A 230,686-nucleotide genomic window follows, 5' to 3' on the forward strand; every position below is an offset into this window, starting at 1 on the left:
CTGATGCTCAAGAGCCGCAAAGGCGAAGGCACTACCGCTGAGCTGTGGTTGCCCGTAGCTGACAATTCGGCGCCAGACGAGGCCCCGCCCCAGGCCACGACGCCACAGCCGGTGAACGAGCTCCGGGTGTTGGTCGTGGACGATGACAGCCTGGTGCTGACCAGCACCCGGCTGCTGATCGAAGACTTGGGCCACCGCGTGCTTTGCGCCTCATCAGCGGCTCAGGCGCTGCAGATGTATGAGCTCAATCCGGACATCGATCTGGTAATCACCGACATGGCCATGCCGCAGATGGACGGGGCACAGTTGGCGAAACTGTTACGTGATCGTCATCCAACCCTACCCATCATCCTGGCCACCGGCTACGCCGAACGCCTGGAAGGGTTCGCCACGCAATTGCCGCGGCTGACCAAGCCGTTCAAGCAGATCGACCTGGTGCAGGTCATTGCGCAGGCGATGAAATAGACCCAAACGCCTGGAGCTGCCACAGGTTCATTGAGTATTTTTCTTGAACCCTCGCAAGTTCATCGCACACAGGCAGAACTGGAGCACGATCAGCGCATAGGCGTCTGAATGCAGCCCCCAGACGACCCACAGGATATTGCTCGCGATAAAACAACTGAACCCGGCTACCCGCCGTCGGGGCTGACGTGAGCCGATCAGCCAGGCGGCCAACACCGTCACCACCATCGCCGGCCATTGCACCCATCCAAGATAATCCACAGTTCCCTCCTCAAGCTTTTTGATGATTTAGAGACCGTGACGACCAGTGAGTGTTTCGTTGCGCTCAGGTCACACCTCTGGTCTGTTGGTGGGAACTTGCCTGTCCCGCATTTCTTCTAACAAGTCCCAAACCCATACCCGAGGCGCAGCCTGCGCAATGCCCAGAATACTCACCAGTCAGACGCCGGATGAAGAACTGACGGAACACAATGCCAAGCTGTTCGGCTCGCCCAAGGAACGCCTGGATTTTTATCGCCGGGAGATCCAGTACGAAACCAGCATCCTGGCCAATCGAACCGACGCGTACCTGGCCGCCCAGTCCTTCCTGGTGATTGCCTTTGCCTCATGCATGGCCAACCTGAATCCGGAGTGGGGCAAGTTGTTCACCTTGATCGTGCCGCCGTTCCTGGCTCTGCTGGGTTTTTTGAGCTCGCTCAACGCCTGGCCGGGGATTCGCGCGGCTTACGAGATCATCGACCATTGGCATTTCAAGCAAAGCGAGTTGCTGCGCGCAGAGCCGTTGATGGGCCTGGCCTATGACGAGTTCCCGCTGTTCAGCGAGCAGGAATCGACCCACAAGGGTTATCGTAAGTCGTTGCTGTTTTCGGTGCGTACGCCATGGATCTTTGCCACGTTCTGGGTGTTGCTGGGGGTGTACGCGGTTTATATCCAGGTGAGTGATCCTGGGGGCTGAGGGCTCAGCTCGTTTTTTTGTGGCGCTCATACCAGGCCAGTATCGGTTGAGTACTCAAGCCATGGAGCAAAATACTCAGGGCCACCACTGAGAGAGTGATATTGATGCACAGCCGGACCATCTCTGGCTGTAAATCATGGTTCACGGCATAGAACAGATAAAACAGACTGCCGATGCCGCGTATGCCGAACCAGCCAATCAGCAGCCGTTGTGGTCTGTCCAGCAGCCGCCCCCAAGGCATCATCAACAAGCTCAACGGGCGAATCACGGCAAACAGCAAGCCGCCGATAACCAGCGCCCGCCAGTCCCAATGAGTGGCAAGCACCACCCCCAGCAGCGTCACTAGAAACACTTCCATGGAGCGCTCCACTAGACTACCGAAGGCGAGCATATCGCTCATCATGACCCCTGCGGCCACCTGACCGTCCTCCAGAGACTCGGCGTCACCCCGGACCGCGTCCCGGGGGGTGACAACTTCGTGCCCCGCGACCGGTTGCACCAGATGCTCCGCCGGAAGTGAGTGTTCATCAGTCGATTGCACCTCCGCCTGGCGCAGGCCCAGGCCGGCGGCAAACACCGAAAGAAAGCCATAGCCCTGGAGGGCTTCGGCCACGACATAGGCCAGGGCAATCAGCGCCAGGGCCAGGTAGTCGTTGGGCGAGAGGGTGCTGTCGGCGTTCTTGATGCGCATCGACAAGGTCAACCAGCCGATACCGCGGCCCATCCAGTAACCGGTGAGCAAACCGACCGGCACCGCCCACAACACATCCTGCAGCATCCAGTCACCGAGAAAGCCAAGGTCGTCCTCGCGCAGCAACAACAGGCCCAGAATCACAAAGGGGAAGGCTGTGCCGTCGTTCAAACCGGCTTCCCCCGACAGGCCAAACCGCACCTGGTCATCATCCCGGGCATCGTTGACCTGCACCAGCGCCGCGAGCACCGGATCGGTGGGCGCCAGGATCGCGCCGATCAACAGCGACACACCCCAACCTAGACCAAACAGGTAATGCAGGGTCAGGGTCAGCCCCGCGATGGTCAGGATCATCACTGGGCCGGCCAGCGTGTAGGCCACCCGCCAGCTTCGGTGCTTGAGGGGCAAGCGTAACTTGAGGCCACTGACAAACAACGAAAACACCACCGCGACTTCCGTGAGGTGCTCCATCCAGGCCGAGGAATCGGCAATGTCCAGCCTCAATAGCTCCAGGCCCGCCGGCCCGATGGCAACGCCCAAACCCAGGCAGATCGCCGAGGTGGTCACCGGCATCCAGCGCAGGTAGGAGGAGGTCAGGGCCAAGGTCAGCAACACGGCGCCGAGCACCGCAACCCATACCGTGAAAATCATTGCTGCTCCTTGGATAGCCTCGAGGGATAGCTTTGAGAGATAGCTTCTAGAGATAGATAGCCCTAGAGATAGCCCCGAGGTGAAACGGACACCGTGAAGCCAGTATCCGGCTCCTGTCATTCATTCGAGGGCCGCAGCCAAGCGAGGGTTCCCGTCGAAGCGAAACGGTTCCGTTTATCCGGCAGCCTTTCAACTCAAGGGAATTTTTCGTCGATTCCGGTGCTCTGCAAAATTAGAGACGTGCTGATTCAGCGTCCTGCCGAGAACCCAAGAGGCCCTTATGACTGCGCTGACACCCCTCCAATCCCGGCCTGCCACCGAGCATTCATTCACCGATGCCGGGAACGTGCGCCAATGCTATGAACGGCTGCTCCATGGCCCCGACGATGCTGACAAGCAAGCCGTCGCCCACGCCTTCCTTCAGCAATGCGTGGCGCAGGCTGCGGCACTACCCGTGGAAATGCCCGACAACCCCACGGCCCTGCAAGCCTGGGTCGAGCAACACAGCGCCGGTGTCGCCCGCCAGTACGCCGATTATCTGGAGCGGCGCAAAAACGCTGGCCCCCGAGAGTTTTTCACCTGCAAGGCCCACGCCTTGTATTTCCTGCAAGCCGTGGCGCCCACCAAACTGGTGGACGGTGCGTGGTTGTATGGCGTGCTCAAGCATTGGCAGGACCACCGTTTCGAAGGGCTGCTATGCACCTATCTGGAGGAGTTGGGAGACGGCAACCCGTCGCAAAACCATGTGGTGATCTATCGCAAGTTGCTCGCCGAACACGACCTGTCGGACGCGCCGGACATCGACGACGAGCGCTACCTGCAAGGTGCCGTGCAATTGGCCTTGGGTTATATGCCAGCGATCAATACCTGCCTGAAGTAGTCGGCTACAACCTGGGTTACGAACAATTGCCGCTGCACCTGTTGATCAGTGCTTATGAGCTGACTGAACTGGACATCGACCCTTACTACTTCACCCTCCACGTCACGATTGACAACGCGAGCACCGGTCATGCCCACAAGGCCATCCAGTCGCTGCTGCAACTGATGCCGATGGAGGCGGACCGCGAAGACTTCTGGCGCAGGGTCACCCTGGGTTATCGCCTCAATGACCTGGGCCAAGGCAGCCGGACGATCATCGAGTCGTTCGACCTGTATCGCGAAGTGCTGGAAATGCTCGAACGCAAACGTCCGTTCGGCCAGCACATGCATTCCGATTACTGCAGGTTCGACGGCAAGACCGTCAATCAATGGCTCGCAGCGCCTGGACAGCTGGAGGGCTTCCTGACGGCGCTGCAAAACAAAGGCTGGATCAAACGTCATGAGGATCCGCAGAACAGTCGCTTCTGGACGCTGATAGAAGGGGCGGGTGCGGCCATGTTCGGCGTGTTCAGCCCCTATGAAAAACAGTTGCTGCACGACTGGATCGCCGGTGACTGGATGAAGGCGGGGGCGAGGAAAAGTCCACGACGCAGCCATGGCGCGGCCTGCGAGCCGCACATGCCGATCGAGGATCCCGATGTGCAGAGCCTGCAACAGACCCTGGCAAGGCCAGGCGCCCGACGCACAGATGCAGACCCTCGTGCCTTGGCTCTCAGCCCGCTGCCACAGCCATCCAGCGGGACTGCTGGCGACCCGTCGATTCATCGAACTCAAATCCGCACTGCGTTAGGAGCCCTGCATGAATCAGGAAGAACGCCTGTCCGAACCCGACCTGGCGCTGTTGCAATTGGGCCGACGCCTACAAGCCGACGGCTATCGCTTCATTACCCCGACGCCTTTGACCCACGAGCGCGTCAACCAACGTCCAGGCAATGAACGCTCCAGGACGCTAAGGGATGTGTTCGGCTGGTCGCGCCCGTTTGTCCCTGGCCTGATCAGCGCCGATGAACAGCGTCAATTGCAGGAAGCCGAGGTGCTGGAAGCGCGCGACGGCCTGTTGCACAGCCGCGTGCGTTGGTCGAGCCTGGATGGCCTGTTGTTCGCCCATTCGCAATTTCCCACCCAAGCCAACGACGCGGTGTTTTTCGGCCCCGACAGCTACCGTTTCGCCCAACTGATCCATACTTATCTGCAACAGAACTTCACGGCGATACATCGGGCCGTGGACATTGGCTGTGGCGCCGGTGTCGGGGCGCTGGTCATTGCCCGCGCCCGACGCGAGGCACAGGTGCTGGCCGTGGACATCAATCCGGTGGCCCTGCGCCTGAGCGCGGTCAACGCGGCGCTGGCCGAGGTGTCCAACGTCGAGATCGCCCGCAGCGACGTCCTCCAGGATGTGGAGGGCGACTTCGACCTGATTGTCGCCAATCCGCCGTACATGGCCGACCCCAGCGAACGGGCCTACCGTCATGGCGGTGGCGCACTGGGCGCCGGGCTGTCGCTGCGCATTGTCGAACAGGCCCTGCCACGGCTTACGCCCGGCGGCTCGCTGGTGCTCTACACCGGCGTGGCGATGGTCGATGGTCGTGATCCGTTTCTCGAGGCGCTTGAGCCTTGGCGCGACTCGCCGGATTTCGGCTGGACTTACAAGGAATTGGACCCGGACGTGTTTGGTGAGGAACTGCTCACCCCGGGTTACCAGGACGTAGAAAGGATCGCCGTGGTGGCGTTGGTTGTAACCCGCATCGGCGCGGGTATCGGAGGGACTATCGATGAGCAGGCGACTGAAGTTCGGCATTGAAGAGGAGTATTTCATCACCGATCTGCAAACCCGTTGCATGCCGGATCAGCCCTCGACAGAGGTTGTTGCGGCGTGTCAGGCGCTACTGGGCAAGCATTTCGCCCATGAAATGTTCCAGTGTCAGATCGAGATGGCGTCGCCTATTTTTCGCAACCTGCCCGAGGCGACCGATTACCTGTCCCAGGTCCGCACAGGCCTGACCCAGTGTCTGGCCGCCCATGGCCTGGGTCTGCTCAGCGCCGGATCGCATCCCATGGCGACCCAGGGTTTGCAGCCCACCGACGAACTGCACTTTCAGCAACTGTTTGACGATTACCAACGGGTGGCCCGACGTAGCGTGGTCTCGGGCCTGCATGTGCATGTAGAGGTGCCGGCCCATAAAGACCGTGTCCGGGTCATGAACGAGGTGCTGCCCTGGCTGCCGATGTTCCTGGCCCTGAGTGCTTCGTCGCCATTCTGGAATGGCGCCTACAGCGGGTTCAGCAGCTACCGTCAGGTCGCTTGCGATGAATGGCCGCGCATGGGCGTACCGGAGTTCTTCGAGGACGAATCGGCGTTTGCCGGCTACGTCGACATGCTCATGCGCACCGGATCCATTCGCCAGCCCAGCGATTGCTGGTGGGTGATGCGGCCTTCGTCGCGTTATCCCACGCTGGAGTTGAGGATTTGCGATGCCTGCCCGCGCGTTGAAGATGTCCTGTGCCTGGCCTCGCTGTTTCGCCTGATGGTAGCCCATGCCATTGCACAACCGCGGCCCGGCGCGCACTTCAGCCTGACCTCCCACTGGATCCTCAAGGAAAATCGCTGGCGGGCCAAGCGTCATGGAATCCTGGCCGAATTCATCCTGGAGGGGCAGGAGCGGCCGTTGATGATCGGGGAGTGGATCACACTGGCGGAGCAGACTTTTGGCGAAACGGCCGCCGCCCTGGGCGTTGAGGATGTGTTCAAGCAAGCACGGCGTATCGTGCAGGAAGGCACCAGCGCTGATCGGCAAATCGTGCTCTACGAACAAGGTTTGCTGCTGGGCGACTCCACCGAGCACGCGTTGAGCAGGGTGGTCGATCAATTGTTGTCAGAAACTGCCGGGATGCCCGTGGCCGCCCCCTCGCTATTGCAAGTGGCAGGTGGTCCATGAGCAGCAAGACCCTGGAGGATTACAACCGGATGCGTGACTTCGCCGCCACCCCGGAACCGGCGGCCAAGCGTTCACGCAAATCGGCGAAAACCGCCCATGCCTTGCAGTTCTGCATTCAAAAGCACGACGCCTCGCGGCTGCATTATGACTTTCGGCTGGAACTGGACGGTGCGCTCAAGAGCTGGGCGGTACCCAAGGGGCCGTCCCTGGACCCCAAGGCCAAGCGCCTGGCAGTGCATGTTGAAGACCATCCGCTGGATTACGCGACCTTCGAAGGCAACATTCCCGAAGGCCATTATGGCGCTGGCGACGTCATTGTCTGGGACCGCGGTGTGTGGATTCCCCAGGGCGATGCCCACCAGGCCTACGAAAAGGGCCGGCTCAAGTTCGAGCTGCAAGGGGAAAAGCTCAGCGGCCTGTGGAACCTGGTGCGCACCCACATGCCCGGCAAGCAGGAACAGTGGTTCCTGATCAAGCACCAGGACGCAGCGGCACGCCCCGAAAGCGAGTACGACGTAGTCCAGGCCGAGCCGGACAGCGTGCTCAGCGATCGCACCATTATGCCCAAGCGCCGTGGCAAGGCAGCCGCCGAGGTCAAGGCAGTCAAACCACCTGAAAAGACCACCAGGGCGAAGTCGCCGAAAAAAACCTCGAAAACCACCCTCAGCGGCGCGATCGCCGGGCCCGTTCCCGAGACGCTCAAACCGGAACTGGCCACGCTGGTGGAAAGCGCGCCTGACGGCGAATGGCTCTATGAAATCAAGTTCGACGGTTACCGCGTCATGGCCCGTATTGAAAACGGCGACGTCAGGTTGATCACTCGTAACGGCCATGACTGGACCCACAAGCTGCCCAAGCAGGCCGAGGCGCTGGCCGGATTGGGGCTGGAATCAGCCTGGCTCGACGGTGAAATGGTGGTGGCCAATGAGCAAGGCGTTCCGGACTTCCAGGCCCTGCAGAACGCTTTCGACGCCGGCAGCAGCAACAAGATTGCCTACTACCTGTTCGATCTGCCTTACCTCAATGGCATGGACCTGCGCAAAGTGCCGGTGGAACAACGCCGGGCGGCGTTGGCAGCGGTGCTTGAGCGCAACGAAGACCCGTTGCTGCGTTTTTCCGATGCCTTCGAAGAACCCCCTGAAGCCTTGCTCAACAGCGCCTGCCAAATGCAGATGGAAGGATTGATCGGCAAACGGATGGGCAGTGCCTACGTTTCCCGGCGCAGCAACGACTGGATCAAGCTCAAGTGCAAGAATCGCCAGGAGTTCGTCGTCGTCGGTTTCAGCGACCCCAAGGGCGCCCGCAACGGCTTCGGTGCCTTGTTGCTAGGGCTGCACGATGCCGACAGCGGCCAACTGCGCTATGCCGGCAAGGTCGGCACAGGGTTCAACGAACAAACCCTCAAAAGCATTCACCAACAGTTGTTGCCCCTGGAAAGAAAGAAGACTGCGGTGGTCAACCCACCCACCGGATACGACGCCAAAGGTGTGCACTGGCTTGAGCCGACGTTGCTCGCGGAAGTGGCGTTTGCCGAGATGACCAAGGAAGGCTCGGTGCGTCATGCCGTGTTTCATGGTTTGCGCAACGATAAACCGGCCAAAGCAATCACCCAGGAGCGAGCCAAACCGGTGAAAAAGACCGCTGAAAAGACCAAAGCCTCAGCCAAAGACGCACCTGAAACGGGGCCAACCCAATCCCCGGCGAAAGCCAAAGCCAACAAGACTCAGGCGTCGGCCATGGACGGCAAGGTGCGCATTACCCACCCGGAGCGGGTCATCGACCCCAGCAGCGGCACGACCAAGCTGCAACTGGCCGAGTACTACGCCAGCGTCGCCGAATTCATCCTGCCAGAACTGGCCGATCGCCCCGTGGCGCTGGTCAGGGCGCCGGATGGCATTGCCGGTGAGTTGTTTTTCCAGAAAAACGCCGAGCGCCTGGCGATCCCTGGCATCACCAGCCTGGACAAATCCCTGACCGGACAGCCGGTGATGATCATCAACAATCCCGAAGCGTTGATCGGCGCGGTGCAGATGAGCACGGTGGAGCTACATACCTGGAATGCCACTTCGGTGAACCTGGACAAGCCTGATCGCTTTGTTCTCGATCTTGACCCGGATCCAGCGTTGCCCTGGAAAAGCATGGTGGAGGCGACGCAACTGACCTTGTCGGTGCTCGATGAGTTGGGGCTCAAGGCGTTTCTCAAGACCAGCGGTGGCAAGGGGATCCACATTGTCGTGCCATTGACCCGCAAGTTGGGCTGGGACGAGGTCAAGGGCTTCAGTCATGCGATTGTCAGCCACATGGCCAAGCTGTTGCCGGATCGTTTCTCGGCGGTCTCGGGGCCGAAGAACCGGGTAGGGCGGATCTTCATCGACTATCTGCGTAACGGTCTTGGCGCCACCACCATCTGCGCCTATGCCGCCCGTACCCGTGAAGGGTTGCCGGTGTCGGTGCCGATCTTTCGCGAGGAAGTGGCCGAGCTCAAAGGCGCGAATCTGTGGAACGTGCACAACGTCCATGAGCGTTTGGCGCAAGTGGGTCACGAGCCTTGGGCGGGTTTGAAGAAGACCCGCCAAAGCATCACCGCCGACATGCGCCGGCGCATTGGTATGAAAAAGACCGATAAGTAGCCTTGCTCGGTGCCTCCCGGACGCATCAGCCCACTGGAACGCGCAGGTATTCCGGCTGCAACACGTTGAACCACAGCAGGATCATTTCCACCAGGATGGTCACCAGCACCAGCAGTCCTACGCCCCACACACTGGCCGAGTACAACAGCCCTTGGTCCTTGTTGAGCGTCATGAACTTGGGCAATCCGACAAACAGTAAAAAGGTCGAGTAGACCGACGCCAATGCCAGCGCAATTACCGCCAGCCAGCGGTTGGGGTAGAGCCCGAAAATCCCGGCCAGGAAGTAAGGCGTGGCGGTGTAGGCGGCAAAACCAATGCACTGGTTGACCGTCGGACGGGCATCGAAGGTGCGCGACATCCAGCGGATGAACAGCCCCATGAGCATCACGCCGGCTACGATGGTCAGGTACAGCAGCACACTCAACTGAAGGGCGCTGGCAGTGCTGAGCCGTACCGTTTCGTTTTCAGCCAGGCTCCAGCCGGTCCAGGTGGTCCCAATGAACAGGCACACCACGGGAATCAGGGCGAGTAACAACAAGTGAGCCAGATAATGACGCGGGTGAGCCTGTTCCTGTTCGCGGATGTCTTTCCAGGCAAACTCGGGATGGGTGAACAGTTTGACGAAAGGGGCGGACATGACGACCTCCTGATCAGTACAGCCTCTGGTGAGGCCCATACGGATTTGAGGTACCGGATCGGCCGGGGGTTCATTTATTTGGAGTACGCGTGGACGGCATGATCAGAGGGAATGAATCAATACGGCCGGGGTCAATCCATCAGCATCCCTGAAGGACTGTATGCCATGACCGTTGCTTGCTCCCTGGTTGATTACTTGCGTGAACACGAGCTGCGCCTGACGACGGCCGAATCCTGCACAGCCGGCAAGATCGTCACCCTGCTGGCCGAAGTGCCGGGCAGCGGCGCGCTGATTGAAAGCGGTTACGTGGTGTATTCCCCGGAGGCGAAGCAACGATTGCTGGGGGTCAACCCGTGCACCATCGACACCTTCAATCTCACCAGCCGTGAAGTGGCCGAAGAAATGGCCCTTGGCGCCCTACGCGACGCCAAGGCCAACGTCGCCGTGGCCACCACCGGCATTCTCGGGCCGGATGATATGGACGGTATTCCAGCCGGTACCGTCTGTTTTGCCTGGGCGTTCGATATGGGCGGCGAGCGGGCGCTGTTCAGTCGCCAGGAAAGGTTTTTCGGGACGCGCAACCAGGTTCAACTGTGGGCCGCCGAACATGCGCTTGTGCAGCTGCGGCACTTTCATCAACGCGCGCTGGCGGGTGAACGCAGATAGGGGACTAACATCATGAGCCATCACACTGAGCCAGAGGAATTGCGCAGCCGCGAGTTCCCGGTCCGCGAAGACATGGCCTACCAGCTCAAGGTCTGGCGTTTCGAGCGGGTGGGCTGGTACGTGTTGGTATTGCTGGTGATCCTGACGCTGCTTGGATTGTTCTCTCGCGGCCCGTTGAGCACCCGAGAGGTACACAGCGGTGATGGCCGACTTGGCGTCGAGTACGAAATGTTCCACCGCAACGGCTCTACCAATCCCATGGTGATTCATCTGAAGGGGCAGCCCAACGCTGTGCTGGAGGTGGAACTGGTCGGCCAGTGGCTGGAGGGTTTCGAAGTGCAAACCCTCCAGCCCCAGCCCGTGCGCTCGGCGAGTGCAGAGCGGGGCCTGAAGCTTTGGGTCCAGGCGGATGCCAAGGGAGAGGCCAGCCTGTATCTGTCACTGCTGGGCGATGGGCTGGGGCGCTATCACAGTCGTATCGCCACGCCCGGTGGTGCCACGGTCAGTTTCAATCAGTTTATTTTTCCCTAGGTGACGTATGGACTCTGTGCTGCGGGCTGCCGCGATCTACGTGGCGTTGCTGGTACTGTTCAAGATTGCTGGGCGTCGCTCCCTGGCAGAAATCACCACGTTTGATTTTGTCCTGCTGATGATCATCGGCGAGGCCACCCAACAGGCGCTGCTGGGGGATGATTTCTCGTTGACCAATTCGTTGATGGTGATCGTGACGCTGATTGCCATCGATGTGGGCTTGTCGTTGCTCAAGCAACGCTCCCAATGGGTCTCGCAACTGATTGACGGCGGACCGACCATTATTGTGGAGGATGGGCGAATACTGAAGGCGCGCATGCGCCATGCCCGACTCATAGAAGAAGACATCATGGAAGCGGCACGGTCGAGCCAGGGAATCGAGACGCTGGAGCAGATCAAGTTCGCCATTATCGAGCGTAACGGCAAGATTTCGGTGATCGCCAAGGAACAGTGAGCCGGCCGTCCGAACACACTTCACATTCGTTGTGGCGAGGGGTACATCCCCTCGCCACAACAGATTCGCGTCGCGGCCTGGTTCAAAGGATCGGTTTGCCGCCCGTTATCCCGTATCGGGAACCGGAAATATAGCTGGCCTCGTCCGAAGCCAGCAGTACATAGATCGGCGCCACTTCCACCGGCTGGCCAGGGCGGCCAAGGGGCGTCTGGGAGCCGAAGTTCTGCACTTCTTCCTCAGGCATTGTCGCGACAATCAGCGGTGTCCAGATCGGCCCTGGCGCCACGCTGTTCACCCGGATGCCCTTGGGCCCGAGCATCTGCGCCAGACCGCCGGTAAAGTTGGCGATGGCGCCCTTGGTGGTGGCATAGGCCAGCAGAGTCGGCTTGGGCATGTCAGAGTTGACTGAACTGGTGTTGATGATCGAACCACCCGCTTTCATGTGCGGGACGGCGGCCTGGCAGATCCTGAACATCGAGGTGATGTTGATATCAAACGTGCGCACCCATTCTTCGTCGGGGATGTCTTCCAGGCTTTCGTGGGTCATCTGGAATGCGGCGTTGTTGACCAGAATGTCGATATGCCCGAAGCGGGCGACAGTTTCGTCAACGATCTTGCGGCATTGGGCCTTGTCCGCAAGGTCACCGGGCAGCAATAGGCATTGGCGACCGGCCTGTTCCACCCAACGGGCAGTCTCCCTGGCGTCTTCATGCTCGTCCAGATAGGAAATGGCAACGTCCGCACCCTCACGGGCGAAGGCAATCGCCACGGCACGACCGATGCCGCTGTCGGCGCCCGTGATCAACGCGATCTTGCTTTCCAGGCGCCCGGAACCGGTGTAACTCTGTTCGCCGCAGTCTGGATACGGGTCCATCTTGTATTGAGTGCCGGGCACGGGTTGGCTTTGTTTTGGAAAGGGTGGGGTAGGGTAGTCAGCCATGACATTCTCCATGCTGGATGTGTAGTCGATGGAGGGTGGACTGTGGGCCTTCAGGCAGAGTTCGGTCGGATTCTGCGCCCGGTCGATGAGCGTGATGCGAGGCGTTTTGTCAATCGAGAATCAGCATCGGCTAATGTTGGACGAATGCAGATAGGGAGTAGGGCATATGTTCAGTCACATACAGATCGGCGCGCGGGATCTACCAGCAATGGTCGCTTTTTATGATGCCGTGCTGGGTTGCCTGGGGTTGGTGCGCCTGCCCAGCGAAAACGACTCGGGCCCGCCGGGAGAAGGCTGGCATCAACCCGGCAAGCGTTGGCCTCAGGTGTTCGTGCAACTGCCGTTCAATGGTTTGCCCGCGACCTGGGGCAATGGCATGCAAGTGAGTTTTGCCGCCGATTCACCGCAAACCGTGCATGCCGCCTGGGCGAAGGCCATCGCCCTGGGCGGCACCGACGAAGGCCCGCCAGGCCCGCGCCCCCAGTACTCGGAAGGGTATTTCGGGGCGTATTGTCGGGATCCGGAGGGGAACAAGTTGTGCTTTGTTTATGCGCCGGATATGGATGAGTAGCTGAGCACCCAGTTTCTGGAGTGGACCTATTTGTGGCGAGGGGATTTATCCCCCGCTGGGCTGCGCAGCAGCCCTAAAACGGATCACTCGGTGTGTCAGGCTAGTCTCATAGGCTTTTCATTGGGGCTGCTGCGCAGCCCAGCGGGGGATAAATCCCCTCGCCACAGATGAGTTCAAGTCACCTGGAGAGATCAGCCCCTAGCCTTCAGGCTACGCTCCATCCGCGCAATCCCTTCCTCGAGCAGCGCCCGTGGGCAGCCGAAGTTCAAGCGCACGAACTGCCCGGCATCGTCGCCAAAATCCAGTCCGGCGCTCAGGCCTACCCTGGCTTCTTTCAGGAAGAAGCCCTGCGGGTCGTCCAACCCCAGGCCCGAGCAATCCAGCCAGGCCAGGTAAGTGCCCTGGGGCACGGTCATGGTGATGCCTGGCAGGCGGGTCTTCACGGCGTCGACCAGGTAGTCGCGGTTGGCTTGCAGGTAGGTCTTCAATTCTTCCAGCCACGGGCCAGCTTCGCTGTACGCCGCGCGGGTCGCTTCAAGGCCCAAGGCGTTGACGCTATCCACCATGCCGGCCCGCGCGCTGTTGACCCGCTCGCGCACCTTGGCGTTTTGAATGATGGCGAATGAAGTTTTCAGCCCGGCAATGTTGTAGGCCTTGCTGGCCGACATCAGGGTGATGGTGCGCTCGGCAATCTCCGGGCTGAGGGTGGCGGTGGGGATGTGCACACGACCGTCAAAGCACAGCTCGGCATGAATTTCGTCAGAGATGATCCAGGCATTCTGTTCCAGGCAGATATCTGCCACAGCCTTGAGTTCTTCCCGGGCAAACACCTTGCCCAACGGGTTGTGAGGGTTACTCAGCAACAGCGCACCGCCACCCTGCAACGCGTCACGCAGCGCGGCCAGGGGCGTGTGGAATTCGCCGCTGAGCGGGTTGAACGGCAGTTCAACTTTGTTCAGTTGCCAGTGAGCGGGGGCATTACGCAGCGGCGGGTAATTGGGCACCTGTACCACAACATTCTGCCCAGGCTCCACCAAGGCGTGCAGCGCCATGTTGAACCCTGGTTCGACACCTGGCAAAAATACGATTTGCAGGGGTTCGACGCGCCAGGCGTACTTGTTCCAGAGGTCCGCAACGATGGCGGCGCGCAGTGAGTCCTGGGCCACGCTGTAGCCGAGCATCGGGTGTTCGAGGCGTTTGTATAGCGCGTTGATGACCACCGGCGGAGCAGGGAAGTCCATATCAGCCACCCACATGGGCAACACATCGGCGGGGTAGCGACTCCACTTGGTGCTACCGGTACCGTGGCGCTCCAATACCGTGTCGAAATCGAAAGTCATGGTGGTTCCATCAGGTCTGGGATTGAGATGGCAAACATCATAAAGCAAAGATCATTGAAAAAAGGTAGATGGCGTAGTGCCACTAATCAATGGTAATCAGCTACAGTTCCATTCCGACACGCCGATAAGGCCTGTGACCAGCATTGGTAACGGACCCTCCAAGCCCCCGAAAAGGACAGCCCCCATGACATCGCCCGTGCGCTTTAACGATCACTACCGTAAAGCTGATCGCATCATGCTGGGGCTGCTCTGGCTCACTTTTGCCTACTCTCTGTGCCTGGCCTTCCTGCACTCCACCTTCAGCCAGGCGCTGTTGGTGGGGGCGACGACCTGCCTGCTGACCACCGTGCTTTATCGCGGCCTGGCCGGCACCCGCGCCATGCGTTGTGTCATCGCCGTGGCGTTAATGGTCATGGCGGCTTTGCACATCAACCAGACCCGTGGCGTGATCGAGTTTCACTTCGGGATTTTCGTACTGCTGGCGGTGCTGACGTTCTACCGCGACTGGCTGCCAATCGTCGTGGCCGCCGCAACCATCGCCATTCACCACGTCAGTTTTCACTGGCTTCAGCATCAGGGCTATCCGGTGTTCGTCATGGCGAGCCACGGCGGCTGGAGCATGATCTTCCTCCATGCATTTTATGTCGTGGTGGAAAGCCTGATCCTGATTTACCTGGCAAACCAAACCCTCGCAGACGCCACCGACAACCAGGAGGTGCTCGACAAAGTGCTGGCCGCCGCCACGCAGTTGAGCAGCGGTGCCGATACCCATCGAGTCCAGGGTGCCAAAATCTCCTCGGGCGAACGTTTTGACCATTTCCTCCAGCAGGTGACCAATCTGGTAGACGGCGTGGTACGCGATACCCGCAACCTTTCGGACCTGGGCCGGGACTTGTCCCAAGTCGGCCAGACGCTGGAAGACGGCGCCAGGCATCAACTGGATGAAGTGGCACAGATGAGCGGCGCGATCGGCCATCTGGTCCAGGCCATGGACAACATTGCAGGGCATGTCGACCAGACCCTGCAACGCTCCGGCCAGGCCAGCGAACAGGTCAACCGAGGGCGCAGCACCGTTGACCAGACCCGCGAGGAAATTGTCGAACTGGCAGGGCGCCTCAACCTGACCAACGAAACCGTGCAAGGCCTGGCCGAGCAGGCGCAACAGATCGGCCAGGTGCTGGACGTGATCAACAGCATCGCCGAACAAACCAACCTGCTGGCTCTCAACGCCGCCATTGAGGCCGCCCGGGCCGGAGAACAGGGGCGCGGGTTTGCGGTGGTGGCGGACGAAGTACGAACGCTGTCGCAAAAGACCTCGGCATCGACCACAGAAATCCAACAAATCATCGCCAAGCTGCAACAGGGCAGCCGCCAGGCCGCCACTGCCATGCAAGACAGCCGCGACGGGGTGGAACGTTGCGTATCCGCCAGCCAACTCGCCTCGCAACTGCTACATGCGGTGGTGGAGGACATCGCGGTGATCAACCACTTCAACGACCTGATTGCCAGCACCACCCAGGAACAGTCCGAGGCCTCGATGGGCATCAATGAGCGCTTGCAAAGTGTCCAGGCCGTGGCAGAGCGCAACGCCGATAACATCGGAATTCTGACTCGCAGCAGCCAGTGCCTGCCGCCGTTGGCGGAACGGTTGCAGGTGTTGGGGCAGGCGTTTCATGGCAAAGGTGGGACAGCCTGAGCGGCGGGATCTGCCGTAACGACAGCGCTTACATACCGGTAGAAAACGCCGGAGGATGTTCGAGCGCCAGCCGTATCTCGCGAAACGCAACTTCATACTGGCAGAGCATGCGCAACACCCAATCAGCCCGGCCCCGAATGCGATTGTCGTCTTCGTGGACCGGCTCCTGGCCGTTAAGCAATGACTCCACATGCCGAATGATCAGCTGTTCAGGCAAGTACGTGATCCGACAATTCTTGTAGCTCGACGCACGTAACTCTGCGATGGGATAGGCGCCGCCAAGTCCAGCCGAGACGCCCACCAACAGCGCGGGCTTGTGCCCGAGTTCATTGATCCCCGCATAGAGGAAGAAGTTCTTCAGCGCGGGGCAGGCCATGCCATTCCACTCCGGGCTGATCACGATCAGTGCCGTCGCTTTGGCAAGAATCGACTGTTGGGTACGCCACACCTCATCGTGGTCTTTTTCCGGCCAAAGCGGCAGTCGGCAGGCGGCCAGGTCAATCAAGTCGCTGGCGTCACACAGGTTGAGATCCGTCAGTCGCTGGCGCAGATAGCGCGCTACTTTGAGTGACTGACTGTCCCCTCGGTTGGAGCCCGCCAGCACAACGATGTGGCGACTCATTGCGTCACCTCCGGTCGTGCGCTGGTCTTGGGCGCGGTACGGCGTGAGCGCACGAGGGGCCAGAACAATTCCTCTTGCCAACTGATCGGTGACAGATGCTCGATTCCGTAGGCCGGCGGGCGTCGACGTGTGATCTTTGCCGTGCCGAACAGCACATCCCATAGAAACAACAGGTTGCCGAAGTTGCCTTTGTAATGAGTGACTCCGTCGTCGGCCGTCAAGCCATGGTGGGCAGAGTGCGTGGACGGGGTGGAAATTATCCGTTCCAGAAGCCAGACCAGAGGCCGCAATACGCGAATGCCGTAAAGCTTGTCATCCCACGCAACGCTGCTGTGTGCGGCGAAAATCACAGTCATCTTGATGATCAGGTACACGTAGTAGACCGGTGCAAGGCCCAGGTAGATCAACATGCCGGACAGCCAGATACCGGGCATGAGCATGTAGTAGAAGCTGTTGTTGCGGTAAACGATCCGTACACTCATGTAGGGCGCGGAATGATGGGCGCGATGCAACGCGTAGAGGACGGGCACCCGGTGAGTCAGGCGATGCCACCAGTATTGAGTCATGTCGTCCAGCAGCAGGAACAACACAAACCCGACGGCCCACGGGATCGCCACCAGCGCATCTTTCAATTGTGGCGCAACCAGGCTGAGCAACTTGCCGCTCAGCCACATGACGGCGGGGAAGGTGATTGCCACCAGGATCCCGGACCCGATGACTTCAATCAGCACGTCACGCCTGCCGCCCGATGACTGGCGCAAGGCCGAGCAAGCAAGTTCCAGCAAAATGAAGGCGAGGAATATCCCGGCCACGACTGCAGAAGGATTGGCGAGCATTGTTGTATTCATGGCACTCTCGATTAAGGCCCCAGCGGGCAATGCCCTTTCATTAGAAGCCAGTGAGTCAGCCCTCCCAATGCGCGAAACGGACAGAATCGAGCGAGAAGCGGTCAATCATTCACCCCAACGCTTTCACCGGGGCAAATTGGGCCAGGTACTGGAGCGTTTCCTGGACAGTCATGCTGGCGCGAGGCAAAAAGACTACAACCTGATCGAACTGGACCAGCTCTGGCGCGAGGCGGCGCACGTCGATCCGGCGATCGGCTTGAAATTGTTTGCGCTGTTTACGCCTCAGGACTGGCACGTCCTGGCTTATCTCTGCCTGTACAGCCCTGACGTCTTGTCGTCCATGCAGCTTTGGGCGCGGTACGCAGCGCTCGCCTCGGACACCGACACGGTGCGCTTGCTCAACGATGAAAACGGCCTGGGGGTCGAGTTGAGTGTCGATGCGCCGGGGGATTTGGCGCGGCACGTCGTCGAACATTACGGCGTGATGGCCATTACGCAATTACGGCGAGGAACGGGACAGGATATACAGCCGACGCTTGCCAGATTCGCCCATTCGCGACCATCGTATTACCAGCAATACCGCCAATGGTTCGGCGACCGTATCGAGTTCGACTGCCTGGTTAATCGTTTCTACTTCGATGCCCCGAGCACGCGGTTGCCGATGCAGACACGTCATCACGGCATGTTGGAGCTGTTGACACAGGAGCTCGACCGCCGGGTTGCCGCGCATCGCCATTTCACCGGTTGGTCGGCCAGGCTGGCCGACGGTGTTCGGCGATCACTCGCCAAAGGCGAAACGCCAACGCTGGTCGATCTGGCGCAAGCACTGCACCAGACGCCGAGGACCTTGCGCAGGCGCCTTGAGGAACAAGGCACGACCTTCAGGCAGTTACTCGACCAGGTCCGCGCCGAACTGGAGTTGCTCCTGGAAATGCAAGGCGAGCCCCAGGCGCAGATCGCCGCCCAACTGGGTTACAGCGATACGACCGCCTATTTGCATGCACGACGCAGATGGCGTGCCGTTAAGTAAGGCCCGCGTTCCCAGTATCCCGCCTGAAGGGTTGCCAAGAGCTGATACCTGAAATCACCTTGGATCAGGCAAACATGCCGGCGGATCCGGCAAGCGGATTGGCGTTTCGCTCCACATACTCTCGCGACCCTGAGGCCCTGCCACGCCTGTATCCGAGTGGCGGGGGCTTCTGTAGGCGTTCGAAAACATGTGTGCGAGTGCTTGATATGGAAAACAACGCGATCCGCTTTGCCTGCAACGGTTGCGGGATTTGCTGCAAGGGTCGGCTGATTCCACTGACGCTGGACGAGGCAAGACAGTGGCTGCAGCGCGGACATGAGGTGGCGGTGGTACTGGAGGCGTTCGATGAGTCAACCTGGCCTTCGGAGCCTCGACAATTCGCCCACAGCGCCCAACGGGCCGTGGAAGTCACCAGTGGCGATGCCCAGATTCGAGTCGTTGCGGTACTCGCGGGCAATGCGCTGACGCAGTGCCGCAATCTCGGCGACGATGGTCGTTGCGGCATCTATGAAGAGCGGCCTTTGGTCTGTCGCATCTACCCGATGGAAATCAATCCGTTCGTTGCCCTGCGTCCCGCCGACAAGGCCTGTCCTCCTGAGGTATGGGAGGCGGGCGAGGTCTTGTTTACCGACCGCGTCGTCGATCCGATTCTGACCGATCAGATCGAACGTTCCCGCCAGGCGGACAGGGACGATGCCCGGGCCAAGATTGCGCTGTGTGAAGCGATGGGCATGAACGTCACCGCTTGGAAAGGTAACGCGTTGGCGGTGTACTTTCCAGATCGAGCACAGTTGGCTGAGGCGATCATGCGCTACGACCACGCCCCCGTGGCACCGGCACGCCGGGATTGGAAAGTGCGGGTCGAGACGCCGGCCTTGGCCCAACGATTGGGGCAAGCGGGTGTCGCGCTGGATGATCGACGGTCAGCCGGCTATATCTTTCAGAATCTTTAGGCATCTGGCGAAGCCATCACTTTGTGCATCCCAATCCATTGAAACATCTTGTCATACCTAGTTGGGTGTGACTGATGCTGGCTACGGGTCGTTGAATCGTGCAAGAAATTGCGCCAATCAGGCAAGCGACTCAAACCGCCGACCCAGCATACTGCGTCCATATTGATCAACGACTTGCGGTGATGCCGAACTTGTTCGCCATCACCGCAAGTCGCGGGCCCGATGTTTCCAAGGAGTGAAATGTGTGCATCGATTTCAACAGCGACCAGAGCGCCAGCGACATCAGTCGCCTGGCCGGCTCGGTCAGCCGGCTTGTGCCCAGCGAGGGCGACCAGATCACCGCCATTACAGGCTTGAGCCTGCATCGGCGCAAAGCAATCACCGCGCCGATGCATTGCATCTACGGCCTGGGCATCGGCGTGACCTTGCAAGGCCGCAAACAAGCCATGATCGGGGACGAAATACTCACTTACGCGCCCGGCCAGTCGATGGTGACGTGCGTGGATCTGCCGGTCATTTCCCATGTTTCCCAAGCCAGCGTCGCCAAGCCATTCCTGGGCATGATGCTGAGATTCGACAGCACGATGGTGATGCAGGTGGCCGAGCGCATGCAGTTGTCACAACGCATGAGGGACGACGCGTTTCGACCGATTACCGTACGGGCGCTGGATGCCGGGGTGCTGGACGCCCTGCGACGTTTGATAGACCTTCTGGAGGAGCCGCCGCTGCTTGAGACAGTGGCTCCGCTGATCAAGGAAGAGATCATCGCTCGCCTGTTGAGCGGTGCCCACGCGCCGCAGTTGCTGCATGTGATCGCTGCCGGATCACCCAGCCAGCACATTGCCAAAACGGTCGCCTGGCTGAAACTGAATTTTCGCCAGGCGTTGCGCATGGACGATCTGGCGGCACAAGCGCACATGAGTCCTTCCACGTTTCGCCTGCATTTTCGCACCGTGACCGGTATGAGTCCGTTGCAATATCAGAAGCAGCTGCGACTACAAGCCGCTCGGCAGTTGATGTTGAGCCAGAACGTCGACGCGAGCAGTGCCGGGGGCTTGGTTGGCTACGAAAGCGCCTCGCAGTTCAGCCGTGAATACAGCCGTCTCTTTGGGGCGCCGCCGCAGCGGGATATCAAGCGCATTCGCTTGTGATCGTGAGGCGTGTCTGGCATTGCACCAGACAGCCTCCCCACCGGTCACGCCAACTTGAACGGCAACTCACGCAGCGGCTTGCCCGTGAGACTTGCGATGGCATTGGCAAAAGCCGGGGCCAACGCCGGCAGGCCGGGCTCACCCATCCCCGTGGGTGGTTCGGCGCTTGGCACGATGTGCACGGCAAACTCCGGCATATCGGTGATGCGCGGCACGCTGAAGTCAGCGAAATTGCTCTGCTGCACGACGCCGTCTTTCAGGGTGACGGCGCCACCCGGCAGGCACATCGACAACCCCATCAGCGCAGCGCCTTGTACCTGGGCTTCCACGCTGCGTGGGTTGACGACCAGGTTGCAATGGACGCCTGCGGTCGCCCGGTGCAGCACCGGACGACCGTTCTGCACCGACGCTTCGACGACGTAAGCCACCACCGAACTGAAGGACTCGTGCACCGCCACACCCCAGGCATGGCCAGCCGCTAACTGGCGTTTACCGTACTCGCTCTTATCCACCGCCAGCTGCAACGCCGCGCGATGGCGTGGGCTTTGATCGCCAAACAGTTTCATCCTGTAAGCCACTGGATCCTGCTTGGTCGTCCGGGCGATCTCATCAATCAACGTTTCCATCACGAAGGCCGTATGGGTTGAACCCACGCTTCGCCACCACAGCACGGGCACATTGAGTTTAGGGTGATGAACTGTCAGGCGCATCGGCAGCGGATAGGGATTGCGCATCCCTTCAGTCGCGGTAGGATCGATGCCGTTCTTCACCTGCCCACCAAACACCGTACCGGTCATGATGGATTGTCCGACCAGGGCGTGATCCCAGGCGAGTACCTTGCCACTGTCGTCAAAACCGATGCGCGCACGGTGCAGGTGCATGGGGCGATAGTAGCCCCCCTTTATGTCGTCCTCCCGGCTCCAGAGGGTGCGGATAGCGGCATTGACGCCGGCGGTGCGTGCGGCCTTGGCGACCTCGCAAGCCAGCACGACGGAATCGTTGGTGGGCACGCCGCGCCGGCCAAAACCACCGCCGGCGGTCTGCACGTTCACCCTGATCTGCTCTGGCTTGAGGTCCAGCACCTTGGCAGCCGCGGCACCATCACCGCCGGGGAACTGCGTACCGACCCACAGTTGGGCGCCATCCCCGGCTAGCTGCACGGTGCAATTGAGGGGCTCCATCGGCGCATGGGCGAGGTACGGAAACACGAACTCGGCGTCCAGTTGATGCGGCGCGGTAGCAAGCGGCGTCATGTCAGCATCAAAATGCAGCGGGCCGGGCTGGCTGGCCAGTTCCCGGTATTGAACCAGTTGTTTCTCGCTGTCCACTTTTTCTACAGCGTTCGCATTCCACTCCACTTTCAGCGCATCGCGTGCCAGCTTTGCCTGCCAGTAACTGTCGGCGACCACCGCAACACCTTCGGCACCGCCGTCCAGCGGTACGCGCAACACGGCTTTCACACCCCGGGTTGCACGCGCCGCACTGTCATCCAAAGAGGCGATCCGGGCGCCGAACACCGGCGGCCGGGCGACGACAGCGGTGAGTTGCCCCGGCAGGTGCATGTCGATGCCGAAAGCCTGTTGGCCGCTGCTCTTGGCCTTGGAGTCGATGCGTGTCGTGGCCTGGCCAATGATGCGGAAGTCCTTGGGATCCTTGAGCGTGATCGTTTCCGGCACGGGCAGCGCCATCGCGGCTTCGGCCAGTTCGCCGTAGCTCGCTTTGCGCCCGGCAGGACCGAGCACCATGCCGGCCTGGGTGTTCAGGCTGGCCACGTCCACGTTCCAGCGCGCTGCCGCAGCAGCGAGCAACATTGCCCGAGCGCGGGCACCCAGTTCGCGGTATTGGGTATAGCTGTTCTTGATCGAATTGGATCCGCCAGTGAGGTGCATGCCAAAGATCGGATCCTGGTAAGCAGCGTCACTGTTGCCGTTGCGGGCTCGCACCAGACTCCAATCGGCATCGAGTTCTTCGGCAAGAATCATCGGCAGGCTGGTTTGCACGCCCTGGCCGAATTCCAACCGGTTGATCGTCACAGTGACTTCGCCATTGGGCGCGATCTGTACGAATGCCGAAGGCTGCTGAGTCGGTTTGAGCGGCCCTACGGCAGCACCATCGGCTTCTTGCGCCAGGGCCAGGTGCGGAAAAGCGCCCAGGGCCAGGCCGCCGATGCCGACGATCTTGAGGAAACTGCGGCGGGGAAGGGTGGTGGGGCCGTCAGCCTGATCGCGTTCAAGCATGTGCCGCAAAGCGTGGGGAATCTCGTCTGGAAAAATCTCGTTCAACATAGCGAACTCCGGTCAGGCAAGGGTTTTGGCGGCATCTGCCACAGCAGCGCGGATGCGGGCGTAAGTGCCACAACGGCAGATGTTGCCAGCCATGGCCGAGTCGATTTCGGCCGCCGTAGGTTGCTTGCCCTTGGGCTGGGCTTTGAGAAACGCCGTCGCACTCATGATCTGACCGCTCTGACAGTAGCCGCATTGCGCCACGTCGTGTTTGACCCAGGCCTCATGCACGGCGGTGCCGACCGGGTCACTGCCATTTGTGGCTGCTTCGATGGTGGTGATCTTCTTGCCTTCGGCGGCGGAGATTGGCGTCACGCAGGAACGAATGGCCTGACCATCCAGGTGAACGGTGCAGGCGCCACACAATGCGGCGCCGCAGCCAAATTTGGTGCCGGTCATGCCCAGCGTGTCGCGCAGGGTCCAGAGAATCGGGGTGCCTGGGTCTACGTCGACCGTATACTCACGGCCATTGATGTTGAGGGCGCTCATAGCGATTCCAGCTCCAGAAGGTTTGGCTCTGGTTAACTATAGGAAGCAATCCAGGGGGCTGGTTGCATAATCCGCGCGAATGATTGCCCAATCGTGCGAATCAGCCGACGTTGGGAAAACGCTGATAAAGAGCCAGGAGAGTTTCACGCGAGTTCGACTCCCTGGCCCTGAATAGCGCTGGGCGCTTACATCAACGGAATGCTGTAACTCACGATCAGGCGATTCTGGTCCTGGTCGCGAGCCACTTCACTTCGGGACATCGCGTTGCGCCAGCCAAAACCCAGGTTCTTCAGCGTACCGCTCTGGATCACATAGTCCAGGGAGATATCGCGCTCCCACTCACTGGCGTCCTGGCCGCTGGCGGTCTGGATATTGTCGCCCTTGAGGTACATCACCGACGCCTTTAAGCCCGGAACGCCAAGCGCTGCGAAGTCGTAGGCATACTGGGCGAATGCCGTGCGCTCACCCGCCTGGATGAACGTCTGAATAGTGCGGTCGGTGTAGAGATAAAGGCTGGCACCGGCTTCGCCTTTACCCACCAGGCCACCCTGGTTGAGTTGAGCAAAGTTGCTGTCTTCGGAAACGCTTTGATAGCCCGCGGTGATGGCATGGCCACCCAGCGAGTAAATGAACGCCGCACTCCAGGTATCGTTGTCGATTTCGCCACTACCATCCTTGGTGTAGCCGCCCAGTTTGTAGCCACTGGCGCGACCGGCGGCGCTACTGTTCTTGCCATCGGACGTGGTCTTGAAATAGCGCAAGTCGGTTTTCAGCGAGCCGTATTCGCCCAGCGGCAACACATGCAACAAACCGGCGAAGTGCTGTTGGTAATAGTCTTCGAGGTTGGCGTAGTAATACTGTGCGGTCAGATCCTTGGTCAGTTTGTAATCGCCACCGGCAAAGGTGAATTTATTGCTTTCCTGGCTGCCGCCCGCAACGGCCAGCCCGGCGCGGTCACTTGATGCACGCCCGGTGGCGTGTTCCAGTTGGCCGGCGGTGAACGTCAGGTTGTCGATTTCATTGCTGGTGACTTGGCCACCTTCGAAAGTTTGCGGCAACAGGCGGCCATCGTTGGACACCAGGATCGGCAGTTTCGGTTGCAAGGTGCCGTAGCGCAGTTCGGTCTTGGAGACGCGCATCTTCGCCGTTGCGCCGAGACGAGCCCATTGGTCGGCAGCCTTGTCACCGTCGTTGGGAAACATCGAGCTACCCACATGGCGACCCGCGCCGCTGTCGAGTTTCAAACCCAGCAAGCCGATGGCATCCAGACCAAACCCGACAGTGCCGTCGGTAAACCCGGACTGATAATTGAGCATGAAGGCCTGGCCCCATTCCTCAGTCTTCGAGGGCGCGGCGGTACCGTCACGGTTGTCGTTGTTGAAGTACAAATTGCGCAAGTTCAAGTTGGCTTTACTGTCGCTGATAAAATCAGCAGACGCCAACGGGCTCATGACAATAGTCACGCCGCCGGTTAATAAACTCAGTACTTTGAATAGAGCTTTCATCAGGACGAACTCCAGCGCGGAACCTCTGTTCCGGGCACAGTGAAAAGGCAGCAGGAAGCCCTCGGCCGATCACATGATTGGCCGATGCGTTCAATAACTCGTTAGAAAATCTTCTATGAATAGAGTGGGGTAGGGATTAAATCTCCAAAGCAGGTCATCAGTGAAAGTCCCTGGGTTATCAGTCGATCAATCCATGAGCGTCATAAAATGGATACGGTCCGGGATACTCGCCAAACACGCCGTTATGGGTCACCAGTGCCTGCCCATGCCAGTGGTGCAGCAGATACCCGGGCGGTTCCAGATTGAAATGTGCGGGAGCCGTTGGCTGTAGGTCCAGGACGATTTGATGTGAGGTACCGGGGCACACGCAACTCAGGCTGCCGCCGAAACGCCGCTGCATCGGCCGATGCAAATGCCCGCACAGCAAGCGCTCCACCTGCGGGTGTCGGGCAATGACTTGCTCCAGTGCCGCCGCGTTGATGAAGGGTTCACGGTCCATGTGGCCAATACCGCTTACAAACGGCGGATGATGCAGAACCAATAGCGTCGGCGCATCGGGACGACAGGCCAGTTGTTCATCGAGCCAGCGCAATTGGCTGTCCAGGAGCTGACCGCCATGGGCACCGGGAATGGTGGTGTCCAGACCAATAAGGCGTATCGGATGCTCCTCCACCACCCAGTCCAGGGGGGCGTCAGCCCGTATCGGCAGGTAGCTGTGGTCGGCAAATGCCGCCCGCAAATGCTCGCGATTGTCGTGGTTACCAGGCACCAGGTAGCAAGGCATGTGCAGGCGCGCAAGTTCAGGGTGCAGCGCGGCATATTCATCAGGGCGGCCGAAGTCCACCAGGTCGCCACTGACCACCACGATGTCGGGACGCGGTACCTGGGTGTTCAAATGATCAACCGCACGACGCAACGCAGCGCGGGTATCGACAACGCCGTAAGTCAGTTTTCGCCCGGCTTTAAGATGCAGATCACTGATCTGCGCGATGAGAAACGGATGATTCAAAATAAGCCCTCTGCAAACACAAAGATCACGATGACAGGGTGAACAGCACTTGTGGCTCGACGGCCAGGGCAATCAGGGCACCGGGGGCGTGGATCGCGCTATCGGTGCTGTCCACCAGCAAAGGCTGAGCCGCGCCAACATCCACCAGCAGACGGCTTTGAGCCCCCTGGAAAAACTGGCCCACCAGACGTCCGTGCAGATGTCCCTCGCTGTCCATCACCCGCAAATGCTCAGGGCGGCAATAGACAGTGGCGGGCAGGTCGGCACCATTCCACGGCAACTCACCGCCACTGACCTTCAAGCCATGGGGCGTGTGCTCGATCACCGGAAAAGCATTGAGATTGCCGACAAAACGGGCGACGAAAGCGTTGGCAGGTTGCTGATAGATGTCCCGCGGGCTGGCCAGTTGCGCGACGCGGCCGTGCTCCATGACCAGGATGCGATCTCCCAGCGCCATGGCTTCGCCCTGATCGTGGGTGACGAACACCGCGGTAATGCCCAAACCGCGTAGCAACTGGGCCAATTCGCTGCGCAGGCGTTCACGTAACTGCGCATCCAGTGCCGCCAACGGTTCGTCGAGCAACAACACCCGGGGCCTGGGTGCCAGGGCGCGGGCGAGGGCGACTCGCTGGCGTTGACCGCCGGACAACTCGTGGATACTGCGCTTGCCGTGATCCTGCAAGCCGACAAGTTCCAGCAATTCCAAACAGCGCTTGTTGCGCTCGGCGGGTGACACACCGCGAACTTTCAGGCCGTAAACAATGTTGCCGGACACGTCCAGATTGGGAAACAGCGCATAGTTCTGGAACACCATGCCCACGTCGCGACGTTCGATGGGGAGGCAGGTGACGTCACTGTCGCCAAAAAATACCTGGCCCACGTCCGGACGCTCGAGACCTGCGATCAGGCGCAGGGTGGTGGTTTTACCGCAACCGGACGGGCCGAGGATCGCCAGGGTTTCTCCAGCATCAATGGTCAGGTCCAGGTCATGTACGGCAACGGTGCCGTCAGAGAACGCCTTGCGACAACCCTTCAGGTGAATAGTGGTTCCGCTCATCGATTTTCTCCACGGGAAAGGCGCGCGCTGATGGCCTGCAACGCAACAAGCAGCGGCACAATCATCAGCAGGAATATAAGGGTGTAGGCGCTGGCGACTTCCAGCCTGGCCGAGGCATAGCTGTCGGCCAGGCCCACCGGCAAGGTTTTGGTCATCGGGGTGTGGAGCATCCAGGTCAGGTTGAACTCACCCAACGACAGGGTGACGACCATCAAGACCCCAGCAAGAATCCCTGCCCGACAGTTGGGCACCACCACGCTAAAGAAGCGCCGGATCGGCCCGGCGCCCAAACTGGCTGCGGCTTCCTCCAGGACCGGCAGGTGCTGGCGTTGCATCACCGCCATCACCGGGCGCACCAGAAATGGCAGGGTGAACAGCACATGACCGACGAGAATGAATAACCAACTGCTGCGAAACCCGCCGAACTGACCATAGGTGAGCAGCAATGCCAAGGCACTGGCCAGACCGGGCATCGCCACCGGCAACACCATCAGTTCCTCGAACGCGCGGCTGAAGCGGTTGTTCATCCGTACCAGTGCGTAAGCCGCCGGCACACCCACCACACAGACACACAGCGCACAGGCGACGGCCAGTTGCAGGGACAGCCAGACCGTCGGCGAATACGCCTGCCAGACTTGCAGCAGCCAGTCTAAGGTCAGGCCGCTGGACAGCCCCTGGAAGTAATTGCGCGTCAGCCCGGCCAGCAGCGACATCACCACGGGCACCAACATGAAAGCGCACACCAGTAAGGTAAACGCCAGTTGCCCGACAAACAGCGTTGAGCGTTTCACAAGACCGTCCTCGAATCTTTGGCCAGCCGCCGGGCCAGCAATAGAACCGCCCAGGTCACCAGCCCCAACACCACCGACAGCGCAGCGGCCACGGCGAAATTGGCGTAGTTGGTAAACACGTTGTAGATCGCCACCGGCGTCACGTTGAGCCGGGTTCCCAGGGTGAAGGCGGTACCGAACGCGCCCATGGAGGTGGCAAAGCAAATCGCCCCGCAGGAGACCAATGCCGGCGCCAGGCCAGGGACAATGACATCACAGAGCACACGCCAATGACTGGCCCCCAGTGAACGAGCGGCCTCTTCCAGACTACGGTCCAGGCTTTCACAAGCAGCCATCACCGTCAGGATCACCCGCGGAATCGAGAAGTACAGGTAGCCGATGCACAAGCCCATCAACGAGTAGGCAAAAACCCAGCGTTCACCCACCAGGCCGAGACCCAGGCTTGCGAACAAGCCTTGGCGGCCGGCCAGCAGGATCACCAGAAAACCAACGACCACCCCGGGAAATGCCAGCGGGAAGGTCAGCAACGCGACGAGTACCGAGCGGCCGAAGAAACGCTGGCGACTGAGAAAAAACCCACTGAAGCCGCCCACCAACAGCGCCGCGAGGGTCGTTGCCAGTGCCAGCAGGCAGGTCTGCGCCAGACTGCCCAGGTATTGCGCGCTGCTCAGCACCTGCCAATAGCCGCTGTCGCTGCCATCGCGACTTTGCCCACCGAGCAAGACCAGGTGCGCCAGCGGCAACAACCAGAAAGCGAACAGCACCGCCGCCGCCGGCGCAAGCGCCCAGGCAGCGGTCGGCCGCAAGCGCGGCACCATGGCCCAGCCCGCCCGTACGTCCCGGGCTTTTACTGCCGAGGCGGTCACTTACTTGACCTCGCTCAGATAACGTGCGGAAAAGGCTTCCTGCGCCGCGGCCATCTGCTCGTAGTTGACCACGCCGGCCCGGGCGTAATCGCTGTCGGGCAGGAACTGCGCGGCGACGTCGGCAGGCATTTTCATCGCCCGCACCGGCCGCAGGTACGCCTTGGCCCAGAGCGCCTGGCCTTGCTCGGACAAAACGAAATCCAGGACCTTCTCGGCGTTGGCCCGATGAGGGGCGTTGTCAACGATGCTCATCACGTAAGGCACGCTGATGCTGCCTTCCTTGGGAATCACGAAGGCAACGTTGGCCTTGTCTTTGTAACGCGCCCGATAGGCGTTGAAGTCGTAGTCCACCAGAATCGGCAACTCCCCCGGACAGCACCCGCGCATAAGCCGTTTGCTTGGGCACGATCGGTGAGTTTTTCGCCAGCTTTTGGAAATAGTCGATGGCTGGCGCGAAGTTATCCAGATTACCGCCCATGGCCTGGTTGATCGCTACCGCCGAGACGTAACCGACGAAAGCACTGGACGGGTCAAGGTAGCCGACCATGCCTTTGTACTCAGGCTTGAGCAGGTCGGCCCAGCTTTGTGGCACGGGCAGGCCGCCCAGCGCATCGACGTTGACCATGATGCCCAGAGTGCCGGAGTGAATGGCAAACCAGTGCCCGTCGGGATCCTTCAAGCCCGCCGGGATCTGCTCCCAGCCCTTGGGTTTATACGTGCCGACCACCCCGGCTTTTTGCGCCTGCAAACCGAACGTCACGCCGTAATACACCACGTCCGCCACCGGCGCGGCCTTCTCGGCGACCAGTTGCGCCAATGACTGGCCGGAGTTCTTGTTGTCCAGCGGAACCTGCACGCCAGTGGTATCGGCAATCGCCTTGAGCTGCGTGCCCCAGTCGGCCCATTCTGGTGGACAGTTGTAGCAAATCGCTGTTTCGCCGGCCTGGGCCAGGCTGGCCGCGCCGCACAACAGCAGTGTCGCCAGGGTTTTACGCAAGTGGATCATCAAGCGTCTCCTCGTAGGGTTGAGTACTTTCGCCCGGCCGGATATGGCAGGGCAGGCAATGGGAAACCGGGGTGGCGCCAGCGATCTGCGCCAACAATTGATCAATCACGGTGCAGGCCAATGCCTCGATGGGCTGAACAACACTGCACAGCGTCGGGTGCATTTGGGTGCCGAGGGCGATGCCGTCAAAGCCGATGACCGAGAGTTGCCGGGGCACTTGCCAGCCGTTGCGGCGCAGTTCAGCGATCAAGCTGATTGCCAGCAAATCGTTGGAACAGACCAGCGCACTGAGCGCCTGGGGGCCATGCAATAACGGCTCGATGGCGGCGAAGTCAGCCTGGGTATGGGCGGGCATTTCAATCACCGGCAGGCTGGCGAGACCGGCCCCATGCATTGCCTCGCAATAACCGGCATAACGCAGGCGAGCACGGTCCGATTGCAGGGCAGGGCCGGCGACCATGCCAATCCGAGTGTGCCCGGCCTCCAGCAGATAACGGGTGGCGAGCGCCATGCCAGCGCGGTTGTCCACCGACACCGCGCTGTAATCCGGATTACCCGGTTGGTGATAAGCCAGCACAAAAGGCGTGTCCTCGCTGTCCAGGCTTTGCAGCACCCGGTTGCTCTCGGCGTCGGTTACCGTGAGGACCAGGCCATCGACGCGCTGGCGCAACAACTCCTCGACGACCGCGCTTTCACGCTCGCTGCTGTAATCGGTGGTTGCCAACAACAGGTTGTACCCATGCACGCGCGCAGCGCGCTCCATCGCCTGAAACTGCTCAGCGAACACCGGATTGAGCAGGTTGGGCACCACGACACCGATCAGCTTGGTCACTTGCAGGCGCAGTTGGCGACCAAGGCGGTTGGGCCGAAAACCCAGCTGGCGCGCCGCGGCGAAGACTTGTTCCCGGGTAGCCGGACGGACCACTTCAGGGGAGGCAAAGGCTCGCGCCGCAGTCGCCCGCGAAACCCCTGCCAGCCGTGCAACTTCTTTCAAATCAGTCATTGTCACTCGCTTGAGATCGATCTCATTGGCGAGGACAGTACTCAGGAAGTATGGCGTTTCGGCGACTCAGTGATGACAATTTGATGTCAGCCACTGATGTCTATCGGTGAGGGCTATCCAGGGCGCATGCCGGGCTAACGCGGATAAAAATGTGGGAGCGGGCTTGCTCGCGAAGGCGGTGTGACAGCCGACATCTATGTGTCTGATACACCGTATTCGCGCAGATTCAGCGCATGCTTGCGGTAAACCCGTACTGCCTGGCAGACCACACCACCGCCAACGTCAGCAGCAGGAGAACGACCAGGACAGGCGCAAACGCAACGACCCCCAGATGATCGAGCAGGAGACCTCCCGCGATCCCGCCGCCGGCGATGGCGACGTTCCAGGCCGTGACCAGCATGGACTGGGCGAGATCCGCCGCCTCTGCGGCGGTCTTGGCAATCGCCGTCTGGAACAACGTCCCGGCCCCTCCAAAAGCAATTCCCCAGGCCGCCACCGCGACGTAGATCGCAGCAGGGCTGTCGCTCATGGCGCCTAGCGTCAGGGCCGAGATGGCGAACAGCGCCGTGCTGGCAAGGGTCAATGCCCGTAGATGGCGATCGATCAGCACGCCGACGACCCAGATGCCCAGCAACGACGCGACCCCGAAGACCAGCAGAACCAGGTCGATCCGCTCGCCCAGGCCCGCCGCGATCAGGAACGGCGCGATATAGGTAAAGAGAATGTTGTGCGCCAGGACAAAACCGAGCACCACAAACAACACCGAGCGAACGCCCGGCAGGGTGAAGACCTGGCCCAAGGCAAGGCGTTTTTCGTTGGTTTGCCCGGGAAAGTCAGGCACCTTGAGTCGCACCCAGACCATCAAGGCGACGGCGAACAAACTCATGATGGCGAAGCTCATCCGCCAACCGATCAAATTACCGAGCAAGGTGCCGGCCGGTACGCCCAGGGATAACGCCAAGGGTGCGCCAACCATGGCAATTGCAATCGCCCGACCTTTCTGGCTCTCGGGCACCATGCGGGCGGCATAACCGGCCAACAAGGCCCAGAGCAGCCCGGCCGATACGCCACCCAGCAAGCGGGCAACGATCGTCAAGCCATAATGGGACGAAAGCGTCGTGACCGTATTGGCAACGGCAAAACCGGCAATGGCCAGCAGCAAGAGCGACCGACGCTGCATGCCTTGGGTCGCGGCCGTCAAAGGGATGGCCGCCAGTAAGGAGCCTACCGCATAGACCGTGACCAACTGCCCGGCGAGGGCTTCGGAGATCGCCAGCCCTTCGCTGACCTGTGAGAGAAGGCCGGCGGGCAGGGCTTCGGTGAGAATGGTCACGAACGCCGCCAGCGCGAGGGCGAACAGTGATCCGATGGGGAGCGGCGCAGCGTCTTGAACGACCTCGGCATCGGCGTCGATATGGGTATTGGCAATCGTCATGTGTCACCTGCTTGGAACGCTTTTGACCCGCCGAATGGCCGCGTCAATCGCAGATTGATAAGTGCCGACTACGGTAAGTGCCCGTCTTTGGTGAGACAAGAATGCTAGAGTGCGCAACACATCGGAAAAAATGTCCGCAATTGGAGCCTGGCGTGGAATCACTGAGCGGGATTGATTTTTTTGTTCGCGCGGCCGAAACCCGCAGCTTTTCAGAGGCGGGCAGGGCGCTTGGCATTTCGTCTTCGGCGGTGGGCAAAAGCGTGGCCCGGCTCGAGGAAAGGTTGGGTGTGCGGCTGTTTCATCGCAGCACGCGCAGTATCACGCTGACGGCAGAAGGGACGCTTTTCCTCGAACGTTGCCGACGCATTCTGTGCGAAGTCGAAGCGGCCGAACTGGAACTGTCGGAAACCCGCAAAGCGCCGCGGGGCAAACTGCGCGTGAGCTTGCCCCTGGTTGCAGATTTGGTCATGCCGACCCTGATGGCCTTCATGCGCCGCTACCCCAGTATCGAACTGGACCTAGATTTCTCCGACAGGCTGGTGGACATCATCGAGGAAGGTTTTGATGCCGTCATTCGGACCGGAGAGCCAAATGACTCCCGGCTGATGTCCCGTCCGTTGGGCGCGTTCAAGCTCGTCGTGGTCGGTTCGCCCCGGTACCTCGCCGAACACGGCACGCCGCAGGTGCCGGCGGATCTGCTGCGCCATGCCTGCCTGCTATACAAATTCCCCAGTACCGGCAGGCTGCAAGTCTGGCCGGTAAACGGGGAAGGGCAGCCCGATCTCAACCTGCCCGCCACCCTGGTGTGCAACACCACCGAGGCGTTGCTGTACGTCGTGCGCGATGCATTGGGGATTGCCTGCGTGCCGGATTTCACCGTGCGCGATGCCATCGCCGCCGGTGAACTGGTCACCGTCCTCGACGACTTCAATCGGCATCAGAACACCTTCCGCATGCTCTGGCCTTCAAGCAAGCACCTGGCGCCGAAACTGCGGGTGTTCATTGATTTCATGAGCAGTGAATTGTTCAAGTGACTCATCGGCGATATGTCCCAACCCCTGGGGAAGCCTGTTCAGATCAAGGAGCCTTGTTCTCGACCAGGCAGTTCCCACCATCCACCACGATGACTTCGCCCGTGAGGTAGCTCGCCTCTGAAGACGCAAGGAACGCAACCACTGCAGCCACCTCTTCGGGACGTCCGGCCCGGCCCATCGGTGTGTAACCGGCCGCCTTGGCTTCCTCGGCAGTGGTCGACCCTGTGGTGATCCAGCCAGGAGCGACGCTGTTTACCGTGATCCCTTGCTGGGCGACTTCCAGCGCCAGGCTCATGCCCATTCCAACCATCGCGGCCTTCGCGGCGCTGTAAGCCGCTTCACCGGGGTTACTGCAGCGGGTGCCGGTAGTGGAACTGATGTTGACGATGCGCCCGTAACGACGCGCCCGCATCCCGGGCAGCGCCGCCCGTGTAAGCAGAAAAGCCGTGGTCAGGTTTCGCGCCAGCGTAAGGTTCCAGGTGTGCAGATCCATGGTTTCCAAGTCGGAAAAAAACTCCGGGCTTCCTTGCATGGCCATGCCCGCGTTGTTGACCAGGATATCGATCTGGCCCCAGAGGGACTCTGCCCACAGGATAAACTCGCGCACCTGATGCTCATCGGTAAGATCGAGGGCCCGGCCTTCGACTTCGAACCCTTCGGCGCGCAGTTCTGCGACTCGATCATTGATTCGCGCACTGCTGGCGGTGATGATCAGTCTGGCTCCCGCCGCGCCAAGCCTGCGCGCGATCGCCATGCCGATTCCGATCTCACTTCCAACCCCACTGACAAGGGCCACAGGGTTCTGTCCGGTTGGGTTTGGCATGGTGTCTCCAGAGGTTGTAGGTGATTGCCAGGTGTCATATATACACCCTGATCAATCTCCGAATGCCGCCCACCTGCCGCCCCCTATAGCGCCTTGCTTGAATCAAGCAAATTGCGGAAGCCAAAGCGCGATCTGCGGAAACAGGATCAAGAGCGCGATCAACACAAGTAATACGAAACAGAAAGGCAAGGTGCCGTAGACCACATCCAGGAATTTGCCTTTATTACGAATACTTTGCACCACGAACAGATTCATCCCGAATGGCGGGGTGATTTGTCCCATCTCGCACAGGATGATGAGTATCACGCCGAACCACAGAGGATCGAAACCCAAGGCGATAATGACTGGCACCACCAGCGGTGCGGTGGTGATCAACATGGCCAGCGTGTCCATGAAGCAGCCGAGGATGATGTAGAACAGGATGATTGCCAGCAGCGTGCCCATCGGCGACATGTCGAGGCCTGTCACGAAACTGACCAGGGTTGATGTCAGCCCGATGGATGACAGCACGAAGTTGAGGAAGAACGCCGACAGAGTGATGAAAATGATCATCCCGGTCGTGCGCATGGTGGATTCAAAGGCCTGCCCCAGGTTTTGCCAGGTGAAGGCGCGACGCCACAGGCCCAGGGCGAACGCGGCGATGACCCCCAAGGCCGCCGATTCACTGGCGGTCGCAAAGCCGCTGTAGATGGCGCCGACCACCAGGGCGAAGATGGCCAGCGGCGGCAGCAGGTCTGGAAGGCTGTCCAGCCGTTCGGCCCAGGTCGAGTGTTCCTTTTTGCCGCCCAAATCGGGACGGATAAGGCACGCCAACACGATGATCGACACGAACATGAAGCTGAGCAGGATGCCCGGGATCGTAGCCGCCAAGTACAACTTGGGCACTGAGAGATTGGCGATCAGCGCGAACAGAATCATGTTGATCGAGGGCGGAATCAAAATGCCGAGTGTACCGCCAGCGGCGATCGAGCCAAGGAACAGCGGGGCAGGGTAGCCTTTTCGTTCCTGCTCCGGCAGGGCGAGGGTCGAGATGGTGGCGGCGGTCGCCACGCTGGAGCCGCTGGTTGCCGAGAACAGTGCAGAGGCGCCAATGTTCGAATTCATCAAGCCACCGGGCAGCCAGGAAAGCCACTTGGCGACGGCACCGTACATGCGCCCGGCGACGCCCGAGCACACCAGTAACTCGCCCATGAGTATGTAGAGCGGGATAGCGACCAACAAAAATTCGGCGCTAGTGCTCCAGGCTATTTCGCCTATGGCGTTGCTGAGCGGCAGTGTCGAGAACAGTGCTGACAACGAAAGGCCCAGCAAGCCGACGCTGACCGCCGCAGCCACGCTCAAGCCAAGCAGGGCCAGTAGGGTGAAGAGGGTAAAGGCGAGCATTTAGTGCGCTCCATTCGACGGGGTCGTTGTGTGCCCTGGTGCGGGACGGTGGGTTTCTTCTTGAATGTCCTCCTCGACGGAATTGATGCCGATCAGTGCACCGATCGATGCCCATCGTTGCTGGCGCAGTTGGATTACGCTGGCGCAGCCCAGCACCCCGATGGTCAGGGCAAAGAACAGGTAGCCGGCGAACCAGACGGATTGAGGTACCCACTGCGGGATTTGCAGCGGTGTGGTGGAAGTCGAGCGGTACTGGATGGAATCCCACAGCACGTCCCATGCGTGGAACAGCACGGTGCCGACGAAAAGCGCCATACAGCTCAACGCCAGCAGGTCCAGGGAGGTCCTGAATTTGAGGGGCATGCGCGAGTAGACGATGTCCACCCGGATATGGGAGCGTTTTAACAATGCGATGGGAAAGGCCCAGGTGCTGACAATGGCCAGGACATAGCCAGCTATTTCGTCAGCACCACCTAGGGATAGGCCGATGGTTTTGCGCAGGATCAGGTCAATGCCGATCATCAGTGCGGTGCCCATCAGGGCAATACCGCCCAGCCAGGCGCTCAGCCTGGCAATGCTGTTCACGAGCCGGATAGCAAAAGATTCAGTGCGTTGCATGGATGGGGTTCTCCGCAAACGTGTGGGCGTTCAGAACGCGCAACAAGCTTTGTCGCGCAGCTCCACGGGTGTTCAACGCATGGGCGCGGGTCAGGGGTTGTGCAAGCTCACGCCAAGGGACGCGCCTGCCGTGGCATTCCAGCGCTCGACACACGGCGCACCGCAACGCTTGCCCCAATCGTTGGCAATCTTGAGAACGGCGTCCTGCAGAACCTTCTTCTCGGCATTTGTCGGCGTGCTGACCTGCATATGGGCCGGACGGTGAATCTGGCAGTCAGGCGCGCCGATGTTGCAGGCCAATGCAGAGTGATTTTCTTTGGCGGTTTCTTCCCACAACCGGTCTTCCAGGACCTGGGATTGTGCCTGGAGCAGGCGTTGTGCAGGCTCAGGCAACGCCTGCCAGCGCTTCAGCCCAATGGCATAGAAACCAATCGACCAGTCCACCGGGAGGTTGTAGAGGTGGTTGGCCACGTCATACCACCTGGCCGCGTTGCCTGAGCCAATGCCCGTTACCGCACAGTCAATGACGCCGGTCTGCATGGCCGTCACCACCTCGGCGAACGGCAAGGTCATGGGCGATCCGCCGAGCGCCTTGATCAACTCGGACATATTGCGCCCGCGTACGCGAATCTTGCGCCCCTTGAGGTCGGCGATCGAATTGACGGGGTCACGACAGAAGAACACCTGCGCCGTGTAAGGCACCGTCGCCAACAGCTTGACGCCATGTCGTTCGGCCATGCGTTCTGCCAACACCGGTTTGAACGCCGTCGAAACCCGATGGGATGTTTCAATATCGGCGGCCATGCCAGGCAGGTCGATCCCTTCGAAAAAGGCATCGTCGCCGGCCACGAAAGCAAAGACGCCCATGCCGATTTCAACCGCGCCAGAGCGGATCAAACGCACCATCTCAGCGCCTTTGAGACCGCTTTCCGATAGCCCTCTGAGACGCGCCGTGACGGTGCCACCCGAACTGTCGGGCAGGGTCTTGTTCCAGAACGGTTTCTCCACCGCGCGGAAGGTGTAATTGTGGCTGCCACCGCCAATCACATTGAAGTGGGTGGTCGCCTGGGTGTCCGCCAAGGCGGCGGGCCCGATCAGGCCGCAGAGCATGGCGAAGATCAGAAGGGGAGTCTGGTACGGTTTCATGGTAGTCCTGTTGTTTTTTTGAGGGAGCTACATGGCAGAAACGAAATGGCAACGTGCGTCTGTGTTTTCTTGTTCAGGATCGGCCCAATGTGGCGGCGTCGATGATGGATCTGGAACCTGTGACATCCGGGAATTTCTCGCCGTTTGCCAGTCTTGCCAAGGTGATTTTTTCGTTCTCCTGAAACTCTATTGCGCGCCGCGCCAGTGGGAGAACCTGGCCCGGGGTAATGACGACGATGCCGTTCTCGTCAGCCACCACCGCATCACCGGGATGGACCACGACACCGCCACATTGAACCGGGGTACAAAACTCGCCTTCTTCGCCCTTGACCCGAGTGGTAATGGCACTGGCGCCCCAAGACCATATGGGAACCCCATGTTGGCGCAATTCGCTCAGGTCGGTGACGAATCCATCAATGACGATGCCGGCGATGCCGGCCTGCTTGGCCGCATACGCCATGGCGCCACCCATGGCTGCCGTGACCCGTTCACCGCAACGATCCACGATCAGAAAATCACCTGGCCTGGCGCAGCCCATCGCGTAATGCAAAATGCCCCCATCGGCTCCAGGCATTCTCACTGTAATGGCGGTTCCAACAGCTCTAATGTCTTGGAAATGGGCTTTAATATGGGCACTTAGAATACCTTTAGTGACAAAGTGGCCAATGGTTGCCGGCTCGGCCGCAAGAAGAATCGAAAGTTCTTCCGTGGCGATCTGTTGCGGTAGTTCTTTAATGATATACATGCTGGGATTTACTTGTTTTTGATGAATGTCTGATACAGTCAGTGCAGCCTAACAAGCATGAATCCAATGCGATAATAAAAATCAACGAGTCAACGCCAGGACGATTTTTATCATGAGAATTACCCTGATGCAGATCGAGGCCTTCTATTGGACTGCTCGATTAGGTGGTGTCCATGCTGCCTCGCGACATCTTCATCTGACACAACCGGCCATCTCCTCTCGAATTCGCGAGATGGAGTCGTTGCTGAGCGTGAAACTTTTCGACCGCAGCAAGCAACGCATGATCATCACCGCCGATGGCCTGATCGCCCTGCAACATGCCGAGTTGGCGCTCAACAACAGCATCAAGCTCGAGCAGTTCGCGGCCAAGCAAAAGCACAATCGCAGATTGCGCGTCGGCGCTGACGAGTGTTCGGCAATGGTCGGGCTGACCGCGGTCATCGCCGAGATCAAGGCGCATTTTCCAGAGATTACCCTTGAAATCACGATTGATGTGGGGGCGGTGCTTAATCGAAAGCTCAATGATCACGAGCTTGACCTGGCACTCCTGACCAATCCGATGACGCGAGACGATGTCACCGACATCTTTCTGGGCTGGATGACCTTCCAGTGGGTGGCTGCCGCACAGTTGGAAATTGAAGGCGGGGCATTTCTACCGGAACATGCTGGCGCCTATCCCATCGTGACGCATTCCGCGCCCTCAACCTTGTACTCGGTCGTTGAGCGCTGGTTGAAAGAAGGGGGGAGTGTGTCCGAGGCTTTTCACTCCAGTAATTCCCTGGCGTTCATTGCCAAGATGATCTCTGCCGGACACGCTATTGGTATTCTTCCTGTTCCGTTAATTCGAGACATGTTGGCAGTGGACATGTTGAAAGTGTTGCCCAGTCATCCACCCATCGCGCCGGCGAGGTTTTGTTTGTCTTATTTAACAGAAAGGCCCGATGTGCAACTCGATGAGTTGGTCGCCCTGACTCGGGCGACGCTGTTGCGTCAGAATTTCTTGGTTAACTAGTCGTTTCCATTTATTATTTAAGGCCGAATCAATGTATTGGTTCGGCCTTAAACTATAGGCTGTTATTTATAAGTTGCGGGTCCTCAGACGCAAGTGTGTTGAGCCCCTTGGAACGTTTTTTGGATCGCGGCGATGTGTTGTCCCGCCTGATTCAGCCATGAAAGATCACTGCCCATCAGCAACATGTCACAGCCCATGTCCAACAGGCGCCTGGCTGTTTCCGTGTCTGCAGGAAAGCAGGGCACCATGACTTGGATGGAGCGTTTGTGGCATTTCTCGATCAGTAACGCCAAGCGCGTCTGGACTTCGGGGTTGCCGAGGCGATAGTCGACCGGCAATTGACGGGACAACGAGTAATCCGCCGGACCGAAATGCACCGCATCGATGCCTTCGACATCGAGGATTTCATCGATGTTGTCAAAGAACTCGTAGCTCTCGGCCATGGGCACGATCACGCTACGGGCGTTTTCCTCTTGCGTGTAATGGGCCCAGTCAAATCCAGGGCCGGCGTAATTCGCCGAGCGAACCGAGCTGTCACCGCCGCGTCGGCCCAACGGTGGGAATTTGCTGCAGCGGATGATTTCGCGCATCTGGCCAGCGTTGTGGACCTGGGGGACGATGACCCCCGCAGCGCCCATTTCCAGCGCCTTACGGATGTCCCATTCGAGGGTGCCACGAACGCGAACCAGGCTGTGGATGGCGGCGTAGTGGGCCGCCAGAATCAGTTTTTCCAGGTCTTTATCGACGCCCAGAGCGGTGTGCTCGGCATCGATGAAGACAAAGTCCAGCCCCCAGTTGCCAGCCACTTCGATGGGCATGCAGGCCGTACTGTAGATGTTCATCCCGAACGTCGGGCCGTCCGCCATTCGATCTTTCAACGAGGTGATCTTCTTGTGCATTGCAATTACCTGAGAAGGCGTTATCGGTGGCGGTTGTGTCAGAGGCGATAGGTCTCTGGCAGACGGTCGCGGAAGGGGTGTATCTCGAACACGCCGGGGTCGCGGATCAATGACTTGTTGCGCGCCTTCCCCAGGTCGATGTCGACGCTGAAGATGCCGTCCTCTTGTCCGGCGCGAATCAAGGTCTGGCCGGACGGTTCGATGATGTGGCTCATGCCGATGAACTGCATGCCACCGTCCATATCGTTACGGTTCGCGGCGACGAAATAGACGATGTTCTCGGCAGCGCGCACGTTGCTGAAAATGTCCGGCAGCAGGCGCGCCTGCTCGGGCCAGGCCGCGGGCAGGACAACGATATCGGCCCCCTCCAGTGCCAGGGTGCGTACGACTTCCGGGAAGCGGATTTCGTAGCAGATCGCCAGGCCGATACGGCCGATTTCAGTATCGAATACCGGCGGTGTCCATTCGGCTGGGCGATCAGTGAAACGATCACCGATCATGAAGGGCAGATGGCGCTTGCGATGCAGGCCGATGATCCCTTTGGGTCCTAGCAGCGCGGCGGTATTGAAGATCGACTCGGCGTATTGCTCATAGAAGCCGACGACAATATGGATGCCGGTTTCAGCGGCGACCGCCAGCAAGGGATTGAGGGCATCGAGGCTGATGGCGCCTTTTTCCAGGTCTTCGCGGCTGTCGAAGGAGCCTCCGGTCAGCAGGCATTCGGCAAAGGCGATCAAGCGCGAGCCTTCTTTTGCGGCTTGCCGTGACAGCTCAGCGACGTTGTCGATGGTTTGAGCCGGATTGCCGACAACAGGGTGGATCTGTGCGACCGAAATTTTCATGGTTTGATTTCCTCGTGATGGATTGGAAGGCGTGCGCTGAGAGGGGTGCTCAGCGCAGCGGTGGGCGGCGCCGTTATTGCGGGTGGTAATCCACGGCCGTGTAGACTTTCTTCACCAGTTCGGGATTGATCTGCGCGGCGTATTTGTCGATCACCGGGCGGATTTTCTGCTGGATGCGCGCGATCTCTTCGGGGGCCAGTTCGTTGACTTGCATGCCGGCACTTCGCAGTTCGGCAATCGTCCGGCTGTCGGCCTGGCGGGAAATCTCCCGTTGCTCAAGGCGCACTTCCATGGCGACCTCTGTCAGCAGCGCCTTCTCATCGGCATTCAAGTTGTCCCAGAAGGGTTTGCCGATCAGGACGATCTGCGGGTTGTAGTTGTGATGGGTCAGGCTGAGGTATTTCTGCACTTCATTGAACCTTGAGGCGAGGATCAGGGCTGCCGGGTTTTCCTGACCGTCCACGGTGTGGGTTTCGAGCGCGGTGTGCACTTCGGTGAAGGGCAACGGTGTTGGATTCGCTCCGAGTGCTGTCCACACATCCAGGAACAACGGCGATTGTTGCGCGCGAATTTTCAGGCCGGCGATGTCTTCCATCTTCTGCACCGGCCGCACGTTATTGGTCAGGTTGCGCACGCCCAGCTCCCAGAACGCCAGGCCCACCAGGTTCTTGGCGGGCAACTGGTCGATCAGCATCTTGCCGACTTCGCCATCGAGCATGGCGTCGACCTTGGCGGTATCGGTGTAGATAAAGGGGAAATCGAGAATGCCGAAGTCAGTCACATGATTGAGCATCAGGCCGGCGTTCCAGGTCATCATTTCCACCACGCCGCCCTGTAGTGAGGAGAGCACCTGTACGTCGCCGCCCAGTACGCCATTGGGAAAGGTCCGTACTTTGATCTTGCCGCCACTGCGTTCATTGACCTTCTTGGCAAACAGCTCCATGCCAATGGCCGGCGGCGTTCCCTTCGGGCTGGTGGCGGCAAACTTGATCGTGTGAGCGTTGTACTCGGCGGCGAAACTCAAACTGCTGGCCAGCAGGGCAGCCAGGACGGTTAGATGCTTGATCATGGTTTTTCCTTTTTCTTGTCGGTTGTTTTAGTGGGCGAACCATTGCGCTGGAACAGTGACCAGGTCAGGGAAGATCACCAGGAGGAAGAGGACGATGGTTTCGGCGATCAGGAACGGGACGGTGCCCTTGAGCAGCGCTTCGTAGCGCATGTTGCCGATGCCGCAGACGACGTTGAGCACCGTGCCCACGGGCGGGGTGATCAGGCCGATGGAGCAATTGATCATGAACAGCACGCCGAAGTAGATCGGGTCGATGTTCGCGGCGGTCACGACAGGCACGAGGATCGGCGCCAGCAGCAAAATCGTCGGCGTCAGGTCCATGACCATGGAGATCAGCAGAATCAGCAGCATGAGCACCACGATCAGCAGCTTCGGGTTGTCCATGAGCGGTTGAATGAGGTCGATGATCTGCCCCGGAATGTCCGCGATGGTGATCATCCAGGCCGGAATCGAGGCGGCGGCGACCAGGAACATGACGGCCGCGGTCGTTTTTCCTGCGCGCAGCAGCAATTCGCTGAGTGACTTCAGGCTGAGCTCACGGTAGATCAGCGACGACACCAGCAGCGCATAGACACTCGCCACCGCACCCGCCTCGGTAGGCGTCACGATGCCGAAGCGCAGGCCGACCACGATGATCACGGGCAACAGCAGCGCCCAGGTGCTGTCAGCCAGGGCCTTGAGGCGTTCCTTGCCTGACGCCTTGGGGCTCAGCTCGATGTCGTTATCGCGACGGGACACCAGCCACCAGGTGATGACCAGCGCAGTGGCGATCATCAGCCCCGGGGCGATACCCGCCAGGAACAGTTTGGTGATCGACAAGCCGGAGGCGACCCCCAGGACCACGAATCCGATGCTGGGTGGAATAATCGAACCAAGCACCGAGACCGAGGCGATCAGACCGCCGGAGCGGTTGCGGTTGTAACCTGCGATGACCATCATCGGCAGCAGTAGCGCGGTCAGTGACGCCGCATCGGCCAGTGCCGAGCCCGACAAGCTGGAGAGCAATACCCCGGCGAAGATGGTGACGTAGCCAAGGCCGCCGCGCAGATGGCCGACCAGGGAAATAGCCAGGTTGATGATGCGCTTGGACAGGCCACCGCTGTTCATGACCTCGCCGGCGATGATAAACAACGGAATGGCCAGCAACGGGAAGCTGCCCGCCGAGTTGATGATGTTCTGCGCGATGATCTGGCCGTCGAACAACCCGAGCAGCCACATCAGGGCCACGCCGCAGAGGATCAGTGCATAGGCGATTGGCGCGCCTATGAGCAAGGCGGCCATCAGCACGCCGACAAAAACGCCCAAGGCCATTATTTGAGCACCCCGTGTGCGGCTGAGGACAAGGGCACGCCGGCCGGCGTGGCCAAGTGCTTCACCAATTGAACGCAGAGCAGCAGGGTGCTCAAGACGCAAAAGACCAACCCGGCGCCATAGAACAAGCCCATGGATATGCCGGTGGAAGGGGCGCCCACATGCAGGTTGATCACTGTCTGCTGCCAACTGCCCTGGAGAAACAGCGACGTGGCGAACAGCATCAGCAGATAGGTCAACGTCAACAGATGTTTGGCTATCTTGGGCGAGACACGGCTGGTCAGGATATCGACGCCGATATGACCCTTTTCATGAAGCATGAGTTGGGAGCCGGCGAAGACCAGCCAGACGAATGCCAACCTGGAAATTTCTTCAGCGAAGAACAAGCCGGAATTAAAGCCGTAGCGCAACACGACATTGGCGAAGATCAGCGCCGTGATACAAACCAGGCACGCAATGATCAATACCTTCAGCGTTAGAAAATAGAGTTTCAGTACGGCGTTCATCGTGCTTGCACCAGGTTGAGGCTGTGGGGCGGTGTTGCAAGGAGAACCGCGCCGCTGAGCCGATTGGAGCGCGCTGCAAGAAGATGCAAACGGAGCATAAGTAAGGTCACCTTTTTATTATTTGTTATATGTCGTCGTACGACATGAGTGAGTCTTTCCTTCCGCCGTAGTTGTGTCAATGCCAAAGCCAGTGCTGGCTAAGTCAATGTTCTTATTAACTAGATAAGGAATATTAATCAGTTGGGAAGAGGTTGGCGAAAGTTGCGGCCATCTGTTTTAAAGATTGTTTTATTTATTGTTGTATGATGACGTATGACATCAACTGCTTTCCAATGACAATCAAAACAGGTGATAAAACAATGACTCCGTCTGAGCTTAAATCCGTCCTTTCCTCGGGGCTGCTTTCGTTCCCGTTGACTGATTTCGACAGTCGCGGTGAATTCAACGCCGCTGGGTATGCGCGGCGCTTGGAATGGTTGGCGCCGTATGGCACGAGCGCGCTGTTTGCAGCAGGGGGAACCGGGGAGTTCTTTTCCCTGGCGGCCGATGAATACAGCGCAGTCATCAAGACCGCAGTCGATACCTGCGCCAGCAGTGTGCCGATCCTGGCGGGGGTGGGCGGGTCCACGCGCCAGGCGATTCAATATGCGCAAGAGGCTGAGCGGTTGGGCGCCAAAGGGTTGCTGTTGCTCCCTCATTACTTGACCGAGGCGAGCCAGGAGGGTGTGGCTGCCCATGTCGAGGCCGTATGCAAATCGGTCAGGATCGGCGTGGTGGTTTACAACCGCAATGTGTGCCGCCTGACCGCACCGCTGCTGGAACGGTTAGCCGATCGCTGCCCGAATCTGATCGGCTACAAGGATGGCCTGGGCGATGTTGAATTGATGGTGTCGATCCGTCGTCGCCTGGGTGATCGACTCTCGTACCTGGGCGGTCTGCCGACGGCCGAGGTCTATGCCGCGGCCTATAAAGCGCTGGGGGTTCCGGTGTACTCGTCGGCGGTATTTAACTTCGTCCCTAAACTGGCGATGGATTTCTATCACGCGATTGCCAGGGAAGATCAGGTGGCCGTTGGCAAAATGATTGACGACTTCTTCCTGCCCTATCTGGACATCCGTAACCGCAACGCGGGTTACGCGGTCAGTATCGTCAAGGCCGGTGCAAGAATTGTCGGCCATGACGCAGGCCCGGTACGTACACCGCTCACCGACCTGTCTTCTGAGGAGTACAGGCTGCTCGCTGCGCTGATCGAAAAACAGGGCGCGCAATAACCCCACCATGATTCAAAACCACTGAAGACACAGTGGTCGGCGAGACAGTGACGCGACGCCCTGCAAGAGCAAAGCTCTCGCGGGGTGTTTTGTTTTCTGGAGGGCAGCGGACTGCCCGATATTGAGCTCATGTTGCTGCGAGGCGACTCCTGGTCGAAAGACAGCGCTTGCTCATTGCCCGAATAACAAGCGCCTTTGCCGCCAAGCCGGTGCGCTCGTGGGGAAAAGCACTTCGGTTAGTCGATAGCGGGCGATGCCGCAGGCGGCGGCGATGCGCTGGCGTTGCTGGCCGTGGATAAGGGCTTGCTGAAAGCTGTGTTCGCTATGGGCCAATCCCAGCATATAACGAGTACCCGCCTGGAAGTGTCCGCCATTGGCTTGCCACCATCTTTCGATTGCCTGCGGGTCAGGCCAGGGCAGGTTTTCATCGGGGTCCATCGCGACATTGGGGTCTTCAGGGTTGTCGTTCGGGCCCGCATCGAAATCCGGCAGGTCCTGCAATTCCAGGTCGAGTAGCGCCAGGTCAGCACCGGTGATCAGGCTGAAGGCTTCACCGGCGACCCGGGCATAGGGCAGGTCGCTCATCTGCTGGATCAACCACGGTACGCAGACCGGATCGCCCAGCAGTCCAAGGGCCTGGATGCCGATGCGCCGATCCCTGGGATCCTGTACCCACTGGCGTATCCAGGCGATGCTGGGCTCGCGTTCCTGCCAGGCCAGCACTACGCAGAGCGCGCGGTACTGGAACTCGCCCGGTTGCCCGGCGAATTGTCGCAATGGCTCCAGGGCTTGCGCGTCGCCCATCTGTGCGGTGGCCCAATTGGCCCAGAAGCGCGTGGCCGTATTCTCATGCAGACGATGGGTACGAATCGTCGGCAGCAGGTCACGTCGGCGCAACTCGCCAGCCGTACGGGCGGCACGTGCCAGCACGCTGGGGTTGGTATCGGAAAGTCCGATAAGCAGGGCGGGGCCCGGATCGTGGCGATGCATGCCGCAGGCCGCGAGGCCGAGGCGGCGGAACAGGGGCTCGGGGGAGGCGAGCAGGCGGTCGATCCAGGGCGCGACCCGCGGCCACTCCAGCCAACCCAAGGCCGCAGCCATATAGCGTTCGCTTTCTCCGTGGGCGCGCATATGTCCAGCCAGGGTGGCCATGGCTGCGACATGGCCGGTTTCGAAGGCCAGCACCGTGGCGGCAAATACCTCCCCCAACGCGGTGGGGGTCAGTTGCTGCAGCAGCACCTCCAGTCCGGGTAAACCTGCGATGTGTAGGCCGTCCAGATGGGCTTCGATGCGATTGTCCAGGGTGGTCAAGTGTACGAGGTCGTAGTGGGGTGCCCGAACGGCGTAGTCGCGCAAGCCCGCGAGGAACGTTACCTCTTCGGCGTGCTGGTCAATCACAATCGAAGACATCATAAGGAGCCTATCTGGGAAGGCCCATCGGTCAAAGCCAGACAATTACTCAAACGATCCTCGTCCATTCAACTCCATCAAAAGACATAAGATCGAATTCACCATTCGACCACATGACGTCAGTACCGGCGCTCAACTGGTAACAGGACGCCGGAGGATCATCACCGAAGTTCACAGGCTCCAATTGCGATTGTTTCAACCGATAGACATTGGACATGGTAGAGACGTAAAGAGCATCGATAAACCATTCCAGATCCCAGATATTATCGGAGACTACCGTTTGATCGATGACGCTCCACATGTCCTTGCGCCCTTGCAACAGCACACCGTGATGGCCCGCTATGTACACCGCTCCATCAGGTGCGCACCTGACCGATGTGAGAGTCACCGATGTCGGCGATTCGCAAGGGCGCCAATGACGACCATCAAATAGCCATATCGCGCCATCCCGGCCAACTGCATAGATTTCTGTATCTGAGAAACCATGAATCGCCTGCACGTTGAAAGTTTTCGGTAAGCCATCATCGACCCGTACCCAACGTTTGGGGCCGTCAAAGCGGTACACCATACCCCTTAGGCCGACCGCAAAGGCTTTTCCGTTTATCGCCGCCACCGCGCGAATACCGCCCGTTCTCGGCTCTTGAGGTGCAGGTGTGCTGTCGTCGAATATGTCACCGGTAGTGGTGCCGCTTGCCATGATGGCTGAGTAATAGCCGACGCCAGAGATGGAAATGAGTCCAAGCTCAGGCTGAGAAACAACGGCTAACGAATGGGCATCATAGTTGGCCTCGCCCCTGGTAAAAGTGCCATCCTTGTATTTGAACGTAATGGCGTGTGGAATCTCATCGGCTTCTTTTTTAGGGTCTGCGGCATAGATATAACCAAGGCCCGGTAGACGTACTACCGCAGTGCGCATGATGAGGCCTTTCAACGGTGTGTCAGGCATGTGGAATCTCCTTGAAAATAGATGTCATAGGGTCGTCGTATCCGAGGGTTCTGGAACGCGTCCGGCCGTTGATGGACGGATTTGGTCCGTCGGACCGATATTCATCTGTTGATGACCTTCTCGCATTTGGCTTTGCGTGCAGCCCTTATCGCACTTACTGCCACCTTTTTCGGCGGCCTGCGCTCCGACCGCTTCGGCTTCGGCAACACTCCAGCGAGCATTTGGATCAATGGTCTTGCCGGTAACATGTGGCGCAACGGCCGGATGACTCACCGTGAGGAGGTTCGTCTCTTCATGAATGTCACCGTGGGTCCCGGTGGAGTGACTATGGCCATCTTCACAAATGCACGGAGCCTTGTCGGGGTCGTACTTATTGGCTCCTTGCGCATCGAGCAGGAGCGCCTTACCACCTTTCCCTCTCTCCTTGAATTGTGATTTAGGCACTACATGGTGTGGTGTTTTCCCGTCACAGCAGTTCGAGGGTGCATAGGGTGTAAGCACGCACTCCATTGCTTTTTTGCATTTTGGATCACCGCACAAGTCCGCTGATGCGCCGGCCCGATTGACCGCACCTGTTGAGTAGGTGTTTGCATCGACATGGCGCTGGCAATTGTTATCTTTCAATCCCTTTGCTACGGCGTGACAGGGATGGGAATCGTTGGCTGCCGCAACCGTGTCAATATAGGGCCAAGTAGGACTATTGCCCGGCTGCGACGCATGGTTATGGGTCGTCAGGTCCATGTTCCTGACTACATTTTCCCCCTCGAACTTCACATCCATCGACCATGCAGTGAAGTACACCTTTCCCTTGATCTTGCTGGTCACTATCCCTTTCTTCGGTGCGTTTCCAGCTTCATCCCCTGTGCTGGTTTTGAAGTAGCTCTTGTTCTTGAGCATGACCTCCTTGCCACTGATTTTTACCGTCCGTGATCCATTGATGGTGTCCTTCGCCATGCCGGTATTGGGGTAAGGAATCGGAACCCCCAGCGGGGTAGGCGGGGCCTGGGGTGGGGTGAAACAGACATCCGGGAACGCAGCAATGGACTTGCCATCCGCCGCCTTGCAGGATATCTCCATACCGTTGGCAAAGACCTCGTTGGCCATTACGCAGCCCTCACCGTCTGGTAACTGAGCAGTGCGACGGCGCGTTCGCCAGCGTCGTTGCCCAGGTGGCAGAAGATGTTCGGCCCTTCGCCATAGCCCTTGCGACTGGCGGCCAGTGCCACGGCGAGTATCACCGGGCCGATGGCGGCGCCGACTTCGCCGATGCAGTCGGCCGGGTGCCAGAGATGGAAGAATTCCTTGCGCACGCGCAGGGTCCGGCTGAGGGCCAAGGAGGCTTCCTTGAAGTAGTACTGCTCGCCGGAGATGTCGGTGAGCCGATAATCCATTTGCTCCAACCCACAGCCGGCTTCGCTAAGGGCCGCCCGTACAGCTTGGGTCAGGCCTTCGGCGCGCAGGGGAATGTCTTCGGCCTCCACAGTGGCCTTCTCCACGCCGAACCCCAGGCCGATGCAAGCCAATTGCGGCTCTTCGCTGGCTACGGGGGCGGCCAGGACCACGGCGGCGGCGCCTTCGCCGGGGATAAAACCGTTGGAATTCTGGCTGGTGAGCAGGCGTTCGCGTGCTTCGAAAGCGGCCAGTGTCGGTCCGTTCAAGAAGGAGTCGACGCCGACAATCAGTACGTGGCGATGGCCGCCCTGGTAGATCAGCGTACGCGCATTAAGCAGGGCCACGGCAGCGCTGACCCGTCCACGGGCGATGACGTTGGAACTGGGATGAAAGCGCAAGCCCAGTTCGGCTTCGATGGCGTGCAGCAGCCCCTTATCGAGACCATCGAGGCGGCCGGGGCGCTCGGCTTCCGCTACCCCCAGCAGCAGCGGAGTCTTTTCCGGATCGACGTTGGGGGTACTTTGTAGCGCCTCGGCGACGGCGCGGGCGGCCATCTTGATCAGCTTGGTGCGGCCGCGCCAGGGTTGTTCCAGAGGTACGCTGGCGGCAATCAGCCATTCGCCACCTTGGTCAATGAAGCGAGTTTCCTGAAAGTTGTCGATGGCGCAGCGGATCGCCGCGCAGCTCGCCGGTGCACTGAGGCCGACAGCGCTGACCATGCCAGAGCCGATGATGCAAAGAGCGCTCATCAGTCCGTCTCCTCGGGAGCGCGCCTGGCTTTTACCAGAGAGGAGAGCGACGGGTAGTAATCCTTGCCCAGTTTGCGGGCGCGCCACCAGCCCGTGGACATAGTGCCGACCAGCACCTGGGCGATCTCGAACATATTGCGTCGTAGTGGACGGGAGACACGCCAGGTCAGCTGCACCTGGAGCGCGTCTGTGTCGATCAGCAGGGTATCGATCACCGCCTGCACCGTCTCATGACCACCTTTTTTCAGGAAGAAGGTCACCGGCACGTCCATTTCAGGGATGCGAAAGCCCGCGCGCTCCCGGGGCGTGAGGTTGAGCAGTAGCACATCCTCGCCGCCACGCAGGTAAGGAATCTGCTGATCATCAGGGGCAGCCTGAAAGTAGCGGCTGTCGAAATCCTGCGGCAGAAACGGAAAGCAGTCGGCCAACCAGGCATCGTCGTAAGTACCGGCGAAGCGAGCGCGCTGCGGCCAACTGCGGCCGATGGGGCCAAGAGCCATTGGGCGGAAGTCGCCAGAGGGACTCTCGATCGGCTTGCCCAATTGCTCGGTGTTCGGCATCGGCATGCCGACAATGTCAGCACTCCCCATGCTACGTGGGAACCAGCCACATCCGGTCGGATTGTCCGGGTAACAGTGACGCATTTCAGGGTCTTTCGCCATCGGATGGCTGCCGCCAAAAGCCTGGGCATAGGAGATGTCCTGCTCGGTAAAAGGCTGCGGTAAGCCGGGAGAAACGCCCAATAGCCCCGGTTGCCATTGTCGGGGACCGAGGACGGAAAAGGCCTTGCTCATCTGACCGATACGAATGCCCGCGGCCAGCTGCGTCACGGGCCGCCCACCCGGGGCATAGGCCTTGCCGCGTACCAGTACATCGCAAAACGGCTTGATCGGGGCGAAGTCCATTTCCTGAAGCGGAGCGCTGAGGCCAGGCTCGTCGAAGAAAGTATCGGCCATCAGCAGTGGCTGCTGAGTGTCGGCGAGGGTTGCCGGACGGCCGTCCAGCGGCAAATTGAAAGTGCCTTTGGCCACGATCACCAGGGATTCGCGGCCATCGGGCTCCAGGCCTTGGGTGTAGGCAGCAAGCAGTTTGCTGGCGTTGAGCAGCTCCATGAGTCGACTACCTGTCTAGTTGATCTGCACCGAACCGCCCTTGATACGGTTCACGCCGGATGACCGGCTCGAGAGGTAGGTCCCTCGAATCAGCACCTTGCCCTCACGCGTGAGGGTGATGCTTGCCTTGCCGCAGCGCAGGACGATTTCCCGCTCCGCGCTGAACTCCAGGCGCTCGCCGTCCAGGTGGGCGACGGCTGGCGTTGTGGTTTGCGGCAGACGCTGGATGCGACCGATCACCAGCGGCCGGGTCAGGTCGCCGGCCTCGAACATCAGCGCGACCTGGGCGCCGATGTCTTCACGGGCGAGTGGGGTGGTGGTGCGCGCGACGAGGCCGGTTTCGCCGGGGCAGCCAGGGAAGGCGACCACAGGGGCATCTGCACTGGGCACATCCAGCAGCACCCCAATCACAACGCCATCCACGCGCGCGGGCGTGGCGGTGGAGGAAACGGTTAAATGATATTCAACGGTCATGGCGCCCACTCCGTGGCTAGTTCTGCAGGATTTTCTGGCCTTTGACGACAACGTTCTTGTTCGCCTTGATGTTGATGGCGCCGGAGCCGTCGATGGTGATGTTCTTGCCGCTGATCACGATGGTGCCGTCCTTCTTCATGGTGATGCTCGCCGCACCCGTGGTCAGGCTGATGGAGTCGCCGGCGTTGAGGGAGAAGTGCTTGCCAACGTCCAGGCTGTCGTTCTGCTTGATGTCAGTGGTGCGGCTCTGGGCGACGTCACGGGATTCGTTCTGGCCGATCCGGGTGCTCTGGTTGCCATTGATCTCGATCCCTTCGTTGCCCTTGACCGTTTCGTTACGGTTGCCGCTGATGCCGATGGTCTCGTTACCGCCCACGTCTTCGGTGCGGTTACTGACGATGGTGATATTTTCGTTGGCACCGACCTTTTCCGTGCGGTCCGCGCCGATGGTGATGGTCTCGTTGTTGCGCACGTTTTCGGTGCGGTTGGCGCCGATGGTGATGTTCTCGTCGCTGCCCACATCTTCGGTGCGGTTCACGCCGATGGAGATGGTTTCGTTGTTGCCGACGGTTTCCTTGCGGTCCACGCCGATTTTGATGGTTTCGTTGTTGTCCACCGTCTCAGTGCGGTCGTGTTTGACGTGCACGGTTTCGTCGTTGTCGATGGTCTTGCTGCGGTCATGGCCGACCCAATGGGTCTCGTCGTTCTCGACCTCGATGTCCTGGTTTTTTTCGGCGTGGATAAACAGCTGTTCGGCGCCTTTCTTGTCCTCCATGCGGATTTCATTGAAGTTGGCCGGTGAACCGCCCTTGCTTGAACGGCTTTTCACCCCGTTCTGGGTGGCATTGGCCGGCAACCCGTAGGGCACGGTCTGTTCGGCGTTGTAGACGCGACCGGTGATGATTGGCCGGTCCGGGTCGCCTTCGAGGAAGCTGACGATCACTTCCTGACCGATCCGCGGGATCTGCACGGCCCCCCAGTTTTTGCCAGCCCAGGCCTGGGACACGCGAATCCAGCAGGAGCTGTTTTCGTTGGATTGGTCATGGCGATCCCAATGGAAATGCACCTTGACCCGGCCATACTGGTCGGTCCAGATCTCCTCGCCACTGGGGCCAACCACCACAGCGGTCTGCGGCCCGCGGACAATGGGCATGGGCGTCAGAGGGAGAGGGCGGAAGGCCTGGTTGGCATCCATGCAGTCCAGCTCGCTGACGAACTGTTCGGCGATGTCCGACTGGCCGCTTTCATAGACTTCCTGACGGATCTGATAGCGCGCGACCACCACCAGGTATTCGCGATTCTGGTCCGCACGGTCGTAACCCGTCAGCGTGAACAAATGGCCGCAGCCCAGCCCGCGGGCGCGTCCGCACAACTGCACGCGCTCGAACTGGCTGTGAATGGCTTCGATGCGGGTACGCGCGTAGTGATCGCCGTCGTTGCTCTGCAGGTATTCACCGGGGTAGTCATAGAGCCGGTGGTCAGCGTTGCTGTGGTTGCGTACCACACTGGAACGCACCTCAAGGCTGGCGCGCGGGCGCAGGAAGTCATAGTCGTTCAGCGCCAGCGAACCAGGCTGGACTTCCCGCGCCAGTTGCCAGTCGTAGAAATGATCGCGTTCGCGCATTTGCCGATCGGGCGGATAGAAGGGTACCGAGTCGTAGTCCGCCGGCGCGGAGTGAGCGCCATAGGCGTCGGCCAGCACCAGTACATGACGCTCCTTTTCATGGCGGAAGAAGTAATAGATACCTTCCTGTTCCATCAGCCGGCTGACGAAATCGAAGCTGCTTTCGCGGTACTGAACGCAATATTCCCATTCGCGGTAGCTGGCGCTGAGGCTGTCTTCGAAATCAGAGAAACCGAGGTCGCGAAACACCTGCTTGATGATGTCCGGCACCGTCTTGTTCTGGAAAATCCGACAGTCCGAGGTCCGCGTGAGCAGCCAGAACCACGGTCGCAGACTGACGCGGTAACCCGCGAACTGACCGTGGCCGGTCAGTTGTCGGCAGCTACAGACAATCCCGTGGAAATAGCGTTTGCCTCCGTTGTACAGCTCCAGGGTCAAGCCCATCGGCTTGCCCAGCAACTGATCGAACTTGATCGCCCGGTCTTCGGAGGTAAGGTCCAATTCGTAGTGAAACAGCCGCCCCAGCTCTTCGCTGCCATCCAGGCTCTGCAACAATAGGACATCACCGCCGAGGGGACTGTCGACCTGTACCAAACGGTTGTTTTGAGTGATTGCCATCTACGGCTTCCTTGGCTCGTGTTCGGGCGTCAGTTGGCCGTAAGGAAGGCGGCGTACTCAAGGTCGTCGCCACAGGGAGCAGCAGGGGGCGTTGTGTCGAACAATCGGTGTACATTCACCACAGAGGTGATCTCCATATCGGCCCTGCGATCTGCACTGAGTCAGAGCGGACGTATGATTAGATCCGTCTCTCTGACAATAGCACATGGGTCGGGAGGCAATCGCCGGAGAGCGGACGGCTAGCCTCGAAGCCTTCCTTGGCAAGACGTGGCGGTCTGCAAATCATGCAGAGTGCTCCAGGTTGGCGACAGGCTGAGCTTTTTTCCGGTGGCGCAGGTTATCGAGTGCCACGAACACCACCGGCGTCGTCAGCAATGTCAGCACCTGGCTGAGCATCAAGCCACCGACAATTGCGACCCCGAGCGGTTCGCGCAACTCGGCACCCGTGCCGAAGGCCATCATCAAGGGCACGGCACCGAGCAGGGCGGCCAGAGTGGTCATGAGAATCGGCCGAAAACGCGCCAGGCACGCCTGATGGATGGCGTCGCGAGCGGACAGGTTGCGTTCGCGCTGTGCGTGGATGGCGAAGTCGATCAGCAGAATGCCGTTTTTCTTGACGATGCCGATCAGCAGGATCAGGCCGATCAGTGCCATGATCGAAAAGTCCAATTGCCAGGCCCACAGCAACACAATCGCGCCAATGCAGGCGGACGGCAGGGTTGAAAGGATGGTCAGTGGATGCACCAGGCTTTCATAAAGCACACCCAGGATGATGTAGACGGCCACCAGCGCGGCCAGGATCAAAAACGGTTGGCTGGCCAGGGACGACTGGAACGCCTGGGCAGAGCCCTGGAAGGTGCCGTTCACAGACGTCGGCATGCCGATCTCGCGTTCGATGTCCTGAAGTGCCGCCACCGCCTGCCCGAGTGCAACTCCAGGGGCGAGGTTGAAAGACAGATTTGCGGCCGGCAGCATGCCGTTGTGGTTGATTACCACAGGACCGCTCGCCGGCGGCTCGATCCGCGCAAACGTGAGGAGTGGCACCATCTGCCCGGTCAGCGGCGAACGCAGGTGGAAGTAACTGAGGCTTTCGGCATTGCCGCGTTGTGCCGTGCTCAGTTCGAGTATCACTTGGTATTGGTTGACCTCGGTCTGGTACTCGCTTATCTGCCGTTGTCCGAAGGCATCGTACAGCGCGTTGTCCAGGTCTTGGGCGGTGAAGCCATAACGTGCGGCCTCGTCGCGATCCAGGGTGATACGGGTGATGTTGGCATCCAGTTGCAGGTCATGGGAAGCATCACGGAACAGCGGGTTGGCCCGCAGCCGATCGGTCAGCGCGGTGGCCCAGGTCGCCAGCTCGGCACTGCTCTGCGCACGCAACACGTATTGATACTGCGCCCGGGGCTGGCCGGCACTGAGGTTGATGTCCTGCACGGCGCGCAGAAACACCTGGATGCCAGGCACCTGCGCCAGTTGCGGGCGTAACCGGTCAATGACCTGACTGACCGTCTCGTCGCGCTCCCCCGGGTCGTTCAACACCAGCCAGACCCGACCATTGCCGATCGAGTCGGTGATGGTGCCACCGATGGCGTGGTTATAACTGATGACCGCCGGATCCTTGCTGAAAATCGCTTCCAGTTGTTTGTGTTTCTCGACCATCTCCTCATAGGGGATGTCGGCGGAGGCCTGGGTAAACCCCTGGATGAAGGCCGTGTCCTGCAATGGAAAGAAGCCTTTGGGAATCATGATGAAACTGGCCACGCTGAGGGCCACGGTTGCAAAAAACACGCCTAACATGATTCGCTGATGACCAAGCGTCCAGGTCAATGTGCGATCGTAGCGTTTTAGCAAACCGGCGAAGAAGTCTTTGTCTGATTCGACACGATGGCTGGGCGCCTTCATGAAAAGGGAGGCGAGCGTCGGGGCCAGGGTCAGGCAGACCACTGCCGAAAGCATGATGGCGGCCACGGAGGTCAGGGCAAACTCGCGGAACAATCGACCGATCACGCCACCCATGAAGAGCAGGGGGATGAAGGCGGCAATCAGCGACACACTGATGGACACCACCGTAAAGCCGATTTCGCTGATGCCCTTGAGCGCCGCTGTGCGTTTGTCCTCACCCAGCTCCAGGTGTCGGTGGATGTTTTCGATCACTACGATCGCATCATCGACGATGAAACCGACCGCGATGACAATCGCCACCAGCGTCAGGTTGTTCAGGCTGAAACCGGCCAGGTACATCACCGCGCATGTCGACACCAACGATACCCCCAGCACAGTGGTCACGATCAGCGTGGCTGACAGTTGTCGCAGGAACAACGCCATGACGCCGATTACCAGAATGATCGCGATGCCCAGCGTCAACTCCACCTCATGCAAGGAGGAGCGGATGGTGCGGGTCCGATCGTTCAACACGTCGACCGTCATGTCTGCTGGCAAGGACGCCTTGAGATGGGGGAGGGCTGCCTGAATACGATCGACGGTGGCGACGATGTTGGCCCCCGGCTGTCGCCGGATCACGAGTACGACGCCCGATTGGCCATTGGGCCAGCTTTGCGTGTAGTCATCCTCGGAGCCTAATGTGACCCGTGCCAGATCCCGTACCCGCACCGCCGAGCCGTTGCGGTAGGTGACAATGACATTGTCATATTCGCGGGGTTCGAAGAGCTGATCGTTGACTTCCAGATGGGAGACTCGGTGTTTACCGAACAAAGCCCCCTTGGGCAGATTGACGCTGGCGCTCTGCACTGCGGTGCGGATGTCTGCCAATGTCACACCGGCGGCCGCGAGAACCTCTGGACGGGCCTGGATACGGATCGCCGGGCGGCGCTCGCCCACTACGTTGATCAGGCCAACTCCCGCCAGCTGACTGAGTTGCCGAGAGAGCACGGTATCGGCCAGATCACTGACTTGCATCAGCGACAAGTTAGCGGAGTAAGCGCTGAGAATCAGGATCGGACTGTCGGCAGGATTGACCTTGCGCCATACCGGCAGGCTAGGCATGTCACTGGGCAAACGCGCCGACGCATTATTGATTGCCGCCTGGACTTCCTGCGCGGCCGCGTCGATATTTTTGTCCAGCGCGAACTGCAGCGTCAGCGTCAGCATGCTCAACGAACTGGCCGAGGTCATCTCGGTAATGCCGGGTATCGAGCTCAGTTCGACTTCCAGCGGCGTCGCTACCGAGGAGGCCATGGTCTGGGCACTGGCTCCCGGCAGTGTCGCGGTGATCTGGATCGTCGGAAAATCGGCTTCCGGCAGCGGTGCGATGGACAAACGGGGGTAGGCGATCACCCCGAGCAATACCAGAGCAAAACTCAACAAAATAGTGCCGATGGGGTGATCCATACACCAGGCGTAGACATTGCGGCCGGCCATCAGAAAGCACTTTCGCTGGCGACCGAGGAGGGTGCTGTATCGCGACCATCAAGCATGTGTACCTGCGTGCCCGGACGCAGCCGTGAATAGCCGTCGTCAACGATCCGGTCGCCGGCTTCAACGCCTTCGACCACCGCAATGTCAGCGTCGGCGTAGGTGACCGTCACTGGCTGAGGAGAGGCCTTGCCGTCTCTGACGCGCCAGACGAACGTATTTTGCGCGCCCTGTCGCAGAGCACGCTGCGGCACCACCATGGCCTCGCGCAGTATCGCGGCCTGCACAGTGATCACCACCGATTGATCCGGCCATAGGCGTCCCTGGGCGTTAGCAAAGTCGCCTTTGATCCGCACCGTCCCAGTGGCGTCGGAAACCCGGTTATCGATCAGGCTCAGGCTTCCCTCGCTCAAAAGTTCACCGCCGTCGCCCGAGTACGCGCGAAGGGTCACCGGCGCTTGCCCTGCGCCGGCAACCAGCGTACGCAACTGCGGCAGGAGCGCCTGGGGAAGCGCGGCCTCGATGCTGATCGGGTCCAGCTGAACCACTGAAAACAAGGCTTGCGTGTCACTGGCCCGGACATAACTGCCTTCATGAACGTTACGGATGCCGATCCGACCATCAGTAGGGGACAGGATCCGGGTATGGGACAACTGCACCTGATTGGCGGTGACGGTCGCTTGCTGGCTCTGCACCGTTGCGCGCAATTGAGCAACCATCGCTTCTTGCTGGTCGAGGGTTTGCGCCGATATAGCCTGGTTCGTGGCCAGTACACGGTAACGCTTGAGATCAAGGCTCGCCGAAGCCAACTGAGCTTGAGCCACAGACGTTTGTGCCTTGGCGTGCTCCAGGGCGGCAATGATGGCGCGATCATCGATACGTGCCAGGAGATCTCCGCGCTTGACGACCTGACCTTCTTTGACCGGCAACTCCAGCAGAAAGCCGTCAAGCTGGGAGCGGATTTCGACGCTGTGCAGAGAGCGCACGTTACCTATCGCGTGGATGAGTACAGGCACGTCGCGGTGGCGCATTTCGATTGTACTGACCGGAACCGTAGGCGGGGCGGTTGTCACAGCAGCCACCGACTCTCGCGACCACAGCCACCACGTTGTGCCACCCATGATCAACAAGCTGCCAAGTGTCAGCGACACACTGAAAACGGTACGGGGGATCTTCGATTGCAACATGACGACAACTTCCCTGCGCAGTTTAAGATTCACGACATCGCGATCAATCCATGGCCAGTTCGGACCGAGGATTTAAGCGGTTGCTGTCATTTGCATCGCCACCGCCAATGCCCGGGTTGCCGGGGTGCTCTTGAGCCCCGGCCTCCAGCACCTGCGCCATAACCTCAGATTGCCAGGCGAAGTACGGGTTGTAGGTCAACCGTGCGTGGACTTTGCCTGGCTCACGATAACCCCAGTCCGAATACCAGACAGGGCCACCTGCCTGGCATTGCTGGTACGCCGTGTCGCTCTGGCCGTTCCAGCACAGGCGCTGGTTACCTTGTCGACCGTATTGCGGATTGTCGGGGGAGAACAGCACACCCATATGGGAAAACTGACTGATCTGCTCGGCCGGCAACTGGTCGCTGCGCACCAACACGCGTGGACTTTGCAATTCGTTGGCGAGGTTGCCGTACCAGATCATCCGCGACCCCGGATTGGGGAAACGCCGATTGAAAGAGTCCCGTACAAAGGCCACATCCACCACCGAATCATGGGCAGCACTGACCACCAGTACCGGGCGGTCGAAGCCGTGCAATGCCAGCTTGCTGCGCACGGCGGTACTGCTCAGGTAAAACTGGGCGAAGCCATTGGTCGGCACGTTCTGGTAGCGCAGTGACGTCTGCTGTGGGGCCGCGCTGGCCGGCTGCCGTAGCCACGGTTTGACCTTTGCCAGCCACGGCAACACCCAATCAAACGGAACGTTGGACTTGAACGCCGGGGAAAACAGCAGCAGCCCGGCGATCGACTGATCGTCCATGGCGTAAGCCACAACCAGGTTGGCACCGGTGGAGAAACCGCCGAGGTAGACGTGGCCGACATCTTTGCGTAGCAGCGTCACCTGTTGTTCCACGGTTCGACGCCAATCATTGATATCAACGTCGAGCATATCGGCCGGCCGGGTGCCGTGTCCGGGCAGCAGCACGGTGCGTACCCGATATCCTCGGCTGGCCAGTTGTGTCGCGATATCTACGAATGAGCCAGGCGAATCGCCAAGGCCATGAACCAGAAGAACACCTCTACCATTGGGTTGCACGGGCACCCACTCACGGGGAGCGTTCCAGGCCAGTTCCAAGGTGTGGTCGGGATTCTGAAAATGCCGATTGCGCTCAATCTGTGCCAGAGTTTGCAAGCGATAGTCGCCGAAGCTGACCGGCGCTGGCTGGGCGACCTCGACCGGGGCGCGCGCGCAACCGGTAAGGCCGATCAGCAAGAGCGCGTAGAGTGCTTTCATCGGTTTTCCTGTGTGTCCATGTTGATATTCCATCAAAAACGAAAGATGTACCCCGCAGGCGGTGTCATCGATATACCGTTCTTTCGAGCAATTGGCTTCTGAACGGGAAGTGGCCGGGACGGGCGCCCGTGGCGTTGCAAATCGCATTGCACAAAGCCCGGACGACAGGCACGTAAATAAGCTGGCTGGGCTGGCGGGCCTCAAGGGTCTGAGTGGGATTGATCAGGTACACCGCGATTTGCCTCGGCAGCAACGAGAGGAGTGGCCAGTTGGTGCAACTGTCATCTACCGGGCTCGGATTATCCGTGGGGGAGCCATTATCACAGGACGTCACGAACGCCACCCCCATCAGGCAGGCGCCTTTAAGCTGCGAGCGCAGGCGACCAGGGTTCTCTACAAGCCCCAAGTCCGCGACAACCACCATGTCATGAACGCTCACGCGACCCTCGTCGCTCACCTCGACGTCGAGCACGACTGCCACGCAGGTCTGCGAGTCATAGTGTGCGGCGATGCCCTGCGCTCGGCCATGTCCTGAGGGTTTGCCCCAATGCCCCTTGGTGGCCGCTTCGGCGATGACGTTGCGCATTCGATTGGCATCGAAACCTGATGGCGGCCCAGTGCCGTCGCTCACCGTGGACGCCGAATCAATCAGGGACAACAGGTAGTCCTTTTGATCCAGCTTGCAGGCTCGGACCTGCGCGGCCACCAATCGCTGCTCGGCGAACACGCAGAGCAGCAGGTCTTTTCTATCCAGATTGCTGTCAAGCGTCGATGGCCAGGTGAATTGATTAAGAGCGCTGTCGTGGGTATCAGGATGGCTCATTTGCGTTTCTCCTTGCGGCTGACATCGCAGGACCAGTCATGGCGTTACTTTAGGTGGGCGGAACTGACGTCAGGGTGACTGGCGGCTGACAGGAACATGTCAAACGCCACGCTGCTCGAACTGATTGACCGTGCACGGGTTACTTCCTGCTGCTGATTATCTGAAAGTGTCATCAATAAATCGGGCAGGAGCTTACCGTTGTCATTACTGCACCAACTTGCCAAGGTGGGTGGGTGAGGGTGCCTATACGTCGGATAGCGCACCAAAGTTTTTTAGATTTCCTGTTGAAAGCGTTTTAATCGCTGCTGGCGGGCTATGAGGGCTATGAGGGCTGGTGGACAAGCAGATCGTCGCCAAATACGCAGGGCTGAAAATTGAGTCCGGGCAAGGCTGTTCCGAGCGGATCGCATGTCTGTTGAGATCCGTCGTTTTCTGCAACGGCTGAGGAATCACAGCAGTTTGAAGTTGTACTCAAGGATAAAGTAAATGCGGTCGATGTCCGGCCCGCCTTGTGCTTCGTTCGCCCGATGAGAAACGTGGGTGAAATGCACTAAAAGATCTTTCGCCGGCCCCGGACTGGACGGTGTAGCTTAGATCAATGTCGCGCTCCCAGTGCTTCCCGCCTTTGCCTTGCTGAGGGACATACTCCTGTTCGCTAGGATCAAAAGGGAAGTAAGCCCCTCCTTGCGGCGCATGAGTACCGTCGATATCACGTCCAGTCACATACCGTGACATGAACTTGAGCCCAGGAAATCCCATGGATGCGAAATCCAGGTCGTAGCGGGCTTGGTAGGAACGCTCATGGGGGGCCATTGAAATCGGCGAACTTGATGGCGTTGGCTAGGTATATGGAGTCGCCCCCTACGAAATCGAAAGGCGTGTCACCATGATTTTTTTGGACCGCCAGGGTAAAGGCTTGGTTGCCAATATTGTGTTTGGCAGAAAGGCTATAAGCTGTTGTGTTGATGCCTCCCGCAACTGAGCGCCCGTAGTCAATCGTATGGTAGATGTTGAAATCTACAAACGTATCCCAGCGACGGACATACACGTTCGCATAATACTGTCTCCAAGTGTCTGTTAGCTGGGATGAATACAGCCTGGCGCCTAGGTTCTTGTTGGACGTGAGGTCAGCCCCAACGAAGCTGATTGAGCCCATATCGGTGTTAACGCCATACCCGGCAAAATCCCCTTTAGAAGAGGAGGAGTCCTGGTTTTTGAATGCCGTGAATTTGCCACCGACCAAGTGTATGCCAGTAAGCTCGTCACTTTCTAAGAGCCATCCCGTTGCGTATTCGGGTTGCAGACGTTTGTCGGAAGTGTCGAAGACTGGGGTTTCCACTTCCATCTCGCCGAACTTGATAAAGGTCTGCGAGAGGCGAGTCTTGATCACGCCGCCACCGTCGCTGAAGTTTTGTGCGGACTCTCCATCACTGTCGACGGGTAAAAGCCCGGTTCCTGAGTGTCCCTTACCGCCATCGAGTTTTTGCCCGACAAAAGCATGCACATCCACACCAAAACCAAATGTTCCGGGCGTGAAGCCTGACTCAAACGTCGTGATGAAGCCCTGTGCCCATTCTCGCTGGTAATTTTTCGCGGCGTTTTCGGAGCGGTTATCATTGTTTAAGAAGAAATTTCGGCTGATAACGTTGAGCGTTGCGTCCTCTAGAAAGTCCGAGGTTTTGGGCTCTGTCGAGTCTGCAGCCATAACCTTTCCAACACACAACAGGCAGCAGCAAAGCACCGGGTTCTTCATGGTGTACCTCGCGTTTGTGTGGCTGACGCGCGGGCGACGTTGTGCTGAACGTGGGCCATAATAATGTCCTTGAAACGATGGGAATGCGCCAGCGCATTACACGAAGGGTCAGCACCACCTCCTTTGGATAAACAGGTATGCGCAGAGGGTTTCATTCTTGGTTGCAGGGCCGTGGCTTGCGAGTTAAATGTTGTTAATTCCACAGACCGATGATTTCCGTAAGCACCCGCGCAGCATATAGCCACCAGAGAATCCCAAGGGCCGTTGCCCCCAGTTGCACAGCGCGATCACCGGCAAACACGGGAGCCTGCAGCGGGCTGACGTCGGCATTGATGATGCTGATCGGGATCGATGCGAATGCGCACAGGCAGGCGCTGGACAATCTTCGTGAAGTTGCCAGTGCAGTGGGAGACATAGACTGATGTGGTGGAAAGAGATTCTGGTTTTCAAGTCTGAGGGACCGGTGGCCGAAGCCGGCGGCAAGCTCGAAGGCTCTGGAGGCAGGGAGCATAGGTCGTTGATTTCGGAGGGTTCTGGTAATTCGTGGCAAAGTCCGGTTTTAGGGTGCAGGTGACACTATGAGTAAACACCTTTACACATCGCGTTTAACATAATATACATTACACGTAACAATATATGTCGGCACCTGCCGGACTATCCGGCAGATTTGCCGCCAGACGCTTTCCATCACCACCGCTCATTGCATCGCTGAAAAACCTATTCGCTACGCACCAATTCTTTGACGAGCATCATTCCGGCAACCACCCAATCTACCAGCGCGTTCGCAACGTCATGCCCATACTACGCGGGTCCCCGGTCAGCACCCCGTAGTCACCCGCGCCAAGCCGGGCGTACACGGCAGTGATGTAGTTCTCGTCGAACAGATTGCGCGCCCACAGTTCGGCTTCCCAACGCCTGTTGCTGCGGCGCAGTCCGAGACGCAGGTTGGTCAGCCCGTAGGATGGCTGATAGCTGCCTGGGCCACCCTCGAGCGTGCCGTAGTAACCGCTGCGGAATTTGTAGTCCAGGGCGCTGAACAGTTCCAGGCCATGCTCCAGTGGGTGGCGATAGTCGATTCCGGCATTGGCGTTCCACTGCGGAGCGTTGAACACGCGCTGACCTCCCAAATCGCACGACCACTGTGCGCTGGTTGGCGAGCACGGCGCGTTGGGGAAATCACGGTAGCGTGCGTCACTCCAGGCGATTCCCAGTCGCAGGTCAACCCGTTCGTTGGCACGTAGTTGCGCGTCCAGTTCGATACCACGCAGGCGCACTTTGCCGACATTGATCAGGTTGTCGCGGATCGGCGGTGAGAACTGGTCCGCCGGCGCACGGTTGGTCAATGCCTGGTAGTCGTCGACATCGGCCTGGTACACCGCCAGATCGAGGACGCCCCGTTCGTTCCAGAAACTGCGCTTGAGCCCGACCTCGACCGAGGTGACCCGCTCCGCATCGAATGTCGATGAGACATTGGGGCCGATCACGTCGAGGTTGATTCCACCGGCCTTGTAACCGCGCGACCAACTGGCATAGCCGAGCAAGTCATCGGCAAACTGGTAGCTGAACGTCAATTGTCCGGAAAGGTTGCTCTCCTCGATCGCATCACGTCGGTAGTACTCGCCGCCGAGTGCGGTGCTACGCAGCAACGGACCCGCCAACTGCGAGATCAGGTCCGGCCCCAGTGGCGCCAACCCCGAAACGCTGCGCGACAGCCAGCCTTGCTTGCGCTCGCGGGTGTAACGCAGCCCTGGCGTGATCGCCAGACGGTCCGTGGCATGCCAGGTGAGTTGGCCGAACACGGCGCGGCTGTCGGTGCGCTGCTGACCATCAAAGTCCTGCTGCGCGCCATCAAGCAATGAGGGGGCAATCATCCCGGGCGTAACGCCCAGCCAGTCGATTTCCGGTCGATCACCCAGAAAGTAAGCCGCCGCGTCCTCGCCGAAACGCACGCCCACCTCACGGTTCAACTTCTGCCGCAAATAATAAAGCCCCACCACGTAGTCGACGTGTTCGTTGGGTGAGTCGGCCAGACGCAACTCCTGGCTGAATTGATGGTGATTGAGCGTTACGGCGGCGTTCTCGGCGACGGACAACGCCATGCCATCGCCGTCCTGATCAGCGTCATAGGTCCAGTCCCGGTAACGGCTGATGCTGGTCAGCGTCGCGCGGCTGTCGAGCAACCAGTTCAACTCCAGCGTAGTACCGGTCTGCAGCGTCTTCACCGTGTTGGGTTCGTCTTGCTGCACGCGGCGCGCATAAGGATCTATGGGCAGTTGGCGGTAGCCAACGAAGGCGGCTCGCTCGATGCTCGACTGGCTGTAATTGCTCGCCGCAAAGACATTGCCCTGCTCGTCCTGCCAACCATACTCACCGATCAGCCGCGCGCTGAACACTTCGCTTGGCGTCCACAGTAACTGACCCCGTAGACCCTGGCGGTTCTGGTCACCCAGGTGGCTGCCGTCGTAAGTGTTCTCCATGAGCCCATCGCGTTCTACGTCGTAACCGGTCAGGCGCCCTGCCAACACGCCATCGATCAGCGCGCCTGAAACCGTACCGCGATACTGACGCAGGCCATCACTGCCGACCGATACCTCGCCACTGCCCTGCGGCTCGAAGGTGGGCGCGCGGCTGCTGATGTTGATCGCACCCGCCGTGGTGTTCTTGCCATACAAGGTGCCCTGTGGTCCCCGCAACACCTCGACCCGCTCGATATCGACCAGATCGACCAGCGACATGCCCTGGCGCCCCAGGTAAACCCCATCGAGGAACACCCCGACACTGCCGTCCAGACCATCGTTGTAGGAACTCGAACCGAGTCCGCGAATACCGTAGCTGGCATAGCGCGTATTGGGCACCGCCACCAGCAGACTTGGTACGCGTTGTTGCAGGTCCTCGGCACGGTAGATACCCGCGTCGTTCAACTGCTCACCATTGAGCACGTTCATGGCAATCGGCACGGCCTGCACGCGCTCCTCACGGTGGCGGGCAGTGACCTTCACCTCGTCGAGTACCAAGACCGAAGGCCGGCCAGGCTCTGCATGTTCCGCACCAGGATCCTGATCATCAGCCTGTGCGCCACTCAGATAGAACCAACATACAACATGAAGCAGGCATCCATAGCGCACTCTGGGCTCGATCATCCTGGACACAGCAAACCTCTGATAGCGAACTGACATATAGCCTCTGCGAGGCTACATCATTCAGACTATGGAAAAAATCGTAAACGCTCGGGACAATCCAGCCCCAGGGTGCGGTAACAGCCAAGAACTGCTTGCATCGCGCGTTTGAGCTTGTAGGATCCGCGCATTGTGACTGGATGGCCGAGATTCACCTGGGCCAAAACCGACCGTTATCACACTCATTCGTCTACCCTCACCAAGCGCCATGCGGTTGTTCGCGAGTGTCTGGCGCTTCAATATTCTTGCGTTCACGTACCGGAGATTTTCCATGTTCAAGCGTTCCCTGGCATTGGCCGTCGGCTTGACCCTGTCTTTCAGCGCCTTGCTGGCCCAGGCCGCCGACACCCTGAAAGTCAGCGCGATTCCCGATGAAGCCCCTACCGAACTGCTGCGCAAGTTCAAGCCCTTGGGCGCTTATCTTGAGCAACAGACCGGCATGAAAGTCGAGTTCATTCCGGTGAGCGACTACCCGGCTGTGGTCGAGGCACTGGCCACCGACCGCATCGACCTGGCCTGGCTGGGTGGTTTCACGTTCGTGCAGGCACGCTTGAAAACCGGGAATGCGATCCCGCTGGTGCAGCGCGAGCAGGACGCCCAATTCACCAGTAAATTCATCACCGCCGACCCTGCGGTCAAATCCCTCGCCGACCTCAAGGGCAAGACTTTCGCGTTCGGTTCGGTATCTTCCACTTCTGGCAGCCTGATGCCGCGCTATTTCATGCTCCAGGACGGCATCAAGCCGGAAAGCTACTTCAGCCGCGTAGGTTACTCGGGCGCCCATGACGCCACCGTCGCCTGGGTCCAGGCCGGCAAAGTGGACGCTGGGGTACTGAACGCCAGCGTCTGGGAAAAACTGGTCGCCGCCGGCAAGGTCGACACCGCCAAGGTCAAAGTGTTTGCCACCACCCCTGCCTACTTCGACTACAACTGGACAGTGCGCGGAACGCTCGACCCGGCGCTGGCGGCCAAGATCAAGGCAGCCTTCCTGGCGCTCGACCCGGCGAACCCGAAGGACAAGGAAATCCTCGATCTGCAGGCTGCCAGCCGCTTCATCGAAACCAAGCCTGAGAACTACAAGGGCATCGAGGAAGCCGCACGCGCCGCCGAACTGCTCAAATGACATTACATCTGACCCAGGTCAGCCTTACCCACGCCAATGGCGTCCAGGCGCTACGTGGCGTGGAGCTGCACATCGGTGCCGGCGAACAGGTCGCCATCATCGGTCCGTCCGGCGCGGGGAAATCGAGCCTGCTCAATCTGCTGGGCACGGCTCTGCGACCGGGTGACGGCGAAATGCAGGTACTCGGCGAGCGAGCCTGGCAGTTGTCTGCCCGCCAGCGCCAGCGCCTGCGCGCGCGCATCGGCCTGATCCACCAGGCGCCGCCTTTGCCACCGCGCCAGCGCGTGGTCACTGCGGTGCTGGCCGGCAAACTGGGTCAGTGGGGCATGGGCAAGAGCCTCCTAAACCTGCTGCACCCGCTGGATATTCCCGGCGCGAGGGCGGCATTGGCCAGGCTGGATCTGAGCGACAAGCTGTTCGCGCAATGCCAGCAACTCTCCGGCGGCCAGCTGCAGCGCGTTGGTATTGCCCGTGTGCTGTATCAGGCTCCTGAGGTATTGTTGGCCGATGAACCTGTTTCGGCCATGGATCCAGTGCTGGCCGAGCACACCCTTTCAGTGCTCTGCCGCCATGCCCGGGAGCACAACGTCACCCTGGTCGCCAGCCTGCATGCGGTGGACCTGGCCCTGGCGCACTTTTCCCGGATCATCGGCCTGCGTGACGGACAGATCCTGTTCGACCTGCCGACCGATGCCGTCGACCGTGGACGGCTCGACCAACTCTACGCCAATGAGCAGTTGCAACCCTCGCCGCCACCACCCTCCCCCTTGAGTGTGCAGATCCCCCGATGCTGACACGCGATACCCGAGACCCCGCCAGCGGACCTCGCCTGCTGCTTTGCCTGTTGGCCCTTGTCCTGCTGTGGCCAGGCATTCACTTCAGCGAGCTGGACCTCGGCGTGCTGGTGGCAAGCGACAGTCAAAGCGAGATGGGCCGGTTTGTCTCGGCCTTCTGGCCACCGGCCCATGACGAAGCGTTCATGGAGCTCCTATTGCAAGCCACCTTGCAGACCCTGGCCATCGCCACGGCCGGCATGGCCCTGGCATTGCTGTTCGCCGTGCCCGCCAGCCTGCTGGCCAGCCGTGCCCTGTCGCTGTCTGCGGCCTCCCGTGGCGGCCATCCGGGCTGTTGGGGGCAACTGTTGCGGTGGCCGGTACGCGGCTTGCTGATTTTCCTGCGCAGCGTGCCGGAAATCGTCTGGGCCCTGCTCTTCGTGCGCGCCGTCGGCCTTGGCCCGACCGCCGGGGTGCTGGCCATCGCCATTACCTACAGCGGCATGTTGGGCAAGGTCTACGCGGAAATCTACGAGTCGGTCGACCAGCGTCCGGCACATGCGCTGCTGCAGGCCGGCAGCGGCCGACTGGCAGCCTTCTGCTACGGCATCCTGCCCAATGTCGCGGCAGAGCTGCTGTCCTACACGGTGTACCGCTGGGAGTGTGCGATCCGCGCCTCGGTGGTGATGGGCTTTGTCGGTGCCGGGGGCCTGGGCCAACAAATGGACCTGTCGTTGCGCATGTTCGCCGGTGGTGAAGTGGCCAGCATGCTGTTGACGTTCCTCGTTCTGGTCCTGCTGGCCGATCAACTCAGTCGCCTGCTGCGCTGGAGGCTGGCATGAACCGCCTGTTCAACGCGGTGTTGCTCCTGTGCATCGGCGGCGCCGTCGTCGTCTCGTTCGCCTATCTGGGCATCGACCTCGGCCAAATTGGCGACAGCGGCAACCTGAACCGGATGGGTGCTTATGCCCAGCGTTTTCTCAGCCCGGACCTGAGCCCCGGCCATCTGAAAGCAATCGGCCACGGCGCCCTGGAAACCATCGCCATGTCCGCCCTTGGCACCCTGCTCGCGGCGGTGTTCGGCCTGATCCTGGCCTTGCCCGCCGCCGGACGCTTCGGTTGGCCGATGCAAAGCGCCTCGCGCCTGGTACTCAACGCCTTGCGCGCGGTTCCGGAGCTGGTGTGGGCGGCGCTGATGGTCCTGGCTGCAGGGCTGGGCCCCAATGCCGGCACCCTGGCATTGGCGCTGCACACCACCGGCGTGCTCGGCCGGCTGTTTGCCGAAGCACTGGAAAACACCCCACCAGAACCGGCCGAAGCCATTCGCCTGCAAGGTGGCAATGCGGTATGGGCGTTCTGTTACGGCACCCTGCCCAACCTGATGCCGCAGCTGTTGGCCTACATCCTCTACCGCTGGGAAAACAACATCCGCATGGCCAGCGTGCTCGGCTTCGTCGGCGCCGGCGGATTGGGGCAAATGCTTTATGTCAGCCTCAGCCTGTTCCAGGAGGCACAGGCCAGCACGGTGATTCTGGCGATGCTGTTGCTGGTTCTCGCGGTCGATACGCTGAGCAGTTGGAGTCGTCAGCGCTGGGTCAAGGTCTGAGCGCTGCTGCGTAGCGGCGAGTTTGCCACCCTACCCTCAAACCGGAGCGGTTGCCCCACTTGCCCGCGGTTTGAGTGGGACCGCTGCGGGCTGTCAGCGAACTGAAATATCCCCGACTTATTCTGCTGATGCGCGCATTGCGGCGATGTGCGGGTTGTACGTGCCTGCCCGTTCGGAAATGATCCAGGGAGTCCGCCATGAAAATCAGTGTATTCGGTAGTGGTTACGTGGGATTGGTGCAAGCGGCGGTGTTGGCCGAGGTGGGCCATGACGTGGTGTGCATGGACATAGACGAACAGAAAGTCGAAAGCCTGAGCCAGGGTCAGGTGAGTATCTTCGAACCCGGTCTGGCCGCGCTGGTGCGTGAGGGGTTGGAGGCCGGACGCCTGCATTTCACCCACGATGACCAGCTTGCCGTGCAGCACGGCCAGGTGCTGTTCATCGCCGTGGGTACGCCTTCCAGGGAAGATGGCTCGGCCGATTTGAGTCAGGTCCTGGCCGTCGGTGAGGCGGTGGCTCGTTACCGCGAACAACCGCTCCTTGTCGTGGAGAAATCCACCGTACCGGTGGGCACCGGTGATGCCTTACGAGCGCACATCGACAAATGCCTGCTCAAGGCCAGCCGTTTGTTGCAGTTCGATATCGTGTCCAACCCCGAGTTTCTCAAGGAAGGCTCGGCGGTGGCCGATTGTCGCCGCCCGGATCGCATCGTGATCGGCTGCGAACGCGATGAAGTGCGCGACACCATGCGCGACCTGTACGCCCCCTTCAATCGCAACCACGACCGGATCCTGTTCATGGACCTGCGCAGCGCCGAGCTGACCAAGTACGCGGCCAACGGCATGCTGGCGACGAAGATCAGCTTCATCAACCAGATCGCGGAGCTGGCGGAACACCTGGGCGCTGACATCGAATCCGTGCGCCTGGGCATCGGTGCCGACTCGCGCATCGGTTATCACTTCATTTACCCGGGCTGCGGCTACGGTGGCTCGTGTTTTCCCAAGGACATGCGCGCGCTGATCCACACGGCCGAGCAAGCCCACTGCTCCAGCGATCTGCTGCAAGCGGTGGAAACCATCAACCAGCGGCAGAAGCACAAGCTGTTCGAACGCATCCAGGCGTTCTACAAAGGCGACTTGCGCGGTAAAACCTTCGCGGTGTGGGGCTTGGCCTTCAAGCCCAACACCGACGACATGCGCGACGCGCCGAGTCGTACACTTCTGGAGGCGCTGTGGGCTGCCGGCGCCAGTGTCCGCGCCTTTGACCCGGAGGCCATGCAGCAGACCCAACAGCTTTATCCCGACGAATCGAAGCTGATGTTGATGGGGACGCCGGAATCGGTTTTGCCGGGAGCCGATGCGCTGGTGATCTGCACTGAATGGCAACCGTTCAAGGCGCCGGACTTTGACCTGATCCAGCAACGGCTCAAGGCTGCGGTGATTTTCGATGGTCGCAACCTGTATGACCCGGACCGTATGGCAGACAAGGGCTTTGCCTATTTCCCGATAGGACGCGGGCAATCGTGCAACCTGCCTATTGCTCAGCAAACCTGGTTTCAAGCCTCCAGAAGCGCATGACGCTCTTAACATCAAAATAAATGCACTCAAACAGCATTAATATGAATTTGTAAGCAAGGGTCGCGAACGGCACACTGTGCAGCGTTCCTCCCCCAACTGTTGGAACACTTAAAGGGCTTTCAGGGATTCTTCCGTAAGCCCCTTTTTTTGTTCGTTTTTTGGATTTTCGCTGAATGCTTTCTCGCTGGTTCCCCGCTGCTATCCATACCCGCCCCACCGAATGGAGCCGGGCCGCCATCGGCATGGCCCTGGGTACGATGCTCAGTGTCTGGCTGTGTGGCCAGGTCTTTGGCCTTGAGGTGGCGCAGCACCTGATTGGCCCGCTCGGCGCCTCGGCCGTGCTGTTGTTTGCCGTCTCTTCAGGCGCCCTCGCCCAGCCCTGGTCGATTGTCGGCGGTTACCTGTGTGCATCAGTCGTGGCATTGCTGGTGGCCCATGTCCTGGGCCGCACGTTGGGGAGCGCCTGTCTGGCGGCCGGCATGGCGCTGGTGTTGATGTGCTGGTTGCGTTGCCTGCATCCTCCGGCGGGCGCCCTGGCGGCGACGATGGTATTGGCCGATCCGTCGATCATCGCCTTGGACTGGCAGGCCGTCGGTGCCGCCATGCTGGCCGGTTCCACTCTGCTCTTGAGTGCATTGGCCTACAACAACCTGACGCGGGTGCGTTACCCAAAGCGAGCCAGCGAACCGCCTCCCGTCATTCCCGCTGACCATTCTCCCGTCGACCGTCAGGCCATTACGGCCGAAGACCTGAAACTCGCTCTTGAGCAAATGGAAGCATTCTTTGACGTAACTCCCGAAGATCTCGAGCAATTGATCCACGCCAGCGAACGCAATGCCAGGCGTCGCAGCATCACGGAGGTGCTGTCAGGTCGCGGCTGAGCCTGTGGCTGCTATAAATATGCAGACAGGACCTGCACGTATCCCGGTTGTGCAAGGCAAATTTGCACTGGTACGATCCTGACCGGGTACGCGCAAAAAAAATCACAAAGAACAATAAAAGCAGGGAGTTAGCGATGACAGCTCAGGTTTCATCACAAGCCTCGGGGCCCATCGAAGCCGTGGCTCATGAAGTGTTGGTCGAAGTGCGCAACCATGTCGGCCACTTGACCCTGAACCGCCCCGCCGGCCTCAATGCCCTGACGCTGGGCATGGTGCGCAGCTTGCAGCAACAACTCGATACCTGGGCCCTCGACCCCCAGATTCGCGCCGTAGTACTGCGCGGTGCCGGCGATAAGGCGTTTTGCGCTGGCGGCGATATCCGCTCGCTGTACGACAGCCACAAACAGGGCGACAGCCTGCACCAAGACTTTTTCGTCGAGGAATACGCCCTCGATCTGACGATTCATCATTACCGCAAACCGATCCTCGCCCTGATGGACGGTTTCGTCCTGGGCGGCGGCATGGGGCTGGTGCAAGGTGCCGACCTGCGGGTAGTGACCGAACGTAGCCGCCTGGGCATGCCGGAGGTCGCCATCGGTTACTTCCCGGACGTCGGTGGCAGCTATTTCCTGCCGCGTATTCCGGGCGAACTGGGCATCTACCTGGGGGTCAGTGGCGTACAGATCCGTGCTGCCGACGCGCTGTATTGCGGGCTGGCCGACTGGTACCTGGAAAGCGACAAGCTCGATCGGTTCGACGAGCGTCTCGACCGCCTGGAGTGGCACGACACACCGCTCAAGGACCTGCAAGGCCTGCTGGCGAAACTCGGTATGCAGCAGTTGCCCGCCCCGCCTCTGGCCGACTTGCGTCCGGCCGTCGATCACTTCTTTGCCCTTGCGGACGTGCCAAGCATGGTGGAGCAGTTGCGCCTGGTCACCGTCGCCAACAGCCATGAATGGGCGCTAAAAACCGCTGATCTGCTGGAGACGCGCTCGCCCCTGGCCATGGCCGTGACCCTGGAAATGCTGCGTCGCGGCCGGCTTTTGAGCCTGGAAGACTGTTTTGCCCTGGAGCTGCACCTGGACCGTCAATGGTTCGACCGCGGCGACCTGATCGAAGGCGTGCGCGCCTTGCTCATCGACAAAGACAAGAACCCGCGCTGGAACCCGCCGACCCTGGAGGCGCTGGATAAGCGCCACGTGGCGAGTTTCTTCGACGGCTTCGACGACCACGGGAACTGAACCATGCACGACCTTGAGCTGACCGAAGAACAAGTGATGATCCGCGACATGGCCCGGGATTTTGCCCGCGGCGAGATCGCCCCCCATGCCCAGGCCTGGGAAAAAGCCGGCTGGATCGACGATGCCCTGGTGGCGAAGATGGGGGAACTGGGCCTGCTGGGCATGGTGGTGCCCGAGGAATGGGGCGGCACCTACGTCGATTACGTGGCCTATGCCCTCGCGGTGGAAGAAATCTCCGCGGGCGATGGCGCCACCGGGGCGCTGATGAGCATTCACAACTCGGTGGGTTGCGGGCCGGTCCTCAATTTTGGCAGCGACGAACAGAAACAGACCTGGCTGGCCGACCTGGCCAGCGGCCAGGCCATTGGCTGCTTCTGCCTCACCGAACCCCAAGCCGGCTCCGAAGCCCACAACCTGCGCACCCGTGCCGAGCTGCGGGACGGCCAATGGGTCATCAATGGCGCCAAGCAATTTGTCAGCAACGGCAAGCGAGCGAAGCTGGCGATTGTCTTTGCGGTGACAGATGCTGAGCTGGGCAAGAAAGGTATTTCTGCGTTTCTGGTGCCGACCGACACGCCGGGCTTCATCGTGGACCGCACGGAACACAAAATGGGCATCCGCGCTTCGGACACCTGTGCCGTCACACTGAACAACTGCAGCATTCCTGAGGCCAACTTGCTGGGCGCCCGGGGTAAAGGCCTGGCGATCGCCCTCTCCAACCTGGAGGGTGGTCGCATCGGCATCGCGGCGCAGGCCCTGGGCATCGCCCGTGCGGCGTTTGAAGCGGCCCTGGCTTACTCGCGGGACCGGGTGCAGTTCGACAAGCCGATCATCGAGCACCAGAGCATCGCCAACCTGCTGGCCGACATGCACACCCGCCTGAACGCCGCCCGCCTGCTGATCCTCCACGCTGCCCGACTGCGCAGCGCCGGTAAACCATGCCTGTCGGAAGCCTCCCAGGCCAAATTGTTCGCTTCGGAAATGGCCGAGAAAGTTTGCTCCTCGGCCATGCAGATTCATGGCGGGTACGGCTATCTCGAGGACTATCCGGTGGAGCGCTACTACCGCGATGCGCGGATCACCCAGATCTATGAAGGGTCAAGCGAGATACAGCGAATGGTCATCGCCCGGGAGCTGAAGCACTATTTGGTGTGATGGCTGAAAAAAGCATCGCGATCAGGCTCGCTCCCACAGGGGCCAGTGGTGTACACAGAGATTGCGTACACCGCCGATTCATTGTGGGAGTGGGCTTGCTCATGAAAGCGCCGGGGCAGGCGACTTCTGTCCTGAATGCACCGGCGTCTTCGCGGGCAAGCCCGCTCCCACCGGGTGTGGCGGTGTGCGCGGAGATTGCGTACACCGCCGATTCATTGTGGGAGTGGGCTTGCTCACGAAAGCGCCGGGGCAGGCGACTTCTGTCCTGAATGCACCGGCGTCTTCGCGAGCAAGCCCGCTCCCACCGGGTGTGGCGGTGTGCGCAGAGGTGCGTACACCGCAAATCCACTGTGGGAGCGAGCCTGCTCGCGATGGCGTCAGTCAGAACGCCGCCTTACTTGTCCTGAAACTCCGCCGCCCGCTTGGCCACGAACGCCGCCATGCCTTCCTTCTGATCGTGCGTGGCAAATGCCGCGTGGAATACCCGGCGCTCGAAGCGCACACCTTCGGACAGGCTGACTTCAAAGGCGCGGTTGACGCTTTCCTTGACCATCATGCTGATGGGCACTGACTTGGACGCGATCAGAGCGGCGGTTTTCAGCGCGTCGTCGAGCAATTCATCAGCCGGCACGATGCGCGCAACGATACCGCAACGCTCAGCTTCCACTGCATCGATAAAACGGCCGGTCAGGCACATTTCCATCGCTTTGGCCTTGCCCACTGCGCGAGTCAGGCGCTGGGTGCCGCCCATGCCCGGCAGCACCCCAAGGTTGATTTCCGGCTGGCCGAACTTGGCATTGTCACCGGCCAGGATAAAGTCGCACATCAACGCCAGTTCGCAACCACCGCCCAGGGCAAAACCGTTCACTGCCGCGATGATCGGCTTGCGCCGGTTGGCCACCCGGTCGCTGTCGCTGAACAGGTCATCGAGGTAAATCTGCGGATAGGTCAGCTCCGCCATTTCCTTGATGTCAGCACCGGCGGCAAAGGCTTTTTTCGAGCCGGTCAGCACGATGCAGCCAATCTTCGGGTCAGCCTCCAGCGTATCCAGCGCCTGGTTCAGCTCGCTGACGATCTGTGCGTTCAGGGCGTTCAACGCCTGGGGACGGTTGAGCGTGATCAGGCCGACGCGGTCCTTGATCTCCAATAAAATCGTTTCGTAGCTCATGCAGGACTCCTGTTCAAAGATTGCGCGAAATGACCATGCGCTGAATGTCACTGGTGCCTTCATAGATCTGGCAGACTCGCACGTCGCGGTAGATGCGCTCCAGCGGGAAGTCGTTGAGGTAACCGTAACCGCCCAGGGTTTGCAACGCCATGGAGCAGACTTTTTCGGCCATTTCCGAGGCGAACAGCTTGGCCATGGACGCTTGCACCAACGCCGGTTGGCCGTTGTCGCGCAGAGCCGCGGCGTAATGGACCATTTGCCGCGCCACGGCGATCTGGGTCGCCATGTCCGCCAGACGAAACGCCACGGCCTGGTGCTCGATGATCGGCTTGCCGAAACTTTGCCGCTCGCGAGCATAGTCGCGGGCCGCTTCGAACGCCGCGCGCGCCATGCCCACTGACTGCGCCGCAATACCAACCCGCCCGCCTTCCAGGTTCGCCAGGGCGATCTTGTAGCCCTCGCCCTCCTCTCCCAAACGGTTGCCCACTGGAACACGGACATCCTCGAACAGGATCTGGCAGGTGTCGGAGGCGTGCTGGCCCAGCTTGTCTTCGACCCGCGCCACGCTGTAGCCCGGCGAATCGGTGGGCACGATGAACGCACTGATGCCACGCTTGCCGGCGCTCGGATCGGTCACCGCAAACACAATCACCACCCCGGCGTTCTGCCCGGAGGTGATGAACTGCTTGCAACCATTGAGCACGTAGTGGTCACCGTCCAACCGTGCCCGGGTCTTGAGACTGCTGGCGTCCGAACCGGCCTGAGGCTCGGTCAGCGCAAAGGCACCGAGAATCGCACCGCTGGCCAGGGGGGTAAGGAATTTGGCTTTCTGCTCATCGCTGCCGAACTTGAGGATCGGCACGCAGCCCACCGAGTTGTGCACGCTCATGATGGTCGAGCACGCCCCGTCGCCGGCAGCGATCTCTTCCACGGCCATGGCATAAGTCAGGTAACCCGTGTCGCAACCGCCCCACTGCTCCGGCACGAGCATGCCGAAGAAGCCCAGTTCGGCCATTGCAGCAATGGCTTCCTTCGGGAAACGGTGCTCACGGTCCCATTCGGCAGCGAACGGTTTCAAGCGTTCCTGAGCGAACTGCCGGGCCACGTCGCTGATTTGAGTCTGTTCTTCAGTCGGGAGCATGGTGATTCCTTAATACAGGCATTCAACAGCCATGGCCGTGGCTTCGCCGCCACCAATACAGATGGCCGCAACGCCACGCTTGAGGCCTTTCTGGCGCAAGGCCGAAAGCAGCGTCACCAGGATCCGCGCGCCCGACGCACCGATGGGGTGACCCAATGCGCAGGCGCCGCCATGGACGTTGACCTTGTCGTGGGGGATCTCCAGCTTGCCCATGGTCGCCAACGCCACTACCGCGAAAGCCTCGTTGATTTCAAACAGCTCCACGTCGTCGAGCGACCAACCGGTTTTGTTCATCAGTTTTTTCACCGCGCCGATGGGTGCAGTGGGGAACAAGCTCGGGGTGTCGGCAAATGCCGCGTGGCCGTGAATCACCGCCAACGGCTTCAAGCCTCGCTCCCGGGCCTGGCTCTGGCGCATCAGCACCAGCGCTGCGGCACCGTCAGAGATGGAACTGGCATTGGCCGCTGTCACCGTCCCACCCTCACGGAACGCCGGTTTGAGCGAGGCGATCTTGTCCAGACGGGCCTTGGGCGGCTGCTCGTCGTGGCACACGGTGACCTGTTCCTTGCCGACCATGACCTGCAACGGCACGATCTCGGCGTGGAAACTGCCGTCCTTGATCGCCTGTTGGGCACGGGTGGTGGAAGCGATGGCGAAGGCATCCTGGGCTTCACGGCTGAAACCGTTGGCCTCAGCGCAGTCTTCGGCAAAGGTGCCCATCAGGCGGCCCTTGTCGTAGGCATCTTCCAGGCCATCGAGGAACATATGGTCGAGCACCTTGCCGTGGCCCATTCGGTAGCCGCTACGAGCCCGATCGAGCAGGTATGGCGCGTTGGACATGCTTTCCATACCGCCAGCCACGACCACCTCGGCGCTCCCGGCGACGAGCATGTCATGGGCGAGGATCGCCGCTTCCATGCCCGAACCGCACATCTTGTTGAGCGTGGTGCAGCGGGTAGATTTATCGAGCCCGGCCCCCAGTGCGGCCTGGCGCGCCGGGGCCTGGCCCTGGCCGGCCGCGAGCACACAACCGAACAGCACTTCTTCAACCGCATCAGGCGCAATGCCGGCCCGCTCCACGGCAGCTTTGATGGCGGCGGCTCCCAGTTGCGGGGCGCTGAGGCTTTTCAGTTCACCTTGAAAGCCGCCCATGGGAGTGCGAACGGCGCTGACAATAACAATCGGATCGTGGGACATGACTATTGCTCCTACTTGGCGGCCATACGCAAGGCGCCGTCGAGACGGATCACCTCGCCGTTGAGCATGCTGTTTTCAATGATATGCCTGACCAGCGCCGCGTACTCGGCCGGTTTGCCCAGACGCGGTGGAAATGGAACGCCAGCAGCCAGGGAATCGCGTACTTCAGGCGTCATACCGGCCATCATCGGGGTTTCGAAAATGCCCGGGGCGATGGTCATCACGCGGATACCGAAGCGCGCCAGTTCCCGGGCAGCCGGCAGAGTCAGGCTGGCGATGGCGCCCTTGGACGCCGCGTAAGCCGCCTGACCGATCTGGCCGTCGAACGCCGCCACCGAAGCGGTGTTGATGATCACGCCACGCTCGCCGTCGGCATTGGCCTCGGTTTCGCTGATGGCGGCGGCGGCCAGACGCAACAGATTGAAGCTGCCAATCAGGTTGACGTTGATCACCTGACTGAAGCTGGCCAGCGCGTGCGGGCCGTTCTTGCCGAGGATCTTCTCGCCGCGCACGATGCCGGCGCAGTTCACCAGGCCGTTGAGGCCACCGAACGCATCCACGGTGGCCTTGACCGCCGCTGCCGCAGCCGCCTCGTCACTGATATCCGCCACCACGCTCTGGCAGCCAAGTTTTTTTGCCTGAGCAGCCACGGCTTCGGCGTTGAGATCCACCAGCATCACCCTGGCACCGGCCTTGACCAGCATCTCGCCGGTGGCCGCGCCGAGCCCGGACGCGCCGCCGCTGACGAGGAAAATCTTGTTGTCGATCTGCATCATGGTTTCCTTGGATTCAAGCTGAAACGTTATGCGCCGCAGCTTCTTGGGCTTTGGCGATTTCCTGATTGCGCAAGATAAAGCGCTGCAATTTGCCGCTTGGGGTTTTCGGCAGATCGCTGACAAATTCGATTTCACGGGGATAGGCATGCGCGGCCAGGCGCTTACGCACGTGCTGGCGCAGCTCTTCGGCCAGCTGCGGCGCGGCGCGGTATTGGGCGCCGAGCACCACGAAGGCTTTGACCAGTTCGGTGCGCTCGGGATCGGGCTTGCCGACCACCGCAGCCTCGACCACGGCCGGGTGCTCGATCAGCGCGCTTTCAACGTCGAACGGGCCGACGCGATAGCCGGAGGTGGTGATCACGTCGTCGCTGCGGCCGACGAAGCTGATGCTGCCATCGGGGTTGAACTCAACGGTGTCGCCGCTCAGGTAATAATCGCCGACGAAAGCCTTGGTTGGCCCGCCCTCGTAACCGGCGAACCAGCACATCGGCGACTGGCGGCGGTCGACGGCGAGAATGCCCGGCTGGCCCACGCCCAATTCACGGTTATTTTCATCCAGCACCACGATCCGGTGGCCCGGCGAGGCAAAACCGGCCGCGCCCATGTGCACCGGATGCGCCAGCCCATGGTGATTGCACAGCACCATGCCCAGTTCAGTCTGGCCGTAGTGATCGTGGATGACCACGTTCAGGTTGTCGGCAAACCAGCGGATGACCTCCGGGTTCAGCGGCTCGCCGGCGCTGCTGACAACGCGCAGCGTGCCTTTGATCGAACGGGCGAACTGCTCGCCCCCGGCGATCAACAAACGATAGGCGGTGGGTGAGCCGGCGAGGTTGGTGATGCCGTACTTGTTGATGACTCGGCAAGTGCTTTCCAGGGTGAACGGGCCATCGTAGAACGTGATGGGATGCCCCATTGCCAGAGGGCCGGTCACTCCGAAGTAGATGCCGTAGGCCCAGCCCGGGTCGGCGACATTCCAGAAGGCGTCTTCGGGACGCAGGTCCACGGCGTCACGCATGTAGCTCTGGAATGCGACGATGGCCTTGAGCGGCACCGACAGCGCCTTGGCCGGCCCGGTGGTGCCGGAGGTAAACATCAGCAGGAACGGGTCTTCGCCACTGAGCATCACCGGTTCGCACTGGTTTGCATGGTTCGCCACTTCTGCCCAGAAACTGTAATCGCCGCGAACGATGCCCTGGCCTTTTGCGCCGCCGACCGTGACCACTGTGGGGCAATCGGCAACCTCGTTGAGTTTGGGGCGATTGACCGCGTCGGTAACCACAACCCGTGCGCCTGAGCTGCCCAGGCGATGTTCGATGGCCTTGGGGCCGAACGCGGTGAACAGCGGCTGATACACGGCGCCGATGCGCCAAGTGGCGAGTACCACGATCAGCAATTCAGCAGTGCGCGGCAGCAGGCCGGCCACCTTGTCACCCTTGCCCACGCCTTGGGCCAGCAGGAAATTGGCAAACCGCGCGGCATTGTCCTGCAGTTCACGGTAAGTCCAGGTCGCGTCGCTGCTGCCGTCGCGGCCCTCCCAGAACAAGGCAATGCGCCCCCGGCAACGCATGCCGGTCGCAACACTCGACACAGGCGTTCAACGCCTCGAGCGAGCCGTGCAATGCAGTGTTTGACGGTGTGCAGGTAATCGAACGGTGACGTGGCGGACGAGTAATCGCGCATGACCAGAATCCCTCTGTACTTGTTATTGGTTGGGGGAACCGTAAACAGCAGGGAAATACTCGCGCCGAAGGGCTTGGGCGGCAATGGTCAAAGCTATCAAGTTGCTTGACTGGTTTGGCCATGGTTGGGTGATGTGGGATCTGGGAGGCCGCTATCGCGGGCAAGCCTTGCTCCCACATAGGGTTCGCATTGCCCCGGTGGGAGCAAGGCTTGCCCGCGATAGCGTCAGCCCAGTCAACACACCTGCCGGATCAGCGAGGATCGTTGAGAATCAGGCTGCGATAATGCCCCGGATTGGACCCGGACCACTTGCGAAACGCCTTGTAGAAGGAGCTGGCATCGGCAAACCCCAGGCGCGCGGCGATGTCCACGAAGCTGATGGACGGTTCGGCCAGCCAGTTGATTGCCAACTCCTTGCGCACACTGTCCTTGAGCCCCTGATACGTCTGGCCCTCCTCCGCCAAGCGTCGACGCAAGGTCGAGGCCGAAACGCACAACTGCTGGGCCAAAGCCTCGGTCTCCGGCCACTGCTCGGGTGGTAACTGGCGCAGGTCATGCCTGATGCGGCTGGCGAGGCTTTGCGGGTCACGATACTTGACCAGGATGTTGGCCGGTGCCTGGGCCAGAAAGCGGTTGAGTTCCTCGGTACTGCGCCTAATGGGCAGGTCCAGGCACTCGGCGGAGAAGATCATCCGGGTGCGGGGCCGATCAAAGCGCAGGTTCCGCGAGAACATCACCCGATAGTCGTCGCAGAAATCCGGTTCCGGGCAACGCAACTCAATGGAAAGAATTGGAATACGCCGCCCGGCCAGCCAGCAGGCCACGCCATGAACAATCATCCAGTAGGTGAAATAGGTGAAGGCCCGACGCGGATCCTGATCGTCCTCCAGCAGGACGATTTCCGCCAGGCTCTGCTGGCGGACCCATTGGGCCGGCAACTGTTCGAACATCAGCGAGAGGAACCCAAGCCCTGCGGTCAATCCGCCCGCCAACGTCGGCTGGGCCATGGCGCACTGACAAAGAAAGGCCAGGCTGCCGGACTTGAGTTTGCGCCGATCCATGCCGAAGAACTCGTCATCCAGTCGCCGGGCCAGCAAACGCCAGAGTCGCGCATAGGCGTGAGCCGGAACCCTCGCCTGGGGGTTATCGAGCAATCCAGGGTCGATACCGACCTTGCTCAGCACTTCATCGGTGGCAGCCCCAGGGGCGCAGCTTTGCAGCAGCGCCTCACGCACCAACTGGATGGAGATGGTGTCCTTTTCCGACATGGCACGGGCTTTCACAGGATACGGTAAAGCAGCCGCTCTATCCGCACCCGGCTGACCCGTTTCAGAAACCTGGCGACTGCGGCGGGATAGTCCGGCAGGGTTTCCAGGTCCAGATATCGATCGATGCGCCGGGTGTGCTGGTAAATCTGCTCAAGCTCGGCCTGGCGCGGCTCCAGCAGTTCGCCCTTGGGGTCATCCAGCAACAAAGCGTTTTCCAGGTCCAGGCGAAACGCCCGCGGGTTGAGGTTATTGCCGGTCAGCAAGGTGTAGCGCTCGTCGATCCACATGCCCTTGAGGTGATAGGTATTGTCACCGTCACGCCACAGGTGCAGGTTCAACTGGCCGCTGTCGATGTAGCGCTGATGCCGCTTGGCGAAGCGTCGCAGGCTGATTTCGTAGAGATAGGGCAGCGCAGCGATGATCTTGAACGGCTCGCTGGGCGGCATGTAGAAGTCGTTGGCGGTTTTATCGCCGACGATAATGTCGATCTTGACCCCGCGAGCCAGCGCGCGATTGATCTCCCGGGTCACCCCCAGAGGCAGATTGAAATACGGCGTACAGATGGTCAGTTGCCGACGGCTGCTGGCAATCAATTCGCCGATCACCCGACTCAACGGATTGTTCTTGCCCACACCCAGCAACGGGCTCACCGACAGGCTGCTCTTGTCGAGGCTGCCGGCTTGCGTGTCATACGCCGCGTACTTGAGCCGGCTGCGCAGGTCGCCGATGTCCTTGCGCAGGCTGCGCGTGCTGGGCAGGTTCGGCAAATCCAGACGATGCACGGCGCTGGAGGCAATCAAGCCATGCTCTACCAGGTGCTGCATCGAGTCGGCCAGTGCCTCGTTTCGCAACAGGTGGTAGCGGTCGTAGCGGTATTTGTCGAACTTGTGCAGGTAGACGTTATTAAGGCTGGCGCCGCTGTAAAGCACACAGTCGTCGATCACGAAGCCTTTGAGGTGCAACACACCGAACAACTCGCGGGTCTGTACCGGCACGCCATAGATCGGCACTTCGCTGGCGTGAGTGCGGGTCTGCTTCTGATACCACGCTGAATTGCCCGGCTGCTTCTTGGCGCCGATCAGCCCGCGCTGGGCTCGCAGCCAGTCCACCAGCACGACCACGTCCAGTTCCGGATGCGCGGCTTTGGCGGCGTGCAAGGCATCGAGGATTTCCTGCCCGGCCTCGTCCTCTTGCAGGTACAGGGCGACGATGTAGATGCGCTGGGTGGCCTGGGCGATTTTCTCCAGCAGGCAACGGCGGAACTCGGCTGCGCCATCGAGGATGGTCACGGCATCGGCGGTCAGTGCAAAGCTGCGCAGCTTAGGCAGCAAGGGGCGTTTGAAAAGCGACGGCATAGGGCTCGCAAAAGGTCGAATCCGAAGAGTGGTTGAGCTTACACCATCGATGGGTTTGGGTCTTCTGCACGTCATGAAAAAACAACTTGAATAAGGAGAACGATCGTTCTACTGTTGGCGCCATGAACGAAATCAATAGCAATGAGACCCGAGACATTATTCTCGATGTCGCCGAAAAGTTGATCTACAAAAGTGGCATCGCGGCCACTGGCATGGACCTGCTGGTGAAAACCGCCGGCGTCTCCAGAAAGAGCATCTACCGCTACTTTGCCAATAAGGACGACCTGATCGTGGCCGCGCTCCAGCGGCGCGACGAGCGCTGGATGCACTGGTTCAGTCGTGAGGTCGACAAGGCCCCCACTCCGAGCGCCCGCTTGCTCAACCTGTTTACCGTGCTCAAAGACTGGTTCGACAGCGAAGGTTTCCGCGGCTGTGCGTTCATCAACACCAGTGGCGAAACCGGCGACCCACAGAACCCGGTCCGCCAGGTCGCCAAACTGCATAAACAGAAGTTGCTCGACTATGTAACGCAGTTGTGTACGGAACAAGGCGTCGAGCACCCGGATGCCTTGGCCCGGCAGTTACTGATCCTGATCGATGGCGCCATTACCGTCGCACTGGTCATGGGCGATCACAGCGCCGCCGACCAGGCCCAAAACATACTGAAGTCCTTATTGGCTGACACTGAATAAGCCGTTCCCTGTAAACCGTCGTGCCACTTGCTCAATCACTCACTGGAGATCTGCCATGTCATCCTCTGCTGAAGTTCGCCCGCCGCTGCCGCCTTTCACCCGTGAATCGGCCATTGAAAAAGTCCGCCTGGCCGAAGACGGCTGGAACTCCCGCGACCCGCAACGGGTGTCCCTGGCCTATACGCTGGACACTCAATGGCGCAACCGCGCCGAATTCGCCCATAACCGCGAAGAGGCCAAGGCCTTCCTGACCCGCAAATGGGCCAAGGAACTGGACTACCGGCTGATCAAGGAACTCTGGGCCTTCACCGGTAACCGTATCGCCGTGCGCTACGCCTACGAATGGCACGACGATTCGGGCAACTGGTTCCGCTCCTACGGCAACGAGAACTGGGAGTTTGACGAGCAAGGGTTGATGTCCAACCGCTACGCCTGCATCAACGACATGCCGATCCAGGAAAGCGAACGCAAATTCCATTGGCCGCTGGGTCGCCGGCCGGATGATCATCCGGGGCTGTCTGATTTGGGGCTGTAGGCGCACAGCACTGGTATAGGCAACAAAAACCTTGTGGGAGCAAGGCTTGCCCGCGATGACGGCGGCACATTCAACATGGATGCAAGCTGGCCCAACGCTTTCGCGAGCAAGCCCACCCCCACACGGGAATTGAGGTGAATACCGAATCGGTTAACCCTGAAAGAACCTGTGGGAGCAAGGCTTGCCCGCGATGACGGCAGCACATTCAGCATGGATGCAAGCTGGCCCAGCGCTTTCGCGAGCAAGCCCGCTCCCACATGGGAATTGAGGTGAATACCGAATCGGTCAACCCTGAAAAAACCTGTGGGAGCAAGGCTTGCCCGCGATGACGGCAGCACATTCAGCATGGATGCAAGCTGGCCCAGCGCTTTCGCGAGCAAGCCCGCTCCCACACGGGAATTGAGGTGAATACCGAATCGGTCAACCCTGAAAAAACCTGTGGGAGCAAGGCTTGCCCGCGATGACGGCAGCACATTCAGCATGGATGCAAGCTGGCCCAACGCTTTTGCGAGCAAGCCCGCCCCACATGGGAATTGAGGTGAATACCGAATCGGTTAACCCTGAAAAAACCTGTGGGAGCAAGGCTTGCCCGCGATGACGGCAGCACATTCAGCATGGATGCAAGCTGGCCCAACGCTTTCGCGAGCAAGCCCGCTCCCACATGGGAATTGAGGTGAATACCGAATCGGTCAACCCTGAAAAAACCTTGTGGGAGCAAGTCTTGCCCGCGATGACGGCAGCACATTCAGCATGGATGCAAGCTGGCCCAGCGCTTTCGCGAGCAAGCCCCCACATGGGTGCTGCGGGGCTCGGCCCGGAACCGCTCGCAACGGCGCTAGACAAGCGGCCACTCACCAGGGTTGACCGGCATGCCGCCAGGCATCACATTGCCTGGACCGCCGATACACTCAGTGGCGTTGGAGTGTTGCTGACCTGTGGAGCCCATGACCGCGTCCATGCCGATCCGTCCCCCCTGTCCGCCTGGTGTCTGTGACTGCGGGCGTGATGCGTTGCTGCAAACCCCAGGCAGTGACCTGCGCATCCTTTGCTTGAACCGCCAGGAAGAAAAACACCTGCTCCAACGGTTGGAAAACATCCAGAGCCTGGACGAGCTCCAACGGTTGCAGCAACGTATGTACGAAAACCTCGGAATCCGTCTGACCGTCGAACCCGGCTACAACGAAGTTCGTACCATGCGTGGCATCGCCATCGAGTTCCAGGCGCAGCCCGGCCTGTGCCGCAAGATTCGCCAGTCGATCCCCACCGCCATTCGACGCGGATTGGAAAAACGTCCTGAAATCGCCTGGCGACTGCTCGATGCCCACGACCTGTTCCGTGACGCCTGAACAACAGCTTCATCCCTGAAGCTGCGCATCGGCCTAGAAGTCTACGGTGGCCGAAAGCAGATAAGTGCGCGGCGTTGCCAGCGTCAAGCCTCCTTCACTGTCATCCGAGGCACCGGCTGAACTCCAGTAGCGCTTATCCGCGACGTTCTCGATATTGGCCCGCAGCGTGATGTTCTTCTGATCGACCTTGAACGCGTAGCGCGCGCCCACATCCAAACGCTCCCAGGAATCGATTTCCTTGGTGTTGGACTGGTCCAGGTACTGCGAACTGGAGTGAATGACACGGCTGGTCAGGGTCAGGCCCTGTACAGTCGGCACATCCCACTCGGCACCCAGATTGACGTTGTATTTGGGCGTGGCCGGCGCCCGATTACCATCAAAGGCGCCATCAGTGGTGTCGGTCAATTCGCTGTCGATGTACATGACCCCGCCGAGCAAACGCAAACCCTTGAGCGGCTCACCAAACACGCTCAACTCAACCCCGGTATTCTCACGTTTACCGTTGGGGCCGAAGACACGGGTGGTGGTGTCGGTGGCGTAGGCCGGTTGCTTGATCCGGAACACGGCAGCGGTGACGGCAAGCGCACCGGCGTCATATTTGGCACCGACCTCGACCTGACGACTGATGAACGGCGGGAATATTTCGTCTTCGTTGATCGAGGTCGATGGCGCGATCTTGCCCTGGCTCAAGCCCTCCATGTAGTTGGCATACAACGACAGCTTATCGGTTGCCTTGAACAGGACTCCGCCCGACGGCGACATCTTTTCCTCATCGTATGCGGTGGCGCCTTTGACGTTATTCGTCCAGTCGTCAACCTTGATCCGTTGCCAGCGGGTGCCGAGGGTCAGCAGCAGCCGATCATCGAGAAAACCCAGGGTGTCGGACAACGCCACGCCAGTGGAGCGGTTTTCGGTATACACCCTGTTGTCCTGGCGCGTGGGGTCGCTCGGAGTAGGCGTTTGCACCGGGTCATACAGGTTGCTTGGCGACGAAGCATAACGAGCGCCGCCATTGGTGAAGTCCATGTAGAAATAGCTGGCGGCCAGGTTGATCTCATGACTCACCGGGCCGGTATGGAACCAGTTGCGCACCCCGGCCGTGGCCGTGCGGACATTTTCATCCCGGGTAAAGTCGCGGGGCTGAACGCTGAAATCGCCAGCGTCGTTGCTGATCGAAACGTTATGCCGCAGGAAGTCATGATTACTTTTACGCGCCCCTGCACCGCCGTACAGCATCACGGAGTCGTTGACATCGTATTGCGCGTTCACCGTGCCGAAGGTGTCCTTGGTACGCGCCTTGCTCCAGCCCTGGGCGTAGTTGCGACGCACCTCGCTGGCATGCGGGACCTGTGCGTTGGCACCTACCAGTACGCGCTCCTGCGGCGCGTCGGTATCGCGCTCGGTGCGCCCGATGTCCGTCGAGAGGCGCAGACGCTCGCCACGAAAATCCAGGCCCAGCACCGCCATGTCGCGGTCGACACTCTGGTGATCCCATTCGGTATCGCCGGACTGCTTGACGCCATTGAAACGAACGCCAAACTTGTTGTCTTCACCAAAACGCCGGGCGACATCCACGGCACCGCCGAGCTGGTTGTTGGAGGCGTAGCTACCCGTGAACGAAGTGATGGGCTTGTCAGTGGCCCGCTTGGGCACCACGTTGATCCCGCCACCCACGCTGCCCCGTGGCGAGACGCCGTTGATGAGCTGGGTCGGACCCTTGATGATGTCGACGCGGTCGGCCATTTCCATGTCGATCGAATAGGTCGGCAGGATGCCGTAGAGGCCGTTGTAGGCGACATCACTGTTGAACAGGCTGAAACCGCGAATGGTGAACTGCTCAAAACGCCCGCCCGCCGGATTGGTGGCGCGAACCGAGGGATCGCTGGCGATCAGCTCACCCAGGGTACGCGCCTGCTGGTTCTTGACCGCTTCGCTGGTATAGGTGGTCATGCTGAACGGGGTTTCCATGAAATCCCGAGCCCCCAGCAAGCCTTGCGAACCGCGGCGCGCGACCTGGCCACCGGCATACGGCTCGCCCTGCGCCAGGCTCGTGGCTCCCATGATCGAGGTGGGAGCCAGTTGCAAGCTGCTGCCTTCCGGGGCTGGGGTCAGGATGTAAGCCTGATCACCCACCGGCTGCAGTTGCAGACCGGATCCCTGCAACAGTCGGGCAAAGCCCTCCTCCACGGCATACTCGCCCGCCAGCCCGGCGCTGTTACGCCCGCTTACCAGGGCCGGGTCGACCGACAGATTGACACCCGCCAGCCCGGCGAACCGGGTCAGCGCGGCGCTGAGGCTGCCGGCCGGCACCTGATAGCTGCGTCGGGCAGATTCTTCGGCCTGGCTGGAGGACATGAACAATGGACTGGCGCTCAGGCTTAGCAAGAGACTCAGGTTCAACAGCGGACGCCAGCCGGCAAGGGCCGGGCGAAAACGCAAAGGTAGTACTGCGGACATTGGAAGGAGCTCTCATTTTTGTTCAGTTGCCTTGAATGACAAGCGAGACAAAAAAAGGGGACAGGCGTCAGGCGACTTTTTTACGAAGCGTCAATGTGACCCAATATCGGGTGCGCGTTTGCACGTGAACCGGCAGGCTGGCCGAGAGCAACGCGAGGATTCGATCAGTGTTTTCCAGACGGAAGCTGCCGGTCACCCGAAGTGGTTCCAGGGCTTGGTCCCACCGCAATACACCTGGACGATAACGGCCCAGTTCACGGAGAAAATCCCCCAGCGGCTGGTTCTGCGCCACAAGGACCCCGTCACGCCAGCCCAACTGCGCCGCGTCGAACGCACTCACCGGCCCGGCGCCAGAGGCCTGAAGGTTGACCTGTTCGCCCTCCTTCAGCGTCAGCATTGGGCCGTGCAGCGGCTGCAGTTGCACCGACCCACTGAGTACTGACACTCGGCAACTGTGCTCGCTCAAGCGCACGCAGACCTCGCTTCGGCTGACGGAGATCAGGCCGAAGGGGGCCTGGATGGCCAACGGCGTGCCTCCCTTGACGTTCAGGGCCATCTCCCCTTGCACCAGCACCAGGCGTCGAGACTTGAGGTCCAGGTCCAAGGCGCTGTCGGTGTTCAACTGCAAGGCGCTGCCGTCGGCCAGCGACCAGCGCCGCTGTTCACCGGTGGCCGTGTGCAGGTCGGCGCGCCAGACCTCCAGCGGCAGCTCTCGCCCCAGCAACCAGGCCGTGGGCACCAATGCGGCGACGCCGAGCGCACGCTTGAGCACGGCCCGACGGGGCAATGCCGGGCGATCCAGGGTCGCCATACCCAATGAAGGCGGCACCCCGGCGAAACGCTGGCGCAATCGCTGGGCTTTTTGCCAGGCAGCCTCGTGGTGGGCGCTACTGTCGCGCCAGCGTTGCAACGCGGCGCAATCGAAGTCATCCCCGTCAAACTCCATCCTGGCCAGCCAGCGAGCCGCCGCCCGGGCGACTTCGCGAGCTTGCGGTGAAGGATCCTGGCGAATCAAAAGTCCACCAACAGACAATGCTCATAAGCCTGGGCCATGTAGCGCTTGATGGTGCGCTCCGACACTTGCATGCGCTCGGCGATTTCACGGTAGCCCAGGCCTTCGAGCTGGCTCCACAAAAAAGCCCGCCGCACCAGCGGTGGCAGGCCATCGAGCAACTCATCCAGGGCTTGCAGCGTTTCCAGTAGCAGCCAACGCTGCTCCGGGGAAGGTACACACGCTTCGGGCAGGCTCGCCAAGGCGTCAAGATAGGCCTGTTCCAGGTTGCGGCGCGTGTAGAAATTGCTCAACAGACGCTTGCCGACTGTCAGCAAATAGGCGCGCGGTTCGTGCAGGTCAGCCAATGGCTGAGCGCTGGACAGTACCCGCAGGAAGGTATCCTGACGCAGGTCCGCAGCATCCCAAGCATTGCCCATGCGCCGTCTCAACCAACCTTCCAGCCAGCCACCATGGTCTCGGTACAGCGCGTGCAAGGAACGCTCCGTTGGCGTAGCTGCATCAGACATGTCAAGAAGCCTTGTGCAAGGGATACATTAAATGAGAGTGATTCTAATTAATGTTCCCCCACGAATCCAACTTCTTTATCGACCGCTCTGTTAAATGCACGACGGAGGGTTACCCGACCTGATGGTTCGCCCCCGCGCTGCCGGGGGCGAACTCATTTGTTCAAGATACCTCAGTGGCTGGCATGCAATTGTTTCTGGACTTGCGGCATGGCCGAAGAGTGGTGGTTAAGGATCTTCCATTGACCGTCAATGCGTTCATAGATGAAGGTGTAGCGCGCCTGAACCTCGCGTTTGGTGCCGTCGGCGTTGGTCAGGGCAAAGGTGTAGACACCACTGTCCATCGCCGCGTCAGGTCCCAGGTGACGGATTTCCCGGTAGTTGATCTGCCCCACCGGCTTGCCGGCCAGGAAGTGTTCAAAGTAATCCTGAATCAGTGCCGCAGTGTTGCGCACTTGGTTGGAAACGGTGGGCTGCAATATCGCATCCGGCGCATACAGGCTGGTTACTGCAGCAGCGCTGCCGGTTTTGAGGGCCGCGTTCCAGCGGTCGAACAATGCGGCGATTTCACGATCATTCTGATTCTGTGGCTGCTCGGCTACGGTGCGGTAAACGTATGGTGTTGTTTCAAGTGCCAGGGCGAAGGGTGTGGTCAACATGAAAAAAGCGGCAGTGGCGAAGGTTTTCAGTTTCATCGTAACGTTCCTGTGGGTTTCAATGAGCCGACTTTGCCGGGCCTGGCGGCCTTCGCCATCGGCCAACCGGTGCCGATCGCCTATGCCGTTCGGCAGATAGGCCAGGTGCTGATGACGCGTTCTAATACCGCCACGCCGCCCGGTCCCATCCACGCTGGAGCCCTATCATGCAAAGCCCACCCCATGACCCCGGCAGTGCCCTGGCCATCCGAACTCAATATCGCCAGTCGCAAAGTCGTGCCGCACGCCTGCGCCTGCTGTTGGGCACCGGCCATGAACTGACGCAATTGCCCCTGTCGCAGATGCGCCAGCGCGCAGTGCAACGGGCGTGCGCATTCATGGCCATGGACCATGGCCTGCTGCTGGAGTGGGCGGCGGACACCACTTTTCGCACCATCGCCAGCCATGGCAGCCACGAACGGCTCGATCTGCTTGCCAGCCTGGCTCAGCCGCCGTCATCCGAGCCACAATGGCTGGAGTACCCTGGCAGCGCCCTGCCCCAGGTCTTGCGCGTTCCGTTGCGTGGCTCCGACGGTGTGGTGTTCGGGGCTTTATTGCTGGGCAACGGCGTGGCCCTGGGCACGCCGGACAACGAGGATATTGAGTCGCTGCAATTGCTGGCGACCTTGCTGGCTGCCCATCTGGAAAACAGTCGCTTGCTCGAAGCGTTGCAGGCCCGCGAACGCACCATGTCTGAACTGGTCCATCGACTGTTCAGTGCCCAGGAAGACGAACGCAAGCGCGTGGCTTACGACCTGCATGATGGCCTGGCACAGAACCTGGCGGGCCTGCATCAGCGCCTGCAGGGGTTCGCCGGTCGCTGCCCGCCTCTCCCGTCGGATCTGGCAAACGACTTGCAGGCCATCCTCGATCTCGCCCGCGGTTGTGTCGGCGAAGGCCGGCAGTTGATCGGCGGCCTGCGTCCCCATGCGCTGGATGACTTCGGCCTGTACAAAGCCGTCGACAAGGAGGCCGACCGCCTGCGGGATGCAGGCCTGTCGGTGGACTGGGCCGAGCACAGCGCCGCTCGCCTGCCGGGCAACACCGAAATCGCCCTGTTCCGCATTGCCCAGGAAGGCATCAACAACATTCTCAAGCACGCCCAGGCCAGCCATGTGAGCCTGGGACTGATGGTGAGCGACGACCGGGTCTCGCTGCGGGTCGAAGACAATGGCCGTGGCTTTGCTCTGGAACAACCCATCGAGACCAATGGCACCTGCCATCTGGGCCTGGCGGCCATGCAGGAACGTGCCAGTCTGCTGGGGGGCCACCTGAGCTGTTTCAGTCAGCCCGATGGCGGCACCCGTTTGCTGGCCAGCGTCCCACTACCCACCCACGGAACACACTCATGACGTCCCCTTTACGCCTGCTTTTGGCCGATGATCACGAAGTGACCCGCACCGGTTTTATCAGCATGCTGGCCGGCAGCCCGGGGTTCGAAGTCGTCGGCCAGGCCAGCAACGGCCAGGAAGCCCTCGATCTGTGCGAGCGGCTGCAACCGGACATCGCCATTCTCGACATTCGCATGCCGGTGCTCAACGGCCTGGGTACGGCGCGTATCCTGCAGCAACGCCAGCCGGGGATCAAAGTGGTGATCTTCACCATGGACGACAGCCCTGATCACCTTGAAGCCGCCATCGGCGCGGGCGCGGTCGGTTATCTGCTCAAGGATGCCAGCCGCGGTGAAGTGCTGGACGCCCTCAAGCGAGTCGCCCAGGGCGAAGAGGCCCTGAACAGTTCGGTCAGTGCGCGCCTGCTGCGGCGCATGGCTGAGCGCGGTGCCAGTGGCGCCACCCAGGTCCAGGCCCTGACAGCCCGCGAGCGCCAGGTGCTGGGGCTGGTGGCCGGCGGCTTCAGCAACCGTGAAATCGGCGAAAAACTCGGCATCGCCCCCGGCACCGCCAAGGCCCACGTGGAGCGAGTCATCGGCAAGTTGGGAGCCGCCGACCGAACCCAGGCCGCCGTGCGCGGTGTTGCCCTGGGGTTGGTGGCACAACCCAGCGGGCAATGGCCATGAGATTCCTCGCCGCCCGCCGGTGGGCCAACCTGCCATTGCGGGGCAAGGCATTGGTGGTCATTTCCCTGCCGCTGGTGGTTCTGTTGCTGTCGCTGGTGCTGATCTACATCACCGAACGCCAGACCGCCCGGGCCGAAGAAGACGTGCGCCGGGTGCTGCTGGTCCAGGGTGATATCCAGACGGTGCATACCCTGCTGGCCGAAGCTGCGGCCAGCGTGCGCGGTTATCTGCTGACCCGGCGCGAAGACTTTCTGCCTAGCTACGAACAAGCCACGCCGCTGATCAAGGCCGCGTTGCAGCGGTTGGACCACAACATCCGCGACGCCAGGATGCGCGAGCGCCTCAAGACCATCACCCCACTGATCGCAGAAAAACTCGATGGGCTGAATGCCTTGCGCAACGGCAAGGCCGATGACACAGCAGCCATCACGACGATTCTGATCGAAAACAAACAAGTCCTGGACGTGCTGCGCGAACAGATCAACGCCATGCGTATACGTGAGGACGCCCTGCTCGCCGATCGCAGCGCCGCCGCTTCGGCCACGCGCATGCGCTTGTTGTTCGCCACGCTGCTGGCGGCGCTGTGCGGGCTGCTTGGCGCCATCGTGGCGGTGCTGTTCCTGTCCAAGGGCATTGTCGCCCGCGTGCAACAGGTGCAGGGCAACGCTCAGCGCCTGGCCTTGGGTCAACCGTTGTTGCCGCAACCGCCGGAGCAGGACGAAATCGGCCAGTTGGGCACCCGTCTGGTAGAGGCCGGACAGTTGCTTGCCGAACGCGAGCGGGCTCTGCGCGATAACGAAGAACGCTTACGACTGATCATCGATGGGGTGAAGGACTACGGAATCTTCGCGCTGGACGCCCAAGGCCATGTCATTACCTGGAACGCCGGTGCCGAACGGATCAAGGGTTACAGCGAACAGGAAATCCTCGGGCGGCATTTTTCATTGTTCTATCTGGCCGAGGAATGCCCGGCGCACCCGGACATGGCGCTGCACGAAGCCGCCCGTGACGGTCACTACATGGAAGAAGGCTGGCGCTGTCGCAAGGACGGCAGCCGCTTCTGGGCCAGTGTGGTCATCACTGCCCAGTACGACAGTACCGGCACCCTGCGCGGGTTTTCCAAGATCACCCGCGACATCACTGACCGCCGCGCCGCCGAGATCGCTTTGCGCACCGCCCGTGAAGAAGCCGAAAGCGCCAGCCGCGCCAAGAGCGAATTTCTTTCGCGCATGAGCCACGAACTGCGCACACCACTCAATGCCATACTCGGCTTCGCGCAACTGCTGGACATGGACTCCAGCGCCGGCCAGCGCCCACAGGTCAGTCACATCCTACGCGCCGGCCAACATCTGCTGGCATTGATCAACGAGGTGCTGGACATTGCCCGGATCGAGGCCGGTCGTCTGCCGCTGAACATTGAGCCGATTGCCTTGACGACGGTATTGCACGAAGCGCTGACGCTGGTTTCACCCATGGCGGCCGACGCCGGGATTCAGTTGGCCGAACTGGCGCCGCTACCCGACAGCAGCGGTGTGCTGGCCGACCGTCAACGCCTGGTGCAGGTGCTGCTCAATCTGTTGTCCAACGCCATCAAGTACAACCGGCCCGGCGGTGAAGTGCGCATTGAAGTAACGGCCCAGGGGCCGCGAGTCAGCATTGCTGTCAGCGACACCGGGCATGGCATTGCCCCCGAGCAGCTTGACCGGTTGTTCAAGCCGTTCGAGCGCCTGGGTGCCGACCCACAGGTCGAGGGCACCGGCCTTGGGCTGTCCTTGAGCAAGAGCCTGCTGGAAATGATGCAAGGCAGCCTTCAGGTCCATAGCGAGCCGGGGCATGGTTGTCGTTTTACCCTGCAATTGCCCGGTGCCCGAGTGGAGCACGCCCGTTTGCCCCCCATCGTCGCGCTGAAGGTACAGCGTCCGTCAGTCGAATATCACGGCAAGATACTGTGCATCGAAGACAACCTGTCGAGCCTGGCGCTGATCGAGACCCTGATGCAGCGTCGTCCGGGTATTCAACTGCTGTCGAGCATGCAAGGCCAGTTGGGCCTGGACCTGGCTCGCCAGCACGCCCCGCAGTTGATCCTGCTGGACGTGACCCTGCCGGACCTGACAGGCCTGGAGGTGCTGCGCCGCTTGCGGCAATCGGCGGCCACGGCGGACACACCGGTACTGATGATCACCGCCGATGCCAGCGACCTGACCCACCGTGCCCTGCACGACGCCGGGGCCACAGCGATCCTGACCAAACCCATTCATATCCAGGCCTTTCTGGGCCACCTTGAACGTTATTTACCGGAGCCCGCATGAATCGCGATTTGCGCATCCTGATCGTTGATGATCAGCGCCCCAACCTGGACCTGATGGAGCAGTTGCTGGCTCGCGAAGGGCTGCACAACGTACTGAGCAGCACCGAGCCTTTGCGCACCCTCGACCTGTTCAACAGTTTTGAGCCTGACCTGGTGATCCTGGACCTGCACATGCCAGCATTCGACGGTTTCGCCGTGCTGGAGCAACTCAACCGGCGCATCCCGGCAAACGACTACCTGCCGATTCTGGTGCTGACCGCTGACGCCACCCGCGACACCCGCCTGCGCGCCCTGGCTCTGGGCGCCCGGGACTTCATCAGCAAACCCCTGGATGCGCTGGAAACCATGCTGCGCATCTGGAACCTGCTGGAAACACGGGCGCTCTATAAGGCGTTGCGCGAGCTGGTTCCATCACGACAGATCGAACTGTTGCGTCAGCACCGGCCAGCCGCCGGCGCGGTTTGGTCCTAGTGCGCCGGGCCGCAATAGGCTCGGGTTCTATTCGATGCGGTAGTGAAAAGTATTGCGCACCGCCGGCACCGTTACGGCCTGACCGTCGACGATCCGCGGCTGATAACGGAAGGTCTTGGCTGCGGTCAGCGAGGGGCGGATAAACAACGGGTGGCAGCCGTCCAGCACCTTGGGGTTATCGATGCGCCCGTCCGGCTTGACGCTGTACTCCACCGTGCAGTCGCCTTGCAGCCCTTTGTCCAAAGCCCGTTGCGGATAATCCGGGGCCTCTTTACTCAGGGGTTGATAGTGGCGGCTGTCGGCGGCGGCCAGGCGCGCCTGTTCGGCTTGGCGTTGCCGGGCGAGCGCCTGGGCCTGTTGAGCCGCCTGGCGCTGTTGTTCGGCGGCCTGCTGCTCGGCTTCATGCTGGCGTCGCTGGTTCTCCTGGCGCTCGCGCTGTTGGGCCTGCTGCTGGGCCTGTTGCTCGCGTTTTTGCTCCTCGACACGTTTGCGCGCCAGGGCTGCCTGCTCCAGTTTCTGGGCCTGGAGCCTTGGCTCAACCACCGGTTTACTCGGTGGGGGGCGTGGCGCTTCCACCGGAGCCGGCGCGGCTTCGACCGGTTGTGGTGCGACCTCTGCCACGGGAGCCGGCGCAGGCGCCTCGGGCACCGGCACCGGTGACAACATCACCAGTTGCGTGCGCAGCACCCGAGGCGCCTCGACGGCCGGTTTTTCCGCAGTCCAGCCCAGTACCAGCAATGCAGCCACAGCCGCGTGCAAGGCCACGGCGAGCCCCGCCGCCAGGCTGTTCCTCCAAAAACCACGGCCGGACAACGTGGGTAAACCCAAGGATGGACTGTGCATGATCATCGCCGTCATCGGGGTGCCTCGGTCACCAGCCCAAGGTTGCTCACCCCACCCTGCTGCAAGGCGGCCATGGCGGCCACGACACGACCGTAGTCGGCGTGGTCGTCGGCCCGGATATACACCTGGGTGTCGCTGCGCTCGGCGACAACCTGGGCCACCTTGGCGCGCATCTGATCCAGGTCCACGGCGCTGTCGGTCTGGCTTTGGGTGTCCAGTTCCGCGCCCAGATTCCAGTAGTAACCGCCCTCTGCCTTAACAGACAGGGTCAGAATCTGTTGGCGGCTATCGTTGGCCAATGCCTGGCTGGCGACCTTGGGCAGCTCGATTTTCACGCCTTGGGTCAGCATCGGTGCAGTGACCATGAAGATCACCAGCAGCACCAGCATCACGTCGATGTAAGGCACCACGTTCATTTCGGCCTTGGGCCCGTGCTTGCGTTGCGGCTTGACTAGCATCTGCCCTCTCCTCTCAAGCGGCCGCGGCCAGGTTCACCGGGGCGCCGTGCAGCTTGCGGTGCAGGCGTGCCTGCAACTCGTTACCGAACGCGTAGTAACGCGTCAGCAGGGTCTGACCGCGGGCGGAAAACCGGTTGTAGGCGATCACAGCAGGAATCGCCGCGAACAAACCAATGGCGGTGGCGATCAACGCCTCAGCGATGCCCGGCGCTACGGTGGAGAGGCTGGCCTGTTGCACCTGGGACAAACCCAGGAAGGCGTTCATGATCCCCCAGACCGTGCCGAACAAACCGATGTAAGGGCTGACCGAACCGACGGTCGCAAGAAACTGTAAGCCTTTCTCCAACTGCACCTCCTGTTCGCTGATTGCCACTTGCAGCGAACGCTCCACCCCCTCAAGCACCACCTGCGGGCTGCCGGAAGGCACGTTGAGCTGGGTGAAAGCCTGGAAGCCGGCGTGAAAGATCGGCTCCACGCCGCCGTCTTCTTCGCGCACCTGGGCAGTCTCGCGCAACAGCGCCGGCAAATCGCTGGTGCTGCGAAAACGCTGCATGAAGCCCTTGAACTGACGCTCGTTGCGTTGCAGCACGGCGCTGCGCTGGATGATCAGGTACCAGCTCAACAGCGAGGCCAGCAGCAGCGTGAGCATGACGGCCTTGACCAAAAGGCTGGCGTCGCTGATCAGGCCCCAGATTGTCATGTGTTCCAGAGTGGCTTGCATGGGTAGAACTCCTGTCTGGCTGCTATTCGATGAAATGTTCATGACCGGTTGATGACAGTGCCGCTCAAGGCAGACGCAAGGCTTTGGCCACTTCGCTCCAAGGCACGAACTTGAAATTCTGGGTCTGCTCGGGCATCCGTTTGCGGCCGTCCTGGACCACCAGCATGCCGACGCTCCAAGGCCCGCCAAGGTTGGCCGAAGTGACTTCCAGACCATCGGTTTCCGAGGCTCCGTCGATGCCGGCAGTGCCGTTCAAACCGACGCGGAACGCGCCGCGCACGGCATAAGGCGGCTCGCCATCAAGTACCAGGTAGCTGTCGTTGCCCTGGCTTGAGATCACCAGGTAATCGTTACCGGCGCCTTGGTACAGGGCGATACCCTCAACGTCGGCATGCAACTGCGGGCCGACCTTGATCACGCTGTTCAACGTCGCCGGCCGGTCGGCCCGGGCATCCACCGCCCAGACACCGACGTCTTCTTCACCGAGAAACAGCCGCTGGCGCTGGTCATCGGCGACGCAACCTTCAGGCTGGCTGTCGACGCTGAACTGGCGCACCAGTTCCCCCTTCACTACACCGTCCGGGGCGCTGAGGCGGTATTGCAAATAGCGCCCGTCCTTGCCATTGGCAAAGGCATACAGTTCGCCCTCAACGGGCTGGAACAGGCAGATGCCGTAGATTTCATTGAGTGGCGTGGGGATCTCGCCGGCCTCGCGCAGCTCGCCGCTGACCCGGTCGATGCGAAACAGGCTGAGGCTGTTGTGATCGCGGTTGCTGGCGACTGCGAGATCGACGGTTTGCGTGCCCAGCTTGAAGTTGGTGCGCACATCAACGTTGTTGAGGCGGCCCACCGGCAGCTCCTGCAACAGCTTGCCTTGCAGGTCATAAGCCAGCAGCCCCTCCTTCTTGTTGGTGCCCAGCACCCGGCTCAAGGCAGGCGTCGTGGGATGCACCCAGATCGCCGGATCATCCGCCGCGTCGCCCTGACGCGCCACCGGCTCGCTCTGGCCAATGGCAGCCACAGTGGGCAGCACTGGCGGCAGCGACACAGACGCGGGCTGCCAATTGATTTGGCCCTGGTATAAACGCCCGTTGTCATCGTCGCGCAGCAGCAGCTCAAGACCGGTTTGCGTCGAACGTATCGCCAGGCTCTCCGGCTCGTTCAGGCCTGGCAGCGCCAAACTGGCTTTTGCAGCCCACCCCTTGCTGTCTTGCTGATACAGATGCAACTGCCCCGCTTGCGGGTCCAGGCCCAGCAATCCTCCTGGTAACGCAGCCATGTCACCAGCGGCCTGCTGGATGTCACCGAACGGTGTGCGCATTGCCACGGGTACACGCACGGCATCGGCCTCGGAGGATGCCGGATAGGCCCACCAGCCGACTTTTTCCTCGTTGACGAACAGTTGATTGGCGCTGTCCTGCACCTGACAGGTCTGGGCATCGGGCGGCAGTGGCAGGCCGCGTACGCGCTGCGCGCGCTCGTTCAGGTGCTCGCCATTGCCTACCAGCCACTGCTCGCCCTTGCCCTCTTCACCCACCAGAAACACAAACAGGTTGCTCGCTTCGTCGCGGTACAGGCACAGCCCGTTCACCGGAAAATCTCGCGCTGGCAGGTACAGCGGTTTTCCCCACTGGCGTTTCTCCGGATCGAGGCTGACCAACAGTGCTTGCTGGCGAGTGCTGTCGAGGCTGGCGACCAGTGCCTTCGCCCCGAGGGCCCGGCTATCGAGACCTTCGAAGGCGCCCTCCAGGCGTGACAGTTCACGGCCTTGGGCATCGAGCAGCAACAAGCCTTCACGGGCGCTGGCCAGTCGTTCGGTCGTTGATTGGCCGGGCACAAATCCCAGGGCATTGATCGAGACTTCCTGTGTATGAGGCCAGGGTTGCAGCTTCAGGGTTGGGGAAGCCGCCAGGGCTGGAACGGTTGCCAGGCTGATGAGCATCGCCAGCAGGCACTGCTTGGGTACAAACAAAGCGCTATTCAACGGAAAAATCCTTGTCATTGAGCCAGGTTCAAACGGGTCTGTTGTCCACGTGTGCGGCGAAGGATTTAATCCCTCGCCCTAACGGATCGGCGGCGCGATCTAGAAATGGGTAAACGTCAACCCCAGCTTGTAAGTCGGGCCGTATTCTTCGTACTGACTGTTAAAGGAGCGGTGGCCGGTGTAGACGAAATACGACTCGTCGGTGAGGTTCTGGGCTTCCAGGCTCACTTGCAGGTTTTTGGTCAGGGAGTAACGGGCGCTGAAGTCGACAAAGGTTTGGGCGTCGACATGCAAGTCATGGTCGCGGTCGCTGATGGACGCCAGTTCATACAGGTAGGCCGACTTGTAGTTGGCCGACAGACGCAGGCTCAGCTTGTCGTTCTCCCAGCCCAGCATCAGGTTGCCCACGGTGTCCGACTGGTTTGGCAGGTCGATGCTGCGTTTGCGCTGTGTTCCACTGGCCTGATCGAACCCCTCGATCTCGGCGTCCGAACGGCTGAAGGTGGTGTTGGCCCCTAGCAGCAAGCCATTCCAGGGGGCTGGCAGCCAGTCGAATTTTTGTGAGTAGGCCAGTTCCAGGCCATAAAGCTTGGCGCTGTCACCATTGGCGAAGCTATGGGCTTCGGAGAAGTCGGCCCAGGCGCCCGTGCCCGCCAGGTCGGTGTTGTAGACGAAGTTCTTGATGTCCTTGTAGAACACGAAAGCCGAAACAGTGCCGGCCCGGCCCATGAAATGTTCAATGCCCAGGTCCAGGTTGCTCGACTCCAGGGGTTTGAGGTCCGGGTTGCCGAAGGTCGCCTCGTCATCGTCAATCACAAAACCCGGGGCCAGTTGCCCGAAGGTCGGGCGCACCACGGATTTGGTCCAGGCCGCACGCACCTGGGTGTTCTTGTCCAACTGATAGCGCGCGTGCAGGCCCGGCAGCCAGTGGTGATATTTGCGCCGGGTTTGGGTGTCGGTGAACACCCCGTCGGTAACGCCGCTGCCTTTGGCTTCGAACTCCGTGCCCTCATAACGCATGCCGGCGATCAAGCGCCAATCGTCGATGTCCACGGTGTTCATCAGGTAAGCGGCGTTGATGTCTTCGCTCATCTGGAAGTCATTGACCCGCGACTCCTCCTCATCAAAGAAGGCGTCGCGGTCCAGACCACCCAACAATTGTTCAATGGCACCGGCGCTGATGCCTGGACCGTACTGGCCGAGGCTGTAATCGACGTTGCCCTTCTGGAATTGTCCGAGGTTCAACTGGTCGTCGGTGAACCCCAGGTCGTCGAAATCTTCATAGACCCAGGCATCGAGGTCATTGTCCTTGTCGCGGCGGCTGACTTTGCCACCGAATTTGACCTGGGAGGCATAGCCACTGACGTCATAGTCTCTGGCAAGGTCCAGGCGCAGGTTTTTCTCGGTGTCGGTGGTGTTCTGCTGTTCCCAGTCCACCTTGTCCAGGCTGAAGTTGGCAGGATCGTAGAACCCCGAACCAATGATCGGTCGCGGCTTGTCGTTGCCGTAGAAGCCCCCCTCAAAACCGTCGATGCCTTCGAATGTGGCACCGGCGATGTGGCCGGGGCTGTCTTCGCTGGACTTGCTGTAGCCGCCCTGGCCGCTGAGGGTCCAGAGACCGAACATGCGCTCCCCGCCCAGTACGTAGGATTGGATCTCCTGGGTTTCTTCGCGCTGCTTGATCTTGCGCTCGCCTTCTGCGGCGCCCAGCTCGCCGGCCGCTTGTGGATCCTCGAAAGCCAGGCTGGCGGCATTGCGGGTTTCGCTGTCTTTGTAACGACTGTAAAGCGTGCGCAGGTAGTAGCTGCTCAAGTCATCCGGCTTGTAGTCGAAGTTCAGCCCGCCGCCAGCGCGCTCCCGACGAATGTCATAGTCGCGTTGTTCGAACTCTTCGAGCCGCGAGCCTTGCTCGAAATCCCAAGCGCCGCCGGTTTCAACGTTGTCCGAGCCAAAGTCGCGCTTCTGCCAGCTCAACGCCGCTGCAACGCCGAAGTTATCGATGCCGTCGCCCAGGCTGAAACGGTCGCTGACGGCGCCAGAAAATTTCGGACTCGTCTGGCCGGTGTTCTTGTCGTAGCTGGCTTCGCTGCTGCCGGTGTAGAACAAGCCCTTATGGTCGAAAGCCGAGAGGCTTTTCACATCGACCGTGCCGCCCAGAGAGTTGGCGTCCATGTCCGGCGTCAGGGTCTTGATCACCGACAGCGACTGCACCAGCTCCGAGGGCAGCACGTCCAGGGCAACGGCCCGGCGCTCGCTTTCTGGTGCCGGCACCAGCGTGCCGTTGATGGTCACGCTGTTGAGGTCAGGCCCCAGGCCCCGCACGCTGACAAAGCGACCTTCGCCCTGGTCACGCTCGACGCTGATGCCCGGCAAGCGCTGCACCGCTTCGGCGACGTTTTCATCCGGCAACTGAGCCACGCCATCGGCATGCACCACGCTCTTGATGCTGTCGGCGCTGCGCTGCTCTTTCAGCGCCTGATCGATGCTGGCCGCCTGGCCGACCACTTCGACATGTTCAGTGTTCGTCTGCTCGGCAGCGCTCAACCGTTCACTGGCAATGGCCATCGCCAACGCGGTGAACGTAAAACCGACGAGCCCGGCAGTGCTTGTGCGGTGATGCATGGTGGTCTCCCCCAGGAATCCGAAAATCCGCCAGGCAACGGCCCGGCAACTGGGAGGGCACGCTAGGGGTGGGTGGTGACGGTTCTGTGACAGCGGTTGCCCGCAGGGGCTCAAACGCGCTGATTTGATGGGGTTGGCGAACCGGAATGAGCTGAAATGACCTTTCTCCGAGCCGCACAGGCCTTCAGCAGCCGATCACTTTAGCTAAACGTCGCACCACACCGCTGTGGGAGCAAAGCTTGCTCGCGATGCAGGCGCCTCGCCCCCTGAAAAACCGCGTCGTCTTCGTCGCGAGCAGGCTTTGCTCCCACAAAATCCCCTCGCCACAATGAGATAAGGGCAATCTCATGAATAAAAAACCGGACAACCAATGAGCTGATTCGACCTCCCCCACCCATTCACCCACCGTCACCGCACTGTCACATCCATCTGCTGTGCTGAGCCGCATTCCGCTTCTGGCAAAGGATTCCGGCCATGTTCTCCGTACTGCGCCCGCACCGCCTCAAACTCGCCCTGCTTGTGTTGGCGGCCAACCTCGGACTGATGCTGCACCTGGTCAGCGGTGAGCTCAAACCGCTGAGTGAGTGGGTCTGGCTGGACATTCTCGGCGAAGGCGGCTCGGCGTTGCTGGCGCTGGTCTGGCTCGGCCTGGTGCTCAAGAGTCGCCCGGCCGGTCGGGTAACCAACTATCTTGTACTGGGCCTTGGCTGCATCTTTTTTTCCTGGTGGATCGACAGTCTCGACGAGTTCATCCGCTTGCCCGACTCCATCACCTGGGACCACTGGCTGGAGTCCGGGCCGATGCCGGTGGGCATGATTCTGCTGACCCTCGGCATCTATCACTGGCACCGAGAACAACTGGCGATCAACGGGCAAATGGAGAAACGCGAACGGTTGTTCCGCGAGCACCGCCTGTTCGACAAACTCACGCCGCTGGGAGGCGCGGACTTCTTCAAACATGAACTGGCGAGCAGCCTGGAAGACAGCCGGCACCGCCAGCAGCCCCTGTCATTACTGGCCCTGGACCTGGACAACTTCACCGCCATCAACCAGCGCTTCGGTCATGGCGAGGGCGACGCGGTGCTGCAAGCCGTCAGTCAGTTGCTGGTGCTGAACCTGCGCCGTCAGGACCTGCTTTGCCGCCTGGCCGGTGATCGCTTTGTGGTCCTGCTGCCCGACACTGGCGAGAGCCAGGCCCGGCATCTGGCCGCAGAGCTTGCCCAAGCGGTTTGCAGCCTGGCCCACAAGACCCGGCAACATGGCGAGCGTTTGCAACTGACCGCCAGCACCGCCGTGGTGATGGCATTTGACGAGTCGCCGGAGGTCTTGCTCAAACGGCTCAACCTGACGCTAGCCCGATCCCGTTCCACGTTGAAAAGCGCCTGAGGCCGGCCCATGACCCTCAAGACCTGCTGGTATGAAACCGACAGCCGCTTCATTCCGGGGCACTATCAACCTGCCGCGCTGATTGATCTGGCGCTGTCGCGTGACATCGACAGCCATCGCCTGTTGCGTGGCACCGGGCTGTTCCATGACGATATCCTCGCCGGCCAGAGCCGTATCAGCCCGCAACAGTTTCTTGGCCTGATGGACAACAGCCGACGCCTGCTCGATGCCAGTGACAGCAGTTTCCTGTTCGGCCAGCGGCTGCTGCCGGGGCATTACGGACCGGCCAGTCATGCCTTGCGCCACGCTCAGAATCTGCATCAGGCCCTGGAAACCCTGATCGACCAACAAGCCCTGCTCAGCCCCCTGGCCGCGCCGCGCCTGTTATTGGACGAGCACTACGCCTACGTCCATTGGTTGGACAGTTGCGGTGCCGATCAACAATGGCGCTTCGTACTGGAAGCAAGCATGACTTCAATGGTTGCCATGAGTGCATGGCTGAGCGGCGAACGCCTGCCCTGGCAATGCAGCTTTCGCCATGAGGAACCGCGTTACGTCGAGCAGTACTGGGTGCATTTGGGTGAGCAGACGCAATTCAATCGGCCGCTGGACCTGATGCGCCTGCCTCGCCACTGTCTGGCTCAACCCTGGCCCAACGTTTCGGCCACCGCCGGCCAGGTGGCGCGGGTCCAAGCCCGGGAACAGCTTGAGCAACTGGGTTTCGCGGCAAGCTTTCTGGACTGCGTCTACGACTACCTGCACACCCATGTGCAGCAGACGCCCAGTCTGGAACAGACCGCCCAGGCTTTCGCCATGAGCCCGGCGACCCTCAAGCGCAAATTGCACAAGCACCACACCGGGTTCCAGCAACAGGTGGACCGGGTGCACACCCATGTGGCGTTGTACTTGTATCAGGTCAAGGGGTTCAGCAACGAGGAAGTCGCGCAGTACCTGAACTTCAACGACACGGCGAATTTCCGCCGCTCGTTCAAACGCTGGACCGGCAGTACGCCGAATCTGATCCGGCAGTTGCTGATGTTGGGGTGAGCACCACTGTGGGAGCAAGGCTTGCCCGCGATGCAGACGACGGTCCTTGGTGAACCTAGGCGCCTGCATCGCGGGCAAGCCTTGCTCCCACAGATAACAGATGAATTTCCTGTGGGTTCAGTGCCCGCGAATGTAATGCTCCAGCTGCCGGATCAAATCCGCCTGCTCGACGATCGCTTCTTTCACCAGATCGCCAATGGACAACAGTCCCATCAACTGGCCGTTATCCAGCACCGGCAAATGCCGCAGGTGGCTGTCGGTCATGACTTCCATGCAGCGGTCGATGCTCTGCTGGCTATCGGCGGTGACCACCGGGGCGCTCATGACGGTGCGTACCGAAGTGCCCACCGAGGAGCGTCCCTGCAACACCATCTTGCGCGCGTAGTCGCGCTCGCTGAACACGCCGACCACCTGACCGGCTTCGATCACCGGCAACGCGCCGACGTTTTTCTCGGCCATGATCTGCAACGCTTCGAGCACGGTCTGCTCCGGCGCGATGCTGTGAACCTGCTGGTTCTGCACACTCTTGAGCCTTACCAGTTGAGCGGCTGTTTTCATTGTTGATTCCCAACTTCAGTTAATGGCAAGCCAATGCACTTAAAATCGCTTGATTCATTGTGGCGAGGGGATTTATCCCCGCTGGGCTGCGCAGCGGCCCTAAGATTGAGGGCTGCTGCGCAGCCCAGCGGGGATAAATCCCCTCGCCACAGGAACTGGATCACTGCACAACAGCGGTGTCACCGCGCTCAGGTGCGGCTCAGTCTTCGCCAATCTCCACCACATCGCCATTCAAGCGCACCGGCCACACCCGCAGACGCTGCTCCGGGTATTCCAGGCAATGGCCGTCTTCCAGGCGGAAATGCTGCTTGTACATCGGCGAGGCAATCACCAGGTCACCCTTGATACTGCCCAGCAGGCCACGACCGATCACATTCGCGCCGGACTTGGGGTCGCGGTTGTCGATGGCGTACAGCGGCTTGTCCTGCTGTTCGGGCAGGTACAACAGCGCCACCTGGCTGCCGTCGTGCCAGGCAACGACGCCGGAGTTGGGCACCAAATCCTCGCGGCTGCACAGGGCACGCCATTGCACAGGACTTTGGGCCGCGTCGCGGGTGGGGATACGAACGACGTTTGACTGGCTCATCAGAGCACCTCCTCGGTGACGGGAATCAGGTGAAGCTCGTGGGCGTGAACCGGCCGGCGCTGGCCGCGCTCTCTGACAAAATGGACATCCGGATCGCCGCGACCGTCATTGACGAAGGTGCGGAAGCGCTTAAGCTTGTCCGGGTCCTTAAGAGCGTTGGCCCATTCGCATTCATATCGGTCGACCACCAGTTGCATCTGGGCTTCGAGTTCGGCCCCCAGGCCCAGGCTGTCGTCGATGATCACGTCCTTGAGGTAGTCCAGGCCGCCCTCCAGGCTTTCGCGCCAGACCGACGTGCGCTGCAATTTGTCGGCGGTGCGGATGTAGAACATCAGGAAGCGGTCGATGTAGCGAATCAGGGTCGCGTCATCCAGGTCAGTGGCGAACAGCTCGGCGTGACGTGGGCGCATGCCGCCGTTACCGGCCACGTAGAGGTTCCAGCCCTTCTCGGTGGCGATCACGCCGACGTCCTTGCTCTGGGCCTCGGCGCACTCACGGGTGCAACCGGACACCGCAAACTTGAGCTTGTGGGGCGAGCGCAAACCCTTGTAGCGATCCTCGAGGGTCAGGGCCATTTGCACGCTGTCCTGCACGCCGTAACGGCACCAGGTGCTGCCCACGCAGGACTTCACCGTGCGGGTCGACTTGCCGTAGGCGTGACCGGTTTCGAAACCCGCTTCGATCAGTTCGGCCCAGATATCCGGCAACTGGTGCAACTGGGCACCGAACAGGTCGATGCGCTGGCCGCCGGTGATCTTGGTGTAGAGGTCGTATTTCTTGGCGACCACGCCAATGGCGATCAGTTTGTCGGCAGTGATTTCCCCGCCAGCGATGCGCGGCACCACCGAATAGGTGCCGTTTTTCTGCATGTTGGCCATGAAGGTGTCATTGGTGTCCTGCAAGGAAACCAGGGACAGGTCCATGATCGGCTGGTTCCAGCACGACGCCAGGATCGAGCCCACCGCTGGCTTACACAAGTCGCAACCGGTGTGCCCGCGACCGTGCTTGGCCAGTAGCTCCGCAAAGCTGATGATGCCTTCAACCCGCACCAGGGCATAAAGCTCCTGGCGGGTATAGGCGAAGTGTTCGCACAGGCTCTTGTCGACGCTGACGCCACGAGCAATCAATTCGTGCTCGAATACTTGCTTGACCAGGGCGGCGCAACCACCGCAACCGGTGCCGGCCTTGGTATCGCATTTCAGTTGCCCGAGGTCGGTACAGCCGCTGTCGATGGCCGAACAGATCGAGCCTTTGGTGACGTTGTGGCACGAGCAGATGGTCGCCGCCGCGGGCAGCGCTGCCGGGCCCAACGTGGGTGCGCCTTCGGAGGTCGGCAGGATCAGGCTGGCAGCGTCCTTGGGCAACGCGATGCCGTTCTGCATGTATTGCAACAGGGTGTCGTAGTAGCTGTTGTCGCCCACCAGGACCGCGCCGATCACCCGTTTGCCGTCGGCGTCCACCACCAGTCGCCGGTAGCTGGCGCTGGTTTGATCGATGAACTGGAAGCTGCGCGAACCTGGTGTATTGCCGTGGGCGTCGCCGATGGAACCCACGTCCACGCCCAGCAACTTGAGTTTGGTGGACATGTCCGCGCCAGTGAACGGCTCGGTGTTTTCACCGCACAGGCGAACCGCGACGTTGCGGGCCATCTGGTAACCCGGAGCGACCAGGCCGAAGATGCTGCCGTTCCAGGCTGCGCATTCGCCGATGGCGTAGATGTCCGGGTCGCTGCTCAGGCAATGGTCATCGATCACCACGCCACCGCGCGGGCCGATCTGCAGATCGCACTGGCGAGCGAGGGCATCCTGGGCGCGGATGCCGGCGGAAAACACGATCAGGTCGGTTTCCAGGAAATCGTCATCGCCGAAGTTCATCCGATACCGGTACTGCTCACCGGCGCTGATGGACTGGGTGCCCTTGGACAGGTGCACGCCGACGCCCAGCTTCTCGATGCGCGCCTTGAGGGCCAAACCGCCCTGCTCGTCCAGTTGCACCGGCATCAATCGCGGCGCGAATTCCACCACATGGGCTTCCAGGCCGAGGGTCTTGAGGGCATTGGCCGCCTCCAGGCCCAGCAGGCCACCGCCGACCACCACACCACGACGGGCGTTGCTGGCGGCGGCACGAATGGCGTCCAGGTCTTCGAGGGTGCGATAGACCAGGCAGGAATCGCCTTCGGCGCCCTGGATCGGTGGCACGAACGGGTAGGAGCCGGTAGCGAGCACCAGTTTGTCGTAACTGATGCGAGCCTGGGCGGTGACCACCTGGCGCGTTTCACGATCAATTTCCAGCACCGGCACGCCCAGGTGCAGCGTGACGCCGGGGGTCTGGTACAACGAAGCTTCGCCAAGCGCCAGGGACTCGGCGTCACGGCCTGAGAAATACTCCGACAGATGCACGCGATCATAGGCGCGCATCGGCTCTTCACTGAACACATGCAGGTGGTAATGATTGAGGGCACCGCGCTCGATCAGTTGCTCGACGCAGTGATGGCCGACCATGCCATTGCCGATCACGATCAGCGTTTGCAGCTTGTTCAGGGAAGCAACGTTGGAATTCATAAAAGCACCCGACAAAAGCCCATCACGGTTTTGAAAGCAAAAAAAAAGACGCCTGAAACCTTGCGGTTCCAGGCGTCTTTGCCTGTTCTGTGCGGTATCGATCCGGCGACTGCGCCCCGATCTACCGTTATCCCCGGCCTGCTGGCTCTCGATCTTCGTTGACCGACGGGGTTGCCCACTCAAGTATTTACGGTGGGCCTGAACAGCCTCTTGCAGCGAGCGTGCCAAGCTTTTGTCTGGCACCCTGGATTCATAGACCCAAAGCCGCTTCCAATCACCTCAAATCCCTGTGGGTGCGGGCTTGCCCGCGAAAGAGCCCGACCAGCCACCTCATGCAGACAGGCCCCCCTCAGTAGCTTTCCATGCAAGGACGATTGCCTTGCCATGGTGCGATCAGCTACCTGCGGCTTCATAAAAGTGCAGTGACTGGGCTGACGCCATCGCGAGCAGGCTCGCTCCCACAATGGCCCTGCCCCGCCTGTGGGAGCGAGCCTGCTCGCGATGAGTAACGTTCAGGTGGCGCAGATGCGGGCGGTTCTGTTCACCATCGAAACGATGGTCACAAACAGCTCTTGCTTGGCCTCGGCAGCGCTGACTTCCCCAGTGGCAGCGGCATTGGACAAGGCTTCCGCCGCGCCCAGCATCGCCCGCAGACTTGCTTGGGTGATGGCCCGTGGACCGGCGAACGGCTCCAACACCGCCCGGCATTTATCCAGAAAAATAGCCTCATATTCGCGCTTGATGCGCTCCAGTTCTGGCGAACTTGTCAGCGCCGCAATGACCCCCGGGATTTCCCGGCCTTGCAAAAGAACGCATTCGACAAACGAAGAAGCAATCACCTCGGCGCGGCTTTCCAGTGTCGGCTCACTCGCTTCCAGGGCCGCGTCCATCAGCGCCGTCTGACGGGCATCGAAATCCTGATAGAGCGCCGCCAGCAGCCCGGACCGAGTGGTGAAGTGGTCATACACGATGGGCTTGGTCACCCCCGCCTGTTCGGCGAGCCGGGCCAGGGTCAGCGCTTCGCTGCCCTCCTCCCGCACCAGCCGCCAGGCGACATCCAGCAGCTGCCGTTGCCGATCCTCGCGGGACAAGCGTCGGCGGGGAGCAGCAGAGGATCGCGAATTTTCATCAAGGCTTGACATGCTAACTTTACCAACCGTAACTTACTAAAAGTAACTTAACCAAGCATACCTGCTTGATGCCGCTCATTGCCATGAGGAGTTTTGCCATGCACGCACTCATCGTTGTCGCTCATCACGATCCCCACTCCCTTACCCACGGCCTTGCCAAAAAAATCGCCCAAGGCCTGACCCAAGCCAATCGCTCCGCTACGTTTGAGATTGCCGACCTGGCTGCCGAAGGCTTCGATCCGCGGTTCAGTTTCGCCGACCATGCGGTACACCACCGCGAGGCTTCACCGCCCATGGACGTTTTGGCCGAACAAGCCAGAATCGACCGCGCAGATGCGCTGGTGCTGGTGTATCCCATCTACTGGTGGTCGATGCCAGCCTTGCTCAAGGGGTGGATCGACCGGGTGTTTTCCAACGGCTGGGCGTTCGATTTCAGCCTCGATAAACCCTTTATCAAAAAATTGCAGCGTTTGCAGGTGCATCTGGTTGCCGTGGGCGGGGCTGATGATGATACGTTCCTGCGCCACGGTTATGGCCAGGCGATGACCGCACAGATCGACCACGGCATCTTTGATTACTGCGGCGCCCGGGTGGTCAGTTCCCAACGTTTGCTCGAATCGGAAACCCTCGAACCGGCGCTTCACCTGGACAATGCCTATCTCATAGGCCAGCGGTTGTTCCCGCTGAGCGAGGAGACTGCACAGGTTCAAGCCCGCCCTGAGTGCGCCTGACCGCCATCAGAGCGCGCGGCCCTTGGCGGCGGAGAGGACCTGATCACGCTTGTAGATATCCGGGATGTACAGTGCCTGTCCCTGGCTGTCGGCTTGCACGGTCCAGTAGCCCAACAGAATCGGCACCGGCCTGGCCAGCCTGAACTCATGAGTCAGTCCGCTGGCCAGCAGCGTGTCGGTGCGCAGACGTTCAGCCGGGTTCACCAGCCAGTCGCGCAACTGCAGCGCCTGTTCGACTCGCACACACCCCGAACTGAACGCCCGCGGCTCCTTGCTGAACAGTGACTGGCTGGGCGTGTCATGCAGGTACACGGAAAACGGGTTGGGAAAACGAATCGCCATTTTGCCCAGTGGATTCTTCGGACCGGGGTCCTGGCGCAGCATGAGACCGCCGGGATGCTCCCAATCGATGTCCTGGGCCAGTAACGGCAAGCCATCTCGATCGATCACCCTCAGGTTATGTCGACTCAAGAACTCTGGGTCACGACGAATCTCGGGCAGTTTGTCTTCGCGCATGATAGTCGGAGGGATGGTCCAGGTCGGGTTAAGTGTCAGTCGTGTCACCCGAGACTTGAGCAATGGCGTTTCCCGGTCCGCGCGGCCCACTTGGGTGCGGGTTTGCCAGACCGGTGCGCCATCCTGGTAGACCGTCAACCGGGCTGCCGCCACATTGACCAGCACGCTGTCCGGCTCCAGGTCCCGGGCCAGCCAGCGCATGCGCTCCAGATTGACGCGCAACTGCTCGCGCCGCATGAACGGGCTGATGTTCAGTTCCGTCACTGTCCAAGGCCCCACCACCCCATCGGCTTGCAGCGAATGGTGAAGCTGGAAGCTTTTCATCGCCGCCACCAGGTCAGGGTTGTAGTGATCGTCGATGATCACCGGGGGTGCGCTGAAATAACCTTCGCTGAACAGTCGCTGGGCCAAGGCCGGTACGCGGGCGTCCCGCTTGTCCGGGTGCAACAAGGGGCCGCCGGGGACCGGTTGCCATTCGGGCAAGGGTTGTTGCCGTTGCCGGGCGTAGAGTTCACGCAAGTTGCGATACAGCACCAGGCCCGGCCGGGCCTGTTCAAAGGCCTCGTCCAAGCCCTGAAGCCCCCGCACGGCGATGGCCAGCACCGCAGCCTGACGATCCTGTGGCAGCGGGTCGGCCTTCCACACCGGTTCCAGGCGGTCCTGAGGCAGGTAGCCGAAACGCAGGTCATACAGGGCTTGCAAGTAGCGCTGGCTGATGGCGATGTCAACACAATGGGCGTTATGGGCCATTCCTTCAGCAGGCATGCTGTAACGTGCCGGGTCCAGTCCGTCATCGGCCAGTTGCTGCAACTGTTCCCGCAGTGCCATCCGTCGCTCGTCGTCCGACCAGACGTCCTGGCCTGCGTTTTGCTCATAGAACGCCTGCAGACTCATCATCGTCGGAAAGTCGACGGCTGCGGCCAGCTCGGGACAATTGACCGACAGTTGCGCCAGGGTGGTTTGCACCAGTGCCGGATCGCTTTGCTCGGCTGTGGCGACCAATGGCGCAGTGAGTAATAAAAGGCTCAGGTAACATGCGGACTTTTTGAACAACTGCTTTACTCCAATCCATGGCCGTCCCGTTGACGGTCAACTTTGCGACAGGTACGACCCGCCATCATGCAAACAAACCAAATCGGACGGGATGCCGCAAACGAACACCACCGTGGGATTTTTCCATCTTTAGCAAGCCTCTTGCGCCGACTCTGCCTGGTCATCACCGGCCTTGGCGTCATGTGCAGCCCGGCGCTGGCCGACAAAGGAAATTCTCAACCGCTTTACAACAGCCTCACTCACGCGGCGCCGGAACTCAATCCCCAAGCGCTCAAAAGTGCCTTGGGCGCCATGCAATGCGCTGTCGCCAACGGCGCTCGTCCGGCCCGCCATCTGGCGGTAATCGACTACTCGCAACCTTCTACGGCCCGCCGCCTGTGGATCTTCGACCTGCGCCAGAAGAAGCTGGTATTGCGCGACCTGGTGGCCCACGGGCAAAAATCCGGGGAAAACTTCGCCACGCAATTTTCTAATCGCCTGGGCAGTTTCCAGTCGAGCCTGGGACTGTTTCGCACTCAGGAAAGTTATCAGGGCGCCCACGGATACTCGTTGCGCATGGACGGTCTGGAGCCGGGCTTCAATGACCTGGCCCGCGACCGCGCGATCGTGATCCACGCCGCCGATTATGTGAACCCGCTGTGGAGCGTGCGTCAGGGGCGCATCGGCCGCAGCCTGGGTTGCCCTGCCGTCCGCCCGCAGGTGGCACGCCAGGTGATCGACAAACTCAAGGGCGGGCAATTCATGTTTTCCTGGTACCCGGACCCGAGCTGGCTCAAGCGTTCGGCCTATCTCAACTGCCAGCCGCAGCAGGTTGCCAGCATTTTGGCAACTAGCGGCGGTTAGGTAGCACCTTTGTGGCGAGGGGATTTATCCCCTCGCCACAGATTGCACCTGCTGAAAGGCTGGTTAAAATGCCGGCCTTTCGAATCCCTGGCGTTGCCTGAATGAATTGCGTAGCCCTTCAAACCCTTCACGACCATTTGCTGACAGCCCTGGAATCGTTGCCAGAAGAAACCCGTCGCCTGTTCCATGGCCGCGGGCGCTGCTGGCCGGGCCTGGAACAGGTCACGGTCGACTGGTTGCAAGGGGTGGTGCTGGTCTCGCTGTTCAAGGAACCGGAACCCACGCAGCTCGACGACTTGCTCGCCATGCTGCTGACGCTGAGTACCTCGCCGGCCTGGCACCACAGCAAGGCCCATACACTCGCCGTGCAGCACCGCTACCTGCCGCAAAGCCTCACCCAATGGCTGGTGGGCGAGCCAATTGACGAATGGACCCTGACCGAAGGCGGCCTGCGTTACCGGATCGACCTGGGCAAGAAGCAGAACAACGGCCTGTTCCTCGACATGCGCTATGGCCGCGACTGGGTTCGGGCCAACGCCGATGGCAAACGGGTGCTGAACCTGTTCGCCTACACCTGCGGCTTCTCAGTGGCGGCCATCGCCGGCGGCGCGCAGCATGTGGTCAATCTGGACATGTCCCGAGCGGCCCTGAGCCGAGGCCGCGACAACCATCGACTGAACGGCCACGATCTGAGCCAGGTGAGTTTCCTCGGCCACGACTTGTTCAAGTCCTGGGGCAAGGTGATCAACAGTGGCCCGTACGACCTGGTGATCATCGATCCACCCACCTTCCAGAAAGGCAGCTTCCTGCTGACCAAGGACTATCAGCGGGTATTGCGCCGCCTGCCGGAACTGCTGACGGCCCACGGCACCGTCCTGGCCTGCAGCAACGACCCGGCCACCGGCCCGGATTTCCTCATCGACGGCGTTACCCAGCAGGCTCCGGGGCTGGTCTTCGAGAAACGCCTGGAAAATCCGCCGGAGTTCCCTGACGTCGATCTGGAATGTGGCCTGAAGGCCTTGGTATTCAAGACGACGACGCCTGGCTGCTAGCTAACGCGATGACCTGTGCTGGGCCCGTAGCAGCGCGCAGGAGCTGTGTAGGAGCTGTCGAGTGCAACGAGGCTGCGATCTTCCCCCAGACACTTGAATCCCAAGCGGAAGATCAAAAGATCACAGCCTCCGGCAGTTCCGCTATCGCGATGTCCACCAAGCGCTGACCCGCTCAGTGGTTATCCGACGTACCAATGCCTCGACCTCCCGGCTCTTGAGCGAGCGGTAGATCGCCATGGTGCGTCGCAACTGATCTTCGGTGAGCGTCACCGGCTGGTCTGCGGCCCAATTCACATCCGCCACAGCCTCCAACCCGACGCGGCGCCAGACGGTACGGTCGCCCTGCAGGACCGATTCCAGCGGGCTGGACAGGTCGGCATCCGGGCGCGCCAGATTATCCAGCAGGACCTGGGGCCAACGGGATGGATTCACTGGTCCACTGAACGCATCCACCAAATCGTCATCGACCGCGTCCCAAACCGCCAACCCTTCGGACCAGTCTCGGGACATCAACCCCAGATAGGGCCGCCAGGTCATTTCTCCGGTACGGGGGGATTGATCATTGTTGTTGAAGGTGTCCTGGGCGTCGCAGAGCCAATCGATGAAAGCCTCCCGAGTCATATGCACCTGACGCTGCTCGATGCTTGGATAGCGCTCCGCCAGCATGTGGTTCCAAACGGCGTAATGCTCAAACAGGAAGCCTTCAAAAGGTACGTCTTGTTGCTGAAGGCGAGCGCGCTGGACCGCTTCGAACATCGTGAAGTGCAGTTCCAGCTCAGCAAGATCTGGCTGTTGCCGGTCCAAACTACGCGCTTGCAGGCGCACGCGCAGTTGCCCCAGTTGCTGATCGAAATCCGCGATCAGGTCCGGCAAGGGCGCATGCGCGTTCTGGTACCCGATATAGTGCTGCAAAATAGCCGCCGCCCTCTGGCGATCTCCAAAGGCCAGCCCGAGAGGCGAACGGACATCGGCTTCCTGCATAGCGCCGGAGAACCAATCGATGAAACGTCGGTTTCCGGCGTTATCGCGGGCAACTTCCAAGGCCCGCTGAAGGCTGGGGGAGATATACAACCAGTCGTCGAGGGTGTATCGAAAAGCCTCGGGAACGATTGCGCGAAGCGCCTGGATTTGTGCGCTTGGCAACGGATTATCCTCCAGCCACAGCCCAACGGGATCTTCCCTCGGCCACTGGACCAGGGCAGGCAGCAGGTCATTCTGAATGTTGGCGATACGGTTATCCCTAAGGTCGAGAATGAGCATGTCCGATGAAGGTCTCGATAACACCGTCAAAACCAGCGTGGGCACTCGATCAAGCCCGGTACGGGAAAGCTCCAGCTCCTGCAGGTTTACAAGTTCTGGCAAGTCCGGCAGGTCCCGGCAGTTGTTACCGCTCAGGCGCAGGTCCTCCAAGCCAATGGCTGTACGCAGGAATGCACTGCCCTGCTCATCCAGGCGCAGACCACAGCGCATCAGATCCAATGCACGCAATCCGGGTAACGCGGTGATGGCCTGCAACTCCTGGGGCGTAAAATGCAAGTTGTCAGCCCATACCAGCTCACGCAGGGAGAGCAGTTCATCCAGGCGGCCGATGGCCGCGACCATGGCTGCACTGGCCGCCGCCTCCCCACCGCTACTGATTCCGGACAGGTGCAGCGTCCGCAAATGAAGCGCAGAACCGGCACCGAGCAGAGGAGCAAATACATCCGCGTCCATATTGAGCGGATTGTTGCTCAGTGACAGCTCTATAAGCCCGGGCAGTTCGCCCGCGGCCATGGGCACCGCGGTGAGGTTATTGCCGTGCAGGTGCAGCGTATCCAGGCTGGGGAACAGCCGCAGGAACGCCGAAGGGTCCTCGCTCAAGCCCATGTTCACCAGAACCAGCTCTTCTATATGTTCAAAACTCACGCTGATCGGCGGCAGACGGCCGATGTTGTGCCCCACCAGCCGCAATGACAGCTCACTGCCCTCTAGGCCTGGATCCGGTGCGCGTCGCCAGGCGCGGCGAATCTCCGCCGCTACGGCCCGGCGCAGCGAGAGCCGTGTCTCGGCGTCGACGTCGTTCTCGGCAGGATGGTGAACGCCCTCATGGACCTCCCACTGACGCAGTTCCTGGTCCAGCGTGGTCCATTCATTTTCCAGTTGGGCGACCCTGCTCTCCAGGCTCAAGCGCTGGCGACTGGCTTGCCTGGCCAGGGTCTCCTGAAGCCTCGCCAGTTCACTCCCGGCATGGCTTGGGTAGAGTCGCTCAAGACGCGCTTCCAGGCTTGCACTCCAGACCAGCAATGGAAGCCGCCCGCGACCACTGAACGGATATCCCAGGCGCCCGTTCAGCCATTGCGGGCGGGCGCCCCGGGTGCCTAGGGGTTTTATCAGCAAATAGGGGCGCAGGCCTGGTCGATCATCAAGCGCTTGTGCGAGCAACCAGGTCCGAAGCGTGGCGCCCTGCCAAATGTTCAGGCCAAGTGCCCGGCGAGCGTCGTCCGGCAGCGCTCTTAGCAGCGCATCTTCCAGGTCCAGGGCATCCGCCAGCTCATTACCCTCCTCGTCAAAGGGGCGGTACTGTTCGCCTTCCTGGCGAATGATCTTCAATGGCCCGGTTTCCCCCACCTCCAGCGGGTTTACCAGCTCGCGCAGAAACAGGCGCAGGCGCACCCGGCCTTGCAGTTGGGGGGCGCTACCCACCAGGCCCATGATGATGCGATCCCGATCGATACTACTTTCACCGCGCTCCAGGGCACGCAAGGCACGGCTCAGGCGCAGCTCGCGCAGGGCTTCGGCGCATTGAGTGCCCAAGCCTTCTCCCACCCGTCCCTCATACAGGCGCACCCGATCCTGGCCAATGGCCTGGCTGGCAAGCTCGTTGGCCATGGCTGCGGGCAAGCCCGGGAAAGCCCGGACCAGTGGGACGGCCAGGGGATCGAGTCCAGTGGAGCGGACCATCGCGTCGATCACCCGCCGCGTATTGCGCTGCAGATGCCTGGCCCAGTGCCCGGCCAACAACCGACTGCGCTCCACCGGTGGCAAGCCGATGCTGCCTTGGCCCAACACAGAGGTCTGTTCAGCCGTGCTCAGGCCGGCCAGGATACGCTCCGCCCAGGCGTCTTGCTCCAGGTCCGCTTTGCGCAGATAGAGCGAGCGCGTGTCAGCCACGTCACCAATGGGATGGAGGGTCACGCCATCGTGGTATCGCAACGTCAGATCGCTTGGCCAACCCGGCAACTCCACAACGGTCTGGACGATACGCAAATGCCCTCCTTGGGGCGTTTCATTGCGCAACAGCCGCCCAATGGTGTGCCGCACTTGCTGCCAACACCTTGCCTCATCCAGGGCATCGGCGAATATCGCCGGCATTGGTTGCCCCTCTACTTGCAGATAGCGCAGATGCGCATCGCTGATGCCGACCTGTCGCTGCAAACCGAGGATCGTACTGTCGTCCAGTTCAGCCGGCGTCTCGGCGAAGTTGCGCAGCAGTTCCAGACGCCCCCGTTGCAATGGGTTGCGATGTGCCCACTGCCAACCACGGGCACGGCTCCACTCCAGGAGCGGTCGCACGCCTTTATGCCCTGGAGGCAGACGCAGGTCCAAGGCATCGCCCGTGCCCCGGACTTCGAAGTAACGGTCCTCGATTCGCACCCAAGCCTCGTTTGTCGTGCGCCAGACACCCCAGGCGTCCTGCTCCGCGTCCACTGGCGGCAGGCGTCTGGCTTCAAAAGGCCGGACATCGCCATTCCACAGGCGCGTGGAGCCGTCACCCACAGGCATGGGTTCCACCACCCCACCGACAAATCCCAGGTAGGCACCTTGAGCGATCCCGAACAACACGTTGAAGATATGTTCGATACCTTCTTGGGCATGACCTTCGTTGAAGGCCTGGATACCTTCGAAGATTTCATACACCAGCCGCACGCCCCCGACCGCTGCCGCCGTCATGCCGATGGGTGCGCAGAACGGGAAGAAGGTCGCCACGAGCATGAGCGTGCGCTCGACAAGGCCTTCCCAGTAAGCGAAGCGAGCCAGCAGCGCCTGCCAGTCCTGGTCCCGGGTCGGGACCATCAGCGCAGCGGCGTTGGCCAAGGCATGGCCACGCCATTCGTGATAGCAGGCTGGCCAAGGCGCCTCACGCAGATCACTCAAGCCCCAGGCCACCCTTGGCGTGGGTATCCGAATGCGGCGGCCGTCCTCGCCCCGCTCACCCTCGCGCCAACCCGTGATACGGGCATGGATTTCCTGTATCACGTTAGGATGAGCCTCCACTCTCCACTCCACCTGATCATGCAGGGCCGTCCCCAGCCAGGCCTGCAACCGTAGCGGCAGGTATCGCATGAGGCTTTCGCGATAGCGGCGTCTACGCACCCGCTCGGTCAACTCCGCGGACATGGCCTGCACACTGGTGAATTGCTTGAGCGGTGCCACTGCATCATGGGGCATGTGCAGGACGATCGGCCGCACACCGTTGGCGTCTCCTGCCATGCCCCAATACACCCGGGCGCCGAACAGCGGGACCGACAGCAGCTCCAACGACTTGACCTCACAGGCCAAAGGCGCAATGGGCCGGGCTTCGAGTTGAATGCCGGCGCAGGCCAACAGGCGCTCACCGGTTTCATCGAGACGTCCGTCCAATTTCGCCTCGTAGGCGTCATGGGTGAGCAGGCTGCGTGCGTACGCCATGTAGGCGCTGGCGATGGCGGGCACCTCGCCGCCGATGCGAGGCAACCGCCGTTCAAGTTCCTTGCGGTAAGCTCCACCAGCGTCCATACGCCGACACAGGCGCGCGAATTCGGCTGGGGTCGTGGGTAACACAGCGATATCCGACGGCGCGTCCCATGAGTAGAACTCTTGCGGCTTTCCCTGAATGAACAACTGGCCCTTATTGTCGAAATCGCTGCCAGTGACCGCCTCGGCAGGAGAGTAATTGCGCATGGCCGCTTCGACCACCGACAGCGAGGGCTCATAGCGGTAGGGGCCGCGCCTGACCCTTGCCCGGTTTATCGCATCGGCAGCACTGCCGGTGCCATTTACCGCTCGCCAGGCCTGTATTTCCGGCTGGACCTGCAGCAAGCTGAGCGTGAAGGTTTCCGGTGCCGGCAGGTCGACCAGTAGAGCGTTGAGTGCGTCGCTGTCACGCTGCAGTTGCTGGGTCAGGCCCTTGAAGCGCTGTTGCCGGGCCCATGAAGCGCGTTTTAGCCAGGCGGGCAGCCTGGCCTGGATAAAATCGATATGGGTATCTTGAGTGGACATGATGGACCTCCTTCCTTGGGGTCGATTGGGCATTCGAAATGCTGAGGCACACTGGATTGAAGTGCCTGCGATGCTCGCGAAAACAAGCGATTTTTGAAACCGTCCAACCGTTGCAAAGGGTTGCGAGCCCCGTCAGTCCGCCGCTCGCCCGCCCGCCCTGCTGCGCAGCAAATCAATGAACAATCCCAACTCCCGGCTTCCGGTAGCGGCGCTGGCGCCGTGCCAATGCCTGACACCGGGCCCAAACTGCTGACCGGCGCGGTTTGGTGGTCACACCACCAACGTTAACCACGCCGACATCAGCAACAACACCGCCATGACCCGATTGAAGCGCCCCATCGTCACGGCCGATCGGCAGAATCTGGCGGCGCCGAGGCCCAGATAAGCCCAGGCGGTCATGCATGGGATCGAAATCGCGAAGAACGCCAGCGACAGCCAGAGCACCCGCACGGTGCGGTCGGCCTCAGTGCCGGCGAAGACGCTGACCACCGCCAATGCCATCATCCAGGTCTTGGGATTGACCAACTGCAACGCGGCCGCCCCCGCCAGGCCAAGTCGCGGCCCCTCAATGGGTCGCTCAGGGTCAATGGCCTCGGCCGGCGTGCTGAATATTTGCCAGGCCATCCAGCTCAGCCAGGCAATTCCGGCCCATGACAGCAAGGTTTGAATCGTGGCATGACGGGCCAGCACATCGCCCAATCCGGTGCCCACCAACAACACCAGCAAGGCCGCGGCGGCGCAGGCGCCGAGGATGATCGGCAAGGTGGTTGCCAGACCAAAGCGCGAGCTGTGGCTCAGCACCAGGATATTGGTCGGGCCTGGGGTGATAGAGGCGACAAAGGCGAACAAGGCAAACGGCAGCAACTGGTCCATGGAGCAACATCTCGGTGAATGATCGTAACCTGATCATCCCCACCAAACCGTGCTCAGTCTGGAACGTTTGAGCAACGCTTGCGGTAGTCCGCCGGGCTCAGACGATAGGCGCGCTGGAACCAGCGACCCAAATGACTCTGGTCGGCAAACCCGAGTATCGCCGCCACCGCCACCGCGCTTTCGCCACGGGCCAGCAAGCGCCGGGCCCGGGCCAGGCGCAACTGGATCAGATAGGCATGGGGGGCGAGACCGAACGCGGCCTTGAAGGCCCGGGTCAGGCGAAAACGGTCCACCCCGGTGACCCGTGCCAGGTCATCCAGCCCGACGTCGTCACTCAGATGACTGTGCAGATAATCACGGGCCTGCTGCGCCACCAATGGCAAGCGCGGATCGGGATTGATCCGCGCACGCCAGTGCAGGTGCTGGGTCAGGTTGGCCAGCAAGGCGTCGAGGGTCGTCTGGCGCACGATGCGGATCTCCTGCTGGTGCAGGCTCTGGAACGCCATGGCCGTGGCGCTCGCCAGTCGCGCATCGTCGGCCAGGGTGGCGGCAAACCCCAGCTGTGCGTTATCCGGAGCCACATCGAACAACGAGCGCAATTCGCGCTCCAGCCAGTGAGGCTCAAGGTACAACGTGCGATAGGTGAAACCGCTGGCGTGGGGCGCGTTGCCGTCATGCAACTCGCCGGGCTCGAGCAGAAACACCTTGCCCGGCGTGCTGTTGTGTTGCTGGCGGCGACAGTGGAACTGCTGCACGCCCTGTTCGGTCACGCCTACCAGATAGGCGTCGTGCCAATGAGGATCGTAGGCATGCCCCTCGAAGTGCGCGCGCACGGTCTCGATGCCGGACGCGGCGTCCTGCTTGAGATCGATCCAGTTGCGCGTTGTCATGGGCAGTCCCGTTACATGTATCCGTTAGGGCAGATTAACCGCTCAGAACGAACACGTCTGGAAGATTTGTGCACCTTGCCTGTCGACCAGAATCCGCGCCCGTGTCGAGTCAATCACGTGTCTGGTGCAATAGCCTCCCTCCACGCTCGTATCGCCAACCCCGCCAGTTCGGCATCCTGCTCGGCCTTCACTCCGGACACGCCGATGGCGCCAATGCACTGCTCGTCGTGGCGGATGGTCACACCTCCTTCGAGCATACCTTGCAAATGCGGGGCGCTGAGGAAGGCGTAGCGACCGCCGTTGATCATGTCTTCAAAGGCCTTGCTATCGCGTCGACCCACAGCGGCGGTGCGGGCTTTTTCAGTGGCGATGTAGGCAGATAATGGGGAAGCATCATCCAGGCGCAACAATCCCAGGGGATGACCGCCGTCGTCCACCACGCAGACCGACACCGCCCATTGACGCTGGTGAGCCAGTTCCTTGGCCACTTCCAGTAACCGTGTAACGTCTTGTTCAGTGAGTACCGCTTTGGTTTTCATGCATCAATCACTCCGTGGCCTATAGCAAAAAGCCCGCAGGGCTGGGCCTGCGGGCCTAAAACAACTGCCCGTTACTCGCCGTAGATATCGAAATCAAAGTACTTTTGGCGAATCTTTTCATAGGTGCCATTGGCGCGGATAGTCGCCAGTGCCTGGTTGAAGCGGCCCGCCAACGGATCGTTCTTGCGCACCGCAATGCCGATGCCGGTGCCAAAATATTGCTCCTGGGTAAAGTTTGGCCCGACAAACTCGAAATCCTGGCCCTCGGGACGTTTGAGCAGGCTTTCGTCAATCACCACCGAGCTGGCCATGGTTGCATCCAGACGCCCGCCCAGCAGGTCGAGGAATATTTCGTTCTGGGAGCCATAGCGAATCACCTCGGCACCGGCAGGAGCAAATGTCTCGGTGACATAGCGATCGAAATTGGTCGCACGCTGAACCCCGATCCGCTTGCCTTTGAGCTGCGCAGGGATGTCGCTGATGCCACTGCCCTTGCGAAACACCAGGCGTGCCGGGATACGGTAGTAACGATGGGTGAAGTCCACCGACTTCAACCGCTCGGGGGTGATGGACATCGAGGAGATCACCGCGTCGACCTTCTTCACCTTCAGCGCCGGGATCAGACCGTCGAATTCCTGCTCCTGCCAGACGCAGCGCACCTTCATCTCGGCGCATAACGCCTGCCCGATATCGTAGTCGAAACCGATGATGGTGTTGTCCGGTGTTTTCGAGGCGAATGGCGGATACGCCGCCTCGATACCGATGCGCAGGGAAGATTCTGCGGCCTGCAGGTTTGCGCCAAGGCTTGGCAGCAATAAGCCCAGCAGCGAGACGATACCCAGTTTCAGCGCTATGCGTTTAGCGTTCATTCATTAGCTCCAGATGCGATGTTATTGATTTCGGACGCTCCACAGAAGTCGTCCGTTATGGCAGCAGCAATGTGAACAAGCGCGAGCGGCGACTCTGTCGGTCGTCTGCCCGGTGACAGTACAACGGTAAGCGGGCGGCCTCAGACCGCCGCCGTGACAATCAGCTCCAGCAGGATTTCAGGGTCGTCGAACGCCACCTGGGCCGTAGCGCGCGCTGGTGAATGTGCGGGATCAATCCAGTCACTCCACAGCACGTTCATCGCGGCGAAATCCCGGCCCATGTCTTTCATCCAGACTTGCACGCTGAGCAGTCGGCGTTTGTCACTGCCTGATGCGGCCAGCAATTCATCGACCCGTTGCAGCACCTGACGGGTCTGGCCCTCGATGTCCTGGCTGCAATCGGCGGCGACAATGCCGCTAAGCCACGCCACGCCGTTGTGCACGACGCTGCGACTCAGTCGTGGGTTGCTTTCGATGCGTTGAATACTCATGACGGTTCCTCGACAGGGGGATGCTCACCGGCCAGTTGGGCGAGCGTGATGGGTTTGAGGGGCGAACGGATGCGGTAGTAACCGACTTCGGCCGGCGGCACCCGCCGATGCTCGGCGATGATCTCAGTGACAGTCAGACCGCACTGACGCCCCTGGCATGGGCCCATGCCGCAGCGACCAAAAGCCTTGGTCTGGTTAGGGCCCAGGCAGCCTAGGTCGACGTAACGGCGGATGTCGCCCGCACTGACCTCTTCGCAGCGGCATACCGTGACGTCGTCAGCGGGGATACGATTCTGGGCCTGAGGGCGATACAGGACATCGATCAGTGGGCGTGCGGCGCGAGCCCGACACAGAGCTCGTTGTAGAAGGCTGGCTGGCGCGTGCTGACCTGCAATCGCCAGCGCGACCAGGCGCCCTTCCAGTTGCGCTACCCGCGCACCACCAATGGCACCACCGTCCCCGGCGATGAAAACGCCGGGGACACTGGTTTCACCCAATAAATTACGGCGGACGATCCAGCACAGTTGCTGTTGGCTCCAATCATGGTCCAGGCGCAACGACCAACTGATTTGCGTATTCGGGACCACCCCCTGGTGCAGCAAAATCAACTCGGCGCCTATGCGGTGCTGGCGGCCGCCACTGTCGAAGCGCAAAGCGCTGGCCCGATCGGTACCTTCAACCCGCAGGTTGCGGGCGCCGCGAAAATGCCGGACGCCGGCACGCTTCAACGCCATCAGCAGTCCGACGCCCTTGAGCAAATCGCGCCAACCGCGCAACGCAGCCGGTAACACACGCCAGGCCCGCAGCAGCTCAGACCGGTTGCTGGTATCCACCAAGCCTGCGATGGCAACGCCGGCACGCAGGTATTGCACCGCCAGCAGATACAGCAGCGGGCCGCAGCCAGCGAGTATCACAGGGCTTGCCGGCACCAACGCCGCGCTCTTGAGCAGAATCTGTCCGGCCCCGGCGGTCATGACACCCGGCAAAGTCCAGCCGGGAATCGGCATCGGTCGTTCCAGGGCACCCGTGGCGATCAATAGGTGACGCCCTTGCAAGACCTCGGCACGGCCCTCAGTCAGGTAATGCACCTGACGCTGCGGCGTGACCTGCCAAATTGAGGTATTGGGTAGATAGCGAGCGCCGCATTGCAGGAAATCAGCAACCAGTTTGGCACCGGTGGTGTAGTCGTCACCCAGAACCGTGCGGCTGTGGGCATCGGCTTGAAGCACCTGCCGATAAATCTGTCCGCCGGGACTGGCCTGTTCATCCAGCACGACCACCGACAAGCCGTGAGTCGTGGCTTGGAGGGCCGCGGTCATGCCGGCCGGCCCAGCGCCGATGATGATCAGGTCGATGACTGCGTCACTCATCGACACCTCCCTCGCCCAGCGCCAGGCAGGCCGCGCCACGTTGACGGCGTACTTGCATGCCCGGGCGCACGGCAATCAGACAGGCTTGGGCGTTGGCTTGACCGTCCACTTCCACCAGGCACTCAAAGCACACGCCCATCATGCAGTAGGGTGCGCCGAGCCGGCCGTTGACGGCGCTTTCGCGGGTGTGGCGGATACCGCTGGCCAGCAAAGCTGCGGCCAGGGATCCCCCGCCTGGCACCCTGATCGGCCTGCCTTCGAATTCGATTTGCACGCTGTCATCTCTTTGCTCCAGCGCCCGAAACAGACTGTCAGCCGACATGAAGTGTCTCCACGGAGGGATTGAAACGTTGCAGGCCAAATGGCTTGACCGCCGGGTCGTCAAATTCACCGACTATCCAGGGCGCCAGACGCAGTGCATGGACAGCGGCCAGCGTCACGCCGCTGTGACAACTGATCACCGACAATCCCGTGCACGCCTGGGACGCTTCATAGATCGGAAAGCCGTCGGCACTCATCACCCGCAAAGCGCCCCAGGCTCGCACCAGTCGTACATCGCCCAATTGGGGGAAACATTGCACTGCGCGCCGGGCAATATGAGCCATGACCTGACTGCCAGTGCCGTCGTCCAGGCCTACGGATTCATGGGAGTCGCCCAGTTGCACCGTGCCCTCGTCGGTCTGTCGCACATAGGTGGTGGGGTAATGCAGGAAGGGCTTGAGCCGTTCGGTGACCAGGATCTGTCCGCGGTTCGGCTGCACCGGCACATCCAGTCCCACCATGGCCCCCAATGCCCGATTGCCAAGGCCGGCGGCCAATATGACCCGGCGGGCAGCCCAACGCTGGTCGCCGGCCCGCAACTGGAAACCCGACGCACACGCGTCGATGGCGTCGATGTGATGTCCATTGATGAGCTTCACCCCCCGCAATTGGCAGGCCGTATGGAGAGCGCGCAGGAGCTTGAGTGGGTTGACGTGCCCATCCATGGGCGAATAACAGCCGCCAACCACCTGCGGCCCGATACCGGGTAACCGCGCGCGCAGTTGCGCGGCGTCCAGCAGTTCAAAGGGGTAGTCACCCGCCAGGGCTTCGCGCAGCCAACCCAGGCGATGGGCCTCTTCGGCCATTTCCGCATCGCTGAGGCACAACTGGAAACCGCCCTGCTGACGCAGATGAACATCGATACCGGTATCGCTCTGCAACGCCTCGGCAAACCGCGGCCACAGTGACACCGATTCGCGTGTCCACTGTGCGTAGGAACTCATTCTGTAGCCTTTACCCTGGACCCACAGCAAGCCGAAGTTGCCTCGGGCGGCGCGAATAGCGTCGTCGCCTTCATCGAGCACGCTGACCTCAAGTCCGAGCAAGGCCAGCCCATAGGCGATGGACATACCCACCAGGCCACCGCCTACGATGATGACATCAGTTTTATGCATGACTTTTTTATCGCTATTTTTGGTGCCAGGCATTCGGCTATGTGCCGGCCCTACGCTGAGTGATCGGGATGTGATCGATCCTATGGCGAATGACGCCACCGTGAAAAATGCTTTATTTTGGTCAACTCATGTCTTTTTGTTATAGGTTGAATAAGCGCCATGAACCTACGTCAGCTGGAAGCCTTTCGGGCCGTGATCCTGGGGCAGACCGTGACCCGCGCCGCCGAAATGCTGCACATCTCGCAGCCCGCCGCGACCCGATTGATCGCAAGCCTTGAAGAGGACATCGGTTTCAACCTGTTCGACCGGGTCAAGGGCCGACTTCAACCCACGGCCGAGGCGATGACGCTGTATCAGGAGGTGCAGCGCTCACTGCTGGGTGTGGAACGCATTGCGCGTGCCGCCCAGGACATCCGCAACCTCAAGCGTGGCTCACTGCACATTGCCTGTGCGCCGGCCATGGGTTTGTCATTCTTGCCACGGGCAATCGCCGCGTTCATGGCCGACCACGGTGAGGTGCAGATCTCGCTGGTGGTTCACTCGTCCCGAGAAGTGGTGGACCTGGTAGTGGGACAGCGCTGTGATTTGGGGTTGATCGTGCTGCCCAACACCTACCCCAGCCCCCGAGCCGAAAAACTGCTGGCAACGCGCATGGTCTGCGCCCTTCCAACGGGTCATCGTTTGCTGGACCACGCGACGATCCGGCCAGAAGACTTGCAAGGCGAGCCGTTCATTTCCTACCCCCAATCCATCGCCTCGCGCCAGCAAATCGACGCGATCTTCGCCGCCCATGGGGTGGAGCGCCAGTTGCGCCTGGAAACTCAACTCTCCCTGCCCATGTGCGCATTCGTCGAGCAAGGACTTGGGGTGGCGCTGGTGGACGCCATCAGCGCCGTTGAGTACCGGGGCGATGGCATCATTTTCAAGGCGTTCGAACCTGCGATTGAGATGGACTTCAGCATGCTGCTGCCGGTCCAGGGACCGATATCGAAGCTGCAGACGTGTTTTCTGGAGCACATGCACCGCTTCATCCAGGCGCAGGTCCCGGCGGCGTATCGGTTCTGACGGGGATGTGCAAAAGCCTACAATGGATCCACTAATGTAAAAAATACCCAAATAATCACATTAATCGTTGACAGGCAAATTAGTTAAGAGAGTTAATGGATCCATAAGCACAACAACATCCGTCCGGAGATCCGTCATGTATCCCAAGAACACCTGGTACGTTGCCTGCACCCCCGATGAAATCGCCGACAAACCTCTGGGCCGGCAGATCTGCGGCGAAAAGATAGTTTTTTATCGTGGACATGAAGGCAAGGTCGCGGCCGTCGAGGACTTCTGCCCCCATCGCGGCGCTCCGCTCTCTTTGGGCTATGTCGAAAACGGTAACCTGGTGTGCGGCTATCACGGGCTGGTGATGGGATGCGACGGCAAGACTGTCGAAATGCCAGGGCAACGGGTGCGCGGATTCCCTTGCAACAAGACCTTTGCGGTACAGGAGCGTCATGGGTTTATCTGGGTCTGGCCCGGTGACCAAGCCCTGGCCGACCCGGCGCTGATCCACCCTCTTGAATGGGCCGAAAGTGACGAGTGGGCTTACGGCGGCGGCCTGTTTCATATCCAGTGCGATTATCGCCTGATGATCGACAACCTGATGGACCTGACCCACGAAACCTACGTGCACGCTTCCAGCATCGGCCAGAAGGAAATCGACGAGGCGCCGCCGGTAACCACCGTCGAAGGTGATGAAGTGGTCACCGCCCGGCACATGGAAAACATCATGGCCCCGCCCTTCTGGCGCATGGCCTTGCGCGGCAACAACCTGGCCGACGACGTGCCGGTGGACCGCTGGCAAATCTGCCGTTTCACCCCGCCCAGCCATGTGCTGATCGAGGTCGGCGTGGCCCATGCCGGCAACGGCGGTTATCACGCCGCGCCACAGTTCAAGGCGTCAAGCATTGTGGTGGACTTCATCACCCCGGAAACCGAGACGTCCATCTGGTACTTCTGGGGCATGGCCCGGCACTTCCAGCCCAAGGACGAAGCGCTGACCGCCAGCATTCGCGAAGGCCAGGGCAAGATTTTCAGCGAAGACCTGGAGATGCTTGAGCGCCAGCAGCGCAACCTGCTGGACCATCCGCAACGCAGCCTGCTCAAGCTCAATATCGATGCCGGCGGCGTGCAGTCGCGTCGGGTGCTGGAGCGTTTGATTGCCCGTGAGCGCGAGCCGCAAGCGGGGTTGATTGCCAGCACCGATCAGGGGGAGCAGCGAGTATGATTGAAGTCCAGGTTACGGCTCGGCACAACGAAGCCCAGGACATTTGCAGCTACGAGTTGACGAGTGTCGACGGCCAGCCATTGCCGGCCTTCACCGCTGGTGCCCATATCGACGTGCACCTGCCCAACGGCATGATTCGCCAGTATTCGCTGTGCAATCATCCCGAGGAACGGCATCGCTACCTCATCGGGGTGCTCAAGGATGCGGCGTCCCGAGGCGGTTCGCGCAATTTACATGAACAGATTCTGCCAGGCGTGCGCTTGCGGATCAGCGAACCGCGCAACCTGTTCCCCCTCGCCCCCGAGGCCCGACGCAGCCTGCTGTTTGCCGGCGGTATCGGTATTACGCCAATCCTGTGCATGGCCGAACACCTGGCCCAGAGCGGTGCGGCGTTCGAGCTGCATTACTGCACCAGGTCCAGGGAGCGTGCGGCCTTTATCGAACGCTTGCGCCAGTCGCCTTATGCCGACCGGGTGTTTCTGCATTTCGATGAAGAGCCTGCAACAATATTGGACGCCGCCAGGGTCCTGGCCGCCCCCAGTGACGACCTGCACCTCTATGTGTGTGGTCCCGGTGGTTTCATGCAGCATGTACTCGACACTGCCAAGCTTCAGGGCTGGCAGGAAACCTGTGTGCACCGCGAGTACTTTGCCGCTGCGCCCACCGACACCCGCGCGGACGGCAGTTTCTCGGTGAAAATCGCCAGCAGCGGCCAGGTCTTCGAAGTACCCCCCGACCGAAGCGTGGTGCAGGTGCTGGAGAGTCATGGCATCGAGATTCCAATCTCGTGTGAACAAGGTGTTTGCGGCACCTGCCTGACCCGCGTGCTCGAAGGTGTGCCGGAACACCGGGACATGTTTCTGACCGAGGCTGAACAGGCTTGCAACGACCAGTTCACGCCCTGCTGCTCCAGGTCGAAGACGCCGGTGTTGGTGTTGGATATCTGACACAAAACCCAGTGGGAAGAGCCTGTGGGAGCAACGCTTGCTCCACAGGCGTATTCACTGCGAACGAAGAATCACCGTCATCCGCTCGTCAGCCAGCGTCGAGCCGAACACCTCGGCATAACGCAAAGTCGCATTGGCATGTTCGCGCATGATCGCCTCAGCGCGGGCAGCCTGGCGATGGATCAGCGCGTCGAACACCGAGTGGTGCTGCATGTGGGCATAGTTGAAGCGGCGAAATTCGCCGGCCATGTTCTGGCGGTCCACCGCCAGGGCGGTGACTGAGGCAAATGGCAGGTGGTCGTTGCGAGCCAGGGCGTCGGCAATCGCCGGGTTGTGGCTACCCTCGACGATCACCTGATGGAAGCGCATGTTCAAGTCGTGATAGACCTCAAGGTCGTCCTCGGTCACATAACCCTTGGCAAACAGTTCGTCGCCCTGCACCAGGCATTGTTCAAGTGCCGCTCGACCCGCTTCGGACAAACCATGCTCAGCCGTTTGCCGTGCAGCGAGCCCTTCCAGCACACCACGCACCTCCACTGCCCCGGCGATCTGCTCGGCACTGACCGAGCGCACCTGGAATCCCCGCCCACCAAAGCGCACCAGTAACCCTTCCTGCTCCAGCGTGCGGAACGCCATGCGCACCGGCATCCGCGAAACACCGAACAACTCCGCTGTGGGAATTTCCATCAAACGCTCACCGCCCGCCAGCTCGCCTGAGGCGATCATCCTGCGCAACGCGACCAGCACCGTTTGGCCGGGCTTACTCATCCAGGTTCTTCCAGAGAAAACAGAGTCGCCATAGTAGAAGGCTTGGGACGATGTGTCACGGCGGGGGCTGGGAGTCGGAGAATATCTGGATGATGAAAGACCCGTGGGAGCGGGCTTGCTCGCGAATACGGAGTGTCAGTCAACAACAACATTGCTGAACCACCGCTTTCGCGAGCAAGCCCGCTCCCACAACGTTGGGTGTTTAACCGATAGACCCCGCCCGCAGGATCGACGGATCTTCGCCACGGTACAGCGCTTCGACTTTCGCCGCGCGCCACTGCAGCACAGCCCGTTGGTTGATCGAGCCCTTGTCCGTGATTTCGCCACGATCGATGGATGCTGGCTCATCAAGCAAGGCAATCCACTCCACGCGACTGGCGTTGCCGCCAGCCTCGCGGTTAAGACGCTGTAGCCAATCGGCGAACCACTGACGTACCGGCGGGCTGGCCAAGACTTGGGCATCGCTGGCGTCTGAAGCCAGACCTGCCAGGCGCCGGCACTCAGCAAGCCGTGGGAACACCAGCGCGCCCAGGCATTCGCGATCCGGCGCGGTCACCACCAGGTCCTGAAGGTAGGGCGTGCCCTCCAGCACCGCCCGGTTGCGCAGTGGCCCGACACTGACGAATACACCGGAGGACAGCTTGAAGTCCTCGGCAATCCGCCCGTCAAACATCAGGCCCAGTTGCGGGTCGCTGGAATCGGCCAACTTGATCGCATCGCCCGAACAATAAAAACCGTCTTCGTCAAACACCTCGGCGGTTTGCTGCGGCGAACGCCAATAGCCGGGCATGATGTGCGGCCCGCGGAAGCGCCCTTCGAACTTGCCATCCACCGGCACCAGCCGTACCTCGCAGCCGGGTGCCGGCAAGCCGATATAACCGGCCATGGACAACGGCCCGGTGGTGAAGGTGCAGGACGGCGATGCCTCGGTCATGCCGAGCCCGGCCATCATGCGGATGCGTTCGCCACAATGCTGTTCGGCGACCTTGTCGAGCCGGTCCCACGTACTTTGGGACAGACCCGCCGCCGCAAAAAAGAACAGGCTGATACGCTCGAAGAAACGCTCACGCAACTCGCCGTCCTGCTCCAGGGCACTGACCAGTTCTTCCCACCCTTTGGGCACCGTCAGGTACGCAGTGGGCGAAATCTCCTTGAGATTGCGCAAGGTTTCGGCGAAGCCCTGGGCCGTGGGCTTGCCGTCGTCCAGATAAAACGTGCCGCCGTTGTACAACACGATGCCGACGTTGTGACTGCCACCGAACGTGTGATTCCACGGTAACCAGTCCACCAATACCGGCGGAGCCTCACCGAACACTGGAAAGGTCTGCAACAACATTTGCTGGTTGGCGCAGAGCATGCGTTGGGTAGTAATCACGGCCTTGGGCAGTTTGGTGGAGCCCGAGGTGAAGAGGAATTTGGCGATGCTGTCCGGCCCGGTGGCGGCAAAGGCTCGCTCGGCCTCGATCCCACCGGGTTGCGCCAGCAGGCTGGCAAAGCTTGCCCTGGACCTTGCGGCCATTTCGCCACGCACCGTGATCAAGGGAATGTCCGCCGGCAACACCGCATTGATCGCCCGCTCAAACGGCGCGGCCTCGCTGACAAACACCAGCCCAGGCTGCAACAGATCGCAAACGTGTCGCAGCTTGGCGAAATCCTGGGACAGCAACGAATAGGCGGGTGACACCGGGCAATAGGGAATCCCGGCGTACATCGCGCCAAGGGCCATCTGCAGGTGCTCGATGTCGTTGCCCGACAACAGCGCCAAGGGCTTTTCAGCTGACAAACCATAGCTCAACAAACCTTGAGCGATGGCCCGCACGCTGTCGAGCATCCGGGCGTAGCTGACGTGACGCCATTCGCCCTTGTCGTCGCGAGCGGCAATGAAAGTCTGGTCTGGTCGCACCTGCGCCCAATGCACCAGGCGATCGAGCAAGCGCGTCGGCAACGCAGCCAAGGGTTCCAGGGAACGCATGTGCAGGATGCCCTGCTCTTCCCTGACTTCGACGGTTGGATGACCAATCGACACCTGGCGATAGCGCCCGGAGCCGGGTCGGGAGGACGATCTGAACTCAACACTCACGTACATTTCCTCCATCAAGGCACGCCGAACCCGCGCGAAGCGAGCGGAGCGTGGCAGCGTCTGGCTGCGGCCTTGTTATTGTTATGTCTGGCCTGCATCGGGTCGGCGATTTCCGCGCGCCGCCCGCAATGCGACGGATATCAGATCGGGTAATGCCGGGCGCCGTTCTGCATTGTCACCCAGCGCAACTGAGTGAAATGTTCGATGGACGCCTTGCCGCCAAAACTGCCATAACCGCTGGATTTGACCCCACCGAAGGGCATCTGCGCCTCGTCGTGCACGGTCGGACCATTGATGTGGCAGATGCCCGACTCAACCCGTTGAGCCAAGGCCAACGCCCGAGTGGTATCGCGGCTGAAAATCGCTGCGGAAAGGCCGAATTCGGAATCGTTGGCCAGGCGCAACAGCGCTTCGTCGCCTTCGCCGCGCAGCAACACCGCTACCGGACCGAAAGACTCTTCGCGGTACAGACGCATGTCTGGGGTGACGCCGTCGAGCAAGGTCGGCTGCAAAATGCTGCCGTCCAATTGCCCTCCCGCCACCAGCGTCGCGCCTTTGGCCAAGGCATCGTCGATCAAACTTTTGATGCGCTGGCCGGCACTGACGTCTACCAGCGAACCCAGGACCGAATCACTCGCCGCAGGATCACCGGCACGCAAGGTGGCGATCTTGGCGGTCAGTCGAGAAATAAAGGCATCGGCCACACTGGCATCGACGATCAACCGCTCGGTGGACATGCATATCTGCCCCTGATTGAAGTAGGCCCCGAAGGCCGCGGCTTCTACCGCTGCGTCCAGGTCAGCGTCATCCAGTACCAGCAACGGCGCCTTGCCACCCAGTTCCAGCAATGCCGGTTTGAGATGGCGCGCCGACAGTTCGCCGACAATGCGCCCGACATGGGTCGAGCCGGTGAAATTGACACGGCGTACCGCCGGGTTGGCGATCAGCCGCGCGACGATGGCCGGCGCGTCTGCCGGGGCATTGCAGATGACATTGACCACGCCGTCACCCAACCCCGCGTCCTGCAACACCTGGCCAATCAAGCGGTGCACCGCCGGGCTGATTTCGGAAGCCTTGAGCACCACGGTGTTGCCGCAGGCCAGGGGCATGGCGATAGCGCGGGTCGCGAGGATCACCGGGGCGTTCCACGGCGCAATACCCAGCACCACGCCACACGGCTGACGCAGGGCCATGGCGAAACTGCCAGGCACATCCGAAGGAATGATTTCGCCGTTGATCTGGGTGGTCATGGACGCAGCTTCGCGCAGCATATTCGCCGCCAGGTGCACGTTGAAGCCGTACCAGTTGGCCATGGCACCCGTTTCGCCGGCAGCGGCGATGAACTCCCCAGTGCGGGCCTGCAACTGCTCGGCGGCACGCAGCAGACGGGTGCGACGCTCATTGGGCGCCAGCGCCGCCCAGGCGGGAAACGCGGCTTGCGCAGCGGCCACAGCGGCGTCGGCGTCCTCCAGCGTGGCAGCAGCCACATGGGACACCACTTCGCCGGTTACCGGATTGCAACGCTCGAAAGTCCGACCGTCACGGGCGGGGCACGACTGGCCGCCGATCAACAGGGGCACGTCCAGCATGGTGATTCCTCTTTATTGTCTTTATAGGGAACACATTCACAGTAGCGCCAAGGGCCTTTGAACAACAGCCTGCGGGCGCAGGATAGACACCCGCCGCGCCGTCGTCTCAGCGCTTATAGGTCTGCAACCCCGGCTTGATGCTCTTGTCGTCGAGAAACTGCTTCATCCCCTGCTCGCGACCACCCTCGGTGTCGAGCAGGCGCGACTGATCGAGCTTGGCGTACAGGTAATCCTCGTTCTGCTCCCAGGTCAGCTCGCGGCAGCGCTTGAACCCGTGCTTGGCTGCTCGCAACACCACCGGGTTTTTCTCCAGCAGGTTACGCGCCAGCTCCACGGTGACTTCACGCAGTTGCGCCAGGGGCACGCTTTCGTTAACCAGCCCCATCTCGGCGGCTTTCTGCCCACCAAAGGTCTTGCCGGTCATGATGTAGTAAAGCGACTGGCGATGACCCACGGTATCGGCCATGGCCTTGCTAACCAGGTTGCCGGGCGGGATGCCCCAGTTGATTTCCGAAAGGCCGAAGGTCGCTTCGTCAGCGCAGATCGCCAAGTCACACGCCACCAGCGGGCTGAAGCCGCCACCGAAGCACCAGCCATTGACCATGGCAATGGTCGGCTTGACGTACATGCGCAACAATTTCCACTGCCACTGCGAGGCTTCGCGGCGGATTTTTTCCTGGAGGATTTCAGGCCCTGCATCCACTTCGCGGAAATATTCCTTGAGGTCCATGCCGGCCGTCCAGGCATCACCCGCCCCGGTCAGCACCAGCACACCGGCGGCCGGATCCTGTTCCAGGGTTTCCAGCACGTCGATCATCTCGCGATTGAGCGTCGGACTCATGGCGTTGCGTTTTTCCGGGCGATTGAGGGTGACCCAGGCAATGCCTTCCTCGATATCGACCTTGACCGTTTTCCAGCGACCTTCGTAATTGCTCATGGCGGGAGTGCTCTCTTGTTCTTGACTGAAGATGAGCAAAAATTAAACTCGAAAACTAGTTATGTCAATTAACTATTAATCGTTTTATCTGTATTTCTCCCAGCGGACAGTACGGAGCGGCAGATTATGAATTCGATATTCACCATAGCCATCGCGCTTGAACCTCGGCAAAATGGATAGCCTTGTTAATCACTCACCTTGAGGATGCTCCCTTCGATGGCCAAGTCTTCCAAGCTTGCCGAACCCGTCGAGCCCCAGGCCAGCGGTACCGACGCACAGGCCCCGCTGGACTCCGCGCTGGATGATCTGATCGGTTACGCCCTGCGTCGCGCCCAGTTGAAACTATTCCAGAACCTGATCGGACGGCTCGCCATCCACGATCTGCGGCCCGCCCAATTTTCGGCCCTGGCGATCATCGACCAGAACCCCGGCCTGATGCAGACCGATCTGGCCAAGGCCCTGGCAATCGAACCGCCGCAAGTCGTCCCGCTGTTGAACAAGCTGGAGAGCCGGGCGCTGGCCGTGCGAGTTCGGTGCAAGCCCGACAAACGCTCCTATGGGATATTCCTGAGCAAAACCGGCGAAACGCTGCTCAAGGAACTCAAGCAGATCGCCGCACAGAGCGACCTGGATTCCACCTCAACGCTTACGAGTGCCGAGCGGGAGGAGTTGCTGCGCCTGCTCAAGAAGGTTTATCAGCCATAGAAAAACTGGCGCTAGCGTTTACAATCGCCGCCCTCTTCTGCTTCCCAAGGAACCGCCATGTCCGGGCTTGAACTGTTTGCCGCAGCCCTCGGCGTAATTGCTGTCTGGTTGACCGTCAAGCAGAACCCCTGGTGCTGGCCGATCGGTCTGGTCATGGTGCTGCTCTACAGCTGGATCTTCTTCGAAGTGAAGCTGTACTCGGACATGTTGCTGCAGCTGGTCTACGCCGTGCTGCAACTCTATGGCTGGTACCAGTGGACTCGCGCCGGGCAGCATCATGAAGGACGACAAATCACCCGTCTGGGCGCGCCTTCAGTGCTGCGTGGCCTGGTCGTGGGCGCGGCAGGCAGCCTGATGCTGGGCGCAGCCATGGCGCACTGGACCGACGCCGCCCAGCCCTGGCTCGACGCGGCGCTCACCGGTTTCAGTCTCGTGGCGCAGTGGTGGATGGCGCAAAAGCGCGTGCAATGCTGGCCGCTGTGGATTGTCCTGGACATCATCTTCGTGGGCTTGTTCATCTACAAGGATCTGTACCTGACCGCCGCGCTCTACGCCCTGTTCACCCTGTTGGCCGTACAGGGCTGGCGCGAATGGCGTGCCGACCCGGTCCTGCGCACATGAAGGTGATGGTGCTGACCGGTCCGGAATCCAGCGGCAAGAGCTGGCTGGCGGCGCAACTGCAAGAGCACTTCGCAGGCTTGCGGGTGGACGAATACGTTCGCCACTTCATGGAGCAGAACCCGCGCGAGACCTGCCTGTCGGACATTACCGATATCGCCGCCGGGCAATTGGCCTGGGAAGACGCGGCCCGCGCCTGTAAACCACCGTTGTTGATCCTCGACACCCATCTGTTGAGCAATATCCTCTGGAGCCAGACCCTGTTCGGCGACTGCCCAAGCTGGCTGGAGCCGGCCTTGCTGGCACGCCATTACGACTTGCACCTGCTGCTAAGCCCGGAACAGGTTGAATGGACCGGTGACGGCCTGCGCTGCCAACCCGAACTGGGAGACCGGATGAGCTTTTTCGAAGCGATCGAGCAATGGCTGGTTCGGCATCGACAACCCTTCCAGGTCATTGAAGGCGATTGGGCACAACGTCGGGAGCAGGTGTTCGCAGCCGTAACCCGACTGCTCCAAGCCTGAACCTTCCTCACCAGCGGCCTGTTGCATTGTTGAAACACCCTTCCCGCGCCGAACCCGCCCCCAGAGCGCCTTGATGCAATTTTCATCGGCTCTGTTAGTTTTTTGAAACACCTGCTAGCAATGCCTTGACCCAGAGCCAAGCAATAGCGCGCGGCCATTAGCCTTTATCCGTGCGTCTCACGGATGAAACAGTCGCGGTGTGCGGTTTCTAGGTAAAACGCCAACCCGTTGATTTTTCGAGATTTTCTAAACCCGGCACAACACCTGCTCTCTCCTCCTCGCAACGCTGGACCAAGGCCAGCCCACCGAAGAAGGAACCGATGCCGTGGGGACTTTCGATAAAAGTTTGACCTGTCTGCTGTTGATCGGCTGCGCCGCTGGCGCAACGTTCAGCCTGCCCGTGCAGGCCGAGGGCAACGGCGTCATTGTGCTCACCCGTGACGTACAACCCGTTCATATCGGGCGCAACGGTGGCAAAGACCCCTACCCGACGACCGTCAACGCCAACCCATCCGATCGAATCAATCAGGCGACCGCCAACATTGAGTTGAGCGACGGCGAATTCGCCAGCGTCGCCAGCGGCTCGTCGATCCGCAACGCCGGCAACCCGAACAACACCGGCGTACAAGGCCTGAACATCGTGACCAACCCCAACGGTCTGCCAGGTATGCGCGCCGGGCATGGTGGCGGCAGCGGTGGCGCGATCTCCGGCACGATCAATCGCTCGCTGAGTTCCGGGCTGGCCCCGCTCGGCCGGCTGGCCGGAGGTCAGTGACATGAAGCCAGCCTTGTTTCTGCTTGCCCTGCTCGGCTCGTCCACCGCGTTCGCCGATCCAGGCGTGGCGGTGATCAGCAACGCCAGCCTGCAGGACTCCGGCAGCCGCTATACCGGCAACTTCAACGTCAACCAGGCCGCCGGTGACCAGACCCAGCAGACCAACACCCGTGCCATCGCCATCGGCACCCACGCCCAGGCCACTACCCAGGTGCGCCAACGGCTGGACACAGCAGCCAACCCATCCATGAACGCAACGGCCCGCATCGGCGGCAGTTCATTCAGCAATGGCAACGGAGTACTGGGCGTGAACCAGTCCGCCGGCGCCAACAACCAGATGGCCAATGTCATGCGGGTGGGCATCAGTGCCCGGCCGCAGAGCATCGACGATAGCGCCCTTTCTCAACAGAACGTGGCGTTGTTACCAAACTCAGGAACAACTGGCACCCCAACCGGCAGTCGCCAGGTCGTCACCAGCGACCAGGCCTTCACCGGCAGCCGAGGGGTCATCCAGGTGAACCAGAGTGCCGGGGTGGGGAACCGCATGGCTAACACCCTGAGCATCCGGGTCGCTGACTGACCCGAAAACAGTGGGCATAAGAAAGTACTGACACTTAACCAACGACACGCAAGGAGAAACACCATGAAACCTACAATGGCACTCAAACCATTGGTTTTCGCTCTCGCCGCTGTCATGGCAATGGCCGCACAGGCTGAAGGAAACGGACGTGGCAACGGGCACGGCAACGGGCATGGCAATCACGGTCCGCAAGGCCCGTCGTTTGAGCAACTGCTCTCGATCACCGCCGGGGCTAGCGCGGCCGTGATGGATGAGCAGAACAGCGACGGCAACGTCGTGACCAATCAGGCCACCCGCAACACCGCCGAAGCCGCTGACTCGCTCAATGGCAGCAACGGCAATATGGGCGCCAACATCGCCGCCGGCGATGGCAACCAGCAGGACAACGCCGCAGCCATTGCCACCGCTGACGAAGCATTCATCTTCGGCTCGGCGGTCGCTACCTCCAGCGCCATGCAGGTCAATAACAATAACTACGTCAAAAACAACTCCACCCGAAACAACGCCTCGCTCACCAATGCGGGCAACAATGGCTCCGGCAACATCGGCATCAACGTGACTGCCGGCAACTTCAACCAACAGAAAAACAACCTGGCCATCGCTGTATCGGGTGGACGTGTCGCAGAAGCCGCAGCCTCGGCCGATCAGTCTTCCACTGGCCTGGTGGTCGACAACAAAGGTGTGCGGACCTACAAGACCGACACCCTCACCAGCACCTACGCCGCTTCCGGCACGTTCAAAGCCAAAGGCACTGGCACCGCCGAAGACGACGATCATGGCGGCTGGGGCAACAGAGGCGGCTACGGCGGCGGTCACGATGACGACAAGTTCAAGTTCTCCGCCGTGGGTACTTTCGAACTGGCCGGCAGCAACACTCAACAAGTGCTGACCCGCGATGGCTGGAAAAACCCTGTCATCAACAACGCCACCATGACCAACTCCATGAACGGCTTCTCCGGTAACGGCGGCGCCAACGTGTCGGCGGGCGTGGGCAACCAGCAAAGCAACTCGCTGTCCATTTCGGCCGGTTGCAGGGCTTGCATGTAAGCGCGATCGAAACGAAGCCCCGGAAACGGGGCTTCTTTCCCAGGTTTGCATAAGGCGTATCGATCATGCGAGCGGCAGCCCTTTCCCTGCTCCTTTGCCTGGCCAGCGTGGCTGAAGCTGCGCAAATGCCGGTCGCCGCCCTACCCGGCGGCATGCTGGTCTACAAGCCGGTGCAGAGCGTGCGCGAGCGCAAGTTCAGCGACATCGTCGAACAGAAAACCGATTTCAGTTGCGGCGCCGCCGCGCTGGCCACGGTGCTGCGCCAGGCCTATTGGCTTGACGTGGATGAAGAGCACGTCATCAAGGGCATGCTGGTCAAAGCCGACCACGACCTGGTCCGCACCCAGGGATTTTCCATGCTCGACATGAAGCGCTACGTGGAAAGCATCGGCATGCGCGCACGGGGCTACCGGATACCGCCGGAAAAGCTCGAGGCGGTGACCATTCCGGTGGTGGTCCTGATGGACATCCGTGGCTACAAGCACTTCGTGGTATTGCAGCGAGCCGACCAGCAATGGGTCTACATTGCCGACCCCGTGCTGGGGCACAAGCGCTACGCCCATGATGATTTCGTCAAAGGCTGGAACGGCATCGTGTTTGCCATCGTCGGCCCGGGTTACGACAAGGCCAACGCCCTGCGCACCCCTCCGCAACCGCTGACAGCGCGCAATAAATTGGACGGGTTCAACCCGGTCAAAGATGCAGAGCTGATGGATTTTGGTTTCATACAGAGCGACTTTTTCTAATCGCCGACCAATCGCCAACGATAAGTACAAATGGAGCAGGAAGCTCCGGGAGCAGCACATGAAAACTTCACGCTGGCTGGTGTTTGCCAGCCTTGCCGCGGCTGTGTCGGGCCATGCCCACGCCGGATTCAAACCCATCGAAGTCAAGGATCAAGAGCTTGCCGAACTGCGTGGACGCTATGTGATGCCCGGGCGGGTCATCAGCTTCGGCATTGTCATGAGCAGCACCTGGCGCAACGCCAGCGGTGACCTGATCGGCGCCAGCAGCTCGATGCAAATACAGGCCGCCACGGTCAAACCGCAGTTCTATGTCTCGACCATCAAGCAGACCGGCAACGGCCAGGCCCCGCAACAGGGCCGCGGCAACATTGTCGGGGGTGCGGGCCTGGCTAGCGGCCAGGGCGTGACCCAGAGTGTGCGCGCCGCGGGCGATGGCAACTCCGCTTATAACAACGTCAGCATCAACGTCAGGGAAAGCAGCCAGGCCCCTGCGCTGGAGCCTGCTCAAGGCCAGTTGCTGAGCAGAGGTCAGACCATCAGCGGCAGCAACGCCGCCGGCAGTGTCGCGGTCACGGCCACCGGCAGCGGCGTGCAGATGGCGATCCAGGCCAATCACAACCAGGGGAGTGCTCTGCAACAAGTGGCCCAAGGTGGCTTGCTGCAAAACACCCGGTTGCTGGGCAACAGCAATCTGGTTAACAACATGACGCAACTCAACGTGGTTTTGAACAACAACGGTCCCAGCGCCGGAGCTTTGGACTGCAACCTGACCCAGCTGCGCGGCCTGCGCAATCTCGGATATTGAACTACGCTGCCTTGCGACCACTGGGCAAATAGGGACGGCATATTTCATGTATCGATCCGTATCGTTGCGCGCTGTAATGTGTGTAAGCGCTCTTTTACCGGCGCCCCTGCTGCAAGCGGCACCCGACGCCGACATTGAGGCCCTGAAACAGGAGCTAATGGAGCTCAGACAACGATACGAGGTGCAACAACGAGCCCTGGCGGTACTCGAGCAGCGAGTTCGTCAGGTCGAGGATCAACCCGCTGCTCCGGCGCCCAAGCGCCTGGCCAAATCCCCGGCCGACATGAAAGGCAACCAGAGCGTGGCCGGCGGCGCAGCAACGGCCGGTGGCAGCGGTTATGGGCAGTCGCTGGCCGATGATTCACAGCCAGCCCAGAGCGTATCTAACCTCTATGACGAGGCCAGCGGCTTCTTCGGCGGAGGCAAATTCAGCTTCGAAACCGGTGTGACCTATTCGCGCTACGACACGCGGCAACTGATCCTCAATGGCTTCCTGGCCCTGGACTCGATTTTCCTGGGCAACATCAATCTGGACCGGATCAAGGCTGACACCTGGACGCTGGACCTCACCGGTCGCTACAACTTCGACAATCGCTGGCAGTTCGACCTCAACGTACCGGTGATCTACCGCGAATCCACCTATCAGTCCGGCGGTGCCAATGAAGGGGCGGCCGGGGTCACCAGCGAAGAAACCGTTACCCGCGACCCCACCATCGGTGACGTCAACTTCGGCATCGCCTATAAGTTCATGGACGAATCGGTCAACAGCCCGGACGCGGTGCTCACCCTGCGCGTCAAAGCACCCACCGGCGACGAGCCGTTCGGCATCAAGCTGCGTCAGTCCCAGGCCAACACCAACCTGTTCGTGCCTGAAGACCTGCCCACCGGTAACGGCGTCTGGTCGATCACACCCGGGATCTCGCTGGTCAAGACCTTCGATCCGGCAGTGCTGTTCGGCAGCCTTTCCTACACCCACAACTTTGAAGAGTCCTTCGACGACATAAGTTCCACCGTCAACCAGAGGGTACCGGGCAAGGTCCGGATCGGCGACAGCTTCCAGATCGGCGCGGGCATTGCCTTCGCGCTGAACGAGAAGATGAGTATGTCGTTCTCGGTTTCCGACCTCATACAAAAGAAAAGCAAGCTCAAGCAGGATGGCGGAGACTGGGAATCGGTGGTCTCCAGCGATGCCAATGCCGGCTACTTCAACATCGGCATGACCGTAGCGGCCAGCGATAACCTGACCATCGTGCCCAACCTGTCCATCGGGCTGACCGACGATGCACCGGACTTTACCTTCAGCCTTAAATTCCCGTATTACTTCTAGACTGTCCCCCTGTGGGAGCGAGCCTGCTCGCGATAGCGGTAGATCAGTGACCTGTCAGTGACTGACACACCGCCATCGTGAGCAGGCTCGCTCCCACATTGAGTAGTGCAAGGCTTGATTCAGCGGATTTGATGCTTGTGCAGAAGCCGGTAGAACGTCGGCCGGGATATGCCCAGCACGCGGGCAGCGACGCTCAGGTTGTCACTGTGCCGGTTAAGCACATCGCTCAGCGCCTGGCGCTCAGCACGGGTCTTGTAGTCTTCAAGGGTGCCCATCGGCGCAGCCGGCCCTTGATGGCTTGCCAGACCAAGGTCCATGGCTTCTATCTGTCGCCCCTCCGCCAACACCAGGCCGCGACGTACGCGGTTGGCCAGCTCACGCACATTGCCTGGCCAATCATGCTTACCCATGGCCACCAGCGCGTCTTCACTGAAACTGCGGGGCCTTCGACCGGTTTCCTGACTGTAGAAATGAGAGAAGTGGCTGGCCAGCATCGACAAATCGCCATGGCGTTCACGCAACGGTGCCATCAACACCTGCAGCACGTTCAAGCGATAATACAAGTCCTCGCGAAAAAGCTTGTGCTCGATAGCGGCCTCCAGATCCACATGGGTAGCCGCCAGAACCCGCACATCGACGGCAATTGGCTGGCTGCCACCGACCCGTTCGATGTGTTTTTCTTGCAGAAAACGCAGCAGATTGGCCTGTAACTCCAACGGCAGATCGCCAATCTCATCCAGGAACAGCGTGCCGCCGTGGGCCGCTTCGATCCGTCCGACCTTGCGCTGATGGGCACCTGTAAAGGCACCTTTCTCATGCCCGAACAATTCCGACTGAATCAAGTGCTCCGGTATCGCGCCACAATTGATGGCAATGAACGGTTTGTTACAACGATGGGACTGGCGGTGCAGCGTGCGCGCCACCAACTCCTTGCCGGTGCCGCTTTCGCCGCGAATCAACACCGGCGATTCGGCAGGTGCCAGTTTGCTCAACAATTTGCGCAGCTCCCGGATGGGTTTGCTGTCGCCCAATAATTCATGCTCGGGCTGATTAATGTGAATCGAACCCTGCCCCCGCAAACGCGCCATGCCGAACGCCCGGCCCAGGGTCACCTGAACCCGGGACACATCGAATGGCAAGGTATGGAAATCAAAAAACCATTCGCAGACGAAATCTCCCACATTCTTCAAGCGAAGTACTTCCTGGTTAAGCACGGCGATCCATTCGGTGCCGCTACGGCTGATCAACTCCTTGACCGCCTCTGGCCGTTCCAGGTGAAAAGGTTGAAGTCGCAGAAGGCCGACGTCGCACGTTCGATCACCCGCATGTTCAAGGGAACAGCTCTCCACGTCCCAGCCAATGATGCGTAATCCGGGCAACAGGCGATGACAATCATCGCAGGGATCAACCACGAGCAGACGACGCGACGTACTGGCTTCGATCATGACTGAACCTTGGCGCCAAAATAAGGAATATGAGTAAAAACAGACGTTTGGCGAGCCTGCATGTAACAGTAGCAAGAAGTTGACACGCCCTTGTATCAATTGATTATCGAGGCGGCTTTAAAGTGGTTATAAGCGAGCGTTTCGTTAGTTACCGCACCGCTGAATTCTTTCATCAAGCTTTCAAACAAAAGTCCAAAAGCCGTGTCTGAAAGAAAATCGAAATTTATTTAAGGAATGTGTGACCCGCCCCCCCATTCGAGACATCAGTACAAGTAACCAGCCGCACGGTACGCCCAACCGACGGCACATCATTTGATTGGGCACACTTAAGAGATAACGCCATGAACGCCCCGCTCCGTATCAACGAAGCTCTTTTGATTGCCGACCGCGCCTTTCGTCCATTTCAATGCGTGGCCTGGGCTCCACAAGACGGTAATGGTGAACTGAGCCTGACCGTCATTGACCGCACCAATACTCATATTGGCCGCACTCAGATTCCAAGCAGCGCCTATACCGACCCCGTCCAATTGGCCGACCTGTTGAAGCAGGCGCGCGCCGAGTTGAGCCAGGAAGGTTACGCACTGCAATCTTGGTCCATGCCTGAGTAAATCCTTACCGGTAAAGCTGATGATGGATTGCAGGCTTTGCAGTGGGTCGAAAAGTCAATGTTCTGGCACGATTCGCTGGTGTATCTGCAGCGTCTGACAGTTGTGCATTGTCCCATTCAGGGATTGAATGTTGCCCTCATGCAGTCGTCGCCCCTACGGGCCTATCGACGCGCAAGGAGAGGCACGCATGCTCGATCAAACCGCGTTTGCGATTCCGACTGCTGCAACTTATGCCGGACAACTCGACCCAGGCTTTGCTGACTCCGGCAAAGCCTGGGTCGATTTCGTCGGTAGCCGCACAAGCCTGGTCACGGGGCTGACAATCGATCATGCCGGTCGGATTCTGGTCGCAGCCAGGATCGACACGGCACAGGGCAGCCGATTCGGGCTTGCACGACTCAACCACGACGGCTCGACCGATCCAGGCTTCGCAAATCATGGCAGTGTGATCGGCTCCTTTGAGCGCGGCTTCGAAGCCACAGCGGGCAAAGTCATCGTGTTATCCGACGGACATATCCTGCTGTCTGGCCTGCACTACGAAAACACCGATCGCACCCTTCCCGCCTTGGCGCTGTTCGATCAGCAGGGCCGTGCCGTCCAAAGCTTCGGCATAGCCGGGCAGCAGGTCATACGGCTCTGCGGCAATCTCTCCCAGGGGCTGCGCGATCCCTGGCTACCGCCCGGCGTACCGGGCCTTGAAGCCTGCGATATGCGGGTGCAGGCCGATGGCCGGATTCTCATCCTAGCCAACCATCATTATCAATTATCTGACCATGTTGGCATTCTGATCCGGCTGCTGCCGGACGGTGCATTGGACACCTCGTTCAACAGCCGCGGCTTCGTGATGGTCCGGCGCTTATTAAAAAACACCTGGTTGGGCTGCCTGACGCTTCAGGCCGACGGCAATATCGTGGTGGGCGGAGCCATCGACCTGCCCCAACAAGGCTTGATGGCGCGCTATGACCCCAATGGCAAACTCGATGAAAGCTTTGGCGAGGACGGGTTTCTCTCCATCACGACGCAACAGCGCAGCGTGATGGTCAGCCAGATCGCGGAACATGAAAATGGTGATCTGCAGGCATTCGGCAGCAGCCGCGACCCAATGCATTGCCTGTCGCTAAGAGTGGACAAGGACGGCAAACCGGACCCTCACTGCAATCAAGGACAGTGTCGGCTCCTGAAAATTGGAAACAATGCCAGTCAATGGACCGCGGCCCAGGTTCAACCTGACGCAAAACTGGTGACCGCCGGGGCTACGATCGGCGGTATCGAGGCCGACTTCGTTCTGGCCCGGCACTTGCCGGACGCCAGCCTCGACCCGGATTTCGGTCAGGGCCGGGGCTGGGTCCGCACTCGACTCGGCTACAGCCTCGACACCGCCACATCCCTGGCTCTCCAGGCAGACGGGAAGATCCTGGTGGGTGGCTACTCCCTGCATGGCAACTATCGTGCGGTGGTGGCGCGGTACTGGGCCTGAGGATTTGCGTGGTTTATCGCGCCAGAATGAATCGCTCGATTGCCAGCGCCGCGCCGTCTTCGGTGTTAGCTGCAGTGATGACATCGGCTTGGCGCTGAATCGCCACCTCCGCCTGTCCCATGGCAATCGACAACCCCGCGCGGTGAAACATCGCCGGATCGTTGCCACCGTCGCCCATGGCGGCGGTCTGCTCCAACGGCACCCCGAGGAACTCTGCCAGGGTCGCCAGCGCCTCACCCTTGTTAGCCTGCATCGCCGTCACATCCAGATAAATCGGTTGCGAACGCGAGACCTGAGCCTGGCCCTGGAGCAGAGGATGCAACCGAGCCTCCAGCTCAACCAGTAGCTGCGTATTGGCGCTGGTCGCGACGATCTTGTCGATACGCTCCAGATAAGGCTCGAAACTCTCGACTTGCACCGGTGGATAGCCCAGGCCGCGCGTCTCCACCGGCACCATCGGACCGTTGGCGTCGCGCACCAGCCAGTCACCGTCGGCAAACACCCAAACCTCGATGCCAGGCTGATCGGCGTACAAGGCCAATGTCGCCAAAGCCGCCTCTGGCGGCAGGTAGTGCACGGCAAGGAAACTGCCGTCCGGGTGCACCAACGTGCCGCCATTGAACGCGGCAGTCGGCAAGTCGACACCCAAGGCCTCGATCTGCTGCAACATCGCTCGGGGTGGCCGTCCGGTGGCGAGGCTGAACAGCACGCCAGCCTCACGTAATGAGCGAACGGCTTCGATGGTGCGCTGGTTGAGACTGTGGTCGGGCAGCAGCAGCGTGCCGTCCATGTCACTGAGTAAAAAACGGATGGGGTGTTGCATCTGATTACTCATCGAGCGCATGCCAAACGCGGCCATCGCGTGTCAGCAGGTCATCTGCGCACGACGGGCCATCCTCACCGGCCTTATAGGGCTGGACCGCGGCGTCCTGTTGCCAGGCATCAAGAAACGGTTGCACCGCGCGCCAGCCGTTTTCAATGTTGTCGGCCCGCTGGAACAAGGTCTGATCGCCGGTCAGGCAATCGTAAATCAGGGTTTCGTAGCCCGTAGACGGTTGCATTTCGAAGAAGTCCTTGTAAGCAAAGCCCAGTTCAATGTTCGCCATGTTGAGGGCCGGTCCCGGCCGCTTGGCCAGCAGGTCGAACCACATGCCTTCATTGGGCTGGATCTGGATTCTCAAGTACGTCGGTTGCAGTTCATCGACTTCGGTATCGCGAAACTGCGCATAAGGCGCCGGTTTGAAGCAGATGATGATTTCCGTGTCCCGCACACTCATGCGTTTGCCTGTGCGCAGGTAAAACGGCACCCCGACCCATCGCCAGTTATCGATCATGACCTTGAGGGCGACGTAGGTTTCGGTGCTGCTGTCGGGCGCGACATTCGCTTCTTCGCGGTAACCGTTGACCGGCCCACCATCGACGTGGCCTGCGGTGTACTGGCCACGCACCGAGTTGGCGCGGGCCTGTTCTACCGACCAGGGCCGAATGGCCCCTACCACCTTGGCCTTTTCACCACGCACCGCATCGGCGCCGAACGCGGCCGGTGGCTCCATGGCTACCATCGCCAGTAACTGGAACAGATGGTTAGGCACCATGTCCCGCAGGGCGCCGGTGTGTTCGTAAAAACTGCCACGGGTTTCCACGCCGACGGTTTCAGCGGCGGTGATTTGCACATGGTCGATGTAGTGATTGTTCCAGAAGGCCTCGAACAGACTGTTAGAAAAACGGCTGACCAGAATGTTCTGCACCGTTTCCTTGCCCAGGTAATGGTCGATCCGGTAGATCTGTTTTTCGCTCATGACTTTGAGCAGGCAGGCATTGAGCGCTTCGGCGGTTTGCAGGTCGGAACCGAACGGTTTCTCGATCACCACTCGCCGGAAGGCATCATCCTGCTCCTGAAGTAGCCCGGCCGCACCGAGGCGGCGAACAACTTCACTGAAAAAGCGCGGCGCGGTCGCCAGATAGAAAACCGCGTTGCCGGTGCCGCTGGCGGCGATTTTCGCCGCCAGCGCTGCGTAGGTGCCGTCATCGAGGAAATCACCCTGAACGTAGCTGATGCCCCGGGCCAGGCGGGCCCACAGCACCGGGTCGAGCGCCCGCTCGGCATCGCCGCCTTTGCTCACCGCCTGGTGACGGATGAAATCCTCGAGTTTGCTGGCGAAGTCCACATCGCTGATAGCGTTATGGTCGACCCCAATGATCTGCAGGCCATCCCCCAGCAGCCCGTCGCGACTCAGATGGTAAAGCGCCGGCATCAGCAGCCGCTTGACCAGATCACCATGGGCGCCGAACAGAAACAGCGTGGTCGGCGGCGCGGGTTCTGCTTTGGATTTCCTGCCGATCGAGGTCATTTTTTCGGCGCCTCCACATGGCCACCGAAGCCAAAGCGCATGGCCGAGAGCATTTTGTCGCCGTAAGTGCTCTGCTGGCGCGAGCGGAAACGGGCGAACAATGAACTGGACAGCACCGGCACCGGCACCGCTTGTTCGATGGCCGCTTCAATGGTCCAGCGCCCTTCGCCGCTGTCGGCGACTTCACCGGAAAAGCCATCCAGCTTCGGATCGCTGGCCAGGGCGTCGGCGGTCAAGTCCAGCAACCAGGAGGAAACCACGCTGCCGCGCCGCCAAACCTCGGCGATATCAGCGACATTCAAGTCGAAACGTTGTTCAGGCGGCAGGCTTTCGCTGGATTTGGTCTTGAGGATGTCAAAGCCCTCAGCGAAGGCCTGCATCATTCCGTATTCGATGCCGTTGTGGATCATCTTCACGAAATGCCCGGAGCCGGCCGGGCCCGCGTGGATGTAACCGCGTTCGGCACGATCATCCTCGGACTTACGGTCGCGGGTGCGCGGGATATCGCCCATCCCTGGCGCCAGACTGTCAAACAATGGGTCCAGGCGCTTCACCACTTCGGCGTCACCGCCAATCATCATGCAATAACCGCGCTCCAGGCCCCAGACGCCACCGGAGGTGCCGACATCGATGTAGCTTAAGCCTTTTTCCGACAAGGCCTGGGCGCGACGGATGTCATCCTTGTAGTACGTATTACCGCCATCAATGATGACGTCGCCAGGCTCCAGCAGCTCGCTGAGGGCGTTAATCGTGTCTTCAGTGGGTGCGCCGGCCGGCAGCATGACCCAGACTGCCCGTGGTTTTTCCAGACCGGCGACCAGTGCCGGCAGATCCACAACGCCCGTGGCGCCTTCCTGGCTCAGGTTTTCGACAAAAGCGGCATTGCGGTCGTAGACGACGGTGGTGTGCCCATTGAGCATCAGGCGCCGTGCGATATTGCCGCCCATGCGGCCCAGTCCGATGATCCCGAGTTGCATGTGCTGATGCTCCCTACTACAAATAAAGGTATGTCAAAGGTTTAAATCGATAAGCTCGATACGACTAGTGGAGGTTAGTCCAGAGCATGGCTACATAGTTTCCGGGTAATTTGCGCGATCACAAGGGATAACGCTCCGAACCCGGCTGAAGACACAGCGACCATGAAAAATAAAAAAGTTCCAATCCCAAGCAAAAGAAATCAGAATCGGCGCCGATAGTAGAGGTGTCGACCAAATACTGGCGACATCTCTATAGTTGATGTACGCCATTTGCGAGGTGAGCAATGGACTCCGTAGTTACCGCACGTCCTCCCCAAACCCTTTACGTGACCATTCGTCGCGACGAATTACGCCTGCTCAAAGAAGAGCGTGATCTGCTGCTCGATGAGGTGACGCAATTGCGCATGCAGTTGCAACACTCACAGCTGTCCCATCAGAGCCAGGCCCTGACTCGGTAACCCGAGCAGAGGCGCGGCGCCGGAAGTGACACTGGACAAACCGGTGTCATTTCCATGTATCCCCATTTCGTGCCAAGGCATTTGACCCTGCTGGAGCGGCCAGCGTCCTGCCCCTGGTGCGCGGTGTGCCGGCTCGAGAGGCTGTGACGCAACCATCGTGGATAAAGCCCCTCGCCACAGCTCCCGGCGTTCGATTTGTAACCAAATAACTCACAATTTTTTCACACCCCTATCGTGATACTCCCGGCCTTTTAAGACTGTTCGGCGCATGCCTGTGGGCCTCTATCAGGTGCCAACGGCTTCGTCGACAAAAAGGCTGGAGCGCTTGATGAGTTTGTTCAAACGCAGCACAACGACTGCGAAAGGTTTCGACTGGGCCGGGTTTGGCTGGCTTTTTCTGTTTTTCTGGTATTTCTCGGGTATTACCCAACTGCTCATACTGGTGACTGACACCTCCGGGTTCACCGGGTTTCGCCAGGCCTTCGTGATGAGCGCACTGTGGCTGGCGCCCATGTTGCTCTTCCCTGCCCGGACCCGCTTGCTTGCCGCATTGATCGGCATCGTGCTGTGGGCCTGTTCCATGGCCAGCCTGGGTTACTTCTTCATCTATCAGCAGGAGTTTTCCCAGAGCGTCATCTTCATCATGTTCGAATCGAACGTGTCCGAAGCCGGCGAGTACATGACGCAGTATTTTGCCTGGTGGATGGTGGCGGCCTTCCTGGCCCACACCGTCGTCGGATATTGGCTCTGGACACGTCTGCGCCCGGTGTATCTGCCCCGCAGCCAAGCCATGCTGGCGGCAACCATGATCGTAGTGGCAGTGGTCGGCTATCCGCTGGTCAAGCATACCCTGCGTGCTGGCACGCTGGCCGGTGGCCTGGAGAAGTTCGAAAGTCGCATCGAACCGGCCGTGCCATGGCAGATGCTGGTGGCGTACCGTCGCTATGGCGAACAGCTGGAAAACATGCAGGGCATGCTTCACAGCGCGAGCAAGATCGCACCGCTGCGCCACCTCAAGGACGCCGCGGCCGACCAGCCCGCCACCCTGGTGCTGGTCATCGGCGAGTCCACCAACCGCCAGCGCATGAGCTTGTACGGCTATCCAAGGAAAACGACGCCGGAGTTGGACAAGCTCAAGGACCAACTCTCGGTTTTCGACAATGTCATCACCCCGCGCCCCTATACCATCGAAGCGCTGCAGCAGGTGCTGACGTTCGCCGATGAGCAGAACCCGGATCTTTACCTGAGTACGCCGTCCCTGGTGAGCATGATGAAGCAGGCGGGCTACAAGACTTTCTGGATCACCAACCAGCAGACCATGACCAAGCGCAACACCATGCTCACAACCTTCTCTCAACAGGCCGATGCGCAGGTATACCTGAACAACAACCGTAACCAGAACGCGGCGCAATACGACGGCGATGTGATCGCCCCGTTCAACCAGGCCCTGGCGGACAGCGCACCGCGCAAACTGATCGTGGTACACCTGCTGGGTACACACATGAGCTACCAGTACCGGTATCCACCGACCTTCAAGAAGTTCACCGACCGTCAGGGCGTACCTGCGGGCGTGCGTGACGATCAGGTTCCGACCTACAACAGTTACGACAACGCGGTGCTGTACAACGACTTCGTGGTCTCCAGCCTGATCAAGGACTACGCCAAAACCGACCCCAATGGCTTTTTGCTGTACCTCTCGGACCATGGCGAAGACGTGTTCGATTCGCCTGGCCATAGCACGCTTGGCCGCAACGAAGGCAAGCCGACCGCGCCGATGTACACGGTTCCGTTTATCGCCTGGGCCTCGCCCAAGTGGCGCGAAACTCATGACTGGAACTTCAGCAGTGACCTGTCACGCCCCTACAGCAGCGCGCACTTGATCCACACCTGGGCAGACCTGGCCGGTTTGAGTTTTGATGAGCTGGACCACAGCAAAAGCCTGGTCAGCGCCGACTTCAAGGCCCGCCCGCTGTTGATCGGCAACCCGTATGAACGCCAGCGCAAGGCCCTGATCGACTTCAGCCTGATGCAACCCAAGGCGCCTGCGGTGCGGGTCGTGCAAAAATAGCCGGAGCACCCTCGCCCGCTACCACAGGGGCGGCCTCTACAGGGGCTTTGTCCAGAACAGCATACGGCCATGGGCCGGGTCGAACATACCTGGGGCAAAGCCAAACCTGGTATAGCTGGCCTGGGCGATGGCATTGCCTTCAAGCACTTCCAGAGTGATTTTGCAGCAACCACGCTGGCGGGCGATATCCTCGACCTTCTGCAGCATCTTCTGGCTCAACCCCAACCCGCGGAACGGCTTCATCACCACCACATCGTGGACATTGACCAGCGGTCTGCAGGCGAAGGTCGAAAAACCTTCGAAGCAATTGACCAGGCCCGCTGGTTCGCCGTTGACGAAAGCCAGTACGCTGAAGGCATGCGGGCGCTTGGCCAGTTCCTCGGGTAGATGCAGCAGCACTTCGGGCGGCAGCGGCTGGCCACCGCCCATTGGATCTTCGGCATAGCCGTTCAGCACATAACAGATTGCTTCGGCGTGGACTGCATTGGTATAGCTGGCTTGTAATACAAGAATGTCCCTGGTTTCTTCCACGGCGTTCCATCTCACGTCGGTATTACCGGCGGCTCCGATGCCGTCGGCGGGATACGGTCAGGCAGACTGACCAAAACGCTGCATTTGCATTTCCTGCAGGCGACTGAGCGTACGACGAAACGGGAACTGCAGATAGCCCTCGGTGTACAACCGCTCCATCGGCACCTGTGCCGAAAGGTACAACGGCACCTTGCGGTCGTAGCATTCATCGACCAGGGCGATGAAACGCCGCACGCCGTCATCATGGATGGACAACTGCGGCAACTCGCGATCGCCGGCCTCGACCCGTTCGACGCCGTCTTCGGTTCCACGGGCAATGCGCCCCTCGCGCTGTTCGGCGCTGAGACTGGGTACGTCGCTGATCAGGATGGCCTTGAAACGGTCGCACAGTGCCATGAAATCCATGGCCGAGTACGGCTGCTCACACATATCCGCGTAACGACTCCACAACACCGTATCGCTGGCCCGCACGGGTTCAAGCAGACGATGACCGACTTCAATCGGCAAACAGTTTGACGCCTGCCCAGCGGTCAACTGGGCGAAAACAGCCGCCAATGGATCGGGTTGCCCAAGGTCGCGTAGCCAATAGCGCTGCTGCAATGCACCCGGATGCTGGCGATGGTCTTGCCATCCGTTGACCGGCACCACCTGCATGTGCTGCTTGATCGCCGTGATGGTCGGCAGGAATCGTTCGCGATTGTGGCCGTTGGCATAAAGCTCCTCGGGCGGCAGATTGGACGTGCTGACCACCACCATGCCCCGTTCGAACATGACCTGAAACAGACGGGACAGAATGATGGCATCGCCGATATCGGTGACGAACAACTCGTCGAAACACAACACCCTGACCTCTTGGCTCAGCTCTGCAGCTAATGCCTGCAAGGGGTCCGGCGTGCCCGTAAGCTGGAACGAGCGCTGATGCACCCAGGCCATGAAATGATGGAAATGCTGCCGACGGCCCGGCACCCTCAGGCTTTCGTAGAAACGGTCCATCAACCAGGTCTTGCCGCGTCCGACCGGCCCCCAGAGATAAACGCCCTGGATCGACTTTCGCCCTTCGTGCAATGCCTGGTGGCACTGTTGCAGAGCCATGATGGCCAGTTCTTGGGCTTCATCCTGGACGAAACCATGGTGTTCGATGGCATGCTGCCAGGCACTCAAGGGGGAGTCGAAAGTCATACAGCCCGGATCCGGAAAACGAGGTCGGGGAGTATGCCATGTTGGCGGCTTTGAGTGAGTGATCCCACCTGCCTGCAAATCCACACGAAACCCTGTGGCGAAGGAGCTTAACCCCTCGCCACAGGCGTGTTGACGAACCAACATGCAAACATCTAGATCGAGATATCCAGCCGGCTGATCTTCCCCTGCTCGTCGAGCCGGAAGGTGTAGCGCAACTCCAGCGGGCTGCCGGGAAAAGTGCCGGAGATCAGGTTATGTACCAGCACCTTGCCGGTGCGTTGCTGCACATTGAGCACCTCAACCCGAGGCTGAAAACGCCGGGCGGTGTCTTCCATCCATTGAGCGATGGCCTGGGTACCGACGCGGTGCTGACCTTCATCGAATACATTGGCATCCTCGGCGAAAAAACGCGTCACCGCCGAACTGTCACGGGCATTGGCGGCCTCAATGTAGCCGGCGATGGCCGGGGCCAGGGAAGAGACGGGATTGGACATGGTGCGGCTCCTTGTTCTATCGATCTGACGCTATGCTAGAACAGCCTTGTGTCAGTTTTTGTCAGGAGTGAAACGCCCCGCTTCGTCCAGTTCCATCAGCTTGAACCAGGCACGCAACAAGTCGCTGCGCCTACCGGGATAGCGCTCGCCCTGCTCGGTGGCAGAAGCAATCCGGTCGGTGCGAAACGTCCGATAGGCGCCGCGTAATTCACACCAGGCAACCACTACCCGCGCTTCATTGAAAAAGCCCAGGGCCAAAGGCCAGATCAAACGCTGGCTGGGGGTTTTATTCACGTCGGCGTAATCAATGTGCAGCTTGGCTTGAGCGCGAATAGCCTGTCGGTACACATTCAGCTCCACCGCATTCTGCGGATAGCCATAGCCTGGCGGCCCGGGCAAAACCGTGGGGTTGCGCAAGGCATCCCGGACTTCAGGCGCCAACACTGCAGCCACCTTGGCCAAAGCGTCGGCGGCGGCCTTGCCCAGCACCTCATCGCCACGCTGATCAACGTAGCGCAGGCCCAGCACAATGGCTTCGATTTCATCCGCCGTGAACATCAGCGGTGGTAGGAACAGGCCACTGCGCAACACATAGCCAATACCCGCCTCGCCCTGGATCGGCGCCCCCAAGGCCGAGAGTTCGGCGATATCACGGTAGAGCGTGCGCTCGGACACTTTCAGCTCGGTCGCCAATGTCGCAGCAGTAACCGGGCAGCGCTTGCCTCGCAAGACTTGCAACAATGTGAGCAGCCGAGTGGTACGCGACACGATGGGCGATCCGCGGAAAAGAATGACGCAGATTAGCAGAGCCTGGTGTCAGAAACTGTCAGGAGCCATGCGCCCTCTCTGGACTGGAAACAGCGTGAGGTGCGGTGGTTTGAGCGGGATGTGGGTTATCGTGCTCAACAGTTCGCCTGCTTGCCCCACCTATTATCGTGAGAGTTGATCCATGCGCAGAGCCCTCGGTTTTTCCCTTTTCCTGATGTTGCTCAGTCTGAGCGCCTGCGCCCTCTTCCCGCACCGCGATCCGCTGAATATCACCGTGGTGGGCATCGAGCCATTGCCCAGCCAGGAGCTGGAGATGCGCTTTGCCGTGAAACTGCGCTTGCAGAACCCAAATGAAACCGCCATCGATTACAACGGTGTCGCGCTGGACCTTGAGGTAAACGGCCGGACACTGGCATCGGGGGTCAGTGATCAGACCGGTTCCATCCCACGGTTCTCCGAAGCGGTGCTGAGCGTGCCGGTGAGCATCTCGGCTTTCTCCGTACTGCGCCAGACGCTCGGCCTGAGCCAGACCCAAAGCCTGGACAACCTGCCTTACGTACTCAAAGGTAAACTGGCGGGTGGACTGTTCGGCACCATGCGCTTCGTTGACCGTGGCACCCTGGATTTGCCGAGTACCGCGGCCACTTGGTAATCAACGGGTAAAACGCACGCCAGGCTTGGCACGTTCGTCGACCACCAATTCGAACACATCCGGCCGGGCGTAATGCCCGACCACGTCATAGTCGTAGCGCGCCGGCACCAGTTCATCGGTATCGATTTCGGCGGTCAATAACCCGGCCGTGCCTTTCAGCGGCCCGGCCAGCACATCCCCCATGGGCCCGACAATCACGCTGCCACCGGCAATCAACGCACGCTCGGCAGGCCAGTTCGCCACGTCAATACCTAACGCCTGAGGCGAAGCCTGAACCTGACAGGCACTGACCACAAAACAGCGACCTTCGTGGGCGATATGGCGCATGGTCACCTGCCACATCTCCCGCTCATCCACCGTCGGCGCACACCAGACCTGCACCCCTTTTGCGTACATCGCGGTGCGCAACAGCGGCATCATGTTCTCCCAACACACCGCAGCGCCCACACGACCGACCTGGCTGTCGATCACCGGTAAAGTCGAGCCGTCGCCCTTACCCCAAATCAGACGCTCGGTGCCGGTGGGCATCAGCTTGCGATGTTTGGCCACCAGACCTGCATCAGGCTCGAAGTACAGGGCGGTGCAATACAAGGTACTGCCGTCGCGCTCAATGACGCCCAATACCAGACTTGCCCCCGTGCGCGCCGAAAGCCCGGCCAACGCCTCGGTTTCACTGCCTGGCACGTCGATAGCGTTGGCAAAATAGCGGGCAAAAGCCTCGCGCCCCTCGGGCAACCGGTATCCCAGTTGAGTGCCGAAACTCTCGCCCTTGGGGTACCCGCCCAGCAGCGCTTCGGGCATCACCACCAGACGAGCACCGGCCTGGCGTATGGCATCTTCATAGGAAAGGATCTGCGCCAGGGTGTCAGCTTTGCCGCCGGGCAACGAACCGATCTGCAGGGCAGCCACAATGGATTTGGGCATAGTTTTGAACTCCTTGATCATCAGGTGTTGCTGATTCTCAGGCGGCGGTCGATGATGAATAAAGCCCCATACGCTGCTAAATGATATGAGCCTTATGAATATCGTGGATGTCGACCTTAATCTGCTGAAGACCTTCGAAGCCCTGCACGATGAATCCAGCGCCAGCCGCGCTGCGCTGCGCCTGGGCGTGACCCAGTCGGCCATCAGCGCGGCCCTGCGCAGGCTTCGAAATATGTATGACGATCAGTTGTTTGTGCGCACCGGCCGCGGCCTGGCACCGACCCTACGGGCCAATCAGCTCAAACCGGTGATCAGCGACGCATTGAATAAATGTCGCCAGAGCCTGGCGATGGTTGACCCTGGCGCCAGTCATTACGAGGGCCGCTCGGTCATCGTCGGGCTGTCCGATGATTTCGAAATTGCCCATGGCCGAGGCTTGATCGAGGAAGTGGCACGACGTGCGCCGGGGCTGCGATTGATTTTCCGCCAGACTCATAGCCAGATCGTCGGCCGGGCCCTGATGGAGCGCAGCTTCGATCTGGCGATCACCGCGGGAGGTTTTACCGAACGCTTGCTCAGCCGCCAGGTATTGGGCGAAGGCGACTACGCCTGTCTTGTCGACCCGACCAGTCTGACGCAAGACCAGCAGGCCCTCACCCTGGCGGAGTTCGTGGCCCGCGAGCATCTGCTCGTGTCTTCGGGTGGGTTCATTGGCATCACCGACGAAGGGCTGGCCGGGCTTGGCCTGAGCCGGCGGGTGTGTGCCTCGACTACCCACTTTGCGGCCCTGCCGTTCTTGCTCAAGGGCAGCCAGGCCGTGGCGACCATTCCGCTGCATGCCGCCCGGGCGATCGCCTCGCTCAGTGGCCTGGCGTTGCTGCCCTGCCCCCTGGACCTGCCCCGCTACCCTATAGAACTGGGCTGGCGAACCCATACACAGATGGATCCAGCCGTGACCAAGGTGCGCGAGGCCATCATCGAGAGCTTTGCCTAAAGGTCTAAGCTTTGCCTAAAGGTCTATTTGTTGGCGGCCATCAGACGATTGACTTCACTGCGCACCATGTTGGCGTACTCGGGCGGCGACATGCCGTCCAGTTCGGCACGCACCCATTCGGACCACTTGCCCTTGCGCTTGGAACGCTCGCCGAACAAGCGGGCGGCGTCGCCCTTGGCCTTGCCCAGATTGTTTTGCCACAGTTCAAAGAGTCGGGACTTTTCGTCTTCCAGTGCCGCACGCTCGGCCAGGGGCTTGTCAGCCAGATTGAAACTCATGGGAATTACCTGTTGCGTAAATAAGCGCCATCTTACACCTTGAAGAGACGCGTCTTAACCACGTTTTATGATCCACAGTGCTGCCGATGCCACACGTTGCAACTTTTGCCCAAGGGCAGCACTCCATTGTTCACTGCCATCATCAGCAAGGAGTATCTCAATGGCTCGCAAAAGCACGCTGCAAGGGAATGGAGAGCAAATCAAGGATCAAGCCTTCAGCGAACTGAAGGCTTTGATTGAAGAGTCGGAAAAGCTGCTTAAAAGCAGCGCCTCGCTGGTCGGCGAAGACGCTGAAAACCTGCGCGACCAGATCTCCCAGAAGCTGCAACAAGCCCTGGATTCGGTTGCCAGCGCGCGGGAGCGGACCCGTCCGATGGTTGATGCCACCGAAGTCTATATCGGCGGACATCCATGGCAGACCGTGGCCATTTCCGCAGGCTTCGGGCTGGTGGTGGGTTTGTTGCTCGGACGGCGTTAATCGATTGGTAAAAAACTTGTTTGAATGATCACCGATAGCGCGGCGAGGGGATTTATCCTCTCGCCATTGATATGTGATCGCCACGCCCTCATCCGAAACCGAATTACAACCCCGCCAGCTCCCGCAACTGCGCCAATGTCTGCTCATCCAGGGTAATTCCCTGCGCATTGGATTTGCTGCGTTCGCTATGCCGACGATCACCCGGCAACCTTCGTAACCCGACACCATGCATCTGTCTGACCAGCTCCTGACTGCGCTCGGCAAAGTTCTGCCCGGCGGCCTTGCTCGGGTCGATCACGATCAGCAACTGACCGGTCCACGGTGTCTTGGCCCCAGGATGGTTGTGCCAATCGAACTCAAAGGAAAAGTTGCCACCGGTCAGGGCCGCCGCCAACAACTCGACCATCATCGACAACGCCGACCCCTTGTGCCCGCCAAAAGGCAGGAGCGCCCCGCCCTCGAGAATCGCCTTCGGATCGCAAGTCGGCTGACCGAGGCTGTCCACCCCCATTCCGGGCGGTAACGATTCGCCCTTGCGTGCAGCAATCTGCACATCACCGTGGGCGATAGCGCTCGTGGCCAAGTCGAAGACAATCGGCTCACCGTCGGCCCGTGGCGCTGCGAAGGCAATGGGATTGGTACCAAAGAGTGGCCGGTCAGCACCGTGAGGCACCACGCACGTCATGCTGTTGACCACGCTCAATGCCACCAGGCCTTCGTAGGCAAACGGTTCGACATCCGGCCAAAGGGCAGCGAAATGGTGGGAGTTACGAATCGCCAACACCGCAATCCCGGCGCTGCGGGCCTTGGCCACCAACAACGGACGCGCGGCGGCCAGAGCCGGCTGGGCGAAACCGTTACCGGCGTCCACGCGTACAAACCCCGATGCCACGTCTTCGACCGTTGGCACTGCCTGACCATTGACCCATCCACTTTGCAGGGTCGAGACATAACCGGGAATGCGAAACACCCCATGACTGTGGGCTCCGTCGCGTTCAGCCCCGGCGCAGTTTTCGGCCAGGGCCCGGGCAACCTCGGCCGACGTGCCGTGTCGCAGAAAAATCTTCTCCAGCAAGCTCACCAAAGCGGCAAAAGACAGGGGGCTTGAAGCATGATCGGATAGCGCAGACATCTGAAGCTCCAGAATGATTGTTGGAGGTAGCAACAGCGTAAGTAAGTAGGACCAGCAGGCTGATTAAACACCGCTTCACCGTCGCAGCAAAGCGGGCTGGCGCAGGATTACGCTGATCACCGCGCTCACGTGCGATAACTATGTACCACCTTTGCTCATTGATCGTTGCCTAGTCTGGCCGCTCATCCACGAATGTGCCGCCTCACGGCGCCTTGAGCGAGAAGCAACGATGACCATTGAAACCACGCCGCTATTATTTCCTGAGGTATTGGACGCCAATAGTCTGGACGACTTGAACGACTCCCACGGATTGACGCAGACAGACCTTGACTGGTTACGCCACGCTTCCCTGCCCAGTCACACGTTACGCGCCGCACAGACGCCCCCCATGTCGGCCGAAACGATTCTCCTGGAGATCGAGGGAAAGCCCCCGATCCCGCTGGCCGGCTGCTTTATGCTCAAAGCCCTGCCAGATGCAGATGCACCACAGACCAGGCCGGCATTCCTCTACACGCCGTATGGTGGAATCAAAAAATTCAACAGCCCCGAATCGCTCGAAGAGGAGATTGCGCAGATACTGGAGAGTCCAGCAGAACGTGACGAATTTTTTCGCCTGTTATCAATTACCCAACGCGCCGAACTCAACAGCACATCCGTGATCAGGAGTACCCGGCAGACCATCGACGGTGATGTTTTCACAACCCTGGTTGAATCGGTTGAATACGCTCAAGGGCAAAATGCCCGGGCAGTGGTGGATGAACTGGTCAAATTACCCTCCCTCAGATCGATGCTTGACGACGCATTGAACGAGGTACTGTCGAACTTTGATCATAGACAGGTCCGCGTAACAATGAGCACAGGGAGTAGCGCGGGCAGTGCGAATGCAAGTCAGCTGACTAAAAGCATGACCCTGAGCGACGCGGTCCTGATCTACTTCCACAATCAGGGGCGGCCCGCCGGGCATGACGTTGATTTCATTCACCCGCAAATAAATGTATCGCCCCAGAACACGCGCCAGTGGCAGAACCTATTGAAGGTCACCGCCAGCAACCTGATTCCCAAGCTCACCCAGTGCATCGAAACCTACTGGGATGCAACCGCCCCCTTGCATACCTCACGCCGGCGCTTTCTTTCGCAAGTCCTCAGCGATGCGCTACGAGCGACGATCCTGATCATGCGGGAAAAGAGGCAACTTACTGATGCGCAAAGCCGGGAGCTGCATCGGCTGTACAGGCCGTCTCGCCCGGACGAGCCGCTTCTGTTCGTCGAGACACTTCGTCTTTGGGAATATGCGCCGCTTTATGTAGAACCCGCGGGATCCTTGATGATCAGCGGCAAAGGACACTACCTCTATACCCCCAGTCACGGTCTTCAGAAAGTAGACAACTATCTGGGTTTCAAAGATGCGCTGCTCGACACACCCGCCCGTGCTGCGCGAAAAGAACAGCTCTACAGCCTGCTGAGCCTGGAAGAGCGCAATCGTTTTCTGCGCCTTGACGATCCCCAAGTGTCAGGTAAGTCGGTGGCCTGGCCGGTGTTCGGCTCGCTGGCCGATGCAATCATTGGCAAGCAGCTGGAAAACCTTCACTTCGCAATGGAAATGTCCCGCCAGGGAGATGTAGACGTCCATGCACTCGTGGACAAGGCGCTGGACATACGCACCTTGATCAGCAAAAGCCTGCTCAGTCAAAACGCCGATGGACATTGGGGGACGCAACCCGCTTTCTTCGGAGACCTGCGTCCGTCCAACTTCATGGCTGATCAACTGGAGAGGAAGGTCAAGAGCTATCTCAGTGTCGAAGAGGCTTTGAATGCCGAGTTCAGCCAATTACCACTTTCCAACGAAATCTCACTGCGTTTCGCGTTGAGAGGTCTTCTTCCGGAACTGACCAACGTTTTTTCCCTGGGAATACGTGCAGAGGCAGAGCTAAGAGAACTCAACGCAACGCTACCGCCCGCCGCGCGCGACCTCATCGCAACTGTCTTTGCCTTTGATTCCGAATACCCTGACCGCATTCACCGTGTCGGGGTCAAAGGCTTCCGGCCTGATGTCTATTCGTTGAGGCTGGCATGCACCGAAGAAGGCGAAACGGTCTCCCTGCCCTTGGCCAATTGTTTCCTGTTGACCGAACGTGGCGGGCTGGACACACCTTATTCGGGGCTGGGAATTCTCTGGACGCCTGCCGAAGGTTTGCAGGCATTTGCATCAGTCGAGCTTGCCACAAAGCAATTGAATCGACATTTGCTCGATTCACAAAAGCGCTTTGGTTGGCTCGCCAACCTCCCTCCCTCACACCGCAAGCCCCATGGGCGCTATCAACTTGATGTATTTGAGCTTATCGAAGACAACGTACTGCTCAATAGAATGAATTCGTTCATCACACTGTTCGAGGCCGAACATGGGTACTTGAGCACATTAAAGAGCGGGGACTGGCAGCTGGCAGGGCCTGAGCGGGTAAAAAGCCTTGAAGCATTGCTTGAAAAAGGTGCTCCCACCAATCTGACACGCGCCAGACGCATAGCCCAGGCCATCCGTTGGCAACAGAAACTCCCCGCCTGGCTCGGCACCGCCTCTCTTGAAGAACAAAGCCTGCAGATTGACCTGCTTGAGCAATACAGAAGCAGTGTGGCCGATGACAAGGATTACCTGGACGGTATCGAGTCGCTACACGGCTATGTGAATAAAAGGCTCAAAGCGCTTCTGGAGGCACGTTTTGCCGTAAAGGACCTGGATCCCGACACCCTGCAGATCACGCCGAACCTTGCGTTGTCGGGGCCCGCCAGCACCTTGACCGAGTTCGCCCTGAATCATGCCGATATCACTCAAAAGACCGGATTCAAGGTGTCCTCGACTTCCGGGCGCAAGTTGCCCGACAGCTTGAATGAGAGCGCTGTCAGGCAGATTCTGTTGTCATTGGACATCCCGACCGCCTATAAAAAAACCGTGCTGGACGAACTCTCCGACACCACAGTCGATGGCCAGAAAAGAAAACAACGATTTCACCGGCAGTTACCCTGGCAACTGTTGCAGCACGCTCACGCATTGCATCTACAACAGCATCTTTCTCCTGCAGCATTTGACTTGATTCGCCAGGTACTGGACATGCCGGACGCCATCGCTCGCCAGGCAGTGGAAGGCGCCAGCGCGTTGATTCGTCCACTGGAGCTGATCAAAACCGAAGGGACTGCAGCGATCAAGGCACTGGGACTCTATCTGATCGGATCGAGTAACGATGACAAAGCCCCCCACGTGCTGTACTCCCCCTATCACGCGGGCCATAACTTCACCGAGTTCAAGGACCAGGCCAGCATCGTTGCCGCACTGAACACGCCGGGAGCCCTTCAGGACCTGTTGATTCGTCGACTTCCCGAAACCCAGCAGGCCACGTTCAAGAACCTGTTCGCTGCCACGGTCGGCTCCCTATCGGAAATCACCCTGGCCTCCAATCCGATCAAGACAAATCTGTTCGACACGTTGTTCGACGACAATACAACCCTGCTATCCCACATGTTGACCGCCCAAATGGATAAAAAACGTCAGTTTGACTGGGAAACGGTCCTGCACCTGTTCAGCGCCGGCGTCAAGTTGGTGGGGAGACAATTACAGGGCAAACTGACGTTTATCGAAACGCTTTGGGACAGTTATCAAGACTTCAAGGCCTCTGCGCAATCCCTGCAGCAGCATGACTGGAAGGCAGGTTTGCACGACTTCATCGCCGGCGCGGCGGAGATGGTCTCCCTGGGTTTCTTGAATCGCGACGACACCTTTGGCCTGCTCGACCCGATAGGCCCCCTCGCGCAGAACGCAGCTGCGCCGGCCCCGCCCCATTGGAAGGACATCGCCTCCACCGCGCCAGCGCGCACCAACCTGCGGGCCTTCGAAGCCACGGATGTAAGCCTGCAGGATTTGCAGAAAAACGCGATCGACGGCACCTACAGGTCGCCACGATCCGACAAGCTATATGCGCCTGTTGCCGGCATCGTCTTTCAGGTGGCCAAAGCCAATCAGGTCTGGCGCGTGGTCCACGAACAGGGAGAGGGCCCAATACTGAGACACTCGCCTGATAGCCAGCAGTGGACCATAGATCCACAACGGCAGACCATTCGCTACGGCAAGGTGATGTCAACGCTGGCCAGCTCCTACAGCGACTACAAGGCTTCAACGTCGCTCAACATTGAGGCGCGTGGCATGGCGCAAATACGCCGGAATTACCCGGCCTACGCGAACATGATTGTTCAAGCCCTGGAAGTGGCAAGGTATTACTCGTTCAACGCCCTGCATAATCTCGATCAAGTTAAACACCAGGTCCTGCCAGGCTCACGGTTGGATACTTTTCTGAAATCGTTCTTTGGGGTGAAAAAAGTCGATGCCAGCCTGATCAAAAAAATACACACTGCGGTCTCGCCGCTATGCCAGGCATTGGCCGACCCGTCCTGGGAAAAACGCAACGCCAAGCGCCTTGTGATCGGCAGTTTGAAATACACCGACGATAGAGCGACTGCATTCGTGCTCGAACCTGAAGCGGCAGGAAGGATCTATCTCACCCAGTATTTCTTCGAGGTCGGGCTGGATTGGTACAAGGACGCGGTACCAGACTCCTTCAATGTCGACGCCCACGCCCAGGCCGCGGTGCTTATCCACGAAGTTTCTCATCAGCTTTTCGACACGCTCGACATTGTTTATCTGGACGCGGCACTCCCGTTCCTGGACTTGATTTCCAACGCCACTCAGTTCGGATATTCAAAATACAATGATCAAAAGGACCAGCAACGCAACGGGCTGTCATTGACCACGCCACGATCCAAACTGTTCATGGCTTGGGACAGCGCAACCGGCGGGCTCAAGAGCCTGGAGCTTTTCCCTGAGCATCGCGATATGGCCCGGGAGATCCTGAAGATGACCGGCGCCAGAACCATGAGCGAGGCACGCAGTATCTTTCTGGATCCAGATTCATCGGCAGGACGCATCGACGTTATCTTGCGAAACGCCGATTCCATGACGCTGCTCATCTGTGAGCTGGGACGTCAGCTTGACTCCCCCCCGATGAGTCCTGCTACCACGTCTTAAACGGTGGCTCTGCGATCAGTGCAGCGGGTTAATTGATCTTTTTTTCACGCGATTCATGCCACGCTATGACCACGACATAACGGTGTCCGAGCCTTTGACCGGAAAAAACAGGCTCATTTTGATGTGCAAACGCCATGATGGCGGTTCTCGACAGGTCATGCCGAAGGTTAGAATGCGGCAAACCAGGAAGAGTCAATGACCGAACATACACTCTCGGAAGCCGAATACGACGCCATTACCGATGCGGCCGCGCATTGGTGCATGCGTTTGCACGCCGTCGACTGCACCGACGCTGAACGGCTGGCGTTCAAGCAATGGCACGATGCCGATCCCCTGCACGCCTTCGAATACCAAGCCATGCTGGAGATCTGGGCCGTGGCCGATCATCTTCCGCGTGTCGAAGCGGCACCATCCCCCGCTCCAATACCGCGACCTCGGTCGCGCTGGAGTCGGTTGGCTGTCGCAGCCGCAGTGCTTGTGCTGGGTGTGCCCCTGGCCGCCTACACGGGCTGGCACCTGGGCTGGGTTGCCAACTCCTACGAACGATTCGAAGCCGATGCAAACGTACGCCACATCACCTTGGGTGACGGTAGCCAGGTAGAACTTAATCTGGGCAGTGAACTGGTGTTTGCCAATTACAAGAATGAGCGTCGGGTGACGCTGAAAAAGGGCGAGGCGTTTTTCGACGTCAGCCATGACACACAACACCCATTCGTTGTTCGGGCGGGCCAGGGCCAGGTGCGCGTGACCGGCACCCGCTTCAATGTATGGATGTATCAGGATCAGGTCCGGGTGACGCTGGTGGAGGGCTCGGTATGGGTGACCAGCAACCAGGCGCTTGCCGGTAACGGCTCGCAACTGTCGCCGGGCATGCAGGCCAGCTACAAAGCCGGCGACTACCAACCACAAATCCGTGAAGTCGCCCCAAATGACAGCTCACTGGCGTGGCGCAACGGCAAGCTGGTGCTGGACAACCTTGCCCTCAGCGATGCGCTCCCGCTGATCAATCGTTATCTCGAACATCCCGTCATGCTGGCCGACAACAGCACTGGCGCCCTGCGTATCGGTGGTATCTACAACCTGAACGAGGTGAAGAACCTTGTGCCTTCGTTGCCCAAAGTCCTGCCGGTTTACCTGACGCAGAACAAGGACGGCAATCCAGTCCTCAACTCCATCGGTCAACGGCCGTCCAACTGAAAAAGCCGCGACCTGATCAGGTCGCGGCTTTTGTGTAAGACAACAGCGATTATTGCTTGGCCACCCTGCCCGCCTCATCAGGCTCACGGATAATCACGGCCTGATAGTGCGGATCAGCTTTGATCTGCTGCTCGGTAAATGGCAGCACACTCCATTGTTTCTTCGAAAATGCCTGGGTCTGGTCCGCCGAATACGGCGATGCGGGGTCGCTGGAAATGGAAAATGCCAACAGACCTTGAGCCTGGGGTCCCTTGCTATCAAAACTCACCACTTGCAGGTAGCTGGTGCCGCTGACCACTTCCCGCTTGCCGTTGGCACCCGGTACGCTCTGAATCGCGTTATAGATTCCCAACTCGCCGGGACCGCCGTGGATTGGTGTCTGCCGGCTGCCACTGCTGGCAACCTGCACATCTTGCCAGCGGCTGCCCTTCGGCAATCCGGCGGCCTTCACAGACGCCTGCGAGGCCAGCATGGCCTGACGCACAGCCTTATGCACCGGGGCACGCTCAATCGCCAGGCCACTAGGAGTATGTCGTGGATCTCGCGGATCGAACGGGACACGCCACGAATCAGGTACACCCTGCACCTGCTCCATAATGTGCTGGAAATGAATGAACCCCAATCCGCTGTTCAAACCGGCTGTTCGATCCCAGGCCTTGAGGCCGTTGCAAACCTCGGTCAACGCCAAGGCATCGCTCCCCAAGTCACCGGCACAAAAGCCAAGCAGGTCCGGCATCACCTGATCAGCGAGGTAGACCTGATCGTCCATGACCATGCGCTGCAAGTCATTGACCTTTACCGGCCCGTCCTTGGCCAGTTGACCCAGCCGCTGCAGGGCAAAACGCGCCCGCAGGCCCAACGGCTGGTCCTGCTGGCTGATCACCGGCGAATAACCGGACAAGGGTTTTGCGGGGTTGACCATCCACGCCGAATCGTTGGAGTTCTGCACATAATCGCGGCGTAACAACTGCGGTAGCTTGTCGGAGGCATAGATGCCTTTCTGTACGACTTTGGGATCAATATCCCAGGCGCATTCGCCACGCGAACCGTCCAGTACGATGAGTTGCAGCCCTGCCCGCGGGTCGCTGCAGCGGGCCAACTTGTCGGCGTCAACATTCGGCACCACCGACACGTTCATGTAGAGGCTTTGCCCCTGATCGTCCACCGCCAGGGTGTTGACCCAGGGAATGCCCTGGATCTTATGGACCGCATTCTGCAAATCCCTGAGCGTGACGGCCTTGTTCATGGCGTACCACTGGGCCAGCACCCGATCATTTTCCAGGTTCGCATCGCGCAGGCTGTAGGCGAACTTGTCATCCCAGTCCAGCCGGCCGGGCCATTGCACGATCGGGCCGAACTGCGAGCCGTAGACCACCCGCGAAACCGTCTTCACCTGGCCATCGGGTTGTTGGATGTCCACCGCGACCATCTGTTGGCTCATCGGTACCGATTGACCATCAAGCAGATAGCGAGTCGGGTCTTTTGGGTCGAGTTGCAAACGGTACAGAGTGAAATGTTTGGAAGTATCGACGGTATGGGTCCAGGCCAGGTGCTGGCTGAAACCGATGTTGATCACCGGCAGGCCTGGCAGGGCCGCGCCCATGACGTCCAGTTTGCCGGGGATGGTCAGGTGCATCTGGTAAAAACGCATGCCCCCCAACCATGGGAAGTGTGGGTTCGCCAGCAACATCCCACGCCCGTTGAAGGAGCGCTCACTGCCGATGGCGACCGCGTTACTGCCGCGCTCCAGGGCGAAACGCTGCTGCCGGGTCGCTGCGCCTGCAAAACCTGCCATCGGCTCGCCAGCCACCGCCGTCGGTTGGGGCGGCTGCGCACCCGCCAGGGCTTCGGCGAACTGGCCGATGCCACCTTCCACCAACAGGCGCCGGGTCAGTTTGACCAGGTCCAGCGCGGTGATCGGCCGTACCCACTCACTGGCGCATTGCTCGGGCAGGCCGACGGCCTTGCGTTCGGCCAGCGCGCGGTTGAAACCCGCGACATAGCCTTCGACCAGTTGCTGTACTTGAGGCGTCTGGGCCTGCCAGAAACCGGAAACGGCTCGCGGCGTGTTGAGCCAGTTGAAAAACACATCGCTGACGCGGTTCTCCCGCTGTTCGAGCGTGACCTGCTCCGGGCCGAAGTAACGCGAGCGCTGGCCGTTGACCGTGACGATCTCATTGGCCAGCAGGCATAAATTATCCTCAGCGTACGCGTACCCGATGCCGTAGCCCAACCCGCGCTCATCCTGAGCCCGGATATGCGGCACACCAAAACTGGTGCGACGGATCTCGGCGCTGGCCGGTTCTACATCGCCTTGAGCGCCGGCAACGGAGCTGAGCCCCAGGCCCATCCCTAAAAACACGCCTGCGAGACAAAACCTCGATAACTGCCCGGACATTCTCACGTTCACTCCTGATCGATCACTTTCAAAAACCAGGACGGCTACCGTTACGGCAGTAAAAAACACTTGGCCCGGCCTGGGAACCCACATACCGCGTGCCTGACCGGAATGTGCATCCCTTGAAAACGAACCGGATGAAAAAAAATTAATCGCCTGGCAACCGCCTGACTACGGGGCTTGATCATATCCAGGCAAATTTTTCAGCTTTTGGCCTTCATGATTGGTCACGTTCGTTCGTCCTATTACAGGAGAGTATCCGTGACCCTTTTCTGATCAGGCTGGTAAGGAGTTTTTGCATGCATGACGCGCGTCAGCCCATGGAGGGTAAGCCCAGGTCGACCGGCGTTCCGGCGACAGCCACCAACAACCTGTTCGACAGGCCGGCAGAACGAGGTTGCAATGAGCACATCAGGCTTTTGCTCAAGAGCTTCGGCCTCAGGACCAGCCTGATTCGCCTCAAAGTCATCGACGCATTGCTCAAGGCCGCCGGTGAAAACCGCAGCCTGGGTGTACGAGGCGTGCATAGCCAACTGCTGGGGCTGGACATTCCGTTGTCCTTCCTCAGCGTGCGCGAGGTATTGAAGCGTCTGTGCAGCGAGGGTGTCGTCACCCTTAACGCCGATAAAACCTACAGCCTGCACCGCAAGGCCATGGCCGTGCTTCAGGGCGCAGAGTGACGCCTGCGTTCAGGGTTTGACCTTGCGTCGCATTACGCCGTTGATCACTACCACGATGACCGCTACGGCAATAGCGATGTATTGAAACAGCTGCTCGCTGATCATGCCGTTGTTCTGCATCCAGGTCAGTCCCAGCATGATCGCCAGAACGACGAGAACCACCAGAATCGAGTATTTCAAACGTTGCGATTGAGTCATTGCCAATTTCCTGAATGTATCCGCTCTGTATCCGAATGCTTGCCAGGCGCATACCGTGTTTTGGGGATGGCGGGCGGCAGACGGGGTCTCATGGTACAGCCGAAGGGGCGTATTCGCGCAACCGCGGTGTTTATCATGAGGAGTTCTGTATGTTTCGCCGTATAACCCTGCTGCTTTCCCTGTTTTCCGTCCTGACCCTGAGCGGTTGCCTCTTCTTCCCACATGATCGCGGTCACGGCGACCGCCATGAGCACCGTGGCGGCCCAGGTGTGGACATGCATCGCTAGGAACTTCCCGTTTTAGACCTGATGCGTCTGCGCACCGGTTAACTGACACCTATCAGATTAATTGCTCACATCACGAACAAATGTCCGCCCCTTGGTGGACATTTTTCTTACAGATTTAACTCACATTTCCTCCACGAACAAAGGGAAAGACTTCTTTTGGCCCTTAGTTTCACCGACGTATTCTCGAATAAGAGGCGCTTACCTCCTTACCGAAAATTAACGTTGAAAATCATGCAAAACTTGCTGACAACTCTTTCGCCAATACGATTGACAGGCTTCTGCCTGGCTATCGCTCTTTTCGAACTATTGACTTACATGGCCAGCGACCTAGTCATGCCAGCCATGCTCGCGGTGACCCAGGAACTGGATGCGCCCGCAGACCAGATTCCCTACGCCTTCAATCTGTACCTGTTGGGCGGCGTCTTGCTGCCGTGGCTGATCGGTCCACTGTCGGATCGCTATGGACGTCGCTCATTCATGCTCGCCGGGTGTGCCGGCTTTGTGCTGGCATGTGCGGCGATCACCCTGGTCACCCATATGCAGGGATTCAATGGGCTTCGTCTGATCCAGGGCATGGGCCTGGGCTTCGTGATTGCGGTCAGTTACCCCGCCATACAGGAAGTCTTCAACGAATCGGACGCCGTGAAAGTCATGGCGTTGCTGGGCAATCTCGCGCTCCTCTCGCCCTTGCTGGGGCCGCTGCTGGGTGGGTTGCTGCTGCAATGGCTGTCCTGGCGCGAGCTGTTTGTACTGCTGGCGGGCCTTGGCGCGGTGAGCTGGCTGACCTTATGGGCATTCATGCCCCGACACCCTGGCCTGGCGCCTCCCCGCGCCAGGCAGCCTACGCAGCAGCCGTTCAAGCTGCGCACGCTCATCGGGCGGTATGGCGCGCTGCTGAGTCATGCCGGATTCATGGCCGCCTGCGTGGCACTGGGGCTGATGAGCCTGCCGCTGATTGCCTGGATCGGTCTGTCCCCGCTGCTACTGATCCAGGGGCAGGGCCTGTCGCCCTTGGTGTACGGCCTGTGGCAGATCCCGGTGTTCTCGGCCGTGATCCTTGGCAATCTCCTGCTGAACCGCCTGGTGGAGCGGCTGGGCGTGCGCGGGGTATTGCGCTACAGCCTGTGGCCCTTGTCTACCGGACTCATCGCACTGGTGATTGCCAGTCAGTTCAACCTGTGTCTATCCGCGCTGGTCAGCGGCCTGGCGCTCTATGCCCTGGGGCTCGGCATGGGCAATGCGGCGTTGTATCGATTGGCCCTGTTCGCCAGCGACGACAGCAAAGGGCTGGTCTCGGCCATGGTCGGGATGATTTCCATCGCCGTGATGAGCACAGCCGGATCGCTGCTCGCGCTACTGGGCGCCGGAGCGAGCCTGAACGCCTTTGCCTTGATGGTCGGCATCGCGGGGCTCAGTTGCCTTGTGGCGTTGCGCCTGTTCCTGTCGCGCCCGCCCGCTCTCGTCTGAAAATCCCCTCCCTGAGGAACGATACCCATGATTCATTTTCCCCACGCCGATGCGCTGTGTGCATTGGCGCAACCCTACGATCCCGACTCAGTACCTGCTGGTCTGTTTGATCGGGCCATGGCCCAGATCAGCCTGTTCCATTGCCACCACACCCCCGGCTACGAACACTGGCTCAACGCCAACGGCCTGGCTGCCGAGGACCTGGAGCATTTGACTGACTGGTCGCGCTTGCCGCCCATCTACGCCAACTACTTCAAGCAGCGCTTGCTGCTCAGCCCCACAGGCGAGAACGCGCTGGAGCTGACATCCTCCGGCACCAGCGGCCAGAAAAGCCGAATGCGCTATGACGAACGCAGCATGGCAGCGGCCCAGGGCATGGTGGCGCGTATCTTTGAGCATTACGGCTGGTCCACACCGGACTCGCCCTGCAACTACCTGTTGTTCAGCCACGAACCCGAGAAGGTCAATCACGTCGGCACCGCCCATACGGACCAATTCTTACGCAGCTTCGCGCCGGCCAATCGGGTTTTCCATGCGCTGCGGCGCACTGGAAAAGGTCATGAGTTCGATGTCTTTGGCGCGATCCGGGCCCTTCAGGAGTTCGCCGAGGAAGGCTTGCCGGTGAGGATCTTCGGCTTCCCGGCGCTGCTCTGTCATGCACTTGAGCGCATGCGAGAAACCGCAACGCCAGACCTCAAGCTTGCCCCCGACTCCCTGGTGTTTCTGGGAGGCGGCTGGAAAAAGCAGGCCGCCCAAGAGATCCCCCGCCACGAGGTCTATGAGCACATTACCCGGCAACTGGGCATTGAGCCCCACCGATGCCGCGATGGTTACGGTGCGGTCGAGCACGCAGTGCCGTACATCGAATGCGCACACCACAGGTTTCATGTGCCGGTCTATTCGAAAGCTTTCGTGCGTCACCCCTCGGACTTCAGTGTCCAGCCCTTCGGTGCGACGGGGTTGTTGTCATTCGTCTCACCTTACATCTCTTCCAGTCCCGCCCATGCCGTGGTGATGAGCGACCTGGCAACCCTGCATCCGGCCAATTGTGAGTGCGGCTTGAACACTCAATGGTTCGAACTGCACGGTCGGGCCGGCACCAGTGCCAGCCGAAGCTGCGCCATGGCCGCCGCCGAAATGATCAAGGAGAATTGATATGTATCTCATCAACGGCCAATTGCAGGCTGATCTGCCACTCGACGCAGCCCTTGAACGCTTGCAGACGCAACTGCCCACGCTTCTGGGCGCACCGCCGCCCAGCGATAGGGTGCTCGATTGTGCGCAGGCGTTCGCACAGACGCTGCGGGACGCAGGACAGACTCCGTTTCTGGACGATGACCAACGCCAGGCCCTGATCGCCTTCTGCGAACGCAAGCACTTGAGCCGCAAACTTGAACGGGAGCTGGGGGCGGACGCGCGCTCGCTGCGCCGAATCGACTATTGCGATGGCCCTTTCGAAAGCTGGCAGCCCCTGGGGCTGGTGGTGCATGTCACCCCTGGCAATGCACCTTTGCTGGGATTTTTCGCGGCCCTAGAAAGCCTGCTGGCGGGCAACGTCAACTGGCTGCGACCCAGCACACGCGATGCAGACCTGACTGCGCAGGTGCTAGCGGCGTTCCTCAATTGCGACCCAAGTGGCCAACTGCACGATTACGTTGCGGTGCTGCCAGTGCCCTACCACGAGTGCCGGCGTCTCTTCGCACTGGCCCAAGGCGTCAGCGCCTGGGGTGGTGAGACCGCACTCAAGACCATGCGTAAGCAAATTCCAAGCGGCTGCCGCTGGATCGATTGGGGGCATCGCATCAGCTTCGCCTATGTCACGCCACAGGCCGCCAGCCAGCAGGCACTGGACAGTCTGGTGGATGAGGTCTGCCGACTCGATCAGCAAGCCTGTTCCAGCCCCCAGTGGCTGTTGGTGGACAGCGACGAACCGGCTCAGATGCAGGCACTGGGTAACGCCCTGGCCGCCGCCTTCGAACGACGGACCGGGCAATGGCCGGCGTTGCCAACCACTGCAGCCGAAGCGTGTGAAATCACCACCCGCACGGCACTTGCCCGACTTGACCATAGCTTTGCAGAACAAACCGGCCAGATTTGGGAAGGACATGGCTGGCGCATTGTTTGGGAGCATCACCGCGACCTGTCGCCATCGCCGCTGTTTCGCACACTTTTGTTACGGCCGGTACCCCATGGGCTGATTACCGAAACCCTGCTGCCCTGGCGGAATGTGTTGCAGAGCTGCGCGCTGATCTGTGAACCGCAACGGGCGCCTGAACTGGCACGTCGCGTATTAGCCGCCGGCGTGACCCGCATCTCGGCAACCGCAGACATCCAGCAAGGCTATGAGGGCGAGCCTCATGACGGTGTCTACGCGCTACAACGTTTGAGTCGCCGGGTGTCGGTTGGTCTTGAACCTGAGGTCGCAAGTCTTCGTGTGACACTGGACGCGCCGCCGGCAACGATACCCATTTCTCCCTCGACGCCGATCATGGACAAAGCGGCATTCCTGGCGCTGCCTGCCGCACCCCAGGCACAGTTGTTCTTCCGCTCAGGTGGTAGCAGCGGCGCACCGGTGCTGTCGCCCTACAGTTACCGCGATTTTGATCGCCACATGCGGGCCGCCGCCGATGGACTACGCGCAGCCGGCCTGGATCCGGCGAAAGATCGGGTCATGAATCTGTTTTATGGTGGCAATCTCTACGGCGGTTTCTTCAGTTTCTCAAAGATACTGGAGCACATGAATGTTGTGCACTACCCCATGGGTGCTACGTCAGACGTGGACTTTGAAGAGATCGCACGGATGATCGTCGCCCACAAGGTCAACACCCTGGTCGGCATGCCAAGTACCTTGCAGCGCCTCTTTTCCAGCCAGCTAAAAACCCTTCAAGGCTACGGCGGTGTGCGCAAAGTCATGCTGGGCGGCGAGCGCCTGGGGCAAGGCTGCCGTCAATTGCTTCAGGACTGCGGCGCCACAAGTATCCGCTCAGCCATCTACGGCAGTGTCGACGCGGGCCCCCTTGGCCATGCCTGCACTGCCAGCGGCGACGGTGTTTTCCATCTCATGGAAGACATTCAACACTTGGAGATCGTCCAGCTGGAACAGGACGCTCCGGTCGAGCCGGGGGAAACCGGACGGCTCCTGTTCACTTCTCGCATACGCCATGCGCAACCCCTTCACCGTTATGAAGTCGGCGATTGCGGGCGCTGGCTTCCCGAGCCCTGCCCCTGTGGCCTGGAGTCACCCCGGTTCGAATTGCGCCAGCGCCACGGCTCCCTGATACGCATCGTGACGTACTTAATCAATACCCACGAGCTGGCCGAACAGGCGCAAACAGCCATTCAAATCGTGCTTGATTACCACAGCAGCGGCTGCGAACGCCTGCTGATTCGCGCCGATGGCGATGCGCAAACGGTTCGGAGCAGGGTCATGGACCTCGAACTGCTGTCCACCCTGGTGGAGTCCGAAATGCTCGTACTGGATATTCAATCCTGTCCGGCAGCAAGTTTCGAACATAACAAACACAGCGGCAAAGTTCCGCTGGTGATTGACTGCAGAATATCCGCTTGATTGTTTTTCCCGTGTAAATGAATAAGCGGACGTTAAAGTCCGAGAGAATCCTGATGAGCATCTCTTTACCATTCGAACAATGGCTCGACCATATTCGTACGCATTCGAAGTTCTACCGCAAGTACTTACGGCATTTACCAGCACACAATTGCGCTTTGGAGGATGTCCCCATCGTCGACGTCGCCGACTACTGGGCCGGCAGTCATGACCTGGACAATTGGGACGTACTGACTGACAAAGTAGAAGACGCACTGATCTACAAAACCGGCGGTACGACCAGCCAGGGAAAACTGTCGGTGTACACCCACACGGAATGGCAGCGGATGCTCGACTGCTTCGGTCAGAGCCTGTCAACACAACTGAAGGCAGGCGATCGAATCGCCAACCTGTTTTTTTCCGGAGACCTGTACGCCAGTTTCCTGTTTATTCATGGTGCACTTGGCAAAGTCGATGTAGCGATCACCGAATTCCCCTTCACCGGCTCGGTGGATCTCGACGTGCTGAGCGAGGCCGTGACCGGTCACCGCATCAATGTACTGGCCGGTGTGCCCGCGCATCTGCTGGCGTTTGCCGACCACTTGGACCAACAGGGGCGCACGCTGCCAGGCATCACTACCGTACTGTTCGGTGGGGAAAACCTGTTCGAGCGTCAATTGCCTGCGTTGCAACGCGCCTTCCCGCAGGCACGCTTCGCGTCCATCGGCTATGCCAGCGTGGACGCAGGGCTGGTGGGCGCCAGTGCACCGGACTGCAACCTCGGCGAACACCGCCTGTTCGACGAGCAGATAAGGGTGGAGATCATTGATGAACTGAGCGGTGAGGTCATCCAGGCATGTGATCGGCCTGGCAATCTGGTGGTGACCAACTTCAGCCGGACCCTGATGCCCATCGTGCGCTATCCGGTGGGTGACCGGGCGTGCTGGCGCGAGCCGGTCGGCACCCCACGGCGCAAGTTCGCGCTTCAGGGCCGCAGCGCGAAAAGCCAGCGGGTGCGGGTAGGCGTCTTCTCGTTGTTTTCGCAGGAGATCAGCGACATCATCCGCGGCGTTGGCGGAGACCTTCAATGGCAATTGATCATTGAGCACGTACAAAACAACGACCGCGTATTACTCAAATGGGTGCCTGGAGGGCAAACCCAGGCTTGCCAATCACTCTCCATGACATTGAAAGCCGCGCTGACCCAACAGTATCCGGGTATCGAGCAACTCGACCTGCACATTCAGGCCTGCGGTCTACAAGAGTTGGAACGCCATCCGCGCTCCGGCAAGCACCTGTCGATCATCGACCGCCGCATCTATGCTCCGCTGACAGCGAGGCACGCCGGATGAGCAGCGTGGTCATCCGGCCGTTCCGGCCCACGGATGGCGTCGGGATCAGCGAATTGTTCCGCCGGGTTTACGGCGATCACTACGTCTCGCCAGACGTCTACCTGCCTCACATGATTGGCCAGCACAACCTGCTGAACCGTTGGCACTCCGTGGTCGCCCTGGTGAACGATCGCGTGGTCGGCCATGCTGCATTGTGCCGGCCGACAGCCGAGGGTGAAGACGCGGAGTTGGCACTGATCGCGGTAGATCCGGCGGTGCAAGGCGGCCAGATTGCGACGCGCCTGGGCCAGCGTTTACTGGATAGCTGCCAGGACCTTGGGCTTGCCAGGCTGTCGATCAAGCAAGTCACCAGCCACTTCTACAGCCAGCGGTTGGCACAACGACTGGGTTTCCATGACACCGGGCTGTTGCCTGACCATGTGCCCTCGCCCTTTGCCACTGTCCACGCCGAAACCATCGTGGTCGGCAGCCAAGTGATCAGCGACAATCATCGTCCCCTGCCGCAGCTTCAGTGGCCCGCGGCATGCCAATGGCTGATGCAGCCATTGGCGTCGCTGTTTGGCACCTCGCCCGATGCGCCCTTACCTTCGGCACAGCCTTTTCAAATCAGACAACTGCCCGGAAGGGTCGACATTGTCGCCGGGCACATAGACCTTCGCCTGGCCGGACAACTGCTGCGCTTACCGGCCCATTGGTCGCTTTCGGTGCGACTCGGACTGCGCCAGCAATTTGCCGACGATTATCAGCGGTTGATCGACGCCGGATTCGCTTTCACCGGGATCATGCCTGCCGAAGGTAACCCCGGCTGGCAGGCGCTGTTTCACCGTGGCGCCCTGGCTCACCCACTCACCTTGCACTCGGACCCGATGCAACGGCTCCACGAACACGTGCAAGCCCAAGCACACATCTGGTGGGGCGCTCAGGCAGGTTCGGCGACTTGAAGACGGGTTTGCCGCTAAAGCGCCCCAGGCTGTTTGCGCACGGACCTGTGGGAGCGAGCCTGCTCGCGATGACGGCGGCAAGGTCGACACTGGCCAAGCTGACCCACCGCGATCGCGAGCAGGCTCGCTCCCACAGGGTTCAGCAGTGGCTGGCGAATTTGCGCCGGACTTCCAATCAGCATCACTCCCAACCTGACAGTTCTGTAATCCGCCCCTCAGCCCGCTGTCAGCTCGCACTCGCTACTCTGGTATCCTCCTCCCAAACCGTTCGATACGAGACTGCCCCCATGGCCAATCCCCTGCACCTGCTCGCCCTGAGCGCGCTTTTTGTCACCACGCTGGCCCAGGCCGCCGAACCGAACACAATCGACGTGCACCGCGATGCCAATTGCGGTTGCTGTAAAAAGTGGATTTCGCATCTGCAAGAAAACGGCTTCAAGGTCAACGACCATGTTGAAACCGACATGAGTTCAGTCAAGCAGCGCCTGGGCGTGGCGCCGAACCTGCGCTCCTGCCACACCGCCCAAATCAATGGCAAATTCGTTGAGGGCCATGTCCCGGCCGACCAGGTCCTGGCGTTGAGCAAACGGGACGACCTGCTCGGTGTGGCCGCGCCCGGCATGCCCATGGGTTCGCCTGGTATGGAAACGGACGGCAGAAGTGATGCGTATCAGGTGATCGGCCTGAAAAAAGACGGTACTCAAACCGTGGTGGCAGATTACCCGGCCCACTGATGGGCGAGGCTTACATTGGGTTGTTCCTGGCGGCTTTTGGTGCCGCCACCTTGTTACCGCTGCAATCCGAAGCACTGTTGGTTGGGCTATTGCTCGGCGAACGCCATGAAACCTGGCTGTTGCTGAGCGTCGCCACCCTGGGCAACGTACTGGGCTCGCTGGTGAACTGGTGGCTGGGCACACGCCTGGAACAATTCAAGGATCGCCGCTGGTTTCCGGTCAGCCCGGCTCATCTGGACAAGGCCCGCGCGCATTACCAGCGTTATGGACGTTGGTCGCTGTTGCTCAGCTGGATGCCCATCATCGGCGATCCACTGACTCTGGTGGCGGGCGTGATGGGTGAGCCGTGGCGTCGCTTCATACTGATCGTGACCTTTGCCAAAGGGCTGCGCTATGGCGTGCTCGCCCTCGCGACTCTCGGCTGGATGGGTTGAACGTTCGAGCCTTTGGGTTGCCTGTGGTTAATGTCGTCATAATCGGGCCGCGCCAGGATCGGCCGGATGCCCATAGGAGATTACCCATGTCGCGTTCCACTGCTCGCTGGTTACCCAGCCTGTTTCTGACTGCCGCCCTGCCGCTGTTCGCCCAGGCCGAAAACCCGCCAGAAGGCCCGGCCTATGGCCCGGAACTCCAGGGCTTCGAATACCCCTACACACTCAAACACTTCCCCTTCCAGTCCCAAGGCAAAGCTTTGCAGATGGGTTACATGGACGTGCCGGCCCAGGGCCAGGTCAACGGCCGCACCGTGGTACTGATGCACGGCAAGAACTTTTGCGCCGCCACCTGGGGCGATTCGATCAAGGCGCTCAGCGAGGCCGGTTACCGGGTGATTGCCCCGGATCAGATCGGTTTCTGCACGTCCAGCAAACCCGCTCATTACCAGTACAGCTTCCACCAACTGGCAACCAACACCCAGGCCCTGCTCAAGGCCCTCGGGGGTGCAGAAAAGCATTGTGCTCGGCCACTCCACCGGCGGCATGCTCGCCACCCGCTATGCCTTGCAGTTTCCCGATCAGGTCGAGCGGTTGGCGATGGTCAACCCCATCGGCCTGGAGGACTGGAAAGCCCTCGGCGTGCCCTACCGCACCGTGGACCAGTGGTACGAGCGCGAGCTGAAACTAAGCGCCGACGGTATCCGCAACTACGAGCGCAAGACCTACTACGGTGGCCGCTGGAAGCCGGAGTTCGAACGCTGGGTGGACATGCTCGCCGGGCTGAACAAGGGGCCGGGGCACACGCAAGTCGCGTGGAATTCGGCGCTGATCTACGACATGATCTTCACCCAGCCGGTCTATTACGAATTCAAGGACCTGAAAGTACCGACGCTGCTGCTGATCGGCACCTCCGACACCACCGCCATCGGCAGCGACATCGCGTCGCCGGCCGTGAAAGCCATACTGGGTCGGTATGAAGTGCTGGGCAAGCAAGTGGCTCAACTGATTCCCCAGTCGACCCTGGTGGAGTTCGCTCATCTGGGGCATGCCCCACAGATGGAAGAGCCGGACCGCTTCCACCAGGCCTTGCTGGGCTGGCTGAACAAACCCATTCCCTGACGAGGTGTTCCATGGCGGTGCAAATAGCAGTCATCGATGATTGGCAGGACGTAGCGCGGGATGTGGTGGACTGGTCGGTGCTGGACAGCATCGGCCAGGTGACATTTGTTCACGAGTACCCTGCCGACCGCGACACCCTCGCCGCGCGCCTGCAACGTTACGAGGTGATCTGCGTGATGCGTGAACGCACGCCATTCGATGAAGGCCTGCTGCGCCGCCTGCCCAACCTCAAGCTGTTGCTCACCGGCGGCATGCGCAATGCCGCCCTGGATCTCAAGACAGCCGCCGAACTGGGTATCCAGGTATGCGGCACCGAAAGCTACAAGCATGCCGCCCCCGAACTGACCTGGGCGCTGATCATGGCCCTGACCCGCAACTTGGTGCAGGAGGCCAATGCCTTGCGCGCCGGCCTGTGGCAGCAGGGCCTGGGCGGCGACCTGCATGGCAAGACACTGGCGATCCTGGGCCTGGGCAGCATCGGCACACGGGTAGCCCAGTTCGGCCAGGTCTTCGGCATGCGGGTGATCGCCTGGAGCCAGAACCTCACCGCCGAACGGGCCGGCGAAGTGGGTGTGACCTACGTGAGCAAACAGGAACTGTTCGAACAGGCTGACGTTCTCTCGGTGCATCTGGTACTCAGCGAGCGCTCCCGCGGTTTGGTGGACGCCCAGGCGCTGGCATGGATGAAGCCCGAGGCGCTGCTGGTCAATACCGCACGCGGGCCAATCGTCGATGAGGTCGCCTTGATCGACGCCCTGCGCGACAAACGCCTGGCCGGTGCCGCCCTGGACGTCTTTGCCGAGGAACCCTTGCCATCCGACCACCCGTTCCGAACGCTGGAGAATGTACTGGCCACACCACACGTCGGCTACGTCACCCGGCACAATTATCAGAAGTTCTATTCCCTGATGATCGAAGACTTGCAAGCCTGGGCGGCCGGCAAACCGATCCGTCTGTTGACCCCGACTGGCTGAGCACTCGCCCGGAAAATCCCTGTGCTCACAACAAATTACTGTGGGAGCGAGCCTGCTCGCGATAGCGCTGGGTCAGCTTGCATCCATCCTGAATGTGCCGCCACCATCGCGGGCAAGCCTTGCTCCCACACCGGTTTTTCAGGGTTAACCGATTCGGTATCCACCGCAAATACCCTTGTGGGAGCGAGCCTGCTCGCGAAAGCGCTGGGTCAGCTTGCATCCATCCTGAATGTGCCGCCGTCATCGCGGGCAAGCCTTGCTCCCACACTGTTTTTTTCAGGGTTAACCGATTCGGTGTTCACCGCAAACCCCTTGTGGGAGCGGGCTTGCTCGCGAAAGCGCTCTGTCAGTCACATATCCACTCACTGATACACCGCGTTCGCGAGCAAACCCACTCCCACAGAAACAGCACATTTCCAGTGCCAACAATGGCCACTAAAACGCCTCCATCTCACGCGCCCCCCGATGGTGCGTCCCGCCATCCCATCGCGCACGCCGATGAAACAGCCCCTTCCCCATACACCTATTTCATTTCCAGAAACTGCACTTCGTCGGTGCGTATCTCCCTTTGTCACGTAAGACATTGCCGACAATAAAGCTGATTGTCGGACAATTCGACGAAGCGCGCCGCACCGCTCTAGGTTCTGACCTAGACTGCCCAACCGGGGATAAAACCGACCGGTCGTCCAGACGAAAAAAAGTGGAAACTTTTCGCTACGGCCACAGGTCAGGTTAGAGGTAGGGCAACAACGGCTGGTGCAGTCCTTGCAAGTCCCTGAAGCAGCCCCTTCACCTGATTCGCTTAACCGCATTGGGCAGCGCTTTGCTTACCTTGCGTAGCGCTTGTGCGCCTGGCCGCAGGATTCGGCCAATGAAACAACAGCTCTGGCGCTTGCCGGAAACAGATCGAGAAAATGGGAGAAAGTTATGATCAGTGCTGCCTTGGAACCACAACAAGTCCGTTCTCAACTTCCGCCGGCGACTGACTCGCCGACGGCACCGGTGCTGGCCACCGGCGGCAAGGCACTGCTCCCCGTCGTCAGGCAGAATCCCAATCGCAAGAAAGTATTGTTCGTAACCTCGGAAATCGCCGACCTGGTGAAGACCGGCGGCCTGGGTGACGTCTCGTCCGCCCTGCCCCGGGCCATGGCCGGCCTGCATGATGTCCGGGTACTGATCCCCGGTTACCCGCAGGTAATGAACAGCGGCAACCCGATCCACATCATCGGTGAACTGGGCGGCCACGCAGCGCTGCCACCTTGCAAGATCGGTCGTATGGACATGGCCGACGGTCTGGTGATTTACGTACTGATCTGTCCGGAACTCTTTGCCCGTGAAGGCTCACCTTACGGCGCCAACAACGGTCGCGATTGGCCCGACAACCACATTCGCTTCGCCCGACTGGGCCTGGCCGCGGCTGACATCGCCGCCAACCTCGCCCAAATCCACTGGTGCCCCGATCTGGTCCACGCCCATGACTGGCCGGCCGGGCTGGCGCCAGCCTACATGCACTGGCGCGGGCAACGCACGCCAACCCTGTTCACCATCCACAACCTGGCGTACCAGGGCGTGGTTAGCCTGGCCTCCTGCCCGGAGCTGGGTATCCCGGAGCACGCGTTGCAACAGGAAGGCATGGAGTTCTACGGCAAGTTGTCGTTTCTCAAGGCCGGCATGGCCTACTCCAGCCATATCACCACGGTCAGTGCCACCTACGCCCAGGAAATCACCACCCCGGCATTCGGCTGTGGGCTCGACGGTTTTCTCGCGGCCAAAACGCAACAAGGCCTTCTCAGCGGCATTCCCAATGGTATCGATGAGAGTTGGGACTCGGCCACCGATACGCACTTGTTCCGCCAGTTCGCCATGGGCGACTGGGAGGGCAAGGCGGTGAACGCTGCCCATGTGCGCGATCTGTTCGGCCTCGACGACTCCAGCGGCCCGCTGTTCGCCGTGGTTTCGCGCCTGGTGTACCAGAAAGGCCTGGACCTGACCGAGGCCGTCGCCGAGTTCATCGTCGAATCCGGAGGCCAGATCGCGATCATTGGTCGCGGCGAACCGGAGGAAGAGCAAGCCATGCGTGAACTGGCGCTGCGTTTTCCCGGACGAATCGGCGTACGCATCGGCTTCAACGAAACGGATGCGCGGCGGATGTTCGCCGGCAGCGACTTTCTGCTGATGCCTTCGCGCTACGAGCCCTGCGGCTTGAGCCAGATGTATGCCCAGCGCTTCGGCTCGCTGCCGGTGGCACGCAATACCGGCGGGTTGGCGGACACCATCGAAGACGGCATCACTGGTTTCCTGTTCGATGAATCCACTGCCGACAGCTACAAACTGGCATTGAGCCGGGCCTTCAAGGTCTTTGACTTTCCTGACCTGCTCAACGCGATGCGCTGCCGGGCCATGTCAGCGCCATTCAACTGGTGCAAGGCCGTGGAACCCTACGCCGAACTCTATGAACAGCTAGTGGCCAAGTCACTGGGTAAATCGGCCAGACAATGAGGTAACAATGCCGTCAAGGACGCCTGAAACCTGGACCCATGGCGCGGTCATGCTTGATGCTGAGCACACCCGCTTCACCCTCTGGGCCCCGGATGCTTTTTTTGTGAGTGTCGAACTCGACACTGGAGATTCAATACCGCTACTGCCCCAGGCCGATGGCTGGTTCATGATCCAGACCCGCTGCCCCGCCGGCACCCGTTATCGCTACAACATCGACGGCGAACTGGAGGTGCCCGACCCGGCGTCCCGCGCCCAGGCCGGTGACATTGACCGCCACAGCGTGGTGGTCGATCCTCATGCTTACCCATGGCGCCATACCCACTGGTCCGGCCGCCCCTGGCACGAAGCCGTGATCTATGAATTGCATGTCGGCGCCCTCGGTGGCTTCCAAGGCGTCGAACAGCACTTGGCGCGTCTGGCCGGATTGGGCGTGACCGCCATCGAACTGATGCCGCTGTCGCAATTTCCTGGTGACCGCAATTGGGGCTACGACGGTGTCCTGCCCTACGCACCCCAGGCCTCCTACGGCACGCCGGAACAGCTCAAGCACCTGATCGACAGCGCCCACGGCCACGGGCTGGCGGTGATTGTGGACGTGGTCTACAACCATTTCGGCCCCGACGGCAACTATCTGCATCGCTACGCAAAAGGCTTCTTCCGCGAAGACAAGCACACGCCCTGGGGCGCGGCGATTGACTTTCGGCGCCGCGAAGTGCGGGACTTCTTTATCGACAATGCGCTGATGTGGCTGTTGGAGTACCGTTTCGACGGCCTGCGCCTGGACGCCGTGCACGCGATCGAAGATCCGGATTTCCTCCAGGATCTGGCCGCCAGGGTGCGCGAACAGGTAGACCCGGTACGACATGTCTGGCTGACCGTGGAAAACGAACACAACCAGGCCGGCCTGCTGGAGCACGGCTATGACGCCCAGTGGAACGATGACGGGCACAACGCCCTACACGTGCTGCTGACCGGCGAAACCGACGCCTATTATGCTGATTATGCCGAGGAGCCGACGGAACAGTTGGCACGCTGCCTCAGCCAGGGTTTTGTCTTCCAGGGCCATATCAACCGCCACGGCGAACCCCCGGGGCGAACCCAGCGGTCACCTGCCCCCCAGCGCTTTCGTGCTGTTCCTGCAGAACCATGACCAGATTGGCAACCGCGCCCTGGGAGAACGCCTGCATCAACTGGCGCCACCCCAGGCTCTGCAAGCGGCGACCGTCTTGTTGCTCTTGTCGCCGATGATTCCGCTGCTGTTCATGGGCGATGAAGTGGCCGCCCGGCAACCCTTTCTGTTTTTCACCAGCCATCACGGCGAACTGGCGGAACTGGTTCGTGAAGGCCGACGCAACGAGTTCAAGGCGTTCAGTGCCTTTGCCGACCCCGAAAAGCGCGCGCGCATTCCCGATCCCAATGCGGCCGACACCTTCGACGCATCGCGCCCGAACCTGGAGGCGCAACACCCTGAGCAACACGCCAGCGAGGCACTGTACCGCCAGTTGTTGAAAATCCGCCGGGAAGCGATCGTCCCGCGCTTGCCTGGGGCTCAGGCCCTGGGCGCCGAAGTGCTGGGCCATGGCGCGGTCAGCGCACGCTGGCGCATGGGCGACGGCTGCGTATTGCGCATTGACCTGAACCTCAGCAATCAGTCGGTCAAGCACACCGTTCAAGAAGAGGCCGAGATTCTTTTCGAACATCCGCAGCATGCCATGGGTCTGTTGCAACAGGGTGCCCTTGCGCCCTACAGCGCGCTGGTCAGTCTGACGCAAGCGGCAAACTTGCCCAACATCACTGGAGAGCGCCTATGAGCGATGCGCAACTGGAGATCCTCGCCGGCCGGGCCGGGCTGGCGGTGGACTGGATCGACGCCAACGGCCGGGCGCAAAAAGTCTCGCCCGCCGTCTTGCGTTCGGTCCTCACCGGTCTGGGCCATCCAGCCGGTACCGCCCAGGAAATCGACGCCAGCCTGCTGCAATTGCAGCAGGATCAACAGAACCATCAACTGCCACCGCTGATCACTGCCGATGTCGGGACCAGCGTAGACCTGAGCCGTTATTTCGAAGCTGCGACGCCCTGCGAAATCCAGCTCGAAGATGGCGCCACACTGAACCTGAAACTCGACGCCGAAGCCAGGTTGCCGGGGATGGTCCCGGTGGGTTACCAGCACGTCAGCATCCAGGACCAGCATTTCACCCTGGCGGTCGCACCGGCACGTTGCTACAGCGTGGCCGACGCCGTGGATGACCCGACGCCCCGCGCCTGGGGCCTGAGCGCGCAGCTATATGGGTTGCGCCGTCCGGGCGACGGCGGTTTTGGCGATACCCAGGCCCTGGAGGAGTTGGCACGAGTGGCCGGCGAGCGCGGTGCCGATGCCTTGGCCATCAGCCCGATGCACGCGATGTTCAGCAGCGACACCGGCCGTTACAGCCCATACTCACCGTCCAGTCGACTCTTCCTCAACAGTCTCTATGCCGCGCCGGGCACCATCCTGGGTGAACGCGCGCTGCGCACCGCCATCGATGCCACTGGCTTGACCAATCAACTGCGCAACCTGGAAGAGCAGCCGCTGGTGGATTGGCCTGTGGCGGCCCAGGCCAAGCAGAAGATCCTGCGAGCCCTGTACGACGGCTTCAGCCAGGGCGAGCACCCACTGCATGAGGACTTCAGCAGTTTCCGCCATACCAGCGGCGAAGCGCTGGAGAATCATTGCCGCTTCGAAGCCCTGCAGGCCGAACGCGCGGCTCGGGGAGAAAGCCTCGACTGGCGCCACTGGCCCGAAGAATGGCGCAACCCTCGCAGCGCGACGCTGGCGCATTTTGCCGAGGAGAACGCCGACGAAATCGGCTTCTACGCGTTTTGCCAGTGGCTGATCACTCGATGCCTGGAGCGCGTCCAGAGCGCGGCTAAAGCCAGCGGCATGGGCATTGGCCTGATCGCCGACCTGGCTGTAGGCGCCGATGGTGGAGGCAGTCAGGCCTGGAGTCGACAGGATGAACTGCTCGCCTCGCTGACCGTGGGCGCACCACCGGACATTCTCAACCGCTCCGGCCAAGGTTGGGGCATCTCGGCGTTCTCGCCAGAGGGGCTGGTACGCAACGGCTTTCGCGCTTTCATTGAAATGCTGCGGGCCAACTTCGCCCACGCTGGCGGCTTGCGTATCGATCACGTGATGGGCTTGCAGCGCTTGTGGGTGATTCCCAACGACGCCCCACCCTGCGATGGCGCATACCTCTATTATCCGGTGGACGACTTGCTGCGCCTGCTGGCCCTCGAATCCCATCGCCATCAGGCCATCGTGCTGGGCGAAGACCTCGGCACCGTGCCTGACGGCCTTCGAGAAAAACTCAGTGCCCGGTCAATCCTGGGCATGCGCGTGCTCTTGTTCGAACAGGACAATACCCACTTCAAACCCATTCTCGACTGGCCGGACAACGCACTGGCCACCACCAGTACCCATGACTTGCCAACCCTCAATGGCTGGTGGCACGGCCATGATATCGACTGGAACGCACGACTGGACCTGATCGACTCCCACACCGAGATGGACTGGCGCAGACACCGCGAACGTGAACGTGAAGGCCTGAGCAATGTGTTGAACCAGGATCCGCAGAACTTTCGGGAGGAACACCGGCAACCCGACGAGATACTCGATGCCAGTGTGCGCTTCCTCGGCCACACCCGTGCGCCGCTGGTGTTGCTGCCACTGGAAGACGCCCTGGGCATCGACGAGCAGGCTAACCTGCCCGGCACCACCGATACCCATCCCAACTGGCGACGTCGCCTGGCGTGCGACAGCCAGGCGTTGCTGGATGACCCGGACGCTGCCCGGCGTCTGGAAATACTCGCCTGCGCAAGGCTTCAGGCGAACGAGCGTGACCAATGAATCAGACGTTGATCCAACCGCTGCGGGCAACCCTTCGCCTGCAGTTTCATAAAGGCTTTACCCTGGACGACGCCATACCGCAGGTGCCCTACTTCGCATCGCTGGGCATCAGCCACATTTATGCCTCGCCGCTGCTTAAAGCCCGGGCCGGCTCCATGCACGGCTACGATGTGGTCGATCCGACCCAGGTCAACCCGGAACTGGGCGGGGAAGACGCCCTGCGGCGTCTGGTCGCCAGCCTGCGCGAGCATGGGATGGGACTGATCCTCGACATTGTGTCCAACCACATGGCCGTCGGCGGCAATGACAACCCTTGGTGGCAGGACCTGTTGGAGTGGGGACGCTTGAGCCCCTACGGTCAGTTCTTTGACATTCAGTGGCATTCCCCCGATCCGTTGATGGAGGGCCAGCTATTGCTGCCATTTTTGGGCAGCGACTACGGTGTGGCCTTGCAGGAAGGCACGCTTAAGCTGCGTTTCGATGCCGGGCAAGGCAGCTTTTTAGCCGAACATTACGAACATCACTTTCCGATCTGCCCGATGCAGTACGGCGAGTTGCTCAAACCCGCTGAAACACTGCCATCCGAACAGGCCGAATCCCTCAAGGCTCTGGCCGAGCGCTTTACCACGCTGAACTACCAGACTGACGCCCATACCCTGTCCCGGCCACTGCAACAGCAATTGCAAGAACTGGCCAGCCAACCGGGCATCCTGGCCGCCATCGAAGAGAACTTGCGCGCGTACGACTCCCGGCAACCCGAGGGGTTCGAGCGTCTGCATCAGTTGCTGGAGCGCCAGAGTTACCGGCTCGCCAGTTGGCGCACGGCGGCGGACGACATCAACTGGCGGCGCTTTTTCGACGTCAATGAGCTGGGTGGCCTGCGGGTCGAGCGCCCGGCGGTGTTCGAGGCCACCCACGCAAAAATTTTTGAATTGATCGCCGAAGGCCTGGTGGACGGGTTGCGGATCGATCACATCGACGGTCTTGCCGATCCTCGTGGTTATTGCCGTAAATTGCGCAGGCGCGTCGATTCGCTTTCACCCTCGCGGCATCTGCCCATTTTCATTGAAAAAATCCTCGGCGATGGCGAAACCTTGCGTCAGGACTGGAACATCGACGGCAGTACCGGTTACGAGTTCATGAACCAGATCTCGTTGCTGCAACATGACCCGGCCGGTGCCGAGTCCCTCGCCCAACTGTGGAGTCGCCACAGTGAGCGGCCGGCGCACTTCATCGAAGAAGCCCGCCTGGCCCGTCAACAGATTCTCAACGGTTCCCTGGCCGGAGACTTCGAAAGCGTTGCCCAGGCCCTGCTTCAGGTCGCGCGGGACGACGTGATGACCCGTGACCTGACCCTCGGCGCGATTCGCCGGGCGTTGCAGGAACTGATCGTGCATTTCCCGGTGTACCGCACGTACATCAACCCGTTGGGGCGCTCGAGCGAAGACGATGTGTTTTTTCGCCAGGCCCTGGAAGGCGCCCGACAAACCCTCAGCGAAGCCGACTGGCCGGTGCTCGACTATCTGGCCGACTGGCTCGGCGGCATGCCCTGGCGGGATCGCCCACGGGGCAGCCAGCGCAAACGGCTGCGCCATGCCTGCGTGCGCTTCCAGCAACTGACCTCGCCAGCCGCCGCCAAGGCCGTGGAAGACACGGCGCTTTATCGTTCGGCAGTGCTGCTGTCGCGCAACGACGTGGGCTACAACACCGAACGGTTCAGCGCCCCACTGCAGGAATTCCATAACGCCTGCCTCGAACGGTTGAAGCATTTCCCTGACAACCTCATGACCACCGCCACTCACGACCATAAGCGCGGCGAAGACACCAGGGCGCGGCTGGCGGTCATCAGCGAACGGGCGGACTGGTACATGGCGTGCGTGGAGCAGTGGCGCATGCTTGCGCCATCGCTGCACAGCGATCCTGCCGCTCCTTCGACCGGCGACGAACTGATTTTGTACCAGGCGCTACTGGGAAGTTGGCCGCTGGAGCTTGATGTGCGCGACCACAAGGCACTGGCCGACTACAACGAGCGCCTGTGGCAATGGCAACGCAAGGCTTTGCGCGAAGCCAAGTTGCAGAGCAGTTGGGCGGCCGTCAACGACGTCTATGAGCAGGCGACCCAGATATTCCTGGAGCGGCTGTTGCTCGGTGATGAGGGGCTGCCCCTGCGCAGCGCCATCGCCGAGGCGGTCCAGGCCATCGCCCCGGCGGGCGCCCTCAACAGTCTGGCGCAAACCTTGCTGCGTATGACCGTACCCGGTGTGCCGGACCTGTACCAGGGTAACGAGTTCTGGGACTTCAGCCTGGTGGATCCGGACAACCGCCGCCCGGTGGACTTCATGGCGCGCCGCGAGGCGATGCAAGCTCAAAGCACCCCCGCGCAACTGGTAGACACCTGGCGCGATGGCAGGGTCAAGCAAGCATTGATCGCCAGGGCGCTGGCCGTGCGCACCGAACACCCGCAACTGTTCCAACAGGGCCGCTACCAACCGCTCCAAGTGGTGGGCGAGCAGTCAGAACGGGTCTTGGCGTTTATGCGTGAGCATGAGCAACAAAGGGCGATCATAGTGGTACCGATCCATGCGGCCGCCCTGCTGGAAAACGGTGCTGTGCCACTGGTAGCTGCATCGCGTTGGGGCGATACCCGCGTGTCGTTACCGTTCGCCACCGGGGATGCAAAACTGAAGGGACTTTTTTCAAGCGCAGCAGTCACACCCCAAGGAGAGCTGATGGTCAGCGCCGCGCTGGGGGACTTCCCCGTCAATGTCTTTATCCAATGTTGAGTTCAGTCAGGAGCACTGCGATGAGTACCGACGATAAACGCATTCGTGAGTTCGCCTATCAGATATGGGAATCCGAGGGTAAGCCTGCAGGGCAGGAAACACGCCACTGGGAGATGGCCCGCAAACTTGCCGAAGCCGAAGCCCTGGCACCGAGCAAGCCCGCCAAGGCGGCCGGAAAACCAACGGCCAGCAAGGCTGATGGCGTCAAGTCTGGCGCGGCCAAGAGCACCGCCGCCAAGACCGCCACGAAAAGCACGACGCCCAAGGCCAAGCCTGCGGCAAAACCTGCCGCCACTACCTCGGCGGCTCAAAAGCCTGCCGACAAGAAGCCACGAGCACCGCGCAAGCCACCGGCGAGTTGATTCATCGGCTGATCGGTCTCAAGCAAACGCTTCTTGGTGGCCGTGTGGCGAGGGAGGCAGCTCGCCGGCCCGTAGGAGCTGACGAGTAGAACGAGGCTGCGATCTTGTCCCAGACAATTGAATCTGGAGCGAAAGATCAAGATCCAAGGATCGCAGCCCTCGGCAGAGCTCCTACACGGCGCACGCCATAGGGCGGTGCGACGTTTCCCTAAATCCGGTAGCGCACAGACCCCCGTCCTAATTTGAACAGCATTGCCAAATCTGTATGTCTTTTGCAGGAGCAACTATGACCCATCCAAAAAACGCCACGCCGCCGCCCGTTATCGAGGCCTCGCGGATTCGTGAAGGCCTGCCTTTCCCGCTCGGTGCAACCTGGGATGGCCTGGGGGTCAATTTCGCGCTGTTCTCCGCTAACGCCACCAAGGTTGAACTGTGTATTTTCGATGATGCCGGCGAGGTCGAACTCGAACGTATCGAGCTGCCGGAGTACACCGACGAGATTTATCACGGCTATCTGCCTGACGCCCATCCGGGAATGATCTATGGCTACCGGGTCTATGGCGCCTATGACCCGGAAAATGGTCATCGCTTCAACCCCAATAAACTGCTGATCGACCCTTACGCCAAGCAACTGGTCGGCGAGTTGAAGTGGTCCGAAGCGCTGTTTGGCTACACCATCGGCCACCCGGATGGCGACCTGAGTTTCGATGAGCGCGACAGCGCACCGTTCGTGCCCAAATGCAAGGTCATCGACCCGGCCCACACCTGGGGCAACGACCAGCGTGTCAGCGTACCGTGGGACAAGACCATCCTGTATGAAACCCATGTTCGCGGCATCAGCATGCGTCATCCCTCGGTGCCGGAAAACCTGCGAGGCACCTTCGCCGGATTGATGGTGGACGATGTGCTCGAGCACATCCGCAAGCTGGGTGTTTCATCGGTGGAACTGCTGCCCGTCCACGCGTTCGTCAATGACCAGCATCTGTTGCACAAGGGCATGACCAACTACTGGGGCTACAACAGCATCGCCTTCTTTGCCCCGGACCCGCGCTACCTGGCCAGCGGCAAAATCGCCGAGTTCAAGGAGATGGTCGCGCACCTGCACGAGGCCAACCTGGAAGTCATCCTCGACGTGGTCTACAACCACACCGCTGAAGGCAACGAACAAGGTCCGACCCTGTCCATGCGCGGCATCGACAATGCCTCGTACTACCGGCTGATGCCCGATGACAAACGCTATTACATCAACGATTCCGGCACCGGCAACACCCTGGACCTGAGTCACCCCTGTGTGCTGCAAATGGTCACCGACTCCCTGCGCTACTGGGCCACGGAAATGCACGTCGATGGTTTCCGTTTCGACCTGGCAACCATTCTGGGCCGATACCATGACGGCTTCGACGAGCGCCACAGTTTCCTCGTCGCCTGTCGCCAGGACCCAGTGCTGCGCCAGGTGAAAATGATCGCCGAGCCTTGGGATTGCGGCCCTGGTGGTTATCAGGTGGGAGGGTTCCCACCGGGTTGGGTGGAGTGGAACGACAAGTTCCGCGACACGGTGCGCGCTTTCTGGAAAGGCGACGACGGCCAGCTCGCCGACTTCGCCAGCCGCATGACCGCCTCAGGCGAGATGTTCAACCAGCGCGGTCGTCGCCCATACGCCTCGGTGAACTTCGTGACCGCCCACGACGGTTTTACCCTGCATGACCTGGTGTCGTACAACGACAAGCACAATGAAGCCAACGACGAAAACAACCAGGACGGCAGCAACAACAACCTGTCCTGGAACCACGGCGTCGAAGGCCCGACGGACGATCCCGAGATCAATGAACTGCGTCATCGGCAGATGCGCAACTTCTTCGCGACCTTGCTGCTGGCCCAAGGCACGCCGATGATCGTCGCTGGCGATGAGTTCGCTCGGACCCAGCATGGCAACAACAACGCTTATTGCCAGGACAGCGAGATCGGCTGGGTCAATTGGGACTTGAGCGAGGATGGCGAGGCGCTGCTCAAGTTCGTCAAGCGCCTGATCAAATTGCGCCTGACCTATCCGATCCTGCGACGCGGGCGGTTCCTGGTGGGCAACTACAACGAGGACATCGGCGTCAAGGACGTCACCTGGCTGGCCCCCGATGGCAGCGAGATGACCACCGAACAATGGCACGACGGCCATGGTCGGTGCCTGGGAATGCTGATGGACGGGCGCGCCCAGGAAACCGGCATTCGTCGCAAGGGCGGCAACGCGACCCTGCTTTTGGTGGTCAATGCCCATCACGACATCGTTAACTTCCGCCTGCCGGAAGTACCCGAGGGCAGTTTCTGGACATGCATGGTCGACACTAACCAGCCGAAAGTACGTGGCCAGGAGCGTTTCGAATTCGACTACGAATACTCCGTCACCGGCCGCTCGCTGCTGTTGTTTGAGCTGCAGCGCGAGGAAGAGGAATAACCCGCGATAAACGGTTTGAAAAGCGAGAACCGCAGGGACGCGGCTCTGTTGTCTACACAGCTCAGAGAGTGGAAAAAAGTACAGTTCAGATAAACATGTGAGGCGACGAATCGCCCAACATGATCAATACTTCACGTGCGGTAGATTCCAGGATTCGGAGCATCGCAGATCGCAGCCAACCCTTATGGGCGCCACCGGGCAATCGGCCCGGTGCAGGGCTGAAAGATTGAATACAACAAGGACGTCCCTCATGAAACTCGCTTCTCGCTTGCAAGGTCGGCAGCACCTGCAAATATGGAACAGCGCCGCCCAGTTGGCCGACATTCCCATTATCAGCACCCAGACACTCATTCCCGCTGGCGCCCGCGCCGTCATCCTCGCACCGCACCCTGGCGATGAAGTCGGAGCCTGTGGTGGCCTGCTCCAGTTGCTAAGCAATCTGGACCATCCCATATTGCTGGTCTCGGTCACTGACGGCAGCATCAGCCATCCCGGCTCACCGTTGTGGGCCGATGAGCGTCAGCATACCTACCGCCCTCATCCCCAGGAAAGCGTGGACGCCCTGCATCGTCTGGGGGTACCGGCCCATGGCTTTCAGTGGGTGCGCGGCGGCTTCCCGGAAAAAAACCTTGCCGAACATGAGGCACAACTGAGCGCTTTCATCGCTCGGTACTTGAAGCCCGGAGACGTTGTGTTCAGCACCTGGCGCAAGGATGGTGACAGCGACCATGATACGGTCGGCCGCGCCGGAGCCCTGGCCGCCGAAGGCATCAAGGCGGTGTTCATTGAGTTACCGGTGTGGGCTTGGCACTGGCCAGTGCGCGAGCAAAACAAGATCCCTTGGCACCGGGCACGCAAACTGCGTCTTGATATCTGGACCACCGCCCGCAAACGCCACGCCATGCACGCCTACGCCAGCCAACTCAACGGCGAACCCGCCAGCGGCATCGCGCCGCTGGTGCCACGGGTCATTCTTGATCGCATGGGTTTGCCTTATGAAATTGTGTTCATCTGACCACCGTCAATCCAGTGTGACGTGATTGACTCGGCAACGGGAAAAATCCGGAACTGCGGCAGTCTCCATAAGTCGCATGAACAGGTACGTCTGATTCAGGAGTGAACGTGACTGGCGATCCCACCCGGCAAGCCGCCGAATCAATGCCTTTGGACACGCCCGCGGCGGTTCATCGGCTGCGGGTTCTGACGGTCAATACCCATAAGGGTTTTACCGCCCTCAATCGTCGCTTCATCCTGCCCGAGCTGCGTGAAGCGGTACGCAGCACCCGCGCCGACCTGGTGTTCCTGCAAGAAGTGCTGGGGGAACACGACCGTCACGCGTCACGCTACGAGAACTGGCCTCAAACGTCCCAGTACGAGTTCCTCGCCGACAGCATGTGGAGCGACTTTGCTTACGGCCGTAACGCGGTGTATCCAGATGGCCACCATGGCAACGCATTACTGTCCAAATACCCGATCCGCCAGTTCCGCAACCTCGACGTTTCCATCACCGGTCCCGAGCGGCGCGGACTGCTGCATTGCGTGCTGGACGTACCGGGCCACGCCGAAGTCCATGGGATCTGCGTGCATTTGAGCCTTTTGGAAAGCCATCGCCAGTTGCAGCTAAAGCTTCTCTGCCAACTGCTTGATTCGCTGCCCGAAGACGCGCCGGTGATCATCGCCGGTGACTTCAACGACTGGCAGTTGCGCGGCAATACCGCCCTCGCCCGACGCCAGTACCTGCACGAAGCCTTCGAACACCACCACGGTCGCCCGGCGAGGACCTACCCGGCCCGTTTCCCCCTGCTGCGCCTGGACCGCATTTATCTGCGCAACGCGAGCAGCCATGCCCCGCAAATCCTGGGCAGCAAACCCTGGACGCACCTGAGTGATCACTTGCCGCTGTTCGTGGAGGTGCATTTGTGATCCCAGACCCGTTGCTGAGCCTTCAGCACCTGTAAGTTCTGACAGTAGCGACGCTCGTTATTCGTTGTTAGGGTCCTTTCCATACAGCGAGCGTTGCCAGGCCCTGCGTGCCTTCTGTAGTGCAACCGATGCTGAAACCGGCATAACACGGGTGCCGATGCAGAGGGATAGCACATGAGCTTGCGCGATCAGGGTTTCAATCGGCTGTTCCACGCCTTCTGCGTATCGGCCCCCTTCCTGTTATCCGCTTCATCTGCCATGGCGGCTTGCACATTGACGCCAACGGCGGGCGATGACGTTTATGTCTGTGACAGCGGCATCAGCCCCGGGCTGACGGACCTCTCGGGTAACAACAGTCTGACAATGCCGGCCAACGGCAGCGGTATCATCCAGGGTGATGTCATCTTCGACGCCGGGACCGACCGCATCGAGATCAACGCCAACGGTGTGATTGACGGTGACGTCGAGCAGGGTTCGGAAGCCGACGTGTTCGTGATGAATGGCGGCAGGATTCTCTCCATATCCCAAGGCGACGGCCTCGATCAGTTCACGATGACCGGCGGCACCATCGTCGATGCGTTCGAAGACGGCGACATTGCGCGGATGACCGGCGGCAGCATCGGCAGGGTCGATATGAAACTCGATGACAATGTGTTCGATATGTCGGGCGGGCAGATCATCGGCAACCTGGTGGCCGGTTTCGGCCACGACACCATCATCCTGTCCGCAGGCCGCATTGGCGGCAACGTCAGCGTCAGCGGCGGCAACGACCGCATCACCGTGAGCGGGGGCGAAATCATCGGCGAAGTCCGGGCCAGTGCCGGGGATGATCGATTGCAATGGAGCGGTGGCCTTATTCACTCGGCCGTTCTGATGGGTGAAGGCAGCGACACCGCCGTGTTGCGCACCCTCGACGAAACACAACTCGCCATCACGCCCAGTGTGGATGGCGGGATGGGCCAGGACCTATTGACCTTTGAGGGCAGCACCTCCGGCACGGGTGCCCGTTATGCCAACTGGGAAACGGTCAGCCTTATCTGGGGCTCACGCCTGGATCTGGATGACACGCTGGTGCTGGGTGACAGCATTACCGGCACAGGGGCCCTGACTATCGACGTCAGCAGCACGCTGACGTCGACCCAGGGCAGCGTCGCGCCGTTTACTGCCGGCCAACTGACAACGCTCAACAACAACGGCGTCATTGATCTCACCCACGAGAACACCCGCACTGACGACACCCTCACCGTGCAAGGCAACTATGTCGGTACGAACGGCCAATTGCGCCTGCAAACGGTGGTCGGTGCCGACAATTCTGCCAGCGACAAGCTGGTGGTCAATGGCGGAACTCTCACGGGCAGCACCTCCATCACGGTCACGAACCTGGGCGGCGTGGGCGCACAGACCACCCAGAACGGCATCGAACTGGTCCAGGCTCAGGGTGGCGCGGTCAGCGACATCGGTGCCTTCTCGCTGGCGCAATCGGTCTCGGCTGGTGCATTCGATTACCGCTTGTTCAAAGGCGGCGTGGCCGGCAATGAAAACAGCTGGTACCTACGCTCAGATGTCGTAGCCGGACCGATAGCGGCGCCCAGCCCGACGTTGCCGGCCTTACCGGCGGCAGTGCCCGGTGCTGCGCCCATTCCCTTGTACCGCCCGGAAGTGCCCACTTGGTCGGTGTTGCCTCCCGCGGTGGCACAACTGACCCTGATGGCCCTGGGCACGTTCCATGACCGTCAGGGCGACCAGCGCCTGCTCACCGAAACCGGTGCGTTCGGAGCAGGTTGGGGCCGGGTCTATGGCAAGGATCTGGACCAGACCTGGGCCGGCACGGTGACCCCGCGTCTGGACGGCTCCATCAAGGGCTTTCAGGTAGGCAATGATGTGTACAGCGCGCCGATGTCCGGCGGCCAGACCCAGCGCATCGGTTTCTTCGTCGGCCATACCGAACTCAACGGCAATGTCGACGGTTTCAACCTGGGCTGGCAGGGCCGACGCGCCGGCAAGATAGAGCTCGACGGTGACAGCTACGGGTTGTACTGGACCCTTACCGATCCCAGCGGTGGCTACGTTGACGCGGTGGTGATGGGCACACGACTCAACGGCGACAACCGCTCCGAGCGCGGCCTTAAAATCGATAATCGCGGGCACGCCCTGACCTTGTCGGCGGAAGCCGGTTATCCATTCGCCGTAGCGGCTGATTGGGTGTTGGAACCCCAGGTCCAGGTCATCCATCAGAAGGTTTCCCTGGATACGCAGGACGACGGGGTCTCAAGGGTCGAGTTCGATTCCGATAGCGCCTGGACCGGTCGCCTCGGCGCCCGGCTCAAGGGTCGCTACCTGGTCAGCGGCACGCCCGTGGAGCCTTATCTGCGGGCCAATATCTGGCACACCTTTTCCGGCACCGATACGGTGACATTCGACGATGCCCATCGGATCGAGACCCAGCAGCGCGCCTCCACCGGCGACCTGGGCGTCGGCGTCATCGTGAGCCTGGCCCCCACGGTCAGCGTCTATGCGGCTGCGGATTACAGCCACGACCTCGACAGCACTCAACAACGCAGTGTGGCGGGCAATCTTGGCGTACGAATCAGTTGGTGAGTCGGTGAATCAAAAGGTTGAAACGGTTGATTGACGTCAATTCAACCCTGCGGATAATCGAAAAGAATCAATTATTTATTAGCACTGATTTCAGTTTGCCATTCATCGTTCATTTTCTTGACGCGACGGCGCCCGTCTTCTTGACTACAACGTACTACCCCCGGAAATACAGTCAGGGGCAGGCCTCGGAACCCCGCGACAGCGGGCCGCCCGAGGCTTGCCTCAATCCATTCGGTCGCCCCTCATTCGGGGTAGGAGAGACGCCATAAGCGAGAAACGCATGCGATTGCAAGGCAGGCCCCCATGAAAACTTCCCTCCGCCCACAAGAGATCACCACCACTTTTTACACCCTCTCGACTTCGTTGTTGTTGTGTTCGTCCATGGAGGTGTGGGCCTGGCCCGCCGAGGAAACGTCGCAACCCTGGTATGGCCGAACACCTTCCGACAGCCAGGACATCGCCCCCACAGACAATGACCCCGTTTCCAGCAAGAGTCCCGCCCTCTTCACCCTGAAAAACGGCAGTGGTCACACCCAGCGCGTGGGCCTGATCAGTGGACAGAATCAAGTCATCACCCGCGTCAATGGCATGCTGGTGACACCGGCCATGGTCGATTCAGGCAAGAACAAGCTGAATCTGCAAGGTGACCATCTGGGCGCCTACTGGAGCCTGACCGGCCCCGCAGGCTGGCACGTGGACCTGAGCGCCAGCGGCGGGCGAGTCAACGGTTACAGCCGTACCGAACAAGGCCAGCGCCAAGCGGCCGAAGGCAATGCCGTCACACTGTCGGTCGAAGGCGGATTCCCTATCGGCATCAGCGACCACTGGGTGGTCGAACCCCAGGCGCAACTGATCAACCAGCGCATCACCCTCGACAGCCCCAATGCCGAGAACGGCACCAACAATGAACTGAACACCTGGAGCGGGCGCGTCGGTGCGCGACTCAAAGGGTCATACCAGGTCAATGGCCTGGGCGTGGAACCCTACGTGCGTACCAACCTGTGGCACACCGTCCAGATCGCCGATAACTTGACCCTGGACAAAGTCGACAAGATCAGCAGCAGCCGAAAATCTTCCACTGTCGAAGTAGGCCTTGGGTTGGTGGCGCGGGTTACGCCGGTGGTGAGCCTCTACATCAGCGCTGACTACAGCAGCGACGTCGATGACAACGACCTGAACGGCCTCATCGGCAGCCTGGGGGTACGGATGCGTTGGTAAACCTCCGCTTCAGGGCGGGTCGCAGCCATGTATTGGCGGCTCGCCATGCCCTCCGGCAATGAGCCCAGCCTGCCCGCCGCCACACTTCCCTGACGCCGATAAAATCCTCTCCCTCGCCCCCGGCACTTAAAAAGCACCGCCATTTGGGCGTATAACCCTAAAAGCGATTTACGCCTGCAAGCCGTCAGCCCATGGCTCATTTCATTGATGGAGTAACGACATGACCCAAGCCAACCTCTTTGCCAACCTGTTTCCCAGCGCTGCCGATATTCCGCAGGCCTACCGCCTCGAGGGCCAAATCGAGCAGCGCGAATACCTGATCGATGGTGTCCTGCAAACCTGGCAAGGACCATTGGCGGTTGTTCGCAGCCCGGTGTACCTGGCAGGCCCGCAGGGTGACGAACAGGTGATACTTGGCAGTACGCCGCTGCTGGATGCACAGACCGCGCTCACCGCGCTGGACGCCGCCGTCCGCGCGTATGACCGCGGCCAGGGCCAGTGGCCAACGATGCGCGTTGCTGAACGCATCCGCCATGTGGAGGCTTTCCTGGCGCGTATGCGCGAACAACGCGAGGCCGTGGTCAAGTTGCTGATGTGGGAAATCGGCAAGAACCTCAAGGACTCCCAAAAAGAATTCGACCGCACCTGCGATTACATCGTCGACACCATCAACGCCCTCAAGGAGCTGGACCGTCGCTCCAGCCGCTTTGAGCTGGAACAGGATACGCTCGGGCAGATCCGCCGCGTGCCGCTGGGCGTGGCCTTGTGCATGGGCCCTTACAACTATCCGCTGAACGAAACCTTCACCACGTTGATTCCGGCGTTGATCATGGGCAACACCGTGGTGTTCAAGCCGGCCAAGCTCGGCGTACTGCTGGTGCGGCCGCTGCTGGAAGCCTTTCGCGACAGCTTCCCGGCGGGTGTGATCAATGTAATCTACGGCAGCGGCCGGGAAACCGTCAGCGCCCTGATGGCCAGCGGCAAGATCGACATCTTTGCCTTCATCGGCACCAACAAGGCCGCCAGCGACCTGAAAAAACTCCATCCGCGCCCGCACCGTTTACGTGCCGCCCTGGGCCTGGACGCGAAGAACCCCGGCCTGGTGCTGCCGGACGTGGATCTGGACAACGCCGTCAGCGAGGCGCTGACCGGCTCGCTGTCCTTCAATGGCCAGCGCTGCACAGCGCTGAAAATCCTGTTTGTCCACGAAGACCTGGCACCGGAATTCATCGAGAAATTCAACACAGGCCTTGCTGCCCTGAAACCCGGCATGCCGTGGGAAGATGGCGTGGCACTGACACCGTTACCCGAGGCGGGCAAGGTCGATTATTTGCACTCGCTGGTGGCCGATGCCGTCGCCAAAGGCGCGCAGGTGATGAATAAACACGGTGGCGAATCCCGCGGTTCGTTCTTCTATCCGGCCGTGCTCTATCCGGTGAACACTGCAATGCGGGTCTACCACGAAGAACAGTTCGGCCCGGTCGTCCCCATCGTGCCGTACCGCGACCTCAACACCGTGGTCGATTACGTGCTTGAGTCCGACTTCGGCCAGCAGCTGAGCATCTTCGGCAACAACCCGGCCGAAGTCGGCAAGCTGGTGGACATCTTCGCCAACCAGGTCGGACGCATCAACATCAACGCCCAGTGCCAGCGTGGCCCGGATACGTTCCCGTTCAACGGCCGGAAAAACTCGGCCGAGGGCACGTTATCGGTTCACGATGCGCTGCGCACCTTTTCGATCCGCACGCTGGTGGCGACCAAGTTCCAGGACAGCAACAAAGCGCTGATCAGCGACATTATCCGCCAGCGGGACTCGACCTTCCTGACCACCGACTACATCTTCTGACCCGCGCCGGACAATGGATTATGGCAGGGCTGGACGGCGCTGTTTGATGCCCCAGCCCTGTTGCATGCCGGCGGCCGCCAAGAGGATTGCCGCCACCCCCAGCCATTGCAGCGGTTCGAGGCGATGACCGAAGGCGAACCAGTCGACGAAAATCGCCGCGATCGGATAGATGAACGACAACGCACCGGTCACTGCGGTGGGCAGCCGTTGAATCGCGCTGTACAACAATACATACATCACACCGGTATGAACCATGCCCAAGGTTATCAGGCTAGCCCAGGCCTCGGGGTGCTGCGGCAACGCCGAGAAGTTAGCCCAGGGCGCCAACAGCAATACACCGGTGCTGACCTGGATCAGCGCGATCAAGTGCGGCGGTGTTCCGGTCAGACGCTTGATGATCAACGCGGCAATGGCGTACAGCAACGCAGCCCCCAGCGCCAGAGCAATACCTGTCAGATAGTCCCCGCCACCCTGCCCTTGCTCACCGTGGGCGCTGACGATTGCGAGCATGCCGAGAAACGACACCGCCAGCCAGCACAGCTTTTGTGCGGTGATTCTTTCCCCCAGCAACAACGCCGCCAACCCCACCAACATGAACGGCTGAACGTTGTATACCGCCGTACCGATGGCAATCGAGGCGCGGGAGTAGGAGGCAAACAGCAGCACCCAGTTGCCCACGATCGCCACGCCACTGAGGACCGCCAAAAGGAAAGTGGTGCGCGTCAGGATACCCGGGCGCAAGAACCCGAAACCGGCGCAAATCAACAGCAAAGTCGCGGCGCCGAACACGCAGCGCCAGAACACCACGTCCAGCACCGGCACGCCCGAAACCAGCACGAACCAGCCTATGGTTCCGGAAATCAACATGGCGGCGGTCATTTCCAGCGAACCGCGACGTAAGGTCTTGTCCATCTTCACGCTCCTTCAGCAAGTGGGCACAGTATGCCGAGCCGAAGTGGCGATCCTCCATGGCATGAAAAAGGCTAAACTGGCTTTCAACCTTTTTTATCAAGGCAATTTCGAGCATTGACCTAATGGAGTGGAAAATGACTGACGACATCGACCAGATTCTCATCAGCGCCCTGATGGAAGACTCCCGACTTTCCCTCAAGGCCCTGGCGAACCTGAGCGGCCTGTCCTCCCCCAGCGTCGCCGAGCGGCTTCGAAGGCTCGAAGAGCGTGGCGTGCTCAGGGCATATACCGTTGAAGTGGACCCCAAGTGTTTCGGCTACCAGCTCCAGGCAATTGTGCGTATCCGCCCGCTGCCCGGGCAGTTGCAGGAAGTGGAACGGCAGATCCAGGCCATCGCTGAATTTACCGAATGCGACAAGGTGACCGGCGATGACTGCTTCATCGCCCGCCTGCATGTGCGTTCAATGGAGCAACTGGACACCTTGCTGGACAAGCTCAATGTTCTGGCAGAAACCAACACCGCCATCGTCAAGAAGACACCCGTCAAGCGGCGACTGCCGCCCATGGCCTGAGCCTGACCCGGCCTCGGTGTCATCCGAGGCCGGGATTTAGGCTACTCGAGGTCTTCCAGCTCAGGACTGCGCTGCACTTTTTGCACCTCATCCTGAGGCGCGTTGCTTGCCTTCATCAACTTCAGAGGCACGATTTTTTCGCAAGCATTCTTGCCGTCGGCATAGACGCCACTGTGATTACATTTCCAGTCATAGAAGTTGGCCAAGGCTGCGGACAATTGCAGGCTGTAGTCCGTGCTTTGGGTACCCGGGGTAAAGGGTTGGCCGGCGGGGATGTTCTGGAACCATTTCATCCACTCTTCAGTACCCGGCGCTGGTGGGTTGGCCTGGAAGGTCGGGTTCATGATCGCCAGTTGCTGGTATTCACCGGTCATGTGACAGCTCAGGCATGAAGCCTGGGGGTTGTCCACCGGACCATTGAGGCGTCCGTTCCACCCCAGGTGGGTCGGCGGCAACTCCTTGGCATTGGCATTGATTGCGCTCTGCTTCAACGCAGGGTTGATTTTGGTTTCTGTCGGGGTCGGATTGGTGAACTCGCTGCTGGTCACATCAGGGTCGTTCCCCCACATGATTCCGACCGGCACCAGGTTTTCCCAGTCGCCTTTGCTTTTATCGATGCCATTGTACTGAAAGGTCCCAAAGAGCCATCCGGTCTCGCTGATACGTGTGTCACGCACGGCAATGTCCATCTGGATCAATGCGACTTTTTTCACGACGCGATCAGTGGATGTGAACGTGACGGCGGTGTAGGCATCCAGCAGCAAGGGATTGGCCAACGACGGCACCGAATTGACATCGATGTCAGCGTACAACGCCTTACACACCACGGTACCGTTGGAGAAGCTCTTGGGCTTTGAAGTGAAGCTCGGGTCAGGGTTCTGCGGATCCTTCCAGACCTGGCCGATGGTATAGGCACCGATATCGTTATAGATCCCCACCGCATAAGTCTGACCGGACTCCAACTGCGTGTGGGCGAGCTGTTTAGGTTGAATGGGCGCCTCTCGGGTCAGCCCGTGGATGCCTTCACGCCCGCCCGGCCCGTAATGCTGCCAGGGCATGTGATACCACTGGCGGACAGTGTTTTTCTGCACATTCCAGTTGGTCTCGGCGTTACCCTCCAGACAATACTGTTTGACACCCTCCATGTAGGCCCGCCAGGTTTCAAAATCGTTGCTGCGCGTTGTCGGCAGAATCTTGAAGAACGCCGGCATCGAAGCGGCGCCAGGGGCTGTGGTGGGATAACTCTGGCTGAGCTGGAACGCAGGGCCGGAATATTCACTCTTGGGAGGGGCGAAGCCGAAATCAGGGAAGGCGCCGGCATGGGCATTGGCCATGGACAACCCGCCTGCCAAGGCCATGAGTGCAACGATCTTTGCGTGGGACTGAATCATCGGTATCTCCTTATAGGGACAACGCCTGCGAAAATCATCGATCTCCTGATTGATGCGCAGGGCTTCCTTTGTTATTGGGCCAAGGCGCGTTGCCCCGGCCGGCTTACGGATAACGCTCATTGATGTGTCCTACACCTCCTTTTGCGCCTGAAAAACGGGCGCAGTCAGACCTGGCTCTGATAGCCGAATGCGAACGATATCGGGGGGAACGTGGCGAAGATTTCGCGCGGTGGTTGACCGGTTTACCTCATGCCGCCCCTGGCAATGCAATCCCTTGTCATAGTTGTAGATCAATTATTCAAAGCCGCCATCATGATTCGGCTTTTTTGCGGGCCATTGGCCATAACGGAAAACTACAGACGAAAAACAGCCCGCCGAAGCGGGCTTTCCATATTACGCATGCAATCAGTCGTCGCGACCCATCAGGCCGAACAGTTGCAACAGGCTGATGAACAGGTTGTAGATCGATACATACAGGCTGATGGTCGCCATGATGTAGTTGCGCTCGCCGCCGTGGATGATGGCGCTGGTCTGGTACAGGATGCAGACCGACGAGAACAGCACGAAGCCGGCGCTGATTGCCAGTTGCAAGCCGCTGATCTGGAAGAAGAAGCTGGCAACTACCGCACCGAGCAACACGAAGAAACCGGCGGTGATGAAACCGCTCAGGAAGCTCATGTCCTTGCGGGAGATCAGTACGTAGGCCGACAGACCACCGAACACCAGCGCGGTCATGGCGAATGCCGAGCTGACCACTTCAGCGCCGCCCTGCATGCCCAGGTAACGGTTGAGGATCGGGCCGAGCAAAAAGCCCATGAAGCCGGTCAGGGCGAAGGCCGAAACCAGGCCCCAGGCCGAATCACGGAGTTTGTTGGTGAGGAAGAAAAGGCCGTAGAAACCGATCAGCACCACGAAGATGTTCGGGTAGCCGACACGCATCTGTTGTGCAACGAAGGCCATCACACCGCTGAAAGCCAGCGTGAGTGCCAGCAGGCCATAAGTGTTGCGCAGGACGCGGCTAACCTCTAGCTGCTCAACCTGCACGCTGTTGTTCACTGCGTAATCCTGTTCGCGCATGGCGACACTCCTCCGGTTTTGAAACATTCAGTGGCAAGGATGATAACAGACGCTCTGTAACAAGCTACGTAGAGAGTTTGACAGTGTGTTTCATTCGGGTATTATGGCGCCCGCAACGCAATACGGAGGTGTGGCCGAGTGGTTTAAGGCAACGGTCTTGAAAACCGTCGACTGTAACAGGTCCATGAGTTCGAATCCCATCGCCTCCGCCATCTTTATACGACAAAGCCCTGATTATTCAGGGCTTTGTCGTTTCTGGCGCATGCAGTTTCTGTTGCGCCGCCATGGTTCTCCCGGCAAAAAACTACGCGCCTGAGTTGGCGCTATCGGTTATCCAATCGATCAGGCGCGAGGATCTCCTCGAGAAAATCAATGAACACATTGATCCGGCTGGAACCCCGGTGATTGGGTAAATACAGGGCATTGATACAACTGCTCGCGCTGCCGGGATTAACTTCATAATGCTCCAGCAACCGTATCAGCCGGCCGGCGGCGACGTCGTCACGTACCAGCCAGTCGGCCAACAGGGCCACTCCGCCGCCGGCGATCGCCGCTTCACGCAGGATATCGGCGTTGTTGCTTTGCAGGCGACCGTGGACGTTGAGCGGGATGGTTTCTTCCTCGCCCTGGAACGTCCAGTGGTGGTGCGAACCACCGTAATCGAAGCGCAGGCATTGTAGCTCCAGCAAGTCACGGGGATGAGACGGCGCCGCGTGACGACTCAGATAGTCCGGGCTGGCCACCACCCAGCGCTGGAAGGCCCCTACCCGTTTGCTGACGATATCCTCACTGACCACCGACGATCCGAGACGCACCGACACATCGATCTGTTCGCTCAGCAGGTCGCTGACCTGATCGCTCAACGACATGCTGATTTCCAGTCCTGGATGACGAGCAAGCAATCGGCCCAGGTGCGGCGCGATGATTCGTCGACCAAACTCCACCGGGACGCTGATCCGCAGGCGTCCCTGGGCCTCGATGCCACGGTCGGCGACTACGGCATCGGCTTGATCAATGGCGTCGAGAATCGCGACGGCCTTCTCGAAATAGGTTTGCCCGGCGACGGTCACGCTGGTGTTGCGAGTCGTACGGTTAAGGAGACTGGCGCCCAATTCATTTTCAAGCCCTGCCACCTGGCGTGTCACCGAAGATGTCGAGATGCCGAGTTTGCGTGCCGCGGAGGAATAACCACCGCAACGCACGGTTTCAACAAACATCTTCAATGCCAGCAGCTTGTCCATAGGTGCAATCCGGTCGAAAAGGAACGCAGACGATTGTGCATCACTCGTCTCGCGCCGTCTTGTACGATCACACCTCACACCTCACACCTCACACCTCACACCTCACACCTCTCACCGACGCCTGGCGCTCAGGCATTTGCCTTGCGTCCCAGAAACATGAGCAAAGCCAGAGCGGGCAACAATGCCACCGTCACGGCAGACAGGTTCCAGCCGAAGTGTTCATACAGCGGGCTCGCCACCAACGAGCCCAAGGCACCGCCCACGAAGATGCTGGTCATGTAAACCGCATTCAGGCGCGCGCGACTGTGCGGGTCGATGGCATACACCTCTCGTTGACCCAGCACCATGTTCAGTTGCACGGCGAAATCCAGCAGCACTGCACACACCACCAGCCAGAGGTAGCTGCTGCCAGGCAGCGCCGCGATCAATAGCGAGACGGGAGCCAACAGCAGCGCGGCCAGCGTCCCGCGGCGGCCATGCCCAGCATCGGCCAAGCGCCCGGCAATCGGCGCTGCCACTGCACCAACGGCTCCGACCAGCGCAAAAATCGCGACCTGCGCCTGACTGAACGCGTGGTTACGCATCAGCTCGATGGGCGCAAGGGTCCAGAAGAGGCTGAAGCTGGCGAACAACAAGCCCTGATACAACGAACGTTGGCGCAGGACCGGATGGCGACGGGCAAGCGCAAACACCGAACCGATCAATGCCGGGTATGTGGCCTGATGAGTCGGTACACGACGCGGCAGCGCAGTCGCCATAATCACGGCGATGACGGCCATCAGTGCCGCGGCGCTGAAAAACACCCCGCGCCAGCCGAACACTTCCACCAGCAGGCTCGACAGCGGACGTGACAGCAGAATGCCCAGCAACAACCCGCTCATGATGTTGCCCACAACGCGCCCCCGCGTTGCTTCCGGCGCCAGATGCGCCGCCAGCGGCACAAGAATCTGCACCGCCACTGAGGTCAGTCCGATCAGCAAGGACAATATGAGAAACATCGACGGCGAATGCGTCAGACCGGCACACAACAGGGTCACGCCCGCGGCGAGGGTAAAACCCACGACAAGGCGTCGGTTTTCCATCAGGTCGGCCAGTGGCACCAGCAGCAGCAAACCCAACGCATAACCAAATTGGGTGAGCGAAACAATCAGACTGGCATTGGCGCTGGACAGGCCGATCTGCGGCGCGATCAGTTCAACAATTGGCTGAGCGTAGTAAAGGTTGGCAACGACCGCGCCGCAGCAAAACGCCAGGAACGCGACCATCAGGCCGGAGAGTGAAGCAGATTGTTCGGCCTTGGCCACTGCCGCCGGGCTACCCGTGAGCATGATGACACCTCGTTGAGTTCGGGAAAGTGGTGTCAAGGCTAAAGGCAGCGGTCGCTCCGCAGAATCCACCCCATGAGCAATTGAGTGATGCGCCCTACGCAACGCGCACTCGCCTTGCGCTTGGCGCAACAGGCTATTGCGCGATCCGATGAGGTCGGTGAAGAGCGCGTGGGTGTGCGTCTGACACCCATGGGGCGTTTCATGGGTATGGGCGATGAACCCCCTGAGGCTAAATTCGGCCATATCGTGCGTTCGCTGAACCACTGGAACCTGGCCTACCTGCACCTCGTCGAGCCGGCCTCCAGCCGCCCACATCGCCCTGCCTCCTTAGCGCTACACTCACGTCATTGACGTACCACGCCACCGTTAGCAGGGAGCTCAACGTGCACCCAGGCAAAAGCAGACCCACGCCACCTATACAACACCAAACGAACACTCCACCCATCGTCCCAAGCGCCGTAATCCTGCCTTATCTTGGCAACTCACCGATCTGCCCGATCAAGAGCCTTGACGGGAGGACCGTGTGACCACTCTCATTAAAAAGTATAAATGGCCCGCCTTATTGGCTGTCGCGCTTGCTGTGTTTTCGGCCTTGATATTCTTTTTAGTCAAGTCCTACACCTACGACGCCTCCACCTATTTCGAATCCCGGGATTTCATCCGCCAACTCAAACAATCCGACGCCAACTGGAACGTCAAAATCCTGCGAAAAAAGATCGGTATCAATAACAATTTGTCGCTGACCCCGCCACCGGAAGCGGCCAGTCGATGGGAGCAATTGGAACAGCTCAACAATAGCGGCCCGCTGGCGGCCCTTTGGGCGTCCAGGCGCCAGGGCTATGTGGATGCGGTGAATAACAAAAGCCTGCTGGTCGAGCAGTTCCAGCAACACAACACCCGCCTCCGCAACGCTCTGGATGCGCTGCCGCTGACCGAGGACGAGATCCAGACACAGCTCAAAGAGACCGACGCCGAAAGTCCGATGGATCGCCTGGCGATTGCTTCCAGTATCCTTGATCTGACATTGACAACGCTTGAATACGCACTTTATGTCACTTCGGACAAGGCCCAGGAAGTACAGAGTCAGCTCGATGCACTGGAGCAATACATTGATCGGTTGCCTGTCTCCTACCAGACGTCTTTCATCGCCCTGGCACAACATGTCGAAGTCATCATCCAGGAACAACCGATCGTCAATGACTTCCTCGATCGAATCAGCGTTATCCCGGTCGCCCAGGAACTGGACAGTATCAATGAGCTGTTGAACGAAACCCAACGCAGGACAGCCGCGACAGATCGCCAATACCATATTTACCTGGCCGTGTGCGCCGGCCTCATGGCCACTTTGATGATCTACCTTGCCGCGCGGTTGGTTCGCAGTTCCGCGCTCATCACCCAGATTAACCATGAACTGCAATCCTCCAACGAACGGCTGGAGGAGCGGGTGGAAGATCGCACTCGCGAGTTGATACAGGCCGAGCGCGAGTTGGTGGAGGCGGCGCGAATGGCCGGCATGGCCGAGATCGCCACAAACGTGTTGCATAACGTGGGGAACGTTCTCAACAGCGTGAACATTTCGGCGGACCTGGTGACCCGCAAGTTGAAAAACAGCAAGACGCTCGGCCTCGGGAAGGCGGTAAAGATGATGAATGAGCATGCCGAGGACCTCGGCCAGTTCATCACCCTTGATGAAAAAGGAAAACTGCTGCCCCGTTATTTCAATGAACTGGTCGAATCCATCAGTGCCGAACAAGGGCTGCTCATTGAAGAGTTGGCGCAACTGACCAGAAGCATTGATCACATCAAGGAAATCGTCACCACCCAACAAACCTATGCCGGAGCCGCAAGATTGATTGAGCCGCTCAACGTCAGTGACCTGTTTGAAGATGCATTACGTATGAACTCGGGCGCGCTGAGCCGGCATCATGTCACGGTCATCAAGGATTTTCAGGACGTCCCCATGATCCTGGGAGACAAGCACAGGTTGCTGCTGATCCTGATCAACCTGATCAGCAACGCCAAATTTGCAATGTCGAATGTTTCCGGGCATCCGCGGGAAATGACGCTGGGGATCCGGATTGTCGATCAGACGACGTTACGCATCAGCGTCAAGGATCGAGGCGAGGGCATCGCGCCCGAGCATCAGGCTCGAATCTTCAATCATGGTTTTACAACCCGCAAGGACGGCCATGGATTTGGCTTGCACAGCTGTGCTCTGGCTGCGGTTGAAATGAATGGCCGTCTCCACGCCCAGAGCGATGGGCCTGGTCAGGGAGCCCTGTTCACCTTGGAGATCCCATTGGAACTGGCCAATACCTGAACCACTGCGGCGAGTTGGCTGCGTGCGCAGCATCTTTCTGGGTTACGCACGCGCAGCCAACTCTGCCCAGCGAACACGAGCTTCTGGCGGCGCTATTGGGTGTTCACAGGCCGTTCGCTTCGGTTCCTGCGCACCGGCAACGCCGCTGCGTAAGCCAGTGCTTCCTCACGGGAAGCAAAGGAGCCTAGCCGGTCCACCTGGGTGCAGACCCGCCATGGACCGCTGTTCACACTGAGTACGTCATAACCGTTGATGTGCACTTTCGTTAGCATCGCAGCACTCATAGTTACCTCCTGCTAGATAAACCAAAGGTACGCCCTTACCTTACACTCAGTTGGCACCCGGGCAGCAACCGGGCGTCGCAATTTCCAGGGAGCGGCATGCCCGTCAGGGTGACCCCGGCCCCCACAGCCTGTCCCACAACCCAGGCAGTTGCACCGGTTCGGCGCTGTCCTTGACGGTGCGAGCCAGCGCTGCTCGCTCAAGCGCCTGACGGTCGTCATAAAATGGCTTGGTGTCGGTCTTCACCCCGGTAGCCTGAGCAGCCTCGATCAGAATCTGCAGGTACTCCCGGGCGTGTCGGGCGGTGTAGCGATTGAGGTCATGAAAGGTCACCACCACGGGGATGACCCCGTCAACGGCAGGTATCTGCCCGACGGCGATACGTTCGCGCACTTCGCTGAGCTGACGTATAAGGTTTATTCGCCGTCTCGGACTGGCCGTGATGCCCCAGACTTTGCCGTCGTTGGCGCTCAGATCGGTGAGCAACATGTGCAGGCCATGGCGCCGGTAGGCCGTGAAGGTGCGGGTGTCGAAGCTCCAGAACGGCGGCCTCACCAGGCTGGGAGCTGCCCCCGTGATGGTCGCAATGTCGGCGCGCCCCTTGAGCAGCGACTGCTCCAGGTCATCAGGACTGAGGAACCGGTGGTTGCTGTGGCCGGAGGTCGCGGTATGAAAGCCCAGCACATGCCCTTCCTGCTGTTCACGACGCATCACCGAACGCCCGATATCGCTGCCACCGGCCCGCGACGCTCGAGTCTGCACGAAAAACACCGCCTTGATCCCCGGCTGCACCGGGTTCTGCGCCAGGGCGTCGAGCACGGCCATGCTCGGGTTCCAGAAAGATGATGCGCTGGGCCCGTCATCGAACGTCAGCAGAAAGCGGATCGGCGGTTGCGTGCGAAGGCGTTGTTCGGTCTGCGCAGTCAGTTCGATGGGCGCGCCAATGCACCCCAGCAAACCGCTGGCAAGGGCTACGAGAGACAGCACCCTGGCGATAATTTTCATTGTGTGCCTTTTATGGTTATCGCACTGACTCGCCTACGATCCATGGCCCTTGGTGCCCAAGCCCAGCTTGGAGAAGGTTAACCGGGTTTGGTTCCCGGCCGCGAGCCTCGCCGCTGCCTCCCTGATTTTTTGACCGTCTGGAGATCCGATGGAATTTTCCGCACGCCCCTGCATCCATCCGTATAGAACTAATTAGGGAGGATTTATGGGCGGGCCATCGCTTTACATCATCGAATACACGCTCCATGGCGAGCCCAAGTCATTCATCATTCGTGCCGAAGTGATGAACAACTCCGAAGCCTGGCATTGGGCCAGTTGCGACGCGGGTGTCGGGCGCATCCCTAAATTCGGGAGGGAAAAGGTCAAGCGGGTGTCAAAGCCTCTTGCAGAAAAATACGGTATTACCGATGTGCGCTGGCGAGCCAGCGTCGCGCCGGCCTGGGTAAAGGAGTCGGGCTGAGTCAGGAAAATCATCCTTGGGCGTACCGGCCGTCCGGCCGGGCGCCGCATTCTTCGTCTAATCCGAAATAACTCAACTACGCTTAACTATCGGTATGACCCGCTTCTGGCGGGCTTTATGCTGCCTCATCCACCCTGAATGGAGGTGTGACATGTCTGAAAAAGAGTCCATCACCACTGTGCTTACTTTGCTGGAATCGCGTCAGGCGCGATTGGCGGCAGCCTGCAAGGAAATCGCTGACTGGGTCGACCACCAGGGCGGGCACCCCACCGCCGTGCGGATCCGGGACCGCCTCAACGACATCGAAAAAGACGCCCCCTCTATCCAGAGCGCGTTGACGTCTCTCAAGCCCGACGAGCGGCCATTGCCCAAGTTCCGCTAACGCAATGCGCTGCACAGGTTCTTCCCCAAAGCTCTACCGGTTGGAAAACCGATGGAACGCCAGCGTTCTTTGCACCTCGATATTGATATGTATCGGAGTAAAGCCGCCATAGGGAGAACCGCCATGTACGCCAGAATCCTGCTGCTGATTGCCTGTGCCAGCCCTGCTGCCGCCCTGGCGCAAGGCTGCGATGTGATAACTCAGTCCCAGAGCCAAGCGATACCGAAGGTCGAAACCCATAGTTGTTACGAATACAAAGGCGTGCCAGCCGAAGCGATTGGCTGGTCGTGCAGCAACGAAAGCAAAGGTGCACTGAGCACTGAAAAGAACCGGGTCGAACGTTGCGCCCAAGGTTATGTAGCGACATGCCAGGCCCGACTGACTCAGGAAGCACTGGCCAATCCGCACTCAACCAGCAAGGACCGCAGCGGCGAGTCAGCCAACATCCCTGACAATGCGCAAGTCACCTGGTACTACTACAACGCTGACCAATTGACGCAAGCACAGAAAGACTGCGAAACCACCGGTGGGCGCTGGAAAAACCAGTGAATGATCAAGGCCCTGCCCTAGCCTTTGCTGTGCTCTGGCGACGACGGGCCTTCCTTCACACCGCGAGGGCCGGCCACGCCCCAGATGACCAGGCCTACCACAGGCAAGATGATTAACAGCAGCGCCCAGCCTGCCTTGGTCCCGACCGTCTTGTCACTGCGAAAGACACTGATGATCGCCCACAAATCCACAAGCAGCAGAAGCACCACAACGCCGATCCAGAAATAACTGACTAATTCAGACATGGCCCAATCCTCTTAAGGTCTATGGTTTAGGCACCCCCCCTGACGGTGCGTTCAAAGAATCTGCCATCGCTCCCCCACGCCCGGTATTTGGTCTAGCCCCGCTCATTCAGATAGGCCACCCACTGTTCGTAAGCGTCATGCTGGCGCTGCACAGCCTGCTCCCAAATCACCCCGCTCGTTTGATGTGCGTCGATGAGCGCCATCATTTCTGACGTGGCCGCGTCCAGTTCCACGAGCAGCTCGTGGGATTTGATTTTGAAGTCTTCAACCGTGGTCATGTTTTCTCACTTCCCCTCTAGCCGAGGTTGGCTATCCACCCAACATGGATACGTTTTTTCCAAGCTGATTCAGCCGAGGCGATGATCGGTCCAATGCCCAGGCCTGACAGATAGCGAGTGCGGAGTTGAAATGAAGTTCAGTCTTTCGCCGATTACGGCGGTCGTACAGAGAGGCCCCCGGTAGATCTGTGTAGACAGTCCGTGCTGACATCGGGCCTGAATATTGCATTTATATTTCAGATTAATGACAGCCGCTGATTGAGCAAGTCCATGAGAGTTCGAGCAACCGTCATCTGCGAGGAAGATCGCCACATCTTGCTCGTGCGCAAGCCCAACAGCCGATGGGCACTGCCTGGAGGCACAGTGGAGCGCGGCGAAACCCATGCCGGGGCGGCACTACGCGAGTTGGCCGAAGAGACCGGGCTGGACGCGCATAACCTGCTTTATCTGATGCGCATCAGCGACGGCGAAACCGAACACCACGTATTCGAAGCCTCGGTCACGGATTCAGAGACGGCCAGGCCACAGAACGAAATCAGCGACTGCCTCTGGCATCCGCTGGACGCTATCGCGCAACTGCAAATGAAAAAGGGAACCCGGGAAATTCTCGAGGCATTTCGGCGCAGGTTGTGAGCGCAGCTTGGATAACGTGGTTTCACGGAGCAGAAACGAACAAGGGTTTGCATCAGCTTTCGCTCGCAAACCCTTGATTTTAGATGGTGCCCGAAGCCGGAATCGAACCGGCACGCCCTTACGAGCGGGGGATTTTAAGTCCCGAGTGGAAATCAATCAGGCCGCGCCTTCCAATAGGTTTTCTGGTCCGCAATCACTCGCAAAACGCTGCCATGCAGCCCAATGTTTCCGAATGCCTCGAAGTGATTGCGGTCCGGAAAACTTGCACAAATTCAATGCGGATACGCCCAGTTGTTCCGATTATCGCTTCCGACATTATGCCGATACAGCATATCTTAGACTTGCGTATAGCAGTCATCTCCGGCGTCCTGCCGACCGATCACCCTCTCCTTCAAACTGCTACGCTGATTTCTTCTAACAAGGAATCGTCTATGCCCAATTCAGACCTGCTCCCTTCCCTGCTCTACAAAATCAACGAAAACCAGCTTGCCCTCGAGGCGGCCATTCTCGAGCTGTCCGGCTGGGTCGAACAGCGCGGCGCGGCCGACGTCGCCGACAACGTGCGGGGCGCTCTGGACACGATCGATAAGAACGAGGAGTTCATCAAGATGGCGCTTGCGGTCCTGATGACACCTGAGTGACCTGCTCATGGTTATCAACCGCCGGCTTTACATCGTCCAGCGCCACCCATGGTTGGATGTTTGCACCGAACAGGGTGCACGTTGGGGAATGAGGGAATTGCATTGATCTATCTACCTCTTGCTGCACTCCGCCGCAGCGCTTGCACCTGACGGTTCCATTCAAAATGGACCAGTTCTGATGCCAGGCAAGGATCTTATCCAGGGGCGTCATGCTGCTGATACCTGTACAAAATATGTACAAAACATACTAACCCCAAGTATTTTTGCCTTCAAGACGAGGTTGAAGATGACAGCGGGCAGAGCCTCCAGCGCCGGGCTTTTCGTATGTGCCCGCCAATTTGGCGAGGCATTAATAAGCCATCATTTACACTCGGCTGTCAGGGTCTATGCTTAGGCTCCTCCCTCCCTGCCTGCAGGACACCGAATGGACGTCCTAAGCAAGCTCGATCTTGAACGCCTTCTTTCTGATCGGCTTCCGCAGTGCATTGTCACGTGCTCGATTAACGAAGACGGATGCTTATCGATTAACGTGGCTGGCCCAGGCACAAACCAGTTCACGATCTCACAGATAGAGCGCAGCCATTATCACGGAGAAGAGGGAATCCATAGACTTGTCCGCGAGATCCTGGAAGAGATGGTGATGTCACGACAAGATACTCATCTGCTCGACTAGTGTGCCCGGCCCAGCGCCGGGCTTTTTATTATGTGCAACCAGGGTGCGGAGCTGATCAGGCCTATCGCTGATTCACTTCTCTGACGTACGCCTGGCACGCCTTCAGCGCGATCAACCCCCGGTCGCCGTCGTCGGTGATTCCGATAATTCTTTGAGCATGCGCTGGGTCAAGTTCGGCTCTTGCTCTTCCATGAACCATGCCGACGGCGCCGGCGGTGGCAGGCACTCCGTTGCAACTGGCTGGATCCTCGGCAAGGAGGACTGACAGCCGCAAATCAGCAGTGGCAAGGCGATCACGCAGGCGAGTCTGATTCGTTTGAGCATCGCTCAGTTCCTTGTGGTGGGTTTGGTCATTGGCGGCCAGCCGCTGTTCCAGGGCCAGGCGTTTGCCCTGCTCCGCCTGAACCTGGGCTGAGGCCACGCTGCCGATTTTGTCCAGGTCTGATTGATGCAGGCCAGCCTGCTCAGCCAGCTTCATCCCGTAGCGCCAGTCCTGAACCTTCCATATCGCGCTCATGGCCAGGATCAGCGCCACCGCCACACCGGCGATCAGCAGCTTCAGCGTGGCGGGACTCATGGGACGTCCTTGAAGAAGATGTGGTTGCCCAGGCGGAAGGTCTGGGTTGCGTCCTTCGACCAGTCCGGCGGCTTCGGCATGGTGGTGGCGTAGTAGTGGGTCGCACCTTTGGTAATGTCGGCCTCGGCACCGGAGATCACCAAATCCGCCGCCCGTTGGGCCTGGGCGAACTGCTTCGGCGGGATAGGCTTTGCGCCGCTGAGGTAGGGATAGTTCGGGTCGTTCTTGTTCCAGCAGCTGAACTGGTACGGCTTCAGGCAGACGACGGCGTAGCCTTCGCCCCACCAGGACTTGGCTTTACCGTCGTTCACACGGTTGCGGATCACGCAGGCCACGGCCACCTGGCCAGCGAAACTCTCACCACGAGCCTCCCCCCACAGCGTGCGCGCGAGGATGTCGCGGTCCCTTTCGGTTGCGGTCATAACTTTTCTCCAGGCAAAAAAAATCCCGCTCGATGGCGGGTTGCGACACTCGATTCGGGTCAGATGGTTTCGGATCTGAGGAGCATCGGCGACGCGATGATTTGAGGAATGGGCGGCTCGGCCGGCCAGACCGGCGACTCGAACCACCCGGGCTGCGTGGTCACCTTGCCGAGAGCGTACTTGTAGACCTTCCAGGCTTTCAGCGGTGCGGCCAGGGCGGCCTGCTCTGCCTCCTCCTCAGGAGTCGCCTCGCCAATCTCGATGCCGTAGCCCAGGGTATCGATGCGGTCCTGAATGCGGGAGATTTGCGTGGCGGCACGAGCGTTACGCTCAGCCAGGTCAGACTTCATGGCAGCGAGTTGAGCGGCCAGAATAGCCGCCGCCTTCATTTCTTTTGTGATCAGCCTGGACCAGTCGACCACGCCGTCGGTTATCGGAGTGGCAGGGTCCGGTTGAGGAGGAACGTAGTCCGCCTGTTCTGGCCCAGGGAAAACCACCACGCCATCGGGCACATTCAGCAGTGGCGATGGAAAGGCCTGCGCCTGGCTGTAGTTGCTGGGGTTGGGAAACAGCAGCGTGAGGGTCAGCTCACCGTTCACCCGTTCGATGTTGCCGGGCAGCCACTGGGAATGAATCGCATCGTAGGGCAGGGTGTCGCCCTCCCCAATCAGCGAAAGGTCGAACCGCACGGAGTTCAGCGTCAGGACGTCGCCCGACTTAACTGCAATCAGGGTGTCATCACGGCGCTGAGGGCTGAGAATAATTTTCATGCAAACCACCTCCCCACAGCTATGGCAGAAATGTAAGTTGAGGTTCCGCTCGCCCTGGTGAAGCAATCCCAGCCTCGCAGCGAACAACCGGAAGTTGAAGCAGCAGCACTACCCCCGCCCCAGCTGGCAGCACTACCCCACTTGAAGGCTCCGCATGTAACGACCGGTGCCGCGATAAAAGCCATGGGAAACACCCAGGAGCGCGATCCCTGGAAGACTGATCCATACGCATCGCTGATGCTCTGGTCAGTCACAGTGATGGACAGCGTGCATATCATCGTCCCGTCGGCGAACTTCACGTAGGCACCGTTCGGATTGCTCCCCGACTCGATGACCGCCCCCGTCGGCACCCCGCCCACCTGAGAGACCGGGCCAAGGAGATTCCCGGTGTCATAGACCTTGCGCCATGGCGCCCAGGTGCTGATATCGGTTTTCAGCCGAAAGCCCAAGGCGCCTTGCGCTCCCCACCCCATGACGAGCTGAGATTCAACGTTGCTCGATCTGTGCAGATGGAAGCCCATCGGATAGGAGCCCAGCAGCGACTGGTTGTGCCCAGGCGGGGCGGCGATGGACGAAGTGAACATCTGGTTGGCTGTGAAAAACGAGTCCATGCTGGTGGCGCCATCGTAGCTTGAGCCGGTGGAGCCGAGCCCAAAACCTGCCACCTGCAGCAATCGACCAACCGTGGTGTCAAATACAGAGGTCGTCTTGACCAGGCCCAGCGCCGTCTGGGCCTCCGCCTGAGTTGTGCCACCCGTGCCCCCCTTGCTCACCGGCAGAACGTCATAGTTACCGGTTGTCTTCAGGGCCGCGAGCTGGGCGCCGTAGGTGTTGACGATGGCCCGCAGTGCATCAGCCGAATCCTTCACGTAGCCCTGCATTGGCGCCAGCGCGTAGCTGCCACCAGATGCAGTCGAACCGATATACGGGGGGTCGATGGAAATCGCGGTATTGCTCGCCACGTTTGTGACTTCATACCAACGGCCATCCGGACCACGAAACGCATCACCAACACGGGCATTCACGATGAACGCCGTACCGGCTCCTGTTACCGCATTGGAATTCAGGGTGACGGAAACCGTCCCCGACTTGTACCAGGGCATAGGAAGTTGTCCTTTATAGTTTTGCGAATACGGCAGGAAGGAAGAAAGCGAATGGATTGCCGGAGCCAACTGTCAGTGCGTACAGATTCCCGCCGGAAAAATCCCACCAACAATATAAAGCTCTATTAAAAGGAGAGTCGTTAAGCATTGGCATGCTGAACGTGTTTATCAGCATGTACTCACCAGCCGGAAAGTTGAAATTAACTCGATAATAATTCCGGGGCTGTCCTTGGGCCGCAGTGTCTGTTTTTACGTAGGTCCAGTTTTGGAACGAGCGAGTGAACCTCGCATAGGGTGTATCGCTATCGAATAACAGCTTCGAGCTACCGTCCCATATCCGCATTCCATAATCGGCAAGTGCCGTGGCTGCGAATCCGCACGCAAAATATGCCCCATTGGGCTGCAGCGTGTTCTCGTCATAGGCACGAACGTAGAAGCCGGTCCAAGCGCCTGGCGACCCAATAACGCGCATCCAGCACAACCCAGCAATTCCAGTGCTACCAGCCGGACGGATAAAGACTAGCGGAGGTTCCTGGCTGGTGATCGTTCGTGGAAACGTGGTTACCGACCCAAGCCCCGACTCTTGTGTCGGCTGGTAGGTCCCTTTTGCCAGCACGACGAGCCGAGTAAATTCGGAATCAACTGTTACGACATTGCTGTCGTTTGTGAACTCTAGTCCATATGCCATCAGGAGAACCTTATTACAATTAGGCGCATCGTTGAGCTGGTCGTGCTGCTGTACTGAGCCCGACCTCGAATGAAGCTATAGACTCTGACTGCACCGCTGATAACTTCAGTCTCCAACTGCATATCGACGCTAACGTTATAGTTTCCAATCGGCACAACAAACGCAGCGCTATTGGTTGTTGTGATTCCGGGAACTGATATTGTTTGGAAATTAGCGGAGTTGCTTCCCGTAACGACTCCGCTATATACAACCCGCATTGTGAACGACGACGGATCGAGGGTGACGTTTCCATTCTCATCCCGGATTTCTAGTCCATAGCTCATGCGGTCAGGTCCCCGAGTTGCACCCGTTTAATACCGTTCTCGTCGTAGACCTTGATAGCTCGGTTGGTCATGGTCAGCCGGCCACCACCAGGGGCGGGACCGTTGAACTCTAGATTCCCGGCTTTATCCAGACGCCAGCCCTGCACACCGGCAACATAGTTGTCCGACTGCAAGGCCTGGCCGATCTTCAGCATCGTGATACTGCCGTCCTGGATGAAGGCGGAGTTCATGAACACCTGGCCGCCCTGGACCGCGAACGGCACAGAGATAGCGCCGCCGGCGATGGTGTTGACGATCGCGAAACGGTCAGCACTGACCAGGAACTGGCTTTGCAGCGTCCCGCCAACGTTTTCAATCCCAAGGCCAATGCCGGCCGCGACATACTGCCCATTCGCGTTTACCTGCATCTTCACCGACCACATGGTGTTCAGCTTTCCGCTGGTATCCGCATAGGCTTCCGACGTTTGCTGGATGGCCGCTGAGTTTGCGCCCACCTTCACGCTCAACTGATCGATCTTGGTCGCCGTCGACGACTCGCTGGTGACCACCACCTGCGACAGCTCGGTGATGTTCGCCTCGCTGCTGCCGAGCTTTGCGTCCAGGGTGACCAACTGTCTGGCGAAAGCCTCGTCCTCCGAGGCCCTGACGCTACGCTCAGCCGCAATGGAAGCCGTGCTGTTCCAGCCGTCGATGGCGTCGTTGAGATCACCCTCCCCGTTGTCATCGCGATACGACGCACGCAGCGCTTCGAAGGCCGTGGCCTGGGCTGTGACAACCCCGTCAATTTCGGTGATATCAGCGGTGTTAGTGGCCACCTGCTGCGCCAGACCGTTTGCCGTCTCGACCGACTGGCCGACATCAATCCAGTAGGCGGCGTTCGGTGGTGGCGTATCGATCGGAACCTGGACTTTCGCCTGATAGATGCGGCCATCTCCGACAACCATTTCCCCTGGCTCATACACTTCATCCGGCTTGTAGGCCGACAACCCATCAAGCGCATCGATCTGGTCCTGAAGACCGGGAATCTTGTTGATCTCGTCCAGGATGTCCTGACCTAGTTCTGTCTCACCTATTTGACCGGCGATCATGTCGAGGATAGGACCTGCTTCCGAGCTCGACTGCCCCTGGACCCCAATCCCAACCGGATACCATGGTCCAATGTTGCCGATCCGGTCCACCAGGCGAGCCCAGAAATAGAAAGTCACCCCAGCGGCCAGGCCCAACAGGGAAAAGTCGCTTTGTGGGTATGCCAGATCAGTGAGCTTGGTCGATGCCTCCTGATCAGTGGTTGGGCCGTACCAAATCTCTGTCCGCTGGGTATCGCTCGATCCGTCGGGAAAGCCCCACTTGAGGTAAATACCAAACAGCAAGGGTGTGGCCGTCAGGAACGACACGGCCGGTGGTAGGCCATCCTTGCCGGCAAGTTCGGTCAGCACAGAGTTGCGCCAGATCGAGGAGATATCGAACGCACTCACGGCACGGACCCGGGCAACGTAAGCACCCGCATAGATGCCCACCACGTCTACGTTGGTCGAGCCGGTGCGCTGCACCTTGATCCAGTTACCGCTGTCCTTGCGCCATTCGATGTCATAGGCAACGGCCCCCTCAACCGCTGGCCAGCTGATTGTCATTGTGGCCACTGCCAACCCCTGAACAACAGAGGAGACCGAGGCGACTGTGACGCTCGCAGGCGCCGGGACCACGGTGATGGGGATCACGCTGATTGGCCGATCCTCGAGGCGTGCGCCGGTGTCGATGTGCGCAAACTTGCTCGGCTCGTACTGCAGAGCACTGATTTCAAAGTCGCCCTCGGTGGTGCGCTTGGTCCTCAGCACGCGATAGAGCGGAATCGCCAGGTCATCGGCATCGAGCGCCCACTGAAGCTGTGCCCGCGGCGCCTCGCTGTAGGCGACGGTAACGGTCACGGCGCGGCCGGCAACGCTCTGCACGGTGCGCCCTTCGGCGCGTCCGCCTGGCAGGTTGATAATCAGCCGATCGCCCGCCTTTGCTAGGGTGTCGCGGTCCAGGGTTACAACGCGACCGGCCACAGCCGAAATGCGCCCACCAATCTCCCGTCCAGCCAGCAGCGAGTCAGCCACTGGGATGATGTGGCCCGGGAGCGGGATCACGCCTTCCATGCCGGTCTTGAAGGTGACAGTGCGGTCCAGGTTGTTGCTCAGGATCGCCCACTTGCCCCGGCGCTGGGCCTCGGATGCGCGGGTGCAACCGATGGCGCTCAGCTCGGTTGGCCGGTCCCCGTAGCGGCGCTGGAGGTCCAGGTCCGAAAACGGAATGACGTCAGTGTCGTAGTTGTTCGACGGGTTGTCGTAGCTGACCAGGGCCCGGGTGTACCGGGTCTTCGCCGAAGCGCTGCCATACGAGAATTTCCCCTCGATGACGTTTGCCCGGGTGAAGACGTAGTCGAAGTCCTGCGCGCGCGGCATGTCGGCCTGCATGATCAGCTGACCCTGGGCCCAGTAGGTCATCCCGCGGTAAATGCCGGAGATATCCCGCAGCAGCGTCCAGGCGTCGGCCTTGCCTTGCAGGTTCATGTCGCACAGGAAGCGTGGCTCGGTTCCGCCAAGGCCATCGGGCACAAGCTGGTCGCAGTACTGGGCAATCCGGTACAGCTCCCACTTGTCGACCATGAACGTCTTGATGCGCTTGCCCAGGCCGAAACGGTCCTCGGTGCAAATGCCGTACGTGATCCAGGCCGGATTATTGGTCCAGGCCAGCTTCATGCTGCCATCCCAGGTGCCGGTGTAGGTGCGGCTGATCGGATCGTAGTTACTTGGAACCTGCCATTTCCTGGCCTTGCTCTTCACGGTGACGGCCGGAATGTTGGTGAACTGCTCGGCGTCGAACTCGATGTACAGCAGCGCGGTGTTCGGGTAGCGCAGCTTAGCGTCGATCACCTCAGTGAAGCCGGCGATCAGCATGGTGTCTGCGATCTTGTTGCTATTCTGGTTCGGCGTAATGCGGCGGACACGGATCTGCCAGCCGGTGGTTGCCTCGGGCAGGTCAACACGCTTGGAGCGCTCGTAACGGGTGGTGGTCTTGCCATCCACAGCATCGGTCAGAACTTGCTGATAGGCACCGCCGTCGGTAGCCACGTCGATGGCGTACTCGATCCGGTAGCCGCCAATGTTGCCTTGATCGTCCTGGCGCTGGAGCGCAGGCCAGGCAAAGCGGACGCGCACGGCCGAGAGCTGGGTGTTGGTGACCGAGCGGACCCATGGCGCATCACTGCGCAGCTCGATGTTCAGCGATGTCTCGTTCTCGACTGATGGAATGCCAGGGATATAGGTCTGATCGACAGACCCGGAGCGCCACTCCCACTTCACGTTCGGGAAGTTGACGTTGCCGCTGGCATCGTTGATTGGCGTGTTGTCGAGAAAGATGTTGGCTGCAGTGGGAGCCTCCTCAAACTCGCCCTCGCCCACCGCGATCAACAGCTTGGCAATGTTCGTGGAGCGCAGGTTGTCGCTGGCCTCGGTCGGGGACTTAGGCTTCTTGTCTCCGCCTTTCGCGCCGTGAATATCGATCTTGCGTGCTGCGCCCATACATTCCTCCAGGCGTAAAAAAACCGCCTCATGGGCGGCCTGCTTGCTGCGATATCGTTACTGTTTGTCTTCGGCGTAGATCGATGCGGAAATGATCATCCCGCCCCACCGGCGTTCGCCGATGCAGATCGGTACGGGGTTACCGCTGGCCGTGGTGTTCTTGGCACTGCCGAAGGCATAGGACGGTGCGTTCTCGGGGGAAGCGCTGGTCTTGAGGCCAGAGGCTTGGGGGCTGAGCATCTGGATTACACCACCGGCGACGAGAGCAATACCGACTGGCGCCAGCGCCTGGAAGCCAGGGATAAACGACGCGGCAATTAATACTGCGCCGATGATGGTCTGGAGAAGCCCGGCGCGCTTGCTGCCAGAAATCACAGGGACAATCCTGATTTCTTCGGTACCGCCCAGCGCGAACTCTTTCTCGGCCACGTTCTTCCGATTGCGGAAAATGGCAAACCGCATTCCTCTCCGCTCAAGATCCTTGATGGCCGTCTCGAAGCCTTCAATTGTGCATTTCAGCGCCTTGAAGGCCTCACCTACCGATTTACTACCAAGCTCGCGCCGGTGAACCCTGCCAAACAATTTGATCAGCGGCCCCGACAGCAGGATTGTCGTCATTGCGTGAGAGGTAGCATTTATGGCAGCCATGATTTCTCCGGGCATAAAAAAGCCGCCCTGAGGCGGCTTGATGTTGTTGTTCGCTTTACAGGCAGCTTCTCACCGCCTGCTCCATATCGCTTCGCCCATAACCTGGCGCCCAGGCCATGCGCTGGTACAGCTTTACAGCGCTGCCCTTAGACGTCTTGCGGATACTCAACAGTTCGTCGGTCATGTTGTTGGTCGCGGCGATCAGCCGATAGCCATGCTCCGTTTCGGACAGGGTCACGTCGCTGCGCGCGTCCTGCCATCTCGGGAGAACGCAAAGCGCGTACCGCTTCGGGTCCTTCCCCGTACTGGCCGAAATGCTGGGATCCTTCGACTCCAGTTCGCCAGGGGAAACACACCCCGCCAGCAAAGCAATAGCTACCGCGCCTACGAACAATCTCATGGGGTCACTCCTGTGGAAGATGGCCACAAGGTATCAGAAATGAAAAAGCCCAGCGGGTGGGCTGGGCTTGATGTTCAATCCTTTTTAGGGGTCGGCGCCGGAGGTGGAGCCTTAGGGGGCTGAGGCGGTAATACGCTTCTAGTCCGATCAGGATTAACGTTCATTCCATCATTAACGTGCTTGCGCTCCAAGATCATTGGACGCCCATTTTGATCATTCATTTCGGTTTCCCCTGCGGCTCTAGAAATTCGACCCATTGAACATCAGTATTTGCAACCATGAGGAACGATACTCCGTCCTGAGGCTTAGCATCCTCACCAACGATCCATGTTGGGTACTGCATAACAAAATGTCCATTTTCTGGCTCTGCAGGCCATGCGTATGGATACCCCATGAGCCTACGTCCATCTTTGAGATTCAGCACAATTCCGCGATCGGAAAATCGTAGGAAGGCGAACCTCCATTCGCCAACAGATGCCCTCGAGGTAAGGCCAACCCGTCGAGCTAATTTATAGAGCAAGTCATGCTGGGAAAGATAGGCCAACGAGAGGCCAAGGATTATTGCCAGCGCGAGTGACCATGTGGTGGCGACATTTGTTGTCCAGGCACCGAACGAATGCCACTGTCCCGCCCACAGAGCGACTCCAGCAATCACGTCGACAATGAATTTGATCGACGCAGTACAAATCAAGGCCTGAATCACCTGCTCAAACTGTGCGGGTTTTTTCGCATCTGCCAACCAATAGAAAACGACTGTCGCCAGAAATCCGGGCAAAAGCGCCTGTAAGACCGGTAATAGCTTTCCTGCAACGTCTTCCATACTGGCGATCTCTGAGTGAGTCCCTCGAGCATAGCGTCAGGCTGTTGGGATATCCAGCATGGACGAAAGCCCAGTAACTGGATTGGATCCCATCGTAGTAGCGTTGTGCCTCCAAACCAAACGAGGCGGTACCGCTATGGCGCGAGTAATCGAAGAAACAGTCCAGTACCTGAAAAAGACACCAAAGACCGTCCTGGGTGGCGCCGTCTGGGACACGCTTTACCAGATATCAAGCACTGTTCCGGTATCAGGAATCTATCGTTGCGAAGGATGTGGTGATGAGATCACCTCGAACAAGGATGACCGCTTCCCCCCTCAAAACAAACATCAGCACACCAACACAAAAAAAGTTGAGTGGCGCCTGATCGTCGAAACCCAAACCAAAGGTTAAAGGATTTCCCCAGTCCTTCGCCTGCAAGCCCAAGGACTGGGATTGCGCCAATTTCGGCGCGTTTATGACCTGGAGGTCAATGTGGCATACCAAGTAAAACCTTTCGAACAAGGCGTCCTGATGGCTCTGGCATCTTTAACCTATGCTCTCAAAAAATCCCCGGGCTTTGATGGAGCGGCCCTTGATGCCGCCGCTAAATTTTTCACAGAAGTGCCTGCCAGCGGATGCGCTGAAGGAGAAGCGTTTGATGCTTATGAGTGGCCGCTGAGCGTTGTCCAAAAAAGCGCAGCGGACATCGAAAAACTGCTGGAGAACAAAGGGAATTAACCCTTGGTTAGCCGCCAGACCGGTTCGCCGCTGGCGGTTTTTGCTTCTGATTCGATCACGCCTTTCATATATTTGTCCCGTGCGGCCATGCCGCTTCATGTGGTTGGTTGTGCATCTTTGTGCCTGAGAATCAGGCGCGTTCGGTCGAGCCATGGCCCGCCAAAAACGATGATCTCGCCCGGGCGGCCGTACAGGTGGTGCAGCAGGAACGGCCCGGGGCCGAAGGTCTCGGAATCCTCGCCGGGCAACCCCGGGTCTGAACCAAGGAATATCCCGGCATGGTTTGGGTAAACCGTCCGGCCAACCTCCATCACGATCATATCGCCGCGCTGTGGCTGGTCGACCCGGTAGAAGCCGGCGGCCTCATAGTTCGCCTCGTAAAGACTGGTGTTGTCCTTGCTCTCCCACCAGCCGTCGGCACGCTTGAAGGCTTCGAACTCAAGCCCCCACTCGCGCTTGTACCAGTCGGCGCAGACTTGCCAGCAGTCCCAGGCTCCGTGGACGAAGGGTCGCTTCAGCAGCGGCGTCTCACCGGTGGGCACCACCGTCCGCAGGTCGCCTTCCGGCCAGCTCAGGATGTGCCAGGGCATTGCTGTGGCTTCGCACATCGCCAGGTCTCGCGGTGACGGCCGGCTGGTGGCGTCCGGGTGAGAGTGAACGATCCCGATCACCTCGCCCAAGTCCTCCGCCGCGGCGTAATCCTCTGGAGCGATGCAAAACTCCTCGTTCGGCTCGGTCGCGATGTTCTTGCAGGGGAAGTACTGCTGCTTTCGGCCCAGGGCCAGCAGAAGACCGCAGCACTCTTTCGGGTACTCGGCCGCTGCATGAGTCTGGATCGCGGTCAAGATGTGTTTGCGCATGGTCAGCTCCGGGCGATCAGGGAAACGGCAGGGAATCCACCGAAGGGCAAGGCGTTGCCTTCGCCGAAGCGCGGGATGCAGCCGCGACCCAGCGTGGCGTCGCACTCATCCAACTCAGGGTTATCCGTGACCGCACCGTCTTTCGTCACGTAGGGTCCGGTGTAGCCGCAATTTGGGCCGCGATAGCCCCCAGTGAGGCACCAATGACAAAGCGTTGTGGCCTGTCGCCCGATGGACTCACCGCCCACGTCGCCCGGGCTGGCAAGCTCCCAGGTAACCGTCTCCCCGTCCTCGTTCGTTTTCTGGTCGATGTACCAGACCTCGATCGTCTCCTGAGTTGGGTCTGCCTGCGGATTGCCGCCGGGGAAGTTCTCAGCATCCAGGTAAGTGCCCAGCGTGTGCCGCATGGTCAGTTTGAACTCGAGCAGGTCGTCGAAGGCCAGGCACAAGGCTGTGATCCGGCCATTGACGTTGCCCACCGACAGCGTTGGGCGAACCGCCGTGCCGTCGCCGTTGGATTCGATACCGTCAATCTGCATCGGCCAGGCGCTGTACTCGTTGCCCTGCCAGTAGATCGGCTTGGCCGGCAGCTCATCGGCGGCGGCGCCGGCGGCGATCAGCTCGGCCTCGGTGTGCGGGATAGCGTGCCCATGGAAGCGCAGGATGTCCGCACCGTAGTCGGAGCCGTCCAATTCGAAGAGCAGCACTTCGCTGCCAGGTTCGAGAACCTGGATGTCACTGATCAGCGGCATGGTTGCCCCTTATGGTTGGAAGGCCCGGTTGAATGTGGCCGTAAGCTTGAAGACCCCTCCCCCGACGGGGGTTGGAGTAGGGTTCACGCAGGAAAACAGGCCAAGCTGACCCAGCGGCGTCGTCCAGAGAAAAGCCTTGGCGCCGGCATGGCGGTCGAGAAAGTCCATGATCTCCTGCACCCTGGCGCGAGACCCGGTGTAGGTGATCGGATAGGAGTCTTCTTTGTTGTTCGGCCCGTCGCCGGCGATCTGCTTGTAGCCGTCGCCGAACTGCGCGGTGCGCACCCGATAGGTGATATCGGGTGCGTCTCCGTGCTGGGTGGGCCAGGTGAACGTTTCGATAGCCATCAGCCCCTCCCGTTGATAACGCGCCAGATGGCGCCGCCTGGCTGCAAGCCCCTGGAGATAGCCGTTTCGGCTTCGACCTTGGCTGCCTGCTGGATACCCTTGCCCAGTTGCGTGGTATCTTCCGCTGTGGTCGCGCCACCGTCACCGGCGGTCTGCACGGAAACTGCCACGGGGAAGTTGTAAACGTTCCCCCCGCCACTGCTGCCACCACTGATAGCCCGCACACCCAACTGACCGCCGGCCGTGCGGGTCAGTGGCATGATCGCCTCATCCCCTGCTTCGCCCATTACCCCGATCCCGCCGCCAGCCATACCGAAAGCTGTCGGCTTGCTCACGATGGAGTTCGTGAAGGCGCCGCCGTTGGCGAACATCTGCACGCCGCCCAACCAAGCGCCGCCCTTGGCCTGCACGCTGCCCGGGGTGAAACCTGATAGGTCGCCGGAATACCCGGCCTGGGTTGAGCCGGCAGATGTGGCCCCTCCACCGAAATACGAGCCGGCGGCAGATGCGGCAAGACCGAAGAGCGCACTCATCGCATGGGAGCTGGCCTGCCGAACCGCAATGCGCGCCATATCCGCGAGAATCGACTTGGTGAAATCAGCAAACGACAGCTTCCCTGTCATGGCGAAGTTGACGATCGCATCCTCCATTGAGCTGAAGGCGTTGGTGAACAGGCTTTTGGTCTGCCCGGCCACGTCCCGCGCCGATTCCAGGTAGTTCTGCCATGCCGACGATGCGCCTGCGCTCCAGCTACCCTGGGCAGCAGTCATGTCGTCATAGTTGGCCTGGACGGTGTCGTGCAGATCCTGTTGCGTGGTTTTCAGTGCATTGAGCTTCTGCGTGTACTCGTCGAGGCTCATGCCTCGGGAGCCGTCGCCGTACTGATTTGCCAGTTCCAGGCGCTGCTGGTTGATGCGGTCGTCGATGCCGTTCTGCTGGTCCGTCAGCCCACGCTGGCGATCACCTTGGCCGAGACCAGATGCAGCACGAATACCTTGCTGCCGAAGCGTTTCCACTTGCCGCTGTAGCGCCCCGGTGTATGTGCTAACTGCCAGGGTCTGCTTGCGCAGCCGGCCTTCCTCATTGGTTGCAATGATCGAGAGTTGGCTGTCCGTTTCCTGCTGGGCCTTGACCATCGCGGAGCGTGCATCGCTGATCTTCTGGTCGATCTGGATGATGTGCGAGGCAGTCGTTCCCTTTTTGGTCTTCGCTGCCTCCAATGCAGAGATTTCTGCCTCGTAACCCTGGGCAACCTCAACCGCTTCCTGTTTCAGCAGACTGACCCGCTGTTCGGTGTAGCTCGCCTGGCTGATGACCCCGGCGCGCTGCGAAGCCTCCAGCTCTTTGTCGGCGTTTTTGTAATAGGCCAGGGTTTCGGCCAGGAGGTTTTTCGCGTTGTTAAAGCCGGTCAGGTCGACGCTGCCTGTGGCCCCCTTCGGATCCTTGAACTTGTCGTTGATGTTGGAGATGTTCTTGTCGATTGCCGCCTGGTCGAGCCGAGCATCCTTTGGGTCAACCTTGCGGATATCGTCGAGCTGCTTCTTGTAATCCTTGATCGCGTCGGCGCGCTTCTGCTCATTGGTCAGTGACGACTTGGTGAGCGCGTCGATTTTCGACATGGCGGACACGGCGCTCATCTGTGCCTTGGCCTGCTCGCCCTGCCACTTCGCAATATCGGCCTCGGCCACCTGCTGATCCTCCAGCATGTTCAGCCGATTGGTGTAGAGGTCGATCATCTCCTGCTTGTTCTGAAACAACCCGACATCGCCGGACTGCGCAGCGGCCAGGTTGCTCCGGGCCTGCTCAATGTCCGAGCCGATGTCCTGGCGACCCAGGTTCTTCAACTGATCAGCAGCCCGGGCGACTGCGTTGTATCCCTTCTCCCAGAAGCTCAGGTTTTCGAGGATCTTCGGCGTGCGCTCGTTGATGGCGTCGGCATATTGCTCGGTCGCGAGCTTCACAGCGCCAGCATGGTCGCCCTGCTCTTCCAGAGCGGCGATCTGCGAATAGACCGAAGCTGTCAGGTAGTGATACTGCTCGTTGAGCGCGGCGGAGGCCTTGACTGGGTCATCTGCAAGCTTTTTGAACTCTGCGACAGTGTCGCCGACAGCCTTGCCCGTGGCTTCCTGCATCGAAATGGCAGCCTGGGCGATGCCTACGAAACTTTCACCAGCGATCTTGCCGCTGCCTGCCAATGAGGCCAGAACATCGGCAGCCGCACCGGTTGTGCCTATGGTGGCGCTCACCTGGCGAGCCATGTCGCCAAGTTGCCCGGCACTCACGCCTGCATAGTTGCCGGTCAGGGTCAGTGATTCGTTGAAGTCGTCCTGCTCTTTACCGCCCTTGTAAAAGGCAACCCCAAGCGCGCCGACGGCTGCCGTTGCCAGCGCGATAGGAGCAAGAATTGCGAGCAGTCCAGCAGCCGATGCGCCAGCACCAGCCCCCAACTGCGCGACGGCCCGCACACCGCTGCCCCAGTCTCCCGAGGACAGAGCGTTGCCGAGCTGAACGACGTTCTCCTGGGCCTGGCGTGAGCCGAGCCGCAGCTTGTCGAATCCGCTAGAGGTCTTTTCGAGCTTCGCGTAATCCTTGTCGATTTTGCTCAAGGACGTGTTGAACTGGTCCTGACTGATCCGGCCGGCGTCCAGGTGCTTACCCAGATCCTCGACCTGCTTGTCCAGCTTCGCCATTGCCGCGCGGGCTGGATCAATTGCACCCAGCAGGCTGTTGAGTGCCCTCTGCTCGTCCATGGTGGACTTGGCCAGGGCTACCTGTTGCTTGTCGAGTTGGGCGGTGATCTTGGTGAACTCAGCCTCGCCATAGGCGCCGGTCTTGGTCAGCTTGGCCAGAGCGTCCCGCTGCTTCGCCAGGTCCTGGGTGGTTTTGGCGCCGGTGGACAGCGACTTCTCCAGAGCCTGCATTTCATTCATCAGCGAAACGGCGGACTGCTCGGCCCGACCGCCAGCCTTCGCCATTTCATCCAGGCTGGTTTTCGCCTGAATTGCATCGGCCGAGTCGATCTTGACGCCGAGTTCTGCAATGTTCATCGACTCACCTTGAATAAGTGCCCGTTGTTACGGGCGGTTGTCACGCATGTCAGCCATAACCGCGATAGCTTCCGATTCCATCACGCGGAGATCCTGAAAAACTGTCTGCCGCTGGTTCGCCGGCACTCCAACCAGGCGCATCACACTGGGGAGCACGCCGTAATCAAGGCCGGTTGCGCCGCACGCGCCGGTGCGCCACTGCGTTCCCATGGCGTCCATGACGAGGAACGAATGCCAGGCGTCCGGCCAGACCTCGAACGTCTCGTCATAGTCTTCAGGGGAGAATCCGAATACCGCTAGTTGTTCGGCGGTAGCGGCTGGCTCGTAGAGCGCCCGGGCAGCGGCCGTTAGTTTCCCAGGCGAGCCTTGCCGAAAGCGTCGCTGTAGGCCTTTACCACCGCATCCGAAACACCGATGCAGCTCTTCACCAGGGCGGTGATGGATTCGTCGTTGAGCTTGTCGCTGAAGCCCCAGGCAACAACCAGATCCCGGATCTGATCAACACCTTGCTCGACTTCTGCTTCGGTGATCTGCGAAATGGTGGGCTCAGTGCCCTTGAAGCTCTCGTTGAGGGTTTCGGCTTTCGCGCTCCAGGCGTCGAACAGCTCTGCCAGGGCGGTTCGATCTCGGTACTGGAAGGTGAACGGCACCATCACTGGCTTGCCGCCCACCTGGGGAATCGCTACATCAACCGTGAAGGTCGGCTTTGGCGCGATAGAGAACTTTGCCATAAGGCCTCCTTAGGCGTTGTAGCGGGTCGGGCGGGATGCGAACGACAGCGTGATAGTCCGAGTCATGATGTTGTTTCGGTTCATAGTCGGGGTCGCGGTGATCGACACGTAGGCGTAGTAGAGAATGGTCGAGCCCGAAGGAAGGTTCGCGCGGATCAAGCGCGGCTCCTTATCCTCATCAGCAGCTTCAACGACCGCGACGAATGCCTGGTTCGGGTCATCCGCCACCGGTAGCGTCATGCTGCTGGCCGACTTGGTGGTCGGGAGCTGGCGGTCATCGTCATCTTCCAGGAAGCCGTAGGTGAGGAACTGCTGATCGCCACCATTTGCCGCTGGCTCAGTGATCTGCGAAATCTGAACCCAGCCAGAAGCCGCACGAACAGAGCCAGCCCCGGAGCCCGCTGGGTAGGCCTTCACGTTGGTGGTGTTGATACCTTCTGCCGCGAAGTCGCCGACGTCCGAGTCGATAACCCGCGCGGGACGACCGTTCAGCTTCGCCCAGCCCGAGTCAACAACGATGGTGTCGCCATCGGCCAGGCCATGGGCCGCGGCTGTCAGCAGCGCCGGGTTGGCGTTGGAGATGGCGGTGAACGGCTTCGCAAGGCTCATCACACTCGCGATTTCAAAAGTAGTGCCGTTGGGAATAGAAACGCTCATGGGTTTTCCTCTGTGCAGAAATGACAAAACCCGCTCAATGGCGGGTTCCGGGGTTGCCCAACGGGCGGATTAAGTCGTGTCGGCTCGGTACTGGAAGGACACCGGCAACGTGAAGGCGGTGTCTTCGGTCTGTTCAGGACCGGGTTCAACTGGAGTCATGATCAGAGCCGTGAGCCCATCACGGACAAGGCGATCGTTCAGCGGGTACAGCGCGGCGAGCTCATCGGCGATCGTCTCGGCGCCGGCGGGACCATTGCCCGCCGGCGTCACGATGGTGATTTGAAACAGCCCGCTGTAGAGCCGGTGCGCGCCGGCCAGGTCGTTGCTGTCGGTCCCGGCGGGAAGCAGGAACGCCCGCAGGTGCGTCTCATCAATGTTCGGGGTGAATGGCACGTTCTGGTAGGCGATGCGCAACGTCGGTGTTCTGGCGGCGGCCCAGGCCTTGAGGCGCGATTCCAGCAACGAGCGGATTATCTTGTGGCTCATACCTGGTTGTTCCTAATGGCCTCCAGCACGATCTGCTGGAAGCGGGCCACGGTGATACGAACCATGCCGCCGGGGGCTTGGGTCGAATGCCCGAACTCGAGCGGGACGGCATACGGCAAGTTGTTGATGATGTAGGCCATTTGGCCGGCGGTGAAGTCGTTCATCGCGGCCACTAGAGCAGCAGTGGTGTCAGCACCGCTCGGGTCGACGTCATCAAAAGTGACGTTCTCGACCACACCGAGCGATATGTGCCAGTTCGCACGGAAGCGACCGCCGACATATCCCTCGGGCGCCTTGACGTCCATGCCATCGTTGAGTTTGCGGCCTTTCTTGAGCAGGTCACCCTTCGTGAGATTGTCCGGGTCGCTGCGCAGTTCGGCGTTGTGGTCGTCGACAGCCTTGTTGTACTGGGTCGCCACTGCGTTCTGGGCCCATATCTCCGGGTTACCCACGGGAGACATACGGATCAGGCTGCTACCAACCTCGATGATGATCTCGCGCACACTGGCGTCGATGGCTTCACCGGTTTGGGCAGCGAATTCCGCCAGACTCAGGGCGAAGCTGCCGGACTGGCCTGTTCCGCGATTTGCCATATCAAACCCTCAACTGAACGGTCCAGGTTGCGCCCGCGGGATCCTGGCTAACGTTCAGGGCTCGCTTGCCACCGATGACATCGCCAATTTCAGGCGTCGCCACGGTGGCGGTCGGAACGCTAAGCAGCGTGATGAATAATTCGTTCTGCAGGATGGTGAGCTTCTGGTCGGTCGTCTGGATCAACGTTCCGTCGATTTCCTTGCTGAGGTAGCTGCCGAAAATGCCACGCCCTGCATAGCTTGTGATGACTTCAGGGATGGTTCCGGTTTCAGGGTCATATTCGCCCTGGACTTTCCGAACCCCGACTACAGGCTTCACGGCATCGGCCAGACCATCCGGGTCGTCAAACGCCTCGGCCAGTTCCGCCTGGATCTCTTCGCGCATCCCCATGGTTAGGTCCTTTTCAGCATCATCACGCCTGAGCGCTTGATCCAAGGCGCCAGAAGCGCCAGGGCGAAGTTCACGCCCGCCGACTGATCGGTAGAGCCGGCCACGTAGGTTTTGCTGACCGAGGTGCCAGACTGAGCCGATACTGTCTTGCTCTGCACTTCTTTCTGCGTGGACGTGTACAACTTGCCCGCCGCCGCTTCTTTCGCGACCTGAGCTCCAGCAAGCTTGATGGCTTCAGGGGTCGGATCGGCAACAGGTCGATTAATCTTGGCCGTGAGCCAGGCGTTGGCCATAGCCACAGCAAGGACCGGATCACCAGTGCCGGCCCAGCCAGGACCCAACAGGGCGTCAACATCGGCAACGGTGATGAAGTCGGTCATTTGCCTGTCCTTATTCCTTCGGCACCAGGGCCTGGAGATCTTCTTTCAGCGCGGTGGATTCGAAGGCGATGCCCTTGCGGGTGAGCCACTCTTTCAGCTCCGGGACCTTCATTTTCAGAGGGTCGGTTTCGGGCGGATCCTGCTCAGCCTTCAACGCTTCCGCGATTTCCTCGGGAGTGCTGCGCGAGGCATAGCCTTCGGGTGGATAGGCGCTCGCCTTGTGGCCGGCGGCGATGAACTCGGCAACCGTTGGGCCGTCTTCACGCAAGAGCGGGGCCTTGCCGTCAGTTACGATGATCCCGGCGCGCTTGTAAGCCTCGATGATGTTCGGCTTGTCACCGTCAACCACCACCTCTTTGGCTCCACCAATGACGCCGAAGAACTGGTCGAGCAGGCGATAACAGACCCCGGACTCGTTGCCCGGCTTGTCGGTGTAGATAATCTTCATGACTCTCTCCAGATCGGTCAGGGCGCAATCAAGCGCCCTGCCGAGGCTGAGTTATGGGGTGACGGTGCCGCTGATCACAGCGGCGAAAGGGACTTGCTTGCGGTCGAAGACCCGCTCCCAGTTGGCTGCGGCCGCGTACTGGGTCGCCGTTGGGCTGAGGTTCTGGCTGTTCGCACCAACCCAACTGAAGCCGGCAGGCTGGAGGATGTAGGTTTTCCGCTCCCACAGGACCTCGGCACCGCCGCCATTGCCGCCATCAGGCTTGCGCTGCATCTCTTCCGGCTTGTTCGGCTTGCCTACGCCGTAGCCGAATGCGCCCTCACCGAAGAACACCGAAAGGTACTGGCCGGGACCGTAGATGAGGCTGTCATCCATGAAGACTGGTTTGCCCAAGTAGGTGGCCAGGATGATTTTGCCAGTGGAGTCGCGCAGGTACTCGATCAGGTCCTGCTTGACCATCTGGTTCATGACAACCGAGTGAACACCAATGGCGGAGAACACGTCAGCAGCATCACCCGCAGTGAACGCAGCATCCTGGAACGCGCCCGCACTGATGGTCGCGCCAGCATCGACGACCATGTCACCGCCATCGTTGAGGATGTTCGAAGCGATCACACCCCGAGCCGCGCCCAGCAGGTAACGCTGCCACTGACGGTTCCAATAGGTACCGAAGCGGTTGCGAATGTGCTGCATCGGCTCACTGTTTGCCAGCTCGGCGGTCAAGTCAGACACGCCATAACCTTTGTTTAGGTACAGCACGCGAGCACGCATGCTTTCCTGCTCCGCCTTGCCGACCTCGCCAAGGTCGTCCGGGTCATCGTTGCTGATGTTCGGCGCCTCATCCGGATCGAGGTCTTGCCAGTAGCTGACCTCGGCGGTGCCCTGGCTGCCGGAGGCGATTTCATCCAGCACTGGAGAACGGGTGACGATGCCGGATTCGTATACGGCGGTTTTTTCCGGGCTGTTTACCGGGTCGAGGGACGCGTAGTACTCGCCGACGAAGATGTCGGACAGTTGGGTCGAAGCCATGGGTTAGGTTCCTTTGGTGGCCTGAAGTTTTTTGAATGCTTCGGGGTTGGACGCGGCCAGCGCAGCGCGCTCTGTTTCCGTGTATTCGCCCCATTTCTTCGTGGCCTTGCCACCGTTGTCGCCGGTCTGCCCGGCGCCCTGAGCCCTTGGCCACAGGTGTGTTGCTGTTTCACGCAGCGATTCCGCCCATTCGAGCGGCGACAGAGGCGTTTTGCCGTCCTTGCCGTAGATGACCTCGCCATCACGGTCGGTGGCGATCGCCTCCCCGTCTTCACTGAGTTTGAAAGTGCCCCGGGCGCGCAGGATGATGTCCTCGGCAGCCTCAGGGAGCGCACCGGCCTTGATGGCGGCTGCGCGGATTGAGTCGGCCAGGACTTTGTCGCTGTACTTGGCCGCGAAGGCCTCGGCCTTGTCAGCCCGCTCTTTCTGTGCGGCCAACTGCTTGTCATAGTCGGTGCGCAGGCGCTCGGTGCGACGGGTGATGACCTCGTCGAGCTTGCCCTCAGCGATGAGTTTGGTTTCCTCATCCTGGCCGACTTTGGTCAGCAGGCCCTTCACCGCATCGATGTCCAGGCCTTCGAACTGGGTTTTGAAGCCGTCCAGTTCGGTCTTGGTCGTTTTGAGCGAGCCAAGCAGCTCGGTGTTTTTGTTCTTGAGGCCTTGAGTCGCTGCTTCCACCGCTGCTGCGATGGCCGATTTCACTGCCGGGTCTTCAAGATCAATCTGGTTTTCGTCTGCCACTTGGTGCACCCCTTGGGTTTGGTCGGCCCGCTTCGCAGGCATAAAAAAACCCCGGCATGGCCGAGGTCTGTATTTGATTTGCGAATCTATCGGATGACTTTGAAATGCATAAGCCAGCCGCCTGAGTTGATGCCCATCTGATCTGGGAGAATGGCTGAGGCCCAGGGATAAGCTTTCTGAAGCCTGGGAATTGCCAGGGCAATAATTTCATTCTTCATGCCGAGGGTCACATCTCCAGGTTCGATCTCCTGAAAATCGAGTATCGCAAAGATGT

General features: G+C 60.2%; 204 protein-coding genes, 2 tRNA genes and 8 pseudogenes (2 of these 214 cut by a window edge). 91 read left to right on the top strand and 123 right to left on the bottom strand.

The genetic code is table 11. The features are described from left to right. Nucleotides 1–465: the 3' end of a hybrid sensor histidine kinase/response regulator gene (locus PSH57_RS14455; protein WP_305415847.1), read on the top strand. The gene continues 1,467 nt to the left of window position 1, outside the view; 465 of the gene's 1,932 nt are visible here — the last part of the coding sequence; its start codon lies beyond the left edge, outside the window; the stop codon is at nt 463–465. Nucleotides 466–492: 27 nt separating this feature from the next. Here the strand turns inward: PSH57_RS14455 and PSH57_RS14460 are convergent, their stop codons facing one another. Then, complete coding sequence (locus PSH57_RS14460) at nt 493–723, bottom strand: hypothetical protein (protein WP_305383586.1); 231 nt, start codon at nt 721–723, stop codon at nt 493–495. Nucleotides 724–880: 157 nt separating this feature from the next. Here PSH57_RS14460 and PSH57_RS14465 point away from each other — a divergent pair, with 157 nt between their 5' ends. Then, the gene (locus PSH57_RS14465) at nt 881–1,417 is read left to right on the top strand and encodes a hypothetical protein (protein ID WP_305383588.1); all 537 of its coding nucleotides are present in this window, start codon (nt 881–883) and stop codon (nt 1,415–1,417) included. 4 nt (nt 1,418–1,421) lie between these two features. Here PSH57_RS14465 and PSH57_RS14470 read toward each other — a convergent pair whose 3' ends face one another. Next, entirely contained in the window at nt 1,422–2,759 is a 1,338-nt protein-coding gene (locus PSH57_RS14470; protein WP_305383589.1) for a cation:proton antiporter, read from the bottom strand. Between the two features lie 280 nt (nt 2,760–3,039). Here PSH57_RS14470 and PSH57_RS14475 point away from each other — a divergent pair. The 4 genes and pseudogenes from PSH57_RS14475 to ligD all read left to right on the top strand — a co-directional run bounded on the left by PSH57_RS14475 (nt 3,040) and on the right by ligD (nt 9,204). Next, nucleotides 3,040–4,428, top strand: a pseudogene (locus PSH57_RS14475) (iron-containing redox enzyme family protein). A gap of 9 nt (nt 4,429–4,437) precedes the next feature. Further along, nucleotides 4,438–5,439: a class I SAM-dependent methyltransferase gene (locus PSH57_RS14480; protein ID WP_305383592.1), complete on the top strand. Its 1,002-nt coding sequence runs from the start codon at nt 4,438–4,440 to the stop codon at nt 5,437–5,439. Further along, nucleotides 5,411–6,574 (top strand): carboxylate-amine ligase, encoded by a 1,164-nt coding sequence (locus PSH57_RS14485; RefSeq protein WP_305383594.1) that lies wholly within the window; start codon nt 5,411–5,413, stop codon nt 6,572–6,574. The genes PSH57_RS14480 and PSH57_RS14485 overlap by 29 nt, the downstream gene beginning before the upstream one ends. After that, on the top strand, nt 6,571–9,204 hold the full coding sequence (gene ligD / locus PSH57_RS14490) for a DNA ligase D (protein ID WP_305383596.1): 2,634 nt from the start codon (nt 6,571–6,573) through the stop codon (nt 9,202–9,204). The genes PSH57_RS14485 and ligD overlap by 4 nt, the downstream gene beginning before the upstream one ends. A gap of 25 nt (nt 9,205–9,229) precedes the next feature. Here ligD and PSH57_RS14495 read toward each other — a convergent pair whose 3' ends face one another. Beyond that, on the bottom strand, nt 9,230–9,841 hold the full coding sequence (locus PSH57_RS14495) for a Yip1 family protein (RefSeq protein WP_305383597.1): 612 nt from the start codon (nt 9,839–9,841) through the stop codon (nt 9,230–9,232). 165 nt (nt 9,842–10,006) lie between these two features. Between PSH57_RS14495 and PSH57_RS14500 the strand changes: the two genes are divergently transcribed. From PSH57_RS14500 to PSH57_RS14510, 3 genes are read left to right on the top strand one after another with little or no spacing between them, the layout of a single operon-like run. Beyond that, nucleotides 10,007–10,507 carry a CinA family protein gene (locus PSH57_RS14500; protein WP_305383598.1) on the top strand — a complete coding sequence of 167 codons (501 nt, stop codon included), beginning with the start codon at nt 10,007–10,009 and terminating at the stop codon, nt 10,505–10,507. Nucleotides 10,508–10,519: 12 nt separating this feature from the next. Continuing rightward, the gene (locus tag PSH57_RS14505; RefSeq protein ID WP_305444666.1) at nt 10,520–11,038 is read left to right on the top strand and encodes a hypothetical protein; all 519 of its coding nucleotides are present in this window, start codon (nt 10,520–10,522) and stop codon (nt 11,036–11,038) included. A gap of 7 nt (nt 11,039–11,045) precedes the next feature. After that, nucleotides 11,046–11,492, top strand: a complete 447-nt coding sequence (locus PSH57_RS14510) for a DUF421 domain-containing protein (RefSeq protein WP_305383600.1) — start codon at nt 11,046–11,048, stop codon at nt 11,490–11,492. A gap of 82 nt (nt 11,493–11,574) precedes the next feature. Here the strand turns inward: PSH57_RS14510 and PSH57_RS14515 are convergent, their stop codons facing one another. Further along, nucleotides 11,575–12,432, bottom strand: a complete 858-nt coding sequence (locus PSH57_RS14515) for an SDR family oxidoreductase (RefSeq protein WP_305383601.1) — start codon at nt 12,430–12,432, stop codon at nt 11,575–11,577. 166 nt (nt 12,433–12,598) lie between these two features. Between PSH57_RS14515 and PSH57_RS14520 the strand changes: the two genes are divergently transcribed. Beyond that, the gene (locus PSH57_RS14520) at nt 12,599–13,003 is read left to right on the top strand and encodes a VOC family protein (RefSeq protein WP_305383602.1); all 405 of its coding nucleotides are present in this window, start codon (nt 12,599–12,601) and stop codon (nt 13,001–13,003) included. A 191-nt stretch (nt 13,004–13,194) separates the two neighbouring features. On the opposite strand, the gene PSH57_RS14525 is transcribed toward PSH57_RS14520, so the two are convergent. Next, nucleotides 13,195–14,343 (bottom strand): MalY/PatB family protein, encoded by a 1,149-nt coding sequence (locus PSH57_RS14525; protein WP_305383604.1) that lies wholly within the window; start codon nt 14,341–14,343, stop codon nt 13,195–13,197. A gap of 184 nt (nt 14,344–14,527) precedes the next feature. Between PSH57_RS14525 and PSH57_RS14530 the strand changes: the two genes are divergently transcribed. After that, the gene (locus PSH57_RS14530) at nt 14,528–16,039 is read left to right on the top strand and encodes a methyl-accepting chemotaxis protein (RefSeq protein ID WP_305415849.1); all 1,512 of its coding nucleotides are present in this window, start codon (nt 14,528–14,530) and stop codon (nt 16,037–16,039) included. A gap of 28 nt (nt 16,040–16,067) precedes the next feature. Here PSH57_RS14530 and PSH57_RS14535 read toward each other — a convergent pair whose 3' ends face one another. Next, nucleotides 16,068–16,661, bottom strand: coding sequence for an NADPH-dependent FMN reductase (locus PSH57_RS14535; RefSeq protein ID WP_305383606.1), 594 nt, complete (start codon nt 16,659–16,661; stop codon nt 16,068–16,070). Then, on the bottom strand, nt 16,658–17,509 hold the full coding sequence (locus PSH57_RS14540; protein ID WP_305383609.1) for a sterol desaturase family protein: 852 nt from the start codon (nt 17,507–17,509) through the stop codon (nt 16,658–16,660). Before PSH57_RS14540 ends, PSH57_RS14535 begins: the two co-directional genes overlap by 4 nt. A 67-nt stretch (nt 17,510–17,576) precedes the next feature. Between PSH57_RS14540 and PSH57_RS14545 the strand changes: the two genes are divergently transcribed. The 3 genes from PSH57_RS14545 (at nt 17,577) to PSH57_RS14555 (ending at nt 20,643) form a co-directional block, all read left to right on the top strand. Continuing rightward, a complete protein-coding gene (locus PSH57_RS14545) occupies nt 17,577–18,539 on the top strand; it encodes an AraC family transcriptional regulator ligand-binding domain-containing protein (protein ID WP_305383611.1) in 963 nt (320 codons plus the stop codon). 206 nt (nt 18,540–18,745) lie between these two features. Then, nucleotides 18,746–19,492 (top strand): YkgJ family cysteine cluster protein, encoded by a 747-nt coding sequence (locus PSH57_RS14550; RefSeq protein ID WP_305383612.1) that lies wholly within the window; start codon nt 18,746–18,748, stop codon nt 19,490–19,492. Nucleotides 19,493–19,734: 242 nt separating this feature from the next. Beyond that, the gene (locus PSH57_RS14555; RefSeq protein WP_305383613.1) at nt 19,735–20,643 is read left to right on the top strand and encodes an AraC family transcriptional regulator; all 909 of its coding nucleotides are present in this window, start codon (nt 19,735–19,737) and stop codon (nt 20,641–20,643) included. Between the two features lie 44 nt (nt 20,644–20,687). Here the strand turns inward: PSH57_RS14555 and PSH57_RS14560 are convergent, their stop codons facing one another. From PSH57_RS14560 to PSH57_RS14605, 10 genes and pseudogenes are all read right to left on the bottom strand, one after another. Beyond that, nucleotides 20,688–22,928, bottom strand: coding sequence for a xanthine dehydrogenase family protein molybdopterin-binding subunit (locus tag PSH57_RS14560; RefSeq protein ID WP_305383616.1), 2,241 nt, complete (start codon nt 22,926–22,928; stop codon nt 20,688–20,690). A 12-nt stretch (nt 22,929–22,940) separates the two neighbouring features. Beyond that, nucleotides 22,941–23,414 (bottom strand): (2Fe-2S)-binding protein, encoded by a 474-nt coding sequence (locus tag PSH57_RS14565; protein ID WP_305383617.1) that lies wholly within the window; start codon nt 23,412–23,414, stop codon nt 22,941–22,943. A 185-nt stretch (nt 23,415–23,599) separates the two neighbouring features. Continuing rightward, complete coding sequence (locus tag PSH57_RS14570) at nt 23,600–24,919, bottom strand: OprD family porin (RefSeq protein ID WP_305383618.1); 1,320 nt, start codon at nt 24,917–24,919, stop codon at nt 23,600–23,602. Between the two features lie 178 nt (nt 24,920–25,097). Next, complete coding sequence (locus PSH57_RS14575; RefSeq protein WP_305383627.1) at nt 25,098–25,928, bottom strand: phosphodiesterase; 831 nt, start codon at nt 25,926–25,928, stop codon at nt 25,098–25,100. A gap of 25 nt (nt 25,929–25,953) precedes the next feature. Further along, nucleotides 25,954–26,985, bottom strand: coding sequence for an ABC transporter ATP-binding protein (locus PSH57_RS14580; protein ID WP_305383630.1), 1,032 nt, complete (start codon nt 26,983–26,985; stop codon nt 25,954–25,956). Next, nucleotides 26,982–27,776, bottom strand: a complete 795-nt coding sequence (locus tag PSH57_RS14585; protein ID WP_305383632.1) for an ABC transporter permease — start codon at nt 27,774–27,776, stop codon at nt 26,982–26,984. Before PSH57_RS14585 ends, PSH57_RS14580 begins: the two co-directional genes overlap by 4 nt. Next, the gene (locus tag PSH57_RS14590; RefSeq protein ID WP_305390388.1) at nt 27,773–28,594 is read right to left on the bottom strand and encodes an ABC transporter permease; all 822 of its coding nucleotides are present in this window, start codon (nt 28,592–28,594) and stop codon (nt 27,773–27,775) included. The genes PSH57_RS14585 and PSH57_RS14590 overlap by 4 nt, the downstream gene beginning before the upstream one ends. A 48-nt stretch (nt 28,595–28,642) precedes the next feature. Continuing rightward, a pseudogene (locus PSH57_RS14595) lies at nt 28,643–29,648 on the bottom strand (ABC transporter substrate-binding protein). Continuing rightward, nucleotides 29,632–30,651: a LacI family DNA-binding transcriptional regulator gene (locus tag PSH57_RS14600; RefSeq protein WP_305383634.1), complete on the bottom strand. Its 1,020-nt coding sequence runs from the start codon at nt 30,649–30,651 to the stop codon at nt 29,632–29,634. Before PSH57_RS14600 ends, PSH57_RS14595 begins: the two are co-directional and overlap by 17 nt. A gap of 226 nt (nt 30,652–30,877) precedes the next feature. Next, nucleotides 30,878–32,086, bottom strand: coding sequence for an MFS transporter (locus tag PSH57_RS14605; RefSeq protein WP_305383636.1), 1,209 nt, complete (start codon nt 32,084–32,086; stop codon nt 30,878–30,880). Nucleotides 32,087–32,238: 152 nt separating this feature from the next. Between PSH57_RS14605 and PSH57_RS14610 the strand changes: the two genes are divergently transcribed. Further along, the gene (locus PSH57_RS14610) at nt 32,239–33,120 is read left to right on the top strand and encodes a LysR family transcriptional regulator (RefSeq protein ID WP_305383637.1); all 882 of its coding nucleotides are present in this window, start codon (nt 32,239–32,241) and stop codon (nt 33,118–33,120) included. A 43-nt stretch (nt 33,121–33,163) separates the two neighbouring features. Here the strand turns inward: PSH57_RS14610 and PSH57_RS14615 are convergent, their stop codons facing one another. The 5 genes from PSH57_RS14615 to PSH57_RS14635 all read right to left on the bottom strand — a co-directional run bounded on the left by PSH57_RS14615 (nt 33,164) and on the right by PSH57_RS14635 (nt 37,835). Continuing rightward, entirely contained in the window at nt 33,164–33,943 is a 780-nt protein-coding gene (locus PSH57_RS14615; protein WP_305383638.1) for an SDR family NAD(P)-dependent oxidoreductase, read from the bottom strand. A 102-nt stretch (nt 33,944–34,045) separates the two neighbouring features. Further along, the gene (locus PSH57_RS14620; RefSeq protein ID WP_305383639.1) at nt 34,046–35,326 is read right to left on the bottom strand and encodes a TRAP transporter large permease; all 1,281 of its coding nucleotides are present in this window, start codon (nt 35,324–35,326) and stop codon (nt 34,046–34,048) included. Further along, a complete protein-coding gene (locus tag PSH57_RS14625; RefSeq protein ID WP_305383640.1) occupies nt 35,327–35,944 on the bottom strand; it encodes a TRAP transporter small permease subunit in 618 nt (205 codons plus the stop codon). 90 nt (nt 35,945–36,034) lie between these two features. Beyond that, nucleotides 36,035–37,090 carry a TRAP transporter substrate-binding protein gene (locus tag PSH57_RS14630; RefSeq protein ID WP_305383642.1) on the bottom strand — a complete coding sequence of 352 codons (1,056 nt, stop codon included), beginning with the start codon at nt 37,088–37,090 and terminating at the stop codon, nt 36,035–36,037. A gap of 73 nt (nt 37,091–37,163) precedes the next feature. After that, nucleotides 37,164–37,835, bottom strand: a complete 672-nt coding sequence (locus PSH57_RS14635) for an RraA family protein (RefSeq protein ID WP_305383643.1) — start codon at nt 37,833–37,835, stop codon at nt 37,164–37,166. A gap of 112 nt (nt 37,836–37,947) precedes the next feature. Between PSH57_RS14635 and PSH57_RS14640 the strand changes: the two genes are divergently transcribed. Continuing rightward, nucleotides 37,948–38,847, top strand: a complete 900-nt coding sequence (locus PSH57_RS14640; protein WP_305383646.1) for a LysR family transcriptional regulator — start codon at nt 37,948–37,950, stop codon at nt 38,845–38,847. A gap of 83 nt (nt 38,848–38,930) precedes the next feature. Here the strand turns inward: PSH57_RS14640 and PSH57_RS14645 are convergent, their stop codons facing one another. The 5 genes from PSH57_RS14645 to PSH57_RS14665 form a co-directional block, all read right to left on the bottom strand. Then, nucleotides 38,931–39,746 carry an HpcH/HpaI aldolase family protein gene (locus PSH57_RS14645; RefSeq protein ID WP_305383648.1) on the bottom strand — a complete coding sequence of 272 codons (816 nt, stop codon included), beginning with the start codon at nt 39,744–39,746 and terminating at the stop codon, nt 38,931–38,933. 38 nt (nt 39,747–39,784) lie between these two features. After that, on the bottom strand, nt 39,785–40,588 hold the full coding sequence (locus tag PSH57_RS14650; RefSeq protein ID WP_305383651.1) for a carbon-nitrogen hydrolase family protein: 804 nt from the start codon (nt 40,586–40,588) through the stop codon (nt 39,785–39,787). Between the two features lie 73 nt (nt 40,589–40,661). After that, nucleotides 40,662–41,657: a TRAP transporter substrate-binding protein gene (locus tag PSH57_RS14655; protein ID WP_305383654.1), complete on the bottom strand. Its 996-nt coding sequence runs from the start codon at nt 41,655–41,657 to the stop codon at nt 40,662–40,664. Between the two features lie 27 nt (nt 41,658–41,684). Beyond that, on the bottom strand, nt 41,685–42,968 hold the full coding sequence (locus PSH57_RS14660) for a TRAP transporter large permease subunit (RefSeq protein ID WP_305383655.1): 1,284 nt from the start codon (nt 42,966–42,968) through the stop codon (nt 41,685–41,687). Continuing rightward, the gene (locus tag PSH57_RS14665; protein WP_305383656.1) at nt 42,968–43,474 is read right to left on the bottom strand and encodes a TRAP transporter small permease; all 507 of its coding nucleotides are present in this window, start codon (nt 43,472–43,474) and stop codon (nt 42,968–42,970) included. The genes PSH57_RS14660 and PSH57_RS14665 overlap by 1 nt, the downstream gene beginning before the upstream one ends. A 359-nt stretch (nt 43,475–43,833) precedes the next feature. Between PSH57_RS14665 and kdgD the strand changes: the two genes are divergently transcribed. Then, on the top strand, nt 43,834–44,745 hold the full coding sequence (gene kdgD, locus PSH57_RS14670; protein ID WP_305383658.1) for a 5-dehydro-4-deoxyglucarate dehydratase: 912 nt from the start codon (nt 43,834–43,836) through the stop codon (nt 44,743–44,745). A gap of 171 nt (nt 44,746–44,916) precedes the next feature. Here kdgD and PSH57_RS14675 read toward each other — a convergent pair whose 3' ends face one another. The 14 genes and pseudogenes from PSH57_RS14675 to PSH57_RS14735 all read right to left on the bottom strand — a co-directional run bounded on the left by PSH57_RS14675 (nt 44,917) and on the right by PSH57_RS14735 (nt 64,492). After that, the gene (locus PSH57_RS14675) at nt 44,917–46,158 is read right to left on the bottom strand and encodes a TIGR02270 family protein (protein ID WP_305383661.1); all 1,242 of its coding nucleotides are present in this window, start codon (nt 46,156–46,158) and stop codon (nt 44,917–44,919) included. Between the two features lie 46 nt (nt 46,159–46,204). Then, the gene (locus PSH57_RS14680; RefSeq protein WP_305383662.1) at nt 46,205–47,101 is read right to left on the bottom strand and encodes a WD40/YVTN/BNR-like repeat-containing protein; all 897 of its coding nucleotides are present in this window, start codon (nt 47,099–47,101) and stop codon (nt 46,205–46,207) included. A 24-nt stretch (nt 47,102–47,125) separates the two neighbouring features. Then, the gene (locus tag PSH57_RS14685; RefSeq protein ID WP_305383665.1) at nt 47,126–48,205 is read right to left on the bottom strand and encodes an HNH/endonuclease VII fold toxin-2 domain-containing protein; all 1,080 of its coding nucleotides are present in this window, start codon (nt 48,203–48,205) and stop codon (nt 47,126–47,128) included. Beyond that, nucleotides 48,205–49,245: a hypothetical protein gene (locus PSH57_RS14690; RefSeq protein ID WP_305390389.1), complete on the bottom strand. Its 1,041-nt coding sequence runs from the start codon at nt 49,243–49,245 to the stop codon at nt 48,205–48,207. The genes PSH57_RS14685 and PSH57_RS14690 overlap by 1 nt, the downstream gene beginning before the upstream one ends. Next, nucleotides 49,242–50,354, bottom strand: a complete 1,113-nt coding sequence (locus PSH57_RS14695) for a DUF2169 family type VI secretion system accessory protein (protein ID WP_305383666.1) — start codon at nt 50,352–50,354, stop codon at nt 49,242–49,244. Before PSH57_RS14695 ends, PSH57_RS14690 begins: the two co-directional genes overlap by 4 nt. A gap of 15 nt (nt 50,355–50,369) precedes the next feature. Further along, nucleotides 50,370–50,828, bottom strand: coding sequence for a DUF6484 domain-containing protein (locus PSH57_RS14700; RefSeq protein WP_305383668.1), 459 nt, complete (start codon nt 50,826–50,828; stop codon nt 50,370–50,372). A gap of 16 nt (nt 50,829–50,844) precedes the next feature. Beyond that, complete coding sequence (locus PSH57_RS14705; RefSeq protein ID WP_305415859.1) at nt 50,845–53,070, bottom strand: type VI secretion system Vgr family protein; 2,226 nt, start codon at nt 53,068–53,070, stop codon at nt 50,845–50,847. Nucleotides 53,071–53,352: 282 nt separating this feature from the next. After that, nucleotides 53,353–56,448 (bottom strand): efflux RND transporter permease subunit, encoded by a 3,096-nt coding sequence (locus PSH57_RS14710; protein ID WP_305383671.1) that lies wholly within the window; start codon nt 56,446–56,448, stop codon nt 53,353–53,355. Continuing rightward, nucleotides 56,448–57,428, bottom strand: a complete 981-nt coding sequence (locus tag PSH57_RS14715) for an efflux RND transporter periplasmic adaptor subunit (RefSeq protein WP_305415861.1) — start codon at nt 57,426–57,428, stop codon at nt 56,448–56,450. The genes PSH57_RS14710 and PSH57_RS14715 overlap by 1 nt, the downstream gene beginning before the upstream one ends. Nucleotides 57,429–57,672: 244 nt before the next feature. After that, nucleotides 57,673–58,902, bottom strand: a complete 1,230-nt coding sequence (locus tag PSH57_RS14720) for an alpha/beta hydrolase (RefSeq protein ID WP_305383673.1) — start codon at nt 58,900–58,902, stop codon at nt 57,673–57,675. Nucleotides 58,903–58,966: 64 nt separating this feature from the next. After that, nucleotides 58,967–59,725 (bottom strand): molybdopterin cofactor-binding domain-containing protein, encoded by a 759-nt coding sequence (locus PSH57_RS14725; RefSeq protein WP_305383675.1) that lies wholly within the window; start codon nt 59,723–59,725, stop codon nt 58,967–58,969. Between the two features lie 449 nt (nt 59,726–60,174). Further along, a pseudogene (locus PSH57_RS14730) lies at nt 60,175–61,430 on the bottom strand (OprD family porin). Between the two features lie 335 nt (nt 61,431–61,765). Then, nucleotides 61,766–61,882: pseudogene (locus PSH57_RS29315) on the bottom strand (hypothetical protein); the annotation flags it as partial. A 366-nt stretch (nt 61,883–62,248) separates the two neighbouring features. After that, nucleotides 62,249–64,492 carry a TonB-dependent receptor gene (locus PSH57_RS14735; protein WP_305444668.1) on the bottom strand — a complete coding sequence of 748 codons (2,244 nt, stop codon included), beginning with the start codon at nt 64,490–64,492 and terminating at the stop codon, nt 62,249–62,251. 433 nt (nt 64,493–64,925) lie between these two features. Here PSH57_RS14735 and PSH57_RS14740 point away from each other — a divergent pair, with 433 nt between their 5' ends. The 8 genes from PSH57_RS14740 to PSH57_RS14775 all read left to right on the top strand — a co-directional run bounded on the left by PSH57_RS14740 (nt 64,926) and on the right by PSH57_RS14775 (nt 73,010). After that, complete coding sequence (locus PSH57_RS14740) at nt 64,926–65,777, top strand: putative selenate ABC transporter substrate-binding protein (RefSeq protein ID WP_256230250.1); 852 nt, start codon at nt 64,926–64,928, stop codon at nt 65,775–65,777. Then, nucleotides 65,774–66,571: a phosphonate ABC transporter ATP-binding protein gene (locus PSH57_RS14745; RefSeq protein ID WP_305383679.1), complete on the top strand. Its 798-nt coding sequence runs from the start codon at nt 65,774–65,776 to the stop codon at nt 66,569–66,571. The genes PSH57_RS14740 and PSH57_RS14745 overlap by 4 nt, the downstream gene beginning before the upstream one ends. Next, complete coding sequence (locus PSH57_RS14750; protein WP_305383681.1) at nt 66,565–67,392, top strand: PhnE/PtxC family ABC transporter permease; 828 nt, start codon at nt 66,565–66,567, stop codon at nt 67,390–67,392. The genes PSH57_RS14745 and PSH57_RS14750 overlap by 7 nt, the downstream gene beginning before the upstream one ends. Then, nucleotides 67,389–68,156 (top strand): phosphonate ABC transporter, permease protein PhnE, encoded by a 768-nt coding sequence (gene phnE, locus PSH57_RS14755; RefSeq protein ID WP_305383683.1) that lies wholly within the window; start codon nt 67,389–67,391, stop codon nt 68,154–68,156. Before PSH57_RS14750 ends, phnE begins: the two co-directional genes overlap by 4 nt. 197 nt (nt 68,157–68,353) lie before the next feature. Beyond that, the gene (locus tag PSH57_RS14760) at nt 68,354–69,733 is read left to right on the top strand and encodes a UDP-glucose dehydrogenase family protein (RefSeq protein ID WP_305383686.1); all 1,380 of its coding nucleotides are present in this window, start codon (nt 68,354–68,356) and stop codon (nt 69,731–69,733) included. Nucleotides 69,734–69,906: 173 nt separating this feature from the next. After that, nucleotides 69,907–70,614 (top strand): HPP family protein, encoded by a 708-nt coding sequence (locus PSH57_RS14765; RefSeq protein WP_305383687.1) that lies wholly within the window; start codon nt 69,907–69,909, stop codon nt 70,612–70,614. 134 nt (nt 70,615–70,748) lie between these two features. Next, nucleotides 70,749–71,855, top strand: a complete 1,107-nt coding sequence (locus PSH57_RS14770; RefSeq protein ID WP_305383688.1) for an enoyl-CoA hydratase/isomerase family protein — start codon at nt 70,749–70,751, stop codon at nt 71,853–71,855. Nucleotides 71,856–71,858: 3 nt separating this feature from the next. Continuing rightward, nucleotides 71,859–73,010: an acyl-CoA dehydrogenase family protein gene (locus tag PSH57_RS14775; protein ID WP_305415863.1), complete on the top strand. Its 1,152-nt coding sequence runs from the start codon at nt 71,859–71,861 to the stop codon at nt 73,008–73,010. Between the two features lie 394 nt (nt 73,011–73,404). Here PSH57_RS14775 and PSH57_RS14780 read toward each other — a convergent pair whose 3' ends face one another. The 7 genes and pseudogenes from PSH57_RS14780 to pssA all read right to left on the bottom strand — a co-directional run bounded on the left by PSH57_RS14780 (nt 73,405) and on the right by pssA (nt 81,598). Beyond that, on the bottom strand, nt 73,405–74,178 hold the full coding sequence (locus PSH57_RS14780; protein WP_092398359.1) for an enoyl-CoA hydratase: 774 nt from the start codon (nt 74,176–74,178) through the stop codon (nt 73,405–73,407). Between the two features lie 13 nt (nt 74,179–74,191). Further along, nucleotides 74,192–75,319 carry an acyl-CoA dehydrogenase gene (locus tag PSH57_RS14785; RefSeq protein ID WP_305383689.1) on the bottom strand — a complete coding sequence of 376 codons (1,128 nt, stop codon included), beginning with the start codon at nt 75,317–75,319 and terminating at the stop codon, nt 74,192–74,194. A 9-nt stretch (nt 75,320–75,328) separates the two neighbouring features. Then, on the bottom strand, nt 75,329–76,516 hold the full coding sequence (locus PSH57_RS14790; RefSeq protein WP_305415865.1) for an acetyl-CoA C-acyltransferase: 1,188 nt from the start codon (nt 76,514–76,516) through the stop codon (nt 75,329–75,331). An 11-nt stretch (nt 76,517–76,527) separates the two neighbouring features. Beyond that, entirely contained in the window at nt 76,528–77,289 is a 762-nt protein-coding gene (locus PSH57_RS14795) for an SDR family NAD(P)-dependent oxidoreductase (protein WP_305383692.1), read from the bottom strand. 16 nt (nt 77,290–77,305) lie between these two features. Beyond that, nucleotides 77,306–78,975 (bottom strand): annotated as a pseudogene (locus PSH57_RS14800) (AMP-binding protein). Between the two features lie 251 nt (nt 78,976–79,226). Beyond that, entirely contained in the window at nt 79,227–80,243 is a 1,017-nt protein-coding gene (locus tag PSH57_RS14805) for an AraC family transcriptional regulator (protein WP_305383693.1), read from the bottom strand. An 11-nt stretch (nt 80,244–80,254) separates the two neighbouring features. Next, complete coding sequence (gene pssA / locus PSH57_RS14810) at nt 80,255–81,598, bottom strand: CDP-diacylglycerol--serine O-phosphatidyltransferase (protein ID WP_305383694.1); 1,344 nt, start codon at nt 81,596–81,598, stop codon at nt 80,255–80,257. 122 nt (nt 81,599–81,720) lie between these two features. On the opposite strand from pssA, the gene PSH57_RS14815 reads away from it, so the two are divergent. Both PSH57_RS14815 and PSH57_RS14820 read left to right on the top strand, forming a co-directional pair. Further along, on the top strand, nt 81,721–82,290 hold the full coding sequence (locus PSH57_RS14815; RefSeq protein WP_305383696.1) for a TetR/AcrR family transcriptional regulator: 570 nt from the start codon (nt 81,721–81,723) through the stop codon (nt 82,288–82,290). A 55-nt stretch (nt 82,291–82,345) separates the two neighbouring features. Continuing rightward, complete coding sequence (locus tag PSH57_RS14820; protein ID WP_305383698.1) at nt 82,346–82,825, top strand: nuclear transport factor 2 family protein; 480 nt, start codon at nt 82,346–82,348, stop codon at nt 82,823–82,825. On the opposite strand, the gene PSH57_RS14825 is transcribed toward PSH57_RS14820, so the two are convergent. Further along, on the bottom strand, nt 82,795–83,307 hold the full coding sequence (locus tag PSH57_RS14825; RefSeq protein ID WP_305444671.1) for a hypothetical protein: 513 nt from the start codon (nt 83,305–83,307) through the stop codon (nt 82,795–82,797). The two genes, PSH57_RS14820 and PSH57_RS14825, sit on opposite strands and share 31 nt — an antisense overlap. 462 nt (nt 83,308–83,769) lie before the next feature. Between PSH57_RS14825 and PSH57_RS14830 the strand changes: the two genes are divergently transcribed. Next, a complete protein-coding gene (locus PSH57_RS14830) occupies nt 83,770–84,171 on the top strand; it encodes a hypothetical protein (protein ID WP_305383704.1) in 402 nt (133 codons plus the stop codon). Between the two features lie 33 nt (nt 84,172–84,204). Here the strand turns inward: PSH57_RS14830 and PSH57_RS14835 are convergent, their stop codons facing one another. The 4 genes from PSH57_RS14835 to PSH57_RS14850 form a co-directional block, all read right to left on the bottom strand. After that, a complete protein-coding gene (locus PSH57_RS14835) occupies nt 84,205–86,628 on the bottom strand; it encodes a TonB-dependent receptor (RefSeq protein WP_305383706.1) in 2,424 nt (807 codons plus the stop codon). 67 nt (nt 86,629–86,695) lie between these two features. Then, complete coding sequence (locus PSH57_RS14840) at nt 86,696–87,640, bottom strand: FecR domain-containing protein (RefSeq protein WP_305390393.1); 945 nt, start codon at nt 87,638–87,640, stop codon at nt 86,696–86,698. Next, a complete protein-coding gene (locus PSH57_RS14845) occupies nt 87,640–88,149 on the bottom strand; it encodes a sigma-70 family RNA polymerase sigma factor (protein ID WP_305383707.1) in 510 nt (169 codons plus the stop codon). The genes PSH57_RS14840 and PSH57_RS14845 overlap by 1 nt, the downstream gene beginning before the upstream one ends. A gap of 170 nt (nt 88,150–88,319) precedes the next feature. Next, nucleotides 88,320–88,841, bottom strand: a complete 522-nt coding sequence (locus tag PSH57_RS14850) for an SgcJ/EcaC family oxidoreductase (protein WP_305383708.1) — start codon at nt 88,839–88,841, stop codon at nt 88,320–88,322. A gap of 167 nt (nt 88,842–89,008) precedes the next feature. Here PSH57_RS14850 and PSH57_RS14855 point away from each other — a divergent pair, with 167 nt between their 5' ends. From PSH57_RS14855 to PSH57_RS14870, 4 genes are read left to right on the top strand one after another with little or no spacing between them, the layout of a single operon-like run. Continuing rightward, nucleotides 89,009–90,193 (top strand): sensor histidine kinase, encoded by a 1,185-nt coding sequence (locus PSH57_RS14855; RefSeq protein WP_305383710.1) that lies wholly within the window; start codon nt 89,009–89,011, stop codon nt 90,191–90,193. Further along, nucleotides 90,190–90,858 carry a response regulator gene (locus tag PSH57_RS14860; protein WP_305383711.1) on the top strand — a complete coding sequence of 223 codons (669 nt, stop codon included), beginning with the start codon at nt 90,190–90,192 and terminating at the stop codon, nt 90,856–90,858. The genes PSH57_RS14855 and PSH57_RS14860 overlap by 4 nt, the downstream gene beginning before the upstream one ends. Then, nucleotides 90,855–93,167, top strand: coding sequence for an ATP-binding protein (locus PSH57_RS14865; RefSeq protein ID WP_305383713.1), 2,313 nt, complete (start codon nt 90,855–90,857; stop codon nt 93,165–93,167). Before PSH57_RS14860 ends, PSH57_RS14865 begins: the two co-directional genes overlap by 4 nt. Continuing rightward, nucleotides 93,164–93,637, top strand: coding sequence for a response regulator (locus tag PSH57_RS14870; RefSeq protein ID WP_305383714.1), 474 nt, complete (start codon nt 93,164–93,166; stop codon nt 93,635–93,637). The genes PSH57_RS14865 and PSH57_RS14870 overlap by 4 nt, the downstream gene beginning before the upstream one ends. Nucleotides 93,638–93,664: 27 nt before the next feature. Here PSH57_RS14870 and PSH57_RS14875 read toward each other — a convergent pair whose 3' ends face one another. From PSH57_RS14875 to PSH57_RS14895, 5 genes are all read right to left on the bottom strand, one after another. Continuing rightward, complete coding sequence (locus PSH57_RS14875; protein WP_305383716.1) at nt 93,665–94,495, bottom strand: energy transducer TonB; 831 nt, start codon at nt 94,493–94,495, stop codon at nt 93,665–93,667. Next, complete coding sequence (tolR, locus tag PSH57_RS14880; RefSeq protein WP_047226513.1) at nt 94,492–94,938, bottom strand: protein TolR; 447 nt, start codon at nt 94,936–94,938, stop codon at nt 94,492–94,494. The genes PSH57_RS14875 and tolR overlap by 4 nt, the downstream gene beginning before the upstream one ends. 13 nt (nt 94,939–94,951) lie before the next feature. Then, a complete protein-coding gene (tolQ, locus tag PSH57_RS14885) occupies nt 94,952–95,659 on the bottom strand; it encodes a protein TolQ (protein WP_305383718.1) in 708 nt (235 codons plus the stop codon). Nucleotides 95,660–95,723: 64 nt separating this feature from the next. After that, on the bottom strand, nt 95,724–97,601 hold the full coding sequence (locus tag PSH57_RS14890; RefSeq protein WP_422766101.1) for a phytase: 1,878 nt from the start codon (nt 97,599–97,601) through the stop codon (nt 95,724–95,726). Between the two features lie 141 nt (nt 97,602–97,742). After that, nucleotides 97,743–100,265: a TonB-dependent receptor gene (locus PSH57_RS14895; RefSeq protein ID WP_305383722.1), complete on the bottom strand. Its 2,523-nt coding sequence runs from the start codon at nt 100,263–100,265 to the stop codon at nt 97,743–97,745. A gap of 474 nt (nt 100,266–100,739) precedes the next feature. On the opposite strand from PSH57_RS14895, the gene PSH57_RS14900 reads away from it, so the two are divergent. Together PSH57_RS14900 and PSH57_RS14905 are read left to right on the top strand one after the other, a co-directional pair. Then, nucleotides 100,740–101,651, top strand: coding sequence for a GGDEF domain-containing protein (locus PSH57_RS14900; protein ID WP_305383724.1), 912 nt, complete (start codon nt 100,740–100,742; stop codon nt 101,649–101,651). A 9-nt stretch (nt 101,652–101,660) separates the two neighbouring features. Beyond that, a complete protein-coding gene (locus PSH57_RS14905) occupies nt 101,661–102,698 on the top strand; it encodes an AraC family transcriptional regulator (RefSeq protein ID WP_305383725.1) in 1,038 nt (345 codons plus the stop codon). A gap of 117 nt (nt 102,699–102,815) precedes the next feature. Here the strand turns inward: PSH57_RS14905 and PSH57_RS14910 are convergent, their stop codons facing one another. From PSH57_RS14910 to PSH57_RS14925, 4 genes are all read right to left on the bottom strand, one after another. Further along, nucleotides 102,816–103,256 (bottom strand): CBS domain-containing protein, encoded by a 441-nt coding sequence (locus PSH57_RS14910; protein ID WP_305383727.1) that lies wholly within the window; start codon nt 103,254–103,256, stop codon nt 102,816–102,818. Between the two features lie 199 nt (nt 103,257–103,455). Beyond that, nucleotides 103,456–103,842 carry a nitrite reductase small subunit NirD gene (gene nirD, locus PSH57_RS14915; RefSeq protein ID WP_305383729.1) on the bottom strand — a complete coding sequence of 129 codons (387 nt, stop codon included), beginning with the start codon at nt 103,840–103,842 and terminating at the stop codon, nt 103,456–103,458. Then, a complete protein-coding gene (gene nirB / locus PSH57_RS14920; protein ID WP_305383730.1) occupies nt 103,842–106,403 on the bottom strand; it encodes a nitrite reductase large subunit NirB in 2,562 nt (853 codons plus the stop codon). Before nirB ends, nirD begins: the two co-directional genes overlap by 1 nt. Before the next feature lie 512 nt (nt 106,404–106,915). After that, nucleotides 106,916–107,545, bottom strand: a complete 630-nt coding sequence (locus PSH57_RS14925) for a TetR/AcrR family transcriptional regulator (RefSeq protein ID WP_305383732.1) — start codon at nt 107,543–107,545, stop codon at nt 106,916–106,918. An 86-nt stretch (nt 107,546–107,631) separates the two neighbouring features. Between PSH57_RS14925 and PSH57_RS14930 the strand changes: the two genes are divergently transcribed. Next, nucleotides 107,632–108,264: an NAD(P)H-dependent oxidoreductase gene (locus PSH57_RS14930; protein WP_305383734.1), complete on the top strand. Its 633-nt coding sequence runs from the start codon at nt 107,632–107,634 to the stop codon at nt 108,262–108,264. Between the two features lie 6 nt (nt 108,265–108,270). On the opposite strand, the gene PSH57_RS14935 is transcribed toward PSH57_RS14930, so the two are convergent. Then, nucleotides 108,271–109,833 (bottom strand): L,D-transpeptidase family protein, encoded by a 1,563-nt coding sequence (locus PSH57_RS14935; protein WP_305383736.1) that lies wholly within the window; start codon nt 109,831–109,833, stop codon nt 108,271–108,273. Nucleotides 109,834–110,013: 180 nt separating this feature from the next. Here PSH57_RS14935 and PSH57_RS14940 point away from each other — a divergent pair, with 180 nt between their 5' ends. Then, nucleotides 110,014–110,676 (top strand): murein L,D-transpeptidase catalytic domain family protein, encoded by a 663-nt coding sequence (locus PSH57_RS14940; protein ID WP_305390395.1) that lies wholly within the window; start codon nt 110,014–110,016, stop codon nt 110,674–110,676. 101 nt (nt 110,677–110,777) lie between these two features. Then, nucleotides 110,778–111,728, top strand: coding sequence for a class I SAM-dependent methyltransferase (locus tag PSH57_RS14945; protein WP_305383738.1), 951 nt, complete (start codon nt 110,778–110,780; stop codon nt 111,726–111,728). 141 nt (nt 111,729–111,869) lie between these two features. Here PSH57_RS14945 and PSH57_RS14950 read toward each other — a convergent pair whose 3' ends face one another. The 9 genes from PSH57_RS14950 to PSH57_RS14990 all read right to left on the bottom strand — a co-directional run bounded on the left by PSH57_RS14950 (nt 111,870) and on the right by PSH57_RS14990 (nt 123,434). Continuing rightward, nucleotides 111,870–116,966 (bottom strand): leucine-rich repeat domain-containing protein, encoded by a 5,097-nt coding sequence (locus PSH57_RS14950; RefSeq protein ID WP_305415871.1) that lies wholly within the window; start codon nt 116,964–116,966, stop codon nt 111,870–111,872. Nucleotides 116,967–117,236: 270 nt separating this feature from the next. Continuing rightward, entirely contained in the window at nt 117,237–117,839 is a 603-nt protein-coding gene (locus PSH57_RS14955; RefSeq protein ID WP_305383742.1) for a LysE family translocator, read from the bottom strand. A gap of 53 nt (nt 117,840–117,892) precedes the next feature. Continuing rightward, nucleotides 117,893–118,729 (bottom strand): AraC family transcriptional regulator, encoded by an 837-nt coding sequence (locus PSH57_RS14960; RefSeq protein WP_305383744.1) that lies wholly within the window; start codon nt 118,727–118,729, stop codon nt 117,893–117,895. Nucleotides 118,730–118,842: 113 nt separating this feature from the next. Next, on the bottom strand, nt 118,843–119,268 hold the full coding sequence (locus PSH57_RS14965; protein ID WP_305383745.1) for a GlcG/HbpS family heme-binding protein: 426 nt from the start codon (nt 119,266–119,268) through the stop codon (nt 118,843–118,845). A 71-nt stretch (nt 119,269–119,339) separates the two neighbouring features. After that, nucleotides 119,340–120,137, bottom strand: a complete 798-nt coding sequence (locus tag PSH57_RS14970) for an ABC transporter substrate-binding protein (RefSeq protein ID WP_305383746.1) — start codon at nt 120,135–120,137, stop codon at nt 119,340–119,342. Between the two features lie 140 nt (nt 120,138–120,277). Then, on the bottom strand, nt 120,278–120,628 hold the full coding sequence (locus PSH57_RS14975) for a RidA family protein (protein ID WP_305383748.1): 351 nt from the start codon (nt 120,626–120,628) through the stop codon (nt 120,278–120,280). After that, nucleotides 120,625–121,998, bottom strand: coding sequence for an FAD/NAD(P)-dependent oxidoreductase (locus tag PSH57_RS14980; RefSeq protein ID WP_305415873.1), 1,374 nt, complete (start codon nt 121,996–121,998; stop codon nt 120,625–120,627). The genes PSH57_RS14975 and PSH57_RS14980 overlap by 4 nt, the downstream gene beginning before the upstream one ends. Next, nucleotides 121,991–122,320: a (2Fe-2S)-binding protein gene (locus PSH57_RS14985; RefSeq protein ID WP_305383751.1), complete on the bottom strand. Its 330-nt coding sequence runs from the start codon at nt 122,318–122,320 to the stop codon at nt 121,991–121,993. Before PSH57_RS14985 ends, PSH57_RS14980 begins: the two co-directional genes overlap by 8 nt. Then, complete coding sequence (locus PSH57_RS14990; RefSeq protein WP_305383753.1) at nt 122,310–123,434, bottom strand: NAD(P)/FAD-dependent oxidoreductase; 1,125 nt, start codon at nt 123,432–123,434, stop codon at nt 122,310–122,312. The genes PSH57_RS14985 and PSH57_RS14990 overlap by 11 nt, the downstream gene beginning before the upstream one ends. Before the next feature lie 159 nt (nt 123,435–123,593). Between PSH57_RS14990 and PSH57_RS14995 the strand changes: the two genes are divergently transcribed. The 3 genes from PSH57_RS14995 to PSH57_RS15005 all read left to right on the top strand — a co-directional run bounded on the left by PSH57_RS14995 (nt 123,594) and on the right by PSH57_RS15005 (nt 126,659). After that, complete coding sequence (locus PSH57_RS14995) at nt 123,594–124,499, top strand: LysR substrate-binding domain-containing protein (RefSeq protein ID WP_305383754.1); 906 nt, start codon at nt 123,594–123,596, stop codon at nt 124,497–124,499. Between the two features lie 136 nt (nt 124,500–124,635). Next, nucleotides 124,636–125,712 (top strand): aromatic ring-hydroxylating dioxygenase subunit alpha, encoded by a 1,077-nt coding sequence (locus PSH57_RS15000; RefSeq protein ID WP_305383755.1) that lies wholly within the window; start codon nt 124,636–124,638, stop codon nt 125,710–125,712. Next, nucleotides 125,709–126,659: a PDR/VanB family oxidoreductase gene (locus PSH57_RS15005; protein ID WP_305383756.1), complete on the top strand. Its 951-nt coding sequence runs from the start codon at nt 125,709–125,711 to the stop codon at nt 126,657–126,659. The genes PSH57_RS15000 and PSH57_RS15005 overlap by 4 nt, the downstream gene beginning before the upstream one ends. Nucleotides 126,660–126,713: 54 nt before the next feature. Here PSH57_RS15005 and PSH57_RS15010 read toward each other — a convergent pair whose 3' ends face one another. From PSH57_RS15010 to PSH57_RS15025, 4 genes are all read right to left on the bottom strand, one after another. Beyond that, nucleotides 126,714–127,427: a GntR family transcriptional regulator gene (locus tag PSH57_RS15010; RefSeq protein ID WP_305383757.1), complete on the bottom strand. Its 714-nt coding sequence runs from the start codon at nt 127,425–127,427 to the stop codon at nt 126,714–126,716. Nucleotides 127,428–127,629: 202 nt separating this feature from the next. Continuing rightward, the gene (locus PSH57_RS15015; protein WP_305415875.1) at nt 127,630–129,507 is read right to left on the bottom strand and encodes a feruloyl-CoA synthase; all 1,878 of its coding nucleotides are present in this window, start codon (nt 129,505–129,507) and stop codon (nt 127,630–127,632) included. A 140-nt stretch (nt 129,508–129,647) separates the two neighbouring features. Next, complete coding sequence (locus tag PSH57_RS15020) at nt 129,648–131,096, bottom strand: aldehyde dehydrogenase (RefSeq protein ID WP_305415878.1); 1,449 nt, start codon at nt 131,094–131,096, stop codon at nt 129,648–129,650. A 106-nt stretch (nt 131,097–131,202) separates the two neighbouring features. Continuing rightward, on the bottom strand, nt 131,203–132,033 hold the full coding sequence (locus tag PSH57_RS15025; RefSeq protein ID WP_305383760.1) for a p-hydroxycinnamoyl CoA hydratase/lyase: 831 nt from the start codon (nt 132,031–132,033) through the stop codon (nt 131,203–131,205). A 216-nt stretch (nt 132,034–132,249) separates the two neighbouring features. On the opposite strand from PSH57_RS15025, the gene PSH57_RS15030 reads away from it, so the two are divergent. From PSH57_RS15030 to PSH57_RS15070, 9 genes are all read left to right on the top strand, one after another. Continuing rightward, nucleotides 132,250–132,738, top strand: a complete 489-nt coding sequence (locus PSH57_RS15030; RefSeq protein WP_305383763.1) for a MarR family winged helix-turn-helix transcriptional regulator — start codon at nt 132,250–132,252, stop codon at nt 132,736–132,738. A 57-nt stretch (nt 132,739–132,795) separates the two neighbouring features. Then, complete coding sequence (pnuC, locus tag PSH57_RS15035; RefSeq protein ID WP_305383765.1) at nt 132,796–133,359, top strand: nicotinamide riboside transporter PnuC; 564 nt, start codon at nt 132,796–132,798, stop codon at nt 133,357–133,359. Continuing rightward, nucleotides 133,356–133,880: an AAA family ATPase gene (locus tag PSH57_RS15040; RefSeq protein ID WP_305383767.1), complete on the top strand. Its 525-nt coding sequence runs from the start codon at nt 133,356–133,358 to the stop codon at nt 133,878–133,880. The genes pnuC and PSH57_RS15040 overlap by 4 nt, the downstream gene beginning before the upstream one ends. A 325-nt stretch (nt 133,881–134,205) precedes the next feature. Next, nucleotides 134,206–134,655 (top strand): hypothetical protein, encoded by a 450-nt coding sequence (locus PSH57_RS15045; protein WP_305383769.1) that lies wholly within the window; start codon nt 134,206–134,208, stop codon nt 134,653–134,655. A 1-nt stretch (nt 134,656) separates the two neighbouring features. Continuing rightward, complete coding sequence (locus tag PSH57_RS15050) at nt 134,657–135,235, top strand: adhesin (protein WP_305383770.1); 579 nt, start codon at nt 134,657–134,659, stop codon at nt 135,233–135,235. Between the two features lie 63 nt (nt 135,236–135,298). Next, the gene (locus tag PSH57_RS15055) at nt 135,299–136,282 is read left to right on the top strand and encodes a heme utilization protein (protein WP_256232667.1); all 984 of its coding nucleotides are present in this window, start codon (nt 135,299–135,301) and stop codon (nt 136,280–136,282) included. A 65-nt stretch (nt 136,283–136,347) separates the two neighbouring features. Continuing rightward, nucleotides 136,348–137,028 (top strand): C39 family peptidase, encoded by a 681-nt coding sequence (locus PSH57_RS15060; protein WP_305383773.1) that lies wholly within the window; start codon nt 136,348–136,350, stop codon nt 137,026–137,028. A gap of 58 nt (nt 137,029–137,086) precedes the next feature. Continuing rightward, nucleotides 137,087–137,833 carry a hypothetical protein gene (locus PSH57_RS15065; RefSeq protein WP_305383774.1) on the top strand — a complete coding sequence of 249 codons (747 nt, stop codon included), beginning with the start codon at nt 137,087–137,089 and terminating at the stop codon, nt 137,831–137,833. 46 nt (nt 137,834–137,879) lie between these two features. Next, complete coding sequence (locus tag PSH57_RS15070) at nt 137,880–139,160, top strand: transporter (RefSeq protein WP_305383776.1); 1,281 nt, start codon at nt 137,880–137,882, stop codon at nt 139,158–139,160. Between the two features lie 119 nt (nt 139,161–139,279). Here the strand turns inward: PSH57_RS15070 and PSH57_RS15075 are convergent, their stop codons facing one another. Continuing rightward, a complete protein-coding gene (locus PSH57_RS15075; RefSeq protein ID WP_305383778.1) occupies nt 139,280–140,605 on the bottom strand; it encodes a sigma-54 dependent transcriptional regulator in 1,326 nt (441 codons plus the stop codon). A gap of 341 nt (nt 140,606–140,946) precedes the next feature. Here PSH57_RS15075 and PSH57_RS15080 point away from each other — a divergent pair, with 341 nt between their 5' ends. After that, nucleotides 140,947–141,213, top strand: coding sequence for a hypothetical protein (locus PSH57_RS15080; protein ID WP_305415879.1), 267 nt, complete (start codon nt 140,947–140,949; stop codon nt 141,211–141,213). 187 nt (nt 141,214–141,400) lie between these two features. Beyond that, nucleotides 141,401–142,690 (top strand): NHL repeat-containing protein, encoded by a 1,290-nt coding sequence (locus tag PSH57_RS15085; protein ID WP_305444674.1) that lies wholly within the window; start codon nt 141,401–141,403, stop codon nt 142,688–142,690. 13 nt (nt 142,691–142,703) lie between these two features. Here PSH57_RS15085 and PSH57_RS15090 read toward each other — a convergent pair whose 3' ends face one another. The 3 genes from PSH57_RS15090 to gnd are packed head-to-tail and all read right to left on the bottom strand — an operon-like array spanning nt 142,704 to nt 146,018. Next, on the bottom strand, nt 142,704–143,525 hold the full coding sequence (locus PSH57_RS15090; protein ID WP_305383779.1) for an HAD family hydrolase: 822 nt from the start codon (nt 143,523–143,525) through the stop codon (nt 142,704–142,706). After that, nucleotides 143,518–145,041: a glucose-6-phosphate dehydrogenase gene (gene zwf / locus PSH57_RS15095; RefSeq protein WP_305383781.1), complete on the bottom strand. Its 1,524-nt coding sequence runs from the start codon at nt 145,039–145,041 to the stop codon at nt 143,518–143,520. Before zwf ends, PSH57_RS15090 begins: the two co-directional genes overlap by 8 nt. Next, on the bottom strand, nt 145,038–146,018 hold the full coding sequence (gene gnd, locus PSH57_RS15100; RefSeq protein WP_305383783.1) for a phosphogluconate dehydrogenase (NAD(+)-dependent, decarboxylating): 981 nt from the start codon (nt 146,016–146,018) through the stop codon (nt 145,038–145,040). The genes zwf and gnd overlap by 4 nt, the downstream gene beginning before the upstream one ends. Before the next feature lie 284 nt (nt 146,019–146,302). Between gnd and PSH57_RS15105 the strand changes: the two genes are divergently transcribed. Together PSH57_RS15105 and PSH57_RS15110 are read left to right on the top strand one after the other, a co-directional pair. Continuing rightward, nucleotides 146,303–146,476, top strand: a complete 174-nt coding sequence (locus PSH57_RS15105; RefSeq protein ID WP_305383785.1) for a DUF6026 family protein — start codon at nt 146,303–146,305, stop codon at nt 146,474–146,476. Between the two features lie 328 nt (nt 146,477–146,804). After that, nucleotides 146,805–148,544 carry a phosphoethanolamine transferase CptA gene (locus tag PSH57_RS15110; RefSeq protein WP_305383787.1) on the top strand — a complete coding sequence of 580 codons (1,740 nt, stop codon included), beginning with the start codon at nt 146,805–146,807 and terminating at the stop codon, nt 148,542–148,544. Between the two features lie 36 nt (nt 148,545–148,580). Here the strand turns inward: PSH57_RS15110 and PSH57_RS15115 are convergent, their stop codons facing one another. From PSH57_RS15115 to PSH57_RS15130, 4 genes are all read right to left on the bottom strand, one after another. Further along, nucleotides 148,581–149,075, bottom strand: a complete 495-nt coding sequence (locus PSH57_RS15115; protein WP_305383789.1) for a GNAT family N-acetyltransferase — start codon at nt 149,073–149,075, stop codon at nt 148,581–148,583. A 57-nt stretch (nt 149,076–149,132) separates the two neighbouring features. Next, complete coding sequence (gene zapE, locus PSH57_RS15120; RefSeq protein ID WP_305383790.1) at nt 149,133–150,254, bottom strand: cell division protein ZapE; 1,122 nt, start codon at nt 150,252–150,254, stop codon at nt 149,133–149,135. 152 nt (nt 150,255–150,406) lie between these two features. Further along, nucleotides 150,407–150,748 carry a nuclear transport factor 2 family protein gene (locus PSH57_RS15125; protein WP_305383791.1) on the bottom strand — a complete coding sequence of 114 codons (342 nt, stop codon included), beginning with the start codon at nt 150,746–150,748 and terminating at the stop codon, nt 150,407–150,409. Between the two features lie 51 nt (nt 150,749–150,799). Continuing rightward, nucleotides 150,800–151,516, bottom strand: coding sequence for a helix-turn-helix transcriptional regulator (locus tag PSH57_RS15130; protein WP_305383794.1), 717 nt, complete (start codon nt 151,514–151,516; stop codon nt 150,800–150,802). A gap of 181 nt (nt 151,517–151,697) precedes the next feature. Between PSH57_RS15130 and PSH57_RS15135 the strand changes: the two genes are divergently transcribed. Continuing rightward, nucleotides 151,698–152,168, top strand: a complete 471-nt coding sequence (locus PSH57_RS15135; protein WP_305383797.1) for an LEA/WHy family protein — start codon at nt 151,698–151,700, stop codon at nt 152,166–152,168. Here the strand turns inward: PSH57_RS15135 and PSH57_RS15140 are convergent, their stop codons facing one another. After that, nucleotides 152,169–153,092: a carbon-nitrogen hydrolase family protein gene (locus PSH57_RS15140; protein ID WP_305383799.1), complete on the bottom strand. Its 924-nt coding sequence runs from the start codon at nt 153,090–153,092 to the stop codon at nt 152,169–152,171. It abuts the gene before it with no gap. Between the two features lie 94 nt (nt 153,093–153,186). Here PSH57_RS15140 and PSH57_RS15145 point away from each other — a divergent pair, with 94 nt between their 5' ends. Then, entirely contained in the window at nt 153,187–154,086 is a 900-nt protein-coding gene (locus PSH57_RS15145; protein WP_305383802.1) for a LysR family transcriptional regulator, read from the top strand. Nucleotides 154,087–154,109: 23 nt separating this feature from the next. Here the strand turns inward: PSH57_RS15145 and PSH57_RS15150 are convergent, their stop codons facing one another. Next, nucleotides 154,110–154,364: a hypothetical protein gene (locus PSH57_RS15150; RefSeq protein WP_076384979.1), complete on the bottom strand. Its 255-nt coding sequence runs from the start codon at nt 154,362–154,364 to the stop codon at nt 154,110–154,112. Nucleotides 154,365–154,524: 160 nt separating this feature from the next. Here PSH57_RS15150 and PSH57_RS15155 point away from each other — a divergent pair, with 160 nt between their 5' ends. Continuing rightward, nucleotides 154,525–154,842 carry an ElaB/YgaM/YqjD family protein gene (locus PSH57_RS15155; protein WP_047226556.1) on the top strand — a complete coding sequence of 106 codons (318 nt, stop codon included), beginning with the start codon at nt 154,525–154,527 and terminating at the stop codon, nt 154,840–154,842. A 103-nt stretch (nt 154,843–154,945) separates the two neighbouring features. On the opposite strand, the gene PSH57_RS15160 is transcribed toward PSH57_RS15155, so the two are convergent. After that, entirely contained in the window at nt 154,946–155,974 is a 1,029-nt protein-coding gene (locus tag PSH57_RS15160; RefSeq protein WP_305383811.1) for an Ldh family oxidoreductase, read from the bottom strand. Nucleotides 155,975–156,203: 229 nt separating this feature from the next. Between PSH57_RS15160 and PSH57_RS15165 the strand changes: the two genes are divergently transcribed. After that, nucleotides 156,204–161,042 (top strand): dermonecrotic toxin domain-containing protein, encoded by a 4,839-nt coding sequence (locus tag PSH57_RS15165; RefSeq protein ID WP_305383814.1) that lies wholly within the window; start codon nt 156,204–156,206, stop codon nt 161,040–161,042. A 195-nt stretch (nt 161,043–161,237) separates the two neighbouring features. Next, entirely contained in the window at nt 161,238–162,239 is a 1,002-nt protein-coding gene (locus PSH57_RS15170) for a FecR family protein (RefSeq protein WP_305383816.1), read from the top strand. A 49-nt stretch (nt 162,240–162,288) separates the two neighbouring features. Here PSH57_RS15170 and pvdQ read toward each other — a convergent pair whose 3' ends face one another. Further along, a complete protein-coding gene (gene pvdQ / locus PSH57_RS15175; protein ID WP_305415883.1) occupies nt 162,289–164,637 on the bottom strand; it encodes a bifunctional acylase PvdQ in 2,349 nt (782 codons plus the stop codon). 299 nt (nt 164,638–164,936) lie between these two features. Here pvdQ and PSH57_RS15180 point away from each other — a divergent pair, with 299 nt between their 5' ends. Then, nucleotides 164,937–165,317 (top strand): fe2+ zn2+ uptake regulation protein, encoded by a 381-nt coding sequence (locus tag PSH57_RS15180; RefSeq protein ID WP_305383817.1) that lies wholly within the window; start codon nt 164,937–164,939, stop codon nt 165,315–165,317. Between the two features lie 9 nt (nt 165,318–165,326). Here the strand turns inward: PSH57_RS15180 and PSH57_RS15185 are convergent, their stop codons facing one another. Then, a complete protein-coding gene (locus PSH57_RS15185; protein WP_047226561.1) occupies nt 165,327–165,515 on the bottom strand; it encodes a hypothetical protein in 189 nt (62 codons plus the stop codon). Between the two features lie 149 nt (nt 165,516–165,664). On the opposite strand from PSH57_RS15185, the gene PSH57_RS15190 reads away from it, so the two are divergent. The 21 genes and pseudogenes from PSH57_RS15190 to PSH57_RS15290 all read left to right on the top strand — a co-directional run bounded on the left by PSH57_RS15190 (nt 165,665) and on the right by PSH57_RS15290 (nt 195,928). After that, complete coding sequence (locus tag PSH57_RS15190) at nt 165,665–165,802, top strand: hypothetical protein (protein WP_305383820.1); 138 nt, start codon at nt 165,665–165,667, stop codon at nt 165,800–165,802. A gap of 231 nt (nt 165,803–166,033) precedes the next feature. Beyond that, complete coding sequence (locus PSH57_RS15195) at nt 166,034–167,269, top strand: MFS transporter (RefSeq protein WP_305383823.1); 1,236 nt, start codon at nt 166,034–166,036, stop codon at nt 167,267–167,269. A gap of 27 nt (nt 167,270–167,296) precedes the next feature. Next, nucleotides 167,297–168,424 carry a LuxE/PaaK family acyltransferase gene (locus PSH57_RS15200; protein WP_305383825.1) on the top strand — a complete coding sequence of 376 codons (1,128 nt, stop codon included), beginning with the start codon at nt 167,297–167,299 and terminating at the stop codon, nt 168,422–168,424. A gap of 1 nt (nt 168,425) precedes the next feature. Next, nucleotides 168,426–170,837: an acyl-CoA reductase gene (locus PSH57_RS15205; protein WP_305383828.1), complete on the top strand. Its 2,412-nt coding sequence runs from the start codon at nt 168,426–168,428 to the stop codon at nt 170,835–170,837. A 53-nt stretch (nt 170,838–170,890) separates the two neighbouring features. Continuing rightward, a complete protein-coding gene (locus PSH57_RS15210) occupies nt 170,891–172,165 on the top strand; it encodes a phenylacetate--CoA ligase family protein (RefSeq protein WP_305383830.1) in 1,275 nt (424 codons plus the stop codon). Further along, nucleotides 172,162–173,106, top strand: coding sequence for a GNAT family N-acetyltransferase (locus tag PSH57_RS15215; protein ID WP_305383833.1), 945 nt, complete (start codon nt 172,162–172,164; stop codon nt 173,104–173,106). Before PSH57_RS15210 ends, PSH57_RS15215 begins: the two co-directional genes overlap by 4 nt. 287 nt (nt 173,107–173,393) lie before the next feature. After that, nucleotides 173,394–173,840, top strand: coding sequence for a DUF411 domain-containing protein (locus PSH57_RS15220; RefSeq protein ID WP_305383836.1), 447 nt, complete (start codon nt 173,394–173,396; stop codon nt 173,838–173,840). Further along, entirely contained in the window at nt 173,840–174,274 is a 435-nt protein-coding gene (locus PSH57_RS15225) for a YqaA family protein (RefSeq protein ID WP_305383839.1), read from the top strand. Before PSH57_RS15220 ends, PSH57_RS15225 begins: the two co-directional genes overlap by 1 nt. Nucleotides 174,275–174,360: 86 nt before the next feature. Further along, nucleotides 174,361–175,393 (top strand): annotated as a pseudogene (locus tag PSH57_RS15230) (alpha/beta fold hydrolase). Nucleotides 175,394–175,404: 11 nt separating this feature from the next. After that, a complete protein-coding gene (locus PSH57_RS15235; RefSeq protein WP_305383845.1) occupies nt 175,405–176,367 on the top strand; it encodes a D-2-hydroxyacid dehydrogenase family protein in 963 nt (320 codons plus the stop codon). A 927-nt stretch (nt 176,368–177,294) separates the two neighbouring features. Beyond that, complete coding sequence (gene glgA, locus PSH57_RS15240; RefSeq protein WP_305383848.1) at nt 177,295–178,866, top strand: glycogen synthase GlgA; 1,572 nt, start codon at nt 177,295–177,297, stop codon at nt 178,864–178,866. 7 nt (nt 178,867–178,873) lie between these two features. Then, a pseudogene (treZ, locus tag PSH57_RS15245) lies at nt 178,874–180,677 on the top strand (malto-oligosyltrehalose trehalohydrolase). Next, on the top strand, nt 180,674–182,752 hold the full coding sequence (malQ, locus tag PSH57_RS15250; protein ID WP_305383853.1) for a 4-alpha-glucanotransferase: 2,079 nt from the start codon (nt 180,674–180,676) through the stop codon (nt 182,750–182,752). The pseudogene treZ and the gene malQ overlap by 4 nt, the downstream one beginning before the upstream one ends. After that, nucleotides 182,749–185,535 (top strand): malto-oligosyltrehalose synthase, encoded by a 2,787-nt coding sequence (locus PSH57_RS15255; protein WP_305415885.1) that lies wholly within the window; start codon nt 182,749–182,751, stop codon nt 185,533–185,535. The genes malQ and PSH57_RS15255 overlap by 4 nt, the downstream gene beginning before the upstream one ends. A 20-nt stretch (nt 185,536–185,555) precedes the next feature. After that, complete coding sequence (locus PSH57_RS15260) at nt 185,556–185,897, top strand: DUF2934 domain-containing protein (protein ID WP_305383858.1); 342 nt, start codon at nt 185,556–185,558, stop codon at nt 185,895–185,897. Between the two features lie 286 nt (nt 185,898–186,183). After that, a complete protein-coding gene (gene glgX, locus PSH57_RS15265; protein WP_305383861.1) occupies nt 186,184–188,343 on the top strand; it encodes a glycogen debranching protein GlgX in 2,160 nt (719 codons plus the stop codon). Between the two features lie 250 nt (nt 188,344–188,593). Then, the gene (locus tag PSH57_RS15270; RefSeq protein ID WP_305383863.1) at nt 188,594–189,358 is read left to right on the top strand and encodes a PIG-L deacetylase family protein; all 765 of its coding nucleotides are present in this window, start codon (nt 188,594–188,596) and stop codon (nt 189,356–189,358) included. A 143-nt stretch (nt 189,359–189,501) separates the two neighbouring features. Next, nucleotides 189,502–190,266 carry an endonuclease/exonuclease/phosphatase family protein gene (locus PSH57_RS15275; RefSeq protein ID WP_422766102.1) on the top strand — a complete coding sequence of 255 codons (765 nt, stop codon included), beginning with the start codon at nt 189,502–189,504 and terminating at the stop codon, nt 190,264–190,266. 174 nt (nt 190,267–190,440) lie between these two features. Further along, nucleotides 190,441–192,864: an autotransporter family protein gene (locus PSH57_RS15280; RefSeq protein WP_305383867.1), complete on the top strand. Its 2,424-nt coding sequence runs from the start codon at nt 190,441–190,443 to the stop codon at nt 192,862–192,864. 303 nt (nt 192,865–193,167) lie between these two features. Further along, nucleotides 193,168–194,082 carry an autotransporter domain-containing protein gene (locus PSH57_RS15285; protein WP_305383868.1) on the top strand — a complete coding sequence of 305 codons (915 nt, stop codon included), beginning with the start codon at nt 193,168–193,170 and terminating at the stop codon, nt 194,080–194,082. Nucleotides 194,083–194,302: 220 nt separating this feature from the next. Then, nucleotides 194,303–195,928 carry an NADP-dependent glyceraldehyde-3-phosphate dehydrogenase gene (locus tag PSH57_RS15290; protein WP_305444677.1) on the top strand — a complete coding sequence of 542 codons (1,626 nt, stop codon included), beginning with the start codon at nt 194,303–194,305 and terminating at the stop codon, nt 195,926–195,928. Between the two features lie 18 nt (nt 195,929–195,946). Here PSH57_RS15290 and PSH57_RS15295 read toward each other — a convergent pair whose 3' ends face one another. Beyond that, nucleotides 195,947–196,840, bottom strand: a complete 894-nt coding sequence (locus tag PSH57_RS15295) for a DMT family transporter (protein WP_305383870.1) — start codon at nt 196,838–196,840, stop codon at nt 195,947–195,949. A gap of 134 nt (nt 196,841–196,974) precedes the next feature. Between PSH57_RS15295 and PSH57_RS15300 the strand changes: the two genes are divergently transcribed. Further along, nucleotides 196,975–197,412 (top strand): Lrp/AsnC family transcriptional regulator, encoded by a 438-nt coding sequence (locus PSH57_RS15300; RefSeq protein ID WP_256232920.1) that lies wholly within the window; start codon nt 196,975–196,977, stop codon nt 197,410–197,412. Between the two features lie 41 nt (nt 197,413–197,453). Here PSH57_RS15300 and PSH57_RS15305 read toward each other — a convergent pair whose 3' ends face one another. After that, complete coding sequence (locus tag PSH57_RS15305; RefSeq protein ID WP_422766039.1) at nt 197,454–198,803, bottom strand: hypothetical protein; 1,350 nt, start codon at nt 198,801–198,803, stop codon at nt 197,454–197,456. A gap of 405 nt (nt 198,804–199,208) precedes the next feature. Beyond that, on the bottom strand, nt 199,209–199,880 hold the full coding sequence (locus PSH57_RS15310; protein WP_305383872.1) for a Bax inhibitor-1/YccA family protein: 672 nt from the start codon (nt 199,878–199,880) through the stop codon (nt 199,209–199,211). Between the two features lie 124 nt (nt 199,881–200,004). Here PSH57_RS15310 and PSH57_RS15315 point away from each other — a divergent pair. Beyond that, nucleotides 200,005–200,092, top strand: a tRNA-Ser gene (locus PSH57_RS15315). A gap of 111 nt (nt 200,093–200,203) precedes the next feature. On the opposite strand, the gene PSH57_RS15320 is transcribed toward PSH57_RS15315, so the two are convergent. Together PSH57_RS15320 and PSH57_RS15325 are read right to left on the bottom strand one after the other, a co-directional pair. Beyond that, nucleotides 200,204–201,121, bottom strand: coding sequence for a LysR family transcriptional regulator (locus tag PSH57_RS15320; RefSeq protein WP_305383873.1), 918 nt, complete (start codon nt 201,119–201,121; stop codon nt 200,204–200,206). A gap of 128 nt (nt 201,122–201,249) precedes the next feature. Then, complete coding sequence (locus tag PSH57_RS15325; protein ID WP_305383875.1) at nt 201,250–202,449, bottom strand: MFS transporter; 1,200 nt, start codon at nt 202,447–202,449, stop codon at nt 201,250–201,252. A 138-nt stretch (nt 202,450–202,587) separates the two neighbouring features. Between PSH57_RS15325 and PSH57_RS15330 the strand changes: the two are divergent. Both PSH57_RS15330 and PSH57_RS15335 read left to right on the top strand, forming a co-directional pair. Further along, nucleotides 202,588–202,749 (top strand): annotated as a pseudogene (locus PSH57_RS15330) (alkene reductase); the annotation flags it as partial. 223 nt (nt 202,750–202,972) lie between these two features. After that, nucleotides 202,973–204,769: a DAHL domain-containing protein gene (locus tag PSH57_RS15335; RefSeq protein WP_305383876.1), complete on the top strand. Its 1,797-nt coding sequence runs from the start codon at nt 202,973–202,975 to the stop codon at nt 204,767–204,769. 92 nt (nt 204,770–204,861) lie between these two features. Here the strand turns inward: PSH57_RS15335 and PSH57_RS15340 are convergent, their stop codons facing one another. Both PSH57_RS15340 and PSH57_RS15345 read right to left on the bottom strand, forming a co-directional pair. Further along, on the bottom strand, nt 204,862–205,053 hold the full coding sequence (locus PSH57_RS15340) for a DUF2188 domain-containing protein (RefSeq protein WP_305383878.1): 192 nt from the start codon (nt 205,051–205,053) through the stop codon (nt 204,862–204,864). Between the two features lie 103 nt (nt 205,054–205,156). After that, on the bottom strand, nt 205,157–206,056 hold the full coding sequence (locus PSH57_RS15345; RefSeq protein ID WP_305383879.1) for a polysaccharide deacetylase family protein: 900 nt from the start codon (nt 206,054–206,056) through the stop codon (nt 205,157–205,159). A 205-nt stretch (nt 206,057–206,261) separates the two neighbouring features. On the opposite strand from PSH57_RS15345, the gene PSH57_RS15350 reads away from it, so the two are divergent. From PSH57_RS15350 to PSH57_RS15360, 3 genes are all read left to right on the top strand, one after another. Beyond that, nucleotides 206,262–206,516, top strand: coding sequence for a DUF6555 family protein (locus tag PSH57_RS15350; RefSeq protein WP_305383880.1), 255 nt, complete (start codon nt 206,262–206,264; stop codon nt 206,514–206,516). Between the two features lie 151 nt (nt 206,517–206,667). Continuing rightward, entirely contained in the window at nt 206,668–206,898 is a 231-nt protein-coding gene (locus tag PSH57_RS15355; protein WP_305383883.1) for a hypothetical protein, read from the top strand. A 123-nt stretch (nt 206,899–207,021) separates the two neighbouring features. After that, nucleotides 207,022–207,447, top strand: coding sequence for a hypothetical protein (locus PSH57_RS15360; RefSeq protein WP_305383884.1), 426 nt, complete (start codon nt 207,022–207,024; stop codon nt 207,445–207,447). 17 nt (nt 207,448–207,464) lie between these two features. Here the strand turns inward: PSH57_RS15360 and PSH57_RS15365 are convergent, their stop codons facing one another. Both PSH57_RS15365 and PSH57_RS15370 read right to left on the bottom strand, forming a co-directional pair. Continuing rightward, complete coding sequence (locus PSH57_RS15365; protein WP_256232942.1) at nt 207,465–207,692, bottom strand: PLD nuclease N-terminal domain-containing protein; 228 nt, start codon at nt 207,690–207,692, stop codon at nt 207,465–207,467. 92 nt (nt 207,693–207,784) lie between these two features. Next, on the bottom strand, nt 207,785–207,970 hold the full coding sequence (locus tag PSH57_RS15370) for a hypothetical protein (RefSeq protein ID WP_305383886.1): 186 nt from the start codon (nt 207,968–207,970) through the stop codon (nt 207,785–207,787). A 270-nt stretch (nt 207,971–208,240) separates the two neighbouring features. Between PSH57_RS15370 and PSH57_RS15375 the strand changes: the two genes are divergently transcribed. Next, nucleotides 208,241–208,603 (top strand): NUDIX hydrolase, encoded by a 363-nt coding sequence (locus PSH57_RS15375; protein WP_305383889.1) that lies wholly within the window; start codon nt 208,241–208,243, stop codon nt 208,601–208,603. A gap of 84 nt (nt 208,604–208,687) precedes the next feature. On the opposite strand, the gene PSH57_RS15380 is transcribed toward PSH57_RS15375, so the two are convergent. Further along, a tRNA-OTHER gene (locus PSH57_RS15380) sits at nt 208,688–208,765 on the bottom strand. A gap of 269 nt (nt 208,766–209,034) precedes the next feature. Here PSH57_RS15380 and PSH57_RS15385 point away from each other — a divergent pair. Then, on the top strand, nt 209,035–209,244 hold the full coding sequence (locus PSH57_RS15385) for a hypothetical protein (protein WP_305383892.1): 210 nt from the start codon (nt 209,035–209,037) through the stop codon (nt 209,242–209,244). 734 nt (nt 209,245–209,978) lie between these two features. Here PSH57_RS15385 and PSH57_RS15395 read toward each other — a convergent pair. From PSH57_RS15395 to PSH57_RS15435, 9 genes are all read right to left on the bottom strand, one after another. Beyond that, nucleotides 209,979–210,494 (bottom strand): lysis system i-spanin subunit Rz, encoded by a 516-nt coding sequence (locus PSH57_RS15395; RefSeq protein WP_305415886.1) that lies wholly within the window; start codon nt 210,492–210,494, stop codon nt 209,979–209,981. Next, entirely contained in the window at nt 210,491–210,916 is a 426-nt protein-coding gene (locus PSH57_RS15400; RefSeq protein WP_305390398.1) for a cell wall hydrolase, read from the bottom strand. The genes PSH57_RS15395 and PSH57_RS15400 overlap by 4 nt, the downstream gene beginning before the upstream one ends. 59 nt (nt 210,917–210,975) lie before the next feature. Further along, nucleotides 210,976–211,305, bottom strand: a complete 330-nt coding sequence (locus PSH57_RS15405; protein ID WP_305416697.1) for a phage tail protein — start codon at nt 211,303–211,305, stop codon at nt 210,976–210,978. A gap of 377 nt (nt 211,306–211,682) precedes the next feature. Next, a complete protein-coding gene (locus tag PSH57_RS15410; RefSeq protein ID WP_305383897.1) occupies nt 211,683–212,789 on the bottom strand; it encodes a phage tail protein in 1,107 nt (368 codons plus the stop codon). Between the two features lie 13 nt (nt 212,790–212,802). Further along, nucleotides 212,803–213,477 (bottom strand): hypothetical protein, encoded by a 675-nt coding sequence (locus PSH57_RS15415; RefSeq protein ID WP_305383899.1) that lies wholly within the window; start codon nt 213,475–213,477, stop codon nt 212,803–212,805. Between the two features lie 319 nt (nt 213,478–213,796). Next, entirely contained in the window at nt 213,797–217,363 is a 3,567-nt protein-coding gene (locus PSH57_RS15420) for a TipJ family phage tail tip protein (protein WP_305383902.1), read from the bottom strand. 57 nt (nt 217,364–217,420) lie between these two features. Continuing rightward, nucleotides 217,421–218,011, bottom strand: a complete 591-nt coding sequence (locus tag PSH57_RS15425) for a tail assembly protein (protein WP_305383904.1) — start codon at nt 218,009–218,011, stop codon at nt 217,421–217,423. 55 nt (nt 218,012–218,066) lie between these two features. Next, entirely contained in the window at nt 218,067–218,411 is a 345-nt protein-coding gene (locus PSH57_RS15430; protein WP_305383907.1) for a hypothetical protein, read from the bottom strand. Nucleotides 218,412–218,628: 217 nt separating this feature from the next. Beyond that, nucleotides 218,629–219,231 (bottom strand): DUF6338 family protein, encoded by a 603-nt coding sequence (locus tag PSH57_RS15435; RefSeq protein ID WP_305383909.1) that lies wholly within the window; start codon nt 219,229–219,231, stop codon nt 218,629–218,631. Between the two features lie 58 nt (nt 219,232–219,289). On the opposite strand from PSH57_RS15435, the gene PSH57_RS15440 reads away from it, so the two are divergent. Both PSH57_RS15440 and PSH57_RS15445 read left to right on the top strand, forming a co-directional pair. After that, nucleotides 219,290–219,622, top strand: coding sequence for a protein L (locus tag PSH57_RS15440; RefSeq protein WP_305383911.1), 333 nt, complete (start codon nt 219,290–219,292; stop codon nt 219,620–219,622). Nucleotides 219,623–219,703: 81 nt separating this feature from the next. Further along, a complete protein-coding gene (locus tag PSH57_RS15445; protein ID WP_305383913.1) occupies nt 219,704–219,949 on the top strand; it encodes a hypothetical protein in 246 nt (81 codons plus the stop codon). Nucleotides 219,950–220,044: 95 nt separating this feature from the next. Here the strand turns inward: PSH57_RS15445 and PSH57_RS15450 are convergent, their stop codons facing one another. From PSH57_RS15450 to PSH57_RS15520, 15 genes are all read right to left on the bottom strand, one after another. Then, nucleotides 220,045–220,809 carry a C40 family peptidase gene (locus PSH57_RS15450; protein WP_305383915.1) on the bottom strand — a complete coding sequence of 255 codons (765 nt, stop codon included), beginning with the start codon at nt 220,807–220,809 and terminating at the stop codon, nt 220,045–220,047. A gap of 2 nt (nt 220,810–220,811) precedes the next feature. Continuing rightward, the gene (locus PSH57_RS15455) at nt 220,812–221,561 is read right to left on the bottom strand and encodes a phage minor tail protein L (protein ID WP_305415887.1); all 750 of its coding nucleotides are present in this window, start codon (nt 221,559–221,561) and stop codon (nt 220,812–220,814) included. Nucleotides 221,562–221,570: 9 nt separating this feature from the next. Further along, entirely contained in the window at nt 221,571–221,909 is a 339-nt protein-coding gene (locus tag PSH57_RS15460; protein WP_305383916.1) for a phage tail protein, read from the bottom strand. Beyond that, entirely contained in the window at nt 221,909–224,956 is a 3,048-nt protein-coding gene (locus PSH57_RS15465) for a phage tail tape measure protein (RefSeq protein ID WP_305383919.1), read from the bottom strand. Before PSH57_RS15465 ends, PSH57_RS15460 begins: the two co-directional genes overlap by 1 nt. Nucleotides 224,957–224,983: 27 nt before the next feature. Beyond that, nucleotides 224,984–225,400, bottom strand: a complete 417-nt coding sequence (locus tag PSH57_RS15470) for a DUF1799 domain-containing protein (protein ID WP_340368603.1) — start codon at nt 225,398–225,400, stop codon at nt 224,984–224,986. Beyond that, complete coding sequence (locus PSH57_RS15475) at nt 225,304–225,687, bottom strand: phage tail assembly chaperone (RefSeq protein ID WP_305383921.1); 384 nt, start codon at nt 225,685–225,687, stop codon at nt 225,304–225,306. The genes PSH57_RS15470 and PSH57_RS15475 overlap by 97 nt, the downstream gene beginning before the upstream one ends. Nucleotides 225,688–225,696: 9 nt before the next feature. Continuing rightward, nucleotides 225,697–226,344: a phage tail protein gene (locus tag PSH57_RS15480; RefSeq protein WP_305383923.1), complete on the bottom strand. Its 648-nt coding sequence runs from the start codon at nt 226,342–226,344 to the stop codon at nt 225,697–225,699. A 69-nt stretch (nt 226,345–226,413) separates the two neighbouring features. Next, on the bottom strand, nt 226,414–226,830 hold the full coding sequence (locus PSH57_RS15485; protein WP_305383925.1) for a phage tail terminator-like protein: 417 nt from the start codon (nt 226,828–226,830) through the stop codon (nt 226,414–226,416). Next, nucleotides 226,827–227,423: a hypothetical protein gene (locus PSH57_RS15490; protein ID WP_305383926.1), complete on the bottom strand. Its 597-nt coding sequence runs from the start codon at nt 227,421–227,423 to the stop codon at nt 226,827–226,829. Before PSH57_RS15490 ends, PSH57_RS15485 begins: the two co-directional genes overlap by 4 nt. A gap of 1 nt (nt 227,424) precedes the next feature. Further along, on the bottom strand, nt 227,425–227,814 hold the full coding sequence (locus PSH57_RS15495; protein WP_305383927.1) for a hypothetical protein: 390 nt from the start codon (nt 227,812–227,814) through the stop codon (nt 227,425–227,427). A gap of 2 nt (nt 227,815–227,816) precedes the next feature. Then, nucleotides 227,817–228,194 carry a hypothetical protein gene (locus PSH57_RS15500; protein WP_305383928.1) on the bottom strand — a complete coding sequence of 126 codons (378 nt, stop codon included), beginning with the start codon at nt 228,192–228,194 and terminating at the stop codon, nt 227,817–227,819. Nucleotides 228,195–228,204: 10 nt separating this feature from the next. Continuing rightward, nucleotides 228,205–228,642: a HeH/LEM domain-containing protein gene (locus tag PSH57_RS15505; protein ID WP_305383931.1), complete on the bottom strand. Its 438-nt coding sequence runs from the start codon at nt 228,640–228,642 to the stop codon at nt 228,205–228,207. Nucleotides 228,643–228,693: 51 nt separating this feature from the next. Then, on the bottom strand, nt 228,694–229,671 hold the full coding sequence (locus PSH57_RS15510; RefSeq protein WP_305383934.1) for a major capsid protein: 978 nt from the start codon (nt 229,669–229,671) through the stop codon (nt 228,694–228,696). Between the two features lie 3 nt (nt 229,672–229,674). Then, nucleotides 229,675–230,412, bottom strand: coding sequence for a hypothetical protein (locus tag PSH57_RS15515; RefSeq protein WP_305383936.1), 738 nt, complete (start codon nt 230,410–230,412; stop codon nt 229,675–229,677). Between the two features lie 86 nt (nt 230,413–230,498). After that, nucleotides 230,499–230,686, bottom strand: partial view of a hypothetical protein gene (locus tag PSH57_RS15520; protein ID WP_305383938.1) — the 3' portion only. The gene runs 79 nt beyond the window's last position; the window shows 188 of its 267 coding nt (coding positions 80–267); the start codon falls outside the window, past its right edge; the stop codon is at nt 230,499–230,501.

Source organism: Pseudomonas hefeiensis, from assembly GCF_030687835.1.
Classification (GTDB): Bacteria; Pseudomonadota; Gammaproteobacteria; order Pseudomonadales; family Pseudomonadaceae; genus Aquipseudomonas; species Aquipseudomonas hefeiensis.

Coding starts and splice junctions, on each gene's coding strand:
- PSH57_RS14465 (WP_305383588.1), top strand. CDS start 881: ATGCCCAGAATACTCACCAGTCAGACGCCGGATGAAGAACTGACGGAA.
- PSH57_RS14470 (WP_305383589.1), bottom strand. CDS start 2,759: ATGATTTTCACGGTATGGGTTGCGGTGCTCGGCGCCGTGTTGCTGACC.
- PSH57_RS14480 (WP_305383592.1), top strand. CDS start 4,438: ATGAATCAGGAAGAACGCCTGTCCGAACCCGACCTGGCGCTGTTGCAA.
- PSH57_RS14485 (WP_305383594.1), top strand. CDS start 5,411: ATGAGCAGGCGACTGAAGTTCGGCATTGAAGAGGAGTATTTCATCACC.
- ligD (WP_305383596.1), top strand. CDS start 6,571: ATGAGCAGCAAGACCCTGGAGGATTACAACCGGATGCGTGACTTCGCC.
- PSH57_RS14495 (WP_305383597.1), bottom strand. CDS start 9,841: ATGTCCGCCCCTTTCGTCAAACTGTTCACCCATCCCGAGTTTGCCTGG.
- PSH57_RS14500 (WP_305383598.1), top strand. CDS start 10,007: ATGACCGTTGCTTGCTCCCTGGTTGATTACTTGCGTGAACACGAGCTG.
- PSH57_RS14505 (WP_305444666.1), top strand. CDS start 10,520: ATGAGCCATCACACTGAGCCAGAGGAATTGCGCAGCCGCGAGTTCCCG.
- PSH57_RS14510 (WP_305383600.1), top strand. CDS start 11,046: ATGGACTCTGTGCTGCGGGCTGCCGCGATCTACGTGGCGTTGCTGGTA.
- PSH57_RS14515 (WP_305383601.1), bottom strand. CDS start 12,432: ATGGCTGACTACCCTACCCCACCCTTTCCAAAACAAAGCCAACCCGTG.
- PSH57_RS14520 (WP_305383602.1), top strand. CDS start 12,599: ATGTTCAGTCACATACAGATCGGCGCGCGGGATCTACCAGCAATGGTC.
- PSH57_RS14525 (WP_305383604.1), bottom strand. CDS start 14,343: ATGACTTTCGATTTCGACACGGTATTGGAGCGCCACGGTACCGGTAGC.
- PSH57_RS14530 (WP_305415849.1), top strand. CDS start 14,528: ATGACATCGCCCGTGCGCTTTAACGATCACTACCGTAAAGCTGATCGC.
- PSH57_RS14535 (WP_305383606.1), bottom strand. CDS start 16,661: ATGAGTCGCCACATCGTTGTGCTGGCGGGCTCCAACCGAGGGGACAGT.
- PSH57_RS14540 (WP_305383609.1), bottom strand. CDS start 17,509: ATGAATACAACAATGCTCGCCAATCCTTCTGCAGTCGTGGCCGGGATA.
- PSH57_RS14545 (WP_305383611.1), top strand. CDS start 17,577: ATGCGCGAAACGGACAGAATCGAGCGAGAAGCGGTCAATCATTCACCC.
- PSH57_RS14550 (WP_305383612.1), top strand. CDS start 18,746: ATGGAAAACAACGCGATCCGCTTTGCCTGCAACGGTTGCGGGATTTGC.
- PSH57_RS14560 (WP_305383616.1), bottom strand. CDS start 22,928: ATGTTGAACGAGATTTTTCCAGACGAGATTCCCCACGCTTTGCGGCAC.
- PSH57_RS14565 (WP_305383617.1), bottom strand. CDS start 23,414: ATGAGCGCCCTCAACATCAATGGCCGTGAGTATACGGTCGACGTAGAC.
- PSH57_RS14570 (WP_305383618.1), bottom strand. CDS start 24,919: ATGAAAGCTCTATTCAAAGTACTGAGTTTATTAACCGGCGGCGTGACT.
- PSH57_RS14580 (WP_305383630.1), bottom strand. CDS start 26,985: ATGAGCGGAACCACTATTCACCTGAAGGGTTGTCGCAAGGCGTTCTCT.
- PSH57_RS14590 (WP_305390388.1), bottom strand. CDS start 28,594: ATGGTGCCGCGCTTGCGGCCGACCGCTGCCTGGGCGCTTGCGCCGGCG.
- PSH57_RS14600 (WP_305383634.1), bottom strand. CDS start 30,651: ATGACTGATTTGAAAGAAGTTGCACGGCTGGCAGGGGTTTCGCGGGCG.
- PSH57_RS14605 (WP_305383636.1), bottom strand. CDS start 32,086: ATGACGATTGCCAATACCCATATCGACGCCGATGCCGAGGTCGTTCAA.
- PSH57_RS14615 (WP_305383638.1), bottom strand. CDS start 33,943: ATGCCAAACCCAACCGGACAGAACCCTGTGGCCCTTGTCAGTGGGGTT.
- PSH57_RS14620 (WP_305383639.1), bottom strand. CDS start 35,326: ATGCTCGCCTTTACCCTCTTCACCCTACTGGCCCTGCTTGGCTTGAGC.
- PSH57_RS14625 (WP_305383640.1), bottom strand. CDS start 35,944: ATGCAACGCACTGAATCTTTTGCTATCCGGCTCGTGAACAGCATTGCC.
- PSH57_RS14630 (WP_305383642.1), bottom strand. CDS start 37,090: ATGAAACCGTACCAGACTCCCCTTCTGATCTTCGCCATGCTCTGCGGC.
- PSH57_RS14635 (WP_305383643.1), bottom strand. CDS start 37,835: ATGTATATCATTAAAGAACTACCGCAACAGATCGCCACGGAAGAACTT.
- PSH57_RS14640 (WP_305383646.1), top strand. CDS start 37,948: ATGAGAATTACCCTGATGCAGATCGAGGCCTTCTATTGGACTGCTCGA.
- PSH57_RS14645 (WP_305383648.1), bottom strand. CDS start 39,746: ATGCACAAGAAGATCACCTCGTTGAAAGATCGAATGGCGGACGGCCCG.
- PSH57_RS14650 (WP_305383651.1), bottom strand. CDS start 40,588: ATGAAAATTTCGGTCGCACAGATCCACCCTGTTGTCGGCAATCCGGCT.
- PSH57_RS14655 (WP_305383654.1), bottom strand. CDS start 41,657: ATGATCAAGCATCTAACCGTCCTGGCTGCCCTGCTGGCCAGCAGTTTG.
- PSH57_RS14660 (WP_305383655.1), bottom strand. CDS start 42,968: ATGGCCTTGGGCGTTTTTGTCGGCGTGCTGATGGCCGCCTTGCTCATA.
- PSH57_RS14665 (WP_305383656.1), bottom strand. CDS start 43,474: ATGAACGCCGTACTGAAACTCTATTTTCTAACGCTGAAGGTATTGATC.
- kdgD (WP_305383658.1), top strand. CDS start 43,834: ATGACTCCGTCTGAGCTTAAATCCGTCCTTTCCTCGGGGCTGCTTTCG.
- PSH57_RS14675 (WP_305383661.1), bottom strand. CDS start 46,158: ATGATGTCTTCGATTGTGATTGACCAGCACGCCGAAGAGGTAACGTTC.
- PSH57_RS14680 (WP_305383662.1), bottom strand. CDS start 47,101: ATGCCTGACACACCGTTGAAAGGCCTCATCATGCGCACTGCGGTAGTA.
- PSH57_RS14685 (WP_305383665.1), bottom strand. CDS start 48,205: ATGGCCAACGAGGTCTTTGCCAACGGTATGGAGATATCCTGCAAGGCG.
- PSH57_RS14695 (WP_305383666.1), bottom strand. CDS start 50,354: ATGGAGCTGCTCAACGCCAGCAAACTGCTTGCTGCCTACACCCAAGGC.
- PSH57_RS14700 (WP_305383668.1), bottom strand. CDS start 50,828: ATGACCGTTGAATATCATTTAACCGTTTCCTCCACCGCCACGCCCGCG.
- PSH57_RS14705 (WP_305415859.1), bottom strand. CDS start 53,070: ATGGCAATCACTCAAAACAACCGTTTGGTACAGGTCGACAGTCCCCTC.
- PSH57_RS14710 (WP_305383671.1), bottom strand. CDS start 56,448: ATGGCCGGCCGCAATGTCTACGCCTGGTGTATGGATCACCCCATCGGC.
- PSH57_RS14720 (WP_305383673.1), bottom strand. CDS start 58,902: ATGAAAGCACTCTACGCGCTCTTGCTGATCGGCCTTACCGGTTGCGCG.
- PSH57_RS14725 (WP_305383675.1), bottom strand. CDS start 59,725: ATGAGCCATCCTGATACCCACGACAGCGCTCTTAATCAATTCACCTGG.
- PSH57_RS14740 (WP_256230250.1), top strand. CDS start 64,926: ATGTTCAAGCGTTCCCTGGCATTGGCCGTCGGCTTGACCCTGTCTTTC.
- PSH57_RS14745 (WP_305383679.1), top strand. CDS start 65,774: ATGACATTACATCTGACCCAGGTCAGCCTTACCCACGCCAATGGCGTC.
- PSH57_RS14750 (WP_305383681.1), top strand. CDS start 66,565: ATGCTGACACGCGATACCCGAGACCCCGCCAGCGGACCTCGCCTGCTG.
- phnE (WP_305383683.1), top strand. CDS start 67,389: ATGAACCGCCTGTTCAACGCGGTGTTGCTCCTGTGCATCGGCGGCGCC.
- PSH57_RS14760 (WP_305383686.1), top strand. CDS start 68,354: ATGAAAATCAGTGTATTCGGTAGTGGTTACGTGGGATTGGTGCAAGCG.
- PSH57_RS14765 (WP_305383687.1), top strand. CDS start 69,907: ATGCTTTCTCGCTGGTTCCCCGCTGCTATCCATACCCGCCCCACCGAA.
- PSH57_RS14770 (WP_305383688.1), top strand. CDS start 70,749: ATGACAGCTCAGGTTTCATCACAAGCCTCGGGGCCCATCGAAGCCGTG.
- PSH57_RS14775 (WP_305415863.1), top strand. CDS start 71,859: ATGCACGACCTTGAGCTGACCGAAGAACAAGTGATGATCCGCGACATG.
- PSH57_RS14780 (WP_092398359.1), bottom strand. CDS start 74,178: ATGAGCTACGAAACGATTTTATTGGAGATCAAGGACCGCGTCGGCCTG.
- PSH57_RS14785 (WP_305383689.1), bottom strand. CDS start 75,319: ATGCTCCCGACTGAAGAACAGACTCAAATCAGCGACGTGGCCCGGCAG.
- PSH57_RS14790 (WP_305415865.1), bottom strand. CDS start 76,516: ATGTCCCACGATCCGATTGTTATTGTCAGCGCCGTTCGCACTCCCATG.
- PSH57_RS14795 (WP_305383692.1), bottom strand. CDS start 77,289: ATGCAGATCGACAACAAGATTTTCCTCGTCAGCGGCGGCGCGTCCGGG.
- PSH57_RS14805 (WP_305383693.1), bottom strand. CDS start 80,243: ATGTCGGAAAAGGACACCATCTCCATCCAGTTGGTGCGTGAGGCGCTG.
- pssA (WP_305383694.1), bottom strand. CDS start 81,598: ATGCCGTCGCTTTTCAAACGCCCCTTGCTGCCTAAGCTGCGCAGCTTT.
- PSH57_RS14815 (WP_305383696.1), top strand. CDS start 81,721: ATGAACGAAATCAATAGCAATGAGACCCGAGACATTATTCTCGATGTC.
- PSH57_RS14820 (WP_305383698.1), top strand. CDS start 82,346: ATGTCATCCTCTGCTGAAGTTCGCCCGCCGCTGCCGCCTTTCACCCGT.
- PSH57_RS14825 (WP_305444671.1), bottom strand. CDS start 83,307: ATGCTGAATGTGCTGCCGTCATCGCGGGCAAGCCTTGCTCCCACAGGT.
- PSH57_RS14830 (WP_305383704.1), top strand. CDS start 83,770: ATGACCGCGTCCATGCCGATCCGTCCCCCCTGTCCGCCTGGTGTCTGT.
- PSH57_RS14835 (WP_305383706.1), bottom strand. CDS start 86,628: ATGTCCGCAGTACTACCTTTGCGTTTTCGCCCGGCCCTTGCCGGCTGG.
- PSH57_RS14845 (WP_305383707.1), bottom strand. CDS start 88,149: ATGTCTGATGCAGCTACGCCAACGGAGCGTTCCTTGCACGCGCTGTAC.
- PSH57_RS14850 (WP_305383708.1), bottom strand. CDS start 88,841: ATGAAACTGAAAACCTTCGCCACTGCCGCTTTTTTCATGTTGACCACA.
- PSH57_RS14855 (WP_305383710.1), top strand. CDS start 89,009: ATGCAAAGCCCACCCCATGACCCCGGCAGTGCCCTGGCCATCCGAACT.
- PSH57_RS14860 (WP_305383711.1), top strand. CDS start 90,190: ATGACGTCCCCTTTACGCCTGCTTTTGGCCGATGATCACGAAGTGACC.
- PSH57_RS14865 (WP_305383713.1), top strand. CDS start 90,855: ATGAGATTCCTCGCCGCCCGCCGGTGGGCCAACCTGCCATTGCGGGGC.
- PSH57_RS14870 (WP_305383714.1), top strand. CDS start 93,164: ATGAATCGCGATTTGCGCATCCTGATCGTTGATGATCAGCGCCCCAAC.
- PSH57_RS14875 (WP_305383716.1), bottom strand. CDS start 94,495: ATGACGGCGATGATCATGCACAGTCCATCCTTGGGTTTACCCACGTTG.
- tolR (WP_047226513.1), bottom strand. CDS start 94,938: ATGCTAGTCAAGCCGCAACGCAAGCACGGGCCCAAGGCCGAAATGAAC.
- tolQ (WP_305383718.1), bottom strand. CDS start 95,659: ATGCAAGCCACTCTGGAACACATGACAATCTGGGGCCTGATCAGCGAC.
- PSH57_RS14890 (WP_422766101.1), bottom strand. CDS start 97,601: ATGCTCATCAGCCTGGCAACCGTTCCAGCCCTGGCGGCTTCCCCAACC.
- PSH57_RS14895 (WP_305383722.1), bottom strand. CDS start 100,265: ATGCATCACCGCACAAGCACTGCCGGGCTCGTCGGTTTTACGTTCACC.
- PSH57_RS14900 (WP_305383724.1), top strand. CDS start 100,740: ATGTTCTCCGTACTGCGCCCGCACCGCCTCAAACTCGCCCTGCTTGTG.
- PSH57_RS14905 (WP_305383725.1), top strand. CDS start 101,661: ATGACCCTCAAGACCTGCTGGTATGAAACCGACAGCCGCTTCATTCCG.
- PSH57_RS14910 (WP_305383727.1), bottom strand. CDS start 103,256: ATGAAAACAGCCGCTCAACTGGTAAGGCTCAAGAGTGTGCAGAACCAG.
- nirD (WP_305383729.1), bottom strand. CDS start 103,842: ATGAGCCAGTCAAACGTCGTTCGTATCCCCACCCGCGACGCGGCCCAA.
- nirB (WP_305383730.1), bottom strand. CDS start 106,403: ATGAATTCCAACGTTGCTTCCCTGAACAAGCTGCAAACGCTGATCGTG.
- PSH57_RS14925 (WP_305383732.1), bottom strand. CDS start 107,545: ATGTCAAGCCTTGATGAAAATTCGCGATCCTCTGCTGCTCCCCGCCGA.
- PSH57_RS14930 (WP_305383734.1), top strand. CDS start 107,632: ATGCACGCACTCATCGTTGTCGCTCATCACGATCCCCACTCCCTTACC.
- PSH57_RS14940 (WP_305390395.1), top strand. CDS start 110,014: ATGTGCAGCCCGGCGCTGGCCGACAAAGGAAATTCTCAACCGCTTTAC.
- PSH57_RS14945 (WP_305383738.1), top strand. CDS start 110,778: ATGAATTGCGTAGCCCTTCAAACCCTTCACGACCATTTGCTGACAGCC.
- PSH57_RS14950 (WP_305415871.1), bottom strand. CDS start 116,966: ATGTCCACTCAAGATACCCATATCGATTTTATCCAGGCCAGGCTGCCC.
- PSH57_RS14955 (WP_305383742.1), bottom strand. CDS start 117,839: ATGGACCAGTTGCTGCCGTTTGCCTTGTTCGCCTTTGTCGCCTCTATC.
- PSH57_RS14960 (WP_305383744.1), bottom strand. CDS start 118,729: ATGACAACGCGCAACTGGATCGATCTCAAGCAGGACGCCGCGTCCGGC.
- PSH57_RS14965 (WP_305383745.1), bottom strand. CDS start 119,268: ATGAAAACCAAAGCGGTACTCACTGAACAAGACGTTACACGGTTACTG.
- PSH57_RS14970 (WP_305383746.1), bottom strand. CDS start 120,137: ATGAACGCTAAACGCATAGCGCTGAAACTGGGTATCGTCTCGCTGCTG.
- PSH57_RS14975 (WP_305383748.1), bottom strand. CDS start 120,628: ATGAGTATTCAACGCATCGAAAGCAACCCACGACTGAGTCGCAGCGTC.
- PSH57_RS14980 (WP_305415873.1), bottom strand. CDS start 121,998: ATGAGTGACGCAGTCATCGACCTGATCATCATCGGCGCTGGGCCGGCC.
- PSH57_RS14985 (WP_305383751.1), bottom strand. CDS start 122,320: ATGTCGGCTGACAGTCTGTTTCGGGCGCTGGAGCAAAGAGATGACAGC.
- PSH57_RS14990 (WP_305383753.1), bottom strand. CDS start 123,434: ATGCATAAAACTGATGTCATCATCGTAGGCGGTGGCCTGGTGGGTATG.
- PSH57_RS14995 (WP_305383754.1), top strand. CDS start 123,594: ATGAACCTACGTCAGCTGGAAGCCTTTCGGGCCGTGATCCTGGGGCAG.
- PSH57_RS15000 (WP_305383755.1), top strand. CDS start 124,636: ATGTATCCCAAGAACACCTGGTACGTTGCCTGCACCCCCGATGAAATC.
- PSH57_RS15005 (WP_305383756.1), top strand. CDS start 125,709: ATGATTGAAGTCCAGGTTACGGCTCGGCACAACGAAGCCCAGGACATT.
- PSH57_RS15010 (WP_305383757.1), bottom strand. CDS start 127,427: ATGAGTAAGCCCGGCCAAACGGTGCTGGTCGCGTTGCGCAGGATGATC.
- PSH57_RS15020 (WP_305415878.1), bottom strand. CDS start 131,096: ATGCTGGACGTGCCCCTGTTGATCGGCGGCCAGTCGTGCCCCGCCCGT.
- PSH57_RS15025 (WP_305383760.1), bottom strand. CDS start 132,033: ATGAGCAATTACGAAGGTCGCTGGAAAACGGTCAAGGTCGATATCGAG.
- PSH57_RS15030 (WP_305383763.1), top strand. CDS start 132,250: ATGGCCAAGTCTTCCAAGCTTGCCGAACCCGTCGAGCCCCAGGCCAGC.
- pnuC (WP_305383765.1), top strand. CDS start 132,796: ATGTCCGGGCTTGAACTGTTTGCCGCAGCCCTCGGCGTAATTGCTGTC.
- PSH57_RS15040 (WP_305383767.1), top strand. CDS start 133,356: ATGAAGGTGATGGTGCTGACCGGTCCGGAATCCAGCGGCAAGAGCTGG.
- PSH57_RS15050 (WP_305383770.1), top strand. CDS start 134,657: ATGAAGCCAGCCTTGTTTCTGCTTGCCCTGCTCGGCTCGTCCACCGCG.
- PSH57_RS15055 (WP_256232667.1), top strand. CDS start 135,299: ATGAAACCTACAATGGCACTCAAACCATTGGTTTTCGCTCTCGCCGCT.
- PSH57_RS15060 (WP_305383773.1), top strand. CDS start 136,348: ATGCGAGCGGCAGCCCTTTCCCTGCTCCTTTGCCTGGCCAGCGTGGCT.
- PSH57_RS15065 (WP_305383774.1), top strand. CDS start 137,087: ATGAAAACTTCACGCTGGCTGGTGTTTGCCAGCCTTGCCGCGGCTGTG.
- PSH57_RS15070 (WP_305383776.1), top strand. CDS start 137,880: ATGTATCGATCCGTATCGTTGCGCGCTGTAATGTGTGTAAGCGCTCTT.
- PSH57_RS15075 (WP_305383778.1), bottom strand. CDS start 140,605: ATGATCGAAGCCAGTACGTCGCGTCGTCTGCTCGTGGTTGATCCCTGC.
- PSH57_RS15080 (WP_305415879.1), top strand. CDS start 140,947: ATGAACGCCCCGCTCCGTATCAACGAAGCTCTTTTGATTGCCGACCGC.
- PSH57_RS15085 (WP_305444674.1), top strand. CDS start 141,401: ATGCTCGATCAAACCGCGTTTGCGATTCCGACTGCTGCAACTTATGCC.
- PSH57_RS15090 (WP_305383779.1), bottom strand. CDS start 143,525: ATGAGTAATCAGATGCAACACCCCATCCGTTTTTTACTCAGTGACATG.
- zwf (WP_305383781.1), bottom strand. CDS start 145,041: ATGACCTCGATCGGCAGGAAATCCAAAGCAGAACCCGCGCCGCCGACC.
- gnd (WP_305383783.1), bottom strand. CDS start 146,018: ATGCAACTCGGGATCATCGGACTGGGCCGCATGGGCGGCAATATCGCA.
- PSH57_RS15105 (WP_305383785.1), top strand. CDS start 146,303: ATGGACTCCGTAGTTACCGCACGTCCTCCCCAAACCCTTTACGTGACC.
- PSH57_RS15110 (WP_305383787.1), top strand. CDS start 146,805: ATGAGTTTGTTCAAACGCAGCACAACGACTGCGAAAGGTTTCGACTGG.
- zapE (WP_305383790.1), bottom strand. CDS start 150,254: ATGACTTTCGACTCCCCCTTGAGTGCCTGGCAGCATGCCATCGAACAC.
- PSH57_RS15125 (WP_305383791.1), bottom strand. CDS start 150,748: ATGTCCAATCCCGTCTCTTCCCTGGCCCCGGCCATCGCCGGCTACATT.
- PSH57_RS15135 (WP_305383797.1), top strand. CDS start 151,698: ATGCGCAGAGCCCTCGGTTTTTCCCTTTTCCTGATGTTGCTCAGTCTG.
- PSH57_RS15140 (WP_305383799.1), bottom strand. CDS start 153,092: ATGCCCAAATCCATTGTGGCTGCCCTGCAGATCGGTTCGTTGCCCGGC.
- PSH57_RS15145 (WP_305383802.1), top strand. CDS start 153,187: ATGAATATCGTGGATGTCGACCTTAATCTGCTGAAGACCTTCGAAGCC.
- PSH57_RS15150 (WP_076384979.1), bottom strand. CDS start 154,364: ATGAGTTTCAATCTGGCTGACAAGCCCCTGGCCGAGCGTGCGGCACTG.
- PSH57_RS15155 (WP_047226556.1), top strand. CDS start 154,525: ATGGCTCGCAAAAGCACGCTGCAAGGGAATGGAGAGCAAATCAAGGAT.
- PSH57_RS15160 (WP_305383811.1), bottom strand. CDS start 155,974: ATGTCTGCGCTATCCGATCATGCTTCAAGCCCCCTGTCTTTTGCCGCT.
- PSH57_RS15165 (WP_305383814.1), top strand. CDS start 156,204: ATGACCATTGAAACCACGCCGCTATTATTTCCTGAGGTATTGGACGCC.
- PSH57_RS15170 (WP_305383816.1), top strand. CDS start 161,238: ATGACCGAACATACACTCTCGGAAGCCGAATACGACGCCATTACCGAT.
- pvdQ (WP_305415883.1), bottom strand. CDS start 164,637: ATGTCCGGGCAGTTATCGAGGTTTTGTCTCGCAGGCGTGTTTTTAGGG.
- PSH57_RS15180 (WP_305383817.1), top strand. CDS start 164,937: ATGCATGACGCGCGTCAGCCCATGGAGGGTAAGCCCAGGTCGACCGGC.
- PSH57_RS15185 (WP_047226561.1), bottom strand. CDS start 165,515: ATGACTCAATCGCAACGTTTGAAATACTCGATTCTGGTGGTTCTCGTC.
- PSH57_RS15190 (WP_305383820.1), top strand. CDS start 165,665: ATGTTTCGCCGTATAACCCTGCTGCTTTCCCTGTTTTCCGTCCTGACC.
- PSH57_RS15195 (WP_305383823.1), top strand. CDS start 166,034: ATGCAAAACTTGCTGACAACTCTTTCGCCAATACGATTGACAGGCTTC.
- PSH57_RS15200 (WP_305383825.1), top strand. CDS start 167,297: ATGATTCATTTTCCCCACGCCGATGCGCTGTGTGCATTGGCGCAACCC.
- PSH57_RS15205 (WP_305383828.1), top strand. CDS start 168,426: ATGTATCTCATCAACGGCCAATTGCAGGCTGATCTGCCACTCGACGCA.
- PSH57_RS15210 (WP_305383830.1), top strand. CDS start 170,891: ATGAGCATCTCTTTACCATTCGAACAATGGCTCGACCATATTCGTACG.
- PSH57_RS15215 (WP_305383833.1), top strand. CDS start 172,162: ATGAGCAGCGTGGTCATCCGGCCGTTCCGGCCCACGGATGGCGTCGGG.
- PSH57_RS15220 (WP_305383836.1), top strand. CDS start 173,394: ATGGCCAATCCCCTGCACCTGCTCGCCCTGAGCGCGCTTTTTGTCACC.
- PSH57_RS15225 (WP_305383839.1), top strand. CDS start 173,840: ATGGGCGAGGCTTACATTGGGTTGTTCCTGGCGGCTTTTGGTGCCGCC.
- PSH57_RS15235 (WP_305383845.1), top strand. CDS start 175,405: ATGGCGGTGCAAATAGCAGTCATCGATGATTGGCAGGACGTAGCGCGG.
- glgA (WP_305383848.1), top strand. CDS start 177,295: ATGATCAGTGCTGCCTTGGAACCACAACAAGTCCGTTCTCAACTTCCG.
- malQ (WP_305383853.1), top strand. CDS start 180,674: ATGAGCGATGCGCAACTGGAGATCCTCGCCGGCCGGGCCGGGCTGGCG.
- PSH57_RS15255 (WP_305415885.1), top strand. CDS start 182,749: ATGAATCAGACGTTGATCCAACCGCTGCGGGCAACCCTTCGCCTGCAG.
- PSH57_RS15260 (WP_305383858.1), top strand. CDS start 185,556: ATGAGTACCGACGATAAACGCATTCGTGAGTTCGCCTATCAGATATGG.
- glgX (WP_305383861.1), top strand. CDS start 186,184: ATGACCCATCCAAAAAACGCCACGCCGCCGCCCGTTATCGAGGCCTCG.
- PSH57_RS15270 (WP_305383863.1), top strand. CDS start 188,594: ATGAAACTCGCTTCTCGCTTGCAAGGTCGGCAGCACCTGCAAATATGG.
- PSH57_RS15275 (WP_422766102.1), top strand. CDS start 189,502: ATGCCTTTGGACACGCCCGCGGCGGTTCATCGGCTGCGGGTTCTGACG.
- PSH57_RS15280 (WP_305383867.1), top strand. CDS start 190,441: ATGAGCTTGCGCGATCAGGGTTTCAATCGGCTGTTCCACGCCTTCTGC.
- PSH57_RS15285 (WP_305383868.1), top strand. CDS start 193,168: ATGAAAACTTCCCTCCGCCCACAAGAGATCACCACCACTTTTTACACC.
- PSH57_RS15290 (WP_305444677.1), top strand. CDS start 194,303: ATGACCCAAGCCAACCTCTTTGCCAACCTGTTTCCCAGCGCTGCCGAT.
- PSH57_RS15295 (WP_305383870.1), bottom strand. CDS start 196,840: ATGGACAAGACCTTACGTCGCGGTTCGCTGGAAATGACCGCCGCCATG.
- PSH57_RS15300 (WP_256232920.1), top strand. CDS start 196,975: ATGACTGACGACATCGACCAGATTCTCATCAGCGCCCTGATGGAAGAC.
- PSH57_RS15305 (WP_422766039.1), bottom strand. CDS start 198,803: ATGATTCAGTCCCACGCAAAGATCGTTGCACTCATGGCCTTGGCAGGC.
- PSH57_RS15310 (WP_305383872.1), bottom strand. CDS start 199,880: ATGCGCGAACAGGATTACGCAGTGAACAACAGCGTGCAGGTTGAGCAG.
- PSH57_RS15320 (WP_305383873.1), bottom strand. CDS start 201,121: ATGGACAAGCTGCTGGCATTGAAGATGTTTGTTGAAACCGTGCGTTGC.
- PSH57_RS15325 (WP_305383875.1), bottom strand. CDS start 202,449: ATGCTCACGGGTAGCCCGGCGGCAGTGGCCAAGGCCGAACAATCTGCT.
- PSH57_RS15340 (WP_305383878.1), bottom strand. CDS start 205,053: ATGAGTGCTGCGATGCTAACGAAAGTGCACATCAACGGTTATGACGTA.
- PSH57_RS15345 (WP_305383879.1), bottom strand. CDS start 206,056: ATGAAAATTATCGCCAGGGTGCTGTCTCTCGTAGCCCTTGCCAGCGGT.
- PSH57_RS15350 (WP_305383880.1), top strand. CDS start 206,262: ATGGGCGGGCCATCGCTTTACATCATCGAATACACGCTCCATGGCGAG.
- PSH57_RS15355 (WP_305383883.1), top strand. CDS start 206,668: ATGTCTGAAAAAGAGTCCATCACCACTGTGCTTACTTTGCTGGAATCG.
- PSH57_RS15360 (WP_305383884.1), top strand. CDS start 207,022: ATGTACGCCAGAATCCTGCTGCTGATTGCCTGTGCCAGCCCTGCTGCC.
- PSH57_RS15365 (WP_256232942.1), bottom strand. CDS start 207,692: ATGTCTGAATTAGTCAGTTATTTCTGGATCGGCGTTGTGGTGCTTCTG.
- PSH57_RS15370 (WP_305383886.1), bottom strand. CDS start 207,970: ATGACCACGGTTGAAGACTTCAAAATCAAATCCCACGAGCTGCTCGTG.
- PSH57_RS15375 (WP_305383889.1), top strand. CDS start 208,241: ATGAGAGTTCGAGCAACCGTCATCTGCGAGGAAGATCGCCACATCTTG.
- PSH57_RS15385 (WP_305383892.1), top strand. CDS start 209,035: ATGCCCAATTCAGACCTGCTCCCTTCCCTGCTCTACAAAATCAACGAA.
- PSH57_RS15395 (WP_305415886.1), bottom strand. CDS start 210,494: ATGAGTCCCGCCACGCTGAAGCTGCTGATCGCCGGTGTGGCGGTGGCG.
- PSH57_RS15400 (WP_305390398.1), bottom strand. CDS start 210,916: ATGACCGCAACCGAAAGGGACCGCGACATCCTCGCGCGCACGCTGTGG.
- PSH57_RS15405 (WP_305416697.1), bottom strand. CDS start 211,305: ATGAAGGCGGCGGCTATTCTGGCCGCTCAACTCGCTGCCATGAAGTCT.
- PSH57_RS15410 (WP_305383897.1), bottom strand. CDS start 212,789: ATGCCCTGGTACAAGTCGGGGACGGTTTCCGTCACCCTGAATTCCAAT.
- PSH57_RS15415 (WP_305383899.1), bottom strand. CDS start 213,477: ATGGCATATGGACTAGAGTTCACAAACGACAGCAATGTCGTAACAGTT.
- PSH57_RS15420 (WP_305383902.1), bottom strand. CDS start 217,363: ATGGGCGCAGCACGCAAGATCGATATTCACGGCGCGAAAGGCGGAGAC.
- PSH57_RS15425 (WP_305383904.1), bottom strand. CDS start 218,011: ATGGCTGCCATAAATGCTACCTCTCACGCAATGACGACAATCCTGCTG.
- PSH57_RS15430 (WP_305383907.1), bottom strand. CDS start 218,411: ATGAGATTGTTCGTAGGCGCGGTAGCTATTGCTTTGCTGGCGGGGTGT.
- PSH57_RS15435 (WP_305383909.1), bottom strand. CDS start 219,231: ATGGAAGACGTTGCAGGAAAGCTATTACCGGTCTTACAGGCGCTTTTG.
- PSH57_RS15440 (WP_305383911.1), top strand. CDS start 219,290: ATGGACGAAAGCCCAGTAACTGGATTGGATCCCATCGTAGTAGCGTTG.
- PSH57_RS15450 (WP_305383915.1), bottom strand. CDS start 220,809: ATGCGCAAACACATCTTGACCGCGATCCAGACTCATGCAGCGGCCGAG.
- PSH57_RS15455 (WP_305415887.1), bottom strand. CDS start 221,561: ATGCCGCTGATCAGTGACATCCAGGTTCTCGAACCTGGCAGCGAAGTG.
- PSH57_RS15460 (WP_305383916.1), bottom strand. CDS start 221,909: ATGGCTATCGAAACGTTCACCTGGCCCACCCAGCACGGAGACGCACCC.
- PSH57_RS15465 (WP_305383919.1), bottom strand. CDS start 224,956: ATGAACATTGCAGAACTCGGCGTCAAGATCGACTCGGCCGATGCAATT.
- PSH57_RS15475 (WP_305383921.1), bottom strand. CDS start 225,687: ATGGCAAAGTTCTCTATCGCGCCAAAGCCGACCTTCACGGTTGATGTA.
- PSH57_RS15480 (WP_305383923.1), bottom strand. CDS start 226,344: ATGAGCGTTTCTATTCCCAACGGCACTACTTTTGAAATCGCGAGTGTG.
- PSH57_RS15485 (WP_305383925.1), bottom strand. CDS start 226,830: ATGAGCCACAAGATAATCCGCTCGTTGCTGGAATCGCGCCTCAAGGCC.
- PSH57_RS15490 (WP_305383926.1), bottom strand. CDS start 227,423: ATGGCAAATCGCGGAACAGGCCAGTCCGGCAGCTTCGCCCTGAGTCTG.
- PSH57_RS15495 (WP_305383927.1), bottom strand. CDS start 227,814: ATGGGGATGCGCGAAGAGATCCAGGCGGAACTGGCCGAGGCGTTTGAC.
- PSH57_RS15500 (WP_305383928.1), bottom strand. CDS start 228,194: ATGACCGACTTCATCACCGTTGCCGATGTTGACGCCCTGTTGGGTCCT.
- PSH57_RS15505 (WP_305383931.1), bottom strand. CDS start 228,642: ATGAAGATTATCTACACCGACAAGCCGGGCAACGAGTCCGGGGTCTGT.
- PSH57_RS15510 (WP_305383934.1), bottom strand. CDS start 229,671: ATGGCTTCGACCCAACTGTCCGACATCTTCGTCGGCGAGTACTACGCG.